General features: G+C 66.8%; 233 protein-coding genes, 5 tRNA genes and 1 pseudogene (2 of these 239 only partly in view). 142 read left to right on the forward strand and 97 right to left on the reverse strand.

The features are described from left to right. The 9 genes from lpxD to C664_RS00310 all read left to right on the forward strand — a co-directional run. Positions 1–751 carry the 3' portion of a UDP-3-O-(3-hydroxymyristoyl)glucosamine N-acyltransferase gene (gene lpxD / locus C664_RS00270; protein ID WP_004251115.1) on the forward strand. 284 nt of this gene lie to the left of the window's left edge, so the window shows 751 of its 1,035 coding nt (coding positions 285–1,035); its start codon lies off the left edge, out of view; it ends in the stop codon at positions 749–751. 8 nt (positions 752–759) lie between these two features. Next, positions 760–1,194, forward strand: coding sequence for a 3-hydroxyacyl-ACP dehydratase FabZ (gene fabZ, locus C664_RS00275; RefSeq protein WP_038010530.1), 435 nt, complete (start codon positions 760–762; stop codon positions 1,192–1,194). Beyond that, a complete protein-coding gene (gene lpxA / locus C664_RS00280; protein WP_004251119.1) occupies positions 1,191–1,961 on the forward strand; it encodes an acyl-ACP--UDP-N-acetylglucosamine O-acyltransferase in 771 nt (256 codons plus the stop codon). The genes fabZ and lpxA overlap by 4 nt, the downstream gene beginning before the upstream one ends. A gap of 15 nt (positions 1,962–1,976) precedes the next feature. Beyond that, positions 1,977–3,128, forward strand: coding sequence for a lipid-A-disaccharide synthase (lpxB, locus tag C664_RS00285; protein ID WP_004251122.1), 1,152 nt, complete (start codon positions 1,977–1,979; stop codon positions 3,126–3,128). Then, positions 3,125–3,751: a ribonuclease HII gene (rnhB, locus tag C664_RS00290; protein ID WP_038010480.1), complete on the forward strand. Its 627-nt coding sequence runs from the start codon at positions 3,125–3,127 to the stop codon at positions 3,749–3,751. The genes lpxB and rnhB overlap by 4 nt, the downstream gene beginning before the upstream one ends. Further along, complete coding sequence (locus C664_RS00295; protein WP_004251144.1) at positions 3,748–4,536, forward strand: TrmH family RNA methyltransferase; 789 nt, start codon at positions 3,748–3,750, stop codon at positions 4,534–4,536. The genes rnhB and C664_RS00295 overlap by 4 nt, the downstream gene beginning before the upstream one ends. Positions 4,537–4,698: 162 nt before the next feature. Next, on the forward strand, positions 4,699–5,199 hold the full coding sequence (locus C664_RS00300) for a hypothetical protein (protein WP_004251145.1): 501 nt from the start codon (positions 4,699–4,701) through the stop codon (positions 5,197–5,199). Positions 5,200–5,286: 87 nt separating this feature from the next. Beyond that, complete coding sequence (gene yaaA / locus C664_RS00305) at positions 5,287–6,072, forward strand: peroxide stress protein YaaA (protein ID WP_004251148.1); 786 nt, start codon at positions 5,287–5,289, stop codon at positions 6,070–6,072. A gap of 4 nt (positions 6,073–6,076) precedes the next feature. Further along, a complete protein-coding gene (locus C664_RS00310; protein WP_004251151.1) occupies positions 6,077–7,210 on the forward strand; it encodes a M14 family metallopeptidase in 1,134 nt (377 codons plus the stop codon). A gap of 25 nt (positions 7,211–7,235) precedes the next feature. On the opposite strand, the gene hpnE is transcribed toward C664_RS00310, so the two are convergent. Genes hpnE through hpnC form a run of 3 tightly spaced genes read right to left on the reverse strand, consistent with a single transcriptional unit; the run spans position 7,236 to position 10,226 of the window. Continuing rightward, positions 7,236–8,558, reverse strand: a complete 1,323-nt coding sequence (gene hpnE, locus C664_RS00315) for a hydroxysqualene dehydroxylase HpnE (RefSeq protein ID WP_004251152.1) — start codon at positions 8,556–8,558, stop codon at positions 7,236–7,238. A gap of 4 nt (positions 8,559–8,562) precedes the next feature. Next, positions 8,563–9,396, reverse strand: coding sequence for a presqualene diphosphate synthase HpnD (gene hpnD, locus C664_RS00320; RefSeq protein ID WP_004251155.1), 834 nt, complete (start codon positions 9,394–9,396; stop codon positions 8,563–8,565). Next, positions 9,393–10,226, reverse strand: coding sequence for a squalene synthase HpnC (gene hpnC / locus C664_RS00325; protein ID WP_004251157.1), 834 nt, complete (start codon positions 10,224–10,226; stop codon positions 9,393–9,395). The genes hpnD and hpnC overlap by 4 nt, the downstream gene beginning before the upstream one ends. 255 nt (positions 10,227–10,481) lie before the next feature. On the opposite strand from hpnC, the gene C664_RS00330 reads away from it, so the two are divergent. The 6 genes from C664_RS00330 to C664_RS00355 all read left to right on the forward strand — a co-directional run bounded on the left by C664_RS00330 (position 10,482) and on the right by C664_RS00355 (position 18,450). Further along, the gene (locus tag C664_RS00330) at positions 10,482–11,159 is read left to right on the forward strand and encodes an ABC transporter ATP-binding protein (RefSeq protein ID WP_004251159.1); all 678 of its coding nucleotides are present in this window, start codon (positions 10,482–10,484) and stop codon (positions 11,157–11,159) included. After that, positions 11,156–13,708 (forward strand): ABC transporter permease, encoded by a 2,553-nt coding sequence (locus tag C664_RS00335; protein WP_004251161.1) that lies wholly within the window; start codon positions 11,156–11,158, stop codon positions 13,706–13,708. The genes C664_RS00330 and C664_RS00335 overlap by 4 nt, the downstream gene beginning before the upstream one ends. A 70-nt stretch (positions 13,709–13,778) precedes the next feature. Further along, the gene (locus tag C664_RS00340; RefSeq protein ID WP_004251163.1) at positions 13,779–14,912 is read left to right on the forward strand and encodes a lipocalin-like domain-containing protein; all 1,134 of its coding nucleotides are present in this window, start codon (positions 13,779–13,781) and stop codon (positions 14,910–14,912) included. Between the two features lie 69 nt (positions 14,913–14,981). Further along, complete coding sequence (gene rfbB / locus C664_RS00345) at positions 14,982–16,052, forward strand: dTDP-glucose 4,6-dehydratase (RefSeq protein ID WP_004251165.1); 1,071 nt, start codon at positions 14,982–14,984, stop codon at positions 16,050–16,052. Then, positions 16,049–16,936, forward strand: a complete 888-nt coding sequence (gene rfbD / locus C664_RS00350) for a dTDP-4-dehydrorhamnose reductase (RefSeq protein WP_004251170.1) — start codon at positions 16,049–16,051, stop codon at positions 16,934–16,936. Before rfbB ends, rfbD begins: the two co-directional genes overlap by 4 nt. 68 nt (positions 16,937–17,004) lie before the next feature. Further along, a complete protein-coding gene (locus C664_RS00355; protein ID WP_004251173.1) occupies positions 17,005–18,450 on the forward strand; it encodes a mannose-1-phosphate guanylyltransferase/mannose-6-phosphate isomerase in 1,446 nt (481 codons plus the stop codon). A 124-nt stretch (positions 18,451–18,574) separates the two neighbouring features. Here the strand turns inward: C664_RS00355 and C664_RS00360 are convergent. Continuing rightward, positions 18,575–18,659, reverse strand: a tRNA-Leu gene (locus C664_RS00360). Further along, positions 18,638–19,189: a DUF3693 domain-containing protein gene (locus C664_RS20150; protein WP_083483019.1), complete on the reverse strand. Its 552-nt coding sequence runs from the start codon at positions 19,187–19,189 to the stop codon at positions 18,638–18,640. Before C664_RS20150 ends, C664_RS00360 begins: the two co-directional genes overlap by 22 nt. Positions 19,190–19,448: 259 nt before the next feature. Here C664_RS20150 and C664_RS00365 point away from each other — a divergent pair, with 259 nt between their 5' ends. The 8 genes from C664_RS00365 (at position 19,449) to C664_RS00400 (ending at position 24,640) form a co-directional block, all read left to right on the forward strand. Then, positions 19,449–19,805, forward strand: coding sequence for a hypothetical protein (locus tag C664_RS00365; RefSeq protein WP_004251174.1), 357 nt, complete (start codon positions 19,449–19,451; stop codon positions 19,803–19,805). Positions 19,806–19,813: 8 nt separating this feature from the next. Then, positions 19,814–20,860 (forward strand): replication initiation factor domain-containing protein, encoded by a 1,047-nt coding sequence (locus C664_RS00370; protein WP_004251177.1) that lies wholly within the window; start codon positions 19,814–19,816, stop codon positions 20,858–20,860. 9 nt (positions 20,861–20,869) lie between these two features. Then, a complete protein-coding gene (locus C664_RS00375; RefSeq protein ID WP_004251183.1) occupies positions 20,870–21,127 on the forward strand; it encodes a hypothetical protein in 258 nt (85 codons plus the stop codon). After that, positions 21,124–21,369, forward strand: a complete 246-nt coding sequence (locus tag C664_RS00380) for a hypothetical protein (RefSeq protein WP_004251186.1) — start codon at positions 21,124–21,126, stop codon at positions 21,367–21,369. The genes C664_RS00375 and C664_RS00380 overlap by 4 nt, the downstream gene beginning before the upstream one ends. Next, a complete protein-coding gene (locus C664_RS00385; RefSeq protein ID WP_004251188.1) occupies positions 21,366–21,557 on the forward strand; it encodes a major capsid protein in 192 nt (63 codons plus the stop codon). Before C664_RS00380 ends, C664_RS00385 begins: the two co-directional genes overlap by 4 nt. Before the next feature lie 103 nt (positions 21,558–21,660). Further along, positions 21,661–23,214 carry a hypothetical protein gene (locus C664_RS20560; RefSeq protein WP_157353842.1) on the forward strand — a complete coding sequence of 518 codons (1,554 nt, stop codon included), beginning with the start codon at positions 21,661–21,663 and terminating at the stop codon, positions 23,212–23,214. Positions 23,215–23,216: 2 nt separating this feature from the next. Continuing rightward, on the forward strand, positions 23,217–23,558 hold the full coding sequence (locus C664_RS00395; protein ID WP_038010482.1) for a DUF2523 family protein: 342 nt from the start codon (positions 23,217–23,219) through the stop codon (positions 23,556–23,558). Next, the gene (locus C664_RS00400) at positions 23,555–24,640 is read left to right on the forward strand and encodes a zonular occludens toxin domain-containing protein (protein ID WP_004251200.1); all 1,086 of its coding nucleotides are present in this window, start codon (positions 23,555–23,557) and stop codon (positions 24,638–24,640) included. The genes C664_RS00395 and C664_RS00400 overlap by 4 nt, the downstream gene beginning before the upstream one ends. Here the strand turns inward: C664_RS00400 and C664_RS00405 are convergent. From C664_RS00405 to C664_RS00435, 7 genes are all read right to left on the reverse strand, one after another. Then, positions 24,637–24,861: a hypothetical protein gene (locus tag C664_RS00405; RefSeq protein ID WP_004251203.1), complete on the reverse strand. Its 225-nt coding sequence runs from the start codon at positions 24,859–24,861 to the stop codon at positions 24,637–24,639. The two genes, C664_RS00400 and C664_RS00405, sit on opposite strands and share 4 nt — an antisense overlap. Positions 24,862–24,924: 63 nt before the next feature. Next, the gene (locus C664_RS00410) at positions 24,925–25,194 is read right to left on the reverse strand and encodes a hypothetical protein (protein WP_004251206.1); all 270 of its coding nucleotides are present in this window, start codon (positions 25,192–25,194) and stop codon (positions 24,925–24,927) included. 804 nt (positions 25,195–25,998) lie between these two features. Then, positions 25,999–27,321, reverse strand: a complete 1,323-nt coding sequence (locus C664_RS00415) for an IS1182 family transposase (RefSeq protein WP_004251208.1) — start codon at positions 27,319–27,321, stop codon at positions 25,999–26,001. A gap of 123 nt (positions 27,322–27,444) precedes the next feature. Then, the gene (locus C664_RS00420; protein WP_004251210.1) at positions 27,445–27,705 is read right to left on the reverse strand and encodes a DUF6455 family protein; all 261 of its coding nucleotides are present in this window, start codon (positions 27,703–27,705) and stop codon (positions 27,445–27,447) included. A 102-nt stretch (positions 27,706–27,807) separates the two neighbouring features. Beyond that, a complete protein-coding gene (def, locus tag C664_RS00425) occupies positions 27,808–28,329 on the reverse strand; it encodes a peptide deformylase (protein ID WP_004251212.1) in 522 nt (173 codons plus the stop codon). Then, positions 28,326–28,733 (reverse strand): hypothetical protein, encoded by a 408-nt coding sequence (locus tag C664_RS00430; protein ID WP_232435041.1) that lies wholly within the window; start codon positions 28,731–28,733, stop codon positions 28,326–28,328. The genes def and C664_RS00430 overlap by 4 nt, the downstream gene beginning before the upstream one ends. Before the next feature lie 21 nt (positions 28,734–28,754). Further along, positions 28,755–30,788, reverse strand: a complete 2,034-nt coding sequence (locus C664_RS00435) for a sigma-54-dependent Fis family transcriptional regulator (RefSeq protein ID WP_004251218.1) — start codon at positions 30,786–30,788, stop codon at positions 28,755–28,757. A 221-nt stretch (positions 30,789–31,009) separates the two neighbouring features. Between C664_RS00435 and C664_RS00440 the strand changes: the two genes are divergently transcribed. Further along, complete coding sequence (locus C664_RS00440) at positions 31,010–31,324, forward strand: hypothetical protein (protein WP_004251221.1); 315 nt, start codon at positions 31,010–31,012, stop codon at positions 31,322–31,324. Positions 31,325–31,403: 79 nt separating this feature from the next. On the opposite strand, the gene C664_RS00445 is transcribed toward C664_RS00440, so the two are convergent. From C664_RS00445 to C664_RS00480, 8 genes are all read right to left on the reverse strand, one after another. Continuing rightward, a complete protein-coding gene (locus tag C664_RS00445) occupies positions 31,404–32,108 on the reverse strand; it encodes an HAD family hydrolase (RefSeq protein WP_004251224.1) in 705 nt (234 codons plus the stop codon). Then, entirely contained in the window at positions 32,105–34,006 is a 1,902-nt protein-coding gene (gene pabB, locus C664_RS00450; protein ID WP_004251226.1) for an aminodeoxychorismate synthase component I, read from the reverse strand. Before pabB ends, C664_RS00445 begins: the two co-directional genes overlap by 4 nt. Positions 34,007–34,025: 19 nt before the next feature. Further along, complete coding sequence (fae, locus tag C664_RS00455) at positions 34,026–34,559, reverse strand: formaldehyde-activating enzyme (RefSeq protein ID WP_004251228.1); 534 nt, start codon at positions 34,557–34,559, stop codon at positions 34,026–34,028. A 50-nt stretch (positions 34,560–34,609) separates the two neighbouring features. Beyond that, the gene (locus tag C664_RS00460) at positions 34,610–35,437 is read right to left on the reverse strand and encodes a formylmethanofuran dehydrogenase subunit C (RefSeq protein WP_004251245.1); all 828 of its coding nucleotides are present in this window, start codon (positions 35,435–35,437) and stop codon (positions 34,610–34,612) included. Next, positions 35,434–36,390 (reverse strand): formylmethanofuran--tetrahydromethanopterin N-formyltransferase, encoded by a 957-nt coding sequence (gene fhcD / locus C664_RS00465; protein ID WP_048709667.1) that lies wholly within the window; start codon positions 36,388–36,390, stop codon positions 35,434–35,436. Before fhcD ends, C664_RS00460 begins: the two co-directional genes overlap by 4 nt. Continuing rightward, positions 36,387–38,060: a formylmethanofuran dehydrogenase subunit A gene (locus C664_RS00470; protein WP_004251253.1), complete on the reverse strand. Its 1,674-nt coding sequence runs from the start codon at positions 38,058–38,060 to the stop codon at positions 36,387–36,389. Before C664_RS00470 ends, fhcD begins: the two co-directional genes overlap by 4 nt. After that, positions 38,057–39,364 (reverse strand): hypothetical protein, encoded by a 1,308-nt coding sequence (locus C664_RS00475; RefSeq protein WP_004251254.1) that lies wholly within the window; start codon positions 39,362–39,364, stop codon positions 38,057–38,059. The genes C664_RS00470 and C664_RS00475 overlap by 4 nt, the downstream gene beginning before the upstream one ends. Before the next feature lie 133 nt (positions 39,365–39,497). Continuing rightward, positions 39,498–40,208 (reverse strand): HisA/HisF-related TIM barrel protein, encoded by a 711-nt coding sequence (locus C664_RS00480; RefSeq protein WP_004251255.1) that lies wholly within the window; start codon positions 40,206–40,208, stop codon positions 39,498–39,500. Between C664_RS00480 and C664_RS00485 the strand changes: the two genes are divergently transcribed. Genes C664_RS00485 through C664_RS00495 form a run of 3 tightly spaced genes read left to right on the forward strand, consistent with a single transcriptional unit; the run spans position 40,207 to position 43,000 of the window. Then, positions 40,207–41,292, forward strand: coding sequence for an ATP-grasp domain-containing protein (locus C664_RS00485; protein ID WP_004251256.1), 1,086 nt, complete (start codon positions 40,207–40,209; stop codon positions 41,290–41,292). The genes C664_RS00480 and C664_RS00485 overlap by 2 nt on opposite strands. 14 nt (positions 41,293–41,306) lie before the next feature. Beyond that, positions 41,307–42,422 carry a hydantoinase/oxoprolinase family protein gene (locus tag C664_RS00490; protein WP_232435042.1) on the forward strand — a complete coding sequence of 372 codons (1,116 nt, stop codon included), beginning with the start codon at positions 41,307–41,309 and terminating at the stop codon, positions 42,420–42,422. Then, complete coding sequence (locus C664_RS00495; protein WP_004251258.1) at positions 42,422–43,000, forward strand: amino acid kinase family protein; 579 nt, start codon at positions 42,422–42,424, stop codon at positions 42,998–43,000. The genes C664_RS00490 and C664_RS00495 overlap by 1 nt, the downstream gene beginning before the upstream one ends. 51 nt (positions 43,001–43,051) lie before the next feature. On the opposite strand, the gene C664_RS00500 is transcribed toward C664_RS00495, so the two are convergent. From C664_RS00500 to C664_RS00515, 4 genes are read right to left on the reverse strand one after another with little or no spacing between them, the layout of a single operon-like run. Next, a complete protein-coding gene (locus C664_RS00500) occupies positions 43,052–43,768 on the reverse strand; it encodes a (5-formylfuran-3-yl)methyl phosphate synthase (RefSeq protein WP_004251259.1) in 717 nt (238 codons plus the stop codon). After that, positions 43,765–44,334, reverse strand: coding sequence for a DUF447 domain-containing protein (locus tag C664_RS00505; protein WP_004251261.1), 570 nt, complete (start codon positions 44,332–44,334; stop codon positions 43,765–43,767). The genes C664_RS00500 and C664_RS00505 overlap by 4 nt, the downstream gene beginning before the upstream one ends. Then, positions 44,324–45,760, reverse strand: a complete 1,437-nt coding sequence (locus C664_RS00510; RefSeq protein WP_004251262.1) for a DUF6513 domain-containing protein — start codon at positions 45,758–45,760, stop codon at positions 44,324–44,326. The genes C664_RS00505 and C664_RS00510 overlap by 11 nt, the downstream gene beginning before the upstream one ends. After that, the gene (locus C664_RS00515) at positions 45,739–46,557 is read right to left on the reverse strand and encodes a flavoprotein (protein ID WP_004251264.1); all 819 of its coding nucleotides are present in this window, start codon (positions 46,555–46,557) and stop codon (positions 45,739–45,741) included. Before C664_RS00515 ends, C664_RS00510 begins: the two co-directional genes overlap by 22 nt. 96 nt (positions 46,558–46,653) lie before the next feature. Here C664_RS00515 and C664_RS00520 point away from each other — a divergent pair, with 96 nt between their 5' ends. Continuing rightward, positions 46,654–47,163, forward strand: a complete 510-nt coding sequence (locus C664_RS00520) for a dihydroneopterin aldolase (protein WP_004251265.1) — start codon at positions 46,654–46,656, stop codon at positions 47,161–47,163. A gap of 111 nt (positions 47,164–47,274) precedes the next feature. Here the strand turns inward: C664_RS00520 and fae (C664_RS00525) are convergent, their stop codons facing one another. From fae (C664_RS00525) to C664_RS00555, 7 genes are all read right to left on the reverse strand, one after another. Then, positions 47,275–47,784 (reverse strand): formaldehyde-activating enzyme, encoded by a 510-nt coding sequence (gene fae, locus C664_RS00525; RefSeq protein ID WP_004251268.1) that lies wholly within the window; start codon positions 47,782–47,784, stop codon positions 47,275–47,277. A gap of 213 nt (positions 47,785–47,997) precedes the next feature. After that, positions 47,998–49,032: an ATP-grasp domain-containing protein gene (locus C664_RS00530; protein WP_004251271.1), complete on the reverse strand. Its 1,035-nt coding sequence runs from the start codon at positions 49,030–49,032 to the stop codon at positions 47,998–48,000. After that, positions 49,029–50,036 (reverse strand): methenyltetrahydromethanopterin cyclohydrolase, encoded by a 1,008-nt coding sequence (gene mch, locus C664_RS00535; RefSeq protein ID WP_004251274.1) that lies wholly within the window; start codon positions 50,034–50,036, stop codon positions 49,029–49,031. The genes C664_RS00530 and mch overlap by 4 nt, the downstream gene beginning before the upstream one ends. Before the next feature lie 10 nt (positions 50,037–50,046). Next, on the reverse strand, positions 50,047–50,964 hold the full coding sequence (locus tag C664_RS00540) for an NAD(P)-dependent methylenetetrahydromethanopterin dehydrogenase (RefSeq protein ID WP_004251277.1): 918 nt from the start codon (positions 50,962–50,964) through the stop codon (positions 50,047–50,049). 82 nt (positions 50,965–51,046) lie between these two features. Beyond that, positions 51,047–52,096: a beta-ribofuranosylaminobenzene 5'-phosphate synthase family protein gene (locus C664_RS00545; protein ID WP_004251280.1), complete on the reverse strand. Its 1,050-nt coding sequence runs from the start codon at positions 52,094–52,096 to the stop codon at positions 51,047–51,049. Between the two features lie 97 nt (positions 52,097–52,193). After that, positions 52,194–53,144: a triphosphoribosyl-dephospho-CoA synthase gene (locus tag C664_RS00550; protein WP_004251290.1), complete on the reverse strand. Its 951-nt coding sequence runs from the start codon at positions 53,142–53,144 to the stop codon at positions 52,194–52,196. Between the two features lie 112 nt (positions 53,145–53,256). Beyond that, positions 53,257–54,471 carry an ATP-grasp domain-containing protein gene (locus C664_RS00555; RefSeq protein WP_004251293.1) on the reverse strand — a complete coding sequence of 405 codons (1,215 nt, stop codon included), beginning with the start codon at positions 54,469–54,471 and terminating at the stop codon, positions 53,257–53,259. A 349-nt stretch (positions 54,472–54,820) separates the two neighbouring features. Here C664_RS00555 and C664_RS00560 point away from each other — a divergent pair, with 349 nt between their 5' ends. The 7 genes from C664_RS00560 (at position 54,821) to C664_RS00590 (ending at position 61,085) form a co-directional block, all read left to right on the forward strand. Beyond that, the gene (locus C664_RS00560) at positions 54,821–56,593 is read left to right on the forward strand and encodes a methanol/ethanol family PQQ-dependent dehydrogenase (protein WP_232435048.1); all 1,773 of its coding nucleotides are present in this window, start codon (positions 54,821–54,823) and stop codon (positions 56,591–56,593) included. Between the two features lie 112 nt (positions 56,594–56,705). After that, on the forward strand, positions 56,706–57,113 hold the full coding sequence (locus C664_RS00565) for a c-type cytochrome (protein WP_004251298.1): 408 nt from the start codon (positions 56,706–56,708) through the stop codon (positions 57,111–57,113). Between the two features lie 25 nt (positions 57,114–57,138). Continuing rightward, entirely contained in the window at positions 57,139–58,029 is an 891-nt protein-coding gene (locus C664_RS00570) for a substrate-binding domain-containing protein (protein WP_004251302.1), read from the forward strand. Between the two features lie 96 nt (positions 58,030–58,125). Next, positions 58,126–58,869: a hypothetical protein gene (locus tag C664_RS00575; protein WP_004251309.1), complete on the forward strand. Its 744-nt coding sequence runs from the start codon at positions 58,126–58,128 to the stop codon at positions 58,867–58,869. Beyond that, entirely contained in the window at positions 58,869–59,225 is a 357-nt protein-coding gene (locus tag C664_RS00580) for a hypothetical protein (protein WP_198291453.1), read from the forward strand. Before C664_RS00575 ends, C664_RS00580 begins: the two co-directional genes overlap by 1 nt. Positions 59,226–59,249: 24 nt before the next feature. After that, a complete protein-coding gene (locus C664_RS00585; RefSeq protein WP_004251316.1) occupies positions 59,250–60,188 on the forward strand; it encodes a quinoprotein relay system zinc metallohydrolase 2 in 939 nt (312 codons plus the stop codon). Positions 60,189–60,200: 12 nt separating this feature from the next. After that, a complete protein-coding gene (locus tag C664_RS00590) occupies positions 60,201–61,085 on the forward strand; it encodes a quinoprotein dehydrogenase-associated SoxYZ-like carrier (protein ID WP_004251319.1) in 885 nt (294 codons plus the stop codon). A 27-nt stretch (positions 61,086–61,112) separates the two neighbouring features. Here C664_RS00590 and C664_RS00595 read toward each other — a convergent pair whose 3' ends face one another. Then, entirely contained in the window at positions 61,113–61,658 is a 546-nt protein-coding gene (locus C664_RS00595) for a DUF3280 domain-containing protein (protein ID WP_004251322.1), read from the reverse strand. A 51-nt stretch (positions 61,659–61,709) separates the two neighbouring features. Between C664_RS00595 and C664_RS20500 the strand changes: the two genes are divergently transcribed. Beyond that, positions 61,710–62,660 carry an MBL fold metallo-hydrolase gene (locus tag C664_RS20500; protein WP_157353845.1) on the forward strand — a complete coding sequence of 317 codons (951 nt, stop codon included), beginning with the start codon at positions 61,710–61,712 and terminating at the stop codon, positions 62,658–62,660. A 27-nt stretch (positions 62,661–62,687) separates the two neighbouring features. On the opposite strand, the gene C664_RS00605 is transcribed toward C664_RS20500, so the two are convergent. The 10 genes from C664_RS00605 to C664_RS00650 all read right to left on the reverse strand — a co-directional run bounded on the left by C664_RS00605 (position 62,688) and on the right by C664_RS00650 (position 75,013). After that, entirely contained in the window at positions 62,688–65,858 is a 3,171-nt protein-coding gene (locus C664_RS00605) for a bifunctional diguanylate cyclase/phosphodiesterase (RefSeq protein WP_004251326.1), read from the reverse strand. Between the two features lie 287 nt (positions 65,859–66,145). After that, positions 66,146–66,694: an SRPBCC family protein gene (locus tag C664_RS00610; RefSeq protein WP_004251330.1), complete on the reverse strand. Its 549-nt coding sequence runs from the start codon at positions 66,692–66,694 to the stop codon at positions 66,146–66,148. A gap of 278 nt (positions 66,695–66,972) precedes the next feature. Then, entirely contained in the window at positions 66,973–68,295 is a 1,323-nt protein-coding gene (locus C664_RS00615) for an IS1182 family transposase (protein ID WP_004251208.1), read from the reverse strand. A 74-nt stretch (positions 68,296–68,369) separates the two neighbouring features. Then, positions 68,370–69,182 carry an ABC transporter permease gene (locus C664_RS00620; protein ID WP_004251333.1) on the reverse strand — a complete coding sequence of 271 codons (813 nt, stop codon included), beginning with the start codon at positions 69,180–69,182 and terminating at the stop codon, positions 68,370–68,372. Between the two features lie 60 nt (positions 69,183–69,242). Then, the gene (locus C664_RS00625) at positions 69,243–70,424 is read right to left on the reverse strand and encodes an ABC transporter substrate-binding protein (RefSeq protein ID WP_004251336.1); all 1,182 of its coding nucleotides are present in this window, start codon (positions 70,422–70,424) and stop codon (positions 69,243–69,245) included. A 114-nt stretch (positions 70,425–70,538) separates the two neighbouring features. Continuing rightward, entirely contained in the window at positions 70,539–71,564 is a 1,026-nt protein-coding gene (locus C664_RS00630; RefSeq protein WP_443080569.1) for a PQQ-dependent catabolism-associated beta-propeller protein, read from the reverse strand. A gap of 30 nt (positions 71,565–71,594) precedes the next feature. After that, positions 71,595–72,419, reverse strand: coding sequence for an ABC transporter ATP-binding protein (locus tag C664_RS00635; RefSeq protein ID WP_004251341.1), 825 nt, complete (start codon positions 72,417–72,419; stop codon positions 71,595–71,597). Continuing rightward, positions 72,406–73,188 (reverse strand): ABC transporter ATP-binding protein, encoded by a 783-nt coding sequence (locus C664_RS00640; protein ID WP_038010570.1) that lies wholly within the window; start codon positions 73,186–73,188, stop codon positions 72,406–72,408. The genes C664_RS00635 and C664_RS00640 overlap by 14 nt, the downstream gene beginning before the upstream one ends. Positions 73,189–73,190: 2 nt before the next feature. Continuing rightward, positions 73,191–73,994, reverse strand: a complete 804-nt coding sequence (locus tag C664_RS00645; RefSeq protein WP_051019102.1) for an ABC transporter permease — start codon at positions 73,992–73,994, stop codon at positions 73,191–73,193. A 26-nt stretch (positions 73,995–74,020) separates the two neighbouring features. Next, positions 74,021–75,013, reverse strand: a complete 993-nt coding sequence (locus C664_RS00650; RefSeq protein WP_004251348.1) for an ABC transporter substrate-binding protein — start codon at positions 75,011–75,013, stop codon at positions 74,021–74,023. 341 nt (positions 75,014–75,354) lie between these two features. Here C664_RS00650 and C664_RS00655 point away from each other — a divergent pair, with 341 nt between their 5' ends. The 3 genes from C664_RS00655 to C664_RS00665 are packed head-to-tail and all read left to right on the forward strand — an operon-like array spanning position 75,355 to position 78,191. Next, on the forward strand, positions 75,355–76,143 hold the full coding sequence (locus tag C664_RS00655; RefSeq protein WP_004251350.1) for a hypothetical protein: 789 nt from the start codon (positions 75,355–75,357) through the stop codon (positions 76,141–76,143). 19 nt (positions 76,144–76,162) lie between these two features. Then, a complete protein-coding gene (locus C664_RS00660; RefSeq protein ID WP_004251352.1) occupies positions 76,163–77,542 on the forward strand; it encodes a sensor histidine kinase in 1,380 nt (459 codons plus the stop codon). 1 nt (position 77,543) lies between these two features. Next, positions 77,544–78,191: a response regulator gene (locus C664_RS00665; protein WP_004251354.1), complete on the forward strand. Its 648-nt coding sequence runs from the start codon at positions 77,544–77,546 to the stop codon at positions 78,189–78,191. Positions 78,192–78,243: 52 nt separating this feature from the next. Here the strand turns inward: C664_RS00665 and pqqE are convergent, their stop codons facing one another. The 5 genes from pqqE to pqqA are packed head-to-tail and all read right to left on the reverse strand — an operon-like array spanning position 78,244 to position 81,599. Beyond that, positions 78,244–79,440 carry a pyrroloquinoline quinone biosynthesis protein PqqE gene (pqqE, locus tag C664_RS00670; protein ID WP_051019090.1) on the reverse strand — a complete coding sequence of 399 codons (1,197 nt, stop codon included), beginning with the start codon at positions 79,438–79,440 and terminating at the stop codon, positions 78,244–78,246. 1 nt (position 79,441) lies between these two features. After that, positions 79,442–79,723 carry a pyrroloquinoline quinone biosynthesis peptide chaperone PqqD gene (gene pqqD / locus C664_RS00675; protein WP_004251358.1) on the reverse strand — a complete coding sequence of 94 codons (282 nt, stop codon included), beginning with the start codon at positions 79,721–79,723 and terminating at the stop codon, positions 79,442–79,444. Beyond that, positions 79,720–80,559 (reverse strand): pyrroloquinoline-quinone synthase PqqC, encoded by an 840-nt coding sequence (pqqC, locus tag C664_RS00680; protein ID WP_004251368.1) that lies wholly within the window; start codon positions 80,557–80,559, stop codon positions 79,720–79,722. Before pqqC ends, pqqD begins: the two co-directional genes overlap by 4 nt. Continuing rightward, a complete protein-coding gene (gene pqqB / locus C664_RS00685; protein WP_004251369.1) occupies positions 80,556–81,470 on the reverse strand; it encodes a pyrroloquinoline quinone biosynthesis protein PqqB in 915 nt (304 codons plus the stop codon). Before pqqB ends, pqqC begins: the two co-directional genes overlap by 4 nt. A 54-nt stretch (positions 81,471–81,524) precedes the next feature. Then, positions 81,525–81,599: a pyrroloquinoline quinone precursor peptide PqqA gene (pqqA, locus tag C664_RS21125; protein WP_106408400.1), complete on the reverse strand. Its 75-nt coding sequence runs from the start codon at positions 81,597–81,599 to the stop codon at positions 81,525–81,527. A 300-nt stretch (positions 81,600–81,899) separates the two neighbouring features. Here pqqA and pip point away from each other — a divergent pair, with 300 nt between their 5' ends. Further along, complete coding sequence (gene pip, locus C664_RS00690) at positions 81,900–82,883, forward strand: prolyl aminopeptidase (protein WP_038010586.1); 984 nt, start codon at positions 81,900–81,902, stop codon at positions 82,881–82,883. Positions 82,884–82,967: 84 nt separating this feature from the next. Next, positions 82,968–85,088 carry a TonB-dependent receptor family protein gene (locus C664_RS00695; protein ID WP_004251374.1) on the forward strand — a complete coding sequence of 707 codons (2,121 nt, stop codon included), beginning with the start codon at positions 82,968–82,970 and terminating at the stop codon, positions 85,086–85,088. 31 nt (positions 85,089–85,119) lie between these two features. On the opposite strand, the gene radA is transcribed toward C664_RS00695, so the two are convergent. Both radA and C664_RS00705 read right to left on the reverse strand, forming a co-directional pair. Then, positions 85,120–86,490, reverse strand: a complete 1,371-nt coding sequence (radA, locus tag C664_RS00700) for a DNA repair protein RadA (protein ID WP_004251375.1) — start codon at positions 86,488–86,490, stop codon at positions 85,120–85,122. Beyond that, complete coding sequence (locus tag C664_RS00705; protein ID WP_082794249.1) at positions 86,490–87,410, reverse strand: LysR family transcriptional regulator; 921 nt, start codon at positions 87,408–87,410, stop codon at positions 86,490–86,492. The genes radA and C664_RS00705 overlap by 1 nt, the downstream gene beginning before the upstream one ends. A gap of 164 nt (positions 87,411–87,574) precedes the next feature. Between C664_RS00705 and lplT the strand changes: the two genes are divergently transcribed. Then, the gene (gene lplT / locus C664_RS00710; RefSeq protein ID WP_004251385.1) at positions 87,575–88,825 is read left to right on the forward strand and encodes a lysophospholipid transporter LplT; all 1,251 of its coding nucleotides are present in this window, start codon (positions 87,575–87,577) and stop codon (positions 88,823–88,825) included. 17 nt (positions 88,826–88,842) lie between these two features. On the opposite strand, the gene C664_RS00715 is transcribed toward lplT, so the two are convergent. The 4 genes from C664_RS00715 to C664_RS00730 are packed head-to-tail and all read right to left on the reverse strand — an operon-like array spanning position 88,843 to position 91,341. Further along, a complete protein-coding gene (locus C664_RS00715) occupies positions 88,843–89,787 on the reverse strand; it encodes a uracil-DNA glycosylase (protein WP_038010489.1) in 945 nt (314 codons plus the stop codon). Between the two features lie 4 nt (positions 89,788–89,791). After that, on the reverse strand, positions 89,792–90,247 hold the full coding sequence (gene rimI, locus C664_RS00720) for a ribosomal protein S18-alanine N-acetyltransferase (RefSeq protein WP_004251391.1): 456 nt from the start codon (positions 90,245–90,247) through the stop codon (positions 89,792–89,794). Next, positions 90,244–90,936 carry a tRNA (adenosine(37)-N6)-threonylcarbamoyltransferase complex dimerization subunit type 1 TsaB gene (gene tsaB, locus C664_RS00725; protein ID WP_004251394.1) on the reverse strand — a complete coding sequence of 231 codons (693 nt, stop codon included), beginning with the start codon at positions 90,934–90,936 and terminating at the stop codon, positions 90,244–90,246. The genes rimI and tsaB overlap by 4 nt, the downstream gene beginning before the upstream one ends. 54 nt (positions 90,937–90,990) lie before the next feature. Continuing rightward, on the reverse strand, positions 90,991–91,341 hold the full coding sequence (locus C664_RS00730; RefSeq protein WP_157353848.1) for a hypothetical protein: 351 nt from the start codon (positions 91,339–91,341) through the stop codon (positions 90,991–90,993). A gap of 221 nt (positions 91,342–91,562) precedes the next feature. On the opposite strand from C664_RS00730, the gene ompR reads away from it, so the two are divergent. From ompR to C664_RS00770, 8 genes are read left to right on the forward strand one after another with little or no spacing between them, the layout of a single operon-like run. Continuing rightward, positions 91,563–92,324 carry an osmolarity response regulator transcription factor OmpR gene (ompR, locus tag C664_RS00735; RefSeq protein WP_004251396.1) on the forward strand — a complete coding sequence of 254 codons (762 nt, stop codon included), beginning with the start codon at positions 91,563–91,565 and terminating at the stop codon, positions 92,322–92,324. A gap of 34 nt (positions 92,325–92,358) precedes the next feature. Continuing rightward, positions 92,359–93,756: an ATP-binding protein gene (locus tag C664_RS00740; RefSeq protein ID WP_004251399.1), complete on the forward strand. Its 1,398-nt coding sequence runs from the start codon at positions 92,359–92,361 to the stop codon at positions 93,754–93,756. Then, a complete protein-coding gene (locus tag C664_RS00745) occupies positions 93,753–94,469 on the forward strand; it encodes an MBL fold metallo-hydrolase (RefSeq protein ID WP_004251401.1) in 717 nt (238 codons plus the stop codon). Before C664_RS00740 ends, C664_RS00745 begins: the two co-directional genes overlap by 4 nt. Continuing rightward, complete coding sequence (locus C664_RS00750) at positions 94,459–94,899, forward strand: group II truncated hemoglobin (protein ID WP_038010492.1); 441 nt, start codon at positions 94,459–94,461, stop codon at positions 94,897–94,899. The genes C664_RS00745 and C664_RS00750 overlap by 11 nt, the downstream gene beginning before the upstream one ends. A gap of 9 nt (positions 94,900–94,908) precedes the next feature. After that, on the forward strand, positions 94,909–95,517 hold the full coding sequence (locus tag C664_RS00755; protein WP_004251410.1) for a septation protein A: 609 nt from the start codon (positions 94,909–94,911) through the stop codon (positions 95,515–95,517). Then, positions 95,517–95,816 carry a YciI family protein gene (locus C664_RS00760; protein WP_004251414.1) on the forward strand — a complete coding sequence of 100 codons (300 nt, stop codon included), beginning with the start codon at positions 95,517–95,519 and terminating at the stop codon, positions 95,814–95,816. The genes C664_RS00755 and C664_RS00760 overlap by 1 nt, the downstream gene beginning before the upstream one ends. Further along, positions 95,813–96,100 (forward strand): BolA family protein, encoded by a 288-nt coding sequence (locus C664_RS00765; RefSeq protein ID WP_004251426.1) that lies wholly within the window; start codon positions 95,813–95,815, stop codon positions 96,098–96,100. Before C664_RS00760 ends, C664_RS00765 begins: the two co-directional genes overlap by 4 nt. Positions 96,101–96,110: 10 nt before the next feature. Then, the gene (locus C664_RS00770; protein ID WP_004251428.1) at positions 96,111–96,893 is read left to right on the forward strand and encodes a peptidylprolyl isomerase; all 783 of its coding nucleotides are present in this window, start codon (positions 96,111–96,113) and stop codon (positions 96,891–96,893) included. Positions 96,894–97,015: 122 nt separating this feature from the next. On the opposite strand, the gene ltrA is transcribed toward C664_RS00770, so the two are convergent. The 5 genes from ltrA to C664_RS00795 all read right to left on the reverse strand — a co-directional run bounded on the left by ltrA (position 97,016) and on the right by C664_RS00795 (position 103,074). After that, positions 97,016–98,368, reverse strand: a complete 1,353-nt coding sequence (gene ltrA, locus C664_RS00775; RefSeq protein ID WP_088179225.1) for a group II intron reverse transcriptase/maturase — start codon at positions 98,366–98,368, stop codon at positions 97,016–97,018. Between the two features lie 500 nt (positions 98,369–98,868). Then, entirely contained in the window at positions 98,869–100,665 is a 1,797-nt protein-coding gene (locus C664_RS00780; protein WP_004251433.1) for an acyl-CoA dehydrogenase, read from the reverse strand. A 31-nt stretch (positions 100,666–100,696) separates the two neighbouring features. After that, on the reverse strand, positions 100,697–101,362 hold the full coding sequence (locus C664_RS00785; protein WP_004251435.1) for an energy-coupling factor ABC transporter permease: 666 nt from the start codon (positions 101,360–101,362) through the stop codon (positions 100,697–100,699). Positions 101,363–101,392: 30 nt separating this feature from the next. After that, positions 101,393–102,322 carry an electron transfer flavoprotein subunit alpha/FixB family protein gene (locus C664_RS00790; RefSeq protein WP_004251454.1) on the reverse strand — a complete coding sequence of 310 codons (930 nt, stop codon included), beginning with the start codon at positions 102,320–102,322 and terminating at the stop codon, positions 101,393–101,395. A gap of 2 nt (positions 102,323–102,324) precedes the next feature. Next, positions 102,325–103,074, reverse strand: a complete 750-nt coding sequence (locus C664_RS00795) for an electron transfer flavoprotein subunit beta/FixA family protein (RefSeq protein ID WP_004251455.1) — start codon at positions 103,072–103,074, stop codon at positions 102,325–102,327. 174 nt (positions 103,075–103,248) lie between these two features. Here C664_RS00795 and C664_RS00800 point away from each other — a divergent pair, with 174 nt between their 5' ends. Then, complete coding sequence (locus tag C664_RS00800) at positions 103,249–103,854, forward strand: TetR/AcrR family transcriptional regulator (protein WP_004251456.1); 606 nt, start codon at positions 103,249–103,251, stop codon at positions 103,852–103,854. Here C664_RS00800 and C664_RS00805 read toward each other — a convergent pair. From C664_RS00805 to C664_RS20765, 8 genes are all read right to left on the reverse strand, one after another. Next, complete coding sequence (locus C664_RS00805; protein WP_038010495.1) at positions 103,851–104,615, reverse strand: TatD family hydrolase; 765 nt, start codon at positions 104,613–104,615, stop codon at positions 103,851–103,853. The genes C664_RS00800 and C664_RS00805 overlap by 4 nt on opposite strands. 32 nt (positions 104,616–104,647) lie before the next feature. Continuing rightward, positions 104,648–105,448, reverse strand: a complete 801-nt coding sequence (locus C664_RS00810; RefSeq protein WP_004251458.1) for an enoyl-CoA hydratase — start codon at positions 105,446–105,448, stop codon at positions 104,648–104,650. A 161-nt stretch (positions 105,449–105,609) separates the two neighbouring features. Continuing rightward, the gene (locus tag C664_RS00815; RefSeq protein WP_004251461.1) at positions 105,610–106,242 is read right to left on the reverse strand and encodes an ABC-type transport auxiliary lipoprotein family protein; all 633 of its coding nucleotides are present in this window, start codon (positions 106,240–106,242) and stop codon (positions 105,610–105,612) included. Between the two features lie 26 nt (positions 106,243–106,268). Then, a complete protein-coding gene (locus tag C664_RS00820; RefSeq protein WP_004251464.1) occupies positions 106,269–107,213 on the reverse strand; it encodes an MlaD family protein in 945 nt (314 codons plus the stop codon). Position 107,214: 1 nt separating this feature from the next. Continuing rightward, positions 107,215–108,009 carry an ABC transporter ATP-binding protein gene (locus tag C664_RS00825; protein ID WP_004251468.1) on the reverse strand — a complete coding sequence of 265 codons (795 nt, stop codon included), beginning with the start codon at positions 108,007–108,009 and terminating at the stop codon, positions 107,215–107,217. Next, positions 108,006–109,130 (reverse strand): MlaE family ABC transporter permease, encoded by a 1,125-nt coding sequence (locus C664_RS00830; RefSeq protein WP_004251469.1) that lies wholly within the window; start codon positions 109,128–109,130, stop codon positions 108,006–108,008. Before C664_RS00830 ends, C664_RS00825 begins: the two co-directional genes overlap by 4 nt. 6 nt (positions 109,131–109,136) lie before the next feature. Continuing rightward, the gene (gene ppx, locus C664_RS00835; protein ID WP_038010497.1) at positions 109,137–110,639 is read right to left on the reverse strand and encodes an exopolyphosphatase; all 1,503 of its coding nucleotides are present in this window, start codon (positions 110,637–110,639) and stop codon (positions 109,137–109,139) included. Further along, a complete protein-coding gene (locus C664_RS20765; RefSeq protein WP_198291454.1) occupies positions 110,611–110,823 on the reverse strand; it encodes a hypothetical protein in 213 nt (70 codons plus the stop codon). Before C664_RS20765 ends, ppx begins: the two co-directional genes overlap by 29 nt. A 2-nt stretch (positions 110,824–110,825) precedes the next feature. Between C664_RS20765 and ppk1 the strand changes: the two genes are divergently transcribed. Further along, positions 110,826–112,907 (forward strand): polyphosphate kinase 1, encoded by a 2,082-nt coding sequence (gene ppk1 / locus C664_RS00840; protein WP_004251472.1) that lies wholly within the window; start codon positions 110,826–110,828, stop codon positions 112,905–112,907. 88 nt (positions 112,908–112,995) lie between these two features. Here ppk1 and C664_RS00845 read toward each other — a convergent pair whose 3' ends face one another. Beyond that, positions 112,996–115,200: a RelA/SpoT family protein gene (locus C664_RS00845; RefSeq protein WP_004251477.1), complete on the reverse strand. Its 2,205-nt coding sequence runs from the start codon at positions 115,198–115,200 to the stop codon at positions 112,996–112,998. A gap of 123 nt (positions 115,201–115,323) precedes the next feature. Here C664_RS00845 and C664_RS00850 point away from each other — a divergent pair, with 123 nt between their 5' ends. From C664_RS00850 to C664_RS00865, 4 genes are all read left to right on the forward strand, one after another. Continuing rightward, entirely contained in the window at positions 115,324–116,217 is an 894-nt protein-coding gene (locus C664_RS00850) for a DMT family transporter (RefSeq protein WP_004251479.1), read from the forward strand. A 3-nt stretch (positions 116,218–116,220) separates the two neighbouring features. Further along, complete coding sequence (locus C664_RS00855; RefSeq protein ID WP_004251480.1) at positions 116,221–117,006, forward strand: zinc-dependent peptidase; 786 nt, start codon at positions 116,221–116,223, stop codon at positions 117,004–117,006. Then, positions 117,003–117,467 carry a flavodoxin family protein gene (locus C664_RS00860; protein ID WP_004251482.1) on the forward strand — a complete coding sequence of 155 codons (465 nt, stop codon included), beginning with the start codon at positions 117,003–117,005 and terminating at the stop codon, positions 117,465–117,467. Before C664_RS00855 ends, C664_RS00860 begins: the two co-directional genes overlap by 4 nt. A 198-nt stretch (positions 117,468–117,665) precedes the next feature. Continuing rightward, on the forward strand, positions 117,666–118,103 hold the full coding sequence (locus C664_RS00865) for a host attachment protein (protein ID WP_004251484.1): 438 nt from the start codon (positions 117,666–117,668) through the stop codon (positions 118,101–118,103). Positions 118,104–118,292: 189 nt separating this feature from the next. Here C664_RS00865 and thpR read toward each other — a convergent pair whose 3' ends face one another. The 3 genes from thpR to ispD are packed head-to-tail and all read right to left on the reverse strand — an operon-like array spanning position 118,293 to position 120,059. Next, on the reverse strand, positions 118,293–118,856 hold the full coding sequence (gene thpR, locus C664_RS00870) for an RNA 2',3'-cyclic phosphodiesterase (protein ID WP_004251485.1): 564 nt from the start codon (positions 118,854–118,856) through the stop codon (positions 118,293–118,295). Then, a complete protein-coding gene (gene ispF, locus C664_RS00875; RefSeq protein ID WP_004251490.1) occupies positions 118,849–119,343 on the reverse strand; it encodes a 2-C-methyl-D-erythritol 2,4-cyclodiphosphate synthase in 495 nt (164 codons plus the stop codon). The genes thpR and ispF overlap by 8 nt, the downstream gene beginning before the upstream one ends. Next, complete coding sequence (ispD, locus tag C664_RS00880) at positions 119,343–120,059, reverse strand: 2-C-methyl-D-erythritol 4-phosphate cytidylyltransferase (RefSeq protein WP_004251492.1); 717 nt, start codon at positions 120,057–120,059, stop codon at positions 119,343–119,345. The genes ispF and ispD overlap by 1 nt, the downstream gene beginning before the upstream one ends. Positions 120,060–120,199: 140 nt before the next feature. Here ispD and C664_RS00885 point away from each other — a divergent pair, with 140 nt between their 5' ends. The 5 genes from C664_RS00885 to C664_RS00905 are packed head-to-tail and all read left to right on the forward strand — an operon-like array spanning position 120,200 to position 124,680. Further along, entirely contained in the window at positions 120,200–121,474 is a 1,275-nt protein-coding gene (locus C664_RS00885) for an MgtC/SapB family protein (protein ID WP_004251495.1), read from the forward strand. A gap of 48 nt (positions 121,475–121,522) precedes the next feature. After that, a complete protein-coding gene (gene amrB / locus C664_RS00890) occupies positions 121,523–122,347 on the forward strand; it encodes an AmmeMemoRadiSam system protein B (protein ID WP_004251497.1) in 825 nt (274 codons plus the stop codon). Continuing rightward, the gene (gene amrA, locus C664_RS00895; RefSeq protein WP_004251498.1) at positions 122,334–122,900 is read left to right on the forward strand and encodes an AmmeMemoRadiSam system protein A; all 567 of its coding nucleotides are present in this window, start codon (positions 122,334–122,336) and stop codon (positions 122,898–122,900) included. The genes amrB and amrA overlap by 14 nt, the downstream gene beginning before the upstream one ends. Next, positions 122,897–124,027, forward strand: coding sequence for an AmmeMemoRadiSam system radical SAM enzyme (gene amrS / locus C664_RS00900; protein WP_004251501.1), 1,131 nt, complete (start codon positions 122,897–122,899; stop codon positions 124,025–124,027). Before amrA ends, amrS begins: the two co-directional genes overlap by 4 nt. Next, positions 124,024–124,680: a hypothetical protein gene (locus C664_RS00905; RefSeq protein ID WP_004251503.1), complete on the forward strand. Its 657-nt coding sequence runs from the start codon at positions 124,024–124,026 to the stop codon at positions 124,678–124,680. The genes amrS and C664_RS00905 overlap by 4 nt, the downstream gene beginning before the upstream one ends. 56 nt (positions 124,681–124,736) lie before the next feature. Here the strand turns inward: C664_RS00905 and C664_RS00910 are convergent, their stop codons facing one another. Next, positions 124,737–125,429 carry a nitroreductase gene (locus C664_RS00910; RefSeq protein ID WP_004251505.1) on the reverse strand — a complete coding sequence of 231 codons (693 nt, stop codon included), beginning with the start codon at positions 125,427–125,429 and terminating at the stop codon, positions 124,737–124,739. A gap of 69 nt (positions 125,430–125,498) precedes the next feature. Further along, entirely contained in the window at positions 125,499–126,302 is an 804-nt protein-coding gene (locus tag C664_RS00915) for an alpha/beta fold hydrolase (protein ID WP_004251507.1), read from the reverse strand. Between the two features lie 234 nt (positions 126,303–126,536). Between C664_RS00915 and mfd the strand changes: the two genes are divergently transcribed. The 4 genes from mfd to serB all read left to right on the forward strand — a co-directional run bounded on the left by mfd (position 126,537) and on the right by serB (position 133,006). Further along, a complete protein-coding gene (gene mfd, locus C664_RS00920) occupies positions 126,537–129,986 on the forward strand; it encodes a transcription-repair coupling factor (protein WP_004251509.1) in 3,450 nt (1,149 codons plus the stop codon). Positions 129,987–130,002: 16 nt separating this feature from the next. Then, positions 130,003–130,968 (forward strand): magnesium/cobalt transporter CorA, encoded by a 966-nt coding sequence (gene corA / locus C664_RS00925; protein ID WP_004251512.1) that lies wholly within the window; start codon positions 130,003–130,005, stop codon positions 130,966–130,968. A 131-nt stretch (positions 130,969–131,099) separates the two neighbouring features. Beyond that, positions 131,100–132,179 (forward strand): 3-deoxy-7-phosphoheptulonate synthase, encoded by a 1,080-nt coding sequence (locus C664_RS00930; protein WP_004251514.1) that lies wholly within the window; start codon positions 131,100–131,102, stop codon positions 132,177–132,179. Further along, a complete protein-coding gene (gene serB, locus C664_RS00935) occupies positions 132,176–133,006 on the forward strand; it encodes a phosphoserine phosphatase SerB (RefSeq protein ID WP_004251517.1) in 831 nt (276 codons plus the stop codon). The genes C664_RS00930 and serB overlap by 4 nt, the downstream gene beginning before the upstream one ends. Positions 133,007–133,010: 4 nt before the next feature. Here serB and C664_RS00940 read toward each other — a convergent pair whose 3' ends face one another. Next, the gene (locus C664_RS00940; RefSeq protein WP_051019092.1) at positions 133,011–133,742 is read right to left on the reverse strand and encodes an ABC transporter ATP-binding protein; all 732 of its coding nucleotides are present in this window, start codon (positions 133,740–133,742) and stop codon (positions 133,011–133,013) included. On the opposite strand from C664_RS00940, the gene C664_RS00945 reads away from it, so the two are divergent. Next, complete coding sequence (locus tag C664_RS00945; RefSeq protein WP_038010598.1) at positions 133,726–134,340, forward strand: arylesterase; 615 nt, start codon at positions 133,726–133,728, stop codon at positions 134,338–134,340. The genes C664_RS00940 and C664_RS00945 overlap by 17 nt on opposite strands. 9 nt (positions 134,341–134,349) lie before the next feature. Here the strand turns inward: C664_RS00945 and selD are convergent, their stop codons facing one another. Further along, positions 134,350–135,390 carry a selenide, water dikinase SelD gene (gene selD, locus C664_RS00950; RefSeq protein ID WP_004251524.1) on the reverse strand — a complete coding sequence of 347 codons (1,041 nt, stop codon included), beginning with the start codon at positions 135,388–135,390 and terminating at the stop codon, positions 134,350–134,352. A 47-nt stretch (positions 135,391–135,437) separates the two neighbouring features. On the opposite strand from selD, the gene mnmH reads away from it, so the two are divergent. Beyond that, positions 135,438–136,481 (forward strand): tRNA 2-selenouridine(34) synthase MnmH, encoded by a 1,044-nt coding sequence (gene mnmH / locus C664_RS00955; protein WP_004251527.1) that lies wholly within the window; start codon positions 135,438–135,440, stop codon positions 136,479–136,481. Here mnmH and C664_RS00960 read toward each other — a convergent pair. After that, positions 136,478–137,032, reverse strand: coding sequence for a class I SAM-dependent methyltransferase (locus tag C664_RS00960; protein WP_004251529.1), 555 nt, complete (start codon positions 137,030–137,032; stop codon positions 136,478–136,480). The genes mnmH and C664_RS00960 overlap by 4 nt on opposite strands. A gap of 275 nt (positions 137,033–137,307) precedes the next feature. On the opposite strand from C664_RS00960, the gene C664_RS00965 reads away from it, so the two are divergent. The 10 genes from C664_RS00965 (at position 137,308) to C664_RS01010 (ending at position 148,239) form a co-directional block, all read left to right on the forward strand. Then, positions 137,308–138,645: a sensor histidine kinase gene (locus tag C664_RS00965; protein WP_232435043.1), complete on the forward strand. Its 1,338-nt coding sequence runs from the start codon at positions 137,308–137,310 to the stop codon at positions 138,643–138,645. Positions 138,646–138,810: 165 nt separating this feature from the next. Beyond that, positions 138,811–141,498: a bifunctional acetate--CoA ligase family protein/GNAT family N-acetyltransferase gene (locus tag C664_RS00970; protein ID WP_004251532.1), complete on the forward strand. Its 2,688-nt coding sequence runs from the start codon at positions 138,811–138,813 to the stop codon at positions 141,496–141,498. 5 nt (positions 141,499–141,503) lie between these two features. Next, positions 141,504–142,352: a D-hexose-6-phosphate mutarotase gene (locus tag C664_RS00975; RefSeq protein ID WP_004251535.1), complete on the forward strand. Its 849-nt coding sequence runs from the start codon at positions 141,504–141,506 to the stop codon at positions 142,350–142,352. Between the two features lie 157 nt (positions 142,353–142,509). Continuing rightward, on the forward strand, positions 142,510–144,864 hold the full coding sequence (locus tag C664_RS00980) for a Tex family protein (protein WP_004251536.1): 2,355 nt from the start codon (positions 142,510–142,512) through the stop codon (positions 144,862–144,864). 17 nt (positions 144,865–144,881) lie between these two features. Continuing rightward, positions 144,882–145,259 (forward strand): ArsC family reductase, encoded by a 378-nt coding sequence (locus C664_RS00985; RefSeq protein ID WP_004251537.1) that lies wholly within the window; start codon positions 144,882–144,884, stop codon positions 145,257–145,259. Further along, positions 145,256–146,116 (forward strand): Hsp33 family molecular chaperone HslO, encoded by an 861-nt coding sequence (gene hslO, locus C664_RS00990; RefSeq protein WP_004251538.1) that lies wholly within the window; start codon positions 145,256–145,258, stop codon positions 146,114–146,116. Before C664_RS00985 ends, hslO begins: the two co-directional genes overlap by 4 nt. 66 nt (positions 146,117–146,182) lie before the next feature. Further along, positions 146,183–146,959, forward strand: a complete 777-nt coding sequence (minC, locus tag C664_RS00995; RefSeq protein ID WP_004251539.1) for a septum site-determining protein MinC — start codon at positions 146,183–146,185, stop codon at positions 146,957–146,959. A 32-nt stretch (positions 146,960–146,991) separates the two neighbouring features. Further along, entirely contained in the window at positions 146,992–147,804 is an 813-nt protein-coding gene (gene minD / locus C664_RS01000; protein ID WP_082794246.1) for a septum site-determining protein MinD, read from the forward strand. Position 147,805: 1 nt separating this feature from the next. Next, on the forward strand, positions 147,806–148,066 hold the full coding sequence (minE, locus tag C664_RS01005; protein ID WP_004251542.1) for a cell division topological specificity factor MinE: 261 nt from the start codon (positions 147,806–147,808) through the stop codon (positions 148,064–148,066). Positions 148,067–148,154: 88 nt separating this feature from the next. Next, a tRNA-Leu gene (locus C664_RS01010) sits at positions 148,155–148,239 on the forward strand. 264 nt (positions 148,240–148,503) lie between these two features. Here C664_RS01010 and ypfH read toward each other — a convergent pair. Together ypfH and C664_RS01020 are read right to left on the reverse strand one after the other, a co-directional pair. After that, the gene (ypfH, locus tag C664_RS01015; RefSeq protein ID WP_004251544.1) at positions 148,504–149,124 is read right to left on the reverse strand and encodes an esterase; all 621 of its coding nucleotides are present in this window, start codon (positions 149,122–149,124) and stop codon (positions 148,504–148,506) included. Positions 149,125–149,133: 9 nt separating this feature from the next. Next, positions 149,134–149,961 carry a dioxygenase family protein gene (locus C664_RS01020; RefSeq protein ID WP_004251546.1) on the reverse strand — a complete coding sequence of 276 codons (828 nt, stop codon included), beginning with the start codon at positions 149,959–149,961 and terminating at the stop codon, positions 149,134–149,136. Between the two features lie 170 nt (positions 149,962–150,131). Between C664_RS01020 and C664_RS01025 the strand changes: the two genes are divergently transcribed. Next, positions 150,132–151,031, forward strand: coding sequence for a LysR family transcriptional regulator (locus C664_RS01025; protein WP_004251548.1), 900 nt, complete (start codon positions 150,132–150,134; stop codon positions 151,029–151,031). 291 nt (positions 151,032–151,322) lie between these two features. On the opposite strand, the gene C664_RS01030 is transcribed toward C664_RS01025, so the two are convergent. Then, the gene (locus C664_RS01030; protein WP_083483029.1) at positions 151,323–151,880 is read right to left on the reverse strand and encodes a helix-turn-helix domain-containing protein; all 558 of its coding nucleotides are present in this window, start codon (positions 151,878–151,880) and stop codon (positions 151,323–151,325) included. A gap of 86 nt (positions 151,881–151,966) precedes the next feature. Here C664_RS01030 and C664_RS01035 point away from each other — a divergent pair. Together C664_RS01035 and C664_RS01040 are read left to right on the forward strand one after the other, a co-directional pair. Continuing rightward, a pseudogene (locus C664_RS01035) lies at positions 151,967–152,890 on the forward strand (IS3 family transposase); the annotation flags it as partial. A gap of 326 nt (positions 152,891–153,216) precedes the next feature. Further along, on the forward strand, positions 153,217–153,693 hold the full coding sequence (locus tag C664_RS01040) for a DUF1178 family protein (RefSeq protein ID WP_004251557.1): 477 nt from the start codon (positions 153,217–153,219) through the stop codon (positions 153,691–153,693). Between the two features lie 15 nt (positions 153,694–153,708). Here C664_RS01040 and C664_RS01045 read toward each other — a convergent pair whose 3' ends face one another. The 7 genes from C664_RS01045 to glcD all read right to left on the reverse strand — a co-directional run bounded on the left by C664_RS01045 (position 153,709) and on the right by glcD (position 161,266). Then, complete coding sequence (locus tag C664_RS01045; protein ID WP_004251560.1) at positions 153,709–154,887, reverse strand: alkaline phosphatase family protein; 1,179 nt, start codon at positions 154,885–154,887, stop codon at positions 153,709–153,711. A 60-nt stretch (positions 154,888–154,947) separates the two neighbouring features. Continuing rightward, a tRNA-Gly gene (locus C664_RS01050) sits at positions 154,948–155,023 on the reverse strand. A 200-nt stretch (positions 155,024–155,223) separates the two neighbouring features. Beyond that, positions 155,224–156,924 carry an L-lactate permease gene (locus C664_RS01055; protein WP_004251563.1) on the reverse strand — a complete coding sequence of 567 codons (1,701 nt, stop codon included), beginning with the start codon at positions 156,922–156,924 and terminating at the stop codon, positions 155,224–155,226. 43 nt (positions 156,925–156,967) lie between these two features. Beyond that, the gene (locus C664_RS01060) at positions 156,968–157,372 is read right to left on the reverse strand and encodes a GlcG/HbpS family heme-binding protein (protein WP_004251566.1); all 405 of its coding nucleotides are present in this window, start codon (positions 157,370–157,372) and stop codon (positions 156,968–156,970) included. Positions 157,373–157,438: 66 nt separating this feature from the next. Continuing rightward, on the reverse strand, positions 157,439–158,656 hold the full coding sequence (gene glcF / locus C664_RS01065; RefSeq protein ID WP_004251568.1) for a glycolate oxidase subunit GlcF: 1,218 nt from the start codon (positions 158,654–158,656) through the stop codon (positions 157,439–157,441). Positions 158,657–158,699: 43 nt separating this feature from the next. Continuing rightward, a complete protein-coding gene (gene glcE / locus C664_RS01070; RefSeq protein WP_004251571.1) occupies positions 158,700–159,767 on the reverse strand; it encodes a glycolate oxidase subunit GlcE in 1,068 nt (355 codons plus the stop codon). Beyond that, complete coding sequence (gene glcD, locus C664_RS01075; RefSeq protein ID WP_004251576.1) at positions 159,767–161,266, reverse strand: glycolate oxidase subunit GlcD; 1,500 nt, start codon at positions 161,264–161,266, stop codon at positions 159,767–159,769. The genes glcE and glcD overlap by 1 nt, the downstream gene beginning before the upstream one ends. A 236-nt stretch (positions 161,267–161,502) precedes the next feature. Here glcD and glcC point away from each other — a divergent pair, with 236 nt between their 5' ends. Then, on the forward strand, positions 161,503–162,291 hold the full coding sequence (glcC, locus tag C664_RS01080) for a transcriptional regulator GlcC (RefSeq protein WP_004251579.1): 789 nt from the start codon (positions 161,503–161,505) through the stop codon (positions 162,289–162,291). A gap of 66 nt (positions 162,292–162,357) precedes the next feature. Here glcC and C664_RS01085 read toward each other — a convergent pair whose 3' ends face one another. The 6 genes from C664_RS01085 to C664_RS01110 form a co-directional block, all read right to left on the reverse strand. Further along, positions 162,358–164,553, reverse strand: a complete 2,196-nt coding sequence (locus C664_RS01085) for an OsmC domain/YcaO domain-containing protein (protein WP_004251582.1) — start codon at positions 164,551–164,553, stop codon at positions 162,358–162,360. 157 nt (positions 164,554–164,710) lie between these two features. Continuing rightward, positions 164,711–165,430, reverse strand: coding sequence for an ABC transporter ATP-binding protein (locus C664_RS01090; protein ID WP_004251586.1), 720 nt, complete (start codon positions 165,428–165,430; stop codon positions 164,711–164,713). Position 165,431: 1 nt separating this feature from the next. Next, positions 165,432–166,637, reverse strand: a complete 1,206-nt coding sequence (locus C664_RS01095; protein ID WP_004251589.1) for an ABC transporter permease — start codon at positions 166,635–166,637, stop codon at positions 165,432–165,434. Then, on the reverse strand, positions 166,634–167,785 hold the full coding sequence (locus C664_RS01100) for an efflux RND transporter periplasmic adaptor subunit (protein WP_004251593.1): 1,152 nt from the start codon (positions 167,783–167,785) through the stop codon (positions 166,634–166,636). The genes C664_RS01095 and C664_RS01100 overlap by 4 nt, the downstream gene beginning before the upstream one ends. Next, positions 167,773–168,390, reverse strand: a complete 618-nt coding sequence (locus C664_RS01105) for a TetR/AcrR family transcriptional regulator (RefSeq protein WP_004251597.1) — start codon at positions 168,388–168,390, stop codon at positions 167,773–167,775. Before C664_RS01105 ends, C664_RS01100 begins: the two co-directional genes overlap by 13 nt. A 194-nt stretch (positions 168,391–168,584) precedes the next feature. Further along, entirely contained in the window at positions 168,585–169,070 is a 486-nt protein-coding gene (locus C664_RS01110; RefSeq protein ID WP_004251600.1) for an RrF2 family transcriptional regulator, read from the reverse strand. Positions 169,071–169,191: 121 nt separating this feature from the next. Between C664_RS01110 and C664_RS20180 the strand changes: the two genes are divergently transcribed. After that, positions 169,192–169,536, forward strand: a complete 345-nt coding sequence (locus C664_RS20180; protein WP_082794245.1) for a hemerythrin domain-containing protein — start codon at positions 169,192–169,194, stop codon at positions 169,534–169,536. Positions 169,537–169,578: 42 nt separating this feature from the next. On the opposite strand, the gene C664_RS21130 is transcribed toward C664_RS20180, so the two are convergent. Both C664_RS21130 and C664_RS20185 read right to left on the reverse strand, forming a co-directional pair. Then, the gene (locus C664_RS21130; protein WP_038010502.1) at positions 169,579–170,679 is read right to left on the reverse strand and encodes a methyl-accepting chemotaxis protein; all 1,101 of its coding nucleotides are present in this window, start codon (positions 170,677–170,679) and stop codon (positions 169,579–169,581) included. A gap of 253 nt (positions 170,680–170,932) precedes the next feature. Beyond that, positions 170,933–171,502 carry a phage repressor protein gene (locus tag C664_RS20185; protein ID WP_232435044.1) on the reverse strand — a complete coding sequence of 190 codons (570 nt, stop codon included), beginning with the start codon at positions 171,500–171,502 and terminating at the stop codon, positions 170,933–170,935. Positions 171,503–171,688: 186 nt separating this feature from the next. Between C664_RS20185 and C664_RS20190 the strand changes: the two genes are divergently transcribed. The 54 genes from C664_RS20190 (at position 171,689) to C664_RS01400 (ending at position 209,984) form a co-directional block, all read left to right on the forward strand. After that, positions 171,689–172,024, forward strand: a complete 336-nt coding sequence (locus C664_RS20190) for a helix-turn-helix domain-containing protein (protein ID WP_004251612.1) — start codon at positions 171,689–171,691, stop codon at positions 172,022–172,024. 5 nt (positions 172,025–172,029) lie between these two features. Next, positions 172,030–172,467: a hypothetical protein gene (locus C664_RS01130; RefSeq protein WP_004251615.1), complete on the forward strand. Its 438-nt coding sequence runs from the start codon at positions 172,030–172,032 to the stop codon at positions 172,465–172,467. Then, on the forward strand, positions 172,464–174,641 hold the full coding sequence (locus C664_RS01135; protein WP_004251619.1) for a Mu transposase C-terminal domain-containing protein: 2,178 nt from the start codon (positions 172,464–172,466) through the stop codon (positions 174,639–174,641). Before C664_RS01130 ends, C664_RS01135 begins: the two co-directional genes overlap by 4 nt. Before the next feature lie 24 nt (positions 174,642–174,665). Then, complete coding sequence (locus tag C664_RS01140) at positions 174,666–175,385, forward strand: AAA family ATPase (RefSeq protein ID WP_004251621.1); 720 nt, start codon at positions 174,666–174,668, stop codon at positions 175,383–175,385. Further along, positions 175,385–176,056, forward strand: a complete 672-nt coding sequence (locus C664_RS01145; protein ID WP_004251623.1) for a hypothetical protein — start codon at positions 175,385–175,387, stop codon at positions 176,054–176,056. Before C664_RS01140 ends, C664_RS01145 begins: the two co-directional genes overlap by 1 nt. Beyond that, entirely contained in the window at positions 176,046–176,705 is a 660-nt protein-coding gene (locus tag C664_RS01150) for a hypothetical protein (RefSeq protein ID WP_004251624.1), read from the forward strand. Before C664_RS01145 ends, C664_RS01150 begins: the two co-directional genes overlap by 11 nt. Then, positions 176,695–177,033, forward strand: coding sequence for a hypothetical protein (locus C664_RS01155; RefSeq protein ID WP_004251627.1), 339 nt, complete (start codon positions 176,695–176,697; stop codon positions 177,031–177,033). The genes C664_RS01150 and C664_RS01155 overlap by 11 nt, the downstream gene beginning before the upstream one ends. Further along, positions 177,030–177,272, forward strand: coding sequence for a hypothetical protein (locus C664_RS01160; RefSeq protein WP_004251629.1), 243 nt, complete (start codon positions 177,030–177,032; stop codon positions 177,270–177,272). The genes C664_RS01155 and C664_RS01160 overlap by 4 nt, the downstream gene beginning before the upstream one ends. Next, positions 177,269–178,075, forward strand: coding sequence for a hypothetical protein (locus C664_RS01165; RefSeq protein ID WP_004251631.1), 807 nt, complete (start codon positions 177,269–177,271; stop codon positions 178,073–178,075). The genes C664_RS01160 and C664_RS01165 overlap by 4 nt, the downstream gene beginning before the upstream one ends. Next, on the forward strand, positions 178,072–178,515 hold the full coding sequence (locus C664_RS01170; protein WP_004251634.1) for a hypothetical protein: 444 nt from the start codon (positions 178,072–178,074) through the stop codon (positions 178,513–178,515). The genes C664_RS01165 and C664_RS01170 overlap by 4 nt, the downstream gene beginning before the upstream one ends. 1 nt (position 178,516) lies before the next feature. Beyond that, on the forward strand, positions 178,517–179,113 hold the full coding sequence (locus C664_RS01175) for a hypothetical protein (RefSeq protein WP_004251639.1): 597 nt from the start codon (positions 178,517–178,519) through the stop codon (positions 179,111–179,113). Beyond that, entirely contained in the window at positions 179,113–180,021 is a 909-nt protein-coding gene (locus C664_RS01180) for a recombination-associated protein RdgC (protein WP_004251640.1), read from the forward strand. The genes C664_RS01175 and C664_RS01180 overlap by 1 nt, the downstream gene beginning before the upstream one ends. After that, on the forward strand, positions 180,021–180,203 hold the full coding sequence (locus tag C664_RS01185) for a hypothetical protein (protein WP_004251641.1): 183 nt from the start codon (positions 180,021–180,023) through the stop codon (positions 180,201–180,203). The genes C664_RS01180 and C664_RS01185 overlap by 1 nt, the downstream gene beginning before the upstream one ends. Then, positions 180,200–180,421, forward strand: a complete 222-nt coding sequence (locus C664_RS01190) for a hypothetical protein (protein WP_004251642.1) — start codon at positions 180,200–180,202, stop codon at positions 180,419–180,421. Before C664_RS01185 ends, C664_RS01190 begins: the two co-directional genes overlap by 4 nt. A gap of 139 nt (positions 180,422–180,560) precedes the next feature. Next, positions 180,561–180,857, forward strand: a complete 297-nt coding sequence (locus C664_RS01195) for an HU family DNA-binding protein (RefSeq protein ID WP_004251645.1) — start codon at positions 180,561–180,563, stop codon at positions 180,855–180,857. A 166-nt stretch (positions 180,858–181,023) separates the two neighbouring features. Beyond that, complete coding sequence (locus tag C664_RS01205) at positions 181,024–181,476, forward strand: hypothetical protein (protein ID WP_004251646.1); 453 nt, start codon at positions 181,024–181,026, stop codon at positions 181,474–181,476. Continuing rightward, entirely contained in the window at positions 181,473–181,910 is a 438-nt protein-coding gene (locus C664_RS01210) for a phage protein GemA/Gp16 family protein (protein WP_004251647.1), read from the forward strand. The genes C664_RS01205 and C664_RS01210 overlap by 4 nt, the downstream gene beginning before the upstream one ends. Before the next feature lie 10 nt (positions 181,911–181,920). Continuing rightward, complete coding sequence (locus tag C664_RS01215) at positions 181,921–182,364, forward strand: Mor transcription activator family protein (protein WP_004251648.1); 444 nt, start codon at positions 181,921–181,923, stop codon at positions 182,362–182,364. 32 nt (positions 182,365–182,396) lie between these two features. Further along, positions 182,397–182,633 carry a hypothetical protein gene (locus C664_RS01220; protein WP_004251649.1) on the forward strand — a complete coding sequence of 79 codons (237 nt, stop codon included), beginning with the start codon at positions 182,397–182,399 and terminating at the stop codon, positions 182,631–182,633. A 12-nt stretch (positions 182,634–182,645) separates the two neighbouring features. Further along, complete coding sequence (locus C664_RS01225; RefSeq protein WP_004251650.1) at positions 182,646–183,104, forward strand: hypothetical protein; 459 nt, start codon at positions 182,646–182,648, stop codon at positions 183,102–183,104. 281 nt (positions 183,105–183,385) lie between these two features. Beyond that, positions 183,386–183,850 carry a lysozyme gene (locus C664_RS01230; protein WP_004251651.1) on the forward strand — a complete coding sequence of 155 codons (465 nt, stop codon included), beginning with the start codon at positions 183,386–183,388 and terminating at the stop codon, positions 183,848–183,850. After that, positions 183,847–184,413, forward strand: coding sequence for a hypothetical protein (locus C664_RS01235; protein ID WP_038010505.1), 567 nt, complete (start codon positions 183,847–183,849; stop codon positions 184,411–184,413). The genes C664_RS01230 and C664_RS01235 overlap by 4 nt, the downstream gene beginning before the upstream one ends. Next, positions 184,410–184,820 carry a hypothetical protein gene (locus C664_RS01240; protein WP_004251654.1) on the forward strand — a complete coding sequence of 137 codons (411 nt, stop codon included), beginning with the start codon at positions 184,410–184,412 and terminating at the stop codon, positions 184,818–184,820. The genes C664_RS01235 and C664_RS01240 overlap by 4 nt, the downstream gene beginning before the upstream one ends. A gap of 10 nt (positions 184,821–184,830) precedes the next feature. After that, entirely contained in the window at positions 184,831–185,106 is a 276-nt protein-coding gene (locus tag C664_RS01245; RefSeq protein WP_004251657.1) for a hypothetical protein, read from the forward strand. Then, the gene (locus C664_RS01250; protein ID WP_004251660.1) at positions 185,106–185,387 is read left to right on the forward strand and encodes a hypothetical protein; all 282 of its coding nucleotides are present in this window, start codon (positions 185,106–185,108) and stop codon (positions 185,385–185,387) included. Before C664_RS01245 ends, C664_RS01250 begins: the two co-directional genes overlap by 1 nt. Beyond that, a complete protein-coding gene (locus C664_RS01255; protein WP_004251666.1) occupies positions 185,374–185,874 on the forward strand; it encodes a DUF1804 family protein in 501 nt (166 codons plus the stop codon). Before C664_RS01250 ends, C664_RS01255 begins: the two co-directional genes overlap by 14 nt. Beyond that, positions 185,867–186,301, forward strand: a complete 435-nt coding sequence (locus C664_RS01260; protein ID WP_004251669.1) for a hypothetical protein — start codon at positions 185,867–185,869, stop codon at positions 186,299–186,301. Before C664_RS01255 ends, C664_RS01260 begins: the two co-directional genes overlap by 8 nt. Further along, a complete protein-coding gene (gene terL, locus C664_RS01265) occupies positions 186,282–187,919 on the forward strand; it encodes a phage terminase large subunit (protein WP_004251671.1) in 1,638 nt (545 codons plus the stop codon). Before C664_RS01260 ends, terL begins: the two co-directional genes overlap by 20 nt. Positions 187,920–188,106: 187 nt before the next feature. Continuing rightward, positions 188,107–189,744 carry a DUF935 domain-containing protein gene (locus C664_RS01275; protein ID WP_004251677.1) on the forward strand — a complete coding sequence of 546 codons (1,638 nt, stop codon included), beginning with the start codon at positions 188,107–188,109 and terminating at the stop codon, positions 189,742–189,744. 168 nt (positions 189,745–189,912) lie between these two features. Beyond that, positions 189,913–190,716 carry a phage head morphogenesis protein gene (locus C664_RS01280; protein WP_004251680.1) on the forward strand — a complete coding sequence of 268 codons (804 nt, stop codon included), beginning with the start codon at positions 189,913–189,915 and terminating at the stop codon, positions 190,714–190,716. Further along, positions 190,713–191,228 (forward strand): phage virion morphogenesis protein, encoded by a 516-nt coding sequence (locus C664_RS01285; RefSeq protein WP_004251683.1) that lies wholly within the window; start codon positions 190,713–190,715, stop codon positions 191,226–191,228. Before C664_RS01280 ends, C664_RS01285 begins: the two co-directional genes overlap by 4 nt. A gap of 71 nt (positions 191,229–191,299) precedes the next feature. Next, entirely contained in the window at positions 191,300–192,361 is a 1,062-nt protein-coding gene (locus C664_RS01290) for a phage protease (protein WP_083483030.1), read from the forward strand. Between the two features lie 2 nt (positions 192,362–192,363). Continuing rightward, positions 192,364–192,771: a hypothetical protein gene (locus C664_RS01295; protein ID WP_004251687.1), complete on the forward strand. Its 408-nt coding sequence runs from the start codon at positions 192,364–192,366 to the stop codon at positions 192,769–192,771. Between the two features lie 27 nt (positions 192,772–192,798). Beyond that, complete coding sequence (locus tag C664_RS01300; RefSeq protein ID WP_004251688.1) at positions 192,799–193,815, forward strand: Mu-like prophage major head subunit gpT family protein; 1,017 nt, start codon at positions 192,799–192,801, stop codon at positions 193,813–193,815. A 177-nt stretch (positions 193,816–193,992) separates the two neighbouring features. After that, positions 193,993–194,406, forward strand: coding sequence for a hypothetical protein (locus tag C664_RS01305; RefSeq protein ID WP_004251689.1), 414 nt, complete (start codon positions 193,993–193,995; stop codon positions 194,404–194,406). After that, positions 194,406–194,813 (forward strand): phage tail fiber protein, encoded by a 408-nt coding sequence (locus C664_RS01310; protein WP_004251690.1) that lies wholly within the window; start codon positions 194,406–194,408, stop codon positions 194,811–194,813. Before C664_RS01305 ends, C664_RS01310 begins: the two co-directional genes overlap by 1 nt. Before the next feature lie 6 nt (positions 194,814–194,819). Further along, positions 194,820–195,137 carry a hypothetical protein gene (locus C664_RS01315; RefSeq protein ID WP_004251691.1) on the forward strand — a complete coding sequence of 106 codons (318 nt, stop codon included), beginning with the start codon at positions 194,820–194,822 and terminating at the stop codon, positions 195,135–195,137. Next, a complete protein-coding gene (locus C664_RS01320; protein ID WP_004251692.1) occupies positions 195,134–195,541 on the forward strand; it encodes a hypothetical protein in 408 nt (135 codons plus the stop codon). Before C664_RS01315 ends, C664_RS01320 begins: the two co-directional genes overlap by 4 nt. Beyond that, entirely contained in the window at positions 195,538–195,912 is a 375-nt protein-coding gene (locus C664_RS01325; RefSeq protein WP_004251693.1) for a hypothetical protein, read from the forward strand. The genes C664_RS01320 and C664_RS01325 overlap by 4 nt, the downstream gene beginning before the upstream one ends. Continuing rightward, on the forward strand, positions 195,909–196,517 hold the full coding sequence (locus C664_RS01330; RefSeq protein ID WP_004251694.1) for a DUF4376 domain-containing protein: 609 nt from the start codon (positions 195,909–195,911) through the stop codon (positions 196,515–196,517). The genes C664_RS01325 and C664_RS01330 overlap by 4 nt, the downstream gene beginning before the upstream one ends. A gap of 1 nt (position 196,518) precedes the next feature. Continuing rightward, positions 196,519–197,235: a hypothetical protein gene (locus C664_RS20570; RefSeq protein ID WP_157353852.1), complete on the forward strand. Its 717-nt coding sequence runs from the start codon at positions 196,519–196,521 to the stop codon at positions 197,233–197,235. 4 nt (positions 197,236–197,239) lie between these two features. After that, entirely contained in the window at positions 197,240–198,211 is a 972-nt protein-coding gene (locus C664_RS01340; RefSeq protein WP_004251699.1) for a hypothetical protein, read from the forward strand. Then, positions 198,208–198,507, forward strand: coding sequence for a phage fiber-tail adaptor protein (locus tag C664_RS01345; protein ID WP_004251703.1), 300 nt, complete (start codon positions 198,208–198,210; stop codon positions 198,505–198,507). The genes C664_RS01340 and C664_RS01345 overlap by 4 nt, the downstream gene beginning before the upstream one ends. Positions 198,508–198,596: 89 nt before the next feature. Continuing rightward, positions 198,597–199,010: a gp436 family protein gene (locus C664_RS01350; protein ID WP_004251706.1), complete on the forward strand. Its 414-nt coding sequence runs from the start codon at positions 198,597–198,599 to the stop codon at positions 199,008–199,010. Continuing rightward, a complete protein-coding gene (locus tag C664_RS01355; protein WP_004251709.1) occupies positions 199,007–199,462 on the forward strand; it encodes a phage tail terminator protein in 456 nt (151 codons plus the stop codon). Before C664_RS01350 ends, C664_RS01355 begins: the two co-directional genes overlap by 4 nt. Positions 199,463–199,490: 28 nt before the next feature. Then, positions 199,491–200,273, forward strand: coding sequence for a hypothetical protein (locus tag C664_RS01360; RefSeq protein WP_004251715.1), 783 nt, complete (start codon positions 199,491–199,493; stop codon positions 200,271–200,273). 3 nt (positions 200,274–200,276) lie between these two features. Beyond that, positions 200,277–200,861 carry a hypothetical protein gene (locus C664_RS01365; protein WP_004251720.1) on the forward strand — a complete coding sequence of 195 codons (585 nt, stop codon included), beginning with the start codon at positions 200,277–200,279 and terminating at the stop codon, positions 200,859–200,861. Positions 200,862–200,863: 2 nt separating this feature from the next. After that, the gene (locus tag C664_RS01370) at positions 200,864–203,932 is read left to right on the forward strand and encodes a tape measure protein (protein WP_004251724.1); all 3,069 of its coding nucleotides are present in this window, start codon (positions 200,864–200,866) and stop codon (positions 203,930–203,932) included. Further along, on the forward strand, positions 203,929–204,453 hold the full coding sequence (locus C664_RS01375) for a hypothetical protein (protein ID WP_004251726.1): 525 nt from the start codon (positions 203,929–203,931) through the stop codon (positions 204,451–204,453). The genes C664_RS01370 and C664_RS01375 overlap by 4 nt, the downstream gene beginning before the upstream one ends. Further along, complete coding sequence (locus C664_RS01380) at positions 204,454–205,557, forward strand: hypothetical protein (protein WP_004251729.1); 1,104 nt, start codon at positions 204,454–204,456, stop codon at positions 205,555–205,557. Next, positions 205,557–207,515, forward strand: coding sequence for a hypothetical protein (locus C664_RS01385; RefSeq protein ID WP_004251732.1), 1,959 nt, complete (start codon positions 205,557–205,559; stop codon positions 207,513–207,515). Before C664_RS01380 ends, C664_RS01385 begins: the two co-directional genes overlap by 1 nt. Next, positions 207,512–207,919 (forward strand): hypothetical protein, encoded by a 408-nt coding sequence (locus C664_RS01390; protein WP_004251736.1) that lies wholly within the window; start codon positions 207,512–207,514, stop codon positions 207,917–207,919. The genes C664_RS01385 and C664_RS01390 overlap by 4 nt, the downstream gene beginning before the upstream one ends. A 2-nt stretch (positions 207,920–207,921) precedes the next feature. Beyond that, a complete protein-coding gene (locus C664_RS01395) occupies positions 207,922–208,245 on the forward strand; it encodes a hypothetical protein (RefSeq protein ID WP_004251740.1) in 324 nt (107 codons plus the stop codon). Beyond that, positions 208,242–209,984, forward strand: a complete 1,743-nt coding sequence (locus tag C664_RS01400; protein WP_004251743.1) for a hypothetical protein — start codon at positions 208,242–208,244, stop codon at positions 209,982–209,984. Before C664_RS01395 ends, C664_RS01400 begins: the two co-directional genes overlap by 4 nt. Positions 209,985–210,123: 139 nt before the next feature. On the opposite strand, the gene C664_RS01405 is transcribed toward C664_RS01400, so the two are convergent. From C664_RS01405 to malQ, 4 genes are all read right to left on the reverse strand, one after another. Then, positions 210,124–210,197, reverse strand: a tRNA-Cys gene (locus tag C664_RS01405). 76 nt (positions 210,198–210,273) lie between these two features. Further along, a tRNA-Gly gene (locus C664_RS01410) sits at positions 210,274–210,349 on the reverse strand. Positions 210,350–210,415: 66 nt separating this feature from the next. Next, a complete protein-coding gene (gene pgsA, locus C664_RS01415) occupies positions 210,416–210,991 on the reverse strand; it encodes a CDP-diacylglycerol--glycerol-3-phosphate 3-phosphatidyltransferase (RefSeq protein WP_004251746.1) in 576 nt (191 codons plus the stop codon). A gap of 18 nt (positions 210,992–211,009) precedes the next feature. Further along, positions 211,010–212,602, reverse strand: a complete 1,593-nt coding sequence (gene malQ, locus C664_RS01420; protein WP_051019093.1) for a 4-alpha-glucanotransferase — start codon at positions 212,600–212,602, stop codon at positions 211,010–211,012. A 99-nt stretch (positions 212,603–212,701) separates the two neighbouring features. On the opposite strand from malQ, the gene C664_RS01425 reads away from it, so the two are divergent. The 6 genes from C664_RS01425 to glgC form a co-directional block, all read left to right on the forward strand. Further along, a complete protein-coding gene (locus C664_RS01425; protein WP_083483031.1) occupies positions 212,702–213,754 on the forward strand; it encodes a glucokinase in 1,053 nt (350 codons plus the stop codon). 48 nt (positions 213,755–213,802) lie between these two features. Next, positions 213,803–215,446 (forward strand): glucose-6-phosphate isomerase, encoded by a 1,644-nt coding sequence (gene pgi, locus C664_RS01430; protein WP_004251753.1) that lies wholly within the window; start codon positions 213,803–213,805, stop codon positions 215,444–215,446. Between the two features lie 133 nt (positions 215,447–215,579). Continuing rightward, positions 215,580–217,838: a 1,4-alpha-glucan branching protein GlgB gene (glgB, locus tag C664_RS01435; RefSeq protein WP_004251760.1), complete on the forward strand. Its 2,259-nt coding sequence runs from the start codon at positions 215,580–215,582 to the stop codon at positions 217,836–217,838. Continuing rightward, positions 217,831–220,035, forward strand: coding sequence for a glycogen debranching protein GlgX (gene glgX / locus C664_RS01440; protein ID WP_232435045.1), 2,205 nt, complete (start codon positions 217,831–217,833; stop codon positions 220,033–220,035). Before glgB ends, glgX begins: the two co-directional genes overlap by 8 nt. Then, a complete protein-coding gene (locus tag C664_RS01445) occupies positions 220,032–221,669 on the forward strand; it encodes an alpha-D-glucose phosphate-specific phosphoglucomutase (RefSeq protein WP_004251764.1) in 1,638 nt (545 codons plus the stop codon). Before glgX ends, C664_RS01445 begins: the two co-directional genes overlap by 4 nt. A 54-nt stretch (positions 221,670–221,723) precedes the next feature. Then, a protein-coding gene (gene glgC / locus C664_RS01450; protein ID WP_004251766.1) for a glucose-1-phosphate adenylyltransferase crosses the window boundary here: on the forward strand, positions 221,724–222,865 show its 5' portion. Its footprint extends 127 nt past the window's final position; only the first 1,142 of its 1,269 coding nucleotides appear in the window; its start codon is at positions 221,724–221,726; its stop codon lies beyond the right edge, outside the window.

The following is a 222,865-nucleotide window of genomic DNA, read 5'->3' on the forward strand; positions in this document are numbered from 1 at the left end:
GCGTCCGGGCATACACCCGTTGGCGGCCGTTGTGTCCCGAGTCCCGGCATCGGTGGAGGTCGGGCCGGGTGCGTCGATTGACGAGGATGTGGTCATCGGCGAGGACGTCATCGTCGGCGCGGGTTGCCACATCGGCCGTGGCGCCCGGATCGGTCGCGGCACCCGCCTGGCACCAAGGGTAACGATCCAGCACGGCTGCATCGTCGGTGAGGATTGCATCATCCACTCTGGCGCCGTCATCGGCGCGGACGGGTTCGGTTTCGCCCGGGAGAAGGGCGGGGGCTGGGTCAAGATCCCGCAGGTCGGACGCGTCGTCATCGGCAACGACGTCGAGATCGGTGCCAACACGACCATCGACCGCGGGGCGCTCGACGACACGGTGATCGGTGACGGATGCAAGCTGGACAACCTGATACAGATCGCCCACAACGTTCGCATCGGCGAGCGCACCGCCATTGCCGGTTGCGTCGGCGTCGCCGGCAGCACCACCATCGGCGCGCGCTGCATGATCGGCGGGCAGGCGGGCATCATCGGCCATCTTTCGATCTGCGATGACGTGGTGGTCTCCGCCGGAACGCTGGTCAGCAAGTCGATCACGCGACCGGGCGTCTACACCGCGAGCCTGCCGGTGCAGCCACACGCCGAATGGATACGCAATTTCGCCCATCTCCGGCACCTCGACGCGCTTGTCGGGCGTGTCCGTAGTCTCGAGAATCAACAAGTCGGTCCCGACGACCGCAACCCGGGTTGAACCACATGATGAACATCAACGAAATCATCGAGTACCTTCCGCATCGCTATCCGTTCCTGCTGATCGACCGCGTGCTCGAGATGGAAGAGGGCAAGCGCATTGTCGCGCTGAAGAACGTGACGATGAACGAGCCGTTCTTCCCCGGCCACTTCCCGCACCATCCCGTCATGCCCGGGGTGCTGATCGTCGAGGCGATGGCGCAGGCTGCGGCCGTGCTGTCGTTCAAGAGCATGGGCATCAAGCCCGATGAGAACTCGGTGGTTTACTTCGCCGGTATCGATGCCGTGCGGTTCAAGCGCCCGGTAGTGCCGGGGGATCAGCTGATCTTCGAAGTCGAGATCACGCAGAACAAGCGCAACATCTACAAGTACAAGGGGGTCGCACGCGTCGACGGCGAGATCGCGACCGAGGCCGAACTGATGTGTGCGCTCAAGACGCTATGATTCATCCGACTGCCATCGTCCATGCTGGCGCGAAGCTCGGTGAGAACGTCTCGATCGGGCCGTATTCGATCATCGGCGAGCATGTCGAGATCGGCGACGGGACGCGTGTCGGTCCGCATGTGGTGATCGAGGGACACACCCGGATCGGGCGCGATAACGAGATCTTCCAGTTCTGCTCCCTTGGCGCGAAGCCGCAGGACAAGAAGTACGACGACGAGCCGACAGCGCTGGAAATCGGTGACCGCAACACGATTCGCGAATTCTGTTCGTTCAACGTTGGCACCAGCCAGGATGCGCACGTCACGCGCATCGGCAACGACAACTGGATCATGGCCTACGTGCACATGGCGCATGACTGCCAGGTGGGCAACAACACCATTTTCGCCAACAACGCCACGCTGGCCGGCCACGTGCATGTCGGCGACTGGGCAATCCTGGGTGGTTTTACCGGTGTTCATCAGTTCTGCCGCGTCGGCGCCCACAGCTTCTGTGGGGTCGGCACCGTCTTGCTGCAGGATCTGCCGCCCTTCGTCACCGTCGCCGGCAATCCGGCCAAACCGCACGGCATCAACAGCGAGGGCCTCAAGCGTCGGGGCTTCAGCGCTGAAGGTATTGCCGCCATCAAGCGCGCCTACCGTGCGCTGTATCGCGCTGGCCTGACGCTGCAGGAAGCGCGACTGCGTGTTGCCGAGATCGCGGCCGAGCATCCCGAAGTGGAGGCGTTTTCGGCGTTCATTGCCCAGTCCGATCGCGGCATCGTTCGCTGAGGCCCTTCCCACACCATGACGGTCCGTATCGCCATGGTCGCCGGGGAAACCTCGGGCGACCTGCTTGCCAGTCACCTGATCCGCGCGATTCGTCAGCAGGTACCGGATGCCGAGTTCTTCGGCATTGGTGGGCCCAAGATGCAGGCCGAAGGGTTCGACGCGCGCTGGCCCAGCGAGCTGCTCGCAGTCCATGGCTATGTTGACGCCCTGAAGCGTTATCGTGAGCTGTCCGGAATCCGCCGCGCGCTGCTGGGGCAGATCCGCGGGGAACGGCCGGCGGCCTTCATCGGCGTGGATGCACCGGATTTCAACCTCTGGCTCGAAGGCAAGGTCAAGGATTCCGGCATTCCCTCCATCCACTTCGTCAGTCCCTCGATCTGGGCCTGGCGCGGCGGGCGCATCAAGCGTATCGCACGTTCGGTGAGCCGGATGTTGTGCCTGTTTCCGTTCGAGCCCGAGATCTATGAACAGGCGGGCGTGCCCGTGAGCTACGTCGGCCACCCGCTGGCCGACGTGTTCCCGCTGCATCCGGATCGCAACGCTGCGCGGCAGTTGCTCGAACTGCCGCTGGAGCATCGCATCGTGGCGATGCTGCCAGGCAGCCGGCAGTCTGAGGTCCGCAATCTTGCCGACACCTACATCGCAACGGCCAAGCAGATGGTCGAGCGCGATCCCGGCCTGTGCTTCCTGGTCCCGCTGGCGACACGCGAGACGCGCGCGATCTTCGAAGAGGCCCTGCATCGCAACCAGGCGCTGGACCTGCCGATCAGGATGCTGTTCGGCCACGCGGTCGAGGCGATGATCGCGAGCGACGTGGTGCTCGTGGCGAGCGGTACCGCAAGTCTGGAGGCTGCGCTGCTCAAGCGGCCGATGGTGATCACCTACCGCATCGGGGCGTGGCAGTACCGGCTGATGAAGCGGATGGCCTACCTGCCGTGGGTCGGCTTGCCCAACATCCTTTGCAATGAAGGCCTGGTGCCGGAGCTGCTGCAGGACGATGCGACGCCGGAGAAACTCGCCGCTGCGCTCGATGCCTGGCTGAACGACCCTGACCGCCGTGCCGCGCTGGAGGCGCGGTTTGCCGAGCTGCACCTCACGCTGCGGCAGAACACCGCCGAGAAGGCGGCGGAGGCCGTCCTGCCTTATCTGCGTCAGGGCGCAGCATGACCGCAGACCTGTTTCTGTCGTCCACGGTCACCCGAGGCGGTGTGCTGGTGTGTGGTGTCGATGAAGCGGGGCGCGGACCCTTGTGCGGGCCCGTGGTCGCTGCCGCGGTCATCCTTGACCCCGCGCGCCCGATCGAAGGCCTCGCAGACTCCAAGAAGCTCAGCGAGCGCGCGCGCGAACAGCTCGCTCTCTTGATTCGTGAGCATGCGCTGGCGTGGGCGGTCGCCGAGGCCAGCGTCGAGGAGATCGACCGCCTCAACATCCTGCACGCGACCATGCTGGCCATGCAGCGGGCCGTGTGTGCATTGTCCGTTGCGCCGGGTGAGGTGAGGGTGGATGGCAACCGGTGTCCGACGCTGCCGTATCCGACGCGAGCCATCGTCAAGGGCGATGCGACGGAGCCGTCCATTTCGGCTGCGTCGATCCTGGCCAAGACGGTACGTGACGAGGCCATGCGGGTCCTCGACCGGGAGTGGCCGCAGTACGGGCTGGCGGGCCACAAGGGCTATCCTACGGCGGCGCACCTGATGGCCATCGAGCGTCATGGCGTCGCACCGTTCTACCGGCGCAGCTTCGCGCCGGTGCGGCGCCTGGTCGAGCGCGCGGGCGACGGCCCCGCATGAAGACGATCTCCTCGCGCGACAACCCGCTCGTCAAGCGCCTGCACGCGCTCGCAAGCTCGGGGCGCGAGCGCCGCAAACTGGGTGAGACATTGCTGGACGGAGCGCACCTGGTACAGGCTGCACTGGAGCGTTCGTGCCGCTTGAAGGGACTGGTCGTGTCCGAGTCAGGTGTCGGCAAGGCCGAGATTGCCGACCTGCTTGGCGAGGTCGGACAGGGGGTGCCTTGCCACGTGTTGCCGGACACCTTGTTTGCCCACGTCAGCCCGGTGGATACGCCCTCCGGCGTGCTGGCGATCATCGACCTGCCGGCGGTGAAACCGCTGGGAACGATCGTCGATAACCTCGTGGTGCTGGACGGCGTCCAGGACCCGGGGAACCTGGGCACGATCCTGCGTACCGCCGCAGCGGCAGGCGTACGGCACGTGTTGCTGGCCGAAGGATGCGCGGGCGCCTGGTCGCCGCGGGTGCTGCGCGCGGGCATGGGCGCACACTTCGTCCTCGAGGTGCATGAGCGGGTCGATCTCGCGGCCTGGCTTCCGGGCTTCGGCGGTCAGGTGCTCGCGACCGCGCTCAGCGGCGATGCCTGCAGTCTCTACGATCTCGATCTGCGCGCGCCCGTTGCCTGGGTCTTCGGCGGCGAAGGGCAGGGCGTCTCGCCCGCGGTGCTGGCCTGCGCCACGCGCCACGTCCTCATCCCGATGCCCGGTGCCATCGAGTCGCTCAACGTCGGCGCCGCGGTTGCGGTCTGCCTGTTCGAGCAGGCCAGGCAACTCGGCTCGCGATAACTACGTCACATTCCCTTGTCGTGCGCCATTGACATAGATGGCGTTGCGCCGTGATCCTCATCCGGCTCGTAGCGTAGCGGAGGCTTAACTCCGACGCATCGATCCGACCAACGGATGCGCATAAAGACGGCAATACGCCGCAAGCGCCGAGGAGACAAGAGAATGACGATTTACACCAAGACCCCGAAAGGGCAGGACGAGATCGCCCATCGCAGCGGGGACGTCGGGCAGCGTGCGCGCCGCCTCCTGATCCTGATCGATGGCCGGCGCGGCACCGACGAGCTGGCTGCCCTCTCCGCCGACGATGCCATCGCGACCACGCTGTCGCAGCTCGAGGAGGCTGGGCTCATCGAGGCCGTTGCCGCGGCAGCGCCGGAGCGCGTCATGCCTGCGGCGGCGGTCGAGCCTGCCTCCAGGGCGGCCTCAGGCGGGCAGGCGCCAAAGGCGGGTGACCTGCAGCTGGCGCGCGACTTCATGATGAACACGCTGCGCACGTTCCATGGTCCGTACGCCAAGCTCGGCCTGATGAAACGCATCCAGGCCGCGCCCGACCGCGACGGACTGATGGCGCTCCACGAGGAATGGCTGGCTTCGATCTCCGAGACGCGCATTGGGCGCAAGCGTGCCGAGGAACTGACAGAGCGCTTGATGGCGGTGATGTGACATGACGCGGCGGCGGGCAGGCCGTGCGGCCGCCGAGCGTCCCGAGTTTGTTACCATCGGGACCTTCTTCCGCTCGACATCCGTTCCATGATCATCGTCATTTCGCCCGCCAAGGCGCTCGACTACGAGACGCCGCCGAGCACCGCCCGTTTTTCCCAGCCGGATTTCCTCGATCACGCCGCCGAGCTCATCGACATCCTGCGCCAGCGCTCGCCCGCCGAGATTGCCGAGCTGATGTCGCTGTCGGACCCGCTCGCCACGCTCAACGTCGCCCGCTATGCGCAGTGGTCGCGTCCCTTCTCGCCTGACAACGCCAAGCAGGCCGTGCTCGCCTTCAACGGTGACGTCTACGAAGGGCTGCAGGCCGCATCGCTGGATGAAGCGCAGCTGCAGTGGGCGCAGGATCACCTGCGCATCCTCTCGGGCCTGTATGGCGTGCTGCGCCCGCTCGACCTGATGCAGCCCTACCGGCTCGAGATGGGAACCCGTCTCGAGAACGCACGGGGCAAGAACCTCTACGCATTCTGGGGCGAGCGCATCACCGATGAGCTGAACCGCCTGCTTGCAGCGGAGCGGGACGCCGGACGGGAGCCCGTCCTGTTCAATCTCGCCTCGGACGAGTACTTCAAGTCGGTCAAGCCGGCCAAGCTCAAGGGCCGGCTGGTGACGGCGGTGTTCGAGGACTGGAAGGGCGGTCGCTACAAGATCATCAGTTTCTATGCCAAGCGTGCGCGCGGCCTCATGAGTCGCTACGTCATCCAGAACCGCATCGACGACGTCGAGGGGCTCAAAGGCTTCGACAGCGAAGGCTATGCCTTTGCAGCGGAAGCTTCGGATGCCGACATGCTCGTTTTCCGCCGCCGCGAGGACTGAATCCATGCGCATCAGCTCGAGTTTCGACGCGGGCGCGATCGAGATCGTCAGTCTCGACGACCCGCAGGACATTCGTCTGCGCTTGCGTGCCGACAATGCCGCCGACTTCCGCCAGTGGTTCCATTTCCGCCTGATGGATGCCGCGGGTAAGCCGCTGCGACTGGTGATCGAGAATGCAGCCGAAGCGGCGTATCCGGATGGCTGGCCGGGCTATCGCTGCGTCGCCTCCTACGATCGCCGGACCTGGTTCCGCGTGGCCGGGACGCGCTACGAGGACGGTCGACTGATCGTCGAGCACACGCCCGAGCGCGACAGCGTCTACTACGCCTACTTCGAGCCCTATTCGCACGAGCGCCATCTGGACTTGCTGGCGCGGGCGGAAACCTCGCCCTTCGCCAGCGTGCGCAATCTCGGCGCGACCGTCGACGGCCGCGACCTGGATGTGGTCGTCGTCGGGCATCCGTCCCCGGCGCGCCGGCCGGTGTGGATCATCGCGCGCCAGCACCCGGGCGAGACCATGGCCGAATGGTTCGTCGAGGGCCTGCTCGAGCGCCTGCTCGACGGGGCGGACGCCGTGGCCCGCAAGTTGCGGGAGCAGGCCGTGCTGTACATCGTGCCCAACATGAACCCGGATGGCGCGGTGCGCGGCAACCTGCGCACCAACGCCGCGGGCCGCAACCTGAACCGCGAATGGCGCGAACCCGACCTGACGGCCAGCCCCGAGGTGTTTCTCGTGCGCGAGGAGATGCAGCGCACCGGTTGCGACCTCTTCCTCGACATTCACGGCGACGAGGCGCTGCCCTACGTGTTCTTCTCGACGGCGGAGGAGGTGCCGGGCTTCACGGCGGAATCCGCACGTCGGCAAGCGCGCTTCATCGAAGCCTTTGCCGCCGTGGCGCCGGACTTCCAGATCGCGGAGGGCTACAAGCCGGGCCGCTTCGGCGAGGAACTGCTCACGCTGGCGAGCAAGTGGGTCGCCAACCACTTCGGCTGCGTGTCGCTCACGCTCGAGATGCCGTTCAAGGACAATGCGAACCTGCCCGACGAACTGACGGGCTGGAACGGCGCGCGCAGCAAGCGCCTCGGGGCAGCCATGCTCGATCCGATCCTCGCCCACCTGGCCGACACTCCGGCCTGAGCGCGACCAAGGTGCCCGCTGCGGGTCAGCTGGCGTAGCCGAGTTCGGCGAGGATGGCCTGCGCACAGGCGATGCCGGAGCGCACGGCGGATTCGAGCGTGGCCGGATAGTCCGACTCGAGGTAATCCCCCGCGAGCCACAAACCGCGCATCGGCGTGCGGATGCCCGGGCGGAAGATGCCGGGTCTGCAGGCGATGGTCGCGCGCTTCTCCACAATCACCTGCGACCATTCGGGCGAGGGCAGGCGCCGGCCGAGATGGCGTTCGAGCTGGGCATGGGTCTGAAGGATCAGCTCGTCGCGCGGCAGGGTTTCGTGCGGGCCGCTGGCACTGATCACACAGGCGATCAGGCCTTCCGGGCCGCCAAGTTGACCACGGTCGAACGCCCATTGGGCAGGGCCTGCGGTGGCACCGCTCACGAGGCCGATCATCGGTTCGGGCAGTCGCTGCCCCTTTCCCAAGGCCAGGTAGACCGACACGATCGGTTCGTGCGGCAGCGCGTCGATCTGTGCCGCCAGCCGGTCGCACTGGCCGGTGGAGGCGAGCAGCGTACCCGCATGGTAGGGCGCGGTCGCGACCACGACATGCGGCCAGGGCTGGCTGCCGGGGTCGCCCTCGAGGCGGAAGCCGCCGGCGACCGGGCGGATCGCGTCGATGGCATTGCCGGTGCGCAGCTTGCCGCGGCGGGTGGCGAGATAGCGTGCGGCCGGTACAGGGAACAGCTCGGACAGATCGACGCGCGGGATCAGCAACTCACTGGCACTGGCGGAGCCGGCCAGGCTGTCGCGCAGCACATTGGCGAAGATCTGCGCCGATGCGTCTCCGGGCGGGGTGTTGAGCGCCGCGACGCATAGCGGCACCCAGACGAGTTCGATCATTGCGGCGGTCTGGCGGGTCTCGCGCATGAGGCCGGTGACGGTCATCTCGGGCGGCACGCGGAAGTCGCTCTTCTTCAGCCTGCGCATCAGGCGGACCATCGCCATCCGGTCGGCCCACGTCAGCCCTTTCGCTCGCAGCAGGCCCACGGCCAGGTGGAAAGGCGCGGGCAGTGCGGCGGCCTTCAGGTGCAGGCGGCCCGGCACGTGCAGGGTCAGCGGCAAGTGGGCGAGCAGCTTGGGCGAGCCACCGGTCAGGCGCAGCAGGCGGGTGAGCTCGGTGTAGGCGCCGATAAGGATGTGCTGGCCGTTGTCCACCCGCCAGTGGTGATCCTTGTGCACCACGCGCGCGCGCCCGCCGAGGGTGTGCGAGCGCTCGAACACCGTCACATGCACGCCGGCACGGGCGAGTTCCACCGCACAGGCGAGGCCGGCATAGCCGGCACCGATGACCGCGACGACGGGCACGCTCATCAGCTCAGCCCTTGAACCACGTGGTACCCGCCAGCCATACCTTGCGCAGTGGCGTCAGCGAGGTACGGCGGTCCAGCACCTGGAAGCCGTCAGCCGCGATCTCGCGCAGCAGCGTGCGGTAGATGGCCGCCATCACAAGGCCCGGGCGCTGTGACTTGCGGTCGACCTGCGGCAGTTGGGCGAAGGCCTGTTCGTAGAAGTGTTCGGCGCGCTCGGCCTGGAACTTCATCAGATCGCGGAAGGCGTCGGAATAGCGTGCCTCGAGGATGTCCTTGGCGGGCACGTTGAAGCGCTGCAGGTCCTCGATCGGCAGGTAGATCCGGCCGCGGCGGGCATCTTCGCCGACGTCGCGGATGATGTTGGTGAGCTGGAAGGCGAGGCCGAGATCGTGCGCGTACTTGAGCGTCTGGCGGTCCTGGTAGCCGAAGATCTCCGCGGCGAGCAGGCCGACAACGCTGGCAACGCGGTAGCAGTAGAGCTGCAGTCCCTTGAAGTCGAGGTAGCGGGTTTGCGACAGGTCCATCGCCATGCCGTCGATGATCTCGAGCAGTTGTTCCTGCGGCAGGTTGAAGCGCGTCAGCACATCCTTGAGTGCCTGGCCGACCGGGTGGGTGGGCGTGCCGGCATAGGTGCGTGCCACTTCCTGGCGCCACCATTCGAGCTTGGCCTGGGCCAGGGACACGTCGTGGCATTCGTCCACCACGTCATCCACCTCGCGGCAGAAGGCGTACAGCGCGGTGATCGCCTGGCGCCGCTCGGGCGGCAGGAACATGAAGCTGTAGTAGAAGCTCGAGCCGCTCTTGGCGGCCTTGTCCTGGCAGTAGTCGTGCGGATTCATGCGATGTTCCGGTAGTTCAGGGCGCGCCCAGCCAGGCGCAGCCAGTCGCCCTTGCCAAGCACGGGCCGGTGGCGGAATACGTCGTAAGCAGTGGCTTCGATGCGCTCGAGGATGCGCAGGCCGCCCAGTACGATCAGGCGCAGCTCCCAGCCGAGGCGGCCGGGCAGGGCGCGGGCGAGCGGGGCGCCATCGAGCATCATGCGGCGCGCGCGTTGCACTTCGAAGTCCATCAGTGCGCGCCAGGCATCGTTGCTGCGACCGGCGGCGATGTCGTCCTCGGTAACGCCGAAGCGCGCCATGTCGTCCTGTGGCAGGTAGATGCGCCCCTTCTGCCAGTCGATGGCAACGTCCTGCCAGAAGTTGATCAGTTGCAGGCTGGTGCAGATGGCGTCCGAGCGGCGCAGGTTGTCCGGCGTGGCGGCATCGTACAGGCACAGCAGCAGGCGGCCGACCGGGTCGGCGGAGCGCCGGCAATAGTCCTGCAGTTCGGCGAAGTCGCGGTATCGCGTCTTGCCGACGTCCTGCGAAAAGGCGTCGAGCAGGTTGCGAAAGGGCTGCAGGGGCAACTTGTGCGCGCGGATCGCGCCGCCGAGACGGGCGAACATCGGCGCCAGCGTCTCGTCCTTGACCGCGACGGCATGGGCACAGGCCTCCAGCGCGAGCCGATAGTCGTGCAGCCGCGCCAGTCTCGCCACCGCCGGGGCATCGCCCTCGTCGGCAACGTCGTCGGCGCTGCGGGCGAACGCATAGATTGCCTCGACCGGCTCGCGCAGGTGGGCCGGCAGCAGCAGGGAGGCGACAGGAAAGTTCTCGTAGTGATCGACCGGCATGCGGGGCGGGGGACGGGGAGGGCGCCGTGGCCCAGGGCGCGCGCGGGCAGGCGGGCGGAGTATATACGCGAAACGGCATCGATCCCGGATTCGCGTGGCTGGCGGCCTGTCGCTCGTCTGCCGTGGCCTTCCGTTGCACTCGTCGGGCACGGCCGATGCAACCAATTCGCTTGCGGGATGACAAAATCGCGTTCGTCGCGGTGGCCTCGCCGCGTCCGTTTCATTCCGGCGCCTTGCCGCCCCCGAGATCGCCTCATGCTCAGCGTCCAATCCCTTCGCAAGAATCTCCCCGGTAGCCCGCCACGCCTGTTGTTCGATGACCTGATACTGGAGGTGGCAGCAGGAGAGTGTGTCGCGATCGTCGGCGAGTCTGGAACGGGCAAGTCGACGCTGCTCAATTGCATCGCCGGGCTCGAGCCGGTCGACGGCGGTCGTATCCGGGTCGGTGGCCAGCGCGTCGACGATCTCGACGACGACGCGCTGGCCAGGCTGCGGCGCCGCGCCTTCGGCTTCGTGTTCCAGGCCTTCCACATCCTGCCGCACCTGAGCCTGGTGCAGAACGTCGCGCTGCCGCTGTGGCTGCTGAAGGTGTCCGACGCAGAAGCCCTGCACAAGGCGCGCGCGCTGCTGGTGCGGGTCGGCCTTGGCGAACGGGCCGACGATGCGCCGCACACGTTGTCGGGGGGAGAACTGCAGCGGGTGGCGATCGCGCGTGCGCTCGTGCATGCACCGCGCGTGGTGCTGGCCGACGAGCCGACCGGCAACCTCGATCCGGGCCGCGCGACCGAGGTGCTCGACCTGCTGCTGGCGCAGATCCGCGAGCAGGGGGCCGCAGGCGTGCTCGTGACGCACTCGCGCGCCGCTGCCCGACGGGCGGACCGGGTGCTCGAACTCGGTGCCGGGAGGCTCGTCGACATCACGGGCTGCGCATGAGCGCGCTGCTGGGGCGCCTGTTCCTTGCCAGCCTGCTGCGCCGACGACTGGCGACGGCGCTGTCGCTGCTCGCCATCGCGCTCGGGGTGGCGCTGGGGCTGGCGGTGCAGCTGATCCATGCCGCCGCACTGGATGAGTTCGGGCGTGGGATGCGGCTGATTGCCGGCGACGCCGATCTGCAGCTGATCGGGCCGCGAGAGGGCTTCGACGAGGCGATCTACCCCGTGCTGGCCTTGCGGCCGGAAGTGGCGGAGGCCAGTCCGCTGCTCGTCGTCGAGGCCAGGCTGCCCGGACGCGAGGACAGTCTGGAGATTCTCGGCGTGGACCTGTTCCGCATTGCGCGGGTGCAGCCGGCGCTAATGCCGCTGGCTTCCCGCGCTGGCGGTGAGGACGGGCGCTTCGCGGCGCTGCAGCCGCACAATGTCTTTCTTTCGGCCGAGGCGCGGGCGCGGCTGGGCGAGCCGCAGCTGCGCAGCGACGGCCAGTCCGCGCCGCCTGCGGTGCGCGACGGCATGCTGTGGGTGCAATCCGGGGTGCGCAGCTTCGCCCTGCAGGTCGCCGGCGAGTTGCCCGGCGCGAGCGGCCGGCTGGCGGTGATGGATCTCGGCGCGGCGCAGCAGCACTTCGACCGCGTGGGCGTGTTGAGCCGCATCGATCTCAAACTGGCAGCGGGTGTCAGTCCCGATGCAGCGCGGGTGGCGCTGGCGCCGCTGCTGCCGCCTGGCCTTGCGCTGCGGGTGCCGGAGGCTGCGGCGAGCGAGGTCGGTGCCCTGTCGCGTGCCTATCGGGTCAATCTGACCATGCTTGCGGCGATTGCGCTGATCACCGGCGGCTTCCTGGTGTTCTCCACCCAGCTGTTGTCGGTGGCGCGCCGCCGGCGGGAGTTCGCCCTGCTGCGCGCGCTCGGGCTGGAACGCCGGGAACTGCTGCGCGGACTGCTCGCCGAAGGGGCAGCGGTCGGGCTGGCGGGTGGCGTGCTGGGCGTGGCCTTGGGCCATGGGCTGGCCGTGGCGGCATTCCAGCTGGTGGGGGGCGATCTTGGCGCAGGATTCTTCCGCGGGACCCGGCCGCAGTTGCAGTTCGATGGCGTGTTGATCGCGGGCTATCTGTTGCTGGGTGTCGCCGCCGGTGTCGCGGGGACGTGGCTGCCGGCCCGCGAGGCCTCGCGGGTGGCGCCAGCGCGCGCACTGAAGGCGGGGGAGGCTGCGTACGCGGGCCTGTCGCAGGCGCGGGGCCGGCCTGCCGCGGGTCTGGGTCTGCTGGCGCTGGCCGCCACCGCGTGTCTGCTGCCTCCGCTGGCGGGCATTCCCGTCGGTGGTTATGCCGCGGTGGCGTGTCTGCTGGCGGCGGCCGTGCTGCTGTTGCCCCGGCTGGCTCGTGCCCTGTTGCCGTTGCTGGGGCGGGCGCAGGGCGTGGGCTGGCGCCTGGCACACGCGCGCCTGTCGGCGACGCCCGGCCAGGCGGTCGTCGCGGGCGCGGGTGTCATCGCCAGCGTGGCGCTGGCCTCGGCGATGGCGATCATGGTCAGCAGTTTTCGTGTCTCGGTCGACGACTGGCTGACGCAGGTGCTGCCCGCAGACCTCTACGTGCGCGCGTCGTCGTCCTCGGGCAGCGGTTACCTGGATGATGCGGCGTTGGCACGGATCGCGGCAGTGCCCGGCGTGGCATCCGTGGATACGACGCGCCTCGTCAACCTGCGCATCTCGGACGATGAGCCGCTGTTCAGCGTGCTGGCTCGGCCGGTGCGTGGCAACTGGGGCCTGCCGCTGATTGCGGGTTCGACTGAGCGGCCGGCGGCGAGCGAGGTGCCGCCAGCCTGGATCTCCGAAGCGGCAGCGGATCGCCGGCGTATCGGCGTGGGCGACCGTCTGAGCCTGCCGCTGGGTGGGCAGATGCGGGAGTTCGTCGTCGCGGGCATCTGGCGCGACTACGCGCGCCAGCACGGTGCTGCGCTGATCGAGCGTGCGGACTACGTCGCGCTGACGGGCGACCGTCGCATCAACGATGCGGCCATCGAAGTCGAGCCGGGCATGCCGGTCGGCGAAGTGGCGGCAGCGCTGCGTGCGGCCTTCGGCGCAGAACACGTGACGATCGCGCTGCCCGGCGAGATCCGCGCGATCAGCCTGGAGATCTTCGATCGCACCTTCCTGATCACCTACCTGATGGAAGCCGTCACGATCATGATCGGCCTGTTCGGGATCGCGACCACCTTTGCCGCACTGGCAACGACCCGCGAGGGCGAGTTCGGCATGTTGCGGCATCTGGGCTTCACGCGGGGCGACGTGGGCCGCCTGATTGCGATGGAGGGTGCGCTGACCGCCGGCCTCGGTGTGGTGTCCGGCCTGCTCGCCGGCGGTGCGATCGCGTGGATCCTGATCGAGATCGTCAACCGCCAGAGCTTTCACTGGAGCATGGAACTCGCCGTGCCATGGACGGCCTTGGCGACCTTTGCGATCGGACTGGTGCTGCTGGCGGCCGTGGTCGCCCGGCTGGCGGGGGCGCGTGCGATGCGGCGCTCGGCGGTGCTGGCGGTGAAGGCGGACTGGTGAGGGCAGGGTGATGAAGACAGCCGGGTTGGGGCAGCGAGTGATTGCGTACCTGTGCAGGGCAGTGGCGAGAATGGGCAACTTCTCGCTGGGCACGGTGCTTGTCGGTGCGTGGATGGTCGTTGGAACGCTGATCTTCCCTGGCCCTGTCGTCGCGCAGGTCGCGCCGACTACGCCGCCCTATCCCCCGGTCCTGTCCGGGCAGGCGCTGCAGTTCCCCCGGGACTTCGGCGCTCATCCGGACTACCGTACCGAATGGTGGTACATCACCGGCTGGCTCAGGGACGAGGCCGGCGTCGAGCGCGGCTTCCAGCTCACCTTCTTCCGTGTGCGGACGCGGATCGGCGAGGACAACCCGAGCCGCTTCGCGCCACGCCAGTTGGTGCTCGCGCATGCGGCCGTGGCCGACCCCGCGACAGGGCGTCTTCGCCATGCGGAACGCGCCGCGCGTGCCTATCCGGGGCTGGCCGAGGCGGTGGAGGGCAGGACGGTCGTGCGGGTCGGCGACTGGTTCCTGGCGGGCGGCGAGGCAGCGCTTGCCGGCTATCGCAGCCGCATCGAAGCGGAGGATTTCGGCTTCGAACTCGAGTTCGAGCCGGGGGGCGCGCCCGTGCTGAATGGCAGCGCGGGGTTCAGCCAGAAGGCGCCGGATCCGATCAACGCCAGCTACTACTACAGTCGCCCGCAGTTGAAGGTGTCGGGCACGCTGAAGCTGGACGGCAGGACCTTGGCCGTGACCGGGCACGCCTGGCTCGACCACGAGTGGTCGAGCGAGATCCTGCCCGAGGGTGCGCGCGGCTGGGACTGGATCGGCATCAACCTGCACGACGGCGGCTCGCTGATGCTGTTCCAGATGCGTGACGGGGAAGGGCGGGCAATGTGGGCGGCGGGCACGCTGGGCGATGCGCAGGGCGGGGCGAGGCGCTTCCGGCCCGACGAGGTCCGCTTCGAGCCGCTGCGGTACTGGCAGTCGCCGCGCACCGGTGCGCGCTACCCGGTGGAGTGGCGCCTGCATCTGGCCGATGGCCGCATCCTGCACCTGGCCCCGCTGATGGACGACCAGGAACTCGACAGCCGGGCATCCACCGGCGCGGTGTATTGGGAGGGCGCTGTACGTCTGCGCGAGGCGTCGCCGGATGGCCAGGAACGCGAGACCGGACAGGGCTACCTGGAGATGACCGGCTATGCCGATCGCCTGAGGATGTAGCACAAGCTGTGGGCGATTCGCGCGGCAATGCGATAATCCCGCACATTGTCATCGGGCGGAGCTTCCAACTTGATTCTCGTGACCGGCGGCGCCGGCTTCATCGGCGCCAATTTCGTCCTCGACTGGCTCGCGCGCAGCGACGAGCCCATCCTCAACCTCGACCTGCTGACCTACGCCGGCAACCTCGAAACGCTCGCCGCGCTGCGGGGCGATGCGCGCCATGTCTTCGTGCAGGGGGACATCTGCGACCGTGCCCTGGTCGATCGCCTGCTCGCCGATTACCGACCTCGCGCGATCGTGCATTTCGCGGCCGAAAGCCATGTCGACCGCTCCATCCACGGCCCGGCCGCCTTCGTGCGCACCAATGTCGAGGGCACGTTTACGCTGCTGGAGGCCGCGCGTACCTATCGCGCGACGCTCGAGCCCGGGATGCAGGCCGCGTTCCGCTTCCTGCACATCAGCACGGACGAGGTCTATGGCTCGCTTGGCCCGCAGGATCCGCCCTTTGCCGAAACCAAGACCTACGAGCCGAACAGCCCGTACTCGGCGAGCAAGGCCGCCAGCGACCACCTCGTGCGCGCCTGGCATCACACCTACGGCCTGCCGGTGCTGACGACCAACTGCTCGAACAACTACGGCCCCTGGCAGTTCCCGGAGAAGCTGATTCCGCTGGTGATCGTCAATGCCCTGGCCGGCAAGCCGCTGCCGGTGTACGGCGATGGCCTCAACGTGCGCGACTGGTTGTACGTGACCGACCACTGCAGCGCGATCCGCGAGGTGCTGGCGCGCGGCACGCCGGGCGAGACCTACAACGTCGGAGGCTGGAACGAGAAGGCCAACATCGACATCGTGCGCACGATCTGCACCCTGCTCGACGAGCTGCGGCCTTCGCCCGAGGGCGGCTACGCACGCCTGATCACCCGTGTCACGGACCGCCCGGGCCATGACCGCCGCTACGCCATCGATGCGCGCAAGATCGAACGCGAACTGGGCTGGCGTCCGGCCGAGACCTTCGAGACCGGCATCCGCAAGACCGTGCAGTGGTATCTGGACAACCCCCAGTGGATTGCCGACGTGCAGAGCGGGGCATATCGCGACTGGGTGGCCGCCAACTACGGCGACCGGGGGCAGGGCGCATGAGGATCCTGCTGCTGGGGAAGAACGGGCAGGTCGGCTGGGAGGCGCAGCGCGCATTGGCGCCGCTCGGCGAAGTGGTGGCGCTGGACCGCAGCGGCTGCGACGGGCTGTGCGGCGATCTGGGTCAGCCCGATGCACTCGCCGCTACCGTGCGCGAGCTGGCGCCTGCCGTGATCGTGAACGCCGCAGCGTATACGGCGGTCGACCAGGCAGAGGGCGAGCCTGCTCTGGCGCAGCGCATCAACGCCGATGCGGTGGGCGTGCTGGCGCGCGAGGCTGCGGCCTTGGGTGCGTTGCTGGTGCATTACTCGACCGACTACGTGTTCGACGGCAGCGGTGAGCGGCCGTGGCGCGAGGATGACGCCACCGGTCCGTTGTCCGTCTATGGCACGACCAAGCTTGCCGGCGAGGACGCGATCCGGGACAGCGGCTGCAATCACCTGATCTTCCGCACTTCGTGGGTGCATGCGGCACGCGGCGGCAACTTTGCCCGCACCATGCTGCGCCTGGCGGCGGAGCGCGAGCGGCTCACCGTCATCGATGACCAGATCGGCGCGCCGACCGGTGCGGACCTGATCGCCGATGTCAGCGCTCACGCCATCCGCAGTACGCTGGCGGACCGCAGCCTGTGCGGCACGTATCACCTGGCGGCGTCCGGGCAGACGAGCTGGCATGGCTACGCCAGCTTCGTCATCGAGGCAGCCCGTGCCGCGGGACGGCCCTTGGCCGCGCGAGAGATCGCCCCTATCCCGACATCGAGCTATCCGACGCCAGCAGTGCGCCCGCTGAACTCCCGGCTTGACACGACCCGGCTGCGCATCCGCTTCGGCCTCCATCTGCCGGACTGGCGTGAGGGCGTGAGCCGCATGCTGGTCGAGATCGGCTGACCGCCGGCAGTCACCGCCTTCAACACCTCAAGTACAACACCTCGACGACAGCACAGGATCTTCCCGACATGATCATCAAGAGCGTCATTCTTTCCGGCGGATCGGGCACGCGGCTCTGGCCAGCGTCGCGCGAGAGCTATCCGAAGCAACTCCTGCCGCTGACCGGCGAGCGTTCGCTGCTGCAGGAAACGGGCTTGCGGCTGAAGGACTTCGGCGCGCGGGAGGTGGATCCGCGTCCGCTCGTCGTGACCAACGAGGAATACCGCTTCATCATCGCCGAGCAGTTGCGCCAGATCGGCGTACGCGCTCCGCAGATCGTGCTCGAACCCTTCGGGCGCAACACCGCGCCGGCGCTGACGCTCGCCGCGCTGGCCGCACAGGAGGAGGGCGATCCGATCCTGCTGGTGATGCCGGCAGACCATGTCATCACCGACATCGCCGCCTTCCAGCAGTCGATCGCGGACGGCAGCGCCTTCGCTGCGGATGGCGCCCTGGTCACCTTCGGCATCGTGCCGGACCGGCCCGAAACGGGTTACGGCTACATCCGCAGCGGCGAGGCACTCGCGGAGGGGCGCCTTGGTCGAGCCTTGGTCGAATTCGTCGAGAAACCCGACCGCGACACCGCGCAGCGTTACGTCGATAGCGGCGAGTACTTCTGGAACAGCGGCATCTTCATGATGAAGGCCTCGGTGTGGCTGCGGGCGATCCGCCACTTCAACCCGGATATGGCGAACGCCTGCGAGGCGGCCTATGCGGGTCGCAAGCCGGATGCCGATTTCATCCGCCTGGAGCAGGGCGCTTTCGAGCGCTGCCCGAGCGACTCGATCGACTATGCGGTCATGGAACGGCTCGCCGACGCGCCTGAGCTTGGTACGGGCGTGGTGGTACCGATGGCGGCCGGCTGGTCGGACGTCGGCGCCTGGGACGCGCTGTGGGCCGTGTCGGACAAGGATGCCGCCGGCAACGCGGGGCGTGGTCAGGTGCTGTTCGAGGACTGCCGTAACACGCTGGTGCATTCGGGCAGCCGCCTGGTGGCGGCGGTCGGCTGCGATGACATGGTCGTGGTGGAAACGCCGGACGCGGTGATGGTGGCGCACAAGGACCATACGCAGGACGTGAAGAAGGTCGTCGCGCGCCTCAAGGCCGAAGGCCGCAGCCTGACGAAGAGCCATCGCAAGGTGTATCGCCCGTGGGGCTGGTACGACTCGATCGATGCGGGCGAGCGCTTCCAGGTGAAGCGCATCGTTGTCAATCCGGGCGCCAAGCTCAGCCTGCAGATGCATCACCACCGGGCCGAGCACTGGGTCGTGGTCAAGGGCACGGCCGAAGTCACCTGCGGCGAACGGACCTTCCTGCTGGGTGAGAACGAGTCGACCTACATCCCGCTAGGTCATACACACCGGCTCGCGAATCCGGGCAAGGTGCCGCTGGAGATCATCGAGGTGCAGTCGGGCAGCTATCTCGGCGAGGACGACATCGTGCGCTTCGAGGACACCTACGGACGCAGCAGCTGATTCCTGGGTGGGCGCTGGCGGGAACCGGGTCGGCGTCGACCCGGTGTGCCAAATTCACTCCGCAGGATCCTGCTCGAGGCGCTGTGCTGCTGTACCGAGAGCCTGAAAGCCTGGCGCTTTCAGGTGGTGCGGGGGAAGAGACTCGAACTCTCACGCCTTGCGGCGCTGGAACCTAAATCCAGTGCGTCTACCAATTCCGCCACCCCCGCATCCTGGGTGTGCCAAAGCGGGGCGCATTATACACAGCCGCGGTGCTGCAGGATGGCTTGGTGTCATCGTTCGGCCGAGTCTGGCGGTGCAGACGCATTTCGCTTGATCCTTCGTATGACGTCGCTGACGTCAAAGGAATGATGCGTAAAAACACCATAATTTGTGTTATTGCTCGCGGTTCGTTGCAACCGCTTGATGCATAAGCGCTATTTCCTGCGCCTGTCAATAACAAAAGGACAACGGCAACCATGCTTAATGCCGTTGCCATGCTCAAGGTTTTCGCGGCGCGCTCCCACATGGCGCGCGTCTCCGGTCGCCGGGTCCGTGCGGCCATGCACTCGGCCATCACTTCAGGCTTTCCCAGCAGCGCGGCCAGTGCGGCGGCTTGATCCTCGTTCGGGGCGCTGCGTTCCTTCCGCCATTCAGTGATTGCAGCGGGGGTGACTCCCAACTGGTGTGCTAGGTCGGAGTAGTTCTTTGCTCTGCCTGTGTCGATGGCTTCAGCGATTCGGCGTGTTATCGCGCTCATGTTGTGGCCCTCCTTGGGTCTGGTGCAATCCTAGTCTTTAAAGAATCTCTTGACAAAAATTAAAGAGTGTCTGTATTGTCACGCCCAGTTACAGAGTTCCTGTAATACCCCCCACCCCATAGTGGGTGATTAGCGGGGGAGGGGCGCAAGCCTAGAAGGCCCGTCTAGTAATACGGGCCTGATTCGACGGTAGCGCTGCGGTCGAGAGTCGCGGCGGTCATTCGGTAGTGGCGTTATCAACCAGTTTGGGAGAACTGACATGAACGATTGCAAAGCTTGCGGCGGCTTCTTCAGTTGCGGCGGCGACACCTCGGAGTGTTTGCACCCGGAAGGTGCTGAGGCGGTAGCGGCTGCTCAGGTTCAAATCCCCTCGGAACTCCCCACCGCGCAAGCGGTGCCGGGGGGTGTCCCGACGCTCGATGTTCCGTTGCTGATCGACATTGCGTATCACGCTCGGGAGTTCGCACATTTCGCGTTGAATACAGACACGCAGAATCGGCAGCAAGCGGCGGTCATGTTTGTTCGTTGTGTTTTTCAGGAGTTGGGGCGCATCCACGGGAAAGACGTTGCGGACTCGTTCGCTCTGGCCATTGGTTTCGATCACCAAGGGCGCTGAGGCAGGCCATGCAATCCGCTTTCATTGACTTCCTCGGCGTCACGTTCTGGATGGACCCGGCGAACGCTCGCCAGGTCATCGAAACCCTGCTGAAAGGCTGGCTTGGCATTGAGGCCCGCATCGTCGAAACCGGCAAGGGCTGGAACGGCTACAAGCACCGCATCGACATTGATGGCGTCGGCCTCGTTGCCTACGGTGGCAACGGCGACACGATCCACGTCGAACTGACCGGCGCAGGCTGCATGCAGGTTAAGGACTGGGAAGCGGTCGCGGACTCTCTGGACATGCTCGAAGCCCGCATAACGCGCATCGACCATGCCGTTGATGACTTCGAAGGCGAGCAGTACAGCATCGACTGGTGCCGCGCCCAATACGAGGCGGACGGCTTCAAGCCTCAGCGCGGTCAAAGCCCGCTTGCTCGCCTGATTGACGACATGGGCACCGGCAAGGGCTGCACCTTCTACGTTGGCTCCCGCGAGTCGGGCCGCGTGTTCCGTGGATACGAGAAGGGCAAGGAACAGGGCAACCCGGACTCGCCGTGGTTCCGCCTTGAGGTTGAAACCCGCAACCGCAACGGGCGCACGATCCCCATCGACGCCATCCGCAACCCCGGCGCCTACTTCGCTGGCGCGTACAGGTGCCTCGAACACCACAACGCCGAACAGCGCCAGATCAAGACCGTTCGCCACGTCGCCCAGGCTCACATCGAGCGCGCTGTTGAACACGCCCGCAAGCAGGCGGGCCGCGCCATCCATGCGCTGCTGACCCTCGGCATGAAGACGGATGAAGTCCTCGCCCGTCTGCACGTGCCCGAACTCCCCAAGAAGCTCGCCGCACCGATCCGCGCCTTCCTCGCGCTGGACGAGAGCGAGCGCACCTATACCGAAGCCATCGCGCCAGCGTGGGCCAAGCAGGCCACCCCGGACGAAGTGGCCGAACTCTACAAGGCCGTCCGACTACAGCGCGCACCGTGGCGCGTCGGGCAGGGCACCAACGGACACAACCCCATCACCGGCAACGCCGCCCCGGTCTGGGAACCTACCCTAGCGGCATAAGGAAAAATCATGCGTTTCCCGTTCGAACTCACCAGCTCGCGCGTCATTCAAGGCCGTAAGGACCCGTCGCGCTCCTTCACCATCATCGAGGGCCTCTGCACGCTCCCCGATAACAAGCGCGTCTTTATGGAAGCGCTTTTGACGGATCGTCAGCACTTCGCGCCGGGGCACTACGCCGTCGAGATTGCGCTCGACACCGACCGCCAGCGTCGCCTCACCGCGTTCGTCCGGGGCCTCCACCCGGTCCAGCAGAAGGCCGCAGCATGACCATCTGCGTCCAGGTCGATACCGACGGCACGATTTACGCCGTCCAGCCGCAACCGGCGGAAGTCTCGGCCTGTTCCTATGTACTCGTCAGCGGCGATGCGGCGCTTAACTCGCCCTTCGCCCTGACACCAGAGCAAGGCGCACAAGTCGGTGGGGCGGTCCTGCTGGTTTGGGCGGTTGCATATGTGTTCCGGGTTCTCGCCCGGGTTCTCAACGTCGATGAAAAAGGGGATTCGACATGAAGCAAATCCGTAACTTCGCACTGGGCGCTCTGGCGCTCGTTCCTGCTGTCTCGTTCGCCGCCGTGGATGTCGCGGAAGTCGTGACCGAGATCGAAGGCGCTGCTACTCCGATCGCCGCGATCGGTGCCGCCGTCCTGCTGGTCATGGTCGGCATCAAGGTTTTCAAGTGGGTGCGCCGCGCAATGTAATTGCGCACCACTGGAATGCCGGGGGCGGGCTTCGGCTCGCCCTTTTTCATGTCAGGGGGTCGGAAATGGGGACGTGGGTTCTAGTTTGTTACTTGGGGGCAGCATGGCTCATCTTCGCCGATTGATGTTTTTTGTGGTGGGTTTCGCACTCGTCGCTTTGCCAATGTTAGCGATGGCGCAAGATTATCCAGCGAGGAAGGATTGGAGCCGCAACACGGGTTCTTCATATCCGCGTTATCCGGATTGGAATGCTGCTTGCGGAGGTGATCCGTTCTTTGCTGCTAACCCGTATGAGTCGGACGAATATGGATATTACATGCTGTCATGTCGGCAAAAGCCGTCCAATTCATTGACAGGCGTTACGGTTTATCGGAACTTTAATTGTGATTATGGGGGAACGCAGGTGGGAGATACGTGCGTTAATCCTCCCGCATGTCCAGAGGGCCAAGAGCGTAACACGACAACGGGAGCCTGTGAGGTACAGCAAACGCCGCAGCAGCAGTGCGAAGATATTGGCGGACATTGGTATGGCGGGCAGTGCATAACCTGTACGCCGGGTTATACCTGGACGGGCACTGAGTGCAAAAACCCCTGCGAGGCGAAGGCTGGCAATAGCTATGGCACTTCGGATAGCTGGGCGGCTGTCAGTTCGGCTGGCGGCGGTGGCTCTACGTTCTGCGATGGCACTTGCGCCGTGCAGGCAACCGCGACCGAATGTACGCGCTCTGGCATTTCAGGGCAGGGCGATTTTGTGTCGCTCGGAGAGTCCTGTGTTATGCGTGGTCCGTTCAAGATGACGGGCACGACGTGCGGGGGCGATGGCACCTATCCGACGCTCGATTATGTCGAGCAGCAAGAGCGGCCTTGGTGGGAGTCAGGCAGCGATGAGAAAGGCTGTCAGGCCACGGGCGGTTATTGGGGGCAGGCCAAGGGCATCGACGCATGTGTAGCGCCTCAACCGGGCGAAACTGTCCAGAATGACACTACGACCACGCCAGCGGAGGGCAATAAAAACACGACCACGAACCCGGACGGCTCGACGACCGAAACGACCACGAAGGAAACGACCAGCACGGACGGCGGCAAGGCCACGACCACGAAGGAAACCACGACGATTTACCGGAATCCCGATGGTTCGATAGCGAATGAGGAAACCAAAACGGAAACGACGGAACAGCCGCTGTCTGAGTTCTGCAAGAGCAATCCGGCACACCCGTCATGCGTTGGCACGAAGACCGAAGGGAGCTTCGCCGGTTCATGCTCTGGCGGCTTCAAGTGCAGCGGGGATGCCGTCCAGTGCGCTATAGCTGAAGCGGTCCACAAACAACGATGCGATGCAGCGCAAGCGGAAACGGAAGCGGCGGAGTTTTTACAGCAGGTCGGAACGGGAACTATTGAATCCGCGAAGGTTGCGCAGGCTATCAACGCGGATGGTGAGTTCGATTTCGACATAGCGTCAGCATTTCAGAGTGCCCAGGACAACTACGTCAGCTTTACGGAAGAGTGCTTGCCGTCGTTGGGCTTTGAATTTAAGGGGCGCTCTTACACCTTCGATACGGGTTTTATCTGCGAGATAGGTGACTTCGTGCGCGTCATGCTTCATATGGTTGCGTACATGGCGGTTCTTGGTGTGATCACGCGCGCGTTTGGGGGCTGAACATGGCGTTTCCATTGATTGGTGCGGGAGTTGTTGCGGGGCTTTCGGCATTTTTGGCGAGCCGTGCAGGCTGGATTCTCGCCGGGCTTGGCATTGGGTTTGCGACGATGAAAGGGATGCAAACCGTGCTTGGTTTTGTCGTCGCCGATATGCAAACCATTATCGGAACACTCAATAGCGCTGGGGGTGGAAGTCTCGACGGCTACGGACATATCGGGGCCATCATGCTTAAGTTCGCGGCCTATGTCGGGTTATTCGACGCGATTAATATCGTGATCGGTGGCTACCTCGCGGCGTACGGCATGATTTCGATGCGGGTTGTCCTTCGGAGGCTCCAGGGATGATCTACATTCACACCGGACAGCCGGGTGCAGGCAAAACGCTTTTCACGCTCGACACGGTGCGCAAGCGCGCGCAGAAGGAAAACCGGCCCGTGTTCTATCACGGGATCGAACTGCAAAAGCCGGAACTCTTTGAGGGCTGGCAACTTCTCGAGGACCCGACGCGCTGGATGGATTGCCCGGACGGGGCCATCATCGTTCATGACGAGTGTCAGACTTTGTATCGGCCTCGTGGTAATGGCGCGGCTGTTCCTGAGTACGTCGCCCGGTTTGAGACTCACCGGCACAACGGTTGGGATATCTACCTGATCACGCAACACCCGATGCTCATTGATAGCAATGTGCGGCGACTGGCTGGCGAGCATGTCCATGTCGTGCGCGCTTTCGGGGCAGGAATGGCGACGCTGCACAAGTGGGGCCAGGTCAAAGAGCAGTGCGACAAGACGCGGGCGGATTCGGTGAGCGAAACGCGGGCATACCCGAAAGAACTGTTTGATGCGTACAAGTCCGCCACGATCCACACGCACAAGGCGCGGATACCGGCGCGCATCTTCTTCTTGCTTGCGATCCCGGTGCTGCTCGGTCTCCTTGCTTGGGCGTTTTACGGTTGGTATCGAGGGCAAGCGGAAGGCCCGAAATTGGACACCGTGCAACAGGTGGCGGGCGTTACGGAAACGGGGCAGGGCGGCTTCACGCCGATGGGTGAGCGTCCAGCCCGCCGCAAGTCGACCGGCGAATGGATCGCCGAGCAGCAGCCGCGCATTGCGGGCCTGCCCCACACTGCACCCGTATATGATGAAGTCACCAAGCCGGTGCAGGCACCCTATCCGGCTGCGTGCATCGCGAGTGCCAGCAAGTGCGTTTGCTACACCGATCAGGGAACCCGGATGGGTACGCCCGAGTACCTATGTCGAAAGCTCGCCGAAACTGGCTATTTCGTTGCATGGGAGACTGGCAACAAAGGGCAGGCGACCGGACAGGCGGCGGCTTTGCCGACGGCGGGCCGGACGGCTGAACCGCAGTACATCGACGACACCCGCGGGGGGTTCATTCCCGCGGGCGGTACGTACGGCGGTATCCGCTAGCCCATGAAGCTGCACCCCAGTTCCGACATGCGCTCTGTCACCTTTCGGCGCTGCTCGGTCAGGTATGCGGTTGAGCGTTGGCGTGCTTGTTCGTCGATCTGTGCAAGCTGTGATCGAAGGCTCGCGCACGATGGGTGTTCTTTCGAACTGCTGTTGATGCTCTGCGCCTGGCTCGTGGTGGCGACCAGTGCCAGCAGGGCGATGTAGTATCTCGCGTGCATGATTCCTCCGCATGGAAAATGTGGCGGCAGCATAATGCATGTGCGGCAATGCAGGCGTGATGGTCAGCACAGCGCAGTCCCGAGCTTCCGCAGGTCTGCACGCCCAAAGAATGGCGCTGCGACCTCTCGCAGCATGCGACCGCTGGCCGCCGCGCCATCTTTGCTGTTCCGGTCGATCAAGCGCAGGGCCTCGGCCAGCATCGCGCGCGCCTTCTTCATCGGGTCGGCGGCACGCTTCATGCGCTCGGCCAGTCGGCCCGTCATGTCGTCCAGCGCAAGCGCCAGCTGGCGGGCGAGGAATTCAGCAGATTTTCTCAGTGCCTTCGGGATCATGGTCTTTTCTCCTACCGGGTTCCTAGATTCGGAGCCGATCGTATGATCCTCTCCGTTTGTCGCATCTCTGGCTTAGTCCTTCCGTACTTCCTGAGTCCGTCGCCGTGAGCGTGGGGGCGTGCCGGTCGGGGCGGAACGTCAAGGGCGGGGCCGCCCCGTTCACTTCACCCTTGACGGGACGCAACGAACGGCACGACAACAAAGCGAAGGCGAGGGAGGAAGGGGGTGCGGATGGACGGGGAGAACTGCGACGGGCGGGGAGACCGCCGGTAGGCACTCACGGCGTAGCCGTCTGTATAGTTCTGTGCTTTTATGCTGCCGCCGTGGTCCGCTGAGCTTCGCCGCCTGTACTGGTTTCTCCGATCTGCCCGACACTTCTCGCGCCCGTCGCCGCGCACTTGGCGCCGCCGGATCGCAGCCGAAAAAAAACGCCTGCTGGATGCAGGCGTCGATGCGTTCGAGCTTCACGCGGTGTGCCAGTTGCTACGCCGTTGCGAGCATTCGCCAGCCGCGAAACGTGCCGCCAAATATCTTAACGGCATGCGATAGGCGCGCAATCTTACGGCGTACGAAAAGCACGATAATTTGTGTTATGTAAACTACGATTCGCCACAGGAGCCTGGAGTTGCACTGTCCCAGACTCCCCTAGGAGTCTGCGCGGCAGAACTCCAGAGCGTGTTTTTTAGCAGAACGATTGGCGAACCGAGAGGTGCGGCAAGAGACTGAGGCCGTGGTTAAGTTGCTTTGCGACGTCGCGGCGCGCATGCCGGACGGCAACGGGGACAGGTTTGCCCCCTTTTCCCGTCATGCCGTCCTCAATGTGCTCATCCTGCGCAGGTTCAGCGCCATACAGACGAGCTTCCACTCCGCTTTGACGCGCTCCAGGCCCCGCAGGCTGAACTGCCGGAATCCCAACACGTTCTTGATCCAGCCGTTGGGCGGTTCGGCGATCCATTTCCGTTTTCGGTAGGCGCTCTTGCCCGCCTCGCTCTCGAGCTTGTCGGCCATCTGTGCGGTGTGCGGATTGCGTTCGCGGTCGAAACCGAGTCGGCGCTTGCCTTCCCGGCCCAGCGCCACCACCAGTTCGGTCCCGCACCCGTCGAGTTCCCGGAACGTTTGCTCCGAGCGGTAGCCGGTGTCGGCCAGCGCCTGGCGCGGTCGTTGTTCGACGTTGTCGCGCACGGCCTGCAGTACCCCCGCCAGTTGCCCGGCGTCGCTGGCGTTGTTGGTCAGTTCGGCCGCCACGATGATGTGGGCGGTCTCGTCGACCGCCGTCTGGGCGTTGTAGCTCGGATCGAACCCGCCGCCGGCGCGCTTCATGATGCGGCTGTCCGGATCCGTGAAGTTCTCCTGCGCCTTGTCCTCGGGCACTCCAAAGTCGCGCTTGTAGCGCCCGCCCTTCGGTTTGCCGTCACCGCCGCGCGGGCGACGGTCGTCATCGTCGCTGCGCCCGCGCGCCTGATCGGCCTCGCGCTGGCGCTGCTCGAGCCGCGCCCGGGCTTCAGCAATCGCCGTCAGCCGCGCCTCGCGCCGCGCGATCTCGGCCGGCACATCCAGCTCGGGCTCGTTCCGCTCGGCGTCGTCGGCGGCCTTGGCCCGATTGAGCAGCGCCTCGATCTGCCGTTTCAACTCGGCCTCCGCCTTCACCATATGGCCGTAACTCATCGCCTTGTGGCGGCTGGCGTTTGCCTTGACCTTGGTGCCGTCGATGGCCACCGTCCCGAGCTTGACCAGCCCCATCTCGCGGGCCAGTCGTACCACCTGCACGAACAACTCGCTCAGCTCCTTCAAATGGACAGCGCGAAAGTCGCTCAGCGTGCGGTGGGCCGGGAAGTTGTCTGCCGCCAGGACCCGGAACGCCACATCCTCGTGCAGCTTGCGCGCGATCTTGCGCGAACTGAACACGCCCGTGGCGTACGCATACAGCAGCACCTTGACCATCATGGCCGGATGAAACGGCTGGTTGCGCGGTCCGCCACCGGCATACCGGGCGTGGAACGCGCTCAGGTCCAACCCGTCGACCGCGTCGCTGATGAAGTACGCCAAGTGGCCTTCGGGTAGCCACTCCTGCAGCGCCTGGGGCAGCAGCATCTGCTGCTGCGGGCAATAGGGCAGATAGCTCGTCATCTCGACAGTCTACCGGCCCCGAAACGCCCGGGAGGACTTAACTCACCGACGCTTGGCTTCTGCCGCGCAGACTCCTAGACGGAATTGACCGATGCCAGGTTGCTGGCGAGGCCGATCACCCGCTCAGTGGCTTCGGTAAGGCTCGAAGGCTGCGGCGTTCGGGCAAAAAGCCAGTGGGCTGGACTCCGGGCGCTTGCCGTCCAGCCAGGCGCTGCAGACCTCGGGCTGTTCGCAGCCGCGGCAGCGTCCGATCATTGCGCGGAATGTCACGCCGTTGTCGTCGCAGATGATCTTTGAGCTATCGACGTCGAGCCGCTGGATCATGCGTTGCATCATGGTCATGCGGCGCTGAGTTCGTTCGGCCCAGTTCTTGATGATGTTCATTTCCGGTCTCCTCTGTGTGGGTCGTCCAGTGAGGCTAGACCGGTGACGGGGAATTGCTTTGATGCGTATCAAAACGGCGCAGCGCTCCAGTCGCGCCGGGACTTACGCGAGCTCGGGAAACAGAACGTCGGTGTACCCGAAGCGGCGCAGATCCTTGATCCGCATCGGATAGAGCACGCCAAGAAGGTGGTCGCATTCGTGCTGCACGACGCGCGCGTGAAAGCCCTCGGCGGTACGGTCGATGGCCTTCCCCTGCGGATCGAAGCCCCGATAGCGGATCCTCACGCTGCGTGGGACCATGCCTCGCAGGCGCGGTACGGAAAGGCAACCTTCCCAGCCCTCTTCCGTGGCGTCGTCGAGCGGTGTGATCTCCGGATTCAGCAGGATCGTACGCGGCACGGGCGGGGCGTCCGGGTAACGCTCGCTGCGTTCGAACCCGAAGATGACGACCTGCAGGCCCACACCGATCTGCGGTGCGGCCAGCCCGACACCACCGCTCACGGCCATGGTGTCGAACATGTCTGCGATCAGCGCTTCTAGCTCGGGCGTACCAAACGCGGTCACCGGGGCGGCCGGCTGCAGCAGACGCGGGTCGCCCATCTTCAGAAGTGTGCGGACGGTCATGTCGTCGGACGACCCTCGCCCGCAGGCTTGTCTGCGTCCACCAGTGCATAGGCATCAGCGACATAGGCCGGCCCCTTCATCACGTAAACGATGAAGGCGCCGATGGCAGCGGTGAACACCACCGTCCAGTGCAGCACGACGACGCCGGTGACGTAGATATCGACCATGCCGATCCGCGCGAGCGCTTCGTGCGAAATATTGCCCCATTCCAGCAGGCGAACGACGAGCGATGGCAGGACGAGCGCGATCGTTCCGAAAATCGTGATGGCAGGCAGCTTCCGCAGGATGCGGGTTTCGAGGCCGGCCGGTGTGCGGGTGAAGCCGGGCAGTTTCCTGAAGCAGTTCATGGCACCAATTCCTGTCGATGGATGCGTTTGCAGCATCCGGGCCGAATTCTGCGCCAAGTGCTTCTTGAACGCCCGGATTCAGCCGATCTTTCCGAGTTTTCGGTACAAGGTGTTGCGGCTGATGCCGAGCCGACGTGCAGCGGCGGATACGTTCCCACCGACTTCACGCATCACCGTGGCAATCGCATCGAGCTCGATCTCGTCGAGACTGCGGGGGGCTGCATTTGCTGTCGGTGACGCAGTCATGATCGGTGGTGCATCAGTGTGTTCATTGACCAGCGGCGAACGGTTCGGTTCTGCGTCGTCACGTTGCTGATCCGCGCCGAAGAGTTCCTCGGGGAGATGGAAGGCTTCGATGACGCTTTCGTCGTCATCGAGCAGTGCGACGGCCACCCGGATCACGCTCTGCAACTGGCGGATGTTGCCCGGCCAGCCGTACTGCTCGAAGAAACGCATGACGTCGGCGCCAATGCTGATCGGGGTGCCACGAAGCGACGCTGTCTCGGCCCTGAGGATGCGCTCGACGAGGCAGGCAACGTCGGTGCGTTCGCGCAAGGCGGGCAAGGTGACGGTCAGGCCGTTCACGCGGTAGTAGAGGTCCTCGCGGAACTCGCCGCTGGCGACGGCTTCGCGCAGCACGCGGTGGGTCGCGCACACGAGCGAGATATCGACCGGGATCGTCTTCATCGAGCCGACGGGCGTGACACAGCGCTCCTGCAGCACACGCAGCAGGCGGGTCTGCATCGCCAACGGCATGTCGCCGATCTCGTCCAGGAACAGGGTGCCGCCGTGTGCCTGCTGCACCTTGCCGATGGCGCCTTCCTTGCGCGCACCGGTGAATGCGCCGCCGGCATAGCCGAACAGTTCGGACTCGATCAGGTTCTCGGGGATCGCTGCGCAGTTCAGTGCAATGAAGGGGCCGTCTGCCCGTGGCCCGCTGTTGTGGAAGGCCTGGGCGAAGATCTCCTTGCCCACGCCCGATTCGCCCTGAATGAGCAGGGGAATGTCCTTGCCCGCGATCCGCTTGGCGCGCTGCAGCGCGCGCTGCATGCGCTCGTCGCCGGTGCATAGCGAGTCGAGATTGGGCTCGCGTGCAGCAGCATGGCCGCCGTGCCGTGCAGCCTGAGGCAGCGAGCCCCCCTGCTCCACCACCAGCTGGGGATTGGCGAGCGCGAGCGGTCGTTGAGCGCGCGCCTGCACGTAGATCTCGCCACCCTTGCGCAGGTCCAGCCTGACCATCGAATTGGGCGCCGCCTTGCAACGATCGAGGATCACGCCCAGGCTGGGGCGGAAAATGTCCGACAGCTCAGCGGCGTCACGCGACAGGCCCATGCCCGCAAACCACTCGCGTGCCACGGGATTCAGCCCCAGAACGGCGCCGTCGGGGCTCACGGCAATCATGCCTTCCTGCAGGCTGCCGATGTATTCGGGACGCGAGTGGAAGGCGAGCAGGATGTCGTTGGAGAACTCCGCCTCGAACAGGCGCTTCTCCAGCAGTTGCACCGACAGGCGCACCAGGCCCAGCGTATGGCGCTGGGGATTGCGATAGTCGCCCGAGATGTCGAACACGCCTGAGAGCTTGCCCCGGGCGTCGAATATCGGCGCTGCATTGCACGCAAGAAAGATGTTCTTGTCCAGATAGTGTTCGGCGCCGAGCACCTCGATGGGCAGGCGCTCCGCGATGGCGGTGCCGATGCCGTTCGTGCCGCGCACATCCTCGCTCCAGCATGCACCGGGCTGCAGCGAGACGCGCTCCGCACGATCGACAAAACCCGCATCGCCCAGGCTGTGGATGATCATGCCGTCGGTGTCGGCCAGCAACACCATGCTGCCCGAGGCGCGGATCTGCTCGAACACGTGCTCCATCACGCCACTGCCGAGCTCCAGCAGGCGGGCGCTGCGCTCCCGGGACTCCGACAGGCGGCTGCGGCCTGCCGGATCGATTGCCTGAGCGCTGCGGTGGTCGAGCCCGAAGTCGCGACAGCGCTCCCACGAGCGCAGGATCAAGGGCGAGAGCTCATCCTCGTCGGGCATCTCGTCGCGGAAGAAGCGCTCGCGGGCATGGGCGAGCCGTTCCTCGCGAGCATCCCTGAGTTTGGGAAAACTCGTCATCTCCAGAATCTCCTCCGCGGGCTGTTTGCCAGCCTCATATGACTACGTCGAGCGTGTGTGCCAAAAAGTAGCACCTGCATTGCATTGACGCAAACCCTTTGGCGTAACGTCGCCGCTCACGGCCCGTTTCAAGGTCGCCGCTGGGCTGACGGCGACCCGGACGTGTAGAGGCACGACTCTTGCGTACGCTTAGCCATCTTCAGCGTAACGGGAGTCCAGCGATGACAGCCCTTCTTCCGCCCACCGATTCCATCCTGCGTCGCCACTTCGACCAGATCGCCGCAAGTGCCGGGCTTCCGCCCCTGCCGGAGGACTCGGTCCTGCGGCGTCATCACGCACAGCTGCTCGAAAGTCGCCTCAGTGCGCGCGCACGGGTAGCGGATCAGGCGCCTTTACGCGAGGTTGAGAAGAAGACGCCGCAGCCCGCCATCGAGCGCGTCACGCAACCGAGCCTGCGACCGATTCCGGCCCCTCCGGCCGAACCCGTGCAATCGAAGGGGTGGCTTGGGCGCGTGCTCGACAAGTTGTTCAGTTGACCCTGCGAGGGCCTTTGGGTTCGACCTGTGGCCACGTGCGGGGGCACGTGGCATGGGCGCGCGCTGCCCCGCGTGCGTTTCAGGGGCGGTCGAGGCGCAGCGCTTCGAGGGTGTCCGCGATGCGCCAGCCGTGTGTCCGCGCATGTTCGCGCAGCCGCGGGTCGGGGCGGATCACGACAGGCTCGTGCACTTTCTGCAGCAGGGGCAGATCGCTCGCCGAGTCGGAATAGAAGACGCTGTGGCCGATCGTGTCCCACCGCAGATCCTGGCCATGCAGCCAGCGCTCGACGCGGGCGATCTTCTCGCCGCCGTGGCAGACGGCGCCGGCCAGTCGCCCGGTGAAACGGCCATCCTCCGTCTCGAACTCGGTCGCGAGCAGTGTCTCCACGCCCAGCGCGTGCGCGAGGGCCGATGCGACGAAACGGTTGGTCGCAGTCACGATGCAGCAGCGATGCCCCTGCCCGACGTGGTGTGCGACCAGTCGATGTGCCGCCTGCGGAATGTCTGCAGCCACAGCGGCCGCAAACTTGCGTTGCAGTACCTGCAGGCGGTCGGGGGCGAGGTCGCGGAAGGATTGCGCGACGAAGTCGTGCAGTTGGGTGGCTGTGGCCCTCCCTGCGACGTAGTCCATGCAGCGCGCGAGGTAGTTGTCCGCCAGGGCTGGGCGGACTTCACCTCGGCCTACCAGAAAGCGGAACCACGCCATGCCGCTGTCGAAGGGCACCAGCGTATGGTCGAGGTCGAACAGCGCGATGGCTGGGGACTGCTTTGCAGACGGGCTCACGGACGGCCCTCGCCAATTTCTTCATCCAGGATGGCGTCGACTGCGCCCCGCAGCGCGTTGCAGACCACGATGCGCTCGGCACGGCGCAAGGCGTCCAGGGTGAGCGGCGCTTCCCGTGCCCCCCACGCCGGATCGTCCAGCAATACGCTGCGCATCACGCCGGGCAGCAGCCCCGAACCCAGTGGCGGCGTGATCCACTGGCCGTCGACCTGCGCGAACACGTTGCTGCGCCCGCCCTCGGTGATCTCGCCGCGCTCGTTGCAAAAGAGCATGTCGAAGGCGCCCCGGCGTACTGCTTCGGCGACGGCCGCGTCGTAGACGCCGCGCATGGTCGTCTTGTGCCCGATGAAGGGAGTGTCCGCACGCATCGGTGTCTTCGCGAGCAGGAGCCGCACCGGCCCGTCGGGCAGGGTGTCGAGCGCAGCGACGGCGAGTTCCGTGCTGCCGTCCTTGTGCAGGGCGAGCCGGATGCGATGCCGCGTGTCGGGCGCGAAACCGGCGCACTGGCCTGCGAGCGCTTCGAGGATGGCCTCGCGCCTGAAGTCGAAGCCCAGCGCCGCCGCGCTGCGCTGCAGGCGCGCGAGATGACGGTCGAGGTGGCGGACGCCCTTCCCGCCCTCTCCCAGCATGGTCTCGAACAGGCAGAACCCGGGGTCCAGCCCGGTGAGGAAACGGGCCTTCAGCAGGCACTCCTCGAATTCCTCGTCGGCCCGGCTGTCGATCACGATGCCTGCTCCCACCCCCATGCGCCCCGGACGCAGGCCGGACGCGTCGGGCGGATCGAGGACGAGCGTGCGGATCGCGACCGACAGGCAGAAGTCACCGCACGCCTGCTCATCTGCAGCCGGCGGCTCGATCCAGCCTACGCTGCCGGTATACAGGCCGCGGGGGGTGTCCTCCAACTCGGCGATCAGCTGCATCGTGCGGTGCTTGGGCGCGCCGGTGATCGAGCCGCAGGGGAACAGCGCGCGCAGCAGGTCAGGAAAGGTCGTGCCCTCGGCCAGGTCCGCATCCACGGTGGAGGTCATCTGGAACACCGTCGAGTACGGCTCGATCGCGAACAGCTTGGGCACCTTCACCGAGCCGGTGCGCGCGATGCGACCGAGGTCGTTGCGCAGCAGGTCGACGATCATCAGGTTCTCGGCGCGGTTCTTGACGTCCTCGCCGAGCATGCGTGCGATCTCGCTGTCGCCCTCGGGCACGCGGGCGCGCGAGGCCGTGCCTTTCATCGGCCGCGCTTCCAGCCTGCCGCCGGTGTTGCGCAGGAAGAGCTCGGGCGAGCACGACAGGATATGGCCGCCACCGGACTCTGCCGGCAGCGCGATGAAGGCGCCGAAGGCCACCGGCTGGCGCGCGCGCAACCTGCGATAGAGGCTGGTCGGCGCCCCGAAGCTGCGGAATCCGAGCCGGTAGGTGTAGTTGACCTGGTAGGTCTCGCCCTCGCCGATGTAGGCGTGGATGCGGTGGATGGCGTCGGTGAACGCATCGCGGTCGACGCTCGGGACGATGTCGATGACGCCGGCCGGCGCTGGCTGTCCCGCGTCAAGCTTCAGCTCGTCCGCTTCCCGCCGGGCAAGCCAGGCGCTGACGTCCTCGGCCGACAGGCGCGCCATGTGCGCGAACATCAGCACGCGCAGTTCGCCCGCAGCCTCGGGCGCGATCCGCTCGTAGCCAGCCTTCATCAGGCGCGCGCCCCACTCGTAGTCGGCAAGCACCACGGCCCGCAGCCCGTCGCGCAGGTCGGCGGCCACCGACTGCCACATCGTGTCGAGGCAGGCGGGGTCCTCGCAGCGGTGCTCGCGCACGAAGCCGGTGTAGAGCCTGCTCGTCGGCTGCGCCGCGGTGGCGTGGCAGTCGTCGAGCAGGGCGAAGCAGTCGGTGCCGGGTCGGAACGTCATCGGCATGGTCCGTGTGCGGTCAGCTCCAGTCGTCGTAGTCGTGCTTGATCGTGTGGCGGTTCGCGATCAGCTCGTCGAAGCTGGGTTCGTTGTTCAGCGCGCGCTTGATCGCCAGCTTGGTCGCCTCGTAGTTGGTGCGGTACATGTCCTTCTTGTCGAGGTTCGGGTCGGTGGCGCAGCGCGGGTCGATCCACACCAGGCTGATGATGCACAGGTCGTCGGCCACATCGCGCGGAATGATGCCTTCGATCACGCAGTCGAGCACCGCATCGGCCGTGGCCGACTGCACGACGCCACCGAACAGCTCGATGTTGGCCGTGTCCTTCAGCGTGACCTTGGGCACGGTGATCGTCGCCGGACGCACCATCTGGTTGCAGGCGCGGATGGCGAACATCGCGGTGTGGCCCTTGCTCTGCGCCATCATGTTGGCGAAGGCCTGGCCGACCGGGCCGTCGGTACGGCCGATCAGGATCTCGGGCATCGCGTCGGTGAACTGGCCCTCGGCGGCGAGGACGGTGGCTTCTCCGGCATGGAAAACGTAGTTCTTGCTCATGAAGGCTCCGTGGGGGTCTGGGTCAATCCGTTCGAGTCGATTCGTCCGCGTCAATCCATCTGCGGCAGCAGCCATTCGCCCTTGCCGCCCGTCGCAAGGTCGCCGACCAGCCGGCGCGGCAAGCGTGCAGGCAGGGCCGCGAAAGGGCCGCCATGATAAGCCAGGCTGCGGCGCAGCAAGGCCCAGAAAACGGTGATGTCGTGTCGCGTCTCGACAAAGGTCGGCGGCGTCTCCGGCGCCGGGCCGGCGAACACCAGCGTGCCGCGGCGCATGCCGTAGCCGCAGTGCGCACCCGCCCTGCCCGCCAGCGCCACCGTGCCGGCGACCAGGCGCGAGGCGAGGAAATCGCCCGCATCGCCGTGGATGAGCAGGGTGCCGCGGCGCATGCGGTCGGCGCAGCGTGCGCCGACGCTGCCGCGCACGATCAGTGTGCCGCCGCGCATGCCGTCCATGCTGCCGGGCAAGGCCCCGGCGGCGAAGTCACCGAGCGTGCCGCCGATCTCGATGCGACCGCCCCGCAGCTCGCAGGCGGCCAGGTCGCCAGCGTTGCCGCCGACGATGATCTCGCCTGCCAGCATCTCCGCACCGAGGTAGTCGCCGGCGTCGCCTTCGACCCGCAGCGTGCCGCCGTTCATGCCGCGGCCGATGTCGTCGATGCGGCGGCAGTCGCCCTCGATGACGAGTTGGGGCGTGGCATCGCCTGCGAGCGCCTGGGCGCTCACATCGAAGAGTTCGCCCAGCTCGACCGCCTCGCGGCCAAGCCAAAGCGGGCGCCGGGCGACCTCGGTGGCATCGGCACCGGCCTCGGGCACGATGTCGTCCAGCGATACGCGCAAAGCCGGCGGCTGGCGCAGGCGAAGGTGCAGTCGCGTGCTCATGCCACGCCCTCCCCGCCGAGGATTCGGCGCAGATGGAAGTGGAAGGGGCCGAGCTTGCCGCCATAGTTCCCGGCCGACAGGCGTGAGACGCCGCCCTCGGCGCCGCGTGCGACGATGGCGTCCATGCCGGCGCGCATCGCCGCGGACACGTCGGCCTCGGTCAGGCCGTCGATGACGATCTCCATGACGCAATTCACGTCTCCGCAGTTCACCCCGGCATCGAGTTCCGTCCTGCGCGCGAGCGGCGCCAGCGCCGGGCAGAAGGCGTCATTGGTCGAGGCCGACAGGCTGGCGTACTTGCTGCCGACCTTGGAACCCGAGCGCACCACCCCGCCCGGAAACGGCATGATCACGCCCGGCACGCCACGCATCGCCGCCACGCCGGCTTCGGCCGCGGCCAGCGCGGCCTCGGTGTCGCGCGCGAGGATCAGCAGGTTGCCACCCCCGACCGCCTTGACCACGAAGGTGGTTTCCTCGCCGACGAACTCCCCGTCCATGGTGGGCACCCGCCAGTAGCGCGTGCCGTCGATCATCTTGGAGATCTGCCAGCCGTCGCCGAAAAAGCGCAGGTTCTTCGCCAATGCGATCGGCTCGCCGTCCTTCAGGCCGGCATACACCGCAGTGGTCGGACAGGTCAGCACGCACTGGCCGACCCGGCGCTCGACCTGCTTGGCGAGCTCCTTGCCGGACATCGAGAACAGCAGTACCGCCACGCCGGGCCGCCCGTCGGGCGTCTCGTCCGGCGACAGCGGGCGTTCGATGGCCGCCTCGCAGCCGCAGGCGATCACCGAGGTGGCGAAGCCAGTGGCAGCGACCGCGGCATGCTGCGCCCAGGTGTCGTTGTGCGCCGTGATGATCAGCCGCGTCGCCTTCATCGGGAAGGCTTCGGCGAAGGTGTCGTCGATGTCGATGCCGTTGCGTTGCATGGGGGTGGTCGTTTCCGTGGCGCTCATGTCTGCCCCCCGCCGTGCAGCTTGCAGGGCAGCAGGCTGCCGTGGTTCGAGCAGGAGCACAGTTCGTCCTTGCTGATTCGGGCGTGACGCCAGTCGATGCTCATGTGCTCGCGGTAATGGCGCTCGAGCGTCTTCTCGATGGCCGGGTCGTAATCGGGCTCGACGAAATGGGTGCCGCCGGTGGGCACGGCCTCCAGCCGGCCGCGGCGGGCGACCAGGGTGCCGTCCTTGAAGACGTATTCCGGCGCGGCGAACATCGCCTCGCGGTCGGCCTGCTCGCGATAGACGGCGATGTCGGCGGCTGCGCCGACGCCGAGCTGGCCGCGGTCGGTGAGCCCCAGCAGCTTCGCCGGACCGGCGCGGGTCATGATGGCGATGTCATAAAGGCTGAGTTCGCGCCCGATCTCGCGCAGGTCGGCCATCGCCGCCACGTCGGGGTGCAGCCGGGCGAGCTGTTCGTCACGGAAGGACTTGTCCATCAGCAACCTGATGAGGTGCGGATAGCTGGTGAAGGGGCCGCCGTTGGGGTGGTCGGTGGTCAGCACCACGCGCCAGGGGTCGTCCATGCGCAGGAAGATCTCCAGCCCGATCGCCCACTGCAGCGCGTTGACGTAGCTCTGCTCGCGGTAGCGGAAAGGCACGACGCCGCAGCCGGCATCGCACTCGATGTCGCCGCCGACGTACTTGCGCGGGCTGCCCAGGTCGGCATTGGCGAACTGGCGCATGGTGTCGCCCGAGGCGGTGACGGTCTGGCCGAAGATGATCTGGCCGACGTCGATGCTGACGTTGGGCGCCGCTTTCAGCTTCTCGATGAGCTGGCGGGTGGCCGAGGAGAATTTCTTCGGCCCCTCGGTGCCGTAGGTGTGGAACTGGATGTGCGTCAGATGACCGGGCAGGCCCTCCAGTGCGTCGATGGTGGCGAGGGTGGATTCGATGTTGCCGGCCACGCCAAGGTTGCTGGCGTGAATGTGCAGCGGATGCGGCACGCCCAGCTCGCGCAGCGCGCGCGCAAGCGTATGCACCACCCGGCGCGGTGTGACCTGCCAGTGCACATGGTTCTCGTCCACGTCGAGCTTGCGCTGGTTGAACTTGAAGGCGGAAATGCCGCCGGGGTTCACCACCTTCACGCCCATCGCCTTGCTGGCGTTGATCGACCAGCCGACGTAGTCGCGGATGCGCTCGAAGTCCTCGCCGCGCGCCAGCATCTCGAGGAAGACCTCTTCGTTGCCCAGCATCACGTAGGCCCCGTGGTCGAGGATGGGGGTGTCGCCCATCTCCATGTGCGCCTGACGCGCGTTGGCGGCCAGCATCGCCGGCTCGAAGGCGGCGGTGTAGCCCATCTCGGCGTAGCGGTAGCCTGTCTCCAGCGTGCCGGGCGTGCAGCAGCCGCCGGAGGCGAGTTCGAGCAGGTTGTCGCGCTCGCGCCGGGCGCGGTGGTCTTCGGGCAGCAACATGCGGGCGAGATTGACCTTGCCGCCACCGATATGCGTGTGCAGGTCGATGCCGCCGGCCATGACGATGCAGCCGGCGAGGTCGTAGTCGTGGTCTGCCTTCTCCTGCGGATGGAGTTCGACGATGCGGCCATCGCGGATGCCGATGTCGCGTATTTCGCCGTCGATGCCGTTCGTGGGGTCGTAGATGCGGCCGCCGCGCAGTCGGATCGTGCTCATCGTGCGCCCTCAGCGACCAGGGCGAGTCGCGCGTCGAGGGCGCGGGCCACGTCGGCGACGCCCGGCAGGCCGTCGTCGCGGATCGCATGCAGCGGCAGCGCGACCACGCTGTCGGCACGCAGCAGATGGCCGCTGGCATTGACGCCCGGGGTGGCGACCGGGATGAAGATCGTGCCCTTCTCCGCGCAGTGCGCCGCCAGCGCCGGATGGCCGAGGACGATGCGGGGAACGCCTGTGGGTGGTGGCGGCAGCTTAGGCCCGAAGCTGGCGACCCAGAGCAGCAGATCCACCTCATCGCCGGCAAGGAGACGGTCGGTCGCGTACTGCAGCGGCTGGTGCTCGAGACCCCGCGGGCCGACGCGGCTGCGCAGCGGCAGGCCGGACAGCCAGGTCATGGCGGCGTTCGCGGTCTGCGCGCCATCCAGTCCGCCCAGCGCGAACATGCCGGCGCGCGTGCTGCGGTTCAGGCTCATCACCAGACGCAGCAGGGCTTCGCCGATCAGGGCGCCGTGCGCGGGCAGTTGTGCCGGCTCCCAGACCAGCACGGCATAGCGTGCTGCGCGCAGGGCATCGGCCAGTTCCGCCAGTTCGGTTGCGGGCTGGGGCAGACCGCGTTGCTCGACCAGGGCGGCGAGTGTCGCTGCGGTATCGAACAGGTCGCCCTGCCCCGCCACGATGTCGACGCTGCTGCTTTCGATGGCCTGCGCTGGCGGGACGGCACCGACGAACACGGTGCGGCGCTGCACGCCGCTATCGGTAGTCGGCGCGCAGCGGCGGAAGAACTCGGGATAGTTCGTCGCGTCGGTGCCGAAGCACACCACCAGGTCGGCGCGCGTACGGATCTCGGCAAGCGTGGTGAACATCTGGCCGCGATCCTGCAGCGGGCGCAGCGTGTGCATCAGGGCCTCGCCATGCGCGTGGTCGAGAATGGCGCCGCAGGTGTTGGCCAGGCGGTAGAGCTGGCGCATGCCGGCGACGTCGGTCGCCAACCCGCCGAACAGCGGCTGGCGTGCCTCCGAAAGACGGGCGGCGGCGGCATCCAGCGCAGCCTCCAGGGTCGCGGGCGCGCCGTCGATGCTGGGTGAGACCAGCGTGGCGGTCCGGCTGAAGGCCGCCAGCGCCTTCAGCGCGCGAGGGCAGTCCGAACCGAGCAGTCGCGGCGGGTCGCCATCCTGCAGGTCGAAGCCGTCGCACAGCAGCGAACAGAAGGGGCAGGTCCATGGCGCGCCGGTGGCAGGCGGCGCCGCGGCGGGCGATGGATCGGGGGCGTGCGCGGGGGTAGGCGTGGGGGAGTGCGTATTCATGCGGGGGCTCCATGCAAGCCATGTGCCAAGGTTTCTCGCGGAGAGGCGGATGTGCCCCCTGCCCTCGCCAACGCGCCCTTTCGTTCCGATCCGATACACACGGCGTCGGGCGTGTGCCAAAAAGCCACGCCCTTCACTCGACCCGCGGGATGCGGCGGTCGTGCAGGGCCGAAGCGACCAGCCAGGCATCGGCACCGGCTGCCGCGGCGCGGGCGAGGTCGTCGGCATGGCGGATGCCGCCGGCCCCGATCAGACGGGTGTCACCGGGCGCCTGCGCCCTTACCGACTGCAGCAGGTCGAGCGCCGGGCCGTCGTAGGCGCCGACGCGCTCCAGCGCCATCAGGATCAGGCGCTGCGGCCACAGCGTCGTCGCGCTCCACAGCCCGGCAGGATCGAGCGCCTCTTCGCCGCGACGGTCGAGCGACAGGATGCTGCGGTTCCGATCCGCCAGCGCGGCGGCGGCCTGCGCACGGCTCGCGAGCGACTCGCTGGCGAACACCGGGACGACGCGGGCCGCGTCCGCGCCGAGCCGGGAGAGCTCGCCGCACAGCATGTCGAACACTGTCGCGTCGGCAAAGCCCGCATCGAGCCACAGCGTGAGGCCCGGATTGTGCTTCAGCAGGCGCGACAGCAGCTCGGCCTGCACGGCCCCGCCCGTCAGTGCGTCGAGGTCGGCCACATACAGCGTGTCGGCCGCGGCGTAATCGAGCAGAATCGGCACCACCTCGCGCGGGTCGCTGCTGCCGCACAGCGGCGATTCGATGGGGGCGTAGTGCTGGCGCTCGCCGCGGATGCCGCGCACGACCTGCCCGCACAGGAGATCGACGACCGGAATGATGTGCATGGAACGGAATACGAAGGTCTTGTTGTACGAATTCATCAGCGCCGGCGGACTGGGCGCGGCGACCGCTGGCCAGGCCTCGCTGCTGGCGCAGGGTATCAGCATGCGCGATGCCGTGCTGACCGACCTCATGGCGATGGACGATGTGCAGGTGACCGCGGTGGATTGTCCGGCCGCGCCTCTCCACCAGGTCGGGACGATCCGGGTGCCGGACGGTGTGCAGGTGGCGGATTTCCTGCGCGAGCTTGCAGCGGATTTCGACCGCGTGTGGGTCATCGCCCCGGAGAGCGACGGGATCCTGCTGCAGCTGTGCGAAGCGATCGGCGCCGCGCGCTGGGTGGGCTGCGACGCGGACAGCATCCGTGTCGCCAGCAGCAAGCAGGCGACCTGCGCCAGGCTGGCGGCAGCCGGTATTGCCGTGCCCTGGGGCTGGGCGCCCGAAGGGGAGGAGCCGTCCGCAGCCCTGCGGGCCGGACCCTGGATCGTAAAGCCCGACGATGGTGCCGGCGCCGAGCAGACGCGGGTTTTCGCGAGTTTTGCGCCGGCGCGGGACGAGGCCTTGCGCCGGATTTCGTGCGGACAGCCGACGCGGCTGGAGGCCTGGGTGGGCGGGACTCTCAAGGACGCTCGCGACCACGGAGATGCGTTGAGCCTCTCACTGCTGTGCCGGCCGGATCGCACCGAACTGCTGAGCATCAACCGACAGCGCATCGTGCTGGCAGACGACGGCGCGGTGCAGTATCGCGGCGTCGACATCGACGCCATTCCGCTCGACTGCGCTGTCGGTGGCGAGCTGTGCCGGCTCGCCCAACGCATCCACGCTGCCCTACCCGGTCTGGTCGGCTTTGTCGGCGTGGACCTCGTGCTGGCGAGCGCGCGTGAGACCGAGGCAGACCCGGCGCGTGGTGATCCGGTGGTGATCGAGGTGAATCCGCGCGTGACCTGCGCCTATGTCGGGCAGTCGGTGCGGCGCGGGCGCAATCTCGCGGCCGAGATCCTCAACGCCGCACCTGCAGCCACCCTGGCGCCGTGTCCTGCGGTAGCGCAGGCGCGCGACGCGGCCATCGGCGCCCTGTCCGTCCAATGAACCCCGAAGTCTTCATGTCCAGCATGCCGCCTGCCAGCCCGCTCGCCGCTGCCGCATCGCAGGCCGGGGCAGGCAGCGCAGCCCTGCCCGTCATCGGCTGGGACATCGGCGGCGCGCACGTCAAGGCCGCACTGGTGCTCGATGGCCGGGTGCGCGAAGTGCGGCAGTGCGCAGCGCCGCTCTGGCAAGGCCTGTCGCACCTCGATGCCGCAATCGACGAGATTCGCGCGCAGTGGCCGCTGTGCGTCACCGCGCGCCACGCGGTGACGATGACGGCCGAGATGACCGATGGCTTCGCCAACCGCGAGGCCGGCGTGCGCGGGCTGGCGGCGCATCTGTGTGCGCGTCTCGGCGACGGCGTGCGTTTCTTCGCAGGCAGCGAGGGCTGGGTCGAGGCCGCGGCCGTCGGCGAGCACTGGTCATCGATCGCCTCGGCCAACTGGCTCGCGACCGCATGGTGGGTGGGCGAGCGCATGCCGGAGGCGGTGCTGGTGGATATCGGCAGCACCACGACCGACCTGATTCCGGTGCGCGAGGGGCAGCCCGTGCCGCTGGGGCGCAACGATGCGGATCGCCTGTCGAGCGGCGAGTTGGTGTATCTCGGCGCAGTGCGCACCCCGCTGTGCGCCCTGGCGCGGCGCATCGCATTCGAAGGCTGTGAATACAACGTGATGAACGAGTTCTTCGCGACCACGGCCGACATTTTCCGCCTGACTGGCGAACTGGCGCCCGAACACGACCAGTACCCTGCAGCCGATGGCGCGGGCAAGGATGCCGAAGCCACCCGCCAGCGCATTGCCCGCATGATCGGTCGCGATGCCAGTGAGGCCGATGCAGCGGCATGGTCGCGCTTCGCGTCGGCGTGGCGCGAGGCGATGCTTGCCGAGATCGACCACAATCTGACCCGCGTTCTGTTGCGCTTCTCCAGTCCGACGCCGGCGGTCCCCCGGCCGACAGTGGTCGGTGCCGGCTGCGGCCTCTTCCTCGGCGAGGAACTCGCCCGGCGCCACGACCTGCCCTTCGCGCATTTCGCCGGCCTGGTGCCGGCCGACGAGCGCTGCCGCGCCTGGGTCGATACCTGCGCGCCGAGCGTCGCGGTGGCGCTGCTGTTCGCACGGGCGGTGGGCTGATGTGGGTCGTCAAGCTCGGCGGCAGCCTCGACCGCAATCCCTTGCTGCGCGACTGGCTCGAGCGGCTGGCGGCCGAGGGGGTGGGCCGCGTGGTCATCGTTCCGGGTGGAGGCCGCTTTGCCGACGCCGCGCGCGAGGCGCAGCAGCACTGGGGTTTCGACGACCTGGCCGGACACAACCTCGCCGTGCTGGGCATGGCGCAGATGGCACAGCTGCTGAAGGGGCTCTGCCCCGCCCTGCGCTGCGCACGCGATGAAACGGAAGTTCGCGCCCAGCTTGCGGCGGGGGCCGTGCCGGTGTGGATGCCGCTCGATCTGCTGCGTGTGGCTCCGGATGAACTGACCAACTGGGGCGTGACGTCCGACAGCCTCGCGCTCTGGCTCGCGGCGCGGCTTCAGGCCGAGGGCGTAATCGTGGTGAAGTCCTGCGCCGTGCCTCCCGGGGCGGACGAGGATGCGCTCGCTCAGGCCGGCATCGTCGATGCCGGGTTCGCCGCCTATCGCGCGCGGCTCGTGTGTCCGGTGCGGGTGGTTTCCGCAACTGACTGGGAGGCGCTGCCCCGCTTGATGGCGCCCTGAGAGGCTGGGGCCGTGTCAGGGCGCCCCGTTGCCTCGTCCCGCTTTCCAGGTCTACTCCGCGATCGCCTCGCAGAAGGCGGTGCGGTCCGCAGCCAGTCCGTCACGCACCGCCTTCAGGCGTGCGGGAACGAGGCTGCCGCTGCGTGCGCCCTCGCACACTGCGCTGCGAAATCCGGCAAAGGCCGGCTTCAGTTCGCGCAGCGCGGGCAGGTCGCGCAGTTGCAACGCGCCGGCGAGGCCGAAAGGCTTGCCATGCGCGCGGGCGGTGGCGATGAGCCGGGCGAGTCGCGCCGGCCCCATGCGCTCGACGAGGCTGCCGCCGAGCTTGGCCTGGGTGTCGACCATCAGCGCGGGGAATGGCAGCGTGCAGGCGGTAGCGAACAGGCCCTCGTCGATGCCGTCGTCGGCGATCAGCACCGGCACGATCGGTCGTCCGCACAAGGCCAGGCGTCCGAGCAGCGCATCGGCGGCTGCCCCGCCCTGCCCCGGCACGCCGACCTTCACCAGGTCCACGCCGGCGTCGGCGACCTCGCGGATGGCGTGTTCGATCGCAGTCAGTTCGGTGGCCGGAAGGTCGCCGATCGTGGCGCTGATCATCAGGCGCGGATGCCGTGGCCGGACGACGGCGAGGATGTCGCGGATCTGCGCAATGTCGAGTCCGCCGAGCGCGCCGGCGGCGGGCTCCTTGAGATCGAGGTAATCGACGCCGAAGCCCGCGGCCTGCAGCGCCTCGTCGACATCGCGCACGCTGACCAGCATCCGGATCATGCGCGCGCCTCCTGCGCGGCATGGAAGCGGTCGGCGGCGTCGGTCAGCCATTCCCAGGCCTCGAGTTCGTGCGGGCCGGCGGTCTTGTCGATGGCGATCTGCAGGTAGAGCATCTCGGCGTCGACCTTCTCGCGCGGCAGCATGGACAGGCGGCTGACCAGCACCGCGCCTTCGATGACGGCGGCCTGGGCGCGGTTGAAGCCCGGGAAGGCGGCGTGGGCATGCTCGCCGACGCGCCGCATGTGCAGGATGGGGCGCACGTCGTGGTCCTGCGGCTTGACCAGCTCCAGTTCGACGTGGGTCAGCGCGCTCGCCAGCCGGCGGCCGGCGAAACCGTCGAGCGCGATCGTGGGCCATTCGCGGCGGCCGGTGACGCAGCCGGCGAAGACGCGCACGTCGGTCGTGAGGTTCAGTACCGCCTTGCCGGTCGCGAGCACGTTGTCGAGCGTGCGCGAGGGCTTGAACGGCATCATCAGCACCTCGTCGCCTTCGTAGCGGATGCCCATCGGTGCGAGATGCAGTTCGCCGTCCGGCGAGAGCGTGGTGACGATGGTCTCAAAGATCATGAGCTTGCGCCTGCAAGGGGGGTGGAGAGGCGTCGGACCGGGGCGCCCGCTTCGTCTTGGTGGGGCCGGGTGCGCAGTGGGCGAGCAGGTCCTGCGGGGCGCGGTCGACGGCGCAGCCCCAGTCGAGCGGCTGGTCCTGCATGTAGCGCTTGCCCAGCGACCAGGCGATCTCGGCGCGTGCGAGCTCGACACCCATGTAGAACGCGTGGCCGCCGTCGTGCTGCAGGCCCAGCCGGGGCCAGAATTCGAAGGGATCGCGCGCGATGTGGTGACCGTCGCGGTTGTAGACGTGCAGGCCCTGTTCCGAGACCTGCACGCGGAAGTTCGGGTCGCGCACCGCCGCGGCAATCTCGGCGATCTCGGCCGGACTGTCCGGAAAAGGCCGCTTGGCATGGACCGTCATCAGGTCGTCGCTCAGGCCCTTGGGCAGCGAATGCGTCTCGCGCGCGGCGTACATCACCCGCCGCGCTACGTCGGCCTCCTTGACCGCGCGTCGGGCGTGGCCGCTGACCTGGGTGGTGAGCACCGCGGCGATGCCGAGTTCGGCGCCGATGCCGAACAGCACGGCGTTGATGCCGCTGGTGTCGGCTTCGGTGAGTTCGGTGACGTTGCCGACGCCCATCATGATGTCGATCCCCGGGAAGCGCTCGCGCAGGCGCTGGTAACGGCACAGCGAGGCGAGCAGGCCATACGGGATCGGGTCGAGGATGGCGTCGGCGAGGAAGGGTCTGCCGCGCTTCAGCAGATGTTCCACAGCGCCGTGCAGCGAGGCTTCATCACCGGGTTCGCGCGGGATCAGCACCGGGATGGCGTCGGTCTCGTCCGCCAGCCAGAGGTGGTCGGGCGTCAGGCTCAGCAGGTAGTCGGCCCCCGCGCCGGCGCCGCGGCGCAGTTCGGCGAGGTCCAGCGAATCGACGCTGACCCGAAAGCCCTCGCCTTTCAGGGCCCGCACTGCGTCCTCCAGGTGGTCGAAGGGCGTGGCAGGCAGGCAGCCGAGGTCGATCACGTCGGCGCCGTCGGTGCGCAGCGCATGGGCGCGGGCGACGATCGCGTCGATGTCGAGCCGGGCGGCGTCGACGATCTCGGCGAAGATCAGCGTGTCGTGACGGCTGAGATCGACCGCACGCGCGGCGCGGTTGAAATGGCGCGGGATGTCCTTGAGTTCTTCCGGGCCGCGCTCGACCGGGATGCCATAGTGGCGCGACAGTTCGTCGAGATCGCCGCGGCAGCGGCCGGGCACCAGGATGCGGTCGGCCCGCACCGGCGCCTCGACGCGGCGGCGGATCATGTCGGCGGTCATCAGCCCGGCGACCTGCAGGCCGATCTCGCGCACCTCCCAGGTGAAGGGCGCGGGCTCCATGCCGTGCAGCACCTTCTCGAGGTTGCGCTGGGCCAGCCGGCCGGTCAGGAAGACGAGGTGTTCCATGTCAGGGCAAGTTCGGCAAGACGGGCGTCGAGCAGCGCCTCGAGTTCGTCGGGCGACTCGACGACGCGACAGAAGTCGACCCGGCGCAGGCGCTCGACGTTCTCGAGATCGATGTTGCGCGGCTTCAGTTCCACCCATTCCCGCGGCGCCTTGGTGATGACCACCGGCTTGGTGTCGCAGGCCAGCACGATGCCAGGAATCTCGAGCTTGCCCGCCTGCGCGAAGATGTTGGTGGGCAGCGTGTCCGAGATGCCGAGCGCACACTTGGCGACGGTGTTGCTGGTGGCGGGGGCGACGATCACCGTGTGATAGACGTCGTCATAGAGCATGCCTACCGGTACCGAGCTGGTCGTCTTGTCACGGAACACGCGGCAGCGGTCCTTGAGCTCGGAGAGTCCGAAGTCGTACATCGGCAGCACTTCCTCGGCGGCGGCGGAGAGGAAAAGGTCCAGATTGGGCAGGCGTTGGGCCAGCGCCATGCATTCCTCGAGATAGTGGCCGGAACCGGTGAACGCCCATGCGAAGCGGCTGCGGCGTTCGGGCGTGCCCGCGGTGCCGCCGGTGGGCAGCAGGTCGTCGTGTGCGTCGGTGTGTAGCAATTCGGTCGTGTGTTCCAGGATGGCGCAGCGATGTGCGCCGTTGCGCGGATGCGTCGATGATAACTGGTTCGCGAGGCGCAGGCGGCGCAGCGAAGCCAGGGGTTTTCGCAGGCGTTTCAGATTGCCAGCAGGATGCGTGCCGGCTCGCGTATCATCGCGCCCGCTCGCGCTGTCTGTCGTCGCCTGCCGGGGGCTCATGGTCCAGTTTTCGCTTTGGTCCGGGCTGAGGTCGTGCCGCGCTCGGCCGCAACGGGTGATCCCGCCCGCCCCGTCATCCCAGGAGAATCCGCGACGATGCATTCCGACCCGCTTGCCCGCCTGATGTCCCAGCCCCTGCCCACCGATGGCAGTGCCGCTACGGCTGCCGCGCTCGACATCATCTTCATCCACGGTTTCGTCGGCGAAACCGTCATCGGCATCCACGACAACGAACTCGACGTCACCCAGCCGATCCGCATCGACCTTGCGGCCGGCCTGCCGCGCAGCCTCGCCTGCGATACCGACCGCATCGGCGACACGATCGACTACAGCGTGGTGCACAGCGCCCTGCTCGACATGTTGCAGAACCATCGCTACCAGTTGCTGGAGGCCTTCGCCGAAGGCGTGGCGGCGATGCTGCTCAATGATTTCGGTGCGCAATGGGTGCGCGTGGGCGTGACCAAGCCGCGCAAGTTCGATGACGTAGACGGCGTGGGGGTGCTGATCGAGCGCAGTCGTCCGCCGCGTACGCGGCGCGAGCACGGACCGGGCGCGGAAGTCCTGAGCCTGCTGGGTGCCGGCCTGGTGCCGGGCGGCCAACGCTGACGTCAGCGAGGGCCCGTCGGTCGCGGGCCCGGTTCGCGGCGGTTCACGAAAAATGCCGAGGCGAACCTCGGCATTTTTCTTTCCGGCCCCGAATGGGGCTGGACGGGACGATCAGTGGGCCGCGAACGGGTGGGCGGCCGTGCTCTTCTTCGACACGACCTCGGCCGCGGTGGGCTGGCCGGTGACGGCGCGCTTGATGGCCTCGCGGGTGGCCTGGTAGTTGTAGTCCTGGATCTTCTTGTCGTCTTCGGCCAGCCAGTGGATGAACACGCCGACGCAGATGAAGATGTTGTCGGCTTCGTCGGCCGGGATGGTGCCGTCCTCGACGCTGTCGGCGACCGCCATCGCGACCGCACGCTGGGCCGGGCCGAACATCTGCACGGCCTGCTTGGCGCCCTTGATCGTCACCTTGTTGAACATCACGGTGGCGGGCTTGCACAGCAGGTTGGGCGCTACCACGGCCAGCAGCGAGGTGAAGCCGTCCTTGTTGTTGGTGAGCGCGGTGGCGAAGGCGGTTTCGGCGGCGCTACCACGAGGGCCAAGGATCAGGTCGATGTGCGCAACTTCGTTGCCGTCGCCAACCAGCGATTCCCCCACCATCATGCGATCGATCTTTGCCATGCTTTTATCTCCGGTTTGAGTTGTTGTGGCCGCCCCCCGGGGGGAAGCCCAGCCGTCCGACGATCCCTGAATCGCCGATACGTAACCAGCAACTCATGATTCGTGCCAGCTTCGCGATGCGCGTCGAAAACGCCGTTTCGCGTCCTGCCGATCGTCATTTCGCGCCCCGGCGCCCGCTGCCGAACCGCGCTGAGGGGCGGCGGTGTTCAATCCTCACGCGGATCGCGTGACACCTGACCCAATTTGACACACCTGCCCTGCCGCGCCGACCAGCAGCGGCACACCCAGCCGGCGTGCCAGCAGGTCGTCGACGATGGCCTGCGCGATGTCGAAGGGCGTGACCTTCTGCAGGCCTCGCCAGGCGGCGACGCCGTTGACCTCGATGACCTGCGCGCCGAGCGGGCTGGCCGGATCGGGCACGAGGTCAACGCCGGCATAGTCCATGTCCAGCGCCGCGGCAGCGGCTTCAGCCAGTTGCGCGAGTGCGGGCAAGAGCGGTGAGGCCACGCTGCGTGCCCCTTGGGCGACATTGCGCACCCAGTGGGGGCTGACGCGCTTCATTGCCGCCACGGCGCGACCGCCGATGACCATCACCCGCCAGTCGAAGCCGGGCGCCTGCTCGCTCTCCTGCTGCGAAATGAAGCGCTGCAGGTAGGCAAGTCCGCCGACCGACTTCAGGTCCGGCAGCGGCACGGCATGCCCGCGGTTCGCGTCGCTGCCTTCGTCATCGCTGACCCAGCCCACCTTCTGCAGCCCCTTGCCCTGCGAGCCGAACATCGGTTTGAGCACCAGACAGCGGCGCGCGGCGGTCTCGCGCATCAGCAGGCGCCGCGCCTGCGCCGCGTCCTCGATCGCCCACGCCTGCGGCGTGGCGACGCCCGCCTTGTGCAGCAGGAAGCTCGTCATCGATTTGTCGACGCTGCGCTCGATCGCGCGGGCGTCGTTGTAGATCGGCACGCCGAGTTCGCGCAGCGCATGCAGGACGCCGAGACGTTTGGTGATCTGCTCCAGGCTGCCGCCGGCGATGCCGCGCACGATGCCGGCCAGCGGCAGGTTGCGGCCGAAACCGGGGATGACGAGCCCCGAAGGCCCCGCGCCGGTGTCGAAGCGGCACTGTTCGAGATCGACGCAGCGCCCTTCGAACCCGCGTCGCGCAAGGGCTTCCTTCAGCTTGCGCGTGTGCCAGCCGGTCTCGTCGGTGAAGATGGCGACGCGTCGCCGGGTTTCGTCGCCGGCCGCGCGCGTCATGCATCGACCTCCAGCCACAGGCTGCGCAGCAGCGCCATGTCGATCGCCCCCGCGTGCCAGCTGCGGCCCGAGTCGAGGTTGCTGACCCACACTTCGGCGGGGGCGAACAGCGCCGGGTCGATCTTGTAGAAGTCGTATTCGTAGTCGCGAAAGATGTCGGCGAAGGAGCGGCCGTAGTCGCGCGAGTTCGAGGACGGCAGCGCCTTTGCCAGCCGCTGCGCGGCCTCGTCGCTGCCACTGACGGCGAGCTGGACACGGCCGCCGTAGAGGATGGCGTCGTTGGTGCGGCCCATTGCGATGCCGCCGTCGGGGCTGGGCGCCGGCAGGGGCGCGCAGGCGCTGCCTTCGACGATGTCGCCGAGCGCGAAGCCCAGATCGTGCGCCTTGTGCATCGCCACTTCCAGCACCCGCGCGACGACCTGGGTGCTGCCCGCCAGGCTGGTGGTCGGCGTCAGGATCAGCGTCAGTGCTTCGGGCGCGAGGCCGCAGTCGCGCAGGATCTTGTCGATGACGACCTGCGGCGGCCGGCGGTCCACCTCGAGCACCAGCACGCCGCGTTCGGCGCGGTCGCGATAGCCGAGCTCGGCGAACAGGTCTTCGCGGCAGGCCAGCGCCCGAGCCGGGCCGGAGCCGAGTGAGAAGAACTTGCGGCCGCCTGCCTCTTCCTTGCTGGCCGACAGGCTCCAGCCCGCGTACTGGCTGCCCAGGCAGGCCAGCACCGGTTGCGCGCTGGCGACCTCGATCCAGGTCGGCCAGTCCGCTTCCGGCCGGACGGATAGGCGGACTTCGCCGAGGCTGCCCATGCAGATGGCGCCGACCGCGACGCCGGCCGCGGTGCTGCCGCGCACGTCGATGCCGCCGTCGATCAGGGTCACGCCGCTGTCCAAGCGTTCGATGGCGAGGCCGAATGCGTCGGCCCGGGCCAGCAGGTCGTCGACCTGCGCGGCGGCCAGGGTGTTGATGCTGAAGGGGCTGTCGGCCAGCACGGGCGCGTGTTCGCTCATCCTGCCCTCCTCAAGCCTTGGCCCGTTTTTCGGTGATGATCTCGCGCGCCTTGTCGAAGGCCTCGCGGAAACCGAGGTAGAGCGGCTTGTCGGCATTGCGCATGGCGACCAGCAGGCGGTGCTCGACCTGGTACTTCACGTTGCCGACCGCCAGCGCCCCGATGCCGACGCCCTTGCCCTCGGGCAAGGGCTTGCCGTCGTCCATCACGCCGACGCCGGCGATGCCTTCGGGCGGCACGGCATTGACGTCGGCGGCGACCAGCAGACGCCCTGCCCCGGCGCGCTCGTCCGCGCTGACGACCTGCACGCCGGCGGCTGCGGTGGCGAGCACGACATCGGCCTGCGCCAGTGCGGCTGCACGCATCGCAGCGTCGGCCAGTCCGGCCCCGTTCAGGGTGCAGCCGAAGCGCAGTCCGGTGTCCGCGGCGGACTGCTCTGCGGCTGCGCCGTCGCGGTGGCTGGCCAGCGTGACCTCGGCACCCAGCGCGGCTGCCAGCACGCCGGCGATGCGGCCGACCGTGCCCGTACCGCCGAGGATCAGTACCCGCTTGCCGGCGAAATCGGTGTCGTGGGCCTTGCGCAGCTGTTCCTCGACGCAGGCGACGAGCGCGGCGGCCGTCGTGTACGAGCCGCTCGGGTCTGCGATCACCGACACCTCGAACGGCGGCACCATGGCCTTGCGCGCCGTGTCCAGCATGTCGGCGGCGAGCATCACGTCGCGCCCGCCGATGAAGATGCCGGTGGCCCTGACGCCCTTGGAACCGCGCGAGAAGATCGCGTCCTGTGTCAGGCCGGTGATCTCCCCGGCGGTGACGCCGCAGTACGGCACGACCACGTTGTAGCCGGCATCGACCGCCATGTTGATGTCGAACGGACTCATCTGCTTGCCGGGGGTGAACATGTGCAGGATGAAGGGGCGTTGGTCCATGAGTTCTCGCTTCCGGAATTGAGGGGGTGGGTGGGGATGTCCGCGCAGGGCCCCGCGCTGCGGGGTTCAAGCGCGCCCGAAGTCAGGATTGGCGGAGGGTTGCGCCGCGATTGCGGCCACGCACGACCACGGCGCGCAATGCAGGGTCGAGCACGCCGGCGGCCCGCATGCCACCGAGGATGGATTCGGCCTCGTCGGCGCTGCGCACGATCGCGAAGCCGGTCGGCCCCCATGAGCTCTGGCCGATGCCGGCCTGATGGTGGGCGCGTACCCACTCCAGCGCACGACCGACCGCCGCGCTGGTGTACATCGAGCCGCCCTGGGCGGGGGCGAAGTAATCGCCGATCAGCCGTTGCAGCGCGGAAACGCCTTCGGCGAAGGGCTCGAACACGCCTTCCAGCGCGCCGGGCAGCACGCGCATCAGGACCTGATGGCAAAGATCGGCGGCGAGGCTGCGGGGGAACGGCGGGAGGCGCTCCATCGCCACGCGCTCGGCCTGGCCCGACAGGCCGTCGATGCGGTCGTCGAGCAGCAGCAGGACCCGCCAGGCCTCGGGGAAGGCGATGCGCGAGATCAGCGGGGCGACCGTTCCATCGGCGCCGGGGCCGCCATCGAGCAGGAGCCCGCCCTGATCGAACCCCGCCAGCCCGACGCCCGAGCGCTCGCCACGGCCCAGCATCGCGGCCAGCGCGCGGGTGCTCGGGTCGAGACCGTGGAAGCGGCAGAACGCGCGGCCGCAGGCCAGCGCAAGCTGGGTGCCGGAGCCGAAACCGGAATGTGCAGGTGGCGTGGCCTGCAGTTGCAGCGATGCGGGCGCGTGCCGGCCGGTCTCGCGCTGCAGCACGGCCAGGTAACGCGTCATGCGCTCCTGCGCCGGGCCGGCCACGTTCGCCGCGAGGTGGGACGCCACGCTGACCGTGTTCCGGTCTGCGGCACGCATCTCGACACAGGTGTCGAAACCGTCGATCACCATGCCGAGACTGGCGAAGCGCCGCCCCAGGCTGCCGCTCGGGTCGAGAAAACCGAGATGCAGCCGCGACGGTGCATCGACGGTGACGGAGGCTGTCGCGGCAGAGTGGGAAGACGTCATGCGCAGGTCGGGGGCGGAGAATACATCGGCTAGATTGGACATCGCTCGCTGGTCACGCATCTGGGATTGATGGGAGGGCGCGTCGCGGTCGACGGTATGTCGCAAGTACAGACCGCCCGGGCACGCGGGATACCCGCTTCTAGCAAGCTCCGGGCCACTGGGACGTCAAGCCTGCCGCCGTGGATGCGGAAAGCATGATCGACGGCTCGAGCAAGGCGGCGACGAACAGCACACACACGGTCAGATCGGCCGTCGTGCCCGGGTTCAGGCCCGCGGCCTTGAGGCTGGCGTCCCACGCCTGCAGCATGGCGTCGAGTTCGTCCTGATGGCCAGGGTATCCCCCGTCGTGCGCGTGCCCGTCGAGGCGCGCAAGCGCCGCGGCGGCGGAGGTGCTGACGTCGGCGGCCGTCTCTTCACCGTACTTGCGGGCGATGTGCGAATCGGGGTGTCGGGCGAGCAGCGCAAGATAGAGGCGCTGGATGCGGCGCGACAGGTCGGGGGCCCCAGCCGGCTGGCGGAAATCGCCTAGCGCACGCCAGATGTCACGGTAGCCGTCCGCGTACTGCGCGGCGATGCGGTCGCGGTGCGCGGCGAGGCACATGGCGGCCCGCAGATCGACGCTGGGCTGAGCGCGGACGTCCTGCGCGCCGACTTCACCCAGTCCGCCGGGGTTGGCATGCGCGATCGCAGCGAAGGCTTGGCGCGCATCGTCGAGGTCGAGCGCGGCGAGCGTGTCGTCCAGTGCGGCCTTGAGTGGGGCCTCGCCGCCCGCGCTGGCGCGTTGTGCGGCGCGTGCCAGCGGTGCGCACAGCAACAGGATGCCGAGGTTGGTGTTGCAGCCCGCCACGGCGCGCGTGGCCCGCACGGCGGCGTGCACCCGTGCGCCGACACCGGCAGCTTCGGCGAAAAGCCCGGCCGTGCTGGCGCGGGCACTGTCGAGGAACTGCTGTGCCTGCATGTCGTGTCCGGCCGACTGCAGGCTGACGTTGCCGGGCTTGAGGGTGGCGACGTCCATGAAGCAGGCCCACAGGAAGGCCTCGGCTGCATGCGGGAAAGCGGTGGCGGTCGGCGGTGTCGTCGTGTTGCTCAAGTCCTGCCTCGCGGCGGTGATGGGGGGATGGGCGCGGGGTGCGCGACGGGATGGCGTGGCTGCGCAAGCGGCCTGCATGCAGCTTCGGTGCCAGACGTGATGCTGCGGGTGCTCACGAGGGCGCGGCACGGTTCAGCTGCGACAGGATCGCCTCGCATCGCGCGCTCAGCCTTGCCCGGACCTCGTCGGGCGCCGTCCCTTCGCAGCTGATCGAGCACACCGGATCGTGGCGCGCAAAGGGCGTGCCTGCGGCCGGCAGGTCGTGGCAATCCGCTTGCGCCGCGAGCCAGTCCGCCAGCGCGGGCGTGACCCTTCCCCGTCTCGGGGCGAAGACCACTTCGCTGCCGCGGACCCGCGTCGAGAGCGAGAGAGCGTCCGCGGCAGGCAGGTGTCCGTGGAGGCAGGCGTCGACATGCGCCGGCAGCAGGCCACCTGCGAGCACGTCGTTGAACAGGGCAAGGCTGGCCGTGGGCCGCGGATTGAGTTCCAGCACCCGGATTCCGTCCGCTCCGAACAGGAAGTCGATGCCGTTGAGGCCGCGCAGTCCGTAATGGCGGGTCAGTGCGCTCACGGCATTGGCGACCTGTCCCGCATGCGGCGGCGGGAGCGTCACCGGGCCGACGCACCCCCGATAGACATAGGGGCGTCGCCCGAGCGGGGCCACGATCTGACGGGCGAAGCCGATGATGAGGGCGGATGCCCCATTCGCGAGGAAGAGCGCCGACATCGCAGTGCCCGCCTCCTCGCGCTGGAAGTAGGCGCCGGGGCCTCGCCCGGCGGGCGCTCGCCCGGCGGGACGGATGTGCCAGCCGCCGCAGGCATGGGCGTCCTTGAACAGCCAGCCGACTGGATCCGCAGGCAGCGCCAGTGAGATCTCGGGCGCCGGAATGCCGAGCCGATGCAGGGCAGCGAAGAAGTCATCCGGGTCACGCACCTGCGTGACCGTGCCCGGCAGGTTGCCGAGCAGCGGCAGCACCCCCGCACCGGTGGCGAGCAACCCGGGTGCCGATTCGAAGCCGCTGCCCGCGATCCAGCCGACGGGCCGCGGTGGCGTGGCGCACTGCCGCAGCGCGGCGACGAGCCTGCCCTCCTCCGGCGCCAGGCGGCCGGGGATGCCGAGCGGCATCCATGTCCGTGCCGCCGCGCGCGTATCCACGTCGCCGAAGACGTCAATGGCGATCACCTCGAACCCCGACGCCCGTGCCGCCTCGGCAAGCAGTCTCGCAGACGTCGCAGCGATCACGAGGGTCGGTCGGTCGGGCGATCCGCCGGCCGCGAGGGGGACGGCCGGTTCGAGCGTTGAAAAGGCTTGCCGCGACGGGGACATCGTGACTCCTGTGTCAAAACGAAGCACTTGAACCGTATTGCAACACGCATGACCGGCATGGTCTGTCCGTGCGAAAAATCACATCCGCTCGCATAGGCCGGGTGGGGGGCCAGAACCCCGCGGACGGTCCGCCGGGCCCGAATCTTACTGCTTAGTGACAGTTGGCACGTGCTTTGCATCGGACGGGGTACGCCGGAATGACTGGTCGCACCGGCCCCGCATGCGCGGCGGGTCTCGGGCCTTCAAGGTGGCGAGCGCAAAACGTCAAATAAACGAGGAGACAAAAATGAAGCAACTAGGGATTCCTGCCCGGCGCAGTCCGGCGCTGATCGCTGCACTTCTGCTCGCAATGCCGGGACTCGCACTGGCGAACGCCGACCTCGAAAGCAAGATGGCCAATCCGAAGAACTGGGCGGCGCAAGCCGGCGACATGTTCAACCAGCGGTACAGCAAGCTCAACCAGATCAACAAGGACAACGTGGGCAAGATGCAGGTCGCGTGGATGTTCTCCACCGGCGTGCTGCGCGGCCATGAAGGCTCGCCGCTCGTTATCGACGGCATGATGTACGTGCATTCGCCCTTCCCCAACAAGGTCTTCGCGATCGATCTCGACACGCAGAAGATCGTATGGCGGTACGAACCCAAGCAGGACCCGTTCGTGATCTCGCAGATGTGCTGCGATACCGTCTATCGCGGCCTGGCCTACGCCGAAGGCAAGATCTTCCTGCAGCAGGCGGACTCCACCCTGCTCGCGCTCGACGCCAAGTCCGGCAAGGTGCTGTGGAGCGTGGTCAATGGCGATCCGAAGCTGGGCGCGGTCAATACCCAGGCGCCCCATGTGTTCGGCAACAAGGTCATTACCGGCATCTCGGGTGGTGAGTGGGGCGTGCGCGGCTTCCTCGCCGCCTACGACATCAACACCGGCAAGCAGGTCTGGAAGGGCTACAGCACGGGGCCCGACGCCGAAATGCTGATGGACCCCGAGAAGACGATGACCTGGACGGACGGCAAGATGGCGCCGGTCGGCAAGGATTCGTCGCTGAAGACCTGGCAGGGCGACCAGTGGAAGACCGGCGGTGGCACGACCTGGGGCTGGTTCAGCTACGACAAGGCCACCAACATGGTCTATTACGGCACCGGCAACCCCTCGACCTGGAACCCGACGCAACGTCCGGGTGACAACAAGTGGTCGATGACCATCTTCGCCCGCGACCTCGACACCGGCGTTGCGAAGTGGGTCTATCAGATGACGCCGCACGACGAGTGGGACTTCGACGGCGTCAATGAAATGATCCTTGCCGACATCGACGTCAAGGGCAAGCCGACCAAGGCGCTGGTGCACTTCGACCGCAACGGCTTCGCCTACACGCTGGACCGCGTGACCGGCGAACTGCTGGTGGCAGAGAAGTACGACCCGAAGGTGAACTGGGCCTCGCACGTCGACATGAAGACCGGCCGGCCTCAGGTGGTCGCCAAGTACTCCACGTCCAAGCACACCAACCCGGAACACGGCCCGGACGTCAACGTGAAGGGCATCTGTCCCGCTGCACTGGGCACCAAGGACCAGCAGCCCGCAGCCTTCGACCCGAACACCAAGCTGTTCTACGTGCCGACCAACCACGTCTGCATGGACTACGAGCCGTTCGAGGTCGATTACGTCGCCGGCCAGCCCTATGTCGGCGCCACGCTGTCGATGTTCCCCGCACCGGACAGCCACGGCGGCATGGGCAACTTCATCACCTGGGATGCGAGCGCGGGCAAGATCGTGCAGTCCAAGTCCGAGAAGTTCTCGGTGTGGAGCGGCGTGCTCAACACTGCGGGCGGCATCTCGTGCTACGGCACGCTGGAAGGCTACCTGAAGTGCGTCGATGCCAAGGACATCACGAAGGAACTGTTCAAGTTCAAGACCCCGTCCGGGATCATCGGCAACGTGTTCAGCTATGAACACAAGGGCAAGCAGTACCTCGGCGTGTTCTCGGGCATCGGCGGCTGGGCCGGCATCGGCATGGCGGCCAGTCTCGAGAAGGACACCGATGGCCTGGGTGCGGTGGGCGGCTATCGCGAACTGAGCCAATACACCGAGCTGGGTGGGTCGCTGACCGTCTTCGCCCTGCCCGACTGAGCCCTGATTGCGGCGGACTCCGGTCCGCCGCAGCGCCCGCGGGGGCGCCGCTCCCCGCTTGCATGCCGGCGGGGCCTGCACGGGCCCCGACCGGACATCCGGAGGAATACGTATGCGTTTGATCAACACCCTTGCACTTGCCGCCCTCGCCCTCGCCGTACCGCTGCACGCAGCGGATGCCAAGCCGGCCGACAATGGCAAGCCGCTGTACACGGTCGTCGATGGCAACAAGGTCGACCCCGATACGCTGAAGGGTTTCCGCGCCTGGCGGGCTGCCGCCTGCGATCGCTGCCACGGTGCGAACCAGGAAGGCATGGTCGGCCCGTCGCTGATCGAGAGCCTGAAGAGGCTGACCAAGGAGGAGTTCGTCACGACCGTCACCGAAGGTCGCCTCGACAAGGGCATGCAGAGCTTCAAGAACGACGCGCGGGTGATGGACAACATCGATCACCTCTACGCCTACCTCAAGGGGCGCTCGGACGGCGCGATCACCTCCGCCCGTGTGCAGCCGATCGAATGACGAGGGCCGACAAGGAGGTCTGCGCATGATGACAGACGCACCAACGGGGTCGCACACCGCCCGCAACCTGCGCGTTTGGCTGGTCACGCTGGGGGCCGGGCTGGCCATGTTCGGTGCCGGCGCGGCGTCGGCCACCGAAAGCGCGCCCAAGGAGTTCAGGGTCTGCCAGGACCCGGCGAACATGCCCTTTTCCAACGAGAAGGGCGAGGGGCTGGAGAACCGCATTGCCGAACTGTTCGCGGGAAGCCTGGGCGTGCCCGTCAAGTACTACTCCTACCCGCAGCGCTTTGCCTTCGTGCGCAACACCTTGCGCTACAAGCTGCCCGGCGAGGACTTCCGTTGCGACGTGATGCTCGGCGTACCCGCGGGCTTCGACCAGGTGTCGGGCACCAAGCCTTACTACCGCTCGACCTATGCGCTGGTGTTCCCCAAGGGCAAGGGGCTGGACGAGGTGAAGACCGGCGAGGATTTCCTGCGTCTCGATCCGGCCAAGCTCAGGGCGCTGAAGATCGGCCTGTACGACAAGTCGCCGGCCTCGAAGTGGCTGGCCCGTCATGATCTGGTGGACCAGGGCGTGCCCTACGCGACCGTCGACGTGGTGGCCGAGCATTACCCCGGCTGGATGATCGACAAGGATCTCGTCAAGGGCACGATCGACGTCGCGATCCTGTGGGGGCCGGTTGCCGCCTACTACGCCGACAAGATCAAGGACATGGAGCTTGTCGTGGTGCCGCTGAAATCGGAACCGGGCATCAAGTTCGATTTCGAGATCGCGATGGGCGTCCGTTATGGCGAGCCCGAGTGGAAGAAGCAGATCGAGGCTCTGATCGATCGGCACAAGGAGGACCTCGACCGCATTCTCAAGGCCTATCACGTGCCGCTTGTCGACGAGCAGCTGAATCCGATCGTGTACTGAGGCGGGGCCTGCCGCTGGCGGGCCCTGACGCTTGATTCCCTGTGCCGGAAAAACGAGGTTCGATCCGCGATGCCTTCTTCACCCACTCACTCGCCCATGTTCGCACGGTCCGCCCGAGGCCTCTGCCTGCTTGCGCTCTGCGCCGGTCTCAATCTCGCCGGCGACAACCTTGCCAGCGTCAGCGTCGCACACGCGGCGGACGCGCAGGACTACTCGGTGGCCGAACGCAGCCTGTTCATGACCCATCACCTGCGCAACGTGTCGCCGCCCTCCACCCTCCACTACCGTTTTCACAAGGGCGGAACGGCGGAGGCCGGATTCGACGACAAGGTGGCGATTCATCTGGAGCGCGAACCGAATGGTGCGTGCTGCGCCGGACGCGGCGAGTTCCTCAGTGCGGAGCGTCGGGTCGTGCTGCCCGACATCGAGCATGCCGAGGGCAATCCCGTCATCCTGTACTTCCTCGAGCGCGACGTGCGTGACATGCAGCGGCTGACCAAGGGCCAGCCCAACCATTTCCGCAAGCGCATCCGCATGGCGATCTACAACGATGCCCGGGTGCGCGATGCGCAGTTCGACTACCAGGGCCAGCGTATCGCGGGGCAGGAGATCGCCATTTCGCCCTACCTTGCGGACCCGAGTCGTGATCGCTTCGAGCAGTATGCGGGCAAGGAGTACGTCTTCCTGTTGTCCGACGCGGTGCCCGGCGGGGTGTTCGGCATCCGCACGCGCAGCGGACCGGCCGGATCGACCGCCGAGCCGCTGATCCTCGAGGAGATGGTTATCGACGGCGGCACCCTGCCCGTCCCGACCGCAAACCCTGTTGCAAAGGCCAGCTGATGAAACGACTTCTTTCCCTGATGGTGCTGGCCGGCGTGATGCTGCCGGCCACCGCGGTCCAGGCCAACGATTTTCCGACCCTCGATCGCGTGTTGTGGGTGCATGAGTGCATGCGCGAGCATCCGGACGGCGGGCATTACGAGATGGTGAGCAAGTGCTCGTGCGCGCTCGACCGCATCGCCGGGCAGATGGGCCACGAGCAGTACATGGCCATGAAGACCTCCAGCGATGCACGCTCGATCGGCGGAGAGCGCGGCGGCTACATCCGCGCCAACAAGCAGGAGCAGAAGGTTGCGCGCGAATTCGGCGCAATCCAGAAGGCCGCCATGAAGGCGTGCTTCATCAAGGTCGACTAGCCATGACCAGCCGGTAGCGACGCCATGAACGTGCAGGGCGGGCGGCGGATTCTGCTCCTTGTCGCGGGCCTGCTGCTGGCGTCCGCGTCGGCGCAGGCGGCCCGCGACCTGCCCATGCGCGAAATTGCGCCCGGCGTCTTCGTGCATGAAGGACGGCATGCCGCATGGGGCGAAGCCGAGAACGCGGACGTCGCCAACCTTGGCTTCATCATCGGCGAGCACTGCGTCGCGGTCATCGACACCGGCGGGTCGCCAGCCCTCGGCGAAGCGCTGCTGCGGGCGGTTGCGCAACGGACCACACGGCCCGTGTGCTACGTCATCAACACCCACGTGCATCCCGATCACGTGCTCGGCAATCGCGCCTTCGCCGCAACGGGGGCCGACCGCCCGCAGTTCGTCGGCCATGCGCGCCTCACCGCGGCGCTGACGGCGCGTGCGCCCGCCCACCTTGCCGCGCTCGAGCGCGACTCTGGCGTCCCTCGCGACGTCGGGCTGATCGTCTATCCCGACCTGCAGGTGGCCGACCGTGTGCAACTCGATCTCGGCAATCGCGCGATCGAACTGCGCGCCTGGCCGACGGCGCACACCGACAATGACCTGACGGTCCACGACCCGGCCACAGGCACCCTCTTTGCGGGTGATCTGGTGTTTGTCACCCATCTTCCGGTCGTGGACGGCAAATTGCTTGGCTGGCTGGAGGTGCTCTCCGTACTCGAAGGTCTTCCGGCCGCCCGTGTCGTGCCGGGCCACGGTGCGGTCAGTGCCGACTGGCCCGCAGCGGTCGTGCCGCAGCGCACGTATCTCGAGTCGCTGCGTGACCAGGTGCGGGAGGCGATCCGCGCCGGGCGCACGATTGGCGAGGCGGTGGCGTCGATCCCGGCGCCCGCGGGCTGGCGGCTGGTCGACGCCTTCCACCGTCGCAACGTCACCGCCAGTTTCGCCGAGCTCGAGTGGGAAGACTGACTTGGAGGTCACATGAACGCCCTCACCCTTTTTGGCCCGCTCCGCGCACGCGCGACGCAGCGGCCTCTCTCGCTCGCCGCGGCAGTGGTGCTGCTCGCCCTGTTCCTGCTCGGCACGTTGCCCCATACCGCCGCCGCACAAGGCGCGAATGCCGAGGACCCGGACGCGAGCCCGGTGTGGCAGCAACTGCGTACCAGCCTGTTCCAGCAGCGGCCGATCGCGACCGGCGACGATTCCCAGATCGGCCTCGAAGCCCCGGTGCGGGCGGAGGATGCGGCCATCGTACCGATCTCCGTATCGACCCGCTTCGAGCAGACGCCCGAGCGCTACGTGCGCAAGCTGTGGCTGGTGATCGACAACAACCCCTCGCCCGTCGGCGCGGTGTTCACCTTCACCCCGGACAGCGGCAAGGCCGACATCGAGACGCGCGTGCGGGTGGATGCCTACACGCATGTGCGCGCCATCGCGGAACTGAACACCGGCGAACTGATGATGAGCACCCGCTTCGTCAAGGCCTCGGGCGGCTGCTCGGCGCCGCCGGGCAAGGACCAGGCGGCGGCCATGGCCACGCTGGGCAAGATGCGCTTCCGCGTGGATGGCGACATGCGCGCACGGCAGCCCGTGCTGGCGCAGTTGATGATCAGCCACCCGAACAACTCGGGCCTGGTCATGGACCAGCTCACCCGCCACTTCACGCCGGCGCATTTCGTGCGGCGGATCGACGTGAGCTACGCCGGCAAGCCCATCCTCACGGCAGAGGTGGATTTCTCGATCAGCGAGAATCCCAATTTCCGTTTCTACTTCGTGCCGGAGGGGGAAGGCGAGCTGCGCGCGGAGGTCGTCGATACCGATGACCTGCGCTTCGATACGGCCGTGCGCCTGCAGCCGGGCTCGTGAGCGCAGCTGGACGCGCTGCGGTCCCGGCTACAACCCATAGTCAGGGTTGGCCGCCCGCTTTTCCGCGAAATCGCGCAGCAGGAAGCGCATGCCATGCTCCCAGGCGCGGTCGTTGTTGCCACGGATGTCGACCGACTTGTTCAGCACCACGCGGTCGCTTGCGACCTCGCGCAGTTCGATGTTGATGTTGAGGATCAGATTGCTCACCTTCTGCACCCAGCCGGCGACGACGTACTTCGTCCCCACTGCACGGCCCATCTCGACCTGACAGGCGCCGCAACGATGCATGTGTTCCTGCTGCCGACGCAGTTCCGCGAGGCGCGTGCGTGCCTCGCCAAGCTCGACCACACGGTACAGCCCCCGTTCGGCCAGCCCCTGCGCCAGCATCTCCTCCATGCGCAGGACGCGACGACGCATGTCGGCGGCCTGGCCGGGCTCGACGTGCTCCTCGATGAGGTCGAAGTCGAGCACGGCGAGCGTGGCCTCCGCGGGTTGGGCGCTGACGCTGGTCGGCAAGGCCAGGGCCAGGCTGGCAAGCCAGGGGAGCAGGCGATGGATGGCGGGTCGTGGCATGGGATGAAAGCTCCGTTACGAAGGCCGATCGATGTGCCGCTTGTGATGCGCATGCGGCACGGAGTGTTGCGCTGGCTGGGCGGGACGATGCTCGGGCTGCTTGCTGCGGCCGCATCGGCCGACCTCGTGCGTTCGGTCGAGCTCGCGCCCGGCAACCACGTCCTGATCGGTAGCAGGAATGAGGCCAGCCGGCAGAACCATGGCGAGGTCGGCAACCTTGGCTTCATCGTCGGCGACGACGCCGTGCTCGTGGTCAATGCGGGCACCTCGTACGCCCATGGCCGGCAGCTGCTCGCACGGGTGGCGGAAGCGGCGCCGGGCAGGCGCACGGCCATGCTGGTGCTGACCCAGCCGCTGCCGGAGTTCGTGCTTGGCGCGGCGGCGTTCTCCGATCAGGGGGTTCCGGTCGTGGCAGACGAGGCCGCGGCGAGGCTGCTTTCGCAGCGCTGCGAGCAGTGCCTGGAGAACCTGCGCGCGCTGCTCGGTGACGAGGCAATGGCCGGCACGCGGGTCGTGGCGCCGGATCGTCCGATAGCGGCGGACACACGGATCGAGCTGGGCACGCATCCCGTCGAACTGATTGCCCCGGGCTGGAGCAGCGCGCCCGGCGACCTGATGGTGTTCGATCGCCGCGCCGGGGTGCTCTTTTCCGGCGCAGTCGTTACCGAACGGCGCATCCCGGAAGTACGCGATGCGCGCCTCGACGCATGGCGGGAAACCCTCGCCCGGATTGCGACCCTGTCACCACGCCTCATCGTGCCCGGCTACGGGGCGCCGGGCGACACAGGCTTGCTGAAGGCGCTGGACGGCTACCTCGCGACCCTCGAGCGTTTCGTCGAAGCGCGGCTGAACGACGGCGCATCGCTGCAGGAGACGATCAATGCCGCCGAAACGGATGCGGCTTTCCTGGCCTACCGCGACTGGGCAGGCTACCCGGCCATCCATCGGCGCAATGTCCATCATCGCTACCTCGAGCTCGAGGCGCGCAGCTTCCGGTACTGAGACGGCCTGCCGGGCGCGGGCGAGCGTTCAGGCAGTGGCCACGGCAGCGGCAGCGGCGAAGCGTTCGAACTGGCTCACCGGCATCGGCTTGCCGAACAGGTAGCCCTGGTAGGCGTCGCAGCCGCAGGCCTGCAGGAAGTCGAGCTGCGCCTCCGTCTCCACGCCTTCGGCGATGATCGAGATCCCGAGCACATGGCCCAGGGTCACGATGGTCCGGGCGATGGCGGCGTCACCCGCATCCTCGCAGACGTCGCGCACGAAGGCCTTGTCGATCTTCACCTGGTCGACCGGCAGGCGCTTCAGGTACGAGAGCGACGAATAGCCCGTGCCGAAATCGTCCAGCGCGAACAGCAGCCCGAGCGCCCTGAGCTGCTGCATGCGCTGCACGGCCTCATCGACGCGCTCCAGCACCACGCTTTCGGTCAGCTCGAGTTTCAGTCGCCCCCGGGGAACGTGATGCTCGGCCAGCATGGCCTGCAGTTCGGTCACGAAATCCGGTTCCGCGAACTGGCGGGCGCTGATGTTGATCGCCAGGACGATCTCCGACAGCCGGGGATCGCTCGCCCAGGCGGCGAGCTGCTGGCAGGCCGCGTGCAGGACGAAGCGGCCGATCGGATGAATCAGCCCGGTTTCCTCGGCCAGCGGGATGAAGCGGTCAGTCGGAATGATCCGGCCGTCCTTGTCGATCCAGCGCAGCAGCGCCTCGGCTCCGAGCGTGGTGCCGCCGGCGTCCACCTGCGGCTGATACCACAAGGCCAGGCGCCGCTGTTCGATGGCTTCGCGCAACGCGGCCTCGAGGGCGAGCCGTTCGTTGATCTGGTGCTGCATCGCGGGGTCGAAGAAGCGCGCCGTATTGCGCCCGGCGGCCTTCGCTTCATACAGGGCTACGTCCGCCTGCTTGAGCAGGGCATCGACCTGCTGCCCCTCGCCCTGGAAGATCGTGACGCCGATGCTCGAGGTCGTCAGGTGACGATAGCCGTCGAGGTCGTAGGGCTCGGCGATGACCGCGCGCAGCTTTTCGGCGACCAGGGCCGCCGACGCGGCCGCGAGCCGCGGATCGGTGCTGAGGCGCTCGAGCATCACGACGAACTCGTCGCCGCCGAGCCGCGCCACCGTGTCCTCATTGCGCAGGGCGGCAGTGAGGCGCATGGCGATGTCGGCGAGCAGGCGGTCGCCGACATCGTGCCCCTTGGTGTCGTTGAGCAGCTTGAAGTGGTCGATGTCGAGGAAGAACAGGGCGCAGCATTCATGGCTGCGCTGGCTCGACACGATGGCGTGCTGGATGCGGTCGCCGAGCAGGCGCCGGTTGGGCAGGTTCGTCAGCGCATCGAAGTACGCGAGGCGGTAGATGCGCTCTTCGGTCTCCTTGCGCTCGGTGATGTCGCGGAACGCAGCGACGTAATGGCTGATCGTGCCGTCTGCATCCTTGACGGCGGAAATCGTCACCCATTCCGGGTACACCTCGCCCGACTTGCGCTTGTTCCAGATCTCGCCCGACCACACGCCCGCCTGCGCCAGCTGTTGCCACATCTGGGCGTAGAAGGACGAATCGTGGCGGCCCGAGCGCAGGATGGACGGCGTGCGGCCGATCACCTCCTGCTCGGTGTAACCGGTGATCTCGCTGAAGGCGCGGTTCACCCGCAGGATCACGCCCTGCGTGTCCGTGATGAACAGGCCTTCGTGGCTCTGGAAGGTGGTTGCGGCGATGCGCAGCTCGGCTTCCATCTGCTTGGTCGTGGTGATGTCGGTCACGACGCCGAACCAGGTCACCACGCCCTCGGGATCGCGTTCGGGCAAGGCATCGACCCGTAGCCAGTGGATACGGCCGTCCTCGCGCCGGATGCGGTAGTCGACCTGCCAGCGGATCATCTGCTCTGCGGAGCACGCCATCGAACCGAACAGGCGCTCCTTGTCGTCCTCGAGCATCAGGTCACGGATCAGCAGCGCATCGGCCATCACGGCGTCGGCGGGGACGCCATAGATCGCCATCGCGCCTTCGCTGGCGAACAGGAAGGCGTCCTGGCCCCCGGGTTGGCGGCGGTACTGGAACACCATGCCGGGCACGTTCTGCAGGATCTTGCGCAGGCGGCGGTTCGACACGATCTCGATGGCCTGCGCTTCCTGCTGCTCGATCCTGCCGAGCAGGTCGTTGAACGCGCTGGTCAGCTGCCCGATCTCGTCGTTGTGGCGCACCGGCAGCGCCTGCCGCGGCAGGATGCCCTGCCCCATGTCGCCGAGTCTTGCCGCAGCCGCCTTCAGGGGCCGCAGCTGGCCGCGCACCCACAGCCACGCCAGCCCGCCGACGACGAGCATGATGACGACGGAGCTGAGGGCGATCCGGTGCTGCAGCGCATGGATGGGCGCGAAGGCCTCGCTCGTCGGCAGCACGGACTGCATCAGCCAGCCGGTCGTCGGGATGCGACTCGAGGAGGTCAGCTCCTCCACGCCGCGCGAGCTCACCGCGATCCCCGAGCCTTCGAAGCCCTCGATGTAGCGGTCGTAGATCGGGTTGATGCCCGGCTCGGGACCGGGCTGGAGCGTGCGGCGGCGGTCGGATGAGGCGATGGTGATGCGCGAGACCGGTGCCGTCAGCACGAAGTCACCCGTGAGTCCGTACTTGGCGGTGCTGATCTCGTCGAGGAAATTCGGCTGTTCGAGGTTGATGACGCCGACCATCGTCCCGAGGATCGTGCCGTCGGCTGCAGTGATCGGCACGGCCATCGCGATCACGATGAGACCCGTGCTCTTGCCGTGCAGCGGCTCGGTCACCACGCTGCGGCCGTGCTGCACGACCTCCTCGGTAAAGGCGAATGTGCCGTAGTCGGTGCCGACCTGGATGCGTCCTTCCGGGATGCTGGCGACGGCGATGCCGCGCGCGTCGGTGACGACTACGCCCAGGTTGAACAGTCGCAGCAGCGGCCCCTGCCGCTCGAGCAGGTGAAGCTTGATGCCGTCCCCGCCCTCATCGTCTCGGGTGATCGTGCGCGACAGCTCATGCAGCAGGTCGAGGCGTTCACGGACGGAGCGATCGATCTCGGCCGCGATGAGTGACACGGTCGAGTACTGCTGCGCCGAGATCGCCGCTTCCATGTTGATGCGCAGGTCGCGGCTGACAACCCAGGTCATCGCCAGCAGCGAGAACGCCACGGCGCTGAGTACGCCCAAGGTCAGGCGCGTCCTGAGTGACTTCCGCTCCATCGAGCCTGTTCCATGTTCGCTTCAAAGGGCCGCGATTATCCCACACGCCCCCACACGGTACGCCCTGCGTTCGGCCTTCAGGTGTGACGAGGGTCTCCATCGAGCGCGGATTTGTTGCGACGCGGTCGCGCACGGAAGGATGAAGCGCCCGCAAGCGCGCGAACCGCTTCCAGTGCGCGCCGACGCTTGCAGTCGGACGCCACGCCGGCAGGCTTGTCGCCGAGCGGGGGCCGTGCAGGGCGGGTTGGGCGGTCATGCCGCCCTCCCCCATGGAACCCGCGATGCGCTTACTTCGCGCCTCCTTCGAACTCCGCCTTCAGCGCATCCAGTCCCCCCTGGTAGACGCCGGTGACGGCCTTGATCGCGGCGTCGTCGTTCTGCTCGGGTGGCGGGTCGTTGTTGGGATAGCCGCGGTAGAACGCGCCCTTCCAGGTCACGCGGCTCTTACCCTCGCCCGTCGACTCCACCGACAGGGTCGAGGCGTAGTTGTTCACCGGCAGCACGGCAGGATCGACCTTGGTGATCTTGTACGCGTAGCTCATCCCGGCTGGGTCGTGTCGACGCAGGGCCTCCTCGATCGTCGGCTTGCCTTCGCCCTTCAGCACCAGCACACGTGTGGCCTCGGCCGCGTTGCCGCCGTTGCCGCTGGAACTGGCCACCGCGGGATGCCAGGACATGTCCTGGAAATTGCCGATGCGGGCCCAGACCTTGTCGGCCGGTGCGGCAATGTCGATGCCGAGTTCGACCTTGAGCCGCGATGGCCCGTGTGCGGATGCCGTGCCGGCCAGCGCCGTGCCCAGCACCACCAGCAGGAACTGCCTCTTGCTTACGCCCATTGCTCCTCCGTTCTGGTTGTGTGTCCTCGGGATGTCGACTGCGTCGACATGCGGCATTACGCAAGCGGCGTGCCATTTGACCTGCAGGGGGCGTGTCTCCGGCACGCCTCGGCGGCACGCTAGGAGTCTGCGCGGCAGAACTCCAGAGCGTGTTTTTTAGCAGAACGATTGGCGAACCGAGAGGTGCGGCAAGAGACTGAGGCCGTGGTTAAGTTGCTTTGCGACGTCGCGGCGCGCATGCCGGACGGCAACGGGGACAGGTTTGCCCCCTTTTCCCGTCATGCCGTCCTCAATGTGCTCATCCTGCGCAGGTTCAGCGCCATACAGACGAGCTTCCACTCCGCTTTGACGCGCTCCAGGCCCCGCAGGCTGAACTGCCGGAATCCCAACACGTTCTTGATCCAGCCGTTGGGCGGTTCGGCGATCCATTTCCGTTTTCGGTAGGCGCTCTTGCCCGCCTCGCTCTCGAGCTTGTCGGCCATCTGTGCGGTGTGCGGATTGCGTTCGCGGTCGAAACCGAGTCGGCGCTTGCCTTCCCGGCCCAGCGCCACCACCAGTTCGGTCCCGCACCCGTCGAGTTCCCGGAACGTTTGCTCCGAGCGGTAGCCGGTGTCGGCCAGCGCCTGGCGCGGTCGTTGTTCGACGTTGTCGCGCACGGCCTGCAGTACCCCCGCCAGTTGCCCGGCGTCGCTGGCGTTGTTGGTCAGTTCGGCCGCCACGATGATGTGGGCGGTCTCGTCGACCGCCGTCTGGGCGTTGTAGCTCGGATCGAACCCGCCGCCGGCGCGCTTCATGATGCGGCTGTCCGGATCCGTGAAGTTCTCCTGCGCCTTGTCCTCGGGCACTCCAAAGTCGCGCTTGTAGCGCCCGCCCTTCGGTTTGCCGTCACCGCCGCGCGGGCGACGGTCGTCATCGTCGCTGCGCCCGCGCGCCTGATCGGCCTCGCGCTGGCGCTGCTCGAGCCGCGCCCGGGCTTCAGCAATCGCCGTCAGCCGCGCCTCGCGCCGCGCGATCTCGGCCGGCACATCCAGCTCGGGCTCGTTCCGCTCGGCGTCGTCGGCGGCCTTGGCCCGATTGAGCAGCGCCTCGATCTGCCGTTTCAACTCGGCCTCCGCCTTCACCATATGGCCGTAACTCATCGCCTTGTGGCGGCTGGCGTTTGCCTTGACCTTGGTGCCGTCGATGGCCACCGTCCCGAGCTTGACCAGCCCCATCTCGCGGGCCAGTCGTACCACCTGCACGAACAACTCGCTCAGCTCCTTCAAATGGACAGCGCGAAAGTCGCTCAGCGTGCGGTGGGCCGGGAAGTTGTCTGCCGCCAGGACCCGGAACGCCACATCCTCGTGCAGCTTGCGCGCGATCTTGCGCGAACTGAACACGCCCGTGGCGTACGCATACAGCAGCACCTTGACCATCATGGCCGGATGAAACGGCTGGTTGCGCGGTCCGCCACCGGCATACCGGGCGTGGAACGCGCTCAGGTCCAACCCGTCGACCGCGTCGCTGATGAAGTACGCCAAGTGGCCTTCGGGTAGCCACTCCTGCAGCGCCTGGGGCAGCAGCATCTGCTGCTGCGGGCAATAGGGCAGATAGCTCGTCATCTCGACAGTCTACCGGCCCCGAAACGCCCGGGAGGACTTAACTCACCGACGCTTGGCTTCTGCCGCGCAGACTCCTAGCCGGGCTTGCCGCCACTGCGCTTGAGCATGCCGCGCTGCGGGTCGTAACCCCAGGCCGCCAGCGTGAAGAAGGCCGCCAGGCAGCCGGCGACGACGGCCAGCGATTGCAGCGACCACTGGCCGTAGAGCGCGAAACGCACGGCCTCGACGGCGTGGGTGAACGGGTTCCAGGTGGCGAGGAAATGGATCACCGTGGCGCCGGACTCCTCGAGCTTCCACAGCGGGTACAGCGCAGGCGACAGGAAGAACATCGGGAAGATCACGAAGTTCATGGTGCCGGCGAAGTTCTCCAGTTGCTTCACATGCACGGACAGCAGCAGGCCGAGCGCACCCAGCATCATCCCCGCAAGTACGAGCACCGGCAGCGCGTACAGCCAGCCCGACAGGGGCACGCCGACATCGAACAGCGCGGCGATGATCAGGAAGACGTAGGCCTGCAGTACCGACAGCAGCGTGCCGGCCAGCAGCTTGCAGAACAGCAGGTACCAGCGTGGCAGCGGCGCGGTCAGCAACAGCCGCATCACCCCCATCTCGCGGTCGTAGACCATGGCCAGCGAAGACTGCATGCCGTTGAAGAGCAGCACCATGCCGAGCAGGCCGGGCACGATGTAGGTCTGGTACGGGACGTAGGTCTCGTAGGGCGGGATGATCGACACACCGAACACGTTCTGGAAGCCCGCGGCGAACACCACCAGCCACAGCAGCGGTCGCACCAGTGCCGACGCCAGCCGCCCGCCCTGACGGAGGAACTTGGCGACTTCGCGGCTGGTGACGGCCTGCAGGGCGAGCAGCGCATGGCGCGGGTTCATCGGGCGACTCCGGCGGGTTTGGTGAGGGATCGGATGCTCGGGTGTGGCGTCACGTGTCGGTTACGGCTTGCACTGGCTGTCACGCTGGTCGAAGCCGAGGGTGTCCATGTTGTTGGTCTGATGCAGAAAGCCCTGGATCGGTGCGCGCTCGACAACCGCGTTGTGGGTAGCGAGCAGGATGGGCTGGCGCAACTGGCGGTCCCAGGGGCGGAAGCCCAGCTTGTTGCCCTTGAAGCCATCGATGGTGATCTCGTCGCCGGCGAGGTAGGCGACCTGCTGCGCGAAGGGGGCGTTGTTGGTCCGCACCACCGATTCGACGACCGCCTTCACGGCGATCCATGCGGCCCAGTCCCCGCTGCCGGGATGGCGGCCGCCTTGCTTGACCATGCGGCTGGTGAGTTGCGGCGCGCCGTGGCGCTCCCAAACCCAGTGCCAGGCTTCGGCCACCAGCCCTTCGGCGCCCACCACCGGACGCGGCAGCACCGTGCGGTAGGGCACGCCGCGGGCGAACTCGCCGTCCGAATCGGCGACGAAGATTGCGTCATAGTCCTTGCCGGCGGTGAGCAGCGCGACGTTACCCTGCTCGCGCTGGCGCGGATCGTTGCTCAGCACGAACTGGCGCTTGTCGACGATCTTGATGCCGAGCCGCCGGGCCGAGTTCTCGAAGGCCGCCGAGATCAGCTTGTCGTCGGCCAGCGGGCCTTCGAGCAGCAGCACCGAACGCCACTTGCGCGACACGAGGTACTGGGCCATTGCGTCGGACTGCATGGCGTGGTTCGGCAGGGTGTGGAACAGATGGGGCTGGCATTGGGCCTGGCGCAGCGCATCGTCAGCCGCCGACACGTTGAACAGCACCATCTCGCTGCCGCGCGTGGCCTTCGCCAGCTCGGCGACGACGGCACCCGGCGCGTCGACCAGGAAGTAGCGCACGCCGGTAGCCTGCAACCGCTTGGCCTCGGCGATCAGCGCGGCGGCGTCCGCCCCTTTCGCGCGCTCGAGCGCGAACTCGAGCTTCAGCGCCTGGCCGACGAAACGCGCTTCGCGCAGGGCCACTTCGGCGCCGACGACCGGCGAGCCAAACGGCTGCGACAGCGTACGGAAGAAGGTGCGCTTGTCGTCGTAGGCGGGGTTGCGGTCGAGTTCGAGGAAAGCAAAGCGGACGGTTTCGGCGGCAGCCGGCAGGCTGGCGCACAGGGTGGCCGCGGCGAAGGCGCTGGCGTGGAGCAGTCGGCGGAGAGACATGGTGCGGCCTCTGGGCAGGTCGTTGGAGGTGCGGGCGCGTTTGCAGCCCGGTGTCGGCGATGGGAGCCCCGCACCGCAGCCGCCAAGCGGGCTGCGGTGCGGGACATACGCAGGTCAGTCGTCGATCACCGCGGTGTGCGGCACGCGGCCGACCGGCACCGACTTGATCACCTTGCTGCTCTTGGTGTCGATGATGGAAACGTCGTCCGACAGGCCGTTGACCACGAACAGCAGGCTTTCATCGCGGTTCAGCGTCGCACCCCAGGCGCGCTGGCCGACCAGCACGTAGTCCTTGACCGCGCGGCTGGCGACGTCGACCACGGCGAAGTGGTTGGCGCGGCCGAGCGTCACGTAGGCCGTCTTGCCGTCGCGCGTCATCGTGATGCCGACCGGCGTCACGTCGTCGGCGCGGAAGCCCTTGGGCGTGAAGGAGACGGTGCCCTTGATCGCGTCCTTGACGCCGTCGAGGATGGTGACCGAGCCGCCGAGTTCGTTCGTCACCCAGACCTCGCTGCCGTCCGGCGTGGCGGCGAAGCGGCGCGGACGGTTGCCGACGACGATGTTGGCCTTGACCTCGTTGGTGGCGGTGTCGATGACGTGCACCATGTTGGCCACTTCGGAGGTGACGTAGAGCTTCCTGCCGTCGGGGCTGATCATCACGCCCTCGGGCTCCTCGCCCACCTCGATCTCGGCCAGGACCTTGTTGGCGGCGATGTCGATCACCGACACCTTGGCGTCTTCCTCGTTCGAGACGTAGAAGCGGCTGCCGTCCTTGCTCAGGTCGAACATCTCGGGGTCCTCGCCGACGTCCACCGAGCGCTCGACCGCAAGTCTGGCGATGTCGATGATATCGACCCGCTCCGAGTTGGACGCGATGACGTAGAGCTTGTCGCGCGCCGCGTTGAGCTTCATGTCGCGCGGACGCTCGCCGGTCGCGATGGTCTTCACCACGGCGTGGGTCTTGCCGTCCAGCACCGTCACCGCGTTGTCGTTCTCGCTGCTGACGAAGATGTAGCCGGTGTCCTTGGCCACGGCGGTACCCAGGGGCAGCGAGAGCAGCAGCCCGGTGGCCAGTGCGCCGGCGATGCGTTTCAGGGAGGGGGCGGATTGTTCATGGCTCATTGTGATTGTCTCCTCGATGGTGGTACTTCTTCGGGTGTTGCCGTGGTCCTACTCCAAACTTGGGGTGGCGGCTTCGGTGCCTCCCGTCATCTGCAGGAAGGCCGCAGCGAGCGAGTCGGCGCCGGTGGCGTCGACCAGTGCCTGCGGCGACCCTTCCGCCAGAATCTTTCCCTTGTGCAGCACGATCACGCGATCGGCCGCCTCGGCTTCATCGACCAGATGCGAGGCCCACAGCACGGCGACGCCGTTCGCGCGCAGGGCCAGCACCTCGTTCAGCAGGTGGCGTCGTGAGGCCGGGTCCAGACCCACCGTGGCTTCGTCCATCAGCAGCACGGCCGGACGGTGGATCAGCGCCCGCGCCAGTTCCACCTTGCGCCGGTTGCCGCCGGACAGTTCGCGGACACGGTCGTGCGCGCGTTCGGCCAGACCCAGGCTCTGCAAGGCGTCAGCGATGCGGGCCTGGCTATCCGCGCGCCCCAGCCCGTGCAGGCGGGCGTGGAAGACGAGGTTGGCCTCCACCGTCAGGTCCAGATCGAGCGTCATCTGCTGGAAGACGACGCCGATGCGGCCGAGCGCCCTCACCGGCGCGTGCCGCATGTCGTGGCCGCACACGCGCACCTGGCCGGTGTCGGCGTTGAACAGCCCGGTCAGCAACTGGAACAGCGTGCTCTTTCCCGCCCCGTTCGGCCCCAGCAGGGCGACGAACTCTCCCGGGCCGACGGCCAGGCTGACGCCCTTGAGCGCCTCCCGCGGGCCATAGGACTTGCGCACGTCCTCGACCTGCAGCAGCCAGTCGTTGCGCGGCCTCGCACCCGGACCTGCAACGGAGGCAGACGCGTGGTCGGCTGCGGAACGGTGTTCAGGGCGGGTCAAGGCTTGCCTCCTCGCTTGTGGTGTCCGGCTTGTTGACCAGGCCCGCCAGCAACTCCGGATGCCGCTCGAGCACCCGCTGCTGCAGCGCGTGAACGGCGGGATCCCCGGGGCTGCGTGGCCGTTCGAGCCCGACCGGCAATTCGAGCACCACCCGCGCCGGCGCGCCCGACAGGAACAACACGCGGTCGCCGAGTGCGAGCGCTTCGCGCAGGTCGTGGGTCACGAACAGCACCGTGGTCTGGCGTTCGCGCCAGATGTCGATCAGCATCGCGCGCAGGCGGTCGGCGGTCGGCGCATCGAGCGATACGAAGGGCTCGTCCATCAGCAGCAGCCGCGGTTCGATGACGAAGGCGCGGGCCAGCGCGACGCGGCGCTGCATGCCGCCGGACAAACGCCCCGGGAAGGCGTCGAGCACGTCGCCGAGTTCCATCGCCGCCAGCAGGCGCCGCGCCCGTTCCGGACCCTCGGGGTCGTCGCCCAGCACCAGCCGCACGTTGTCGAGCACGGTCAGCCAGGGCATCAGCCGCGGCTCCTGGAACATGAAGCCGACGCCGCCGGCGGGCGGCCGGCCGTCGAGCGCGATCCGCCCCTGGAACTCCGCATCCAGTCCGCCCACCAGGTTGAGCAGCGTGCTCTTGCCGCAGCCCGAGGGACCGACGACACAGGCGAATTCGCCCGGGCGCACCCGCATGCGCAGGGCTTCGAGCGCCAGGTGGGGCTGGCCGCCGCGATCGGGGTAGGTCTTGCGCGCGATGTCGATCTCGAGCACGGTCAGCCCCTCCACCGCGTCACGCGCCGTTCCAGCCGGCGCAGCACAAGCGCCTCGACCAGCAGCACGATGGCCGCGAACACCAGGGTGTAGGCGAGGATGCCGGTGATGTCGAAGAACTGGAAGAACACGTTGAGCTGGAAGCCGATGCCGTTGCTGCGGCCGAGCAACTCGACCACCAGCACGATCTTCCAGATCAGCGACAGGCCCGAACGCGCGGCCGCCATCAGGTAGGGCTGCAGCTGCGGCAGATAGACCTTCGTGAAGGTTCGCCAGCGTGACAGGCGGTAGGCGCGCGCCACCTGCATCAGGCGCGGATCGACCGCGCGCGCACCCTCGCGCACCGTGACCACGACCGTCGGGATCTTGTTGATGGCGACGGCGATGATGGCGGCAGTGTCGTTGAGGCCGAACCACACGTAGCACAGGATGATGGTCACCAGCGCCGGGATGTTGAGCCCGAGCACGAGCCAGCCGTCGAGGAACAGGTCGAGCCGGCGCCAGTGGCCCATGGCAATGCCGATGGCGGTGCCGATCAGCATGGCTGCGCCGAAGCTGATGACGACGCGCGACAGCGTGGTGACGAGGTGCTGCGGCAGCGCGAGCGAGACGGTCTCGGCCACGATGCGCTCGAACACCGTGAGCGGCGGCGGCAGCGTCGAGGTGTCGGCGGCGAGCGCAGCCACATGCCAGACGAGCACGAAGACCAGCAGCGATGCAAATCGGGTCAGCGCATCCCTGCGGGCAGGCGGGGATGCGCTGGCGCTTTCCTGTGCGCTGGCCCTCTTGTGCGGATGGGCTGACATGCGGGGTCCGTACTGTGCCTTGACCGTCACCGATCCGCGCGCTCCGTCCAGAATGTGCCCGTCGCCAGGGTGCGCGCATTGCCCACCAGGGCGGCGCCGCCTTCCGCGGCGAGGATGTCGAACACCTTGCGTGCCACCGCCTCGGCTTCGCCCATCGTGGCGGCGGGAATGCCGGCCCGGTAGCCCTCGCGCAGTGCGACGAAGGTGGCGTCGTCGTCGACCTTCATCGACGCACGCAGCGCCAGCCAGGCCTCGTCGGATTCGCGCAGCAGGCGTTTCGTCTCCGCCGACGCCTGCAGGAAACCACGGATCAGGGCCGGATTGCTGGCCGCCCATTGCTCGCGGAACACCCAGCCCACCAGCGGCAACTCGGCCTTGACGTCGAGCGTCGCGAGGATCTCTTCCATGCTGAGCAGCGGCACCATGCCCGCGGCCTGCAGCCGAGCGGCGTAGTGCCAGAAGTTGAGACCGGCGGGCAGTTCGCCCTTGAACATCAGTTCGTTGAGCAGCGGCGGCGCGACGAAGTCGGGCTTGAGCCACGTGGCCGCATCCTCGCCCACCGTGCGCCGTGCGTAGGCGCGCAGCAGCAGCCAGCTCTTGTCGAGCGGGCCGCCCGCGATGCCGAGGCGTTTGCCGCGCAGGTCGGCAAAGCCGGTGATGCCGGCGTCGGGCCTCACCATGATGCCGCCCACTGCGAGCGAGTACGGCACGAAGGTGAAATCGCGCCCTTCCGCACGCTGGCGTGCGACCCAGATCCAGTCGTTCACGATGACGTCGACCGCGCTGCCGAGCATGGCGACGTTGGCCGCGTCCTTCAGCGCCAGCGGCACGACCTGCAGGCGGATGCCGGCCCGAGTGTCGAGCCCCGCACGCTGCATGGCCTCGAGTTCCCAGCTGACCGTGCCGAACTGCAGCACGCCGACGCGGATCGTCGGCAGTTCCGCGGCGCGCGATGATGTCGCGCTGAACGCGCAGACCATCGCCAGCATGGCCAGCCAGACCCGAAACATCGTGCGCATGCCCCCTCCCGGATTCGTGTCCTCGGCTCTGGCGCACTGGATACGGCGCCGGCCCCTGGCTGCATATAGCAGTAAACGTGCCGAAAGGCGCGCCGGGCCGTGTTTTCGGGCAGATCAGCGCGGGTTTTTGTCGTCTGGCCGGACTGTTGCGAAGCCGTGCCTGCTTCGATTGGGAGCAGGTGTTCAATCCTGAAACAGCCAGCCGGCTGCTCCATGCTCCGCCGACGCATGTGCGATGACCGATCGCTGCGGCACGAAATCTGCATCGTCGTCGCTGCGACCGCTACAGGCAGCTCCAGCAGGGCGTGGGTCGCGACCCCGGTCACAGGACGACCCGCAACATGAGCCGAGCAGATCAAACCGAGCACGTCGCAGAATCGGGTTTCCCGGCGCCTCTCGCTGCCGGCGACGTGCTCGATGCCGAGCATGAGCGCCTGCTTGCGTTCTCGATGCCGGCCATGGAAAGCCTGCATCAGCAACTGGCCAGCCCCTCCCTCACGGTGCTCCTTGCAGACCGGCAGGGCTTCGTCCTCGGCGTGGTCGGCCCCCAGCACCGGGAGCCGCCCTTCAGCCGGGAGCCGTCGGCCGGCGCGACCGACGGCTTCGGGGGGCGCCCCGGCGTGGATGCGGACGATGCGGAGTCGGGCACCTTTGCCGTCTTTGCGGGCAACCGGATCGTCATGGGCATCACGGCGCCCATCCTCGCACCGTTGGGCGGGGTGCTCGGCATCCTCGATCTGTCGGCCGCCCCCTTCGACAACCTGAGCCATGCCGGCGCCCTGCTGCAGACGACCGCCGGCATCATCGAGCACAGGCTGATCGAGAGCGACGAACGCGGGTTCCTGATGCTCCGTTTCCATACGCACCCCGGGGTGCTGGGTAGCCCGCTCGAGGCGCTGGCGGTCTTCGATCACGACAGCCGCCTGGTGGTTGGCAACCGCGTTGCACGCACCCTGCTCGAGATCGACGAGCGGCGCGCCAGCCTGCGGTGTCCGGACTGTTTCGATGCGCCCTGGCCCGGGCTCGTGGGGCAGGCCGCGCTCGCGCAGTCCGAGCCCTTCGTCCTGCGGACCTGCGGTGGCGGGCGCTTCTTTGCCCGTGCCAGCCTGCGGCCGAAGGCGGCGGCATGAACCCTGCTTCTGACTGATCATGAACGTGCGCTTCCGTCTCTCCTCGCCCGCAGGGATCTCACTGCGCAGCCGGGTCGTCCTGGTCCTGACGGCCCTGCTCGTCCTCGTCCTCGTGGTCGGCAGCATCGCCTGGGTGCGCGAGACCCGGCACGCGATCCAGGAAGAGATCCAGGCGGCAAGCCGCGTCGCCGAGCAGTGGCTGATCGTGCTGGTCGACGAGACGGTGCGTGACGGCGACGAGGGGCTGGCACGGCTGATGTCCCACCTGAGTGCAGTCGGCCGTGTTCGCGCGAACCAGTTGGAGGTGTTCGGCCCGGAGGGCGAGTTGCGCTACGTGTCCCCCGCGCCGACCTACAAGGCGGGCCGCTTCGCGCCGTCCTGGTTCGCCGAGCTGCTGACGCCTGAACTGGCCACCCGCGATTACGCCGCCGGCGAACTTCAGATCCGGATGGTGCCTGACGCATCGCGCGCAGTGCTCGATGCATGGGACAACGTCGTGGCCGGATTCGGCTGGGCCTGCGCGCTGCTGGTGTTCGGCTGGGTCGTCAGCCGCGCGGCGCTGGATCGCGCGCTCGCCCCGCTTGCGCAGATTCGGGATGCGCTCGTCCGCGGTGCCGAAGGCGACTTCCAGACCCGGTTGCCAGCCTACCCGGTCGCCGAGGTCGACCTGCTGGCGCGCAGCTACAACCGGCTCGCCGACAGCCTCGACAGCACGCGCGCGCAGAATGCCCGCCTCGAACAGGACCAGGCCTTCTCCCGCGAACTGCATGCGCGCCTCGAGGAGGAGCGCCGCGTCATTGCGCGCGAGCTGCACGACGAGCTGGGCCAGTCGATCACCGCCGTGCGCGCGATTGCCGGCGCCATCATGCAGCGCAGCGAGCAGCTGCCGCCCATCCACGGCAGCGCCCAGGCCATCCTGGCGATGACCGGGCAGATGCAGGATGGCGTGCGCTCCATCCTGCAGCGCCTGCGACCTGGCAGCGCGGTGGCTGATGTCGCCATCGCCGACGCGGTGCGCGACTACTGTTCGCTGTGGTCCAATCACCACCCTGGCGTTCAGGTGGTGCTGGACCTTGCGACCCTGAACGCACCCGTCCCCGAGAAGCTGGCCCTGACCGTGCTGCGCCTGCTGCAGGAAAGCCTGACCAACGTCGCCCGGCACGCGGGGGCGACACAGGTCGAGGTGAGCCTGAAGCGCATCGGTGCGATGCTCGAACTGCGGGTGCGCGACAACGGGCGCGGGTTTTCGGGCGCGGCTGCGCCGGACCGTTTTGGCGTGCTGGGAATGCGGGAGCGCGTCAGCGAACTGCATGGCGAGCTGTATTTCGAATCGCCCCCGAGCGGTGGGCTCAGCGTGTGTGCCCGCCTGCCCCATCGGGACCGCACACAGGAGACTTGAGTTGGGTTCGACGCTGGACACGCTGCGCATCCTGCTGGCCGATGACCACGCCGTCGTGCGCATGGGATTCCGCCTGCTGCTCGAGGGAGCGGGCGCTCAGGTCGTGGGCGAGGCCGATAGCGGCGAGACCGCGGTGGCGCAATACCAGGCGCTGAGACCCGATGCGCTGGTGATGGACGTATCCATGCCGGGCATCGGCGGCATCACCGCGCTGGAACGCCTGCGGGCACATGCCCCGGAGGCGCGGGTGCTGATGCTGTCAGCCCACGAGGACGCCCAGATCCCGAGCCGTGCGCTCAAGGCCGGTGCCACCGGTTATCTGTCAAAGCGCGCCGAGCCGCAGGAGTTCATCCGTGCGGTCGGACTGGTGGCGCGTGGCAAGCGCTATCTCGATCCCGAGCTCGCGCCGCAACTGGCGCTCGCGCAACTGGGCGGCAATGCCGATCCGCTCGAGGCGCTGACCGAGAAGGAGTTCGCGGTCTTCATCCAGCTTGCTCAGGGCCGATCGGTGTCCGAAGTGGCAAGCAGCCACAACCTGAGCCCCAGCACGGTCGGCACCCACCTGTATCACATCAAGCAGAAGCTCAATGCCAGCAACGCCGCCGAACTGACGCTGATCGCGGTGCGGAGCGGGCTGATCGAAGTCTGATCACTGGGCAAAGCCGTCGCATGCCCGCGACAGTGTGGCTGATGCCGCGCCCTCATCGTGCCCGTGCCGCGTCCTGGTCCACCACGATCGGTTCGCCATGCAGCTTCGGTCGCCGGCGCGACTCCTCCGGCCCGCGGAACACCAACGGCCTCTCGCGCAGCAGCGGCTCACCGCGCTGGGCGCGGTCGACCGCTTCCAGCACCTTGTCGTGCGAGGGGGATTTGTCGCACACCGGATCGGCGGCGGCCGGATCGCCGGCGAGCATGAAGGCCTGGCAGCGGCATCCGCCCAGGTCCTTCTCCTTTTCCGGGCAGCTGCGGCAGGGCTCTTTCATCCAGCCGTCGCCACGGTAGCGGTTGAAGCCCTCGGAGTCGTACCAGATACCGCGTACGTCCATGTCGCGCACGTTCGGGAAGGCCAGCCCGGGCAGCATGCGCGCCGTGTGGCAGGGCAAGGCGGTGCCGTCGGGCGTGACGGTGAGGAACACGTTGCCCCAGCCGTTCATGCACTTCTTGGGTCGCGTCTCGTAGTAATCGGGCACGACGAAGAAGATGCGGATGCGGTCGCCGTAGCGCTGGCGGCGTTCGTTGGTGACCCGTTCGGCGCGCTCGATCTGCTCGCGCGAGGGCAGCAACTGGTCGCGGTTGAGCAGCGCCCAGGAGTAGTACTGGCTGTTGGCGAGCTCCAGGTACTCGGCATCCAGTTCCACCGCCATGTCGATGATGCGGTCGATGTAGTCGATGTTGAGGCGATGGATCACGCAGTTCATCACCATCGGCCAGCCGTGGTCCTTGATGATGGCAGCGACCTTCTGCTTGAGCTCGAAGGTACGGGTATGCGACAGGAAGTCGTTGAGTTCCTTCGTGGAGTCCTGGAAGGAGAGCTGGATGTGGTCCAGCCCCGCATCCTTCAGCGCCCTCGCCCGCGCATCGGAAAGACCGACGCCCGAGGTCAGCAGGTTCGTGTAGAAGCCGAGCCTGTGCGCCTCGGCCACCAGCTCCTCGAGGTCCTCGCGCAGCAGCGGTTCGCCGCCGGAGAAACCGCACTGAACGCTGCCGGCCGCCCTCGCCTCGCGCAGCACGCGCAGCCAGTCGGCGGTGGAAAGTTCATCCGGCGTATGGGCGAAATCGACCGGGTTGTAGCAGAACACGCAGTGCAGCGGGCAGCGGTAGGTGAGTTCGGCCAGCAGCCACAACGGCGGCCCCGGTTGCGTCGCGGACGATACGGGCGTTGCGTGCGCTGCGTTCATGTCAGGCCTCGATCCAGTGCTGCTGCCTTGCCATGCCGAGGAAAGCCTGCACGTCGGCCAGCAGACCGGTGGTGGCGAACGTGCGCTCGAGATCGGCGACGATGTCGAGCGTGCTGCGGGTGCCGTCGCAACGCTGCAGGATCTCGCCGGCGCTCTGGTTGAGCTTGACCATGCCTTCGGGGTAGAGCAGCACCCAGGCCTGCTGGGCATCCTCCCATTGCAGGCGGAACCTGCGCGAGATGCGCGGGTGGGCGTTGAGACTGAAGCCGGCGCTCTCGCTCATTGCGCCCTCGCCCTCAGTTCGCGCGGCCCGGCGATGTGCACCTCGCACTGGCTCAGCATGATCGCATCGGCCAGCGCCCACAGCACGTCGAGCTTGAACTGCAGGATGTCGAGCGCGCGTTGCTGCAGCGCACGGCTCTGGCTGAAGTAGTCGAGGGTGAAGCGCAGGCCGTGCTCGACGTCACGCCTTGCCTGGGTGAGGCGGTTCCGGAAGTACTGCAGGCCGGCGGTGTCGACCCACGGGTACTGCGTCGGCCAGGTGTCGATGCGCTGCTGGTGGATGTGCGGCGCGAAGAGTTCGGTCAGGCTGGATGCGACGGCTTCCTGCCACGGGCGCTGGCGGGCGAAGTTGATGTAGGCGTCGACCGCGAAGCGCGCGGCGGGGGCCACGTAGCGCAGCGAGGTGACGTCGTCGCGGGTAAGGCCCACGGCCTCGCCCAGCCGGATCCAGGCTTCGATGCCGCCGGGGTCTTGACCGCCTCCGCCATCACCCAACTGAGCATAGCCGTCGTGGTCGAGGATGCGCTGGATCCACTCGCGGCGGATCTCGCGGTCGCTGCAGTTCGACAGGATCGCGGCGTCCTTCACCGGGATGGCGATCTGGTAGTAGAAGCGGTTCGCGACCCATCCCTGCAACTGCGAGCGGGTGAGCTTGCCTTCGGCCATCATCACGTGGAAGGGATGGTAGATGTGGTAGCTCGTGCCCTTCTCGCGCAACAGGGCTTCGAATTCCTCCGCACTCCAGGGCGGCAGGTCGCTGGCGCCGGCCCCTCGGGCGGCGAGAAGTTCGGCGTGAGCGGCTTCGGGCGGTGCGGCGGTCTGCATGCGGGCGTTCACAGGGCGATCTCCATGCCGTCAAAAGCGACCTCGATGCCGCGGGCGATCAGCTCGGCGCGCTGCGGGCTGTCCTCGTCGAGGATAGGGTTGGTGTTGTTGATGTGGATCAGCACCTTGCGCGTTGCGCGCGGCAGGCGATCAAGCCATTCGAGCATGCCGCCCGGGCCGGATTGCGGCAGGTGGCCCATGGCGCGCGATGTCTTGGACGAGGCGCCGAGGCGGATCATCTCGTCGTCGGTCCACAAGGTGCCGTCGACGAGCACGCAGTCGGCCCGCTGCATGGCCGCCCACACATGGGGCTCCATTTCGCCCAGCCCCGGCGCGTAGAAAACCCGCTTTCCGCTCGCCGCGTCGAAGAGCGTGACGCCGATGTTGTCGCCAGGCTGTGGCTTGTCGCGGTGCGGCGAATACGGCGGCGCATTGCTGGTCAGCGACAAGGCCTCGAAGGCGAGGCCCGGCGCACCGTCGATGGAGAAGCGGTCGTTGAGCGGGAGCGCGCGCCAGTCGATGCCGGCGTAGTGCGCCAGCACGCCGAAGATGGGGTTGCCGACGGACAGGTCTTCGCGCACGCCGGGCGTGCACCACACCGGCCAGGGCGTGCGATGCTCGCGCAGCATGTAGAGGCCGGTGGTGTGATCGATCTGCGCGTCGATCAGCACGATCGCGGCGATCGCCGTATCGCGCAGCGCGCGTGCCGGCTGCAGCGCCGGGAAGTTGCGGATCTGCTGCAACACGTCGGGCGAGGCGTTGAACAGCACCCAGTTCTCACCGTCGCCGCTGGCGGCGATCGACGATTGCGTGCGCGCCGAAGCCCGGATGCGGCCCCTGCGGACACCGTCGCAGTTCGGGCAGTTGCAGTTCCACTGCGGAAAGCCGCCGCCGGCGGCAGAACCCAGTACGTGAATCCTCACGCGACCTCCGGTAAACGTGACTGGGCGGCTCCGAGGAGCCGCCCAGTCGGCCGATCAGCGGTTGGCGATGTACATCGTGATTTCAAAGCCGAAACGAAAATCGCAGGCGGCCGGGGTTTCCCATTTCATGATGTGTCTCCTGTCGGTGTTGGTCATCGTGGCGCTTTTGGGCAAGGCCACACGAGGGATCATGGGCGAGTTCTCATAGCCGGGCATCGTGAGGACGTGGAACCTGGCCTCATGATTTTCATGAGATGCGCGCTCGATGCCCTGCGACACGTGCCGAGCGCCTAAGATCGAGACATGAGCAAGCGTTCTGGTGCCCCAAGGGCTGACATTCGCGCAGGAAGCGCTTCTGCTTCTACTTGTGCCTCCGCCTCCGCCCCCGTTTCAGGGGCTGGCGTTGCCGGTGTAGAGACGGAGGCTGTTCTGTTTCCTCCGCTCGAGCCCTTCGACACGGGCATGCTCGAGGTGGGCGACGGGCATCGTCTTTATTACGAGCATTGCGGAAACCCCGACGGCCTGCCTGTGGTGTTCATGCATGGCGGCCCGGGCAGCGGCTGCAGCCCGCAGCACCGGCGGCTTCTCGACCCCGACCGCTTCCGTGCCGTGCTGTTCGACCAGCGCGGCTGCGGACGAAGCCAGCCACGGGGCGCGCTTGTGGCAAATACGACGCAACATCTGCTTGCCGACATCGAGTCCTTGCGCGCCCACCTTGGCATCGACCGCTGGCTGGTGATGGGCGGATCCTGGGGAAGCAGCCTTGGCGTCGCCTACTGTGCCGCGCACCCCGAGCGCTGCCTGGGTGCCCTGCTGCGTGGCATCTTCCTGACGGGGCGTGAGGACATCGACTGGTTCTTCCGCGGCGCCGGTGCGCTGGCGCCCGAAGCCTGGGCCACGCTGGCGGCAGGCGTCGAAGGGGTCTATGGGGTCGAGCCCGAACGGCTCGCCGCGCAGGTATTGAGCGCCGTCCACGCCGCGGATGCCGCCGTCGCGGCACGCGCGGTGCAGCACTGGATGGCCTGGGAGGCGGCACTGAGCGCGCCCGGTGTAGCGCCGCCGTCACTGCCGGCGATGGACGCCGAGGCCGTGCTCGCTGCCATCGACAAGTACCGTGTGCAGGCGCATTACCTCGCCCATGCCTGCTTCCTGGGTGAAGAAGCCGTGCTCGGAATGGCCGGCCAACTCGGGGCGATGCCCGTCTGCATCCTGCATGGCCGCCTCGACCTCGTGTGCCGGCCGGTCAACGCGTGGCGCCTGCACGAGGTGGCGGGTGGCAGCCGGCTGCTTTTCGTGGACGGCGCAGGCCACAGCCCCTTCGATGCACCGATGAGCCGTGCAATCATCGACGCCCTGCACGGATTCCACCTGCATGGCGACTTCCGCTGCATCGCCCCTCATGAAAATCGCTAGCACCGATTCCCGATGCAAAGGAGGCACGCCTGGGCCGTGCCGGTCGAGAATTGGAAAAAACCATCCATTCAGGGAGATCCCGCCATGTACCGTGCGCCCGCATTGAAACCGCTGTCCCGTCTTGTCGCCGCCGCCCTCCTGCCCTCGGGTCTGATGTGCATCGCCCCGGCCCTGGCACAGGACGCAACGGCAGTGACGCTCAGGCCGGTGGTCGTCACGGGCAGCCGGGTCGAGGCCGAGAGCTTCGACCTGCCCTACTCGGTCGACGTGGTCGACATGCGTGGCACGCAGGAAGGAAACCTGCGGGTGAATGCGTCGGAGGCGCTGAACGGCGTGCCGGGTCTGGTGATCCAGAACCGCCAGAACTACGCGCAGGATCTGCAGATCTCGGTGCGCGGATTTGGTGCGCGAGCGGCATTCGGCGTGCGCGGCGTGAAGCTCATCGCAGATGGTATTCCCGCGTCGAACCCGGATGGCCAGGGGCAGGCAGCCACCTTCAACCTCGACACCGCCGAACGCATCGAGGTCCTGCGCGGGCCTTTTTCAACCGTGTATGGCAATCATGCGGGGGGCGTCATCCAGCTGTTCTCGCGCGATGGAGAAGGCCCACCCAGGATCACCGGCGGCCTGACCGTGGGCTCCTGGGGCACGAAGCGTTTCGGTCTCGGGGCTGAAGGCGAGAAGAACGGCGTCGGCTTCGTGCTCGATGCCTCGCGTCTCGATACCGATGGCTACCGCGACCACAGCGAAGCGCGCCGCGACCAGGCCTTTGCCAAGATCACCCTGAAGCCTGACGAGGACAGCAAGCTGACCCTGGTGGGCAGCGGGCTGCGGCAGAAGGACACGGAAGACCCGCTGGGGGTGACCTGGGAGACCTACAAGCGCGACCCGCGCGCCGTCGAACAGGTTGCGCGCGACTTCAACACGCGCAAGAGCATCGATCACCTGCAGGGCGGCGTGACCTACGAGCGGCGCTTCGGTCAGGATCGGCTGCAGCTGAGCGCCTACTCGGGCACGCGCGGCGTGACACAGTACCAGTCCATTCCCACCGGGCCGCAGGCCGCGCCACGGCACGCCGGAGGCGTCGTCGACTTCGACCGCGACTTCTTCGGCGGCGGCGCGCGCTGGATCGCGGAGCGCGAACTCGGTGCGGGACGGCTGACCGTGACGGCGGGCATCGACTACGACGAGGCCGAGGATGCGCGCCGCGGCTACCAGAACTTCGTCGGTCCGACACTCGGCATCAAGGGCGCCCTCAGGCGCAACGAGACGGATACGGTGACGAGCACCGATCCCTACGTGCAGGCGCAATGGAAGCAGGACGCGTGGCTGTGGACCGCGGGGGTGCGTCACTCCAGGGTCCGGTTCAAGGTGGAGGACCGCTACATCGTCCCCGGCAACGGGAACGACAGCGGCTCGGTGTCCTACCGCGAGACGACGCCCGCCCTGGGGGTCGCCTACGCGCTGAGCCCGGCGGTAAACGTCTATGCGAGCTACGGCGAGGGTTTCGAGACGCCGACGCTGAACGAGCTCTCCTATGCCTCGCCGAGCACCGGCTTCAACTTCGATCTCCAGCCTTCGACCAGCAAGCAGGCGGAAATCGGCATCAAGGCGATCGTCGGCGATGCCACCCGCATGAACCTCGCCCTGTTTCAGATCGGCACCGATGACGAGATCGTCGTGGCGGAATCCTCGGGCGGACGCACCAGCTACACCAATGCGGGCCGGACCAAGCGCAAGGGGGTCGAGCTCTCGATGGAGTCCGAACTGCAGCCCGGACTGCATGCCCGGGGGGCGATCACCTGGCTGGATGCACGCTACGACGACGCCTTCGTGAGCCGCGGCACCACGGTGCCGTCGGGCAATCGCATCCCGGGCATTCCGGAAGTGAGCGTCTTCGGCGAGCTCGCATGGACCGTGCGCAGCGGACTGACTGCCGCTGCAGAGGCGATCTACCGCAGCAAGGTCGAGGTCAACGACCTGAATGACGCCAAGCCCGCACCGGCCTACACCCTGGTGAACCTGAGGTTGTCGGCCGAGCAGAAGTCCGGCCCGTGGACGTTCGCCCAGTTGCTGCGCGTCGACAACGTGTTCGACCGCGAGCACATCGGTTCGGTGATCGTCGGTGACGCACAGGGGCGCTACTACGAACCGGGTGCGGAGCGCAGCCTCTACGGCGGCCTGCGCGCGACCTACACGTTCTGATGCCGATGGAACACGGGGCGCAGGGTGCGCCCTATTCCAGCTCGCGCATCTTCTCCAGCGCTTCCTCGACGCGGTCGACGGCGATGACCTTGAGACCGTCGATCGCCTGCTTGGGCGCGTTGGCCTTGGGCACGATCGCGATGTCGAAGCCGAGCTTCGCTGCCTCCTTCAGGCGTTCCTGACCGCGCGGTGCGGGCCGGATCTCGCCCGCCAGGCCGACCTCGCCAAACACCGCGAGGCCGCGCCGCAGCGGTCGGTCGCGCAGCGAAGAAACGATCGCGAACAGGATGGCCAGGTCGGCCGCCGGTTCGGTGATCTTGACTCCGCCGACCGCATTCACGAATACGTCCTGGTCGAAGCACACCACCCCTGCATGGCGGTGCATGACCGCGAGCAGCATGGCCAGCCGCGTCGGCTCCAGGCCGACCGACAGCCGCCGCGGATTGGGGCTCTGCGAGGCATCGACCAGCGCCTGCACCTCCACCAGCAGCGGACGCGTGCCCTCCTGCGTGATCAGCACGCAGCTGCCCGCGACCTGCTGCGAATGCTGCGACAGGAAGATGGCTGACGGGTTGGAGACACCGCGCAGGCCGCGTTCGGTCATCGCGAACACGCCCAGTTCGTTGACCGCGCCGAAGCGGTTCTTGAACGCGCGGATCAGGCGGAAGCTCGAGTGCGTGTCGCCCTCGAAATACAGCACGGTGTCGACGATGTGTTCGAGCACGCGCGGGCCGGCCAGCGTGCCGTCCTTGGTGACGTGGCCGACCAGGATCAGGCTGGTGCCGCTCTGCTTGGCAAAGCGCGTGAGTTGCGCTGCACATTCGCGCACCTGGGCGACCGAACCCGGGGCCGACTGCAGGGCTTCGGAATACACCGTCTGGATCGAATCGATGACTGCGACGCGCGGCCTGGAGTCGCGCAGCGTGTGCAGGATGCGTTCGAGGTTGATCTCGGCGAGCATCTGCAGCTCGGACGGCGGAAGTTGCAGACGATGCGCGCGCAGCGCCACCTGTTCGCCGGACTCCTCGCCGCTGACGTAGACCACTTTGTGTGCGGCCGACAGGTTCGACAATGCCTGCAGCAGCAGGGTCGACTTGCCGATGCCCGGGTCGCCGCCGATCAGGACGACGCCGCCGGCGACGAGGCCGCCGCCGAGCACGCGGTCGAACTCGTCCAGACCGGTGGGCTGGCGCGGTTCCTCGCGTGGCTGCAGCGAGGACAGCGGCTGCAGCCGGCTGGTCTGTCCGGCCAGCGCGGCAAAGCGGCTCCCCGCGGAGGGGCCGCTCTCGACGATCGTTTCGCTAAGGGTGTTCCAGGCCTGGCATTGGGGACACTGCCCCTGCCAGCGCGGCACCTGCGCGCCGCATTCGCTGCAGACGAAGGCCGACTTCGCCTTCGCCATCAGCTCACGGTGTCCTTGTCCTGCGCCATGCGTGCGAACTCTTCGCAGACATAGTCGGCAAAGGCCGTGATCAGGCGCGAACGGAACTTGTCGCGCGGCACGATCACTTCGAGCGGCGTGTAGATGCGCGGTTCGAGACGGATCGCGGCGAGACGGCCCTCGGCCACATCGCGGCGTATCGCCCGCTCGGAGGCGATGGCAAAGCCCAGCCCGCCCGCGGCGAGTTGCTTGATCGTGGCCAGGCTGCCGACTTCGGCGCACAGGGTGATCTCGCTGCCAGCGATGCCTGCGGCTTCGAAGAACTCGTCTGCGATCTGGCGGATGCCGTTGCCCGGGTCGCGGTCGATGAAGGGATGGCCGACCAGGTCCTTTGCGGTCAGCTTGTCGTGCTTCGCCAGCGGATGGTCGGGCCTGCAGATGACCATCAGTTCGTCGCGCGCGGCGCTACGGCGCTCGATGGTGTGCTGCTCGGTGACGATTTCGATGAGGCCGATATCGAGGTCGCGCGCCGAGACGCTGTCCTCGGTGAGCTTCGAATTGCCCACCACGACGCGCGGCAGCACGCGCGGGTACTTGCGCTTGAAGCCTTCGAGGACCGCCGGCAGCCAGTAGGCGGCAATCGTGGTGCTGGTTCCGATCTTGATCTGGCCGGCGAGCTCGTCAGTCATCTCGGCGACGCGCGAATCGAGCTCCGCCGACAGGCCGAGGATGCGCTCGGCGTAGGCAAGCACCAGCTCACCCGCGGGGGTCAGCGTGATCTTGCCGTGGCCGCGATCCAGCAGGCGCGTGTCGAAGTGCTCCTCCAGCTGCTTGATCTGGAAGGTGACGGCCGGCTGCGTCATGTAGAGGTGCTCGGCCGCACGTGTGAAGGAGCCGTGCTTGGCCACGGCATGGAAAACCTGAAGTCTGCGATCAGCCATGGTGTAGATAAGTATGATTTATTGTGTGAATTAGATCATAAACCAGGGCGCCCTTGCACACCCCGGAAAACACGGTCTCCGTGCTGCGTGATTCGTGTCAGCGCACGCGTCAATACTTCATGTTATAAACCGCGCTCCCGACAAATTGTTGCCCGGTCCACACGATGCCGTTCGGCTTCTACATCATCATGGCGGCGCAGTTCTTTTCTGCGCTTGCGGACAACGCCTTGCTCATCGTTGCCATTGCCTTGTTGCGGGACATGGCAGCTCCGTCGGAATACGAGCCCCTGCTCAAGCTGTTCTTCACCGTTTCCTACGTGGCGCTGGCCGCCTTTGTCGGCGCGTTCGCCGACTCGATGCCGAAATGGCGCGTGATGCTGATCAGCAACACGATCAAGATCGGCGGCTGCCTGATGCTGTTCCTCGGCGCCCACCCGCTGTTCGCGTACGCCGTCATCGGCCTGGGCGCCGCGGCCTACTCGCCCGCCAAGTACGGCATCCTCACCGAGTACCTGCCACACCGCCTGCTCGTCGTCGCCAACGGCTGGATCGAGGGGCTGACGGTCGGCGCGATCATCATCGGCACGGTGATGGGGGGCTTCATGATCCGCGGTGACGTGGCGGGCTTCCTGATGGGCCTCGGTCTCCCGTTCGTGGAAACGCCGTTCGAGGCGGGCGTGCTGGTCATCGGTTCGCTCTACCTGATCGCTGCCGCCTTCAATCTCTACATTCCGGACACCGGCGTCGACCACAAGCCGCTGAAGAACAATCCGCTGTACCTCCTGCACGATTTCAACCACTGTCTGCGCCTGCTGTGGCGCGACAAGCTCGGCCAGATCTCGCTTGCAGTCACCACGCTGTTCTGGGGCGCCGGGGCCACCCTGCAGTTCATCGTGATCAAGTGGGCCGAGCACAATCTGGGCATGAGCCTGTCCCAGGCGTCGATGATGCAGGGCGTCGTCGCGGTCGGTGTTGCGGCCGGGTCGATCCTGGCTGCGCGCTATGTGACGCTGCGCAAGGCCGTGCGCGTGATTCCGCTCGGCATCGCGATGGGGGTCGGCGTGATCTCGATGATCTTCGTCACCAATACGACCGTCGCCATGGCGCTGATGGTCGTGGTTGGCGCGCTGGCGGGCTTCTTCGTGGTGCCGATGAACGCCCTGCTCCAGCACCGCGGGCACATCCTGATGGGCGCGGGTCACTCGATCGCGGTGCAGAACTTCAACGAAAACCTGTCGATCCTCGTGATGACCGGCACCTACGCCTTGCTGATCATGTTCGGTCTGTCGATCGACGTGGTGATCGTGCTGTTCGGACTCTTCGTCGCCGGCACGATGCTGATGGTCAAGCGTCGCCACGAGGCCAACCAGCGCGAGTTCGACAACGTCTCCCTGCTGGAAGACCGCGCTCACTGAACTGGGCCGCACGCGGCCTAGGATTTCTCCGCGTGCTCGGTCTGTCTCGCCATGAGCCGGCGGGCGAAGCAGAGGTCTGCCCACGCCTTGCCCTTGTCCTGCGGATTGCGCAACAGATAGGCCGGGTGGTAGGTAACGACCACCGGTATGCCGCTGTAGTCGAGGCTTCGTCCGCGTGCGGCACCGATGCTGACCTCGTTGTCGAGCAACGCGAGTGCCGCGGGACGCCCGAGCGCAACCAGCACCTTGGGCTGCACGAGCGCGATCTGACGTTCCAGGTAGGGCAGGCACGCGCCGATCTCGGCTGCGGCCGGGGTCCGGTTGTGCGGCGGGCGGCACTTCACCGCATTGGCGATATAGACATTCTCGCCTCGCTGCAGGCCGATCGCCGCCAGCATGTTGTCGAGCAACCTGCCGGCCTGGCCGACGAAGGGTTCGCCACGCTGGTCTTCCTCGCTGCCGGGGCCTTCGCCGACGAACATCCAGCTTGCCTGCCGGTCGCCCACCCCGGGGACTGCCTGCTTGCGGCGTTCGCACAGCACGCAAGCGTTACACGCCCGCACGTCGGCCTCGAGGGAGGTCCAGTCGAGCGTCGCGATTCGTGCCGAACGGGCAGGATCAGGCATCGCCACGACGCTGGCGGGTTGCGCCGGCCGCGGGCTGTCCTCAGCGAATGAACGGCTCCGCGAAGCTGTCGCAGGCGGTTGAACGGCACGGCGCGGCGGCGCAACGGGCTCGGCCACGGTCTTTGCTGCGACCGGTACGGCTGCGACCGAAGGGGCGCGCGGTGCAATGTCCGGCGCCATCGGCGCGGCGGACTCGGCTTGGATCGCGGCCGGATCGTCCGGCAAAGCGGGCGATTCTTCGTCGACGGCGGTGCGCAGCCGCCAGATCGGACCCAGGCCCATCTCGCGCAGAACGGCATCGCGCCGGGACGTTATCCTTGGGGCGGCACGGGCCATGGAATCAGAGCTCCCGCCGCATCACGATTGCGTCCTCACGCCCGCCGGGTGCGGGATAGTAGCCCTTGCGCCGGCCGATCTGCTCGAATCCCTGCGAGCGGTAAAGGGCAAGGCCGGCGAGGTTCGAGGGGCGTACCTCGAGGAAGAATTGCCCTGCCCCATTTCGCTTTGCGGTCAGCTGCAGCCATTCCAGCAAGGCCCTGCCGTATCCCTTTCCCTGCGCAGCGCGAGCGACGCTGATGTTGAGCAGATGGGCTTCATCCAGCACCTTCAGCACCACGGCGTAGCCGACGCGTTCCTTGTCGACCCGCATGAGCCAGGCGCCATGGCCCGCCGTCAGCGAGTCGGCGAAATTGCCCCGCGTCCATGGGAAGGGATGCAGATCCACCTCCTGTTGGTGGACCCAATCCAGGTCGTCCAGTGTCAGGGGAGAAAAATGGTGGGTGGCGCCTCCGCTCACGCGCGTCCTCCACGTGCGAGCCGCTCTGCCGTCGTCAGTGCGACCTTGTCGCGCACATAGAGCGGTGCGGCCTGTTCGGGCGGTCGCAGGAGGCCGCCGGCCGCCATGTGGGTAGCGAGCATCGCGACTTCATCCGCTCGCGCAACCAGATCGTCGTGGCAACCGTCGAGGGTCAGGGCCAGGCGGTGGCGCAGCGCATCGGGCCAAACGGCGAACGCGGACCCGACCGCGGTCCAGCGCCCTTCCGGCAGTTCGATGTTTTCGGGCGCATCGCAGCGCGGGGCGCCGCTGAGCCGGGGGACATCCTGTTCGTCGCGCACATAGGTCGCGTGATAGACCTCGCCCATGCGGGCGTCCGTGGCGACAAGAACTCGCGGTGAGGGAACCTGCAGGGCCAGCGCATCGAGGCTGCCCACAACGGCGACGCCCAGTCCGGCGCCAATGGCAAGCCCCTGCGCCACGCCGCAGGCAAGCCGGAGCCCGGTGAATGCACCGGGTCCCGCACCGAAGGCGACAGCATCGAGTTGGCTTGCGCTCATGCCGGCCTCGCTCAACAGGGCGGTAATGTCGCGCAGGACGGATTCGGAATGATTGGCAGCGCCGTCGATTCGGCGGCTGAGGATTGCACCGTCGACAAGCAGCGCAACGCTACCCTGCTCGCACGACGTTTCGATGGCCAGGATTTTCATGATCGCCGTATTCTAACGGCTCGGAGCCGCCGCGCGCGGCAAAGACGTCGGGGCTCAGCGGCCCTTCTTGCGCCCTACGGCGTTCTCCGGATAAGCCCCCCGCATTGCATCACGCAGATCGCGATGCAATGCGTCCCGTTCTTCCGCGTTCAGGCGGCGCCGTGCGGGAGGCGCCTCAGGCGATTCGGGGTTCGAGATCAGGACGCGACGCAGATCGCCACGCGGCTGCTCGATACGAATCCCTTCGCTGTCGGTCAGTGCGCCAGCCGCGTTTGGACTCCGGGCAAAAGCGTCAGTGCTCGTCAGTCCCAGCATCGAGGCCGACAGCACTGCCAAGCCGAACAGACCCCTTACCCTGCGGGCTGGGTGAAAGGTGTTCGGGAAAGCGTGCGGGCTCGTCTTCATGATGTACCGTTCGGGTGAGTTTCACGCGCAAGGCGGTAGTACGCAGAACGAAACATACGGGATTCTCTGGCCCGAAAATAGCCTTGGCCCTTCATCTCGGCGGTGGTTTGTAAGGCCGTGTTGCCTTTTGGCATCATGCTTACGAAGCGTTACCCGCTGGCACCCAGCATGCGGGTCCCGGGCACTGGCATGGGTTCGGCACTAAGGATAGGATTTGCGCCATGAACGGAAAAACACGATATCGCGTACTGCTGGTGGATGACGACGCGCGACTGCGCGAGCTGTTGTCCCGCTACCTTCAGGAACAGGGCTTTGCGGTCAAGGCGGTCGGCGATGCGCCGATGATGGATCGTGCCCTCCATCGCGAGCACTTCGACCTCATGGTGCTCGACCTGATGCTGCCCGGAGAGGACGGCCTGGCCATCTGCCGGCGTTTGCGTGCGGGCGAGAACCACATCCCGATCATCATGTTGACGGCGAAGGGCGATGACGTCGATCGCATCGTCGGTCTCGAGATGGGCGCGGATGATTACGTGGCCAAGCCGTTCAACCCCCGCGAACTGGTTGCCCGCATCCAGGCGGTCATGCGCCGTCAGCCGCAGAGCCTGCCCGGAGCGCCTACCGCCGAGGACGAGATCGTGGTCTTCGGCAGTGTCCGTGTGAATCTCGGTACGCGCTCGCTTGAACGCAACAACGAGGAGATCCAGCTCACGACGGGCGAGTTCTCGTTGTTGAAGGTGCTTCTCCAGCATCCCCGCCAGCCCCTGTCGCGCGACAAGTTGATGGAACTCGCCCGCGGTCGGGAATACGGCGTGTTCGACCGGGCGATCGACGTGCAGATTTCCCGCCTGCGCAAGCTTGTCGAGGACGACCCTGCCAAGCCGCGCTACATCCAGACGGTCTGGGGCTTTGGCTACGTCTTCGTGCCGGACGACACCAAGGGCGGCCAGGGAGAGGAGCGCGAGGCGGACGCCGCCGAGTGAGCGCGGCATGCCCCGTTCCCTTAGCATGCGACGCATGCGTGCGCTCGGTCGGTTCTTGACAGCCTGGCTCCCGCGCACGCTGCTTTGGCAGACCTTCCTGCTGGTCGCGCTGCTGCTGATCTTGTCGCTCGGCGCCTGGTCGCAGATTTTCCGCTATTTCCAGGAGCCGGCCCGGGCGCGTGATGTGGCGCAGATGGTGGTGTCGGTCGTCAACCTGACCCGTACCGCACTGATCAACGCGCACGCGGAACGCCGCATCGACCTGCTGATCGATCTCGCCGCACTCGAAGGGATTCGCATCTATCCGGCGGAGGCCTCCGACGAGCTCCTGCCACTGCGGGGCAATCGGCCACTGAGGCTGTTGACCGACGAGGTCCGGCGTCAACTCGGGGAGCACACGCGCTTCGCAGCGCGCTGGAAGTCGCTTGACGGGTTCTGGGTGAGCTTTCGGCTCGATCCGGACGATCAGTTCGACGAGTACTGGGTGATGCTGCCGTCGGAGCGGATCGAAACCACGGACACCTTTGGATGGCTCGTGTGGGGTTTCGGCGCGCTCGTGGCTGCCCTGCTCGGCGCGTATCTGATCGTGTCCCGCATTGGCACACCCCTGCGGGCACTGGCGCGCACTGCACGCATGGTCGGCAGCGGGCAGACTCCTCCCCCCCTGGAAGAGAGCGGCCCGCAGGAGATTGCCGTCGTCGCGCATGCCTTCAACCAGATGGCCGGTGATCTCGCGCGCACCGATGCGGATCGCGCACTCATTCTCGCCGGGGTGTCACACGACCTCAGGACGCCGCTGGCCCGGCTGCGATTGGGGATCGAGATGTCCGGAGCGCCCGAGGACGAGGTCAGCGCGATGGTCGCCGACATCGAGGAGATGGACCGCATCATCGGTCAGTTCCTCGACTTCGGCCGCGGCACCCCGCAGGAGCCACCCCAGGCAGTCGACATCGCGAACCTGGTGCGGGAAGTGTACGAACCCTATCGGCTGCGGGGTGTCGACATTACGCTTGCCGTACCGGACAGCCTGATTGCACCCGCTCGTGCGCTGTCGATCAGGAGGGCGCTCGCCAACCTCATCGACAATGCCTTGCGCTACGCGGGGGAAGACAAACCCCTGAAGGTGACGGTCGGCACGATTGGGGAAGAGGTCTGCATCGAGGTCGCGGATCGTGGTCCGGGCATCCCCGAAAATGAAGTGGAGCGCATGCGCCATCCCTTCACGCGGCTTGAGAAAGCCCGCTCGAACACCAAGGGGGCGGGGCTGGGCCTGGCCATCGTGGAACGCGTGATGCGTGCCCATCAGGGCCACCTCGACCTCCTTCCGCGTGAAGGCGGTGGTCTGCGGGCAATTCTCCGGCTGCCTGCAGGCGGAAGCGTCACGAGCCGCGCTAGAATGCCGGAAGACGGCCGGGAGACACATGACAAATGAGCATCATTTTTCGCCAGCTTTTCGATGAGCAAAGCTCCACCCTGACTTACCTTCTGGCCGATGCGCAGTCCGGCGACGCTGTGCTCATCGACACGGTCGCCGAGCACAGCGCGATGTACCTGGGTCTGTTGCGCGAACTCGACCTGAACCTCGTGTACCTGCTCGAAACGCACGCGCATGCGGACCATGTCACCGGCGCAGGGGTGCTCAGGGAACATACGAACGCCCGCACCGCGACCGGACATCGCACGGGCGTCATGTGCGCCGACGTGTTGCTCGCCGATGGGGACACGCTGGTGTTCGGCGACGAGGTACTGCGCGTCATGGCGACGCCGGGCCATACGCCAGGTTGCGTGAGTTACCGCTGGCGCAACTGCCTTTTTACCGGCGATGCCTTGCTGATCGGCGGCTGCGGCCGGACGGACTTCCAGGGCGGCGACGCAGGCGCGCTTTACGACAGCATCACGCAACGCCTGTTCACCCTGCCGGACGAAACCCTTGTCTATCCCGCGCACGACTACAAGGGCATGCGGGTGAGTTCGATCGCACAGGAGAAGCTGACGAACGCGCGGGTGCCCGGCCGCTCCCGCCAGGCGTTCATCGACCTGATGCAGTCGCTCGACCTCCCCCGGCCCCGCCTGATCGACCAGGCCGTGCCCGCCAACCTGCGCTGCGGCCTACCTGCTGGCCCACTCGATATCCATGCCTCCTGAACAAAGATTCGCTCCCAACGCCACACCCTATGAACGTATCGGCGGTGAGGCCGCCGTACGCTTGCTCGTCAAACGCTTCTACAGCCTGATGGACGAACTGCCCGAGGCTTGGGGCGTACGGCGGTTGCACGCTGAGGATCTCGGCGGTTCCGAGGAAAAGCTGTTCCTCTTCCTGTCGGGCTGGCTGGGAGGGCCCAATCTGTACGTGGAGCGCTTCGGCCCTCCGTTCATGCGCGCACGCCACCTCCCCTTCTCGATTGGCGTCGCCGAGCGCGACCAGTGGCTGCTGTGCATGCGCACTGCGCTCGACGAGTGCGTCGGCGATGCGGCCCTGAGAGAGAGCCTCTATGGCTCGTTTTCCGCACTGGCTGACCACATGCGAAACCGCGCTGAAGCGCCTGCCGGGCAGGCAGCCCAACAATCGCTATAATCCTCGCGCATGAAATTCCTGTTCGATCTGCTTCCGGTCATTCTCTTCTTTGGCGCCTACAAACTGGCCGGGGCGCAGCCCGAGGCCTCCCACGAACTTGCAGTGCGCTGGCTGGGTGACGGCATCGCGGTTGCGCAGGCACCGATCCTGATCGCAACGGCGGTGACGATTCTCGCCACCTTCGTCCAGATCGCACTGGTGTGGATCAAGCACCGCAAGGTCGACACCATGCTGTGGGTCAGCTTGGCGATCATCGTCGTGTTCGGCGGTGCCACGTTGTTCTTTCACAACCCCACCTTCATCAAGTGGAAACCGACGGCGCTTTACTGGCTGTTCGGCGCGGTCTTGCTCGGTTCGGCGACACTGTTCCGCAAGAACCTCATCCGCACGATGCTCGAGGCGCAGATCCAGTTGCCCGAACCCGTGTGGGGGCGTCTCAACCTTGCCTGGGCGGGTTTCTTCATTTCGATGGGGTTGCTCAATCTCTACGTGGCCTACAGTTTCAGCGAGGAAGCCTGGGTCAACTTCAAGCTCTTTGGCGGCATGGGACTGATGTTCGCGTTCGTGCTTGCCCAGGGCTTCTATCTCTCACGTCACCTCGAAGAGGAAAACAACTGATGTTCTACGCATTGATCGGCGAGGACGCGCCGGGAACGCTCGAGCGCCGCATGGCGGTGCGCGGGGAGCATCTCGCACGGCTCGAAGCCCTGCGCGACGAAGGCAGATTATTGATCGCTGGCCCCATGCCTGCGATCGACTCGCCGGATCCCGGCCCGGCCGGTTTCGCGGGCAGTCTGGTTGTGGCCGAGTTCGACTCTCAGGCGAGCGCCGAGAAATGGCTGGCCGAGGACGCATACGTGCGCGAAGGCGTTTTTGCGCGCACCTCGGTGCGCCCGTTCAAGAAGGTCCTGCCGTGACGCAGGCAGTCGTTTCCCGCATCCACGAACGGCTCGTCGATGCGTTCCAGCCCGAGCTGATCGAGATTCATGATGACAGCGCCCTACACGCAGGCCATGCCGGTGCGCGCGAAGGCGGCGGTCATTACCGCCTGCGGATCGTGTCGTCGGCGTTTGCCGGACAGGGTACCGTCGCGCGGCACCGAATGATTTACCAAGCCTTGGGCGATATGATGAAAAAAGACATTCACGCCCTCGCCATCAAGGCAAACACGGCCGAAGAGGCCACCACACAACCCACCTGAAGGAACACCGATGAAACGCTTTCCCAGCCGCCTCGCAATTGCCCTGATGGCCGGCTTCATTGCCCTCCCCGCGGCTGCCGCCGAATCGCTTGCCAAGGTCAACGGCATTGCAATTCCTGCTGAACGTGCCGAGGCGATGCTCGCCGAACAGCGCGCCCAGGGCGCACCTGAGAGCCAGCAGCTCAAGGATGCCGTTCGCGAGGAACTGATTCGTCGCGAAGTGCTGAGTCAGGAGGCCGCCAACAAGGGTCTCGCCAAGAAGGCCGACGTCCAGGCCCAGATGGAGATGGCCAAGCAGGCCATCCTGATCCGCGCCTATCTGCAGGATTTCGTCAAGAACAACCCGGTCAGCGACGCCGACCTGAAGAAGGAATACGACGCGATCAAGAGCCGGATGGGTGACAAGGAGTACAAGCCCCGTCACGTGCTGGTCGAGACCGAAGACGAGGCCAAGGCCATCATCGCCAAGCTGCAGTCCGGCACTGCTTTCGAAGAAGTGGCCAAGGATTCGCGCGATCCGGGCTCGAAGGATCGCGGCGGCGATCTGGGCTGGAGCAACCCGGGCATGTTCGTGAAGCCCTTCTCCGATGCCATGGCGGGTCTCGAGAAGGGCAAGTTCACGACCACGCCGGTCAAGAGCGACTTCGGGTATCACGTCATCCAGCTCGATGACGTGCGCGCGACTCAGGCGCCCCCGTTCGAAGAAGTCAAGCCGCAGTTGCAGCAGCGCCTGCAGCAGCAAAAGGTCGAGAAGCACGTGATCGACCTGCGCGCGAAGGCGAAGGTCGAGTAAGACTTTCGGCCGATGCGTTTCGGCCGTCCGCAATCGGGATAGGGGCGGCCAGGTTACCTGACCGTTCCCCTCCCACACCACCCGGCATGCGGGTCCGCACCGGGCGGTTCGAGTCGTTGAGGTCATGAGAGCCGGGGCACACCGAGCCGATCAAAGTAGGCAACAGGCATTGCGCGGTTCAGCAGGAAGCGGCTGTTACGCCACCACCTTCGACTGTTCGCCGCCACCTGTCGAGCGTCCGTTTCCGAAGCGCCCAGAGCCTTCAATTCCCGGTACATCGTCGTACCCCGACGCCAGTGCTTGAGCTGCACCGCACGCAGCCGGTGTCGAATCCACTCGTCGAGTTCGCGGAACACCTTGGGTGTCTGCGCGAGCTGGAAGTACGCCTTCCAGCCCGGCATGTAGGCCCGCAGCCGTTCGGCAGTCTCGGTCAGGTTGCGCCCGCCCGAGCGACACGTGAATTGCCGGATGCGTTGCTTGAAGGCGTTGAGCGCCTTGTCGGCCACCCTGCACTTGACCTGTCCGCCTGGGCCGTACCAGAAGGCATAGCCCAGAAACTTGCGGCGCGAGGCCGGCGCGACGGCCGTCTTGGCGTCGTTCACCTTCAGGCGGAGTCGCTCGTAGAGCTTGGTCAGGCCCGCTAGCACCCGTTCGCCTGCACGGCGACTGCGCACATACACATTGCAGTCGTCGGCGTAGCGCACGAAGCGGTGCCCCCGCCGCTCCAGTTCCCGATCCACCTCGTCGAGCAGCACATTGGCCAGCAGCGGCGACAGCGGCCCGCCTTGCGGCGTGCCCTCAAACCGCTCCATGACCACGCCGCCACCCATGATCCCGGCCACGAGGTAACAACGGATCAGCCGCAGCACGGCCTTGTCCTCGATTCGCCTCGCCAGGCGTTCCATCAGGATGTCGTGATTGACCCGGTCGAAGAACTTCTCCAAATCCACATCGACCACCACCCGGTAACCGTCCTGCACGTAGCGCTGTGCATCGAGCACCGCGTCGTGCGCACGGCGTCCCGGGCGAAAGCCATAGCTATGGTCAGAGAACGTCGGATCAATCCTGGGCTGCAAGACTTGCAGCAGGGCTTGCTGGATCAGCCGATCCGTCACCGTCGGAATCCCCAGTTCGCGCACCCCGCCATCGGACTTCGGGATCTGGACGCGGCGCACCGGAGAAGGCCGGTAGCTGCCATCCAGCAAGGACTCCCGAATCCGAGGCCAGTGCGCTCTCAGGTAGGCCGCCGTCTCGGCGATCGACAACCCATCCACCCCAGCACTGCCGCGATTGGATTTGACGCGTTTCCACGCCGCCTCCATGTTCGCTTTCGCGAGCGCCTGAAGAAGCAGGCCATCTCGCCCCGGGCTTCCGGTTTCATGCCGCACCGTCCGTGCTTCATCACGCACCGCTTCGGGATCGGCTTCACCTCGCCCTCCCGCGTTGCGCCCCGGCCTCCCGAGCTTCTGATGCATTGCACGTCCGAGCGACACGGCCTTCGGCCCTCCTACTCGTTCGGCCCTTCCCCGGCGGTCTCCAGCCTCAACGGCCTTACCACCAAGTACTACAGCCTCTGCTGACTTCTCGCTCCGGCTCAGCACCGTCGCCCTTTCAGGCATAAGGCGAGATCTCCCCAGGTAAGAACGCACTCCTTCGCTGCACAACCGCCGGATCTACGCCACTTCGCCTTGATCACGAGAGCTTCGCGATTACGTGCTCGCTCGCCCTGCTCCGCAGCGCCTTCTATCCGATTCTTGTCCATCGGCTCGCAGCTTATGCTCCACGCTTCCTTCCCACGCTCGGTCACCCTCACGCAGTTGCGCTTCACTTCGTTCGCTGTGATCAACTTACGGCGGGACTTCCACCCGCAGGAGTGCGCCCATGCTGGGCGCACACGAAAAAGACCCGGGCTTTCGGCCCGGGTCTTTTTTTGCCAGCACGTTGCGCCCCCGCGTGAGCCGGGGCGCAACGACGATCAGAACTGCTCTTCGCTCAGTTCAAGGGCGCCTGCCGCGCCGTTGACGATGGTGTAGGCCAGACCCGAGGCCTGAGCCAGCACGTGGTCAGCGTAGAAGCGCGCGGTCACGATCTTCGTCTTGTAGAAGGACGCTTCACCTTCACCGGCTTCCAGCTTGCGCTTCGCGACCAGCGCGGCGCGCCCCATCTGCCAGCCGCCGGCAACAATGCCCAGCAGTTTCAGGAAGGGCACGGAGCCGACCGATGCGGCCTTGATGTCCTGGCTGTAGGTGGCCAGGATGTAGGCCACGGCTTCCTCCAACGCCGACACGCCGGCGCCCAGCGATTTTGCGATCGCGCCCAGCGCGGCATCACCGGCGGCGGCCAGTTCAGCCTCGACTGCACGCATCGTCTTGATCACGCCGGCGATGGTGACGCCGTTTTCGCGGGCGATCTTGCGTCCGATCAGGTCGTTCGCCTGGATTGCCGTCGTGCCCTCGTAGATCGTGGTGATGCGCGAATCGCGGAAGTGCTGCGCGGCACCCGTTTCCTCGATGAAGCCCATGCCGCCATGAACCTGCACGCCGTCGGACGTGACGTCGATCGAGTTCTCGGTGCACCAGCCCTTGACCACCGGGATCATCAGGTCGACGAAGGCCTGGTTCTGAGCGCGGACGGCTTCGTCCGGGTGGTTGTGTGCCTTGTCGAACGCCGCGCCGACGACGTAGGCGAGTGCCCGCATCGCCTCGGTCTTGCTCTTCATGTTCATCAGCAGGCGACGGACATCGGCGTGGTGAAGGATGTTGACCTTCGGTCCGCCGCGCACGCCCGCGTCGGTGCCCTGCACGCGATCCTTGGCATACTGCAGCGCATGCTGGTACGCGCGCTCGGACAGTGCCAGACCTTCCATGCCGACCGCGAAGCGGGCTTCGTTCATCATGATGAACATGTACTCGAGGCCGCGGTTGGGCTCGCCCACCAGCGTGCCGATCGCGCCACCCTTGTCGCCGAAGGCGAGGACGCAGGTCGGGCTGGCGTGGATGCCGAGCTTGTGCTCGATCGAAACGCAATGCACGTCGTTGCGCGCGCCCAGGCTGCCGTCGGCATTGACCATGAACTTCGGCACGACGAACAGCGAGATCCCCTTCACCCCTTCCGGCGCATCCGGCAGGCGGGCAAGCACGAGATGGATGATGTTGTCCGTCATGTCGTGGTCGCCGTAGGTGATGAAGATCTTCTGGCCGAAGATCTTGTAGCTGCCATCACCCTGCGGTTCCGCCTTGGTACGGACGGCGGCGAGGTCCGAACCGGCTTGCGGCTCGGTCAGGTTCATGGTGCCGGTCCATTCGCCCGAGATCATCTTGGGTAGGTACATGGCCTTCTGCTCGTCCGTTCCGCGCAGCAGCAGCGCCTCGATGGCGCCCGTGGTGAGCATCGGGCACAGCGAGAACGCCATGTTGGCCGACTTCCACATCTCCATCACCGCCGTCGACAGCAGCTTCGGCAGGCCCTGGCCACCGTAATTCGGATCACCTGCGAGCGCCGTCCAGCCCGATTCGGCGAACTGCGTGTAGGCCTCCTTCCAGCCCGGCGCGGTCGCCACGGCGCCATCGTTCCACTTCGCGCCTTCCTGGTCGCCTGTCCAGTTCAGCGGAGCGAGCACGCCGCTGGCGAACTTGTCGGCTTCCTCGAGAATGGCATCGACCAGGTCGGGGGACACTTCCTCGTTGCCGGGCAGCTGTGCGACTTCGTCGAGGCCGGCCAGCTCGCGCATCACGAACTGCATGTCACGGATCGGGGCGCTGTAGTTGCTCATGGAATGCATATCTCCAGAAAGGATGTTGGTCTTACTTGTTCAGCAGGTAGCGGCTGTCGTCGAAGCCCGCCACCCAATCGGGTCGGTAAACCACCAGCAGTGTGACGATGGCGCCGCTGATCCACGCTTCGGAGAAACCGAGCAGCAGAAAGAACGGCAGATAGTCGCTGAGCAGGAATTCGGCGCTGTAGGCGCCCGCTACGACCATCGCGGCCGACGCAATCAATCCCTGCAGCATGACTGTCAGCGCCGCGCCGGCAAAACTCGTCACGAAAATGAAGACGAAAAAGTGAGCGGGCAACCATCTCTCGATGCATCGCTGGATACCGCTCGCGATGGCTACCGGGAGCACCGCCATCAAGATGAAGTTGATCGGCCAGGCGTCCCATTCGATCGCCCCGTTGAGGGTGACCCCGCTCAGTGCCGCAGCGAGCGCGACCACGGCGAGCCACGGCCCAAGCGTGAGTGTCGCGGCCATGGCCCCGAGCATGTGGAGGTTGAGTCCGGGTTTTACGCCGGCCTTCAGGCTCCACATGAGCGTGAGTCCGACGGCGAAGCCAAGCAGCAGGTTGAGCTGGGAACTCACCAGCAGGCGCCGCCAGGGCGCACGACGTAGCGTCTGCCAGGCGACCGCCAGCGAGAGCACCAGCATGACGCCGTGCCAAGCCGCTGGGAACAGCGAACTCGCAAGGTTCATGTCGGCGCCCTCGCCTGACCAGTCGCGCGATCAGACCGCCGAGGTGAGCTGAGGAACGACCTCGAACAGATCCCCCACCAGGCCGTAGTCGGCCACCTGGAAGATCGGCGCCTCCGGATCCTTGTTGATCGCCACGATCACCTTGGAGTCCTTCATGCCCGCCAGGTGCTGGATGGCGCCCGAGATGCCGATGGCGATGTAGAGCTGCGGCGCGACGATCTTGCCGGTCTGCCCGACCTGATAGTCGTTGGGCACGTAGCCGGCGTCGACCGCCGCGCGCGAGGCGCCCAGCGCCGCGCCGAGCTTGTCCGCCAGCGGCTCGAGCAGCTGGTGGTAGTTGTCGCCGCTACCCAGGCCACGGCCGCCCGAGACGATGATCTTGGCCGCGCCCAGTTCGGGACGAGCACTCTTGGTGATCTCGCGACCGACCAGCGCCGTCACGCCGAGATCGGCCGCCGCCGCCACGGCTTCCACCGGCGCGGCGTTGCCGTCACCGGCGGCGTCGAAGGCGGTGGTACGCACCGTGATGAGCTTGATGGCATCGGCGCTCTTGACCGTGGCCAGCGCGTTACCGGCGTAGATCGGACGCACGAAGGTGTCGGCGGACTCGATCGCGACGATATCGCTGATCTGGGCGACGTCGAGCTGTGCGGCCACGCGCGGCAGCATGTTCTTGCCGGCCGAGGTGGCCGGGGCGAGCACGTGGCTGTATGCCGGGGCCAGGCCCTTGACCAGTTCGGCGACGTTCTCGGCCGTCTGGGCTTCGTACTGCGGGGCGTCGCACACCAGCACCTTGGCTACGCCGGCAACCTTGGCGGCGGCCTCGGCCGCGGCGCCGCAGCCGGCACCGGCCACCAGCACGTGGATGTCGCCACCCAGCTTGGTCGCCGCGGTCACGGTGTTGAGCGTGGCGGCCTTGATCGATTGGTTGTCGTGTTCGGCAATGACGAGAATGGCCATGTTCAGATCACCTTCGCAACGTTCTTGAGTTTGTCGACCAGCTGCGCGACATCGGCCACGCGTTCGCCCGCGCTGCGCTTGGGCGGTTCGGACACCTTCAGCGTGGTCAGACGCGGCGCCACATCGACGCCCAGATCGGCCGGCTTGACGGTGTCGAGCGGCTTCTTCTTGGCCTTCATGATGTTGGGCAGCGTGGCGTAGCGCGGCTCGTTCAGGCGCAGGTCGGTCGTGACCACCGCCGGCAGCTTCACGGACAGGGTCTCGAGACCGCCGTCGATCTCGCGCGTCACCGAGGCCTTGCCATCGGCAAGCGTCACCTTCGAGGCGAAGGTCGCCTGCGGCCAGCCCATCAGCGCGGAGAGCATCTGCCCGGTCTGGTTGGCGTCGTCATCGATCGCCTGCTTGCCGGCGATCACCAGGCTGGGCTGCTCCTTGTCGCACACGGCCTTGAGCAGCTTGGCGACGGCCAGCGGCTGCAGTTCGACGTCCGTCTCGACCAGGATGCCGCGGTCTGCGCCGATCGCCATCGCCGCGCGCAAGGTTTCCTGGCAGGCGGCGACGCCGCAGCTCACGGCGACGACTTCGGTCGCCACGCCGGCTTCCTTCAGGCGCACGGCTTCTTCCACCGCGATCTCGTCGAAGGGGTTCATGCTCATCTTGACGTTGGCGATGTCCACACCGCTGCCATCGGCCTTGACGCGAACCTTGACGTTGTAATCCACAACGCGTTTGACGGGTACGAGAATCTTCACTCTGCCGCGCTCCTTGTATTGATCAAAGTCTCCTCCGGCACGTGCGGCCGGATCGGATAATTATGGCACTGCTCCTGCCGCAAGACACACGGCTCCGGTAAGGGTCGGTGCGCTATTGGCGGCAACATCGACATACGGTAGCGTATGGGGTTGGAATCGTCAATACTACGCCGTATGGAAAACAACCCCAAGAAGCCCCGTGTCCAGCTCGATCGCGAAAGCTGGGTGACCGCCGCCGTCGAGGTGCTGGCCGAGGAAGGCATTGCCGGCCTGCGCGTCGAGGTGCTCGCCAAGCGCCTCAAGGTGACCAAGGGCAGTTTCTACTGGCACTTTCAGGACCGCCGCGACCTGTTGCTTGCGATCCTGCACCATTGGAAGGAAGGCCGGATCCGCGACATCATCAAGCAGACACGCGCCCAGCCCGGCAAGGAGCTGGCCCAGATCTATCACGTGATCGACGTTTACAGCGCCAGTCGAAGCCGGCGCGGCATGATGATCGAGCTTGCGGTGCGCGACTGGGCGCGGCGCGATGCGGAGGCCGCAGCAATCGTGGCCGAAGTGGACGACGTGCGCCTGCGCTGCGCACGCGATCTCTTCCTTGCCTGTGGCGTACCGATGGAAGAGGCATCCAGCCGCTGCATGCTGCTTTACGCCTATGTGTTCGGCGTTTCGCTCATGATCTACGAGAAGTTCGACAGCGACGTCCTGCGGCTGAAGCGCGACATCGCGGACCTGATCGCACGCTCGCAATCGTCCGCGGAAGCATCCGGCGCCACCTAACGCCGCCAGTCGAGGACGTCGAGTGCATTGCGGCCGGTGGTCGCGATCACTTCGGCGACGTCGATTCCTCGCAAGCCGGCAAGGATTTCGGCATAACGCACGAGATTGACGGGTTCGTTGCGCTGCCCCTGTGCCCACACGGGCGGGATGTCCGGAGCGTCCGTTTCGAGAACGATGGCCTCCAGCGGCAGCGTGGCGGCCAAGGCACGGATCCGTGTCGATCCGTCAAAGGTCATCGACCCCCCGAAACCCAGCTTGAAACCGAGATCCATGAAGATCCGAGCCTGTTGCAGGCTGCCGTTGAACGCATGGGCGATACCGCCCTTGACGCCGATGCGGCGCAGCTGTTTCAGGATCGGATCGATCGCCCGCCGGACGTGAAGGATCACCGGCAGGTCGTGGCGTCTGGCCAGCTTGAGTTGCGCAACGAAAAACGCGAGCTGACGCGCCGGATCGATATCCGTCACGAAATGGTCGAGGCCGATCTCGCCTACCGCGACCGCCCTGCCCTCGCCGAGTCGGAAATCCAGGAGTTCGAGGTCGGTTTCCTGTGCCTGCATCACGTAGAGCGGGTGGATGCCAAGGGCGAAGCAGACGTCGTCGTGCGAAGATGCAAGCGAACTGACGGCATCGAAGCTCGCTCGGTCGACCGCTGGCACGACGAACCCACCGACGCCCGCCTTGCGTGCGGTTTCGATCAACTGCGGCCGGTCCGCGTCGAACTCGGCCGCGTCAAGATGGATATGCGTGTCGATGAGCATGGCGCATGGCGGCCGGCCGCCGCCGCTCAGGCTCAGCGCCCCTTCCACTCCGGCTTGCGCTTGGCGATGAAGGCGTCGATGCCCTCCGCCGCATCCTCGCACATCGCGTTGCACGCCATGGTTTCGGCTGCCATCTGATAAGCCGCATCCATGCCCATTTCGAGTTGCCTGTAGAACATCTGCTTGCCCATGCGGATGGCCACCGGCGATTTGGCGACGATCGAGGCGGTGAGTTTCGCAATCTCGGCGTCGAGCTGCTCGAGCGGCACGACGCGATTGATCAGGCCCCGGCGCTGGGCTTCGTGGGCGTCGATGAAGTCGCCCGTCACCAGCATCTCGAAAGCCTCCTTGCGCCCCATGTTGCGCGACAGACCCACGCCTGGCGTGGCGCAGAACAGGCCGACATTGATGCCGGACACGGCGAAGCGCGCGACATCGGACGCGACGGCGAGATCGCACATCGATACCAGCTGGCAGCCCGCCGCGGTGGCGATGCCGTGCACCCGGGCGATGACCGGCTGCGGCAGTTCGGTGAGCTTCATCATGAACTTGCCGCACAGACGGAACAGACGCTGCTGGAAATCGTGCGTGTGATTGGCACGCATCTCCTTGAGATCGTGCCCGGCACAGAAGGCCTTGCCCTCGCCGGCCAGTACCACGACGCGCACGCTGTCGTCGCGCGCGATCTCGTCCACCGCCGCGATCAGGGCCTCCAGCATCTCGAAGGACAGGGAGTTGAACTGGTTCGGACGATTCAGGGTCAGCGTCGTGACACCGTTCTGGTCGTGACGCAGCAGCATGGAATCGGTATTGGGAACGGGCACGGCGCTCATCAGTGTCTCCTCCGGGTGTCGAGTCTTGGATGCGGCAGTTTGTTTACGTTAACGTCAACGTTGACCGATGGTACCCGCTGACACTTCGAGTCGCCAAGCCCATCGCATCCTCGACCCTCGGTGAGCTGCGGACAGGGTTTGCCGCTGCACCCGAGACAGTCTCAGGCACCGCAGCGCGTGGGGCCATTCAAACCCTCGCCTGGCGCCTGGTCAAGCCTGGTAATCCATTCGGCCACCTCCGTGGCCAGCCGCTCGCTGGCCCGCCGAAATCCGGCGACGCCGCCCGCCGCGTCGGCCGTGGGGGCGGCTTCGACGATACGAAACTCGCGGTGTGCGATGGGGACATCGCTGCGCGGCGGAATCAGGCCAATGCGAGCGAGCAGCTCTACCTGGCTCTGCCCGGCGCTCGGGAACACCTGCACGAACTCGTCCAGTTCCATCTGCAGGCGACAACGCAGGCCACCCGTGCCGCTGCCCAGACTGCGTTCGAGCACGAGCGCGAGCATCTCGGCCGGCTGCGAAGCCCAGCGGCTTTCGGCGTAGGCCCGCCGGCGATCGGGGTCCTGCCACAGCAGGCGGTATTGCATGGCGCTGAGTGCGAGCCAGGGGCGGGTATTCACTTCGACCCGGCTCGGCGCGAGGGCGGGCCGCAAGACGCGCGCATCGCCTGCGCCGAGATCATAGAACGCCATCGGCGGCGGCTTGATCTGCAGTCCGCCGCAAGCGGCGAGCAACGGGACTGAAGCGATCGCGGCAAGGATGGCGCGAACACGCCGTGATGACGCGATCTGCATTGCCGATGTTCTTTCTGTTCTTGCTCTCATTTCCGTCCTTCGACGAAGCCCGTCTCGCCCGGGCCTGGCTCCCGCACCGCACGGCCCGTCAGCAGCATCTGCGGTGTCGACTCGACCTCCTCGATCAGCCGGCCTACCCGGCGCGAGGTTGCGCTCAGGTCGCGCAGCAGTTCGTTGAGCCGCGGCAAGGCGCCTTCGAGCAGGCCGTTGCTCGCCGTCGTCGCAGTCTGGTCGAAGCGGTCGGCCATGTCATCCAGTCTGACGAGCAGCATGCGAAGTTCCTGCAACGCGGGCTTGGCCTCGGCGGTGCTCTGTTCGATGTTGGCCAGTGCGGCGGAGAGACGCGCGACGTTGTCGGGCGTGAACACGCTGCGGATCGCTTCGAGCGTCCGCGGCGCTTCGGCAAAGCTGCGATCCATGCCCTCGGCCGCAGCCTCCAGCCGTGCCAGCGTCTGCTTCAGCCGCCTTGCACTGTCGTCGTCGAACACGGCGGACATCCGTTCGCTGAGCAGACGGAACTGCTCCACCGCAGCCAGCGTGCGGTCGCCGATCTGGCTGAGGAGCCCGGGTTCGAGGGGAATGCGCGGTGTCTCTCCGTTCTCGCCGACGAGCGGGGTCGGGTCCGCTCCGCGGTCGTCGAGCTGCACATAGGCCAGGCCGGTCACGCCCAGGGTGCCCAGCGTCGCCCGTGTGCCGCGCGTCAAAGGAACGTCGGCCGCCACGCGGACGCGGACGAGGATGGCGCCACTGTCCTGTGGGTCGATACGGATCTCCTTCACCGTGCCCACCGCAAGCCCGCGGAAGCGTACGCGCGCCTGCGGGCCCAGGCCGTTGATGTCCTCGCGTGCGACCAGCACCACCTCCTTCGCCGTTTCGCGATCCTGCGAGAACCACCACAGGGCGATGAGGACCCCGGTGCCGAGCAGCAGCGCGAACAGTCCGGCCGCCAATGCGTGCGCCCGATTCTCCATGTCAGGTCTCTCCGTTGGCGCGGGTCAGCGCCCGGCGGCCATGTTCGCCGTGAAAGAAGCGCTCGATGAAGGGGTGTTTCACTTGCAGCGTCTCCTGCAGTGGTGCGTAACTGACAATGCGCCGGTCGGCCAGCACCGCCACGCGCGTGGCCATTGCCGCGAGGGTGTCGAGGTCGTGCGTGACGAGCACCACGGTCAGCCCAAGCTCCTGCCTGAGGGCGAGGATCAGGCGCACGAAGCTCGCACTGCGGTCCGGGTCCAGCCCCGCTGTCGGCTCGTCGAGCAACAACAGTTCCGGCTCCAGCGCCAGCGCACGGGCCAGCGCGGCCCGCTTGACCATGCCGCCCGACAACTCCGCCGGCATCAGCAGGGCGTGCTCCGGCTCCATCTCGACCATCGCCAGCTTGAGGGCGACCAGCGCATCGAGCTCGTCCGGACGCGCGATCCCGAGTTCCTTCAGCGGGAAAGCGATATTCTCGCCGACGGTCAGTGCGGAGAACAGCGCACCTTGCTGGAACAGGACGCCGTAACGGCGCTGGCGCGCGATGCGCTGGTGAATCGTGCCCTGGTCGACCCGTTCGCCGAAGAGCCGCAGCTCGCCGGCTTGCGGCCGCGTCAGCCCGATGATGTGGCGCAGCAGCGTGGTCTTGCCGCTACCCGAGCCGCCGACCAGCGCGACGATCTCGCCGCGTTCGATATCGAGGTCGAGCCCTTCGTGTACAAGGTTCCGTCCGAAGCGCGTGACCACGCCGCGCAGCGAGACGACGGGCTCGGTGTCTTCATGCCGCTGGCTCATCCGGGAATCCCGATCGAGCGTGTGGCGATCGCGAACACCGCATCGGCGAGAATCACGACCGTGATCGCAGCGACCACGGAGGCCGTCGTGTGGGACGACAGACTCTCGGTATTCGGCTGCACGCGCAGGCCGAAGTGGCAGGCGATCAAGGCGATCAGCAGCCCGAAGACCGCGCCCTTGGTCAGGCCGATATACACGTTGGCGATGGGTACGGCGTCGGGCAATGCGGTGATGAAGAAATGGAAGGAGATGTCGAGCTCGACCAGCGCCGAGACCCAGCCACCGATCAGGGCCACGCTCGAGGTCCACAGCACCAGCAAGGGCATCGCCAGCGTCAGTGCGATCACCTTCGGCAGCACCAGGCGCAGCGAACGCGAGACGCCCATCGCGGCAAGCGCGTCGATCTCCTCGGTCACGCGCATGACGCCGAGCTGCGCCGTCATCGCCGAACCCGAGCGGCCTGCGACCAGCACCGACACCAGCACCGGCCCTAGCTCGCGGATGATGCCGAGGCCGAGGATGTTCACGATGAAGGCGTCGGCACCGAAGATCTTCAGCTGCAATGCCGACAGATAGGACAGCACCACGCCAATCAGGAAGCCGACCAGCGCGGTCACCGGCATCGCCTTGACGCCGACCTTGAAGACGTTGGCGGAGATCTCCAGCAACGGCCATTCGCGCGGATTGCGCAGCAGATGCACCAGATCGAGCCCGAGCCGCCCCAGCAACGCGGCAAAGTCGAGCAGGTGCCCGGTGAAGGCGATCAGGACACGCCCGAAGGTCACGAAGGCGTCCGCGGCGCCGAAACCTCGCGCTGCGGGAATGGGCCGCTCCGCGCTACGGGCGATGCGCTCGATGATCGCACGGTGCGCCGGATCGAGCTCCAGCCGCTCTGGCCAGCGGCCCTGCCATGCCCGCCACAGCAGCGTGGCGCCGAAACTGTCCAGTCGCCCCAGCGCGCTCAGATTCCAGGCCGCATCCGCCGGGACGAGCGCAAGTCCTTGGCGAAGCTCGCCAATGCTCGCCGTCAGCGAGCGTATCGTCCAGTCACCGGCGACCCTCGCCTCGCGCCGCTCTGGCGCGAGTTCGACCCGGGCGGCGGTGGGCGGGTCCCTGCTCACGCGTGCTCAGGCGGCGGCGTTGCGTGCGCCGAGGGAGCGGATGTAGAGCCCGCGACCGAGCGCCATCCACTGGCGTTGCTCCTCGTTGAGCGCAGCGGCCGTGAGCGGCAGATTCTGCAGCCAGCCGGCGGCGGTGTTGACGCTGAAGCCCCGCCCTTCGCGCTGCATCGTGATCGGCGGCACCCCGCGGGCGTCGCGGGCGCGGTGAATCACGACCGCCAGGCGCAGACAGGCGATCAGCAGCCAGTCGACACTGCCCGGATCGATCGAGGCAACGCGTTCGAGCTTGCCGCGGTGCGAGAGCACCAGCCGCGACAGCCGGCCTTGGTCCATGCGCGAAAAACCCGGCATGTCGGCATTGGCGACGATATAGGCGCTGTGCTTGTGGTAGCTCGAATGAGCGACCGAAATGCCGATCTCGTGCAGCAGCGCCGCCCAGCGCAGGAAGCGGCGGTCGGGGTGCTCAGGGTCGGCCATCGCGGGCTCGAGCTGTTCGAGCAGGTAGCAGGCCGTGTCAGCCACCTGCTCCGCCTGGCGCGGATCCACGTTGTAGCGGCGCACGAAGGCATTCACCGTCGCGTCGCGCAGGTCATGGTGGTGATATCGCCCCAGCAGGTCGTAGAGCACGCCGAGACGCAGTGCGCCCTCGGAGAACACCATGCGGTCGATGTCGAACTCCTTGAAGATCGCGCTCATGATGGCGAAGCCACCGAGGATGACCGGCAGGCGGTCACCCCGCAGACCGGCCAGGTCGAGCGCGTCGATGCGTCCCGCGCGCAGCAACTCCGTACGGAACCGCTCGAGACCGTCTCGGGTGATGCCCGAAGGCGAGAAGCCGTTCTGCTCAAGGATCTCGGTCAACGCCTTGGCCGAACCGCTCGAGCCTACGGCCGCTTCCCAGCCGACCTCCCGATAGGCGCCGACGATGGTCTGCAACTCGCGGCGTGCGGCGAGTTCGGCATCCTTCAGGCTGCGCTTGTCCACCTTGCCATCGGGGAAGAAGCGCAGGCTGTAGCCGACGCAGCCCATGTAGCGCGACTCGAGCAGGATCGGCTCGAAGCTCTTGCCGATGACGAACTCGGTCGAGCCGCCACCGATGTCGACCACCAACTGCTGCTTGTGCGGGTCGGGCAAGGTGTGGGCGACGCCAACGTAGATCAGGCGAGCCTCCTCGCGTCCGGCGATCACCTCGATCGGGAAGCCCAGCGCAGCCTCGGCGCGGATCAGGAACTCGGGCGCATTCTTTGCGACGCGGAGCGTGTTGGTCGCCACCGCGCGGACTGCGCCCGGGTCGAAGTCGTGCAGCCGCTCGTGGAAGCGCTGCAGGGCCGTCACGCCGCGCTGCTGCGACGCCAGGTCAAGCTTTTTCTCCGGGGACAGGCCCGCGGCGAGCCGAACCGACTCCTTGAGACCGTCGAGCGGGTAGATCTGGTCATTGACGATGCGTCCGACCTGCAGTCGAAAACTGTTTGAACCCAGGTCAACTGCAGCGATCAGATTTCGCATCATCGAAAGAGCCATTGGGGCGGTATGCTGGAAACGCGAATTCTAGCACTGTCGTTTCGATGCGCTGCAGCACCAGATAATTGCCGCCAATGATTCGTTGCGCCGCGCGCACACGCTTACCGCTGTCATCAAGATGCAACGAATCTGTCACATAATCCGCAGGATAATTCAACGCGCCAAAGAGCACCCATGTACGCCCCGAAGAACGATCGCAACTACCCCACGGATCACTTCATCAATCGAGAACTGTCGCTGCTGCAGTTCCAGCGCCGGGTGCTGGCGCAGGCCGCCGACCCGACCGTGCCGCTGCTCGAGCGCCTGCGCTTCCTGTGCATCGTGTCGAGCAACCTCGACGAATTCTTCGAGGTCCGCGTCTCGGGCATCAAGGAGCAGATCCGCCTCGGCAGCCGCAAGCCCGGCAACGACGGCATCTCACCGCGCGACCTGCTGGAGAAGGTCAGCGACGAAGTGCACGAGATCATTTCCGAGCAATACACGCTGCTCAACGAGGACATCCTCCCCGCGCTCGAGCAGGAAGGCGTGGTATTCCTGCGTCGCAGCCTGTGGACCGAGGCGCAACTGCGCTGGATCCGCGACTATTTCATGCGCGAGGTCATGCCGGTGCTCACCCCGATCGGGCTCGACCCGGCACACCCCTTCCCGCGCGTGCTCAACAAGTCGCTCAACTTCGCCGTCGAACTGGAAGGGCGCGATGCCTTCGGGCGCGATTCCGGTGCCGCGATCGTGCAGGCGCCGCGCGCCCTTCCCCGCGTGATCCGGTTGCCGCGCGAGATCTGCGACCAGGAATACACCTTCGTCTTCCTGTCGTCGGTGCTGCACGCACACGTGCACGAACTGTTCTCCGGCATGACGGTGCTGGGGTGCTACCAGTTCCGTGTCACGCGCAACTCCGACCTGTTCGTCGATGAGGAAGAGGTCAAGGATCTGCGCGCCTCGCTGAAGGGGGAACTGCAGCAACGCCATTTCGGCGATGCAGTGCGCCTGGAGGTCGCCGACAACTGTTCGGACGAGATGGCGAACTTCCTGCTGCAGCACTTCCACCTGGAGCAGGACGATCTGTACCGCACGCCGGGCATCGTGAACCTGGTGCGGCTGATGCAGGTGCCCGACTGGGTCGAACGCCCCGAACTGAAGTATTCGCCCTTCGTGCCGGGCGTGCCGAAAGCGCTCGACAAGCGACGCCAGATCTTCGCCGCGCTGCGCGGGACGGACGTGCTGCTGCATCACCCGTTCCAGAGCTTTGCGCCGGTCATCGACCTTCTGCGTGCGGCGGCCGACGACCCGCAGGTGCTGGCCATCAAGATGACGGTGTATCGCACCGGCACCGACTCGGTGCTGATGGAACATCTCGTACGCGCCGCGCAGAAGGGCAAGGAAGTCACCGTGGTGCTGGAGCTGATGGCGCGTTTCGACGAGGAGGCGAACATCACCTGGGCGAACCGCCTCGAGGAAGTGGGCGCGCACGTCGTCTATGGCGTATTCGGGTACAAGACGCATGCCAAGCTGCTGATGGTGGTGCGGCGTGAGGAAAAGGGCCTGCGCCACTACGTGCACCTGGGCACGGGCAACTACCATCCGCGCACCACGCGTTTCTATACCGACTTCGGCCTGCTCACCGCGAATGAGGAAATCGGCGAGGATGTCGCCACCGTGTTCAAGCAGCTCACCGGGCTGGGCACGGCAAGCGAACTGCGCCACCTGTGGCAGGCCCCGTTCAGCCTGCAGCCCAAGGTGGTCGAGGCGATCAGGCGTGAAGCCGAGATCGCCCGCGAGGGCCGTCGCGGACGCATCATCGCCAAGATGAACGCGCTGCTCGAACCCGAGACCATCGAGGCGCTTTACGAAGCCTCGCAGGCCGGTGTCGAGATCGACCTGATCGTGCGCGGTCCCTGCGCGTTGAAGCCCGGCGTGCCCGGCCTTTCGGACAACATCCGAGTGCGCTCGGTCATCGGTCGCTTCCTCGAGCACCACCGCATCTTCCACTTCCATGCCGATGGTGCCGACCTGATGTTCCTGTCGAGCGCAGACTGGATGGACCGCAACTTCTTCCGCCGCATCGAGATCGCCTTCCCGGTCCTCGATCCGCGCCTGAAGCGGCGCGTCATGAAGGAAGGCCTGCGCCCTTACCTGGGCGACAACTGCCAGGCCTGGGAGATGCAGTCGGACGGCAGCTACAAGCGCAAGAACCCGCGCGGCATCCGGCGCGCCGCACAGCTGATCCTGCTGCAGGAACTCGCTGCCAGCAGCTGAGCCGAGTCGCGGCGTGACGGGCTGAAAACGGATCGGGGGCTGGCACCGGCATGGCGCAGCCCCCGATCTCATTGCGGCCGCAGAAGGCCTACTTGCGTTGTGCGTCGATCACACCCGATACCTCGCGGATCAGCGTGATGGCGCGCTGCACTTGCTTGATGCCGCCCACCTCCATCGTGAAGCGCATGTAGGCGGTGCCCTTCTTGGTCAGCGTATTGACCGCGATCACGTTCAGCTTCTCGCGCGACAGCACTTCCGAAATGTCGCGCAGCAACCCCTGGCGATCCATCGCCTGCACCGTGATGTCGACCTGGTACAGCGCGGTCTTGGTGTCCGTCGCCTTGTCGCCCCATTCGGCCGAGATCACCCGTTCCGGGTGCTTCAGCGCCAGCATCTGGAAGTCGTGGCAATCGACGCGGTGGATCGAGATGCCGCGCCCGCGGGTGACGAAGCCCTCGATCGCATCGGGTGGCGCCGGCTTGCAGCAGCGCGACAGCGAGGTCATCAGCTTGCCGACGCCGACGATCAGGATCTTGTCGGAGTTGTCGCCCGAGCGACTGCGGCTGACGACGAAATCCGGTTCGGCGTGCGTCTCCGCCTCGGGCCCGCTGCCCTCGCGCAAGGCCACCTGCACCGAACGCGGCCCCACCTCGCCGCGGCCCGCGGCCAGGTAGAGCGCCTCGGCGTTCTTGAACCCCAGCCGCTCGGCCAGGCCGTCGATGTTCGCCTGCGCATGTCCGTCGCGCTGCATCTCCTTGGTGACGAAGCTCCGGCCCCGCGAGAGCAGCTCCTCCTCGTCGAGCTGGGCGAAGTACTGCTTGATCTTCGAGCGCGCACGCGAGGTCGCGACGTAGCCCTGGCGCAGGTCCAGCCAGTCGCGCGATGGCCCGCCCTCCTTCACCGCGGTGATCTCGACCGTCTGGCCATTCTCCAGCGGCGTGTTGAGCGGAACCAGATGGCCGTCCACCTTCGCGCCACGGCAGCGGTGGCCCAGGTCGGTATGCAGGCGATAGGCGAAGTCGATCGGCGTGGCGCCGCGCGGCAGGTCCACGACCTTGCCCTGCGGCGTGAGCACGTAGAGCGTGTCGTCGAGCGAGGCGCGCTTGTACTGCTCCATCCAGTGCGCCGAGTCGGTCACCTCGTCGCGCCATGACAGAAGATTGCGCAGCAGCGCGATCTTCTCGTCGTAATCGGAACCCGACTGGGTGCCTTCCTTGTAGCGCCAGTGGGCAGCCACGCCCATCTCGGCATGCCTGTGCATGTCGTGGGTGCGGATCTGCACTTCCAGCGCGCGGCCGTCGCCCGCCAGTACCGCAGTGTGCAGCGACTGGTAGTTGTTGCCCTTGGGCTTGGTGATGTAGTCGTCGAATTCCTTGGCGATCGGCTGCCAGATCTGGTGCACGAAGCCCAGCACGGTGTAGCAGTCCTTCACCTCGTCGACCAGCACCCGCAGGGCGCGGATGTCGAACACTTGCGAGAAGTCGAGCCGCTTCTTTCGCATCTTGTTGTAGATGCTGTAGATGTGCTTTGCGCGGCCGGTGATCTCGGCCTTGATCCCGACTGCCGCAAGTTCGCTGCGCAGGCGCTCGATGGCGTCGTGGATGAACTGCTCGCGCTCGATACGGCGCTCGTCGAGCATCTTGGCGATGCGCTTGTAGGTCTCGGGCTCGATGAAGCGGAAGGAGAGGTCCTCCAGCTCCCACTTGAGCTGCCACACGCCCAGGCGGTTGGCGAGCGGCGCGTAGATGTCGAGGCTCTCGCGCGCCACATCGACGCGCGCTTCGCCCGGCAGATCGGTGTAGAAGCGCAGGGTCTGGGTGCGCGAGGCCAGGCGCACCAGCACGACGCGGATGTCCTCGACCATCGCCAGCAGCATCTTGCGCAGGACCTCGGTCTGCGCGCGGATCTCCGGTGCGGTGGTGGTCGCCGCCATGCGCGTGAGCACGCGCAGGCCATTGAGCTTGTGCAGGCCGCGGACGAGCACGGCAATGTCCTCGCCGAAGCGGGACCTGAGTTCCTCGGCCGGGTCGTCGAGTTCGTCCCACACCGCGAACAGCAGCGCCGCGATCCGCGTCTCCGCATCGAGTCGCAGCGACGCCGCGATCAGCGCGGTACCGATCGCGTGCGTCCAGATGGACTCGCCGGTGCCGAGCACCTTGTCGTCGTAGAGCTCGGCGATCCAGTCGAGCGCGGATTCGACCCGGCCGCGTTCGGTCTCGGAGAGGCCGGCGGCAAGCAAGTCGATCGGGGGGGCAGTGTCGCCTTGGGCGATGGCGTGAGTGACGGAAACCATGGGGGTGAATTATTCCATACAGCAGGCGTGCTGACCGTGCCTTCCGACCATCCAGGTGACGAAGCGTTCGTCACCCTGCCACCGTGTGCGATCATCTCGGGCCGACAAACACGACGATCCGAGATGCACCGCCTCACCGCCAACCCCTACCTGCTGCTCACCCTCACTGCCCTCTTCTGGTCCGGAAACATGGTCATGGGCCGTGGCATCCGTGCCGACGTACCCCCCATCGCACTGGCATTCTGGCGCTGGATCATCGCGTTGGCGCTGGTCGCCCCGCTCGCCCTGCCCCATCTGCGCAGCCAGTGGCCGCGGCTCCGGGCGGCGTGGCCGGTCATCGTCGTGCTCGGCCTGCTCGGCGTAGGCGGCTACAACACCTTCGCCTACCTGGCGCTGCAGCACACGACCGCCACGAGCGCGACGCTGCTCAATTCCTTCATCCCGATCGCGACCATCGCCTTCGCCTTCCTGTTCTTCGGCAAGCGCCTGAGCCGCCTCGAGACGGCCGGTGTCGTCGTGTCGCTGGGCGGCGTGGCGGCGATCGTCAGCCGCGGCAGCCTGGAAACCCTGCTCGGATTCACGCTGAACACCGGCGACCTGTGGATGCTGGCGGCGGTCACCGTCTGGGGGCTCTACACGGTCGGCCTGCAGAAGCGGCCCGAGGGGGTGCATCCGATGCTGCTGCTGGCCGCCTTCACCGTCGTCGGCCTGCTCGCGCTGACGCCCGCCTATGCGTGGGAGCTGTCCGCCGGGCGTACGATCAACCTCGGCTGGAGCGCGATCGGCGGCATCCTGTATACGGGCATCTTTCCCGGCTTTCTCGGCTACGTGTTCTACAACGCCGGCGTCGCCGCCGTGGGGCCGGCGCGTGGTTCGCTCTTCATCCACCTGATGCCGGTATTCGCGACCCTTCTCGCGGCGATCTTCCTCGACGAGCGGCCCTATCTCTACCACTTCGTCGGCATCGCCTTGGTGTTCGCCGGCATCTACCTGACCACCCGGCGGCAGCCGGTCTGAACGATGGTGTTCGCGCGGATTCGCCGCTGGCTGGGGCTGGGTGAGCGTGAAGGCCCCGTTGTGTACGACGAGCAGTGGGCACGCGTCGAGCGCCGGCTGCCCTTCCTCGACTTCCTGCCTGCGGAGGCGCGTCCGCGCCTGCGCGCGCTGGCGCTCGAGTTTCTCGCCGCCAAGCAGTTCCACGGCGCGCATGGTCTGGTGCTGGATGCCGACATGCTGCTCGGCATCGCGCTGCAGGCCTGTCTGCCGGTCCTCAACATCGGTCTGCGGGCCTACGCCGGCTGGGTGGGCGTGGTCGTCTATCCGGGCGACTTCCTCATTCCGCGTCGCGAGTACGACGAGGCCGGCGTGCTTCACGAGTACGACGACGAGGTGCTCGGTGAGGCCTGGGAAGGCGGTCCGGTGCTGGTGTCGTGGTTCGAAGGCGAGGCGCAGCCCGCGGGCGTCAATGTGGTGATCCACGAGTTCGCGCACAAGCTCGACATGGAGAATGGCGGCGTGGACGGCTTGCCGCGGCTGCGAGCCGGCATGTCGCGCCAGGCCTGGGCAGACGCCTTCTCCGAAGCCTACGAGGCGTTCTGCGAGGAGGTGGACAACGGCGGCGACACCGAGATCGATCCCTATGGCAGCGAGCATCCGGGCGAGTTCTTCGCGGTGGTGTCCGAGGTGTTCTTCGAGACGCCCTCGTTACTGACGCGCCACTTCCCGAAGGTTTACGCGCAGTTGCAGCAGTTCTACGGCGTCGACCCCGCCGCCGGCGAGGCGCGGTTGCGGGAGTCGGCAGCATGAGTGCGCGCAAGCGGTTGCTGATCGTGTTTCACACGCAGTCGGGCAACACGGGGCAGCTTGCCAAGGCCGTGCTGCGCGGCGCCGGGCGCGTGGCAGAAATCGAGTCCCGGCTCATGCGCGCCTTCGATGCCGGCGTCGATGAGCTGCTGAACTGCGATGGGCTGCTGCTCGGCACGCCGGAGAACTTCGGCTACATGTCCGGTGCGCTGAAGGACTTCTTCGACCGGACCTACTACCCATGCGAGGGGCGGCTCGTCGGCCTGCCCTATGCGGTGTTCGTCAGTGCCGGCAACGACGGCACCGGGGCGGTGCGGGAGATCGGGCGCATCGCGAACGGCTACGGCTGGAAGTGTGTCGCCGATCCGCTGATCGCGCGCAAGGTGATCGCGCCCGAGCATCTGGCCGCGGCCGAGGAGCTCGGCGAGGCGATGGCATCGGGGCTGGCGATGGGCATTTTCTGATTGCCGCTCGGCCAGTTCACCCGCCGGCGCGGCTTGGCAGGACGCGATTCATTGCTCGAAACTTATTTTCACACTGTGGTAACGAAGCCGTTTGGCAGTCCCTCCGGGAGTGGCTAAGCTTGAAACGGTGGCATTTGTCCGCACCTGTTTTGTGCGACGGATTGCACATCGCCCTTTTCACGCAACGGAGGTTGTTTCATGGCCATCACCTGGATTTTGGTTGCCAACGCCAGCCTGGCGAAGCTGTATGCGAACCTCGGCCCCAACAAGGGCCTCACGCTGGTCAAGGAACTGATCCACCCCGAAAGCAGGCAGAAGAACTCTGAACTCGTCACCGACCGCTCCGGCGCCATGGCCGGCAATGGCGGCGGTGGCTCGATGCAGCCGCAGACCCTTCCCAAACAGCACGAAGCCAAGGTCTTCGCGCAGGAAATCGCTCAGGCGCTTTATCAGGGGCGCTCACAGAACGCATTCAAGCGCGCCATCCTCGTCGCTCCGCCTGCCTTCATGGGCATGCTCAACACCGTCATCGACGGTCCGACCGCGCAGCTCATCACGGACCGCTTCGAAAAGGACTACACCAAGACTTCGGAACCCGAACTCAGCGAACGTCTGGCTTCGGCCATCTACCTGTGAAGCCGAGCGATCGGCACGTTGAAGGAGGACGCGTTTGACGAGACTCCACCCATCTCACGACAGAGCTTGATCGGGCAGCGACCGATCTCTTGACGTCTCCTTCGAGGAGACCTGCAGGCGTCCCTGATGGACGACCTCTGGCACTGCGGGGCGCTTGGCGCCCCGCAACCTTTTCCCGAAGCAGTCTTTTCAACGCGCAGCGTCTTCGCCAAGCGGCCAATTGCCGAGTTCCCGATAGCGCGCACCGTCCGGGCCGCGTTCCGACGCCACCAGCACGAAGGCGGACACATCCCAGGTGATCGCCGCGACCTGCTCCGTCGTTGGTGCGTGCAAGGCATTGCGCACGATGGTCACATGTGGCGCGAAGGGACGGCGCTCGAGCGCAACGCCACGTTCACGCAGGGCACTGCCCAGCTGTCCGGCCAGCAGGCCCAATGGCTCAGGCGGGCTGCTCGGCCCAAGCCAGAGCACGCGGTTGCCGTGCCAGCTTCCGCATCGGTCGAGCACCAGCGTGCAGGGTGGCGCGTGCACCTGCGCTGCGGCTTCGGCAAGGATCGGGAGGCGCGACACCGGCGTATCGCCGAGAAAGGCCAGGGTCAGGTGGATCGTGTCCTGCCGCATGAGCCGTCCACCACACGCACCTTGCAGTTGGCGAGCTTCGCGATGCAGGCAGGACGCGGTCGGTGCGTCGGGCCATAGCGCGAAGAACACGCGCAGGCGCGGCGCCGCACCGGCCGCGCCTGCATCAGGCATGGTCGCCCTTCACCAGCAGCGCCACCGCCTGCGCGGCGATGCCTTCGCCGCGGCCGGTGAAGCCGAGCTTCTCGGTCGTCTTGCCCTTGATGTTGATCGCGGCCGGATCCATCTGCAGGTCGGCGGCGATGTTGCTGACCATGGCCGGCGCATGCGGCAGGATCTTCGGTGCGGTGCAGATCACCGTCGCGTCGATGTTCGCCACCGCCCAGCCCGCGTCGCGGACGCGCGCAAAGGCTTCGCGCAGCAGCAAGCGGCTGTCGGCGCCGGCGTGGCGTTCGTCGGTATCGGGAAACAGGCGGCCGATGTCACCGAGGCCGGCGGCGCCCAGCAGCGCATCGGTGATCGCGTGCAGCAGCACGTCGGCGTCGGAGTGGCCCAACAGTCCGCGCGGATGGGGGATGGTCACGCCGCCGATGATCAGCGGCCGGCCAGGCACCAGCGCGTGGACATCGAAACCCTGACCGATTCGAAACGGAATGTTCATCACTTGAGCCCCTCGCGGTTCTGCAGGATCCACTCGGCCAGGTGCAGGTCGAGCGGATAGGTCACTTTCAGGTTGGTGGCGTCGCCCTGCACCAGGCGCGGACGCAGACCCGCCGCCTCAATGGCGCTCGCCTCGTCGGTCACGTCCGACGCGCCTTCGAGCGCGCGGCGCAGCATCACGTAGCGGAACATCTGCGGCGTCTGTGCCTGCCACAGGCTGTCGCGCGGCACGGTCTCGGCCACATGGCGATGGGCGTCGGCCCGCTTCAGCGTGTCGGCGACCGGCACCGCGAGCAGGCCGCCCACTTCCTCATGCGCCAGTTCGCGCACCAGCTTGTCGATGTGCCAGGGGGCGAGGCAGGGGCGTGCGGCGTCATGCACCAGAACCCAGTCTGACTGCGTCACGTCGCCAGCGATGGCGCGCAGGCCACCCAGCACGCTGTCGGCGCGGGTCGCTCCGCCGCAGAACAGGGGCACGAGCTTGTCGCCGAGCGCACTCCAGTCATAGCGCGACCATTCGCGGTCGTCCACCGACAGGACCACGAAAACCTTGTCGATTTCCGGTGCAGCGCACAGCACCGAAAGGGCGTGATGGATCAGGGGGCGACCGAGCAGCGAGAGGTACTGCTTGGGTCGGGCCGCACCCATGCGGGAGCCGCTGCCGGCAGCGGGCACGATGGCGAAATGACGCGGGTGATGGTTTTGCATGGCGCGCATTCTAGCGAAGCAGCTCGCCGCGCGAACGGCGAACGGCGTGAAACCGCCTGCAAGGCGCGTTTCGCGCGGGGGCTTCACGCGGAACCGGCGGTACGCACGTGTATGATCGGACACGTCCGCACCGCATATCCGCAGGCGCCATGCCCGACGCTCTCCCCCTTGATCCCGACCAGATCGAAGCCTTCCTCATCGCCATCGGCATCGGCCTGCTGATCGGTCTCGAGCGCGAGCGCGTGCCCTCGGCGCGCGCCGGCCTGCGCACCTTCGGCCTCGTCGCCATGTTCGGTGCCCTCGTCGCCATGCTCGGCCAGGACCTGCAGAGCATCGCGCCTTTCGTGGCCGGCCTGGTCATCGTCGGCGTCACCATCATCAGCGCCTATCTGCGCCATCCCGATCCGTCCGATCCGGGCACGACCTCGGTCGCCGCCCTGCTCGTGTGCTACTGCCTCGGTGCGGCGGTGTGGATGGGCTACGCGCAGCTCGCAGTGATGCTGGCGGTCGGCACGACCGTGCTGCTGTACTTCAAGGCACAGTTGCGCGGCATTGCCACCCGCCTTCAGCCGCGCGACTGGATCTCGATCCTGCAGTTCGGCGTGCTGTCGCTGGTGATCCTGCCGATCCTGCCCAACGAGGAATTCGGGCCCTTCGGCGCGCTCAACCCGTACCAGATCTGGTGGATGGTGGTGCTGATCTCCGGGGTGAGCCTGGCGGGCTACACCGCGCTCCAGCTGGTCGGCGCGCGCTATGGTACGGTTTTCGTCGGGATCTTCGGCGGACTGGCCTCTAGCACGGCGACGACCATGGTCTATGCACGCCAGGCGCGCGGAACCGAGGCCATCGCGCCGATGGCGGGACTCGTGATCGTGCTGGCCAACCTCGTGATGCTGTTGCGGGTGGCGGTGATCGCCGGTCTCGTGGCACCGAGCGTGCTGCGTCCGCTGCTCGTCGTCGTGATACCCGGGCTGGTTCTCGGCCTCGCCGGCGTGCTCTGGCACTGGCGCGGTCTGGGCGAGCGCGGCGAGACCGTGCTGCCGAACACCAGCAACCCGACCGAGCTGAAGGCGGCCCTGGGTTTCGGCCTCCTGTACGGCCTCGTGCTGCTGTCTGCGGCGTGGCTGTCGGACTACTTCGGCAATCGCGGCCTCTATGTGCTGGCCCTGGTGTCGGGCCTGACGGACGTCGATGCGATCACGCTGTCGAGCCTGCGGCTGTTCTCGATGGACAAGCTCGCCCTGGAGCCGACCGTGATCGCGATCGGGCTGGCAATGCTGGCCAACCTCGGCTTCAAGACCGCAATGGCGCTCGTGATCGGCGGCCGCCCGCTGGCTGCAAGAGTCCTGCCCGGCATGATGGTGGTTGGGCTCGGACTGGGTGCCGGCATGGGCTGGAGCGCGTTGCAGGCGGCAAGTCTATAATTTGCCTTGTCAAACGGAGTTCCGTTTGCGAACGCCAGGGAAACCAGCATGGCCAATGCTTCCGTCCGACCGGCGGCCGTCGCCGGCCAGTTCTATCCGGCTGATGAGCGCGTGCTGCGCATCCAGCTTGCCGAAATGCTTGCGTCCGCCGTTCCGCTCGAGCAGGTGGCCCCGCCCAAGGCGATCGTCGTGCCGCACGCGGGTTACATGTACTCGGGGCCGGTCGCCGCGAGTGCATATCGCGCCCTTGCGCCGCTGCGCGGGCAGATTCGCCGCGTCGTGATGCTCGGGCCGACGCATCGCGTGGCGGTGCGCGGGTTTTCGCTGCCCGCGGCACAGGCCTTCATGACCCCGCTCGGAGAGGTTCCCCTGAGCCGTGCCGACTGGCTGGCCCTGCAGGCGCGCGACGATGTGCGGGTGGACGATTCGCCCCACGCGCTCGAGCACTGCCTTGAAGTGCAGCTGCCCTTCCTGCAGATGGTGCTCGACAGGTTCACGCTCGTCCCGCTGCTGGTCGGCGACGCCGACGACGAGAGCGTGGCCGAGCTCATCGAGGCCCTGTGGGGCGGCCCGGAAACGCTGATCGTGATCAGCTCGGACCTTTCGCATTACCTGTCTTACCGCCAGGCGCAATGGATCGACCGCTCGACCGCCGATCAGGTCATCGCCCTGCGCGCGGGGCTCAACCACGAACAGGCTTGCGGGGCAACGCCGCTCAACGGCTTGCTGCTCGCCGCCCGACGCCAGCATCTGCAGCCTCACCTGCTCGATCTGCGCAATTCCGGCGACACCGCGGGCGACCGCACGCGCGTGGTCGGCTACGTCAGCATCGCCTTCTGCGAACCGGAGCCCGACGCCCATGCCCGCCACTGACCTCGGCCCCGAGCTGCTCCGTCTCGCACGCGCCGCGATCGCGCATCACCTCGGGCTGGGTCCCGCGCCCGAGCCCGGCGCCGATCCGCGGCTTGGCGAGCGCGGCGCGACCTTCGTCACCTTGATGCTGGAGGGCGAGTTGCGCGGCTGCATCGGCAGCCTGCGGCGCACCCGCGCGCTGGGGGCCGACGTCATCGCGAATGCCATTGCGGCCGCCAGCCAGGATCCGCGCTTTCCCCCGCTCGACGCCGACGAGTTCGCGCAAGTCGAGGTCGAGGTGTCGCTGCTCAGCGAGCCGGAATTCATCGACTTCGCGGACGAAGCCGAGCTGCTGCGCCAGTTGCGCCCTTTCGAGGACGGTCTGATCCTGTTCGCGGGCTGTCGCAGCGCCACTTTCCTGCCGCAGGTGTGGTCGCAACTGCCGCAGCCCGAGATGTTTCTCGCCGCGCTCAAGCGCAAGGCCGGCATGCCGGTCGAACGTCCGGTGGACGGCCTGATGGCCGCGCGCTACAACGTCAGAAAGTGGCATGAATCCCGCGCGGAGGCCTCATGAACGCAAGCCCGGCCAGCGGCCAGAATCATCCCGGCCGGTACTGGCACCGTCTCGACGACGGCCGCATCCAGTGCGACCTCTGCCCGCGTTACTGCAAGCTGCACGAGGACCAGCGCGGCGCGTGCTTCGTACGCATGCGCGAGGGGGATGGCATCGTGCTGACGACCTATGGTCGCAGCTCGGGCTTCTGCATCGACCCGATCGAGAAGAAGCCGCTGAACCACTTCTACCCGGGCAGCAAGGTTCTCTCCTTTGGCACGGCAGGCTGCAACCTCGCGTGCAAGTTCTGCCAGAACTGGGACATCTCCAAGTCGCGCGACATGGACAGCCTGATGGATGCCGCATCGCCCGACGAGATCGTCGCCACCGCCAGGCACTGGGGCTGCCACAGCGTCGCCTTTACCTACAACGACCCGGTCATCTTCGCCGAGTACGCGATGGACGTCGCCGACGCCTGCCATGCCCACGGCCTCCAGACGGTCGCGGTCACCGCGGGCTACATCACCGAGTTGGCGCGGCGCGACTTCTTCAGCCGCATGGATGCGGCCAATGTCGACCTGAAAGGCTTCACCGACGATTTCTACGTCCGGCTGTGCGGTGCGCATCTGCAGCCGGTGCTCGACACACTGGTCTGGCTGCAACACGAAACGGATGTGTGGGTCGAGCTGACCACCCTGCTGATCCCGGGCCAGAACGACTCGGATGCCGAGTTGCAGGCTTTGTCGAAATGGGTACATGACGAACTTGGCGCGGAGGTGCCCTTGCACTTCAGCGCCTTCCATCCCGACTTCAAGATGACCGACGTTCCCCCGACCCCGCCAGCAACCCTGACGCGGGCACGCCGCATCGCGCTGGATGCCGGCCTGAAGCATGTCTACACCGGCAATGTGCATGATGTCGAAGGTGACACCACGCATTGCACCGGCTGCGGACGTCCGCTCATCGTGCACGACTGGTACGAGATCCGCAGCTACACGGTGGACGCCCAGGGCGCCTGTCCCGATTGCGGCACCAAGCTGGCCGGGCGCTATGGCCCGGTCGGCGCCGCCGCTGGGGATGCATTTGGCGCACGCCGCATCCCCGTCGCCATTCATCGCCAGCCCCTGCAGGGCAGGAAGACTTCGTGAAACTCCGGCACATCGATCTCAGCATTCCTGCGCACGGCGTTTGGCTGGACGGCGTCCTCGCCCATGCACCTGACGTCCGCGGGCTTGCCATGTGCCTGAACTCGTCGGGACACCCTCCGCTCGATCAGTCGCACCGGCCGCTTGAACTGACGCTGCAGGCAGCCGGCTTCGCGACGATGACGGTCGATCTGCTGACCCGTCAGGAGGCGCTGCGCGATCCGGACGCCCCGTTCAACATCCCTCGCCTCACCGACCGCGTCCTCGCTGCCATCGAGTGGGCTTCGCATCAGCCGCCGCTCGTCGGCCTGCCACTCGCGGTGGTTGCAACCGGCACGGGCTGTGCCGCGGCGGTTCGCGCCGCGGTACGGTCGCCGGAGTCCTTTCGTTCGATCGCGTTCCTCGGCGGGCGCGCCGATCTGGCTGGCGCCGAGCCCCTGCGCGCCGTACGCACGCCAATCCGTTTCATCGTGACGCCCGGCACGCCCGAGGCCACCATCCTCACCCGGGCCTATCCCCTGCTGAAGGGGGATCATCATTGGCTGGCGCTGCCACCGACCGACAGCGAGCACGACAAAGACCTGCTGGCCGCACGGGCAGCCTGCGCCTGGTTGCGGCAGCACTTCCCCCAGCCAGAGGGCACGGCGCAGGCCTGAGGGCCAGGCGCGCGCGGCGGCGACCGGGCGTTGCCGCCGCGCGCCAAGCGGCAGCTTCAGTCGCGAAAGGAGACCCACTCCGAAAGCGGTGCGCGCTCGGTCCGGAGCGTGTTCTCCGGCGCGTCCGGATCGGCGTAACCCAGGGACATGCCGCAGATCAGCGTTTCGTTGTCCGGGATCTCCAGCGTCTGGCGGATGATGCGGTGGAACTGGATCAACGCGGCCTGCGGGCAGGTATCCAGTCCGCGCGCCTTCGCTGCCAGCATGACGTTCTGCAGGAACATGCCGTAGTCGAGCCAGGAGCCCTGCTCCATGACCCGATCGACCGTGAAGATCAGCCCGACCGGCGCATCGAAGAACTTGTAGTTGCGCGCGAACTGCTCGTGCATGCGCTTGGCGTCGCCTTTCTGGATGCCGAGCAGGCCGTAGAGCTGCAGGCCGACCTTGCGACGGCGGTCGATATACGGCGAGATCCATTGCTTGGGGTAGTACTGGTAGGGGTCGGCGTGCGTTGCCGCTTCCTCGGGGTCGTCGAAGGCGGCCAGCAGGCGTTCGCTCAGGGCCGCCTTGGTTTCGCCGGTCAGCACCCAGGCCCTCCACGGCTGAATGTTGGTGCCCGAGGGCGCGCGCGAGGCGACGGCAAGGATCTCCTCGATGGTTGTGCGCGGCACGGGGCGCGGCAGGAAGGCGCGGCACGAGTACCGGCTCTGGATCACTTCGTCGACTGCGGGCTGGAAGGCGTTCGTCATGCTCAAGATCTCTTGTCTGGGTTGTGGGGACGCTTCGCCGATCACAATGCGTCGGTCGCGATGCGCCGGTCAGGGGATGTCGCGCAGGAAGGCGGCGACGCGTTGGAGCACGTCTGCCGGTCTTTCCCGATGTGGTACGTGTCGTGTCGCCGCCATCACCTCGACTCGGGCAGGACCGCTCACGAGCCGGCCGATCCGCTCCGGGTGCGCGGGACTGCCGTACTCGTCGTCGGCGCCATGCAGCGCGAGCACGGGACAATGCACCTGCGGCAGCACCGCATCCAGCGACCACGTTGCGAACTCGGGACTGAGCCAGGAGCCGATCCAGGCGTCGAGCACCCAGGCCGCCTTGTCGCCGTGGTAGCGGGCGAGCCTTTCGACCTGGGCCGGGTCGGTGAACAGCTCGCGCGCCGTCTCGATACCCGCAAGGGTCCGGTCCTCGACGAAAGCCTGGGCCGACTCGGTGATCAGCGCGGCACAGTCTGTGGCGAAACGTGCCGCGCAATGCACGGCCATGCCGCCCCCGACGCTATGGCCGAAGGCGACGAAGCGGCCAAGGCCCAGCTGCCGGCGAACGGCGTCGAAGCCCGCTTCCGCTTCGCGCGCGACGAAGTCGAGTGGCAGCTTTCCGGGGTGGGCATCGGACCGCCCGAAACCGAGGCGATCGTAGGCAAGGACCTGGCGTCCGGTCTCGGCACACAAGGCGGCGGGAAAGTCGCGCCAGAGTTCGACGCTGCCGAGCGAGTCATGCAGCAGGATGATCGGCGTGTCCGACACGGCCGACTCGGGTGACCAGGCACGCACATACAGGCGCCCGCTGCCCGACTCGAACCAGTGGTCCTGGATGTCGAGTCTTGGGAAATTTCGAGTCATCGTCTCGCGGTGTTCGTTGTTGGGAGGATGGGTGATCGACTTTCGCGTCGAGGGCGATGATGCTTTTGCATGCCGTTAACGTCAACGTAGGGAACTGTCGCCGTCGCTGACCCGTCGTAACCTCCCTGCGCAGCATCGCCCGCCACGACACGCCGGCTTCCTTATAATTGTCGTTTCCGAACGCGCATGCCGGCCACGACCGCCGGATTGTTGCCGAGCCTTCCGTCACGCCCCATGCCCAATCCCCTCGATTCCCTGCTCGCAAAACTCGCCACCAGCACCCTGCCCAAACCCGGCGCGCGGCTCGAGCTGCCGCCCCTCGCAGGGTCCGCCGATGCGCTCGCCGTCGCCCAGCTTGCCAGCCGTGGCCGCATGCTGCTCGTGATCACGGCCAATCCGCTGGATGCGCAGCGCCTGCAGGAAGAGATCGGCTGGGCCTCGCCCGGACTGCGGGTCCACCTGCTACCGGACTGGGAGACCCTGCCCTACGACAACTTCTCGCCGCATCAGGATCTGATCTCCGAGCGTCTATCCTCGCTGTACGCCATCACCCGCGGCGAGACGGACGTGCTGCTGGTGCCTGCGTCCACCGCGCTGTACCGCATGGCGCCGCCCTCTTATCTCGCCGCCTACACCTTCTTCCTCAAGCAGGGCGAGAAGCTCGACGTCGAGCAGTTCAAGGCGCAGATGGCGCTGGCGGGCTATGCGCACGTCACCCAGGTGGTGAGCCCGGGCGAATTCTCGGTGCGCGGCGGCCTGGTCGACCTGTTCCCGATGGGCTCGCCGCTACCCTTCCGTATCGACCTCTTCGATGACGAGGTCGAGAGCATCAAGACCTTCGACCCCGACACCCAGCGCTCGGTCTATCCGACCAAGGAAATCCGTTTGCTGCCGGCGCGCGAGTTCCCGCTCGACGACAAGGGGCGCACGCGCTTCCGCAGCCGCTTCCGCGAGACCTTCGAGGGCGATCCGACGCGTGCGGCGATCTACAAGGACGTCTCCAACGGCATCGCCCCGGCCGGCATCGAGTACTACCTGCCGCTGTTCTTCGACGACACCGCCACCCTGCTCGATTACCTGCCGGCCGACACGGCAGTGCTGCTGCACCGCGACGTGCCGGCTGCGATCGCGGAGTTCTGGAAGGACACACGCTCCCGCCATGATCTGTTGAAGGGCGACCGTACGCGACCGGTGCTGCCGCCCGAACAGCTTTTCCTGACCGACGAGGCCTTCTTCATTGCGTTGAAGAGCTTCCCGCGTCTGGCGCTTGGTGCCGAAGCCAATGCCGCTGCGACCGATGCGCTCGCCTTGCCGCCGCCTGACGTCGCCGTCGAGCGCAAGGCGACTGACCCGCTGCACAAGCTGAAGGTTTTCCTCGACGCCTTTGACGGCCGCGTGCTGCTGCTGTCGGACTCGCCCGGCCGACGCGAGACCATGGCCGAGTTCTTCGCCGAGTATGGGCTCAAGCCCGAGGCCAGCGCCGACTTCGGCGCCTTCATGGATTCCGATGCACGCCTCGCGCTTGGCGTCGCCCCGCTCGCGCGCGGCTTCGTGCTGCCCGCGGCGAAGCTCGCGGTCTTCACCGAGACCGAGCTCTACGCCGCCACCGCCCGCACCCGTGCCCGCCGCGACGCGCGCAAGGCAGCCACCATGGAAGGCTGGCTGCGCGACCTGTCGGAGTTGAAGGTCGGCGATCCGGTGGTGCATGTGTCGCATGGCATCGGCCGCTACCTGGGCCTCATCCACATGAACCTCGGCGAGGGCGATACCGAGTTCCTGCACCTGGAGTACAACGGCGGCGACAAGCTCTACGTGCCGGTGTCGCAGCTGCACGTGATCACCCGCTACGCCGGCGCCGATCCCGAAGCGGTCGACCTGCACCGCCTCGGCTCAGGCCAGTGGGAGAAGGCCAAGAAGAAGGCCGCGATGCAGGTGCGCGACACGGCCGCCGAGTTGCTCGCCCTCTACGCCCAGCGCGCGGCGCGCGCAGGCCATCGCTTCGACTTCAAGCAGCACGATCTGGAAGCCTTTGCCGAGGGATTCGGCTTCGAAACCACGCCCGACCAGCAGGCGGCCATCGATGCCGTGGTCAGCGACATGAAGTCGGGTCGGCCGATGGACCGCCTGGTGTGCGGCGACGTCGGCTTCGGCAAGACCGAGGTCGCCCTGCGCGCCGCGTTCATCGCGGTCGCGGACGGCAAACAGGTGGTGGTGCTGTGCCCGACCACCCTGCTCGCCGAGCAGCACTACCAGACGTTCGCCGACCGCTTCGCCGACTGGCCGATCAAGATCGCCGAGCTGTCGCGCTTCAAGTCGGCCAAGGAACAGGCGGAGGCGCTGCAGCTGCTGTCCGAAGGCAAGGTGGACATCATCATCGGCACCCATCGCCTGCTGCAGAAAGACGTGATGTTCAAGCGCCTCGGCCTGGTGATCATCGACGAGGAACACCGCTTCGGCGTACGCCAGAAGGAAGCGCTCAAGCAGCTGCGCTCCGAGGTCGACATCCTCACGCTGACCGCCACGCCCATCCCGCGCACGCTGGGCCTGGCGATGGAAGGCCTGCGCGAGTTCTCCGTGATCGCCACGCCGCCGCAGAAGCGCCTGTCGATCAAGACCTTCGTGCAACCTTCAAGCCGAGGCGTGATCCGCGAGGCGGTCCTGCGCGAGTTCAAGCGCGGCGGCCAGGTGTACTTCCTGCACAACGAGGTCGACACCATCGACAACATGCGTAACGACCTCGAGGAGCTGCTGCCCGAGGCGCGCATCGTGGTCGGCCACGGCCAGTTGCCCGAGCGCGAGCTCGAGCGCGTGATGCGCGACTTCACCCAGCAGCGCGCCAACCTGCTGTTGTGCACCACGATCATCGAGACCGGCATCAACATTCCGACCGCCAACACCATCATCATCAACCGCGCCGACCGCTTCGGCCTCGCACAGCTGCACCAGTTGCGCGGTCGCGTCGGCCGCAGCCACCATCAGGCCTACGCCTACCTGCTGACCATGCCGGGCGCCAAGCCCACCGCACAGGCGCAGAAGAGGCTCGAGGCCATCGCGATGATGGAAGACCTCGGCTCCGGCTTCTACCTGGCGATGCACGACCTCGAGATCCGCGGCGCCGGCGAGGTGCTGGGCGAGAACCAGTCGGGCGAGATCCAGCAGGTCGGCTTCAGCCTCTATACCGAAATGCTGAAACGGGCGGTCAAGGATCTGCAGGCCGGCAAGGAGCCGGACCTGTCGCAACCGCTGGAGGTGGTGTCCGAGATCAACCTCCACGCCCCGGCGCTGCTTCCCACGGACTACTGCCCCGACGTGCAGGAGCGCCTGACCCTCTACAAGCGCCTCGCGAACTGCGACACCGAAGACGATCTGCGCGCGCTGCAGGAGGAGCTCATCGACCGCTTCGGCGAAGTGCCGCCGCAGACCGCCGCGCTGATCGAGACCCACCGCCTGCGCATGCTGGTGAAGGACTACGGCGTGCAGAAGCTCGACGCCTCAGATGCGCAGATCAGCGTGCAGTTCGCCAAGGACGCACCGATCGACCCGGTGAAGGTGATCTTCCTGATCCAGAAGGACCGCAGCACGAAGATGGCGGGCCCGGAAAAACTGGTGCGCCGCGCCAGCCTGCCCAACCTCAAGGACCGGGTGAAGGCGGTGAAGGATCTGCTCGACGCGGTGAAGGCCTGAGCGAGGGCGGACCGGGATGCTCATCAACTGCACCGCCTACCAGCATGGACGCAAGCTTGCCGATCTGCCGGTCGAGGACATCAGCGACTACCTGCAGCAACCCGACACCTTCGTGTGGGTCGCGCTGAAGGACGCGACGCCCGGCGAACTGGCGGTGATGAAGGAGGAGTTCGGTCTGCACGAGCTGGCCGTCGAGGACGCCAACCACGGTCACCAGCGCCCCAAGGTCGAGGAGTACGACGATGAGCTCTTCGCCGTGATGCATCTGGTCGAGGAGCGCGAAGGTTTGCTCGAGGTCGGCGAGGTGCACGTCTTCGTCGGGCCCAACTACATCCTGTCGGTGCGCAACAACAGCAACCGGGATTTCCTCGGCGTCCGCGCCCGCTGCGAGCGCGAGCCGAAGATGCTCGCGAAGGGCTCGGGCTACGTCTTCTACGCCTTGATGGATGCGGTGGTGGACCGCTACTTCCCCTTGATCGAGAAGCTCGAGACCGAGGTCGAGACGCTGGAGGAACGCATCTTCACCAAGGGCGCGGCACGTTCCAACATCCGTCGCCTGTATCGCCTGAAGCGCAAGGTCACGCTGCTCAAGCATGCCGTGCTGCCGCTGATGGAAGCCGCCGGCAAGTTGCACAGCGGCCGCGTACCCGAGGTCTGCGCCAAGAGCCGGCACTACTTCCGCGACGTCTACGACCATCTCACCCGCATCAACGCGTCGCTCGACAGCATCCGCGACACCATCGGCACGGCGATCCAGGTGAACCTGTCGATGGTCACCATCGACCAGACCGAGATCAGCAAGCGCCTCGCCGCCTGGGCGGGCATCTTCGCCGTGGCGACGGCCTTCGCCGGCATCTGGGGCATGAACTTCAACCACATGCCCGAGCTGGAGTGGGAATACGGCTATCTGTTCGGCCTGGGGACGATCGCCGCGTCGAGCACCCTGCTGTGGTGGCGTTTCAGGAAGGCGCGCTGGCTGTAGCCGCCGCGCAAACGCTCGCGCAGCAAGGCGTCGCGCACGCCGGGCGGCGCCCTGTCGAGCAGGCGGAAGCGTGCTTCAGGTTACAATCCGCAGCCCCAGCCCCCATCTTCATGCCGCACCCGGAGTACCGAATGCCCCTCGCCCAGACCGAGAACCTCAACGTCGCCGCCTTCGATCACATGCCCTCGCCCGAGGAGATCAAGGCCCGCATCCCCATGACCGAGCGCGCAGCCGCATCCGTCGTCGCGGGACGCAAAGCCATCATGGACATCCTCGATCGCAAGGACCCGCGCGTCTTCGTCGTCGTCGGTCCGTGCTCGATCCACGACCCGGTTGCCGGCCTGGACTACGCACGCCGGCTCAAGAAACTCGCGGACGAAGTGTCGGACACCATGCTGCTGGTGATGCGCGTCTACTTCGAGAAGCCCCGCACCTCCACCGGCTGGAAGGGCTTCATCAACGATCCCTTCATGGACGACTCGTTCCGCATCGACGTCGGCATGGAGCGTGCGCGCAAGTTCCTGCTCGACGTGTGCGAGATCGGCCTGCCGACCGGCACCGAGGCACTCGACCCGATCGCGCCGCAGTACTACGGCGACCTGATCTCGTGGACCGCCATCGGCGCGCGCACGTCCGAATCGCAGACGCATCGCGAGATGTCGTCCGGTCTGTCGACCCCGGTCGGCTTCAAGAACGCAACCGATGGCGACCTTGAAGTCGCCATCAACGCCATCATCTCGGCTGCGCATCCGCACAGTTTCCTCGGCATCAACAACCAGGGCCAGTCTGCCATCACCCGCACCCGCGGCAACCCCTACGGTCATGTCGTCCTGCGCGGGGGCGGTGGCCGGCCCAACTACGACTCGGTGTCGATCTCGCTGGCCGAACAGGCCCTCGCCAAGGCCAAACTCGCGCGCAACATCGTCGTCGACTGCTCGCACGCCAACTCGTGGAAGAAGCCGGAATACCAGCCCCTGGTGATGAAGGACGTGATCCATCAGATCCGCGAGGGGAACGACTCCGTGGTCGGGCTGATGATCGAAAGCAACATCGTCGCCGGCAACCAGCCGATTCCCGCCGACCTGTCGCAGATGAAGTACGGCTGCTCGGTCACCGACGCCTGCGTGGGCTGGGAAACCACCGAGGAGATGCTCCGCAACGCGGCGGCCGTGTTGCGCGAAGCGAAGGGCACGCAGGAGCGCGTTGCATGAACCTCGTGGTGCTTGCCGAGGATGTCGACAGCATCGCGCTGAAGAACGTTGCAAAGCTCACCGGGGCGAGCGAGATCCAGCAGATCACGCCCCGCTCCTTCCGCCTCGTCGGCGCACGGGATCACGCCGAACTCGCTGCGACCTGCAGCGCCGGCGGGCTCGACCACGCCTGGTTGCCGGAAGGCCGGCGCCTGGCGGACTTCGGTCTGTTCGTCACCGACATGGATTCGACGCTCATCAACATCGAATGCATCGACGAGATCGCCGACATGCAGGGGCTGAAGGCCGAGGTCGCAGCGATCACCGAAGCGGCGATGCAGGGCGAGATCGACTTCCGCGAGTCACTCACTCGGCGCGTCGCGCTGCTGGACGGATTGCCCGAGCGTGCGCTGGAGGATGTCTACACCCAGCGTCTGCAGCTCAATCCGGGTGCCGAGCGGCTCATGCAGGGACTCAGGCGCGCGGGTATCCGCAGCGTGCTGGTGTCCGGCGGCTTCACATACTTCACTGAGCGCCTGAAGGCGCGTCTGGGCTTCGACCATGCCTTCGCGAACGAGCTGGAAGTCATCGACGGCCACCTCACCGGCCGCGTGATCGGCGCCATTGTCGACGGCGAGGCCAAGGCGGCGCACCTCGTGCGTATCCGTGATTCGCTGGGCCTTGCGCCGCACCAGGTCATCGCCGCCGGGGACGGGGCCAACGACATCCCGATGATGAATGCCGCTGGTTTCGGCATTGCCTTCCATCCCAAGCCGGTGTTGCGCGCCGTGGCCGATTGCAGCCTCGACCACAGCGGCCTGGACGGCGTGCTCGACCTCTTCGGCTGACCCCTCAGTCCTGCGCCGGAGTCGCCTCCGTGGTGACCTCCTCGCGCAGCCGGCCGGCGCTCATGCGCAGGATGCGGCCGCAACGGCGGGCGAGCGATTCGTCGTGTGTCACCAGGATCAGCGTCGTGCCGGCTTCGCGGTTGAGCTTGAACATCAGCTCGATGACCGCACGGCCCGTTTCGGCATCGAGGTTGCCGGTGGGCTCGTCGGCCAGCAGCAGGCGCGGATTGGGCGCGAACGCACGCGCCAGCGCGACGCGTTGCTGTTCTCCCCCCGACAGGTGCTTGGGGTAATGTCGCAACCGGCTGGCGAGGCCGACCCGCTCCAGCCACTGCGTCGCCACGCCGCGCGCATCGGGCAGGCCGGCCAGTTCGAGCGGCAACATGACGTTCTCGAGCGCGGTCAGGGCCGGCAACAGCTGGAAGGACTGGAACACGAAGCCGATCGCCTCGCCGCGCAGGGCCGCACGCGCATCCTCATCCAGGCGGAACAGGTCGGTGCCCTGCAGGCGCACGGTGCCCGTCGCGGGAACATCCAGCCCCGCGAGCAATCCCAACAGCGTCGATTTGCCCGAGCCGGAAGCGCCAACGATGGCCACCGACTCACCCGCGCCGACGGCAAAGCTGACTTCCTGCAGAATGTGCAGGTCGTCCTGCGTGTCGGCCACGCGAACGCGCTTGGAAAGGCGCTCGACCTCGATGACCGGAATGGAGAGTTCAATGCCGCTGCGATCCATCGCTACCTTCTTGTTCATGCTCATGTTTGCCGGCGCCGTGCAGGCATCGACGATCCTGGTATGGGGTGACAGCCTCTCGGCCGGCTACGGCCTGAAGTCCGGCGAAGCCTGGCCCACCCTGTTGCAGACGCGCCTGACGGACGAAGGGTTCCGTCACACCGTCGTCAACGCCAGTGTCTCGGGCGAAACCTCGGCCGGCGGCCGGTCCCGCCTGCCTGCGGCGCTGGAGCAGCACAAGCCGTCCATCGTCATCCTCGAACTCGGTGCCAACGACGGCCTGCGCGGGCTTCGTCCACAACTCATGGCGGAGAACCTCACTGCGATGATCGATGCAGCGCGCGCTGCCGGCTCGCAGGTCCTGCTCGTCGGCATGCAGATGCCGCCCAATTACGGTGCAGCCTACACGCGCCGCTTTGCCCAGACCTTCACCGACGTCGCGCAGGCACGCGAGGTGCCACTCGTTCCCTTCCTGCTCGACGGCTTTGCCGACCAGCCAGAACTCTTCCTGTCCGATGGCATCCACCCGACGGCGGAAGCCCAGCCGCGCGTACTCGACACGGTCTGGCAAGGACTCCAGCCCTTGCTCGGACGAAAATGACGGCAGGCCTCAGGCCACCGTCAGTACCGGCGACCCGGCCTGCATGCGGCCGATGACCTTGCCCGGCGCGCCCTGGGTGGTCAGGATCGCTGCCTGAACCGCTTCCAGCGCCTCCGGCGCGCACGCGATCAGCAGGCCACCCGAGGTCTGGGGGTCGGTCATCAGCTTGCGCTGCCATTCGGGCGCGTCCGCCGGCAACACGACATCGCTGCCGTAGCTCGCCCAGTTACGCGTCGAGGCACCAGTCGCAATGCCCTCGCGCACGAGGGCAGCAGCCTCCTCGATGACGGGCAGCGCATTGAAATCCACTTCGGCGCCCAGCCCGCTGCCGCGACACATCTCGAGCAGATGGCCGGCGAGGCCGAAGCCGGTCACGTCGGTGACCGCATGCACGCCGTCGATGTCCGCCAGCAGCGCGCCTGCCCGGTTCAGCGTCGTCGTCCAGCGGATCATCTGTGCGTAGCCGTCAGCCGACAGCAGACCTTTCTTGAGGCCCGCGGACAGGATACCGATCCCGAGCGGCTTGCTCAGCACCAGCACATCGCCGTCCCGCGCGCCCGCATTGGTCTTGACCTTGGCCGGATCGACGACGCCCAGGCCGACCAGCCCGTAGATCGGCTCCAGCACGTCGATCGAATGCCCGCCGGCGATCGGGATGCCTGCGTCGCGGCACACGTCGCCCCCGCCCTTGAGGATCTCGCCGATCACCTCGGGGGGCAGTTTGTCGAGCGGCATGCCGACCACCGCCAGGGCGAAGATCGGCGTGGCGCCCATCGCGTACACGTCCGACAGCGCATTGGTGGCGGCGATGCGGCCGAAGTCGTGCGGGTTGTCGACGATCGGGGTAAAGAAGTCGGTGGTCGCGACGATCGCCTGGCGATCGTTCAGGCGATACACCGCGGCGTCGTCGGCGGTGTCGGTGCCAACCAGCAGGTCGGGCGGCACGATGCCGGCAGGCATGCTGGCCAGGAGTTTGGACAGCACGCCCGGGGCGATTTTGCAGCCGCATCCGCCGCCGTGGGAGAATTGCGTCAGTTTGATTTCGTTCATGTTCGGGAAAGGAGTGGCGATGGCGCGGCAGCGCGCCCGCAAACATCATGCAGAAAGGCGTCGCGACCGTAGCACAGCTGTCCGGGTTTGACGAGATCATCGACGCCCGCACCCCGGCCGAATTCGCCGAGGACCACATCCCCGGCGCGGTGAATCTCCCCGTGCTCGACAACGAGCAACGCATCGTGGTCGGCACCATGTACAAGCAGCAGTCCGCCTTCGAGGCCCGCCGGCTGGGCGGGGCGCTGGTCGCCGAGAACATCGCGCGCCACCTGCAGACCTACCTGAAGGACAAGCCGAAGAGCTGGCGTCCGCTGATCTACTGCTGGCGCGGCGGGCAGCGCAGCGGCTCGTTCGCCACCTGGCTGCGGATGGTGGGCTGGGATGCGCACCAGTTGCAGGGCGGCTACAAGAGCTTCCGCCACCATGTCATCGACGACATCGCACGCATCGCACCGGCGCTGCACTGGCAGGTGGTGTGCGGGCCGACCGGCAGCGCCAAGACGCGGATACTCGAGGCGCTGGCGCGGGCCGGCGCGCAAACCCTGGACCTCGAGGATCTGGCTGCCCACAAGGGTTCGGTGCTCGGCGCCCTCCCCGACCGGCCTCAGCCCACCCAGAAGCGCTTCGAAACGACGCTGTGCACGCGACTGCAGGCTCTCGATCCGGCACGGCCGGTCTATGTCGAGGCCGAGAGCCGAAAGATCGGCGTTGTCTTCGTACCGGAACCGCTGATCCTCGCAATGCGACGCTCCGCCTGCATCGCCATCGACGCAACACGGGATGCGCGACTGAGCTTCCTCGTGCGGGACTACGGCTACCTGGGCGACGACGTCGCCCTTCTCCAGGCCAATATCGCCCGCCTGGCCGACCTGCAAAGCCGCGAGACGATTGCGCGCTGGCACGAACTGGCCGCGCAGCGCGACCTCAGCACCCTGTTCGGCGAGTTGATCGACCTGCACTACGACCCGCTCTACCGGCGCTCGCAGAACGGCAACTACGCGGGCTTTGCCACTGCGCCCCGGCTGTCGTGCGACGACCTCAGCGACGCCGGCATCCAGGACCTGGCCCGGCGCATCCTCTCGACCTAGGGCAGCATCAGCGTTCCGGGCTGGCCGCGCACGGCGCAGATGCGCTGGATGACGGCGGGGCGTGGCTGCTGCACCTCGCCCTGCTCGAAGGCCGCGATGGTCCAGTTGCCCGCGAGGCGTTGCAGCAACTCGTTCGGGCGCAGCAAGAATTCGGGATTGCTGGGCTTGCCGAAGCGCTCGTTGCCCAGCATGAAGGTCTCGTAGATGAGCACGCCGCCTGGCCGGAGCAGGTCCAGCAAGGGCTCGAAGCGCGGGCGGAACAGGTAGTTGGTCACCACCAGGCCGTCGAAGCTGCGCCCGCCATAGGGCCAGGCGCCCGCTTCGAGATCGGCCTCGAGCGTATGGACCTTGGGCAGTCCGTGCAGCAACTGCAGGGCGATGCCGTCGCGGTCGACCGCCTCCACCCGATAACCCCGCTGCGCCAGCCAGCGCGCATGCCGCCCGCTGCCGCAGGCAAAGTCGAGCACTTCGCCACCCGCGGCGATGAGGGGTGCGAAACGGGTCACCCAGGCGGAGGGGGTCACGGCGGAGGGATGAAGCTGTTCATGCATGGATGGGTCCGATAGTCGGCGGCCGCCTGTCGGCGGCGCGCGTATTGTGCAGGCTGCATTCTAACGGGCCCGCAGCTCACACGCCGGAACGCCGCGATGTTGCGAACTGTGCTATAGATTGCCCAACCGCAACAAGCCAATGGAAGCCCCTATCGCCTCCATTGCGAAAGGACCTCGAGCTGCGCGTGACAGCGAATCCAACGCCTGCCGCACTCGCGTACGGCTGGTGCCGACGGGGCGCGGCGGCATTCCTGCTTCTTATCCCGCAGGCCGCGATGGCGAGTACGGGTACGAACGCCCTCGCCGTGTGGTCGGTTCCCCTTGCCCTGCTCGCCGGCATCGTCGGCGGTTTTCTTCTCGGGCGCAGATTCAGGGCGCAGGGCCGGACAGGTCCGACCGACGGCGCGACAGTCGCTCCGGAAGCCACCAGAGTCGCGGGCGAATCACGCGCGGAGCGCAAGGCGCCCCGGTCCGAGCGGCCGGCAGTCCGGGTGCTGACCCACGGCGACAACCAGCCGGACATCGACATGGTGGAATCGGTGCGGGAAGTCATCTTCCGTACCGACGACACCCTGCATCTCATCTTCCTCAACCAGGCCTGGGGCAAGCTCAGCGGCTATGCCGTCCAGCGCTGCCTCGGCAAGCCCCTGATCGACTACTTCCATCCGGACGAGCGCGAGCGCGCCGGCCAGCTCCTGCACGATGTGCTGCATGGGTTCAGCAACGACGCGGAGTTCGAGTTCAGATTGCGTACGCGCGGTGGCGAGATCCGCTGGGTCGAGGTGACCTGCCGCGCCGTCGGCGGGGCCGATGGCGCGGCGGCGGGGCTAGCGGGAACGATCGACGACATTTCGGTACGCAAGGTGGCCGAGCTGACCCTGCGCAACCTCAATCAGGAGCTCGAAGCGCGCGTACGCCTGCGTACCGCCGAACTCGAAGCCTCCAACCGGGAGCTCGAGGCGTTCTCCTACTCGGTGTCGCACGACCTGCGCAGCCCGCTGCGGGCCATCGACGGCTTCGCCCGCATCGTCGAACAGGAACTCGAAGGCCGCATCGAACCGAACGTGCGCACGTATCTTGAGCGCATTCGCAAGGCCACCGAGCGTATGGCCGAACTCATCGACGCCCTGATCCAGCTGGCGACCCTGACGCGCCAGCCACTGCGGAAGGAAACCTTCGATCTGTCCGAGTTGGCGCGCCAGATCATCGATCAGCTGACGGCGGAGGAGCCCGAGCGGAAAGTCGAGTTCGAGATCACGCAGGGACTCGTCGTCACCGCTGACCGTGGCCTGATGCACGTGATGCTGGAGAACCTACTGCGCAACGCATGGAAATTCACCGCGCGGCAGCCAAAGGCACGCATCGTGTTTAGGGCTGAACGCACCGCCGGGCGGCGGGTGTTCTGCGTCGAGGACAACGGCGCCGGCTTCGACATGGAGCACGCTGGCAACCTGTTCCGCCCCTTCCACCGGCTCCACGCGCCCGAGGACTTCCCGGGTACGGGCATCGGGCTGGCCACCGTGCAGCGCATCGTGCAGCGCCATGAGGGCACCATCCGCGCCGAGTCCAGGCCCGGGGACGGCGCCCGCTTCCTTTTCTCGCTCGGGAATTGATCATGGGCGCTACCCTGTTCGAGCAAGCGGTGCGCACTAGGGGAAACACCGATGTGCCGAGCCGCCTACGTTATTGTGCACTGCAGTATAATCTGCGGATAAGTTCTGGCCTCCGCAGGCGAGATCGTCGCAAGACCAGATCATCTACTCATTCGGGTTGCCGCCATGAAAGACAAGCACTATCTCACTCCGCTCCTTGAGCCGCGCTCGGTCGGGATCATCGGTGCCAGCGAACGCGAGAGCTCGCTGGGCGACGTGCTCATGCGCAACATGCTCAACGCGGGCTTCAAGGGCAAGCTGTTCGCCATCAACCCCAAGCATGAATCGGTTCACGGCGTCGCCTGCTACAAGTCGGTCGAGGACGTCCCGCAGCGCCTCGACCTGGTGGTGATCGCCGTCCGTGCCGAAAAGGCGCCGGCCATCATGGACAGCTGCGGCCGGGCGGGCGTGAAGGCCGCCATCCTGTTGTCGGCCGGATTCTCCGAGGCCGGCCCGCGCGGCGCCCTGCTCGAGCGCCAGGTGATCGACGCCGCGCATCGTCACCGCATCCGGCTGCTCGGTCCGAACTGCCTGGGCATCATGCGCCCGCAACTCGGCCTGAACGCCACCTTTGCCCATGCCACGGCGCTCAAGGGCAGCATCGGCCTGATCTCGCAGTCGGGCGCGCTGTGCGCCGCCATTCTCGACTGGGCCAAGCCCAACAACGTCGGCTTCTCCGCGGTGGTGTCGCTGGGCTCGTCCTCCGATATCGACTTCGGCGAGGTGCTCGAGTACATGATCTCGGACCCGCGCACCGAGAGCATCTTCCTCTACGTCGAAGGCATCCGCGACGCCCGCCGTTTCATGAGCGCGCTGCGGGGCGCCGCGCGGGTCAAGCCCGTGCTGCTGATCAAGGCCGGCCGCCACCCGGAGGCCTCGAAGGCGATCCTCTCGCATTCGGCCGCGCCGATCGGTGACGATGCCGTGTTCGACGCCGCGCTGCGCCGCGCAGGCGTCATCCGCCTGTACAACATCGGCCAGCTCTTCGCCGCCGCGAATGCGCTGTTCTCGCACTTCCGTCCGCGCGGCAACCGCCTCGCGATCATCACCAATGGTGGTGGCCCCGGCGTGATGGCTGCCGATCGCGCGTCCGACATCGGAATTCCATTGGCCGATTTCTCCGAAGGCACGATGGAGAAGCTCAACGCCGCGCTGCCGGTCAACTGGTCGCGCGGCAATCCGGTCGACATCCTCGGCGACGCCGACTCGGAACGCTATGGCAAGGCACTGAAGGCCGTGCTCGAAGGCCCGAACGTGGACGGCGTGCTGGTCATGTTGACCCCGCAGGGCATGACCAACCCCAGCGCCGTCGCCGATGCCGTCATCGAGCTCGAGAAGACCGCCGACAAGCCGGTCGTGGCCTGCTGGATGGGCGAGGAGCTCGTCACCGAGTCGCGCCACAAGTTCAGCGCCGCGGGCATTCCGCATTTCCGCACACCCGAGCCGGCGGTCGAGCTCTTCAGCCACATCTCGGCCTACTACCAGAACCAGAAGCTTCTGATGCAGACCCCCTCCTCGCTGTCCCACCTTTCGCCGCCTTCGATCGAAAGCGCGCGGCTGGTGATCGAGATGGCCTTGTCGGAGCGCCGCAAGAAGCTCAACGAGATGGAATCGAAGGCGCTGCTGGCGGCCTTCCGCATTCCCATCGCGCAGACCGTGGTCGCGCGATCGGCCGCCGAAGCCATGGTGCTGTCCGCCGAGATCGGCCTGCCGGTGGTGATGAAGATCGACTCGCCCAACATCGAGCACAAGTCCGATGTCGGCGGCGTGCGCCTCAACATCCGCAGCCTGGCCGCGGTGCGTTCGACCTACCAGGAGATCCTGGACGAGGTGAAGCGCGTGCAGCCCGACGCGGTGATCAACGGCATCGCCATCGAGCCCATGATCCAGAAGCGCAATGGCCGCGAGCTGGTGGTCGGCGTCAAGCGCGATCCGGTGTTCGGCCCGGTCATCACCTTCGGCGAAGGCGGCAACCAGGTCGCGGACAACCGCGACATCGCCGTCGCCCTGCCGCCGCTCAACAGCTTCCTGGTCAAGGACATGATCCGTTCGACGCGGATCGCCACCCGCCTGGGCGAATTCCGCAACCTGCCCGCGGTGGACATGAATGCGCTGGAGCTGGTCCTGCTGCGCGTGTCCGAGATGGCCTGCGAGCTGCCGTGGATCACCGGGCTCGAGATCAACCCGCTGATCGTCGACGAGAACGGCGCGGTGGCGGTCGACGCGAGCATCGTTGTCGACAACGTGTCGCCGACGGCCGATCGCTACGACCACATGGCGATCCATCCTTACCCCTCGCACCTGACCCAGACCTGGATCGTGCCCGACGGAACGGTGGTGACCATCCGCCCGATCAAGCCGGAGGATGCCGAACTCGAGATCGAGTTCGTGCGTGGTCTGTCGCCGGAGACCAAGTACTACCGCTTCATGAACACGATGCGCGAACTGCCGCCGGCCATGGTCGCGCGCCTGACGCAGATCGACTACGACCGGGAGATGGCGTTCCTCGCCACGCTCGAGGTCGACGGCAAGGAGAAGGAAATCGGCGTGTGCCGCTACGCGGTGAACCCGGACGGCGAGTCATGCGAGTTCGCCGTGGTGGTGGCGGACGACTGGCAGCACCGCGGGCTGGCGCGCAAGCTCATGGGCGTGCTGATCGAGACCGCGCGCAGCCGCGGCATCGCCTACATGAACGGCGTGTTCCTCTCGAGCAACGAGCGCATGCTCAAGTTCGTGCAGAAGCTCGGCTTCGTCCTCAGCAACGACCCGGAAGACAACACCGTCAAACTCGGCGTGTTGCCGCTGCAGGACTGAGCGCGATGACCGCAGGCATTGAACGCATCGACTTCCGCGGCCTCCCCGCGCTGCGCCTCGGCACCCGAAATGGCGCCTCGGCCGTCGTGAGCCTGTTCGGCGGCCAGGTCCTGTCCTGGACGCCACCGGGCGGCACAGACCGGCTCTACCTCAGCCCGAACGCCGTGCTCGACCGCAAGACACCGATCCGCGGCGGCATCCCCGTCTGCTTCCCCCAGTTCGCCGATCTCGGCACGCTGCCCGCACACGGTTTCGCCCGCACCCGCGACTGGTCGGTGCTGACCGAGCGCGGCAGCAAGGATTACGCCCTCGTCACCCTGGGCCTGGTCGATGACGAGGCCACGCGCGCGCTGTGGCCGCACGCATTCTCGGCCGAACTCAGCATCCTGCTCGAAGAGAGCCGGCTCGATCTCGAGTTCGAGGTCACCAACACCGGCGATGGCGATCTCGAGTTCACCGCGGCGCTGCACACCTATCTCGCCGTGCGCGAGGTCGAGGAATCGCGCCTCGAAGGCCTGCATGGCTTCAGCTTCCGCGACAAGACCGACGCCAACCGCATCAAGCGCGACAGCGGCGACGTACTGCTGATCGAGGGCGAGACGGATCGCGTCTATCACGACGTGCAGCGGCCGGTGTTGCTGCGCGAATACGACCGCAGCCTGGGCATCAATGCCGACGGCTTTCCCGACGTGGTCGTGTGGAACCCGTGGATCGAACGCAGCAAGGCCATCGCCGACCTGCCCGACGACGCTTTCCGCCACATGCTGTGCGTCGAAGCAGCGGCCGCGCAGCATCCGGTCCGACTCGCGCCGGGCGAGAGCTGGTGGGGACGGCAGACGCTCGTCGCGCTCTAACTCATCGCGCCGGACCTGTTCTGGCGCTGCTTTCCGCATCGACGCCACGTCCTGAAGGCGCCCTGCGGCGCGCCGCAGCCGGAACCGCAGGACTTGTCGCACGGGGCGGCTTGCTGCACCATCCCGCCCTTCGTTTCACCCCCTACGCACCGCCACCATGCTCCCCCCGATCGAACACCGCATCGCCGAAGAACTCGGCGTGTCCCCGCGCCAAGTCATCGCTGCCGTCCAGTTGCTGGACGACGGCGCCACCGTGCCCTTCATTGCACGCTACCGCAAGGAAGTCACTGGCGGCCTCGACGACACCCAGCTGCGTACGCTGGACGAACGTCTCGGCTATCTGCGCGAACTGGAAGACCGCCGCGCCACGGTGCTGGCCTCGATCGACGAACAGGGCAAACTCACCGCCGAGCTGCGCGTCGAGGTCGAGAACGCCGACACCAAGCAGCGGCTGGAAGACCTCTACCTGCCCTACAAGCCCAAGCGCCGCACCAAGGCGCAGATCGCGCGCGAGGCCGGCATCGGACCGCTGGCCGAAGCCCTGCTTGCCGATGCGACTCTCGATCCCGACCTCGAGGCCGCGAGATACCTGAATGCCGAAGCCGGCTTCGGCGACGTCAAGGCGGTGCTCGATGGCGCGCGCCAGATCCTGATGGAAGTGTTCGCAGAGGATGCGACCCTGCTCGGCGAACTTCGCAACTATCTGCATGAATACGGTCAGGTACGGTCGGCGGTGATCGAAGGCAAGGAGACCGAAGGCGCCAAGTTCCGCGACTGGTTTGAGTTCGCCGAGCCGATCGCCACCATGCCCTCGCACCGCGCACTGGCGTTGCTGCGCGGGCGCAACGAAGGCGTGCTGCGGCTGACACTCGACGTCGACCGACCCGACGCCGAGGCGCCCCACCCCTGCGAAGGCCGCATCGCCGCGCGCTTCGGCATCCGCAACCAGGGCCGGCCGGCTGACCGCTGGCTGGCCGACACGGTGCGCTGGGCGTGGAGCGTGAAGATCTCGATCCATCTCGAGTTGGAGTTGATGGGCGAACTGCGCGAGCGTGCCGAGGAAGAGGCGATCCGCGTCTTCGCGCGCAACCTCAAGGACCTGCTGCTGGCCGCGCCGGCCGGAACGCGCCCGACCATCGGCCTCGATCCGGGCATCCGCACCGGCGTCAAGGTCGCGGTGGTCGATGCCACGGGCAAGCTCGTCGACACGGCGACCGTCTATCCCTTCGAGCCGCGCCGCGACCGTGAATCCGCCATCGCCACCATCGCCGCACTGGCGAAGAAGCATGCTGTCGAGCTGATCGCGATCGGCAACGGCACGGCCTCGCGCGAGACCGACGCGCTTGCGGCGGAGTTGATGAAACGCTACCCGGAACTGCCGCTGACCAAGGTCGTGGTGTCCGAAGCCGGGGCTTCGGTGTACTCCGCGTCCGAGCTCGCCGCCAAGGAATTCCCGGATGTGGACGTCAGTCTGCGCGGCGCGGTCTCCATCGCCCGCCGCCTGCAGGACCCGCTGGCCGAACTGGTCAAGATCGACCCGAAGTCGATCGGGGTAGGCCAGTACCAGCACGACGTCAACCAGGGGCGTCTGGCCAAGAGCCTCGATGCGGTGGTCGAGGACTGCGTCAATGCCGTCGGCGTCGATGTGAACACCGCCTCGGTGCCGCTGCTGGCCCGTATCTCGGGCCTGAACACGACGCTTGCCGGCAACATCGTCGAGTACCGCAACAGCAAGGGGCCCTTCCGCAGCCGCGACGCGCTGAAGGAGGTCCCGCGCCTCGGCCCCAAGACCTTCGAACAGGCCGCGGGCTTCCTGCGCATCCCCAGCGGCGACAACCCGCTCGACGCCTCCTCGGTCCACCCCGAAGCCTATCCGGTGGTCGAGCGCATCCTCGCCAGGGTGCAGAAGAGCGTGCGCGAGCTGATGGGCAACGGCAGCTTCCTGAAGTCGCTGAAACCGGCCGAATTCACGGATGAGCGCTTCGGCCTGCCGACGGTGCAGGACATCCTCGCCGAACTCGAGAAGCCCGGCCGCGATCCGCGCCCCGAATTCCGCACCGCGGCCTTCCGCGAGGGCGTCGAGACGCTGAAGGACCTGCAGCCCGGCATGCTGCTCGAGGGCGTGGTCACCAACGTCACCAACTTCGGCGCGTTCGTCGACATTGGCGTGCATCAGGACGGCCTGGTGCACATCTCGGCCTTGTCGAACACCTTCGTCAAGGATCCGCACAGCGTGGTCAAGGCCGGCCAGGTGGTGAAGGTCAAGGTGCTGGAAGTGGACATCCCGCGCAATCGGATCGCATTGACGATGCGCATGTCCGACGAGCCGGCTGCCCGACGCGCCGAGCCGGGCGGGCGTTCCGCGCGCAGTGGCGACAGCCAGGACCGTGGTGGCAACAGCGCCCGACCGCGCTCTGCCGCCCAGGCGCCACGTCGCGAACAGAACGACCGCCAGCGGCCTGGCGGCAACGCGTTGGCCGACGCCTTCGCCCGTGCGCGCGGCAGCAAGTGAGCAGCGGAGGAGCTGATATGCGCCCGGTGATCTACGGCATCAAGAACTGCGACACCATGAAGAAGGCCTTTGCCTGGCTGGACGATGCCGGCGTGGCCTACGATTTCCACGATTACAAGAAGGCCGGCATCGACGCCGAAACGCTTGCGCGCTGGTGTGCCCGCAGCGGCTGGGAAGCGCTGCTCAACAAGCGCGGCACCACCTGGCGCAAGCTCGCGCCCGAGCAGCAAGCCATCGCCGGCGAGGCTGATGCCATCGCCCTGATGCAGGCCCAGCCCAGCCTCATTCGCCGCCCCGTCGTCGATTGCGGCGCTGGCGCCCTGCTCGTCGGCTTCGACCCCGACGCCTTTACCGCCGCGCTCAAGGGCGCGGCCCCGACGGAGCAGAATCCATGAGCACCTCTCCCGCCAGCTACGTCCAGCGCTTTTTGCTGGAAGACCTCGACATCCGCGGTGCAGTCGTCCGCCTGACCGATGTATGGCAGGCCATGCAGCACGGACGCGCCTACCCCGAAGCCGTCGCCCGCCTCCTGGGCGAGATGAGTGCGGTGTCCGCCGTCATCGCCGGCAACCTCAAGCAGCCCGGACGGCTCACCTTCCAGGTCTCGGGACACGGCCCGGTCAGCCTGCTGGTGATCGACTGCAGCGAAGCGCTTAACCTGCGCGGCTATGCCAAGGCCGAAGGCGTGCTGACTGGCGACTCGCTTGGTGACCTCGTCGGCGACGGGCGACTGCAGCTCTCGCTCGACGTCGAGGGCATGGACCAGCCCTACCAGAGCCTGGTGCCGCTCGAGGGCGACAGCATTGCGGCGTGCTTCGAGCACTACCTCGAACAGTCCGAACAGCAACCGGCCGGGCTGTGGCTCGCGGCCACCGAACACGCTGCAGCGGCACTCTTCGTGCAGAAGCTGCCAGGCGCGGACGCCAGGGACCTCGACGGCTGGTCGCGCGTGCAACAACTCGCGAACACCGTGCGCAACGACGAACTGCTCGGCCTCGAACCGCAGGAGATCCTGCGCCGCCTGTTTGCCGAGGAGAACGTGCGCCTGTTCGAACCCCGCGCCGCCACCCATGACTGGCCGGCCGACCCCGAGAAGGTCGCCACCATGCTGCGCAGCCTGGGCGAGGACGAAGTCCGCGCGATCCTTGCCGAGCACGGCGAAATCGTGGTGCACGACGACATGTCGAACCACACCTACCGCTTCGACGCCGCTGATGTCGATGCACTATTCCAGCCGCGCACCCTGCACTGAGTCTACTCCCTTGCTCCATCGCACGCGCGTCAGTACACTCCCTTGATTTTGAAGAAGCTTCCGTCCATGTCCGCTTCCGCGCCCGTCCGTCCGATCGAGTTCCGCAACACCACGCTCGGTGCGACCGTCGCCATGCTGCAAGCCACCGAACCGCCCGCCCTGGCGGACGCCCTGCACAAGATGCTCGGCGGCATGCCCGACTTCTTCAACGGCGAAGCCGTCGTCCTCGATTTTTCGGGTCTGCGTGAGGTTCCCGCGACGATCGACTGGGCGGGCCTGAATTCCCTGCTGCGCCGTTACCGCCTGCAGCCCATCGGCGTGTTCAGCCTGCCAGCCGAGCATGCCGAGTCGGCACGTCGCGCCGGCTTCGCCGAACTCGACGCAGCCGCGCTTCGTGAGCGGCCGGCAGCGCAGGCCCCCCAGGCCCCTGCCCCAGCGCCGGCACCCGCGGCAAGCCAAGCCCCCGCGCCTGCGCCGACTTTGCCCCCTCAAGGCATCCAGCCGACCCTGTTCGTGGACCGCCCGCTGCGCTCGGGCCAGCAGATCTATGCGCGCGGCGCCGACCTGGTGCTGATCGGGGGCGTGAGCCCCGGCGCCGAAGTCATCGCCGACGGCAGCATCCACTGCTATGGCCCGATGCGTGGCCGCGCCATCGCGGGTGCAAACGGCGATGAGCGTGCGCGCATCATCGCCAGCAACTTCGGGCCGGAACTCGTTTCCATCGCCGGCGTGTTCCGCACCTTCGAACGCGGAATTCCCGAGACGGTTGCCGGACGGGCGGCCCAGGTGCGTCTGACGGGCGCCGACCATACACTCAACATCGAACCGCTGCCGCTCGCCTGAGCGCGGCCACACAGCACGAACAAGGGGAAACCGTGAAAGTCATCGTCGTAACGTCAGGCAAGGGCGGTGTGGGCAAGACCACCACCAGCGCCGCATTCGCATCCGGCCTCGCCCTGCGCGGCTTCAAGACTGCGGTGATCGACTTCGACGTCGGCCTGCGAAATCTCGACCTCATCATGGGTTGCGAGCGCCGCGTGGTGTATGACCTCGTCAACGTCGTGAATGGTGAGGCGCGCCTGAACCAGGCCCTGATCAAGGACAGGCACTGCGAGAACCTCTTCATCCTCCCCGCCTCGCAGACCCGCGACAAGGACGCGCTGACCGAGGAAGGCGTCGAGAAGGTGCTCGAAGAACTGCAGCACATGGGCTTCGATTACGTGGTGTGCGACTCGCCCGCAGGCATCGAGCGTGGCGCCGTGATGGCGCTGACCTTCGCCGACGAGGCCATCGTGGCGACCAATCCCGAAGTGTCCTCGGTGCGTGACTCTGACCGCATCCTCGGCATCCTGCAGAGCAAGTCGAAGCGCGCGCGCGAGGGCGGCGAGCCGGTCAAGGAACACCTGCTGATCACCCGCTATTCGCCCAAGCGCGTCGAGGACGGCGAGATGTTGTCCTACAAGGACGTGCAGGAGTTGCTGCGCGTGCCGCTGATCGGCGTGATCCCCGAGTCGGAATCCGTGCTGCATGCCTCCAACCAGGGAACGCCCGCGATCCACCTCAAGGGCACGGACGTAGCCGAAGCCTACGGCGACGTGGTGTCGCGCTTCCTCGGCGAGGAGCGCCCGCTGCGTTTCGTTTCCTACGAGAAGCCGGGGCTGATCAAGCGCCTGTTCGGAGGGAAGTGAAATGTCCTTCCTTTCCAAACTGTTCGGCGAGAAGAAGAAGACCGCGGAGATCGCCAAGAACCGCCTGTCGCTGCTGATCGCCCACGAACGCGCGGGCGGCACACCAACCGCCGACTTCCTGCCTGCCCTTCAGCGTGAGCTGATCGAGGTGATCTCGAAGTACGTCGCGGTGAATCCGGAAGACATCAAGGTCCAGCTCGAGAAACAGGACAACTACGAGGTGCTCGAGGTCAACATCGTGCTGCCTGAGCAGCCGCGCTGAACCTCCTTTGCCCGATCGCCAGTGCGGCGATCGGCGGTGCTGCCTGCCGCGCCTGTGATCACCCCCATGGCGCTGTAGCGCACACCCTGCCCGGGTGATGAAATTGGTAACCATAGCGGACTTAAAATCCGCCGGCGCAAGCCTTACGGGTTCGAGTCCCGTCCCGGGTACCATTAAAAAACAACGACTTGCACGGCGCCATCGGGCTTTGGCCCGGTTTGATCGACCTTTTTGCTGCATTTTTTCTGCAATCGATCAGAGGTCGCTACACCGGCCTCCTCGTGATCGGAGCAGGGGACATGGCAAGCGTTCTGAAGCGGGCCCATTCGGGTACCAGACGATCATCGAATCGTCCCCGGTTTTCCGTACGGTCCCGTTCTTCGAACAACACCGCTGCTCGAACTCTACCGGCCAGAGCCTCCACCCAGGCAGACCACTCAACCGGCCAAAGCCTTCACGCGACTGGCAACACGCGCATCCACGCCATGCCCCAGGTTCGGGAGCAGTTCGACGGAGACGCCCCCGCCGAGCGCCCGCAACGTTTCGGCCGCCATCAGGCTGTAGCGCGGATCGATCACCTGATCCCGCTCACCGTGCAGCAGATGCACCTGCGTTTGCGCCGGCGCCACGCGCGGTGCCGAGGCAAAGCGGCCGGCGAGCGAGATGACGCGGGCAGCCAGGGTTTCAGGCAGCTGGGTCGATTCCAGCGCCATGATCGCCCCCTGCGAGAAGCCGATCAGCGTGGTGGCAGCGGCATCCACCCCTGCTCTCGCCTGCCAGTCGCGCACACAGCGCACGAACGACGGCATGGCCTCGGCAACACGCGCCGGGCGGTTTTCCTCCGTCACCCCGCGCACCGAGAACCACTGCCAGCCGCTGCCCAGGTCACTGGACTCGGGTGAGCGCACGCTGACCACCCAGGCGTCCGGGTGGGCCTCGGCGAGGAGGTGGGCAAGCGGCACCAGATCCTCGGGGCGCGAACCCACGCCATGGAACAACAGAATCGAACGGCTCGCAGGGACGGGCACGTGTTGAACGATGAGATCTTGATCGGACATGGTCGGGTCTCAGTTGGGCAGTGCGTCGTTCGCGTCGGCACCCAGTCGCGCGGGGAACTCGGCACCGAACAGGAAGGAATCCATCGACAGCACACCATGCACGATGCCACCTTCGATGACACTCGCGGGCACGGCTTGGGCGGCTGCGCCAGCGGCCACCAGCAATGGCAGGTAATGCTCGGCAGTGGGATGCGCGCGGCGGGCATGCGGTGCGATCGCGAGCGCCTGGCGCAGACGAGAGTGATCGCCCGCCAGCACTGCGTCGCGCACCCAGTGTGCGAACTCCGCCGCATAGCTTTCAGCGCGTGGATCACCGAGGCGGAACTCGTACAGGTTATGGGTCAGGCTGCCCGAGCCCACGATCAGCACGCCTTCGTCAGCCAGCGGCGCGAGCGCGCGCCCGTAATCGTAGGCACCATCGGCATCAAGCCACATCGGCAGCGACACCTGAAACACCGGGATGTCGGCCTGGGGATACAGGTGCAACAAGGGCACCCAGGCACCATGGTCGAGGCCGCGATCGGCATTCGGAGCGGCGGCCAGACCGGCCGCCTGCAGCAGCTCGAGCGCACGCCGCGCGGCAAGATGGGCGCCCTCGGCCGGGTACTGCAGCGTGTAGAGGGCAGGATCGAAGCCGCCGAAGTCGTGGATGGTTTCAGGCCGAAGCGACAGCGTGGCCTGCGGCTGGCGGGTCATCCAGTGCGGGGACATCACTAGCACAGCCTGTGGACGAGGAAGCCGACGGCCGAGCGCCGCAAGATTTGCACCGGCGAGGCCGGGGTCGAGTGCGAAGGTCGGCGCGCCGTGCGAGACAAACAGAGTGGGCAGCGTTTGCATCAGGGTCCTCCAACTGGGCGGCGATTGCTTGGGCTGACTGCCGGGTGTCGCTCGGGGCCCGGCGGGCCCGGCGATGCAAGCCGGCGCATGATCATGGGGGGCACTTTACGGCGCCCCCGGAGTGAGATAAACCGTCATCCAGGTGAGAGACTATTCCGGCAGGAGAGACAATGGACCGATTTGTCGAGATGCAGACCTTCTGCGCGGTCGTCGATGCCGGCAGCTTCGTCGGCGCGGCCGAAGCGCTCGGCTTGTCCAAGGCGGCCACCTCGCGCTATGTGGGCGAACTGGAGACGCGGCTCGGCGTGCGCCTGCTTCACCGCACGACCCGACGCCTGTCTCTGACCGAGGATGGCGAGCGCTTCTACGCTCGCAGCCGGGAATTGCTCGCCGGGCTCGAAGAAGCCGAAGCCGAGCTGCATTCGCGCGGTGGCGCGGCACGCGGCCTGTTGCGCATCAACGCGCCGGTCACCTTCGGCATTCGGCACCTCGCGTCCCTGTGGGGCCCGTTCCGCGACCTGCACCCGCAGGTGCGGCTCGAAGTGACGCTGTCGGACCGCACCGTAGACCTCGTCGAGGAAGGCTTCGATGTGGCGATCCGCATCGCCGCCCTGCCCAGTTCCACCCTCGTCTGCCGGCAACTCGCCCGCACACGCATCGTACTGTGCGCCGCCCCCGCTTATCTGGCGGCCCATGGCACGCCGGACGTCCCCGCAGACCTCGCCAGTCACACGGTCATCGCCTACAGCTACTGGTCCGGCGGTGACGAGTGGCAGTTCGACGGGCCGGACGGGCGTGTGAGCGTACGCACGCGGCCCGCCGTACACACCAACAGCGGCGACACCTGCCGCGCGATGGCGCTTGCCGGTCAGGGGGTGATCCTGCAACCGGGGTTCCTGGTCGCCGACGATCTGGCGGCAGGCTCGCTCGTAGAACTGATGCCCGCGTATCGATCCGTCGCGCTCGGCATCTATGCGCTATATCCGACGCGCAAGTTCGTTCCGCCGAAGGTGCGCGCGCTGGTCGACTTTCTCGCCGAGCGTTTTGCCGCGCCACCGCCGGGTTGGTGAGCCCCGCAGGAGACCGCTTTTGTTGCGATCAGGGAAACAGTCAATGGTCCGAACGGGGGTTTATCTCCATCACACAAGGCAATACCTTGTCATCCACGCAAGGACCAATCGAAGAAAGGAGCAAGGGCGCATGTTGATCAACGGACAGTGGGTGGAAAAGTGGCAGCCGGTGCAGGCGAGCGACGACGAGGGGCGCTTTATCCGCCAGACCTCCGGCTTTCGGCATCGCATCGGCGTGGAGAGCCCTGAAGGCTTCACACCGGAGGCCGGGCGCTACGTGCTGTACGTGGCCTACATCTGCCCGTGGGCCTGTCGCACCCTCATCGCGCTGCGGCTCAAGGGGTTGCTCGGACGGTTACCCTTGTGCAGCGCGAACTCGTCCATCACCAACCGACGCACGCCCTGCGCATCGAAAGCGCCATACCGGGTCTGCAGACGCCGATGGTCGATGCGCTTGATGGTGTGCCAGTGCAAGCCCGTGAGTTGGGCGACGTGGGCGATCGGCAGGATCTGCACCAGCGCCTCGATCCAGGCGCGTAATCGGTGTGTGATGCGCTCACCCGTGTCGAGCCAGCTCAGGCGCTCGGCCGCCCGTGCGCCACACTGGTAACAGTCGAGGCGGCGAATCGGCACATCCAGCCAGACGCGTCGATCGAACCAGTCTCGATCGCGCACCCGGCGTCGCCGGCGCTCGTGGAGCAGAACACAGTCGCTACCGCAGCGCCCACATCGCGGGCGGTGTGAGGGGTCTTCAGCGAGGGTGAGAAGGAGCGAACCGTCGGCTCGCTCCTGGCATGAATCGACGAGGCGGCCTTCCCAGAAGACCACGCCCAACATAGCATCGCACATGACGGGGAAGAGGAAGGGGATCGGTTTGTTTGGCGACTGCCAATCTACCAACCTCCGAACCGTCAACCACTACTTCCCCCAGATCGCGCGAAGAACCTAAAAAAGGCCGCCGCGTACTTTGCCAAGCAGTCCGGGTGAGGTACGCCTTCATCGACGCCCACGTGGTGCAGTATCCGGTGCGTCGCCTGTGTTCGACGCTGGCGGTCCATCCGAGCGGTTATTACGCGTGGAAGCAGCAACCCGTTTCCGAGCGCTCGGCTAATGACCAGCGCATCGGAGCGCTGATTACGCAATGCTGGGAGGCCAGCGGGCGTATCTATGGCTATCGCAAGATCCGTAACGATCTGCACGACATGGGCGAAGCGTGTGGCAAGCATCGCGTGGCGCGGCTGATGCGCTTGGCGGGCCTGCGCTCGCACACCGGCTATGGACGCCGCCCCGGTCGCTACGGTGGGCGGCCGGCGGTGGTTGCGCCGAATCTGCTCGAGCGCCAGTTTGCCCCGACAGCGCCGAACAAGAGCTGGGTGACCGATATCACTTACATCCGAACCCACGAGGGGTGGCTGTACCTGTGCGCGGTGCTCGATCTGTTCTCCCGTCAGGTCGTCGGTTGGTCGATGGGCGAACGGATGACCAAGGAACTGGCGTTGAACGCCTTGCTGATGGCGGTGTGGCGGCGCAAACCGACTGAGCAGGTGCTGGTGCATTCAGATCAGGGTAGCCAGTTCAGCAGCCACGACTGGCAAGACTTCCTGAAGTCGCACCGACTGGTGCCGAGCATGAGCCGGCGTGGCAACTGCCACGATAACGCGGTAGCGGAAAGCTTCTTCCAGCTGCTCAAGCGCGAGCGGATCAAGCGAAAGATCTACACGGATCGGGCGCAGGCTCGCTCCGATGTTTTCGATTACATCGAGCTCTTCTACAACCCACGGCGACGCCACGGTTTCACCAACCAGCTCTCGCCGGTAGAGTTCGAGCGGCAGTATTTTTTGAAGAACGGGACCGTCTAGGAAACCCGGGGCGATTCACTGTCTGGATGCGGCGCGATCGACGAGGGACAGCGCTCCCGCGCCTTGCCCAGTGGGGGGCGATTCATGCAGTCCCGCCGCTGTGGCAGAATTCGCGACCTATGAGCCAGAACCATAGGCACATCGCCCTTCTGCTTTTTTTGAAGCAGCATGGAACGCTGGCTTGAGGTCAAAACGCCCCAAGCCGAACCCAGCATCCGCAGGCCTTGCGTGATCGAGCTCCCTACCGGGCACCATTTCCGGTCCGTCGGGTCGGAACTCCTGACCCAGCCATCCACCGGGGCAAGTCCGTCCCTTTCCAAACCATCGTGATCGTCCTCGACCTCTGCTGCAACAAGGAACATCGTTTCGAAGGCTGGTTCGCCTCTGCGCACGCCTTTGAGGATCAGTGCGCCCGCCAGCTCGTGAGTTGCCCGGTGTGCGCGAGCGTGCAGGTCCGTCGCCTGCCCAGTGCCCCCTATGTGCAGACGCGTCAAGGCGCCCAGGACAAGCCGGTCTCGGAGCGCCTCCAGGCTGCCGCCACCCCCGCCGTGCCCGCCACGCCGGGCGCCGCAGCAACGGTGACACCGGAAACCGTTACTGCCGTGCTGCAGTTGCTGCGACACATGGCACGCGACGCCGATGACGTCGGCGAGCGGCTGCCCGAGGAGGCGCGTCGCATCCATTATGGTGAAGCCGAGGCGCGCAACATTCGGGGCCAGGCCTCGGCAGACGATGTCGAGGAACTCCTCGAGGAAGGGATCATGATCGTCCCCCTGCCGCCGGGCGAGGACGAGGTTCACTAGGTCCCGGGGCTCGGCTCAGGGTGTCGCCAGGACCAGCGGCACGCGCATCTCGTCCGCCGTCAAGCCGCCGTGGACGCCGATGAGCGTGAAGGGCTCCTCGCCCTCGACCTGGTCGACGATGGTCCACCCCGGCTCCATCAGCAGCACATGCGTACCCACGCGCTCCGCAAGACGCGTGTTGCGGCGTCCCGGACCGAACACGCCCGACGCGATGCAGTCCTCCCCGCGCATGACCACGGCACGTCCTGCCAGCTCGTTCCTGGCCCAGGCTTCGAACTCCTCATGGGCGCCTTCGCGGACCGCACAGAAGGCGAGGCGCCGCTCGCCAAACAGGGGCGCATCGAGCATGCGTGCCACCTCGGATTCGGGCTCGATACCCACCGTGCGCTCCGGTGCGCTGTCGATGAAGCCATGGTCGGCCGTCACCAGGATGCGCACGCCCTTTCCGCGCAGGCGCTCGCACAGGCGCGCGTACATCGCATCGATCTTATGGAAACACGCGATCGCGCGCGGCGAGCGGCAGCCGTAGGCATGGCTGATCGCATCGAAACGGGGGTAATACGCATGGACGAAGCCGCCCTGCCGCCCGACCCCTTCGACGGCACCGAGGATCTCGTCCTGTAGGCGCTCGAGCGTGTCGTAGCCTCGGACACAGGCACCGCGCGCGTGGTGACGCGAAAAGGGTGAAAAGGCGATCTGCTGCGGCGACACCATAAAGGCCGGCCGGCGCGCGTCGCGGAACATCGAGCGCTGCGTAAACAAGCGCGACGTCAGGCGCAGGGCGTGCAGCGGACCGTCGCCGCGTGCTTCAAGCGGCAGGGGTGCGATGACGCCTCCGAAGCGCCGGTCGTGAATGAACCAGCCGTTCAACCCGTGCTCCGCGGGTGAGGCACCCGTCATCAGGGTGGTCACCGCGCTCGCGGTGGTGCTCGGAAACACCGAAGTCAGCGTCACATGCCAGTCCGCGGCAAGCGCTGAGCCGCGGCCGAAGGAATCGAGGGCATGTGCGCCGAGGCCGTCGATGACGAGCAGCACGACGGTCGCCGCCTCGCCCGGCGCCACCCTGGCCACATCCAGCCCGGCATCGGTGTCATGCAGCCAGGTCCGCAGCGCGCTGGCCAGGCCATAGATTCCGCCCGGCCCGTAGTCGGGCAGCACGCAGCCGGCAGGCCAGGCGTCGGATTTCGTATCCATGTTGGCACCCCGAAAGCAAAAAGCCGGACAAGACGCTGATCTTGTCCGGCTTTCGAATTCTGGAGCGGGAAACGAGTCTCGAACTCGCGACCTCAACCTTGGCAAGGTTGCGCTCTACCAACTGAGCTATTCCCGCATTTGGACTAATCCGGCGGGTTTGATGTGGCTTTCCAGAACCATTCAAACCACGCAACGATGCGGGTTGCGGCCGTTTTGTCCGTTTCGTCGAAGGCGGTGTTCTGCGCTCGACGGGGGCGAACTATACCGGGCTTCGCCCCCTCATGCAACACCCGGGAAACACAACGTCCGATCCCGGGCGCCCACCTGTCGTAGCGCTCAGCGCGCCGCGTGGATGGGGTCGGTGATCCCCATCACGTACATCGCGATCAGGCCGATGCTGCCAGCCGCGACGACGTAGTACAGCGTCGGCAGGAGGGTCTTGCGCAGCGTCGTGCCTTCGCGGCCGAGCAGGCCTACGGTGGCCGAGGCGGCAACGACGTTGTGGATGGCGATCATGTTGCCGGCGGCGGCGCCGACCGACTGCAGTGCCACCATCATCGCGCCCGACACGCCCAGCAGGCCGGCGGTGTTGAACTGGAACTGCGACAGCATCAGGTTCGACACGGTGTTCGAGCCGGCGATGTACGCACCCAGCGCACCGACCCATGGCGCGAAGAAGGGATACACGCCCCCCACGCTGTCGGCCACGAACTGCGCCATTGCCACCGGCATCGACACCAGACCCGAAGCATTGACGCCCGAGTTGATCAGGATCCGCACCATCGGGATGGTGAAGATCAGCACGAAACCGGCGCCCAGCAGCGTACGGCTGGACTCATTCGCCGCCTTCGCCAGTTCGCGTCCGGTCATGCGATGCAGGAAGAAGGTGATCAGCACGACGACGACCAGGATGCCACCGGGCAGATACAGCGGCTCGATCGCGCCACTCACGCCCTTCTCGCCGAGGATGTCGACCCAGCCGAACTTCAGGCCGAGCAGGAAGCTCTTCAGCTCCGGGATGACACGGGTCGCCACCAGGATGGCCGCCAGCAGCAGGTAAGGCGCCCAGGCCATCGGCGTGGAGATCGGCGTCTTGCCCGCGACCTGGTCGAGCTTCATCTCGATCTTGCCCATCCATTCCGCGGGCCACTCGCTGGCGGGTGCGAAGTCCCAGTTCTGCTTGGGAAGCAGGAAGCCCTTCTTGGCCGCCGGCACGACGATGGCCAGGCCGACCAGCGCACCGATCATCGACGGGAACTCGGGGCCGAGGAAGACACCCGCGAGCATGTAGGGCACGCCGAAGGCGACAGCCGTCAGCAGCGCGAACGGCGCCACGGCAAGACCTTCCGCCCACGACTTGTTGCGGCCGAAGAAGCGCGTCATCACCATCACCATGATCAGCGGCATCAGCACGCCGACGATGGCGTGGGTGATCGCCACGCGACCGCTGATCATCATGAAGAAGGCGTCCCAGCTGCTACCCAGGCTCGCGAGCTGGGTGGTCAGGCCGCTCCGGTCCAGGCCGGCGCCGACACCAACCAGGATGGGCGTGCCCACCGCGCCGAACGACACCGGCGTCGACTGCACCATCATGCCCAGCACCACCGCGGCCAGCGCCGGGAAGCCGAGAGCGACCAGCAGCGGTGCCGCCACCGCGGCCGGCGTGCCGAAACCAGAGGCGCCCTCGATGAAGCAGCCGAACAGCCAGGCCACGATCAGCGCCTGCACGCGGCGGTCTGGGCTGATGTTGGCAAAGCCGCGGCGGATCGCGGCAATGCCGCCCGAATGCTTCAGGGTGTTGAGCAGCAGGATCGCGCCGAAGATGATCCACAGGATGCCGACCGTCAGGATCAGGCCCTGCAGGCTGGACGCGAGGACACGGTTGAAGCTCATGTCCCAAGCCCACAGCCCGATCGCAGCGGTGATCACATACACCATCGGCATCGCATAGCGTGCGGGCCAGCGGAAGCCGATCAGCAGCACGCCAGCCAGCACCAGCGGCAGGAAGGCCAGCAGTGAAAGCGTTGTTTGGTTCATTGGGGGTTCGTCTCCGTATAGTCGTTTTGCGCGCGTCTGGCGGTCAGGCCAGGGCGGCGATACCCGCACGCGCGATCTGCGCATCCTGGTCGGACTTGACGCCCGACACGCCGACCGCCCCGATCACCTGGCCCTCGACGATGACGGGGACACCGCCTTCGAGCATGCCGCTGATCTCGGGCGCCGACAGGAATGACACGCGACCGCCGTTGATCATGTCCTCGTAGAGCTTGGATTCGCGACGGCCGAGGGCTGCGGTGCGTGCCTTCTGCGGGGCGATGTAGGCGCCGATCGGTGCGCAGCCGTCCAGACGCTCAAGCGCGAGCGGATGACCGCCGTCGTCGACGACGGCGATGGTGACCGCCCATTGGTTCTTCAGCGCTTCTTCGCGCGCTGCGGAAACGATGCGCACGACATCTGAATTCGTAAGAACATATTTGGTTTGCATGAGGGGCTTCCTGTTGTGGGAATTGAGATAAAGGACGCCGGGCATCGTCTGCCCGGCGAGAGGGAGTCAGCCGATGGCTTCCTCGACGATCTCGATCCAGTGACGCACAGGCGTGCGTCCGGCGCCGTCGAGGTGGGTCTGACAGCCGATGTTGGCGGTCACGATCAGTTCGGGCTTGCCGCTCTCCAGCGCATCGAGCTTGTTGTCGCGCAGCTTGCGCGACAGTTCGGGCTGGGTCAGCGAGTAGGTCCCGGCCGAGCCGCAGCACAGGTGGCTGTCCGGGACGGGCGTGAGGTCGAACCCGAGGCGGGAGAGCACCCCTTCGACCGCACCGCCGAGCTTCTGCGCGTGCTGCTGCGTGCATGGGCAATGGAAGGCCAGGCGCTTGTCGCCACGGATGCCGAGCTTCTCCAGCGGCTCCGCGCGCAGCACCTCGACGAGGTCCTTCGCCAGCGCGCTCACGCGGGCCGCCTTGGCTGCGTAGGCCGGATCGTCGCGCAGCACGAAGCCATACTCCTTGACGAAGGCGCCGCAACCGCTGGCCGTCTGCACGATGGCCTCGGCACCCGCTTCGATGGCGGGCCACCAGGCGTCGATGTTGCGTCGTGCGCGATCGAGGCCGGTGTCCTGGGCATTGAGGTGGAAATCCACCGCGCCACAGCAACCGGCCTCGTGCGCCGGCACCACGCTGATGCCCAGGCGGTCGAGCACGCGGGCCGCGGCCGCATTGGTGTTGGGCGCAAAGCCGGGTTGCACGCAACCTTCGAGCATCAGGACCTTGCGCGCATGCTGGCTGGTCGGCCGCGGCTTGGCCGGTGACTTGTGACGCGGCAGCTTGGCAGCGAGCGACTCGGGCAGCACCGGGCGCACGGCCTCGCCGATCTGCACCAGTGTCTTGAACAGCGTCGGACGCGGCACCACGGCCCGCAGCGCAGCGCGCTGGACGACCTCGCCCAGCGGACGCGGCGCCCACTGTTCGATCGCGGTGCGGCCAATGTCGAGCAGCTTGTGGTACTGCACGCCCGACGGGCAGGTCGTTTCGCAGTTGCGGCAGGTGAGGCAGCGGTCGAGGTGCATGCGCGTGCTGGCGGAGACTTCGCCGCCCTCCAGCATCTGCTTCATCAGGTAGATGCGGCCGCGCGGGCCGTCGAGCTCGTCGCCCAGCAACTGGTAGGTCGGGCACGTGGCATTGCAGAAACCGCAATGCACGCAGGTGCGCAGCACGCTCTCGGCAATCTCGGCGCCGGGCAGCTTGCGTGCGGCTTCGCTCAGGTTGGTTTGCATGGATCGTTCTCTGGCGGATTCGGTGCGGGTTCGGAGGCGTGCATCACAGCCCGTCGTACATGCGACCGGGGTTGAAGATGCCCTGCGGATCGAGCTGCTCCTTGAGCCGGCGGTGATAGCGCATCAGCACCTCGGGCAGCGGATGCAGTGGGCTCTCCGCCGCGCCCGGCGTGAAGCAGCAGGCATGGCCACCGGCAGCCGCCGCGGCACCGCGCAAGGTGGCGGCAGCGGCGTCGGTCTTGAGCCAGCGCTGTGCGCCCCCCCAGTCGACCAGTTGCGCGCCCTCCGGCAAGCGCGGACGGCTATCGTTGGCGACCGAAATCCGCCACAGCGGTGCGGGGTTCGAGAAGAAGTCGAGCGTCTGCTCGCGCAGTGCCCCCCAGAAGGTGGCCGACACCTCTTCGCCACCGAGATGCTCGCGCGCGGCCTTCACCGAGCCCTCCCCGCCTTCGAGCCGCAGCATCAGGCCTTCGCCGTCGTGGCAGGCCGCGGTGATCGGCAGCGGCTGTTGCCCCCACTCCGCGAAGCGCACGAGCGCGGTGTCGACGTCCATCTCGAGGCGCAGCGTGAGGCTGCTGCGCGGCTTGGGCAGTACCTTGAAGGACACCTCGGTCAGCAGCCCCAGACTGCCCAGACTGCCCGCCATCAGGCGCGAGACGTCGTAACCGGCAACGTTCTTCATGACTTCGCCGCCGAAGCGCAGGTGCTTGCCATTGCCGGTGATGACACGACAGCCGAGCACGAAGTCGCGCACGGAACCCACCCACGGCCGGCGCGGACCGGACAGGCCTGCTGCGACCATGCCGCCGACCGTTGCGCCCTCGCCGAAGTACGGCGGCTCGAAAGCCAGCATCTGGCCGGATTGGTCGAGTACGGCTTCAAGTTCGGCCAGCGGCGTACCGGCACGCACCGTAACGACCAGCTCGGTCGGGTCGTAGCTGACGATGCCGCGGTGCGCGCGCGTGTCGAGCAGTGCGCCGCTCGTCGCCCGGCCATAGAATGACTTCGTCCCACCGCCCTGGATCAGGACCGGTGTGTTGGTTGCCAGCGCGGTGTAGACCTGCGCCAGCAGATCTTCGCTGCGGTCGGCGTCTCGTACTTCGATCTTCATCAGAAACGCTCCAGTTCCGGGAAGGGCATCTTGCCCTGATGCACGCGCATGGCGCCGTTCTCCGCGCAGCGGCGCAGCGTCGGAATGTTCTTGCCTGGGTTCAGCAGGGCGTGCTCGTCGAACGCCGCCTTCACCGCGTGGAAGAAGCTGAGTTCATCAACGTTGAACTGCACGCACATCTGGTTGATCTTCTCGCGGCCCACACCATGCTCGCCGGTGATCGTGCCGCCCACAGCCACGCACAGTTCGAGGATCTTGCCGCCAAGCTCCTCGGCGCGCTCCAGTGCGCCCGGCTCGTTGGCATCGAACAGGATCAGCGGGTGCATGTTGCCGTCGCCGGCGTGGAACACGTTGGCCACGCGCAGCCCGTACTGTTCGGAAAGCTCGGCCGTGCCGCGCAGCACCTTGGGCAGGTGGCGCCGGGGGATGGTGCCGTCCATGCAGTAGTAGTCTGGCGACATGCGCCCCACCGCCGGGAAGGCATTCTTGCGCCCGGCCCAGAACAGCGCGCGCTCGGCTTCGTCGCGCGCCAGGCTCACCGCGGTGGCGCCCGCCTCGTCGAGCACCGCGCGCACGCGCTCGATGTCTTCGGCCACGTCGAGCTCAACACCGTCGAGTTCGCACAACAGGATGGCCTCGGCCTCGACCGGGTAGCCGGCGTGGATGAAGTCCTCCGCGGCCTGGATCGCAAGCTTGTCCATCATCTCCAGACCGCCGGGGATGATGCCGGCGCCGATGATGTCGGCCACCGCCTTGCCCGCCGCCTCCACCGAATCGAAGCTCGCCATCAGCACGCGCGCCACGCGCGGCTTGGGCAGCAGCTTCACCGTCACCTCGGTCACGATGCCAAGCATGCCTTCCGAGCCGGTGAACAGCGCCAGGAGGTCGAAGCCCGGCGCGTCGAGCGCATCCGCACCCAGCGTGATGCGTTCGCCCTCCATCGTGAGCACCTCGATCTTCATCACGTTATGCACGGTCAGGCCGTACTTGAGGCAGTGCACGCCGCCCGCGTTCTCGGCAACGTTGCCGCCGATCGAACAGGCGATCTGCGATGAGGGATCAGGGGCGTAGTACAGCTCGTAGGGTGCGGCTGCCTGCGAGATCGCCAGGTTGCGCACACCGGGCTGGACACGCGCGTAGCGCCCCTTGGGGTTCAGTTCGAGGATGCGGTTGAAGCGCGCCATCACCAGCAGCACGCCCTGGGCCAGCGGCAGCGCGCCCCCCGACAGCCCGGTGCCCGCGCCGCGCGCCACCACCGGCACGCGCCGCGCGTGACAGATGCGCAGGATGGACTCGACCTGCTCCACCCGCTCGGGCAGCACCGCCAGCAAGGGCACCGTGCGGTAGGCGGCAAGGCCGTCGCACTCGTAGGGGCGCAGATCCTCCTCGCGGTGGAGGATCAGCAGGTCGGGCATGGCCTGGCGCAGCTCGGCAAAGAGATCGGCACGATCCACCTTGCTCAGCGGGCCATCGATTTCCTCGTTGTACAGAATGTTCATCGCGGATCCGTCCGGACGTCGTTTCGGGGGCACCACCCACTTCGCAGGTGCGAGGTGGTGGTACGACCGCGAAATCCTAAGTCCATTACCCGGACGCTCCAAGCATTCTTCTACTGGTCGTACCAGTTTTTTTGGCCTATCGTTTCATCCTCGTTACAAAAGAGTCCGTAACCGTCACGCAGTACGGACTTATCGGGTCATCAACAACCCCTCTCCGCGAAACTGGTCCGACCACTATGGAAAATGTCTCCGGAGGCCATGCCGGCGTCACCGAACGGCAGCAGGTCGCCGATATCGTCGCCGAGCGCATCGAACGCCTCATTACCGACGGCGTGCTGAAGGTGGGTCAGGCCCTGCCTTCCGAGCGTCGTCTGTGTGAAAAACTGGGCACATCGCGCTCCGCACTGCGCGAAGGGCTACGGGTACTGCGCGGACTGGGCATCATCGAGACACGGCACGGCAGCGGCTCGTTCGTCGCACGCCTGTCGGCCGAGCGCGACAACAGCCCGTTGATGCACCTGTTCAGCACGCAACCGCGCACGGTCTACGACCTGCTGGAAGTACGCGCCCTGCTCGAGAGCGAAGCGGCCCGCCTGGCCGCACTGCGCGCCACGGTCGCCGACCTCGTGTCGATCCGGCGCCGCTACGAGGACATGGTGGCCCGCGAACAGGACATCCGCGCCACCTCGGCCGAGGACCATGCCCGCCTCGACCACGACTTCCACCGCGCCATCAGCGAGGCTTCGCACAACGCCGTGCTGGTGCACACGCTGCAGTCCCTGTCGGACCTGATGCTGAGCAGCGTCTTCGCCTCGGTGAACAACCTCTACCATCGCCCTGCCCACAAGCGCCTGATCGACCGCCAGCACCACCGCCTTTACCAGGCGATCATGGATCGCCAGCCCGAACGGGCGGAACGCATCGCGCGCGAGCACATCAACAGCGTGCGGGAAAGCTTCATGGAAATCGAACAGGAGGAGCAGCGCCTGATCCGGGCGACGATGCGGCTCGAGGGGTGGAACTGAGCGCAGTGCCACCGGCATTCAGGCCTTGCGCGCGCGGCGAACACCGAAGCGCGCGAGGCCTGCAGATCAAGCCGCCATGCGGGCTCGCGCCACGTGCAGCTTCTTGTAGCTGTCGATCAGGCGCTGGTGCCTGTCGAGCCCTTCCAGCTTCATGCTCGTCGGCGTCAGGCCGAAGAAGCGCACGCTGCCATCGACCGATCCCAGCACTGCATCCATCCGCGCGTCGCCAAACATCCGGCGGAAATTGAGCTCGTAATCGTCCAGTTCCAGGTCGTCGTCCAGCAGCACCTCGAGCACCACATTCAAGGCCTGGTAAAACAGCACGCGCTCGACCGTGTTCTCGTTGTACTGCAGGAAGGCTTCCACCCGCTCCTTCGCCGCCTCGAACTGCTTCAGGGCGAGATGAATCAGCAGCTTCAGTTCCAGAATCGTCAGCTGCCCCCAGACCGTGTTCTCGTCAAACTCGATGCCGATCAGGGTGATGATGTCGGTGTATTCGTCGAGCTCGCTCTCTTCCAGGCGTTCAAGCAGCGCCTCGAGGCTGGCGTCGTCGAGGCGATGCAGGTTCAGGATATCGGCGCGGAAGGAAAGTGCCTTGTTGGTGTTGTCCCAGATCAGATCCTCGACCGGATAGATCTCCGAATAACCGGGCACCAGAATGCGGCAGGCCGTTGCGCCGAGCTGGTCATACACCGCCATGTAAACTTCCTTGCCCATCTCTTCGAGAATGCCGAACAAGGTCTCGGCTTCGTCGGCATTGGAGTTTTCGCCCTGGCCCGAGAAGTCCCATTCGACGAACGCGTAATCGGCCTTGGCGCTGAAGAAGCGCCACGACACCACGCCGCTGGAATCGATGAAGTGTTCGACGAAGTTGTTCGGCTCGGTGACCGCGCCGGTCTCGAAGGTGGGCTGAGGCAGATCGTTCAGGCCTTCGAAACTGCGCCCCTGGAGCAACTCGGTAAGACTGCGTTCCAGCGCCACCTCCAGGCTCGGATGCGCCCCGAACGAGGCAAACACGCCGCCGGTACGCGGGTTCATCAAGGTGACGGACATCACCGGAAACACCCCGCCCAGCGACGCATCCTTCACCAGCACCGGAAAGCCCTGCTTTTCCAGCGCTTCGATGCCGGCCAGAATGCCCGGATACTTCGCCAGCACTTCGGGCGGGACATCGGGCAGCGCGATTTCCCCTTCCAGAATCTCACGCTTGACCGCCCGCTCGAAGATCTCCGAAAGACATTGCACCTGCGCTTCGGCCAGCGTGTTGCCCGCGCTCATGCCATTGCTGAGATAGAGGTTGTCGATCAGGTTGGACGGGAAATACACCACCGCACCGTCCGACTGCCGAATATACGGCAGCGCGCAGATGCCGCGCTGCACGTTGCCGGAGTTGGTGTCGTACAGATGCGAGGCGCGCAACTCGCCATCGGGGTTGTAGATCGGCAGGCAGTATTCGTCGAGAATTCCCGCCGGCAACGCATCCTTGGGGCCAGGCTTGAACCAGCGCTCATTCGGGTAATGCACGAACGGCGCATTCGCAATGTCCTCTCCCCAGAATTGGTCATTGTAGAAATGATTGCAGTTCAGCCGCTCGATGTACTCCCCCAAGGCCGACGCCAGCGCACTTTCCTTGCTCGCACCCTTGCCATTGGTAAAACACATCGGCGAATGGGCGTCGCGGATATGCAGTGACCACACGTTGGGAACGAGATTGCGCCATGAAGCAATCTCGATCTTGATGCCCAGATCCGCCAGAACCTCCGACATATTGGCGATGGTCCGCTCCAGCGGCAGGTCCTTGCCGAGAATGTAGGTGCATGCGTCCGAATCCGGGTTCAGCGTCAGCAGGGCCTGTGCATCCGCATCCAGATTCTCCACTTCCTCGATCACGAACTCGGGCCCGGTCTGCACCACCTTCTTGACCGTGCAACGCTCGACCGAGCGCAAGATGCCCTGGCGGTCTGCGGCGGAAATATCCTCGGGCAGTTCGATCTGGATCTTGAAGATCTGCTTGTAGCGGTTCTCCGGGTCGACAATGTTGTTCTGCGAAAGGCGAATATTGTCTGTAGAAATACTGCGCGTTTCGCAGTACAGCTTCACGAAGTAAGCCGCGCACAATGCCGACGACGCCAGGAAGTAATCGAACGGACCTGGCGCCGAGCCATCGCCCTTGTAGCGGATGGGCTGATCGGCGATGACCGTGAAGTCATCGAACTTGGCCTCGAGACGGAGCTTGTCTAGAAAATTGACCTTGATTTCCATGGGGGAACCCTGAAACGGCGCATTCAGCGAAATGGCGGCCATTATCCCCGTTTTCACAGTGCGAAAAGCCGGAATCTCATGCGTTCAGGAATCTCCTTGTCGATGCGGTCACCCGCATGCACGGTCGCACCGTTCGGCATCGACAGCCGCCTTCCCCTCAGCCGACACTGCGCCCTTCGCCCGCCTCCTCGTGCGTCACCCCGTCGCGAATGTGATAGATCCGCTTGAAGGTCGGGATGATCTTCTCGTCATGGGTCACGACGATGATGGCGGTCTGGAACTGGGCAGCCATGTCATTCAGGATGCGCACCACCGCCATCGCCCGTGTGCTGTCGAGCGGTGCCGTCGGCTCATCAGCGAGGATCACCGGCGGGCGATTGACCAGACCGCGTGCGATCGCGACCCGCTGCTGTTCGCCGCCCGACAACTGGGCCGGCATCGCTTCGGCGCGATGCTGGATGTCGAGCGCAGTCAGCAGCGCCAGCGCCTGTGCACGCGCAGCGGCGTTGGACACACCGGCGAGCATTGGCAGCAAGGCGACGTTGTCCGTCACATTCAGGAAGGGAATCAGGTACGGCGCCTGGAACACGAAGCCGATCCTGTCCCGTCGCAAGGCGCGCAGGTCGCGCACCTTCCAGCGGTTGTCGAAGATCATGTCGTCTCCCAGCGTCATGCGTCCTGCGGTGGGATCGATGACGGCACCGAGGCACTTCAGCAAGGTGCTCTTGCCGGAGCCGGAGGGGCCGATGAGGCCGACCACTTCGCCCGGGGCGACATGCATGTTCACGCCCTTGAGCGCATCGACCGCCGTGTCGCCGTGTCCGTAGCGTTTGGTCAGACCTTCGATGAGGATGCCCCTGCCTGCGTGGATGCTCATCTCAGCCTCCGATCGCTTCGGCCGGATCAACGCGCAACGCGAGGCGAATCGACACCAGGCTGGCGAGCACGCAGATGATCATCACCGCCGCAAAGCCGGCAACCGTGTCGGCGGGTACGAGCAGGACATATTTCGGGAAGAAGGGCGCCGAGAAGGTGGCAGCAATCTTGCCAACCACGAAGCCGATCAGTCCGAGCGCCACCGCCTGCTGCAGGATCATCCCCGCGATCGTGCGGTTGCGCGTCCCGATGAGCTTGAGCACTGCGATCTCACGGATCTTGTCCATCGTCAGCGTGTAGATGATGAAGGCGACGATGGCCGCGCTCACGACCGCGAGGATGACGAGGAACATGGCGATCTGGCGCGCCGAGGTCGCGATCAGCTTGCCGACCAGGATGCCTTCCATCTGTGCCCGGGTGTATACCGTCAGCCGCTGCCAGCGCTGGATGGATTCGGCGACTTCGTCCGGCGCGTAGCCCGGTGCGAGGGTGACGAGCACGGCATTGACGTACGGGTTGGTACTCTGCGACGCCAGCACCGCATCGAGCAGGCCGGGTACGCCGGGACGGTTCAGCGCGGGATTGGCTTCGGTGCGACGGCGGCTCTGCCAGATGGCGTCGTTATCCTTCAGGAACTGTGCTTCCTGCGCGTCCTTGAGCGGAATGAACACCATCGGATCGCCTGACGACGACACCATGCGTCGGGTCAGCCCCACGACGGTGTATTGATTGCGTCGGATGCTGAGCCGGTCGCCGATCCGGAAGCCGGTCGCGCTGTCGGCCACCGCTTCATAGTGCCCACGCGTGATCTGCCGCCCCGCGACCAGGTAGGGCGGCCAGCCGAGCACCTGTCCCGGCCGCCCTGCCGCAATGCCGACCACCATCGCCCGCACATCCTGCGTGCCCTTGCGCACCTGCATGGTCAGGTAGGTGACGTTGGCCGCGCGCTCGATGCCGCGCAGGCCGAGCAGCCCCCGATAGGTGTCGTCATGCACGCTGGAGGACTCCGCATACGGCCCGAGCGTGTCGCGCTGTACCACCCAGAGGTCTGCGCCGCTGTTGTCGAGCAGCGCCTTGCCGTCGTCGACCATGCCGCGATACACGCCCGCCATCACCAGCGTGACGCCGATCAGCAGGCCGAGGCCAAATCCGGTGAAGACGAACTTGCCCCACCCATGCAGGATGTCGCGGCCGGCAAGGCTGATCACCTCTCCGCTCCGGGCAGCGAGGAAACGACCTCGATGCGGCTGCCGCTGTTCAGTGCGCGCTCGCTGTAGAGGACGATCTCGTCCCCCGCGGTCAGTCCCTCGCGAACCTGAACCCGTCCGTCAAGGTCCGTCACACCCAGCTTGAGCGGCGCAAACTGCAAGCGGCCGTCCTTCACCTGCCATACGCCCACCTCACCGGCCTCGCGCCGCAGCGCTGCGTTGGGAACCACTGCGGCAGCCTGCACGAGGGGCAGTGCGACCGTGACCTCAGCCAGTTCGCCTATTGGCGGGACGGGTTCGGGCCGATGCTCGAATACGACCTTGGCGAGGAGTTCCTCGGTGACGGCGTCCGCCTTCGGCTCCACGCGCAGCACACGCCCCGGCAAGGCCTCTCCGCTGCGCGAGCGCAGGACGATGCCGGCGGGCAACTCGCTCGCCAATCCCCCCGCATTGACCTGGTCCAGCCGCAGGTTGATCCAGAGGCTGGCCGGATCGATCAGTTCCACCACCGCCTGTCCGGCGACCACCGTGGTGCCCGGTTCGGCCTCGCGCAACGTGACCACGCCATCGACTGGTGCAACGAGTTTCAGGCTGTCGCGTTGGGCCACGAGGGCTGCGCGCTCCGACTGCGCACGCGCAAGCTCTTCTCGTGCCGCGATCAGGCCCGCTTCCGCTATCTCGCGCTCCTGGCGTCGAGTGATCGCGAGTTCCTCGCTGGCCGCTTGCAGGGCACTCAGCTTGTCGTAGCGCCGCGACTGCGCCTGCGCAAAGGCCTGGCGTGCTTCGGCTTCGCGAACACCCGCCTGGGCCCGCTTGAGCGCGGCCTCCTGCGCACGGATGCGGTCCGACAGATCGACCGCATCCATCTCGCCGATCACCTGGCCAGCACGCACCCGGTCGCCGACCTGCACCTCCACGCGCCTGACCCGGCTGGCCAGCGTCGGACCGATGCGATAGCTGTGACGCGCCTCCACGGTGCCGATGCCGAACAAGGCAGGCGAGACCGTGCCCTCCTGCACGCGCACCACCGTCACCTTGACCGGCGCCAGCGGGCCCGAGCGCATCGCAACATAGGCGAACACGAGCACGAGCGGCACGATGATCGCAATCAGGGCGATGGTGCGCCCATGCAGTTTCAGCGCGCGCATGTCGAACTCCGGATGCCGGCGAGATAGATGGCAAAGACCCGTGGTGCGCTATCGCGGATCAGCCCCATGTCGCCCGCGATCAGGGACTGCATGACCAAGCCCTGGATCGTGCCGACGAAGAGCGTTGCGGCCGCATCGAGGTCAAGTTCCGACGAGATCTCGCCCGCCGCCCTGCCCGCCTGGAGATGCGCCCGGATACGCTGGCCGTAGCGCTGGAGCAAGGCCTGGGCCGCCCGTTTGGCAGGCGTCGCCTCCGCACGTTGAAGTTCGCCGAACAGCATGCGCGGAACACCGGGGTGCTCGGTCACGAAGGCGACATGCGCCTCGAAGATCGCCTGCAGGGCAGCGAGGGGCGATGCGCAGGCAGTGGCCGCCCGGTCGACGCGGGCGAGCAGGCGTTCGGCGACCCACCCCATGACCGCCTCCCAGATCGCGTCCTTGGTCGGGAAGTGGCGGAACAATGCGCCCTGTGTCAGCTTCATGTGGCTGGCGATTGCTGCCGTGGTGATGTCGCTGGGGTTTCGTTCGGCCGCCAGAGCCACCACGGCTTCGACGGTGACCTCTCGACGTGTTGCAGCGGGAAGATGCTTGGAGGACACGGCCATCTCTCAAAGTAAGTAATTACTCACTATCGTAGCCGTATCTGAACGTTCTGCAAGGCTTCACGACGCTCTGCGGTCAGCCGCGGGGCCCTCACACGTCCGCCACCAGCAGGCGATCCCGGACGTCCGCCGTCGCGACGGCTCTCGATCGCCGAGTTCCGCGCGCACGGCCGACACAGCACGCGAGGCAAGGAGCGCTATTTTCGCCCGGCGTGATTGATGACCGCGATCGACAAGGCGTCGCTACCCGGAGGCTCCAGCCTGAGCACCTCGTGCACGCGCGCATCGCTGCCGACGAGGTCGGCAAGCGTGGTGCCATCCAGCGCAGAAAGGAAAGCGCGCAGTGCGTCACCAAGCACGCCCTTGAGCCGGCACGCCGGATCGAGCAGGCAGTGCGATTTCGTACCGAAACACTCGACCAACTCGAGACTGGGTTCTATCCGACGAACCACGTCGCCCAGGCCGATCTCGGTTGCGGGTCGCGCGAGCTTCAAGCCGCCCCCCTTGCCCCGCGCGCCGTCGACGAACCCCTTCGCCACCAATTCGGTGACGATCTTCATCAGATGGCTGCGCGAGATGTCGAAGCGCTCGGCGACCTCCTTGATGGTGACACGCCGCGTCGGGCATGCCCCGAGATACATGAGAACCCGAAGCGCATAGTCGGTGTGCTGTGTGATGTTCATGGTCGGAACGCGGGGAAGGAAGGTCGCCGGCGGAATGCTAACAGCAATAGAGTCATTTTCATTGACTCTTTAAGCGAGCTGTCTAAAACTCCGTTTCATCAAAGTCTTCCGAGCGTCCGCCATGAAGCGCCATCCCCGCCTCGTCAAGCTTTCCCGCGAGCATCACACTGCACTGCGTCTCGGTCGGCACCTCCTGACCGGAGACGCCCGGGTCGAGCTCAGTGCCGAGCTTCCGGCGATCGAGGCTCACTTCGCCGAGGAAGAGCGCGATCTGCTGCCATTGCTTGAAGGGGATCGTCACGGTACATACGCAGAACGCCTGCGCGCAGAACACGCGCAGCTGAGGCGCTTGCTCGCGGCTGCGGTCCGGGGCACGAATCAGGCGCAAGCCGGGCAAGCACTGATCGATCACGTTCGGTTTGAGGAGCGGGAGCTTTTTCCTGTGCTGGAAACGCTCCTCGACTGACGCCCCTTTCGGATCGATGCCTGGCGGCAGCATCGGGCGCGGTTAACGCCCCACCGCCTTGTCGAGCATCCTCTCGAGGCCGCGCATCACGGTGAGATTGGCTTTCTCCATTGCCTGGAGCTCACCCAGCGCTGCCTCGAGCTTGCCCTGTGCATGGAGTTCCACCGCCCGCCGGGCATGCGCATGAACTGCGCGATGCGGGTCTTCGAGCTCGACGTATCCAGCCAGCCCGGCGAATCGCTCACGCCCTTCCCCGTCGTAGTACCACCGGCCGAGCCGGCAGTGCTTCTCGTCGGGCAGGTCTTCAGGGCGCAGGGTCGAGACCCCGAGGAAGACCTTGTACACCTCGAGCTTCAGCGTGAGTTCGTCGATGTTCGCCAGTTCGACGTTGGAGAGCAAGGCGGAAGACGTCACCGCCTGTTCCATGCGGCGCGACAGTTCAAGCAGATGCTTCATGCTCTGCACCGCCAGCGTGCTTTCGGTGGCGTGCCGGCCGGCGTCCGATGCCCCGAGTTCCATGACCTCGCGCGCAGCCCGCGTCTCTTCCCGGATGTTCTCCACCAGGGTGGCGATCTCGGTGGTCGCACCGGCCGTCCGTTCTGCAAGCTTGCGCACTTCATCGGCAACGACCGCGAATCCCCGCCCCGCATCGCCGGCACGCGCCGCCTCGATCGCCGCATTCAGGGCGAGCAGATTGGTCTGGTCGGCAATCTCCTTGATCAGGCGCACGATACCGCCGATCTCCTCGGCGCGCCGGCTGAGGGCGCCAACGTTTCTGGAGGCTTCTTCCATGCGCTCGAACATGGTGTGCAGGTTGTCCGCGATCCCCTCGAACGCGCTGCGGCTGCTGTCGGACTGCGCTGCGGCCTCGAGCGCAGACGCCTTTTCGTCGTTGAGCGTCGTCGCTAGGCCGAAAAAGGATTCACGCACCCCACCAAGCGAATCGCCAAAACTTCCCAGACTGGCGAACACACCATCAAGGACGGCACGCTCACGCCGCTGCGACGCTACCTGCGCGCGTAACGCCTCCCCTTCAGCTTCGAGCGCTTGGACCCGCGCATTCAGCGTCGCGTTCGCCTGCTTCAACGCCAGGTTCTCGGCTTCGATGGTGCGCAGCCGCTCCTTCTGTCGAGTGAAGAACATCATGATTCCTTGCCGGCTCTTGAAGATTCAAATTATATGACTCTTTTAAAGCCGGCATGTCGAGAAGTGATGTCACTGCCTGAGGGTGAGGCATTGTGGGGGGGTGATCGTTTTGACACCTGAGTTAGCGCCCGGGAATCAGCGAGAAGGCTAGGCGCAGCAAGGGTTTCGAGGCGGGCGCGGGCCGGAACGAGAAGCGAACATTTCGCACGCAATGTGCGCAGTTTCGCGCGTCAATTGGCACAGTCCGGCGCTACTTCGGATCTCCCTGGAGTCCGAGAGCCTTGTAGAGACGGGCGGCGACGCGCACAGCCTCCAGACGAGCCTGGAGATGGGGAGAGCATGCGGCGAACTCACGCCACGCCTCGACCACCTCGAGCATGCGCTCAGCCGTTTCAGCGGATACAGGGTCGCGAAGCCGATCCTCCATTGTCCGAAGTAGCGCCAGGAGCATCTCAAGGCGCACGTCGTCTTCTGGCGTGTCGAGCTTTGCGGTGGCAGTCATCCCATACAGCACGCGGTCTTCCTGGATGGCGACCTCCGTGGCCATAGCCCTGGGGTCTCCATACCCAGCCGATGCATGGGCCTCGTCCGCGATCACAACCCCGTCGAGCGCTGATATCGCAGCGAGGATCGGCGCTGGCGGCCTGTAGAGCGTGAGTTCGCCGCGCCTGCCGCCCTTGCCGGGAACCACCTTGGCAGGCCACCCCTGCCGCGCTGCCCTCTTCGCGCAGCCCCGATCGGAGGTGGGGAGGCCGACCTTTTCCCCAAATCCAGCAAGTTCTGCAGCCGAGAACCAGCCTTGTGCACGTTCGGTACTCACTGACACAGTAACGAACTCCTAGTAGCGAACTAAATATAAGTAGCGAACATCGTCAACGCCCATTAATTCAATGGTTTGGCGTGTTTGCGGCTGAAAAAGCATGTCAACGAGTACGGAACTCATTGACAGTAGCGAACTGCGTTCTTAACATGCCGATAAACAAACAACGGACAGCAGGTTAGAACGATGGCACGCAAGGCCCCAAAAAAGGCCAGTCACACCGACTGGCACAAAGCAGACATCAAGGCTGCGCTCGAGAAGGCCGGCTGGACACTCAGGGCGCTCGCCGATCACCACGGCGTGTCGTCCACGACGCTCTCGCACGCCTTTGATCGCTGCTATCCGGTGAGCGAGGTTCGCATTGCGAACGCGATCGGCGTCCCAGTTCAAGAAGTCTGGCCGTCCCGCTGGTTTCCGGACGGAACACCCCGTCCGCGCAGCGGGCGCAGGAGTCCGCTGACTGGCGTTCAGTCTACCGCGCTGCTCTGCCAGCGCAATGGCAATGAACGGACGGCGGCGTAGACATCATGGCTCGCACCGCTGACCTCCTGACTGCCGACCTCTTCGAGGTGCCGGTAGCCGTGCGCCCCACGCCAGGTGCGCTGGCCGTAGGCCCGGCGCTGCGGGGGCTGCTGTCCGACATCCTGAAGCGCAGCCCGATGACCCGGCACGAGGTCGCCGCCCGCATGAGCGAACTCACAGGGGAGCACATCAGCAAGCACCAGCTTGACTCATGGACGGCCGAGAGCCGCGAAGGCTGGCGATTCCCCCTGGAGTATCTGCCCGCACTCGAGGAGACCATCCACACACACGAGATCACTGCATGGATCGCCGACCTGCGCGGCGCACGGCTGTCGATCGGGCGCGAGGCGCTCGAGGCGCAGCTGGGCCGCGTGGCGCAGATGCGGGACGAGCTCGCACGGCAAGAGCGGCAACTCAAGAAGCTGCTGGGAGAGGCGCAGTGATTGCCACTCAGAGTCACTACTCGGCAGCAGCGCTGGCGGACCTCCATCTGCCAGGCGTGCCGAGCTCCGCACGCGGCGTCGAGAAGATGGCCGCCCGCTTGGGGTGGGATTACCGAGAGGTTCCGGCACGCGGCGGTCGCACCGGCACGCGGCGCGAGTACGCCGTCACTTCGCTGCCTGTCGAGGCAAGGCAGACCCTGCTTGCACGCGCCGTTACCACCGTTACCGATCCCGTAGTCCCCGCGCAGGTGGTTGCAACCGCTGCCGGCATGTTGCCCACCAGGGCGGTGCAATCCCGCGTGCCGACGGTGATCCATTCGGAGGCCGATCTCACCGATCGCCAGCGCCTGGAGCGTGATGCTCGCGCTGGCGTGCTGGCTGCAGTGCGGCGGCTGCAGTCCGACACCGGCTGCAGCCAAGAAGCCGCGCTGACCACGCTCCTGACCAGTGCCCGCGCTGGGCGGCTGGACGCACACCTCGACCGCCTTCTACGCCTGGCGCGCGACCCGCGCGGTCGTGCAGGCGATGGCTATCCGTCGATTCGCACCCTCAAGCGCTGGCTCGGCGCTCCCGACCTCGCCCCGAGGGTGCGGCGTGCGGCCATGGAAGTGCCGCCCTGGGCGCAGACCTTCCTGCGTCACTATCAGCAGCCGCAGAAACCCAGCGTGCAGGCAGCCTATGACGCCGCCTGTCGCGATTGGGACGGCGAACCCTTCAGCATTCACCAGGCACGCCGCTTCGTCGGCGCCTTGGGTGCGGTAACGCGCGAACGTGGCCGCATGGGGCCGCGCGAACTCAAGAACATCCAGCCCTTCATCCGGCGCGACTTCTCGCTGCTGCAGCCCAACGACGTGTGGAGCGCCGACGGCCACACCTTCGACGCCGAAGTGCAGCACCCGCTGCACGGTCGCCCGTTCCGGCCCGAGATCACCGTCTTCGTCGATATCGCCACCCGCCGCGTGGTGGGCTGGTCGGTCGATCTGGCCGAGTCCGCCTCCGCCGTGGCCGACTCGCTCCGTTACGCCGTCGAGCGCTATGGCATCCCGGCCATCATCTACGTCGATAACGGCTCGGGCTATCGCAACGCCTACATGAACGGGCAGGCAAAGCGCATCTGCGCCGACCTGCAAGGCGATGCCGCGCTCGGTCTGATGGGCCGCCTGCACGCCACCCTGCTGCACTCGCTGCCGTACAACTCGCAGGCCCGAGGCGTTATCGAGCGCCTGCACCAGACCCTGTGGGTGGCGGGCGCGAAAGAGCTGCCCAGCTTCATGGGGCGCGAGATGGACCGCGAGGCGCGCCTCGAGCAGTTCCGCCTCACGCGCAAAGCGCTCAAGCAAGGCGGCGCCATGCCCATGATGCCGTGGCACCTCTTCGTCGAGTGGGTGCAGGCCCGCATCGATTGGTACAACTCGAAGGAACACCGCAGCCTCAAGGGCATGTCGCCGGACCTCGCCTGGCGCAGCTTCGAAGCGCAGAGCTGGCAACCCGAAACCCTGACCACCGACGAGCTCGCCACGCTCTTCCGGCCGCGCGTCGTGCGCAAGCTGCTGCGCGCCGAGATCCGGCTGTTCAACAACATCTACTTCGCCCGCGAACTTGAGGAGTTCCACGGCCTCGAGGCGCACATCGCTTACGACATCCATGACGCCTCCCGGGTGTGGGTGTATGCGCCCGATGGCCGCCTGATCTGCACAGCGGAAGCCAACGGCAACAGCCGCCACTACTTCCCGGTGCCGGTGATCGAGCAAGCCCGCCAGAAGCGCGCCAAGGGCCGCCTGGCTCGGGTCGACGCCAAGCGCGACGAGATCCTCGCCGAATTGCACGGCAGCAGCGCGCTACCCGCTCCCGAGGCTGCGCCCATGGTCATCGCCGGGCGAGTGGTCCAGCCGGACGCGGTGCTCGCCCAGCGTGCGGCGGTCATCGAAGCAACCGAGGTTGCAGCCGTCACGGATGCACCGCCGGCCGACATGCCCGCAATCCAGCCCAGAACCCGCGCCGAGCGCACGCCAGCCGAGAACTACGCCGACTGGATCGCCCTGGATGCCCGCATCGCCGCAGGCGAGCCCGTCACCGACGCCGACGCCCGGTGGCACAGAACCTACCCGAACAGCGCCCAGTACCGGGCGCAGGCCAAGAAATCGGCAACCGGCGCTGCAGCGCGGGTGGCCTAAGTCCAACCACAAGCAGGAATCGAGATGACTCAAACCGCACAGATCCACAACCTGGAACTCGTCCGCACCGCTACAGAACGGCTCACCAGCCGTACCGCCGGCCTGCCGGGCCTGGCCGCCCTCTACGGGCCGGCGGGCTACGGCAAGACCACCGCCGCGCTCGCCGTGGCCAACGAAACCCGCGCGTACTTCGTCCAGATGCGCAGCGCCTGGACGCGCAAGACCCTGCTCGAGAAGGTCCTCCTCGAGATGAGCATCAAGCCCATGGGCACCATCCCGCAGATGCTCGACCAGGCCTGCACCCAGCTCGCCGCGAGCGGTCGCATGCTCATCATCGATGAGTTCGATTACTGCGTGCGCAGCGACAGCATGGTCGAGCTCGTGCGGGATCTGCACGAAGGCGGCGGCGCCGCACCCATTCTGCTGCTCGGCGAAGAGCTGCTGCCGCAAAAGCTCAAGAAGTGGGAGCGCTTCCACTCGCGCGTCCTCAGCTGGATCCCGGCCCAGCCCGTCAGCCTGTCCGACGCGCATGCCCTGGCCCCCATCTACTGCCCCGACGTCACCGTCGCGCCCGACCTGCTCGCCCACCTGGTCAAGATCTCCGGCGGCAGCGTCCGTCGCGTCTCGGTCAACCTCGCCGGCATCGCCGACGAAGCCAACGTCGAAGGCTGGGACACCGTGAGCCTCGGCACCTGGGGCGATCGCCCGCTCTACACCGGCGACGCGCCGCGCAGGGGGGTGTGATGAAGGTTCGTCCCATCCTTTTCAGCGCGCCGATGGTGCGCGCGATCCTCGCCGGAACGAAGACGCAGACCCGGCGTGTCGTGAAGCCACAGCCTGCCGTAGGCCAAGGCATTGTGAATGCCGCCTACTGCGGCTACCCCAATCTTTGGCTGCGGGATGGCCCATGCGACAAAACAGATCCGGCGCAGGATTGGCGATGCCCCTACGGCCAGCCCGGCGACCGGCTGTGGGTGCGTGAGGCTTGGGCGGAAACCGACAGAGAAGACGGAACACCTGTGATCGCATACCGCGCGGGAGGGAATATCGCAATCGGGCGAGACCATCCGAAAGGCAATGACTACCTGATCAACACAATTGCATGGGACGACATGCCGCACGTGGAGACATGGCGCCCGTCCATTCACATGCCCCGCTGGGCATCGCGCATCCTGCTCGAGATCACCGCCATTCGCGTCGAGCGGCTGAACGAGATCAGTCAGTCGGATGCACGCGCCGAGGGCGCCCCGCCCAGCCATCTATCAATCGACCGCGTTTCCAGAGAGTTCGGGTTTGCCGACTTTCCGCGCTCGTGGTTCGGACAGCTTTGGGAGCACATCAACGGCCCCGGCTCCTGGGAGGCCAACCCCTGGGTGTGGGTTGTCGAGTTTCGGAGGGCCGACCATGCCGCGTAAGCCCGTCGCCGAACTCCGTGGCGGGGTCTCCCCGCGCCAGCGCATCTGGACTGCCATCCGCGCCCTCGGCATCGGCCAGCCCTGGACCCTGGAAGAGATCGTCGCCGCCACCCGGTTCGATCGCGACCTCGCTGGCACGGTGGATCTGGCCACGTTGCGCTCCTACGTCATCTGTCTCGTCGCGGCCGGCATCGTCCGCGAGATGGGCGGCGAGCGCGTACGCGGCAGCACGGTGCGCAAGACCTACGCCCTGATGTGCGACGAGGGGGTCGATGCCCCCCGTGTGCGCAAAAACGGCACTCGCGTCACCCAGGGCCTGGCGCAAGAGCAGATGTGGCGCGCGCTGCGAATGCTCGCCGGCGCGGACATCAATGCGCGTGAGCTGGCCGCCCACGCCACCAGCAGCGCCGCGAAGGTAACCGTCGTCGCAGCGGGCGACTACCTCTACACGCTCGAGACGGCCGGCTACCTCGACCTGGTGCGGCGTGGCCGTAGCGGTGTGATGAACCGCTACCGGCTGCGACCGAACCGAAACACCGGCCCCAAGCCGCCAATGGTCTGCCGCGCCAAGGTCGTTTTCGACCCGAACCTGAGCGAGGTCGTCTGGGCTCCCACCGTTACCGAGGAGGACGCCGACCATGGCCGATAACGCCATCGACTGGCGCGCGCTGCTCGAGCAGGCCGTGGAAGCGGCCGGGCGCGGAGGCGTCTCGCGCATCGCTGGCCGGCTCGGGGTGTCGCGCCCCTACGTCAGCCAGGTGCTCAACAACCTTCGGCCCAACGTGCCGCAGCAGTTCGTGGATCGCGTCATCGACCGCCTGCACGTCGTCAGCGAATGCCCGGCCACGCTGCAGGCCCAGCCGCGGTCCGAATGTCGCCGCATCGCGCTCGGAACGCCCCCCACGCACAACCCCCTTTCATTGCGGATCTGGCAGGCCTGCCAGCGCTGCGCCCACAAGCCGGAGGAAAAACGATGAATGACTTCATGGCCTGGCTGCACGACGCGGCCGAAGGCGCCCTGCCCTTCGTGTGTGCGTTCGGTCTGGGCGTCTTGATCGCCCTGCACGCCGCCGACGCCGAGATCGACTCGCTGAGGACTGCGGTCGTCGCGCTCGCCGACCAGGTCGATCACGCACGCATTGCCTGCGGCGCGCAGCCCGACCCCGAGGCCGTCGCCGCAACCCTGGCCGCACACCTTGCCGAGGCTCAGCCATGAGCAGCGCCCCCACTGTCGTCGATCGCATCCTCGGGATGCTGGCTGCGCACACCAGCAAGGCGCCCGCACGAGACGCGGACCTGCTCGCGCGCGTCGGTGGCGACGAGACCGAGTTCTGGACGGCCATCGAGGCGCTCAAGGCATCTCGGCAGATCAACGTCGCCCATATCAAGCGCGCCAGCGACCCAGCTGCCTGGCTCGCCATCTGGCCCACCGGCGCCCGCGTCGGCATGGATCCCTGGAAAACCCTCAACGCGAACGGCCACTTCTCGCCGCGCCGCACCCACACCCCCAGGCACTTTCCGCAATCCCCCGCGGAACGCCGAGAACAGGAGGAAAAGCAGATGCAAGGTCACCACACTGAACGCGCCGACGAACGACGTAAGACCATCGCCAAACTCGTTGCCGGCAAGCCCATCGCAGAGGGCTATCGCATCAAGCAGGTCGCCGCAGAGCTCCACATCAGCAACCAAGCGGTCGATTACCTGGTGAAGAGCATGGCCGACGGCAACCAGGTCGCCCGTGGCCGCCTGCCGGGCGAGAAGTCCGATCGCATCTATGACCCCAAGGCCGGCCAGGCAGGCCTCCAGAGGCCGACGCCTGCCCCTGCGCCCGATGTAGATGCGCAGGCGAAGGGCGTGGCTGACTCGGAGCCCATCGAATTCGCGCTGTGGGACGACGGCCGCCTGAGCATCTACGACGGGGGCCTGCTCGTACAGCTCGCCAGCAGGGACACCGCGCGGCTCGCACGCCTCCTCGGCGTGCCCGGCGCACAACACGCTGCGCACGAGGTGCGCGCATGACGCCGGCCACCATCCCCAACATGGCGCAGCAGGCGCAAGCGATCGCCGCCGCAGCGGCCGAGCGATTTCGCGAAGAGTGCATCCGTGTCGGCCGCGACACCTCGGCCAACAACCCGGCGGTGAAGCGGGCCGCGTTGCATCGCCGCGTCATCCTCGGGCTGCTGTCGCGCGGCACCTATCTCACGGTCCGCCAGCTCCGCGAAGGCATCGCCGCCTCGCCCCTCGAGGGCATCGACCGGCACATCAGCCGCAACGCCGTCTATCACCTCGCCGACGACATCCGCCAGCGCGGGTGGGCCGCCTATGAGGTGCCGGGCCGCGCCGGCCTGCCCGTGGGCACCGGCCGCACGGGCGCTTATCGCATCACCGATCTCGGCATGGCTGCACTGGCCGCCATGCGCGAGAACGAACCCACCCCCGCCACCACTGGAGACCACTGACATGGCAATTCCCTCTCTCGAAGACATCCGCGCTGCTGCCGATCGGCTTTCGGTTGCACATACCGCGACCACGGCCCGCGCCGCTTTGTGTCAGGACGAAATCAAGGCGGCGATCCAGCCCATCTACGACCGCCACAGGGCTGGAATGGATGCAGCCGCCGAGGAGGAGGCGGCTGCACACCGCGCCTTGATGTCCCTGCTCGAGGCCGCCCCTCAGCTGTTCGAGAAGCCCCGCAGCATCAACGTTAACGGCGTTCGAGCAGGCTATCGGAAGGCCGAGGACGCACTCGACTGGGGCGATGACGCCGCACTGGTGAAGCGCATTCGTGCGCTTCTTCCGGCACAGGCAGACCTCCTGATCCGCACCGAGGAAACGATTGTCATCGACGCCCTCGCCCAACTGCCCGCCGCGGCACATCAAAAGCTGGGTATCAACCGCATCACAGGCGCTGATAACCCCTTCATCACCATTGGTGCGGCCGACGTCGAAAAGCTCGCGCAGGCTCTGATCGCGGACGCAATCCGCCGACATGGTGAAGAGGACAAGCCGAAGGAGCGCAAAGGAAAGGCGAAGGCAAAGGCGAAGGAGGTGGCGTGATGTGGTTCCGCGACCTTCAAATCTACCGCCTGCCCGCCGGTTGGGACATCACGGCCGAGCAGCTCGAGGAGCAGCTCGCCAAGAAGCCCTTTCACCCCTGCGGCAGCCAGGACAACGAAAGCCGCGGCTGGCTGTCGCCGCTGAACAATGAAGTCCTGGTGCACGCCGTCGGTGACCAGTGGCTGGTTTCGCTCGGCTTCGAGCACCGTCTGCTGCCCTCGGCGGTGGTCAAGCAGGAAGCCGATGCGCGCGCCGAGGAACTCGCCGAGCAGCAGGGTTACAGGCTGGGCTGGGCCCAGATGAAGGAACTCCGCGAGCAGGTGATGCGTGAGTTCTTGCCGCGCGCCTTCACCCGTCGCCGCCGCATGTTCGCCTGGATCGACCCGGTCAATGGCTGGCTGGTCATCGACGCCGCCAGCCAGAGCAAGGCCGAGGACATGCTCGAGCAGCTGCGCCACACCCTCGACAGCTTCCCGCTGACCTTGCTGCGCACCGAACTGTCGCCGATATCGGCGATGGCCAACTGGCTTGATCGTGGCTGCGCTCCAGACGGCTTCACCATCGATCAGGACTGCGAGCTGCGCTCGATCAGCGAGGACAAGGCCGCCGTGCGCTACGTCCGCCACCCCCTGGAAGGCGAGGAGGTGAAGGGCCACCTGGAGGCCGGCAAGCTGCCGACCCGGCTGGCGCTGACCTTCGAAGACCGCATCAGCTTCGTGCTGACCGAGCGGCGCGAGGTCAAGCGCCTGGGCTTCCTCGACATCGTGCGCGACCAGGTCGATGGCGAGAAGGAAGACGCCGAGGCCCTCTTCAATGCCGAGTTCGCCCTGATGACAGGCGAGCTGCAGCGGCTTCTCGGCGCCCTCGTGACGGCCCTGGGCGGTGAGCTTGCGACGGGAGGTGCGTGATGGCATCCGCAACCATCGTTATCAGCGATCTCCCCGACGGCGAGCACGTGAACGTCAAGGTCAACTTCGAGCCCGCCCTCGATGACGAAAGCCTCGCCCACCACGTGGCGGCCATCTTCATGGAACACATGGGCCCGGGCGTCGAGAACGGCACCGTCCAGATCGACGAGGAAAGCGAATGAACACCCTGCACCTCAAGGCCAAGTCGCGCGGCAGCTGGACCAACGTCTGCCCGTTCCCGGAAGACGAGATCAGCTACGTGCAGGCCGGCGCCGAAGGCATCGCCCGAGCAGCGGCGGGCGCCGTGTCTTTCAAGATCACCGACGACAAGGGCGTGACCCTTCACAGCCTCGACCCGCGGCACGGCAGCTACGCCTGGCATGCCCGTGTCGCCTCCTGAATAGCGACAGAACACCGCAGGAAACCGACGGGCACATATCGGACCCAGCCGGCACGGAAAAAGCAAAGGCCCGCCTTGGCGAAAGCCGCAAAGGGCGCCGGGAACCGGCAACCCCCTACAACCACTGGAGCATCACAGCATGAACAAAGCCGAACTGATCGCAGCCATCGCCGCCGACATCAACCTGCAGAAGGTCGTCGTCGAATCCGTCCTCGAGGCCACTGGCCGCGTCATCACGAGCCACTTTGCCGGCGCTGACCCGCACACCGATACCGAGGTCACGCTGCCCGGCCTGGGCAAGCTGAAGACCACGACCCGCGCCGCTCGCACCGGCCGCAACCCGGCCACCGGTGCGGCTATCGAGATCCCCGAGCGTGTCGCCGTCAAGTTCAGTGCAAGCAAAGCGCTAGACGACGCCCTCAACCCCACCCAGTAACCCGCCTTGCCCGAGGGCCTGCCCGCCAACGAGCGGGCCCTCCAACAAGTCTGGTAACGCAACCCCGCCCAGGAGGCCGCCATGCTGCATCGAATCGCCGAACACCTCGCCGACCTGTTGCAACGCGCTCTGCTGTGGCTCATGCCCATCGAGGAGGAATGACACCGTGACCCCTGAAGACTGGAAGCAAGTCGAAGCCGACCTTTCAAGCCCGTATGGCTGCGTGCGTCTGCGCGCCGACGACCATGTGATCACACTCGTCGTCGAGAGAGGAAAGGGTTTGCGCTATGTCGTCGCTGCCTACATCAACGGCGTCATTCAATGGGTAAAAACCCATCACCCCGAGCCCGATGCCATCGAGCGCAAGTTCTGGCGCGCGCGCTTTTGCTACCTCTACTCCGCCTCAAAACGCGCCGAAGCTTCCGCCAAGGCCAAGAAGCGCGGCATGCCGAAGGAGATCATGGCCATCTGGAAGAACATCGCCGAGGGAGGCTTCGAGATCCTCGACCCGACGTGGCCCAACGCAAAAGCGCTCTGCCGCCACCTGCGCAAGACCTGCGCCGCGGTCGAGCGCCTGTCAGACCACGAAGCGCCCCCCGCGGTGGAGACCTCCCAATGACCGACCGTCAAACCCCCGCCCAACGCCTAGCTCTGCGCAAGCGCGCCATCTTCGCCGCTTGCAAGGCCGCAGGCCTGGACAACGACGCCCGCCGCGACATGGTTCGACAGCTCACCGGCTGCAAGAGCATGGTCGACTGCACCCTTGCGCAACTCGGCGACATCCTCGACCACCTCAACCGGGGCAAACAAGGCTACGCCGGCCGCAAGCGCGTCACGCCGTCCGAAGACCGTGCCCCGCTGCTGTCCAAGATCGATGCCCTGCTCGCCGAGCTGCACCGCGTCACCGGCGAAGTCCACACGCTCAAGTACGCCGACGCCATTGCCAAGCGCAACGGCTGGGCCGAGTGCGTCGACTTTGCCGAACCGCGCGCCTTGCGCAATATCGTCGCGGCGCTCAACCGTACCCTGCAGTTCAAGCAGGCTGGCAACTGAGGGCATCGTCATGGCTCGCAGACCTGCGCCCCCCATCCTCGAAAGCGACCTGCCGGAGACCGCGCGCGACCTCGTTCGCCTCGTCGGTTGGGCCAAGGCCGAGGCGCTGATCCGGGAGCTGGGCGGCATCCCGTTTCCTGTGCCCAAAGGGGCAAACAACAACCCGGCCGGCGCCGCCCGCTTCGAACGCCTGGCGGAGATCGTCGGCCAGCGTGGCGCCGAGCGCATCGTCGCCGAATACGGTGACGACGTTCTCAACATCCCGAACTGCAAGCAGGCTATCGCCCGCGCCCGCATGCGAGCCATGCGCGCCCGCTGCGACGCCGGCGCCACCCTCGAGGACATCGCCCTGGAGTTCGGCTGCACCACCCGCTGGGTCAGCATCGTCCTCAAGCGCGCAGACGACGGCACCGGCAAGGTGCTGGAGATGGGCGGACAGATGGGCTTGTTCTAGGGCAAAATTGTATGTCATGAAAGGAGCTTGCAATGGACCAAACAGCCAGCATCACCCCGGCCGATGCCGAGCGAATGCGCCAGTGGTTCGACGCCGTCCAGGATTTGAACCCCGGCTATCTTGAGCAGGCGGATTACGAACTGGCCGCGCGGCTCTATCAGGCACTGGGCCTGCGCATTCCTCAGTCAATCCATGAGCGCCTCGTAGCCGCCCGGATTGATCGACTCGCCAGGCGCTACACGCCCGATCCTTACAAGAACGGCCTCTGACTGGAGGGCAACATGAAGACCATCATCGTTATCGCTCTCGCGCTTGCGCTGCCGGCGCACGCCCAGACGGCCGAGGAGATGCGCCGCGAGATCGAGGCGGAGTATGACCGGCTGAAGGCCGAACAGAAGCCGGCAGCGGCAGAGCGTGACCTTGTCGAGGAGGCTCGCGAAAACGCTCGCCGCATCCGTGCCGAGGTCGATATGACTCCATGTGGGGCGCGCGGCGTCGCCTACGTCATGTCGCAAGCACCGGTCCGGGCCCAACTCCGGGCGCCGTCGACCGCCCGCTTTCCGTCATCCCCAGTTGCAGCCAACTTCATCGGCAATTGCCGGTGGTACATCATCGGTGAGGTGGACGCGCAGAACGCATTTGGCGCGATGTTGCGTACCCAGTACACAGCCACGATGGAGTATCACAAGGAGACGGATCGCTGGAGCGCCCACGAGGTCGAAGTGATGCCTGTGCGCTGACCGCAGACCACCCCCTCAGCACGCGCCCCGCCTCTCAAGCGGGGCGTTTTGTTTTCCGCCCCCGAACAGCTTCACCGCCTGCCGCCCGTCATGATCGCCGCATGATGCGGCCATGGAAAACGGTCGCCAAGCCTGTGGAGTCTGCAGCCATTTCACCCGACCAGCCGATGACAGGCTGGTCGGCGTGTCTGACTTCGGCCGCTGCGCGCTGATGCCCGTGGGGCATTACGTCTCGCCGCACATCACCTGCCGCCTCTCGCCCTCCAGCTGGAGCCCTCGCCGTGCGTAAGGCTGCGATCGGCCTCACCGCGTCGGCGCTGCTCGTGGGCTCCCTCGCGGGCTACGAGGGCTACCGCGAACACGCCTACCGCGACAGCGTGGGCGTGCCCACCATCGGCTTCGGTACAACCGTCGGCGTGCGCATGGGGCAGCGCACCGACCCGGTACGCGCCGTGCAGCGTCTCGCCGCAGATGCAGACGCCTACGCGCGCGAGGTGGGCGCCTGCATTGGCGAGGTGCCCCTCGCCCAGCATGAATTCGATGCCTACGTTTCGCTTGCGTACAACGTGGGCACGGGCGCCTTCTGCGGCTCCACCCTCGTCCGAAAACTGCGCCAGACGCCACCCGACTACGCGGGCGCCTGCGCGCAGATCCTGCGCTGGACGTACGCCGGCGGAAAGATCGAGCCCGGCCTCGTCACCCGTCGCAAGGCGGAGTATCGCCAGTGCATGGGGGTGCCTCAGTGATCGCGACCCGCATCGTCCCGTCATGGGTCATCGCCGTTATCGCGCTCGTGCTGGGGGCCCTTGGCGGCGTCGCAGTAACGCTCTTGGTCAAGGATCTGGAGATCTCCCAGCTGCGCGAGACGCAGGCCAACGCGCGCCTCACCGCCACCCTCCAGCAGCTGTTGCAGCTCAAGGCCGCCATCGACCGTGGCGACCAGCTCACGCGCGACCTGCACCAGGCCAACGCCGCCACACTCGCCCTTCAGGACCGTCTCGACCATGAAATCGAAAAAGCCACCACTGGCCGTGCCTGCCTTGGCACTGATGCTCTCCGCCTGCTCGACCGTGCCGCAGCCGGACCCAACGCCAGCGCCCCGGCCCCCGGCAAGCCTGCTGCAACGCATGCCGGCGAGCCTGCCGCCCATGCCGCGGGGCATGACCAAGCCGACGCCGCCGTCGCAAGCGACACCGACGTCACCCGCTGGGCAAACGCCGCTTACGCCCAATACGCCCAGTGCGCACAGCGCCTCAACGCCCTGATCGACTGGCACACCCCCACCGACGACCAGGACGCCCGCCCATGATCATTGAAATCAACTACCTCTCCATTGCGCTGCTGGCCGGCATCGCCAGCGCCCTCATCGCTGGCGTCTGGGCTATCGGTCGCACCTTCCTGCAGCAGTACGGCGCCATGCTCGCCGACCAGCTGGCCGCGCACCGAGACTCAGAGGCGGCCCGGTCCGCAGCGGTCGAGCGCCGACTCGAGGCGATCGAATCGGATCTCGATTCGCGCATGGCCGACCACGCCACTCGCATCTCGCGCCTGGAGGGGATCGTCAGCAAGGCGCCCACGCACGACGACCTCAGCAAGCTCTATGAGAAGCAGAACGAAACCGCCCGCACCCTCGCCACGTTGCTCGGCGAGGTCAAGGGCCAGGGCGACACGCTGCGCCTGATCCTCAACCAGATCGCCCAGAAGGGCATGCAATAAGGGGCCGCACATGAGCACCACCGCCCAGCGCGAAGCCGAGCGCCTGCGACGCCACGGAATCCTCAGCCTGCTGTTTTTCGTGCCAGGTCAGTCGATGACGGCCCGGCGCCTGCGCGACGAGCTCGAGGCCGTCCACGGCCAGGTCGTCACCGTCGACCGCGTGCGCGCCGATCTGCTGTGGCTGGCCGACGTGGGACTGGTCACCGGCCTGGCCGACGCCGCCACCCTCACCGAGGGCGGGCGGGATGTGGTGCTGCAGCGTGCTCAGATGCCTGGGGTGGCGTGATGGCCATCTTCGATCGCCTGACCGAGGCCGAGATCGCCCGCGACTACACCCTCTATGGCTGGTTCTGCGGCTTGGTCCCGGTGTACATCGGCAAGACCTACAGCGGCTGCCCGGATCTGTGCACGCGTAACTGGGTGCCGGAATGGTGCTTCACCTTCGTCGCGGCGCTGTTCGGCGCCTTCGCCTGGATGGTTGAGACGATCGACCCCGATCGTACGGTCGCATGGCCGATCACCATCAGCGGCACCATCGAGCTCGAGGCCGACCATGGCGCACCCTGACGAGACCCGCCGGGCGGTTCGCGCTGCCTTCGTGTTCGACCAGCTCGGGCTGGAAGTGGCCGCGCTCAAGCACGAGGTGCCGATCGCCACCGCACGCCGCTGGAAGGCCGAGGCCAAGAAAGCCGGCGACGACTGGGACAAGGCCCGCGGCGCGCAGATGATTGCCGGCGGCGGCATCGAGGACGTGGTGCGCCAGACGCTGGCCGTGGTCGTGCAGCAGGTGCAGGCCACCGTCGAGAGCATCCAGGCCGCCCCGGACATGGACCCGGCCACCAAGGTGCAGATGCTCGCCAGCCTGGCCGACGCCTACCACAAGCTCATGGCCGTCTCGAAGCGGCTGATGCCCGAGACCGACAAGCTGGCGATCGCCATGGACGTGCTCAAGCGTTTCGGCGAGTTCATCGCCAAGAAAAAGCCTGCGCTGGCTGGGGAGTTCGTCGAGCAGCTGGAGGGGTTCGGGGATGAGATTGCGAGGGCATATGGATAACGTTGATTTCCTGGGCGTGGTCGCAGGACACATCGAGGCCGGGACGCTTTTTCGCTCCGGCGTGCTCAGCAATGCCGAGATCGCGGCGAAGGTCCGTAATGCAGTGCGTGAGCTGAAGGAGCTTCGCGCGCAGCGGCTGTCGATGACCGATGCCGCCCGCGACGTGCTCGCAGAGCGCCGCCGGCAGGTCGAGGCCGAGGGCTGGACGCCGGAGCATGATGGCCTGCACAGCACCCAAGAGCTGGCGTTCGCCGCGGCCTGCTACGCAACGGCAGACGCAGGCGACCCACCCCCGGCGGTCTGGCCGTGGCATCTCTCGTGGTGGAAGCCAATGGATCGCCGTCGCAACCTCGAGAAGGCCGGCGCCCTGATCCTCGCCGAGATCGAGCGCCTGGACCGCGCAGCCGATGACCACCAGCACCCGTAAATCCTTCCTCTCCGACCTGGCCAACCTCGCCGCCTCGTTCCGTGCGCGGATCGAGGCCGAGGTGGCCGGGTTCGACCCGGACCCGGTCGAGTGCCAAAAGCGGCGCAAACTGGCGTGGGATGATTTCGAGTACTTCATCGGCACGTACTTTCCGCACTACGTGCGCAGCCCGCACAAGAGCGCGCTGCACCGCTACCTTTTCACCCGCCTGCCCGAGATCGTGGCCAGCGAGAAAAGCGAAACCGACGCGATCGCGGCGCCCCGCGGCGAGGCCAAGTCCACGCTCGTCTCGCAGCTCTTCGTGCTGTGGTGCCTGGTCACCGGCCGCAAGCGCTACCCGGTGATCGTGATGGACAGCATCGACCAGGCGTATCCGATGCTGGAGGCGATCAAGGCCGAGCTGGAGTTCAACCCGCGGCTGCAGATGGACTTCCCCGAAGCGACTGGCCAGGGGCGCGTGTGGCAGGCGGGCACCATCGTTACCGCGAACAATGCCAAGGTGCAGGTGGCCGGTTCGGGCAAGAAGCTGCGCGGCCTGCGTCACGGCCCTTACCGGCCCGACCTCGCCGTGCTCGACGATATCGAGAACGATGAGCAGGTGCGCAACCCGGACCAGCGCGACAAGCTGCAGAGCTGGCTGACGAAGACCGTGCTGCCCCTGGGCGGCGCCGGGGCCAAGTTCGACGTGGTCTATATCGGCACCATCCTGCACTATGACTCGGTGCTCAACCGCACGCTCGGAAACAAGCTGTGGCGCTCGGCCAAGTTCAAGGCGCTGTTGCGCTGGCCCGATCGCATGGATCTGTGGGACCGCTGGGAAGAGACGCTGCGCAACAGCGGCGAAGAGGCCGCCGACGCCTTCTACGCCGAGCACCAGGTGGAGATGGAGCGCGGCGCCGAGTGCAGCTGGGCCGCGCGCCCGCTGCTGGCGCTGATGCGCATCCGCGCCCGCGATGGCCACGACACCTTCGACAGCGAATACCAGAACGATCCGGTGGCCGGCGACAACGCACCCTTCGCCGGCATCATCCAGTTCTGGGTCAATCGCCTGGCAGACTGGATCTTCTTCGGGTCCTGCGACCCTTCGCTCGGCAAGGCCGGCGCCAGCCGCGACCCGTCGGCCATCCTGGTAGGCGGGCTCAACCGGCAGACGGGCATTCTCGACGTGGTGGAGGCCGCCATCCGCAAGCGGCTGCCCGACCGCATCATCGAGGACGTGATCGCCTACCAGGCGGAGTACCGCGCCCTGCTGTGGGTGATCGAAACGGTGCAGTTCCAGGCCTTCCTGTACTCGGAGCTGGTGAAGCGCGCGGCGGCCCGTGGTATCCCGGTGCCGGCGCGCGGCGTGCAGCCGATCAGCGACAAGCTGCTGCGCATCGAGTCGATCCAGCCCCATGTCAAAAATGGGCTGATCCGGCTGCACCCGAGCCAGACGACGCTGATCGAGCAGCTGCGCCACTTCCCGAAGGCGGACCACGACGACGGCCCCGACGCGCTGCAGATGCTTTGGATGGCAGCGACCACCATGGGCGCGAGCGCGAGCGGCTTCCAGTCCATCGGCCGCCGCCCGAACTCAGGTGGCGACGACTACGGCTTCGAATCCCGGAGGATGTTCTGATGCGCCCCCACCCTTCCTCGCCCGCGCCTTTGCGCTGCCAGCGCTGCGCCCACCTGGAGACCATGACGGCGCACGACCAAACGCGCCTGACCTGCCTGCGCGGTCGCGAGATCTCCGGCACCTGCGGCTGGTGGAGGCCGCGCCGGCAGGGCCTTAACGAAACGACAGCCCAGACCGAGTAACGACCATGCGCATCCTCGACCAACACGGCAACCCCATCGACACCGGCATCCTTCGCGAGCCGCAGACGGCCCGCGTGGCCACGCTCGCCCATTTCATGGTCGAAAGCCAGCTCGATGGCCTCACCCCCGCGAAGGCCGCGCGCATCCTGCGCCAGGCTGACGAGGGCGACATCCTCGCGCAGCACCAGCTCTTCGACGACATGTACGACCGCGACGCGCATCTGCGCTGCGAGTTCGACAAGCGCGCCGGCGCCGTGCTGGGGCTGGACTGGTCCATCGAGCCGCCGTCCAACGCCTCTCGCGCAGAGAAGAAGGCCGCGGCCATGGTCGAAGGACTGCTGCGCGACACGGTCGACGACCTCGAGGACGTTATCGTGCGCATGATGGAGGCCGCCGGGCATGGCTTTGCCCCCATCGAGCTCGAGTGGGAGCGCTGGGGTAACGATTGGCTGCCCAAGTTCCACCCCCGGCCGCAGACCTGGTTCCGGGTGTCGATGAACCGCCGTGAGCTGCGCCTGGCCGATGGCAGCCCGGACGGCGCAGAACCGATCAGCATGGGCTGGATCCTGCACCAGCACACCAAGGTCAAGACGGGGTACCTCGGCCGCATGGGGCTGTATCGCGTGCTGGTGTGGCCCTTTTTGTACAAGGCCTACAGCATTGGAGACTTCGCTGAGTTCCTCGAGACCTACGGCCTGCCCATCATTGTCGGCAAGTACATGCAGGGCGCCAGCGCCGAGGAGAAGTCCAGCCTGATGCGTGCCGTTACCGCGCTGGGGCATGACGCCCGCGCCATCATGCCCGACAGCATGAGCCTGGAGATCCAGAAGATCACCGGCGGCGGCGAAGGCTCCCACCACCTCAACATGGTGCAGTGGGCCGACGGCGCGCAAAGCAAGGCCATCCTGGGCCAGGTGCTGAGCGCGGAGGCCAAGGCCACCGGCTTGGGCAGCGGCGTGGCCGACCTGCACGCCGAGGTGCGGCACGACATCCTTGCCGCCGACGCCCGCCAAATTGCCGGCACCCTTACGCGCGACCTGGTCTATCCGCTGCTGGTGCTCAATGGCGGCGGCATCGACAGCTATCGCCGTTGCCCGCGCCTGGTATTCGACCTGGCCGAGCCCGAAGACGTGACCGCCTACGCCGATGCACTGCCCAAGCTGGTCGGGGTGGGCATGCGCATCCCTCGCACGTGGGCGCAGGAGAAGTTGCGCATCCCCGAGCCGGACGGCGCCGAGGATGTGCTGGCCACAGCCGCCCCGGCCGTGCCGCCCGCCAATGGCCAGGACGGCAACCCCGCGACCGGGCCCGCGAACAACCCGGTCGCAGACGACCCGCAGCGGCCTGGTGAGGTCGCGGCCGCCAAGGGCGGCTGGCGCGCAGCGCTGAGAGGCGGCGACAACGCGGTGGATCCGGCCGACATCGTCACCCCTGCGGTGGGCCTACAGGCAGAGGCGCAGATCCGCCAGTGGGAGGACGAGATTGCCGCCATGCTCGAAGCGGCAAGCAGCCTCGAGGAGTTCCGCGAGCAGCTGCTCGCCCGCTACCGCAGTCTGCCCACCGATGACCTGGTCGAAGTCCTGGCGCAAGCGCTGGCCATGGTGAATCTGGCCGGGCGCAGCGAGGTGCAGGATGGTCGATAAGGCCAAAACCGTTTACAGCCCCGTAGCGCGGTTTGCAGGGGCGCGGACGACCGTCGATAGCCTGCGGGGCGCGATCGAGGCGGGTAACGGTGCGGTAACGGCCTCTGTGTCGATTCGCGCCGCGCGTGTCGGTTGCGATTCCGGCAAAACCGGGCGGCGAGCGTAAGCATGGCGCTGCCACCCCGCCTCGAAGCTGCCCTGGCGCTGCCCTTCGCGCAGGCCATCGACTTCTTCCGCCGCAAGCTCAACCTGCCCACCGAGACCTGGCTCGACATCTGGCAGTCGGCGCACGATCGCGCCTTCGTCGTGGCCGGCGCCACTGCTGCGGATCTGCTGGCCGATCTGCGCGGCGCGGTCGACAAGGCCATCTCCTCCGGCACCACGTTCGAACAGTTCCGGAAGGACTTCCGCGACATCGTCGCGCGCCGCGGCTGGACGGGCTGGACTGGCGAGGGTTCGCGCGCCGGTGAAGCCTGGCGTACCCGCGTGATCTACGAGACCAACCTGCGCACCAGCTACGCTGCCGGGCGCTGGGCGCAGCTTACCGACCCGCAGCTGCTGGCCGTACGCCCCTACTGGCGCTACATCCACAACGACAGCGTGCTCAACCCGCGCCAGCACCACAAGCGCTGGGGAGACATGCGGCTCACGCTGCCCGCCGATCACCCATTCTGGCGCACGCACTACCCGCCCAACGGCTGGGGCTGTCGCTGCAGGGTCACCGCCGTGCGCGCCCCGCGCGAGGGCGACGCCACCGCTCCGCCCGATGGCTGGGCCGACCCAGGTGCAAACGGCACGCTGCCCGGTATCGATCGCGGCTGGGCCTACGCCCCCGGCGCCAGCGTGGCCGACGAGTTGCGCCCGGTGATCGACGCGAAGGCCGCCGCGCTGCCTGCGCCGCTGGGCGATACGTTCCGAGAATCCCTGCGCGCGTTGCCCGCCGCACCTCCGCCCCCTGGAGCGCAGCGATGACGGACCGCATCACGCTCGAGCTCGATGTCGGCCCCGTCATCGCCCGTCTGGAAGAACTGATGCGGCAGCTCGGCCCCAGCGGCCTCGAGACGCCGCTGCGCGAGATTGGAGAGGATCTCGTCGAATCCATCAAGCAGCGCTTCGAAACCTCCACGGCGCCGGACGGCAGTCGATGGGCACCCAACAGCATGGCCACCATCATGGGCTACCTCGAAGGCTCTTCGGGCAACTTCCGCAAGGATGGGCGGCTCTCGAAAAAGGGTTCGGCCCGGGTGATGGCCAAGAAGCCCCTTGTCGCGTCCGGCCTGCTGCAGGACTCCATCGCCTACCAGGTAGCCGGCGACAGTCTGTTCGTGGGCACCAACCGCTTCGCCGGCCAGTGGGACGGCGGCGCTGCCGTGCATCAGTTCGGCAGCCAGGCCGGCACCATCCCCGCTCGGCCATTCCTGGGCGCGGATGAGGAGGACGTGCAGCGCATGCTCGACGTGCTCGAGCGCTTCCTCGCGGGCTGACGCGCCGCCCGGTCTCCACCGGAACCTCTTCCAGTCCTGCCACGTCGCCCCCGGCGCCGATCATCGGCGCCATGGCTCGACTGCACTGCACCGCCCTCTCTGCCGCCCCGCGATCCACCCTGGCTGTCTGCACGCTGCGCGTGCGCCCAGGGCAGGAATACATCCGCCTGATTCCCGACGGTGAGTTCCACGCCCCGCGAGGCGCCATGGCCGGCGCCGGCCCGTGGCGGCTGACGCCCGAGTCGGCCGCCCGCGTGATCGCCGCGAACCGCTCCCGCGCCGCAGACATCCTGATCGACTTCGAGCACCAGACCCTGCTGAGCGAGCAGAACGGCCAGCGCGTGCTGGCTGCCGGCTGGGTGGATCCGCGCTCTCTCGAGTACCGCCCCACGGGCGAGGAGCCCGGCCTGTATGGCCGCGTCAAGTGGGTGGGCGACACCGCCCAGCTGCTCGAGGCCGACCTGATTCGCTACATCTCGCCCGTTTTCCCGGCGGACCCCCAGACCGGGGAGCCGCTGGACCTGTACCACGCTGCGCTGACCAATTTCCCGGCGATCGACGAACCGATCAGCGCCGCGCTGTCCGCGCGTTACTGCGCTCCCACCCCCCCGGAGGACCCTCAGATGGACCTGCTCAAGAAGTTGCTCGCCGCGATCGGCTTGCCCGATGCGACGAGCGAGGCCGACGCCCTGGCGGGCGTTGCCGCACTCAAGGCCAAGGCGGACGCCGCCGAAGCGCAGATTACCGCCCTCAAGGCCGGCTCGGCAGCGCAACCGGATCCGGCCAAGTACGTGCCGATCGAAACCATGAAGGGCATGCAGGACCAGATTGTGGCCCTGTCCGCCCGCATCAATGACGACGAAGCCGCCCGGCTGATCGAGAGCGCCATCGCCGACGGCAAACTCACCGAGCCGCAGCGCGCATGGGCCGAGGGTCTGGGCAAGAAGGACATCGCCGCGCTGCGCGCCTACGTGTCCAGCGCGCCCGCAATTGCCGCCCTGAAGGGCATGCAGACGCAAGGCAAGGAGATGGGCAAGCCCACCGGCACGACGCAGCTCACCGAAAGCGAGCTGGCGGTATGCAAGGCCATGGGCCTTTCCGCCGATGAATTCATCAAGCACAAGGAGGCCTGACCATGGCTGCACTTACCGCCGACCGCAACACGCCGCGCCGTGCCGCCGAGGACTTCGAGTTCCCGATGGCGGCCAGCACGCTGATCTATGCCGGCGCGCTCGTGTGCATCAACGCCTCGGGCCTCGCGACCAAGGGCGCCGTAGCGACCACCCTCAAGACCGTCGGCGTCGCACAGGAAACCGCCGACAACAGCGCCGGCGCCGCCAGCGCAAAGCGTGTGAAGGTGCGCCGCGGCTGCTACCGCTTTGCCAATAGCGGCAGTACCGACGCCATCACCCTGGCCGACGTGGGCGCCGACTGCTACGTCGTCGATGACCAGACGGTTGCCAAGACCAACGGCTCGGCCACGCGCAGCGTCGCCGGCAAGGTCCGCGACGTGGACGCCGAAGGCGTCTGGGTCGAGATCTGACCCCCCTTCCCACTGGAGATCCCGCACATGAAAACCACCCTTCGCGCCCTCGTCGGGCTCAGCCTGGTTGCGCTGGCCGTCGTCGGCATCGCCTTCGGCGTCAGCGCCCCCGGCGCCTTCCACGCTCCGGCCGCGGGCGACATCGCCCTGATCGGCCTGGGCGGCCTCGTCGTCAACCGCGACAACCTCAACACCATCTACACGGGCTTCAAGACCGCGTTCCAGGGCGCCTTCACGGGCGTGACGCCCGACTGGAACAAGGTCGCCACGCTGGTGCCTTCCACCACCAAGACCGAGGACTACGCCTGGTTGAGCCAGTGGCCCAAGCTGCGCGAGTGGATCGGCGACCGCCAGATCAAGAGCCTTGCGGCCAGCGGTTACCAGATCACGAACAAGCCGTTTGAGTCCTCGGTGGGCATCCCGAAGGACGACATCGAAGACGACACGTACGGCGTCTTCACCCCGCTGTTCTCCGAGATGGGCTACGCGGCCGCCACGCACCCCGACGAGCTCGTGTTCGCGCTGCTTGCGGCCGGTGCCACCACCGAGTGCTATGACGGGCAGAACTTCTTCGACACCGACCACCCGGTGGGCGCAGGTACCGTCAGCAACAGCATGGGCGGTGCCGGCACCGCCTGGTACCTGCTCGACACCAGTCGCCCGCTCAAGCCGCTCATCTTCCAGCGCCGCAAGGACTACACGCTGAAGGCCATGACCGACGAGAAGGACGAAGCCGTCTTCATGCGCAACGAGTACCGCTACGGTGTGGATGCGCGCTGCAACGTCGGCTTCGGCTTCTGGCAGATGGCGATCCGCAGCCAGCAGACGCTCGACGAGACCAACTACGGCAACGCCCGCTCCGCAATGATGGGTTTCAAGAGCGACGAAGGCCGTCCGCTGGGCGTGAAGCCCACGCTGCTCGTCGTGCCGCCCAGCCTCGAGGCCGCGGCGCTCAAGCTGGTCCAGGCCGAGAACAACGCCGCCGGCGCCAGCAACATCTACCGCAACAGCGCCCAGGTGCTCGTCTGCCCCTGGCTGACCTAACACCACCACAGCGCAGGCCGTGATCGGCGGGGGCTGGCAGCCGCCCCCGCCGGGAGCCCCGCGACTGCCTGGGCCGGAAACCTCGGGCAAGGGGTTGGATGACCGGCGACAGGTTTGGCTTAGCCCCTTGCACCAACACCCCCGCCCGCCGTGCGCGGGCGCACCAGGAGCCCTCGCATGAGCACCCGCAAGCCCACCGCAAAGCCCACCCCGGCCGCCGAGGCCGGTCAGCCGGAATCCCCGGCCCCGGCCGATGCGCCCCAGCCTCCCCCCGTCACTGAGACCGTTACCGAGCCTGCAGCTGATGCTGCCCCGGCCGCCGCGGTAACGCTCACCCCGGCCGTCGAGTCCGATCAGCCCTTGGTGCTGGCAGCTGACGCGGCCGCCGCCGCGGTGCAGCCGGAACAAGCGCAACTGGTCCGCGTTACGGCAACCAAACGCACCGGCCGCTACCGTGCTGGGCGCTTCTGGCCGCCCGAGCCCACTACTGTGGATCGGGCCGAGTTCGATGGCGCCGCCTGGGCGCAGCTCGAGGCCGATCCTCGCCTGCGCATCGAGCCGGCAACCGACACCACCGATGGAGATGAGTAATGGACGCGCTAACCGCATATGGCAAGGGCGAGATCATCAAGCACGTCTTCCGGTCGGGCAGCATGCCGAAGCCCTCCGGGCTCTGGATCGCGCTCTTCGAGGAGTCGGGCACGCCCACTGTGAGCACCGAGCTGTCGGGCACCGGCTACGGCCGCGTCCCGCTCGCCCCGAGCGACACCAACTGGGCCGAGCCCGTCGGTGGGGATGGAACCACTTCGAACCTGATCGAGATCGCCTACGGCGCGCCAATGGCCGACTGGGGCCGCGCAACGCACTTCGGGATCTTCCTCGTCGCAACGGGCGGCACGCCGTTCATCTACGCCCCGTTGCAGGCGCCGAAGAACATCAACGCGGGCGACCCGCCGCCGACCTTCGGCGTCGGGGATCTGGTCTTCCAGCTGCAATAAGCGCCCATGCGTAACTGCATCGATGTCGCCTGCGACAAGGTTTGCGACGAAGCCCAGTACCTGGTGTTTCGTACGCCGACCTTGCCGTGGCGGCCGTACCCCCACGTGATGGCCGCGGGCGAAATCGGTGCGGTGACCAACCATCACCCGCTGGAGGGGAGAACCAAAGTCAACGCGGCGATGGGATACGCGGGCGTAGTCGACGGTAAGGACCACGCCGAACCGAAGGTCTGGGAGCCGGGAAAGCTCGTCGTCGCGTCGTGGGTTTTCGCGCTCGGCGTGACGCTTTGGTACTTCAAACGTCTGCGGAGGCGCGCAGGATGAAGCTCGCGCTCTACAAGGGCAAGGGGCAGGTCGGAAACGCGCTCATCCGCTGGTGGACGCGCAGCCCCTACAGCCACTGCGAGATCGTCATCGGCGACCTGTCGTACTCGTCGAGCCTTATGGACGGCGGGGTGCGGGCCAAGCAGATCGAGTTCAACGCGGACCACTGGGACTTCGTTGAGTTGCCGTGGGCCGAGCCGCATCGCGTCGAGAGCCAGATGCGCGACACGCACGGCGAGCCTTACGGTTGGCTTGACCTGCTGTGGCGTCAGGTGCTCAACCGCCCCGGCAACTCCACAGGGTGGTTCTGTAGCGAGTGGTGCGCCGCTGCGCTCGGACTTCCGAACCCACAACAATACTCGCCCGCCACGCTGGGCGATTACTGCAAGTCGAGGCTCGCATGAGACTCCGCCACAAGACCACCACCGCCGTCATCACCGGCACACAGTGGAACGAAGACCACACGCTGGCCGCTCACGCGCTGGGCAACATCACCGGAGCCGTCACGATTGACCTTGCCAACGGCAGCGTCCAGACCGGCACGCTCACGGGCAACGTCACTTTCACGCTGCCGGCGGTCGCCGCAGGCACGACCGAGCATCTGACTCTGATCTTGACCAACGACGGCACAGCAGGACGCGCAGTGACGATCACCGGCATCCAGTGGGTCGGCGGCGCCGCACCCACGTTCGACACCGCAGCCGCCGCGAAAAACATCATCGTGCTGCGCGGCATCAACGGTGCCTGGATCGGCGACGGAGGGAAGTTCGCATGATGTACTACCGCACCCCGGACGGCGAGCCGACCAGCAACCTGCCACACCTGATCCCGAGCGTGATCAACCCGCAGGCGCTGACCGATGTCGAGCTTGCCGAGTACGGCGTTGCACGCTGCACCGTCATCTATCCCGCCGTCGAGTGGTGGCAGCAGCGCGGCGCACGGAAGATCGACACCAGCGTGTCGCCGCACGTCATCACCTGGGGCGTTGATGATCTGGCGCTCGACGATGCCAAGGCAGTCGCGTGGCAGCGCATCAAAGATGAGCGCGACGAGCGCCAGCGCGGCCTGATGCCTTACATCTACCCGAGCGGAGACACCCATCACAACGAGATGACGGACAAGGTCATCCGCGACTTGTCTGCATCGACCACCGCAGCACTGGCGCTCGCATCGCAGGGCGTGACCGATCCGATCATGCCGTGGACGACGCACGAGAACGTCACGCACATGCTCACCCCGGCGCAGATGGTCGCATTCGGGCTGGCGGCAACGCAGTGGCACAGTGCCATCCACATCCAGTCTCAGACGATCCGTGCTGCGATCAGCGCAGCAGAGGATGTCGCCGCCGTGGTCGCGGCTGCGCAGTGGCCGGAGGGCTGACGTGGCAAAGGCGCAGTGGACGGCAGCGTCACAAACAGTAGGTCAACAGCCTACAGGGCTTGATCTTGCGTATTCGGGTGGAGGACAGTCGCTTGCCGATTGGACAATCGTTTCTCATCCAGGCGCAAGCGGAGGAAAGGCGCTGCGCCTTGTGCCCACAAATACGCTCTACAGGTGGCTGTGGGTGCAAGGGATCTCAAGCACGGGGCGTGTAAATCTAAGAGGGCGATTCTTCGTAAAAAATGCGGCCAACTCTCTGATACCTGGGATTGTCGCAGGTAAGGCCACAGGCGCTGGGGCAATTCACTACGGGGTTATTTATGTAAATTCGGGCAGGTTTCCGTTTGTGCGAAAGTACACCCCGGTTGCCGCTGACATGTTTTACCCCAAGCCGGCGACGAACCCGGCATGGGCCGCTGCGGACGTTTGGGTGGGATTCAATTACACATACGACCCCGCCGCGGCCACGAACAAAATCTCCATCGCGCTCTGGCGAGAGGCCTTAGAAACAGAAGAGACCACGATATTCGTCCACTCAAGCAGCAGCGGAATTGACGCGCTTGTAGATGGATCAAGGATCGGGTTTGGCTCCCACCCCGGCGACAGCGGCAGCTTGATCGACTGGCTGACAATCGGCACAGACGGAGATGACGCCGACACCGCCCCGATCGGCCCGGCAGAGCGCCAGCGCTCGCGCCTGATCCTCACGCCCTGGTGACGCGATGAGCTTCTTCGACAGCGGCTTCTTCGATCCGGCGTTTTTCGATACGGGCGTGTCGATCTCGTCTCTCACGACGACGGAGATCACGCAGGCCGGCGCACGGCACAGCATCACGCTCAGCAATGCTGCGGCGGGTAACCTCTACCTCGCAATCTACCCCGCAGCCGCCCCGGTCCCGACATGGGATCGAGTGTCCGGCTGGTCCGGCGCGCCGGTCTATGCCGATGCGGACACGTCGCCCGAGACGAGCGGCGCCTATACCTTTGTCCCGGATTCGAGCGGACTCGCAGCAGGCACGCCCTACGTCTGGTACGCAGTGTGGGACGATGGGGCCGATACCGTCGGGCCGGTGGCTAGTGAGCTGTTTGAGACACTGGTATCCAACGACGTGGCCGGTTTGGCCGTCTCCACCGCCATAGCAGGCGGTGACCTCACGACGGGAATCAGCCTCGTCGCAACGGTCGGTTCACAGGCTGCCGCATCTGTCTCGCTCGCTACAGCGATCGCACTTTCGGCAAGGTCGATCGTGGCGTCTGCTGCAGCCGGGACCATAGCCACCGCTATTGGTCTCGCTGGTTCTGCCGTGACGCGCTCGGAGGCAGTTGGCGACCCCACGACGGCGATACGGTTGCGGGGCGAGGCGAAGTCGGGGTCGATCGCTATAGCGACGCTCCCTGGTGCAGCGGTGAGCCTGGTTGGGAGCGGTCTCGTTACCAGCTTTGCAGGCTCGGCGCTCAGTACTCAAATTCGTCTCAAGGGCAACGGGGAAGACCTCGCCGTATCTTTCGCAGGCGGGTCGCTCACCACGAGCATTCGCCTTTTCAGCCTGGCGAAAGTTGAATCGATTGGGCGCGGCGCCCTTGAAGGCCGCGAAGCTGTTGTCCCGCCAGCGTCGCGCGTACTGCGCCTGCAATACCCATCGCGCCACCTTGCGCTTCGCTATCCATCTCGAATTCTGAGGCTTACTGCATGAGCTCAAGCGCGTTTGTTACCCGCGACGATGGCTCGGTGGTCATCTACCAGGACGCCGCCGACCGTCTCGACTACGGCATCGACCATGCCGGACTGCTCCGCAATGGCGACACGATCAAGCTCAGCACCTGGAGCGCCGTCGGTGGTGTGGTCATCTCCGACGAGGGTGTAGCGGGCAGCGTCGTGGTCGCAATGCTGGAGGGCACGAACGGGACCGTGCGCAACCACGTAACCACCGAGGCGGGGCGCAAGCGAGTCACCACCTTCTGCGTCGAGCCGCCCCCGACCTGCGCCTGACCTGACGGCGCCCATCGAAGGGGTTCGCCTCCTAGCGGTACCTTGGCCCGCGCGAGACTGCAGGCAGTCCATGACTGCCTGGTCCCGCGATGTACGCCACCCAATCCGATCTAGAGCGACGCTTCGGCGTTGATGAGCTGGTCCAGCTGACCGACCGCGCCTCGCCGCCTGCGGGCGTGATCGACGCTGCGGTGCTGGAGGAGGCGCTGGGCGCCGCCGCGAGCGAGATCGATGGGTACATCGCGATGGTGTATGCCCGGCCGCTCACCGTAGTGCCGCCCCGCCTGGTCAATCTGGCGTGCGATATCGCGCGCTATCACCTCTACACCCATGCGGCGCCCGAGCTGGTGACCGAGCGCTACAAGGCCGCCATCGCATTCCTGCGCCTGGTGGCCAGCGGCGATGCGTCGCTGGGCCTGCCCGACAAGGCTGCCGGCGAGACCACCGACCTGGCCGAGATCAGCACCGGTCGCCGTCTGTTTGCCCGCGGAGATCGTCGATGACGACCCTGCTGGACGACTGGTTGGTGGCAGGCGAGCGCATCAAGGAGCGCCTGCGCAGCCAGGTGCCCACCCTGCGCATGGTCGAGACGATGACGACGCTCGCGGCCGATGCCATCGAGCAGCGTGTGAGCGCCCAGGTGCCCGCCGCAGTGGTCGTCTACATGGGCGACCGCATTGCCCCCGACCCCCGTGTGCCTGGTGTGACCACCGGCGCCCAGCGCTGGTGCGTGGTGCTGGCTGTGCGCAGCGCGCGCGCCGGCGGCAACAACGCTGCCCTGGCCGGTGAGGCCGGGCCCCTGCTCCCGCAGATTCGCGCAGCCCTCGCGGGCTGGTCGCCCCTGGAAGGCGGCCGGCCCTTGCGCTCGGCATCAGGCATGGCGCCGGGCTTTGGCGTGGCCTTCGCGTACTACCCGCTCAACTTCGAGCTCGATTTCGTAACCGCGCCGCGCTGACGCCGGTCGCACAATTGGAGATCCACAGATGGACATCCTCGAGTACTTCTCCGGCCAGGGCCAGATCTTTGCCGGCCAGCGCCGCAGTAACGGTATGCCGGGTCCCCTGCGCTGGGTGGGCGACGCATTGATGGAGTTCGGTTTTGCCACGAACGAAACCAAGTTCAAGGAAAACTGGACCGGCCAGCGCGGTGACGGCCTGGTGTTGCCCGGCGACACCGAAGCCAACCTCACCATCACGTTCCTGCAGTTCAACAACGATAACTTCCGCATCGCCTCGCGCGGCGAAGAGGTTGCGCAGGACACCGACCCGGTGACCGGTCGCGTTATCTCGGAGACCCTGCCCAAGGTCGGTGAGCGACTCTCGCTGCAAGCCTTCGATGTGTCCGCGGTATCGATCGAAGACAGCACCTCGGGCACAGCCAAGTCGCTCGTCGCCGACGTGAACTATCGCCTGCACGCCAAGAGTGGCGATGTGGAGATCCTGGACATCACCACCGGTGGCCCCTTCACCGCGCCGCTGCTGGCCGATCTGACGCCGGGCGTGGTGGATTTCGTGCGCATGATGAGCGGCAGCGCCCGCGAGTACTGGATCAAGATCGTCGGCGTGAACACCGTGCCGGGCGCGACCTTCAAGAACTTCGTGGCCGAGTTCTACCGCTGGAGCCCGCCCCCGTCCGAATCGATGTCGCTGTTCCACGATGGACAGAGTCGCCTCGAGTCGCCGATCGCGGGCTCGCTGCTGGCCGATACGACCAAGGCGGCCAGCGACGAGTTCGGTTACTACGGCCGCCTGGCGATGATGCCGTAAGCCATGACGGACTCGATCGCAGCGCAGCTCGACGCCCTGTTTGCCGCCCCGGTGCGCGTTACCGTGGGCGGCAAACGTGTTGCCGTGCGCGGGGTGTGGCTGGGCGAGCTGGCCGACTTCCTGCGGCTGTATGCCCGCAAGCCGGCCGATGGCGCCGCCCACGATACGCCGGAGGTGATCGACTGGATGGCGGAGATCGTCCAGGTGCTGGCCCGCCTGTGCGGCGAGACCGTCGAGTGGGTGACTGCGCTCGATGACGCATCGCTGGATACGCTTTTTGCGGCGATGTGGGAGGCCAACCGGGTGCTGTTCGAGCCCGGTGCCGGCGCCCGCACTGGCCCGCGCGGTGGCGCGTCAATCAGCTGGGCCACGGCCGCAGCGGTGCTGATCGAGGCCGGCCACCGCCCCGAGGACATCGAGCGCTACACCTTGGTGCAGGTCGAGCAATACATGGCCGCCCACGCTCGCCTGGCAGCGGATCGGCGTCTCGAGGCGCTCTCGATCGCCCGCGCATCGCAAGCCGACCAGAAGGGCTACCGCAGCTTCCTGCGCACGCTCGAAGCCAGCCGCGCCAAGCTGGGGAGATAAGCGTGAGCGATCGCAATCTTGACCTGGCAATGCGGGTGTCTGCGGACACGCGCGAGGGCATTGAGGTATTTCGCACGCTCAAGCGTGGCGCCGTCGAAACGAAGAAGGAATTCGAGGCTGCGACGGCACGGGTCTCGAAGCTCGCGGCCGAGCTGGCCGCGGCGGAGCAGCCGTCTGCGAAGCTCAAACGCGAGTTCGAGGCTGCGAAGCGCGAAGCGGCCGGGCTGAAGGACGCCCTGCAGCAGCAGGAGCAGCGGCTCAACAGCTCGCGCCAGGCGCTGGCGCAGGCCGGCGTCAACGTCAAGGATCTGGCGGCGGAGTATCGGCGCCTGAAGGCCGAGAGCGCTGCGGCCGCAGCTGCAATCGCAACGGGAGCGCAGGATACCGCGCGCGCTCAGGTTGAGGCGGCAAGACTGGCTGCTGCCGAGCAGGATAAGCAGGCGCGCTGGGCTGCGGTGGCCCGATCAAGAGCCGAGCGCCAAGTGCGTGAGGAGTCCGAAGCAACTGCGGCTGCCCAGATTGCCGCAGCACGGAAGGCTGCGGCCGAACAAGAGAAGTTGTCACGTTGGGCTGCAGTGGCCAGGTCTCGATCTGAGCGTGCTGCAGCGGCCGCTGCAGCGAGTCAGGCCCGCGCAAGCCGGCTTGACAGCATCGGTACTGCGATTGACCGCTCTACCCCCAGCGCATTTGATGCGCTCAACGTCCGATCCTCTGCGTCCATCCAGGCCGAGATCAACAAGGTGCAGCAGGCCATGCAGCGCCTGGCGGCGGACTCGCGCGTCTCGGGTGCGGAGTTCGACCGGGCATTTGCTGCGGGCGGCAAGCGCATCGCCGAGTTGCGAGGGCAGCTGGATCCCACGACGGCGGCTGTCGCCCGGATGACGGGCGGTGTGGGCGACCTCAATACCCAGCTGGGGCCGCTGCAAAGCGCCCTAGCCGGCGTCGCGGCCGCTTTCTCGGCCCAGCGCATTCTGGCCCTGGCGGAGGAGTACCAGCAGTACACCGCGCGTCTGCGCCTGGCCACGCAATACACCGGTGATTTTCTGGAGGTGCAGGCGGCGCTGCGCAGCGTAGCGCGTGAAGCACGTGCGCCGCTTGCCGAGACGGTCAATCTGTACAGCCGGCTGGGCCCGTCGCTTAACGCCATGGGCCGCGACGGCCAGCAGGCCGCCGCGGTGGTCTCGACCGTTACCAAGTCGATTGCGCTGTCGGGCGCCTCGGCCGCCGCGTCGGAAGCGAGCCTTGTGCAGTTTGGTCAGGCAATGGGTTCGGGCGTGCTCCGGGGTGAGGAGCTCAACTCGATCCTCGAGCAGACGCCGGCGCTGGCCGATGCGATCGCTGAGGGTATGGGTCGCACGCGCGGCGAGCTCAAGCGGATGGGTGAGCAAGGGGTGCTGACCTCGCAGGCCGTGGTGGCCGCACTGGAAAAGGTCGCCGGCCGCGTCGACCGCGACTTTGCACAGCTGCCGCAGACGGTAGGCCAGAGCTTCGTAATCCTGCGAAACGAGACGCTTGAGCTGGTCGGCGGCATGGATCGCGCGCTTGGGGCTACCAACGCCCTCGCCCGCGGAATCACGTTCATCGCCGACAACATCGAGGAGGTGGTGCAGTACGGCGTGCCCCTGCTGGTCGTCGCGCTCGTGCCGCTGATCGCGCGGCTCGGCATGACCACGGCCGCAGCCGTCAAAGCGGCCATTGCGCTTGCGGCCGTGAATCCGGTGAAGGCCGCGCTGGGCGTTGCAGCGGCGGCCGCGGCTTACGCTGGGCTCAATGCGGTTCTGGACGAGGTGGCCGACAAGCAAGGCAAGCTGACGGCCCAGGAAGAGGAGCAGCAGCTCAAGCGCAACGCCGATGCCCGGCTGAAGATCGAGCAGGATCTGGCGAATGCGACATTGCGTCTCCAGAAGCTGCGGGCAGTCGAAGCCGGTAAGGCCAACGCCTCCATCTTGCTGTCGACCAAGGAAGCGATCGAGAAAGGCGCCGAGATCCAGCGCAAGGCGATCGCCGACCAGATCAAGGGCTACGAGGCGCTGGGCAGCAAGCTCGATAGCGTGTGGGACGACGCGCTCGCAAAGGCCCGAGCCCTGCGCGAAGAGTCGGCCCGGTTGCTGCTCGAGGCAGGCGATGCGCGCCAGGCCGGCGTCGACAAGGGGCAGGACCGCCGCATGCGCGGCTGGTCGGAGGAAGAGCGCGACGCGTTCGCTCGACGCCAGGCGCGCGACCTCACCGACAGTGCCAACCGCTCCGCGAACTTCGCCCGCAACGCGGCCCTCAACGGCAACATCGAGCGCGCCGCGCAGCTTGCGGCCGAGGCTGCGAAGTTCGCGGAGCGCGCGGAGAAGTACGCCGACATCATCCAGGACGATGATGTGGCTGCGAACCTGTTCGAGGAGTTGGGCCGGATCCGCGAGGACGCGCTCAAGGCCCAGGCGCAGATCAAGGAAACCGAGGCGAAAGCCCAGGAGGATCTCGCCGCTGCGGTGACTCAGCAGATCGCCGAGAACGAAGCCCGGCTGAAGGCCCTGCGCGCCGAGCTGGAAAAGCCCGCGACGCTGAAAGCTGACATCACTCAGGCTGAGGCGCAGATTACCGCACTGCAGCAGCAGCTGGACGGGCTGAAAGACAAGACCGTGACGATCACCGTCAACACGGTCAGCACCGCCCCCGCGGACACCAGCGGGATGACGCGCGAGCAGCTCATCGAGTCGATCCCCGGCCGCGCCTACGGTGGCCCGCTGCCGGGCCGCGCGTTTGGCGATCGCAGTGACAACGTGATCTACCGCGGTACGCCGGGCGAGTGGGTGATCCAGCGGCCAGCGGTGCGCTACTGGGGCTCGTCCTTCCTGCGTGCGATCAACGAAATGCGCATGCCCAAGTTCGCCTATGGGGGCGAGATCGGCGCCGACCAGCGGCAAGCTCTGTCCGATTACGAGGGCTCGGGCAGCAAGACGCCCATCGTGCTGGAATGGCCTGACGGGTCACGATCGCCGATGGCAGCGTCGGCCAATGTCGCAGACCAGGTTGTGCGCATGTTCCGGACTGTCGCGCTGCAACGAGGTCGCCGCCGATGATCCGACAGCAACCCGACCTCACGATCAACGGGCTGCGCCTCCCGCTGCGCGTCGGCGCCGAGATCCAGCAGACCTACGAGGGCATCGGTGGCTTCACCGCGCGCCGCCTGGGCGCTGGGGCCCTGATCACCCAGCAGACGTGGCGCAAGATCCGCACGTCCCTGTCTGCCCGCGGCATTGCGCCGCCGGGCCTCGACGCCATCGACTGGTCGCAGCCGGTAACGCTCGGATGCGTTGCTGCCCGCTCGATCCAGTCCATCAGTAACGCCATTGCGATCCCCGCAGCTCGCCGCACCGACGCCTCGCCCTATGGCTGGGCAATCAATGCAATCGGTTTGCTCGAGCCGACCCCAGTCACGGTCGCCGGCAACACCGCGACCCTGACGCCAGTCGCCGGCGCGGTGGGCTACCAGGTGTTCTGGTATCCGCTCTTGACCGTGGTCGCGATCGCAGGCGTGCAGAACTCGTTTGATGCAGTCGGCGCCGTTGCCGGCTGGGAATTGATGGCCGAGGAAGTGTAAATGCCCCAACTCTACCGCGACCTCGTTGAGGTCTACACCACCACCACTGGCACCGGCACGCTTGTGCTCGGTGGCACCGTGCCCGGCCGCCAGTCGCTGAACCTGGCTGGATACGCCAATGGCGATCTGATGCCCTACCGAATCGTCACAGAGGACGGTGCGAACTGGGAGATCGGCGTCGGAACGCTGAGCAAGCCGGCGACCACCTGGAGCCTGGTGCGATCGGTGGTCCTGTCGTCGTCGAACCTCAACAACAAGGTGAACTTTCCAGCGGGCACCAAACGGGTCGCCTGCGTGATCCCAGCGCAGTTGATGTGTGCCATCGGTGTTCCGACGTCTGGCTTTGTGCAGCCGTCCGTCGCTGGTACCGGCGTCGCAGCGGGCTCTGATGCGAGCGCGGGTACCGGCGGCGTTGCCTACGGTCAGGGTGCCAAAGCGGGCAGCTTATGTGTGGCACTGGGTAACGGGGCGCTCGCGAATACGGGCAGCGAAAGCCGCGCCATCGCCATCGGCGACGGTGCCCAGGCCACAAAGCAGCGGGCGGTGGCACTCGGCGCTGGTGCGGTTGCAAGCGAATGGCGCGCCGTCGCTCTACCGGAGGCAACGGCATCCGGCTACTACTCAGTGGCCTGTCCGGCTGGCAACGCCAGCGGCGGGTATAGCTTCGCGATGCCAGGCGCGCACGCCGAAAAATGCGCAGTCGCAGCACAAGGCGGAAGCAACTTCGCTGCGCTTGAATGGTGTGGCCACGTCGTTTCGCAAGGGGGCGATTACAACCTGCAGGACGTGACCGACAACCGCTTCCAGCTGCCTGGCAGCGGCGGCACCGCACTGATCGAGGTCATGGTGATTGCGCGCAATTCGACGACGGGGGCCTACGCGGCCCGCATCACGGGCGTCGTGCGGTACAGCAGCTCAGCGATTGCGCTGGTCGGCGCACCGACGGTAACCGTTATCCACGACACGACGGGGGGCGCCGCATCCGCAACGCTGGCTGTGGATAGCGGACTCAACGACCTGGTCGACGTCCGGGTCAATGCGGGGACCCCAGCCGACTGGCACTGGACCGGATCGCTGCGCGCGACCGTGGCACAGGCGCTGTAATGAGCATCGCGGCGGAGCCCATCGGCGCGGCAGCAATCGGCGGGGACTCGCCCGCCGCGCTGGTGCTTGAGTACGTCACAACGCCGTGGCCGATCACCATTGCAACGCCCTACATCAGGACGCCCTGGCCGATTACAGTGCAGGCGGCACCCGAGCAGCGCGTCACCACCCCGTGGCCTATCAGCGTTGCGCAGCCGGCGGTGGTCACCACCCCGTGGCCGGTGCGCGTGCTGCCTGCCAGTGTGGTCGGCGGGCTGGACGGCGCGGCGTCCTGGGCGGCCGCGCCAGACGGGCTATGGACGGCCGTCGTCACGCTCGGCGGGTCGGACATTTCGAGCCGCATCGACAGTGAGACGCCGATCGCCGTGCGTCGCGCCCGTAACGCGGCGGCGGTTGCAGAGTTCGCGTTTCTGCCGGCGGCCAATCTGGCGCCGCAGTCGCTCATCGGTCAGCGCGTCACAGTCGACTTTGCGCAGATCGGCGGGGTCAACGCGCAGCGGGTCTTTACCGGCGTTATCGACGTGCCGTCGGTAGATCTCGACAGCGGCGTCATTGCCTGCAGCTGCACCGACCAGGCGCAAGAGATCTGGGCCGCCACCAGCCGCGAGACCATCGACACGATGGTCGGCGGTCGCTGGCATGTCGCAGTGTCTGGCGAGCCCGAGGACAACTACAATTATCTTGAGGAGCGTATCCAGTCGGTCGGCGCATCGTGGGCGCTGGATGTGTGGCAGTCGCCGCGCATCCTGCCCTGGCGCGACACGGCCCGGTCGCTCACAGTGCGCACCGCGGACGTGGATAACGGCTCGATCGCTATCGACCTGCCGAGCCGCAACGCGCTGCGCACGCGCATCGTCTGCCGCATGCAGTACCGTTACACGCTGCTCCGCTACCGGGGCGCGGTAGCGCAATACAGCCAGCCGCTCGCCTTTTGGCAGCCGGCGATCTCGCCGCTCGGCGAGCTCGTGCAACCGGGCCTGCTGTACTTGCTCACCAGCATGGTCGAGCAGGCGACCGAGGGCCTGCCCGGCTGGACGATGGGCGAGCGCACGATCACCACGGCCCCGGCCGGCACCTGGAACCTGGGCTCAGAGCTCAATCCATGGCTCTACGTCATCAGTGCATCCGTGGCGCCCACGCTCGCAACCGGGTTCAAGGCCGACTACAGCACGCGCTGGCAACAGAGCATCACCCGCGATTACACGATCACGCTCGTGTGGCCCGACCTCGAGGAGCAGCTCGGCGGGCCAGTGTGGGACGAGATCGGCGCCACGCTGGAAGCGGAGTTCGATCAGCAGGACTGGGGTCGGGACGACAGCGTCGAGCCGGCCATTCCCGGCGCGGGCGGGCTGGGTGATGCCACGCTGGCCTGGCAGCCAGCCGGCGCAGACGACGCTGCGGCCGACGAGGTGATGCGCACGCTGCTCGACCGCGCATGGGTGGCGCTGTGGGCCGCGTCTCGCTCGGGCCGCGTGTCCTTCTCGCTGCCTTGCCGGCCTGACCTGTGGCTCGACACCCGCATCCGCGTCGAGCATGCGCGCATGCGTGCGCAGGGCGACGTGGAAGAGGTCGAGCACACGCTGAATCTTGGCTCCGGTGAAGCGACCACCTCCGTCTCGCTGGCCGTTGGCATGCCGGGCAACACGCCCGCTGCGCATCCGGTGTGGTCGCTGCCGGCCGCGCCGGTCGATGACTACGTGCCGCCGGTTTCGGCCTACAGCTGCACCATCGGCACCTACATCGGCGGCGATGCCGACAGCCCCCCATTCGATGAAGCGACGATGATCGGATTCGTGACCAACCGCGAAGGCTCGGTCGACGGGCGCGAGTACTACCCGCACAAGCTCTCCATCGGCGCGCCTGACATCGCCGCCGAGGACCGCGACCCGCGCGAGCTCGTCGTCGAGACCGAGATTGCCGTCGCTATCCCAACCGATCTGCTGGAGACCATCGCATGACTATCAGCTGGAATTTCTATAACGACCCGAGCCTGACGAGCCTGCAGAGCGCCGGGGCGACTGTGACCGAGGATCTCGGCCCGACCGATCGCGTCGTGTTCTTCGGTTCCCCGACGCCGGGCAAGACGTTGCGCACCGCCGTCAGTCCCGGCACCAACCAGATCACGGTTTCGCCGGTCGACGCGGCTGCCGGAAGCGGTGCCGAGGCGGCGCAGATCAAGCTGGCGCTCACGGCTGGCGGACTCGATACCGCCGTCGGCGGCGCCGCGCTCTCGATCGGCACTGAGCTGGCGAGTGGAGCGGCGAACAGGATCACGATATTTGTGCGATCGATGCAGGGCTCGCAGCCTGTCGGCAGCTCGGCAGACCTGCAGCTGACAACCAATGCGGTGGTGGAGTCCTGACCATGTCCGCGCTCGGGAATGCAAACCTCCCGGATTTCCAGAAGTCGCTAGAGAATCTGGTCAAGAGGGAGAAGAAGTGGGAGGCCTTCATGCCCAAGCCCGCCGTCGGTGCAAAGCCGGGCGGTATCGGCACCGGGCGTCCGTCCTCGTCGCAGGCTGGAGGTGGGTTAGAAGAGTCGGACGCATCGCAGCGGGAGTACTACTCCGGCCGCACCTGGCGCAGCGTCGACGGTGTGATCACGTTCGTCGAGGAGCCGATCAAGTCGATCGCGCTGGTCGGCGGTGGTCGCTTCGTGTGGGACGAGCCGCCCGCGCCAGCCCCATGAATCGTTTCAGTCCCGTTCGCCTGCCGCTTTCCCGCCCGGTCAAGTTCGGCGACACGTCGCACGGCCTCTACAGCGCCGCAACCGGGCAGATCACCACGCCCACGCCTGACGCGGTGCAGATCGCGTGCCCCGGTGTGCAGCCGCTTGGCACGGATTCATTCGTGCTGCGCATCCCCGGCACGCCGGCCGTGCCCGAGCGCACCCTGGAAGAGATCGCCGCCGACGATGCCGCGGGGCGGACGTGGATCAACTACGGGATCATCGCGGGCTTCAACCGTCGGCTGTACGGCGCCGCGCTGAGCGACACGAGCCTCTCGCCTGCGCAAGGCTGGATCTATGTCGATGACGATGGCGATCGCTGGATGGTGCGCGCCAGCTTCGCGGACTTCAGCGTGCTGCGGCTACGCTTCCGGCGCTTCGGCCGCTTCGAGCACGGGCTGCCGGTCGGCGATATCGTGCAGACGGTCGAGATCCCGGTGTCTGGGCTGCAGCTTTTCACGAGCACGATCCCCGAGTTCATCGCGCGCCCGTTCGGGAGCGCGCATCGCACGACCCTTGACGCGATCAGCAGCCGCGGGCATCGCGTCGTGGTCCTGCGCTCGATCCTTGAATGGACCCTGACCAACAATCCGTCCGAGCGCCGCAACTTCGCGCTCAACAATGCCGAGGTCAACTTGGGCCACCCCGAAGTCGGCGCGCCCCTGGGGCTAAACGGATTCGAGCTTCGTCTGTCGGGCAAGCCGCCATCCGTTTCGGTGACTGCGCATCCCATCCTCGAGACGGTGACAACGGACGCGAGCGTAGCGACTGCCTGCACCTGGTGGTCGATCGCCGACTATACGCCGCGCACCGCCACGGCCAACCCCGGCGAGGGCTACCGCGCGGCGATCAAGCGCGAGTACGGGGTCACGGACGGCGATATCGCCCGCATCACGGCGCCCCTGGGTGCCACGTCGGCCAGCTACACGTACCGCAGCCTGGCCGGGTGCTATTACGACGCGTCGGACAATCTGCAGGTCGTCACGCTCGAAATTGACGTGACTGCCACCCGCACCATGGCCGCCGCTTTCTCGGCGGGGTCGCCATCATCCGAAACGCCGCCAGTCGCGGGCCAGTACGCCGACCTGATCCGCGCGATGAGCGACTGGCCGGGCCTTGGAAAGGGCTTCGGGGAGACCGAGCTGCAGATCACGGGCAGCGCCCGATTCAGCACTGCGCCGGGCGTGACGATCCCGTTCTCGCAGCGCTACCGCGTGCGAGCCTGCGACGACGAGGCCCTGGCGCCCGGCATCATCGAGCGCGAGTACAGCGTCGGCGGCATCAGCGGCAGTTCGAGCCAGGCCACCGGCTACTGGGGCTTCAAGAGCAACAGCGGCCCGCTTCTGCTCCTGCAGACGACCGACGGATGGGGCGCGATCAACCCGCAAGGCGGAGACGCGCCGCGCAGCAGCGCAGGCCCGCTGCTCAACGGCTATCCGCAGACGATCTACTCGACGCTGTACCCGATCTTCCCGGCCGGGTGCGACCTCAAGAGCTACCGGTTCGGCAGTGGCTGCTGGGGCGCGATCGTGTTGGGGCTGTACTCGACGCCGGTGCGCCGGTTGGCGCTACTCGGCTCTCCTAAGCAGGCCAAGCTGGTGGCCAAGGATGGCGTTATTGCTGCCGACTTCGGGTGGGCTGCTTCACACCCGGTAACGGGCGAGATCATCGACGACGTTACGGCCCGCTGCTTCGTCTGATCGCGCTGTGTCAAATGTCGCGCTTAACAGTGCCAAATGCGGCGCGACGTTACAGGCATTCGAATGGTGGAGCAGTGCACGGTGGACAAGAAAAAGCCCGCTCGTGGCGGGCTGTTTCCTTGCAACTACTGGATGTTACTGGAGGCGCGACTCGGAATCGAACCGGGGTACACGGCTTTGCAGGCCGCTGCATAACCACTCTGCCATCGCGCCGTCAAGCTTTGCTGCAGATCCTCAAGACCTGCGTGACACGTGCAATTTGCTGCGCTGCACCTGCCATCTGAATGCTTGGAGCGGGAAACGAGTCTCGAACTCGCGACCTCAACCTTGGCAAGGTTGCGCTCTACCAACTGAGCTATTCCCGCTCGGGAAAGACCCCCATTATAGGCAGCATTTCTTGTCTGTCAAGCCGATATTGCGCCCGCGCGCCCTCAGCTCTTGTGGTCTGCCATCAGGAGGGGAATCGCGCGATGCAGGTAATACCCCATCGACCACAGCGTAAGCGCAGCAGCAACGTAGATCAGCACGCTGCCAAGCTTCGTCACGTCAATGGACAGCAACGGCGCGTTGTACAGCAACAGGGGAATGGCGACCATCTGCGCGGCGGTCTTGAGCTTGCCGACATAAGCGACGGCCACGCTGGCCGACTTGCCGACCCGGGCCATCCATTCGCGCAGTGCCGAGATCGTGATCTCACGACCGATGATGATGACCGCGATGATGGCATCGACCCGCGCAAGCTGGACGAGCAGGATCAGCGCGGCGGCCACCATGAGCTTGTCGGCGACGGGGTCGAGGAAGGCGCCGAAGGCGGACGTCTGTCCGAGCGCGCGCGCCAGGTAGCCGTCGAACCAGTCGGTGATGGCTGCGGTGGCAAACAGCGCGGTGGCGATCAGGTTCTTGTGCGGTAACGACAGCCAGGCGTCGGGCAGGTAGAAAACGCCCACGAAAATCGGGATCAGCGCAATGCGGGCCCAGGTGAGGGTGTTGGGGATATTGAATGGCATGCCGCGCGGGCCGGGTCGCTAATGGGATGGCGCGAGTATATCAGCGCCCCGGGCCGACTCAGGTGTCGGGGCCTCCGCTCGCGGGAGCCGGTCGTAGAGGGCGCTCAATTCGGCGAGGTGGTCGGCGTGCCAGCCCTCGACCTGGCCCCAGTGAAAGCGCCAGCACCACACCCCTTCGATACTGCCCGGGCGGTTCATGCGGGCGGCGCTGTCGAGACCGAGCACGTCCTGCATCGGAAACACCGCCAGTCGTGCCACCGAGGCAGATGCGGCACGGATCAGATCCCAGTGGATGCAATCGCCGCGGACCGCGAGGTAGCGCCGCACCTGGTCCTGCGCCCTGCCAGGCAGCGCCTTCCACCAGCCGGGCGTGGTGTCGTTGTCGTGCGTGCCGGTATAGACGACCGTATCGTGACTGAAGTTATGCGGCAGGTAGGCGTTGCCGGCATCGCCGTCGAAGGCGAACTGCAGGACCCGCATGCCGGGCAACCCGGCCGCCGCCCGCAGCGCGTCAACGGCGGGCGTGATGATGCCGAGGTCCTCGGCAATGATCCGGCGACCGGCGCTGTGCGGGGTCGGCTGCAGGTCCAGCGCGGCGTACAGGGCGGAGAACAGCGCCCTCCCCGGCCCCGGCCGCCATGCGCCCTCGACCGCACTGTCCGCCGTGGCCGGGATTTCCCAGTAAGCCTCGAAGCCCCGGAAGTGATCGACCCGCACGAGGTCGAACAGCATCAACGCATTGCGCATGCGCCCGATCCACCAGCCGTAGCCCTCGCGCGCATGGGCGGCCCAGTCGTACAGCGGATTGCCCCAGTGCTGGCCCGTCGCGCTGAAGTAGTCGGGGGGCACGCCGGCCACAACACGCAGGCGGCCATCTGCCTCGAGGTCGAAGAGCTGCGGATGCGCCCAGACGTCGGCGCTATGCGGCGAGACGAAGATCGGCATGTCACCGACGATGCCTACGCCACGCCCGTTGGCGTAGGCCTTCAGGCGCAGCCATTGCTCGCGGAAACACCACTGCCAGAACTTCCAGCTCGCGCATTCCTCCTCGAGTTCGGCTGTCGCATCCGCCAGCGCCGCGTGCTCGCGACGCGCGAGGGCGGGTGGCCAGTCCTGCCACGTGCTGTCGGCCGCACCACTCGCGCGCTGCCGTGCATCGAGCGACATGAACAGGGCGTAGTCGTCGAGCCAGCCCTGCTCCGCACGACAGAAGGCCTCGAAGCGCCGGCGCTCGGCTTCGCGCCCTGCGGCACGGAATCGCCTCGCCGCGCGCCTCAGCCGCGTCATGCGGAACGCGATCACCTGGGCAAACTCCACCCGCTCGTCGCCGAAGCCAGGGTCCGGCACCAGGGCATCGGCCTCGAGCCAGCCCTGCTCCACGAGTTGCGCGAGATCGATCAGCAGTTCGTTGCCGGCAAAGGCCGACGGGCTCATGTACGGCGAGTTGCCCGGCCCGATGCCGCCAACCGGCAGGACCTGCCACAGCGATTGCCCGCCTGCCACCAGCCAGTCGACGAAGTGGTAGGCCGACGGCCCCAAATCGCCCGAGCCGTGTGGCCCCGGCAGCGAGGTGAAGTGCAGGAGAATGCCGCTATGTCTCGACCGATTCATGGAGCATCCCGAATGGGTTCAGCGCAGGAGAAGACGGGACGACGATGGGCGCCTGACGGCGCGCCCTGATGTCGTTGGACAGAATCGGTGCGCGGTTTCATGATTGCGCTCATCTCTTCAATCCGCGTTACCCGATCATTGAGCACTTTCACGCAAACACCGCAGACCGCGCAAGCACGGCTCGTGGGTGACATCGGCGGCACGAACGCACGCTTCGCCATCGCGGACGTGCGCGACCGCCTCAGCCATGTCCGCGCGCTGCGCTGTGCAGACTTCGCCGGGCCGGAGGACGCCCTTCGGCACTATTTCGAGCTCGAGGCCATTGCCCCGCCTCCGGTGGCTGCTTTCGGCATCGCCAACCCGGTCACGAGCGACGAGGTGGCGATGACCAACCATCGCTGGCGCTTTTCGGTCGAACGACTGCGCGAACACCTGGGCCTCGACCGGCTGCTGCTGGTGAACGACTTCACCGCGCTCGCCCTGTCGGTGCCGCGCCTGGGGCCCGACGACCTGCACGCCGTGGGCGGCGGTACGCCAGTGGCCGGACAGGCGATCGGCCTGATCGGCCCCGGCACCGGCCTGGGCGTATCCGGCCTCGTGCCCACTGCGGACGGTTACCTGCCGCTGCAGGGCGAAGGAGGTCATGTCACGCTGGCCGCACGCGACGCGCGCGAGGCACGGATCATCGAGTGGATGTGGCGGCACCACGACCATGTGTCGGCAGAGCGGCTTTTGTCGGGTCCCGGTCTCGTCATGCTGCACGATGCCGTGCGCGACCTCGCGGATGCCACGCCGTGCGAGCTGGGCAGCGCGGACATCACGGCCCGAGCCCTTGCGCGCACCTGCCCGTATTGCGTCGAGGCGCTGGATCTCTTCTGCGCCATGCTCGGCACCGTGGCAGGCGACCTGGCACTGACGCTCGGTGCGCGTGGCGGCGTGTATCTGGGCGGCGGCATCCTGCCCCGCCTGGGTCCGTCGTTTGCGCAGTCGCGCTTCCGTTCGCGCTTCGAGGACAAGGGGCGTTTTTCGTCCTATCTCAGCCGTATTCCCACTTTCGTGATCGATGCGCCGTATGCCGCGCTGCGAGGGGCGGCAGCGGCGCTGAAATGGCCTGTTCGCGTGGGTTACGACGCGACAAAACAGGCACAATAGGCAGCGTGGGTCCGGCGCCTTGCGGGACCCTGATCCGACACTTCGAACATGAGCACTACCACCCCGGAATCCGTCTGGCAGCGCCTTGCTGCCCATCGTGCCGAACTCGGCGAACGTCACCTCAACGAACTGTTCGAGGCCGACTCCACGCGCGCCGGGCGGATGCACGCCGAGGCCTGCGGCCTCTTCCTCGATTACTCGAAGAACCGCGTCACCGATGAAACCTTGCGCCTTCTGCTGGACCTGGCAAACACGTCCGGCCTGGCGCAGCGCCGGACGGCCATGTTCGAAGGCGAACGCATCAACACGACCGAGCAGCGCGCCGTGCTGCATACTGCACTGCGACGGCCGGCCAGCGAGGTCGTGATGCTGGACGGACGCGACGTAATGCCCGATGTCGTGGCCGTGCGCGAGCGCGTCGCCCGCTTCGCCGAAACGGTTCGCTGCGGCGACTGGTGCGGTTATGACGGACGCGCGATCACCGACATCGTCAACATCGGCATCGGCGGCTCCGACCTGGGCCCGCTGATGGTGTGCGAGGCGCTCAAGCCCTTTGCCCATCCGCGCCTGCGCCTGCACTTCGTGTCGAACGTCGACGGCGTGCAGATCGATGACGTGCTGCGCAGCGCCGACCCCGGCACCACGCTGTTCATCGTCGCCTCCAAGACCTTCACCACCCAGGAAACCCTGACCAACGCCCACACCGCGCGCGCCTGGCTGATCGGGCGTGCGGGCGACGAGGCAGCCATCGCCCGCCACTTCGTCGCGGTCTCGACCAACGCCGAAGCGGTGTCCCGCTTCGGCATCGACACCGCCAACATGTTCGGCTTCTGGGACTGGGTGGGTGGCCGCTATTCGCTGTGGGGCGCCATCGGTCTGCCCATCGTGCTGCAGATCGGGACGCAGGGCTTTGACGCACTGCTCGCCGGCGCGCATGCGATGGACGTGCATTTCCGCGAAGCGCCCTTCGAGCGGAACCTGCCGGTACTCATGGCTCTGCTCGGCATCTGGAACGTGGATTTCCTCGATGCGCGCAGCCAGGTGATCGCGCCCTACCACCAGCGGCTGCACCGCCTGCCCGCCTTCCTGCAGCAGCTCGACATGGAATCGAACGGCAAGTCGGTACGACTCGACGGCACGCCGGTGGCACACCCCACCAGCCCGGTGATCTGGGGCGAAACCGGCATCAACGGCCAGCACGCCTACTTCCAGATGCTGCACCAGGGCACGGGGTTCGCGCCGGTCGACTTCATCGGCGTGCTCGCGCGCCCGGACGGCGCCGAGCACCACCACCGCCTCGCCTTCGCCAACATGGTCGCCCAGGCCGAAGCCCTGATGCGTGGCAAGTCGGCCGACGCGGTCGCCGCCGAGATGCGCGCCGCGGGTCTTGCCGAAGAACGGGTCCGGGCGCTGGCGCCGCATCGCGTCTTCCCGGGCAACCGGCCGAGCAACACGCTGCTGCTGGAGCGGCTCGATCCGCGCACTCTCGGCGCCTTGCTGGCGCTGTACGAGCACCGCACCTTCGTGCAGGGCGTGGTGTGGGGCGTGAACTCCTTCGACCAGTGGGGCGTGGAACTGGGCAAGCAGCTTGCGACCCGCGTGCTCGACGATCTTGCCGCCGACCAGGACCACCACCCGCACGATGCGAGCACCGCCGCGCTCATCGCCCGCTATCGCCGTCGTCCGGTCTGAATCGCCGGCACGATGCGCCCGGGTTTGCGGTGGATCGAGCCAGCGTTGATCGTGCACCGCAGCACGCGTCGTTTGTGTCAGGATTTGGGCTGATGACGACAGCGACACGGCGCCATGCCGTACGGGAAGGCACATGAACGAAGGAGCGGCCCTACAGCCTGACGCGCACCCCGGCGAGACCGCCGCTCGCGTCGACACCGCGCTGCTTTCCTCGGACGATATCGCGCGCCTGATGCAGGCGCGTCATGTCGATCCCTTCGCGTGCCTGGGCATGCACGAGATCGATGGCCAGATCGTGGTCCGCGCACTGCTTCCGACCGCGCGGACGGTTGAGGTCGTCGATGCCCGTGGTCGGCGCGTGGCGGCCCTGCAACGTCTGCCGCACGGCGATGTTTTTGCCGTTACCCTGCCGCGGCGGCGCCAGCGCTTTCCCTACCGCCTGCGGGTGCAGTGGCAGGACGGCAACGGTGGCCCCGGCCTGACCAGCGAGATCGAGGACGCCTATCGCTTCGGCCCGCAGCTTACCGACCTCGACGTCTGGCTGCTGGCCGAGGGCACTCATCACCGCCCTTACGAGTGGCTCGGTGCGCACCCGGTCGTCGTCGACGGCATCGCCGGCACGCGCTTCGCCGTGTGGGCGCCGAACGCGCGGCGCGTATCGGTCGTGGGCGGCTTCAACAACTGGAACGGACGCCGCCACATGATGCGGCTGCGCCGGGAATGCGGCGTGTGGGAGATCTTCCTGCCGCATGTCGGCGATGGCGACCTGTACAAGTACGAAGTCCTCGGTTGCGACGGCATCATCCGCATCAAGGCCGACCCCTTCGCCTTCCGCGCCGAACTCAGGCCGCAGACGGCCTCGGTCGTGCAGCGCCTGCTTCCCGGGGTCGCCATCGACGACGAGCGCCGCCGCGCGAACGCGCTCGATGCGCCGATCAGCATCTACGAGGTCCATCTCGGCTCATGGCAGCGCAAGGCCGATGGCAACTGGCTCAGCTACCGCGAACTGGCCGAGCGACTGATTCCCTACGTGGTCGAGCACGGCTTCACCCACATCGAGTTGATGCCGATCCAGGAACACCCTTTCGACGGTTCGTGGGGCTACCAGCCCACCGGACCGTACGCACCTACGTCGCGCTTCGGCACGCCGGAAGATTTCCGCGCCTTCACCGCCGCGGCCCGCGACGCCGGGATCGGCGTCATCCTCGACTGGGTGCCGGCGCATTTCCCCGCCGACCCCCACGGCCTGGCACGCTTCGACGGCAGCCACCTCTACGAACACGCAGACCCCCGCGAAGGCTTCCATCAGGACTGGAACACGCTCATCTACAACTACGGCCGCGCCGAGGTCCGCAACTACCTGACGAGCAACGCGCTGTACTGGATCGAGCGTTTCGGCATCGATGGCCTGCGTGTCGACGCGGTGGCCTCGATGCTCTATCGCGACTACAGCCGCAAGGAAGGCGAATGGGTTCCCAACCGCTTCGGCGGGCGCGAGAACCTCGAAGCCATCGACTTCCTGCGCCAGATGAACCATCTGGTCGGCACGCAGCGACCCGAGGCGATCACGCTGGCCGAGGAATCGACCGCCTTCCCGCAGGTCAGCCGCCCACCCTCGCCCGATCTGCAGTCCGGCGGCCTGGGTTTTCACTTCAAGTGGAACATGGGCTGGATGAACGACGTGCTGTCCTACATGGCGAAGGCGCCGGTACACCGTCGTTACCATCACGACCAGATCCGCTTTTCGCTGGTCTATGCGTTTACCGAGAACTTCGTGCTGCCGCTGTCGCACGACGAAGTGGTGCACGGCAAGGGCTCGCTGCTCGCCAAGATGCCGGGTGACGACTGGCAGAAATTCGCCAATCTGCGCCTGCTCTACGGCTTCATGTGGGGGCATCCGGGCAAGAAGCTGCTGTTCATGGGCTGCGAATTCGCGCCCTGGCAGGAATGGAATGCCGACGAGCCCCTGCCCTGGCACCTGACCGAGCACGCGCCGCACGCGGGCATGCAGCGCCTGGTGCGCGATCTGAACCTGGTGCTGCGCAGCCATCCCGCGCTGTACGAACAGGACACGGCGCCCGAAGGCTTCGGCTGGATCAGCCACGAGGACGCCGACCACTCGGTGCTGGTGTTCGAGCGACGCGCGCGCGACGGGCAGCGCATCGTCGTCGTCTGCAACTTCACCCCGGTCGTGCGCGAGCATTGGCGCATCGGCGTGCCGGCCGCCGGTACCTGGCTCGAGCTGATCAACACCGATTCGGTGGTGTACTGGGGCTCGGGCGTGGGCAATCCGCCGCGCGCCAGCGAGCCGGTTCCATGGCAAGGCCAGGCGCAGTCGCTGACGCTGACGCTGCCGCCCCTGGCCGCCCTGATGCTGGTGCGCCGTGACTGACCTGTCCCACACGCCCGCGAGGGTGATCACGCTCGCACCCGGACGGCCCGGTCCGCTCGGCGCGCATTGCGTGGCCGACGGGGAACAGGCGGGGGTGAATTTCGCCGTGTGGGCGCCGGATGCGACACGGCTCGAACTCTGTCTCTTCGACGATCGCGGCGAGCATGAGCTACAGCGCCACGACCTGCCCTGCTGCAGCGAGGGCGTATGGCACGGCCTGCTGCCAGGTGCCGGACCGGGCCTCGTCTATGGGCTGCGGGCGCATGGCCCATGGGCCCCGCACCAGGGGCACCGCTTCAACCCGGCCAAGCTGCTGCTCGACCCGTGGGCGCAGGAAGTCGTCGGCAGCTACGGGCGGCAGGGACCGGGACCCGCGGACGATGCCGCGCTCGCCGCCGAACTCGCGCTTCATCTTGGCCACCTTCCCAAGACGCCCGAACAGCCGGACCCGCGCGACAACGCCCGCCATGCGCTCAAGGCGCGCGTCCCTGCGCCGGCCCTGTATGCCGCGCGCCCGCCCCGCCCCCGCATCGCACGCGACCGCATTGTGCTGTACGAAATCCATGTCCGCAGCCTGACGATGCGCCACCCGGCCATCGAGCCGGCCCTGCGCGGCAGCTACGCCGCCCTCGCCCACCCGGCCATGCTCGCGCACTACCGCGAGTTGGGCATCACCACGCTGAACCTGTTGCCGGTGCACTTCCGTGCCGACGAGGCGGCCCTGCAGTTGCGCGGCCTGTCGAACCACTGGGGCTACAGCCCCATCGCCTGGCTGGTGCCGGAGACGCGCTACTGGAGCGGCCGGCCCGGCACGAGCCCGGCCGGCGAGTTCCGCGACATGGTCGACACCCTGCACGCCGCGGGGATCGAGGTGGTGCTCGATGTGGTGTTCAACCACACCGCCGAGACCGACGCATCCGGACCGACCCTGTCGCTGCGCGGGCTGGCCAATGCGCGCTACTACCACCTCGTGCCCGGGAATCCTGCGCACGATCAGAACTGGACCGGCTGCGGCAACAGCGTCAAGCTGGCCGAGTCGCGCGTGGTGGAACTGGTCGTCGGCGCCCTGCGCCACTGGGCCACGCACTACGGCGTGGACGGCTTCCGCTTCGACCTCGCCAGCACGCTTGGGCGCGACCGCCACGGCAACTTCAACCGCGACGCCGGCTTTTTCACCGCGCTGCAGGCCGACCCGATCCTTGCGGACTTGAAATGGATTGCGGAGCCCTGGGATCTTGGCGCCGGCGGCTATCAACTCGGTGCCTTTCCAACCGGCTGGATGGAGTGGAACGACCAGTACCGCGACACGATGCGCGCCTGGTGGCTGCGCGGCATCGGCGACCGCGGCGTCTTTGCGCACCGGCTGGCGGGCTCGAGCGCGCAGTTCCACCATGACGCACGGGCGCCCACCGCCAGCATCAACTACCTCGCCGCACACGACGGCTTCACGCTGCGCGACCTCGTCAGCTACGACCACAAGCACAACCACGCCAACGGCGAAAACAACCGCGACGGCCATCACCACAATGCGTCGTGGAACTGCGGTGTCGAAGGCGAAACCGACAATATCGAGGTCAATGAACGCCGCCATCGCCTGCAGCGTGCGCTGATGGCGACGCTGCTGTGCTCGCAGGGCACGCCCATGCTGCTTGCGGGCGACGAGATCGGCCACAGCCAGGGCGGCAACAACAACGCCTATTGCCAGGACAACGCCACGACCTGGCTCGACTGGGCCGCTGCCGACCGCGACCTGCTCGCCTGCACCCGGCGTCTGCTGCAACTGCGCCATCGCTGGGCGGCCTTGCGCATCGGACGCTGGTTGTCGCCGGCGGCGGAGGCGACGCCTGACAGTGCTTCGGCCTTGTGGCTGCGTGCGGACGGCACGGCGCTCACGGGCGGGGATTGGGCAGGCACCGCAGACCGCGCGCTCGCGGTGCGCCTCGACCCGGGGGCCGGCAAGGGCTCACCCGCCCTGGTGCTGGTCAATCCCGAAGCATCACCGCGTCGCTTCGTCCTGCCCGCCGGCGCCTGGACCTGCGTGTTTGACAGCGACCGTCGAGATGGCGCGCCGGCACCGGATACCAATTCGCCCCTTACCGGCCCCATCGCTGTTGCAGCCCGCAGCCTCCGCATCCTGATCGACTCGACCGTTGCGGCCGAGCCGCACCATTCACCCTCTGAAAACACTTCGTCATGAACATCGACACCGTCAGCACCCGTCCCTTCCCCGGCCAGCGTCCCGGTACCTCCGGCCTGCGCAAGAAAGTCAGCGTGTTCCAGGAGCCGCACTATCTGGAGAACTTCGTCCAGGCGCTGTTCGACATCCTTCCGGACCGCACAGGCCAGACCCTGGTGGTCGGCGGCGACGGCCGTTTCCACAACCGCGCGGCGGTGCAGACCATCCTGCGCATGGCGGCCGCGAACGGCTTCGGCAAGGTGCTGGTCGGCCGCAGCGGGCTGCTGTCGACGCCGGCCGTGAGCGCGGTGATCCGCAAGCACGCCTGCTTCGGCGGCATCATCCTGTCGGCCAGCCACAACCCCGGCGGGCCGGAAGGCGATTTCGGCATCAAGTACAACATCGCCAACGGTGGCCCGGCGCCCGAGCGCATCACCGAGGCGATCTACGCGCGCAGCGGCGTCCTGTCCGAATACCACATCGCTGCCGACACCGCCGACATCGATCTGGAGACCCTCGGGACGCAGCGCATCGGCGACATGCAGGTCGAGGTCATCGACCCGGTGGCCGACTATGCGGCGCTGATGCAGCAACTGTTCGACTTCGACGCCATGCGCGCCTGGTTCGCCAAGGGCGGGCGCATGCGCTTCGACGCGATGAGCGCCGTCAGCGGGCCCTACGCCCGCGCCATCCTCGAAGGCATGCTCGGTGCGCCGGCCGGCACGGTGGTCAACGGCGAGCCGCTGGAGGACTTCGGCGGCCATCACCCCGACCCCAACCCCGCGCACGCCACCGAACTCATCGCGACCATGAGCGGCCCGCAGGCGCCCGACTTCGGCGCTGCCTCCGACGGCGATGCCGACCGCAACATGATCCTCGGCCGCGATTTCGTCGTGACCCCGTCGGACAGCCTCGCCATCCTCGCCGCAAACGCCACCCGCGTGCCCGGCTACCGCGACGGGCTGGCGGGCATCGCGCGCTCGATGCCGACCTCGTGCGCGGCCGACGCGGTCGCCGCGGCGCTCGGCATCCCCTGCTACGAGACGCCCACCGGCTGGAAGTTCTTCGGCAACCTGCTCGACGCCGGCCGTGCGACGCTGTGCGGCGAGGAGAGCTACGGGACCGGCTCGAACCACGTGCGCGAGAAGGACGGCCTGTGGGCGGTGCTGTTCTGGCTCAACCTCCTCGCAGTGACGGGGCAGTCGGTCGATACGCTGGTCCGCGCGCATTGGGCGCGCTTCGGCCGCCACTACTACTCGCGCCACGACTGGGAAGGCATCGCCACCGAGCGCGCCGATGCCCTGATGGCCGCGCTGCGGGCGAAGCTGCCCGATCTGCCGGGCCGTGACTGCGGTGCCGGATTGCGCATCGACCAGGCCGACGATTTCGCCTATACCGACCCGGTCGACGGCTCCGTCAGCACCCGCCAGGGCGTGCGCCTGATCTTCGACGGCGGCAGCCGCGTGGTCTTCCGACTGTCCGGCACGGGCACCGAGGGCGCGACGCTGCGGGTCTATCTCGAGCGCTTCGAGCCGGACGCCAGCCGGCACGACCTGCCCGCGCAGACCGCGCTAGCCGAGTTGATCCGCATCGCCGACGAGATCGCCGCGATCCGCAGCCACAGCGGCATGGCGACGCCGACCGTCATCACCTGATTCGACCCGACGCAGGCCCCGGCGCACGACGACCACATCACGAGGGAGCGAACCATGGACATCAACCGCAGTGCCGAATCACGGATGCTTGCGCGACGAACCTTGGCCCTGGTGCTGGCCGGGGGGCGTGGTTCGCGTCTGCGCGATCTGACCAACGTGCGGGCCAAGCCTGCGGTCCATTTCGGCGGCAAGTTCCGCATCATCGATTTCGCCCTGTCCAACTGCATGAACTCGGGACTGCGGCGCATCGGGGTGATCACGCAGTACAAGTCGCACTCGCTGTTGCGCCACATCCAGCGCGGCTGGAGCTTCCTGCGCAACGAGATGAACGAGTTCGTGGACCTGCTGCCCGCCCAGCAACGCGTCGACGAGGAGCACTGGTACAGGGGCACGGCCGATGCGATCTACCAGAACCTCGACATCATCCGCGATTCGCGCCCGCCGGAGTACGTCGTCATCCTGGCCGGCGACCACGTCTACAAGATGGACTACTCCATCATGCTCGCCGACCATGCGGCGAGCGGGCGTGGCGTCACCGTCGGCTGCATCGAGGTGCCGCGCACCGAGGCGAGCGCCTTCGGCGTGATGGCCGTCAATGCGCAGCGCCACATCACCGCCTTCGTCGAAAAGCCGTCGGATCCGCCGACCGTGCCGGACAACCCCGACATGTCGCTGGCGAGCATGGGTATCTACGTGTTCACCGCCGAGTACCTCTTCCGCCTGCTCGACGAGGACGCCTGCAACCCGGACTCGAGCCACGACTTCGGCAAGGACATCATTCCGCGCGCGGTGGCCGAGGGCCAGGCGCTGGCCCACCCCTTCACCATGTCCGCCATCGCCACCCCGCCCTACTCGGGCCCCTACTGGCGCGACGTCGGCACGGTGGACGCGTACTGGGCGGCCAATCTGGACCTGGCTTCCACCACGCCGGCGCTGAACATGTATGACCGCGACTGGCCGATCTGGACCTACCAGGAGCAGCTGCCACCCGCCAAGTTCGTGCACGACATCGACGGACGTCGGGGCGAAGCGCTCAATTCGCTGGTGTCGGGCGGCTGCATCGTGTCGGGCTCCGTCGTCCGCAATTCCGTGCTGTTCTCGAACGTGCTGGTGCGCTCGTATTGCGACATCAGCGATGCGGTCGTCCTGCCCGACGTGCAGATCAACCGGCATTGCCGGCTGAGCAAGGTCGTCAT

It is taken from the genome of Thauera sp. 63, from assembly GCF_000310165.2.
Lineage (GTDB): Bacteria > Pseudomonadota > Gammaproteobacteria > Burkholderiales > Rhodocyclaceae > Thauera > Thauera humireducens.

Excerpts from the sequence above, each read along its gene's own strand:
- malQ (WP_051019093.1), bottom strand. The coding sequence starts at position 212,602 with ATGAATCGGTCGAGACATAGCGGCATTCTCCTGCACTTCACCTCGCTG.
- ltrA (WP_088179225.1), bottom strand. The coding sequence starts at position 98,368 with ATGCATCAGAAGCTCGGGAGGCCGGGGCGCAACGCGGGAGGGCGAGGT.
- C664_RS01250 (WP_004251660.1), top strand. The coding sequence starts at position 185,106 with ATGGCCATCTTCGATCGCCTGACCGAGGCCGAGATCGCCCGCGACTAC.
- C664_RS00555 (WP_004251293.1), bottom strand. The coding sequence starts at position 54,471 with ATGTCCCCGTCGCGGCAAGCCTTTTCAACGCTCGAACCGGCCGTCCCC.
- C664_RS00960 (WP_004251529.1), bottom strand. The coding sequence starts at position 137,032 with ATGCATGAACAGCTTCATCCCTCCGCCGTGACCCCCTCCGCCTGGGTG.
- C664_RS00595 (WP_004251322.1), bottom strand. The coding sequence starts at position 61,658 with ATGCCACGACCCGCCATCCATCGCCTGCTCCCCTGGCTTGCCAGCCTG.
- C664_RS01240 (WP_004251654.1), top strand. The coding sequence starts at position 184,410 with ATGATCATTGAAATCAACTACCTCTCCATTGCGCTGCTGGCCGGCATC.
- C664_RS00475 (WP_004251254.1), bottom strand. The coding sequence starts at position 39,364 with ATGAATACGCACTCCCCCACGCCTACCCCCGCGCACGCCCCCGATCCA.
- C664_RS00705 (WP_082794249.1), bottom strand. The coding sequence starts at position 87,410 with ATGGCTGATCGCAGACTTCAGGTTTTCCATGCCGTGGCCAAGCACGGC.
- C664_RS00540 (WP_004251277.1), bottom strand. The coding sequence starts at position 50,964 with ATGGACCAACGCCCCTTCATCCTGCACATGTTCACCCCCGGCAAGCAG.
- C664_RS01145 (WP_004251623.1), top strand. The coding sequence starts at position 175,385 with ATGAAGGTTCGTCCCATCCTTTTCAGCGCGCCGATGGTGCGCGCGATC.
- C664_RS00945 (WP_038010598.1), top strand. The coding sequence starts at position 133,726 with ATGCCGCTGCGATCCATCGCTACCTTCTTGTTCATGCTCATGTTTGCC.
- C664_RS00810 (WP_004251458.1), bottom strand. The coding sequence starts at position 105,448 with ATGAGCGCCGTGCCCGTTCCCAATACCGATTCCATGCTGCTGCGTCAC.
- C664_RS00865 (WP_004251484.1), top strand. The coding sequence starts at position 117,666 with ATGGCCATCACCTGGATTTTGGTTGCCAACGCCAGCCTGGCGAAGCTG.
- C664_RS00300 (WP_004251145.1), top strand. The coding sequence starts at position 4,699 with ATGACGATTTACACCAAGACCCCGAAAGGGCAGGACGAGATCGCCCAT.
- C664_RS00620 (WP_004251333.1), bottom strand. The coding sequence starts at position 69,182 with ATGAACCCGCGCCATGCGCTGCTCGCCCTGCAGGCCGTCACCAGCCGC.
- C664_RS01030 (WP_083483029.1), bottom strand. The coding sequence starts at position 151,880 with ATGTGCGATGCTATGTTGGGCGTGGTCTTCTGGGAAGGCCGCCTCGTC.
- C664_RS01150 (WP_004251624.1), top strand. The coding sequence starts at position 176,046 with ATGCCGCGTAAGCCCGTCGCCGAACTCCGTGGCGGGGTCTCCCCGCGC.
- C664_RS00625 (WP_004251336.1), bottom strand. The coding sequence starts at position 70,424 with ATGTCTCTCCGCCGACTGCTCCACGCCAGCGCCTTCGCCGCGGCCACC.
- C664_RS01390 (WP_004251736.1), top strand. The coding sequence starts at position 207,512 with ATGACTATCAGCTGGAATTTCTATAACGACCCGAGCCTGACGAGCCTG.
- C664_RS00415 (WP_004251208.1), bottom strand. The coding sequence starts at position 27,321 with ATGACGAGCTATCTGCCCTATTGCCCGCAGCAGCAGATGCTGCTGCCC.
- C664_RS00760 (WP_004251414.1), top strand. The coding sequence starts at position 95,517 with ATGTTCTACGCATTGATCGGCGAGGACGCGCCGGGAACGCTCGAGCGC.
- amrA (WP_004251498.1), top strand. The coding sequence starts at position 122,334 with ATGCCCGCCACTGACCTCGGCCCCGAGCTGCTCCGTCTCGCACGCGCC.
- C664_RS01340 (WP_004251699.1), top strand. The coding sequence starts at position 197,240 with ATGAGCTTCTTCGACAGCGGCTTCTTCGATCCGGCGTTTTTCGATACG.
- C664_RS01195 (WP_004251645.1), top strand. The coding sequence starts at position 180,561 with ATGAACAAAGCCGAACTGATCGCAGCCATCGCCGCCGACATCAACCTG.
- tsaB (WP_004251394.1), bottom strand. The coding sequence starts at position 90,936 with ATGAAAATCCTGGCCATCGAAACGTCGTGCGAGCAGGGTAGCGTTGCG.
- C664_RS00570 (WP_004251302.1), top strand. The coding sequence starts at position 57,139 with ATGATGACAGACGCACCAACGGGGTCGCACACCGCCCGCAACCTGCGC.
- C664_RS00365 (WP_004251174.1), top strand. The coding sequence starts at position 19,449 with ATGAACGATTGCAAAGCTTGCGGCGGCTTCTTCAGTTGCGGCGGCGAC.
- ispD (WP_004251492.1), bottom strand. The coding sequence starts at position 120,059 with ATGCGCGCCATGCAAAACCATCACCCGCGTCATTTCGCCATCGTGCCC.
- C664_RS00335 (WP_004251161.1), top strand. The coding sequence starts at position 11,156 with ATGAGCGCGCTGCTGGGGCGCCTGTTCCTTGCCAGCCTGCTGCGCCGA.
- C664_RS01425 (WP_083483031.1), top strand. The coding sequence starts at position 212,702 with ATGATTGCGCTCATCTCTTCAATCCGCGTTACCCGATCATTGAGCACT.
- mfd (WP_004251509.1), top strand. The coding sequence starts at position 126,537 with ATGCCCAATCCCCTCGATTCCCTGCTCGCAAAACTCGCCACCAGCACC.
- C664_RS00815 (WP_004251461.1), bottom strand. The coding sequence starts at position 106,242 with ATGCAGATCGCGTCATCACGGCGTGTTCGCGCCATCCTTGCCGCGATC.
- C664_RS00380 (WP_004251186.1), top strand. The coding sequence starts at position 21,124 with ATGACCATCTGCGTCCAGGTCGATACCGACGGCACGATTTACGCCGTC.
- C664_RS01395 (WP_004251740.1), top strand. The coding sequence starts at position 207,922 with ATGTCCGCGCTCGGGAATGCAAACCTCCCGGATTTCCAGAAGTCGCTA.
- C664_RS00970 (WP_004251532.1), top strand. The coding sequence starts at position 138,811 with ATGAAAGACAAGCACTATCTCACTCCGCTCCTTGAGCCGCGCTCGGTC.
- C664_RS01365 (WP_004251720.1), top strand. The coding sequence starts at position 200,277 with ATGACGGACTCGATCGCAGCGCAGCTCGACGCCCTGTTTGCCGCCCCG.
- C664_RS01130 (WP_004251615.1), top strand. The coding sequence starts at position 172,030 with ATGGCTCGCACCGCTGACCTCCTGACTGCCGACCTCTTCGAGGTGCCG.
- C664_RS00910 (WP_004251505.1), bottom strand. The coding sequence starts at position 125,429 with ATGACGAACGCCTTCCAGCCCGCAGTCGACGAAGTGATCCAGAGCCGG.
- C664_RS01320 (WP_004251692.1), top strand. The coding sequence starts at position 195,134 with ATGAAGCTCGCGCTCTACAAGGGCAAGGGGCAGGTCGGAAACGCGCTC.
- C664_RS01100 (WP_004251593.1), bottom strand. The coding sequence starts at position 167,785 with ATGCGCGCGCTGAAACTGCATGGGCGCACCATCGCCCTGATTGCGATC.
- C664_RS00485 (WP_004251256.1), top strand. The coding sequence starts at position 40,207 with ATGGAACGGAATACGAAGGTCTTGTTGTACGAATTCATCAGCGCCGGC.
- ypfH (WP_004251544.1), bottom strand. The coding sequence starts at position 149,124 with ATGTCCGATCAAGATCTCATCGTTCAACACGTGCCCGTCCCTGCGAGC.
- C664_RS00505 (WP_004251261.1), bottom strand. The coding sequence starts at position 44,334 with ATGATCTTTGAGACCATCGTCACCACGCTCTCGCCGGACGGCGAACTG.
- C664_RS00715 (WP_038010489.1), bottom strand. The coding sequence starts at position 89,787 with ATGGCCCGTGCCGCCCCAAGGATAACGTCCCGGCGCGATGCCGTTCTG.
- C664_RS01215 (WP_004251648.1), top strand. The coding sequence starts at position 181,921 with ATGGCTCGCAGACCTGCGCCCCCCATCCTCGAAAGCGACCTGCCGGAG.
- lpxA (WP_004251119.1), top strand. The coding sequence starts at position 1,191 with ATGATTCATCCGACTGCCATCGTCCATGCTGGCGCGAAGCTCGGTGAG.
- C664_RS00490 (WP_232435042.1), top strand. The coding sequence starts at position 41,307 with ATGTCCAGCATGCCGCCTGCCAGCCCGCTCGCCGCTGCCGCATCGCAG.
- C664_RS00745 (WP_004251401.1), top strand. The coding sequence starts at position 93,753 with ATGAGCATCATTTTTCGCCAGCTTTTCGATGAGCAAAGCTCCACCCTG.
- pgi (WP_004251753.1), top strand. The coding sequence starts at position 213,803 with ATGAGCACTACCACCCCGGAATCCGTCTGGCAGCGCCTTGCTGCCCAT.
- C664_RS00695 (WP_004251374.1), top strand. The coding sequence starts at position 82,968 with ATGTACCGTGCGCCCGCATTGAAACCGCTGTCCCGTCTTGTCGCCGCC.
- C664_RS01020 (WP_004251546.1), bottom strand. The coding sequence starts at position 149,961 with ATGCAAACGCTGCCCACTCTGTTTGTCTCGCACGGCGCGCCGACCTTC.
- corA (WP_004251512.1), top strand. The coding sequence starts at position 130,003 with ATGCTCATCAACTGCACCGCCTACCAGCATGGACGCAAGCTTGCCGAT.
- C664_RS00790 (WP_004251454.1), bottom strand. The coding sequence starts at position 102,322 with ATGGCCATTCTCGTCATTGCCGAACACGACAACCAATCGATCAAGGCC.
- C664_RS01385 (WP_004251732.1), top strand. The coding sequence starts at position 205,557 with ATGAGCATCGCGGCGGAGCCCATCGGCGCGGCAGCAATCGGCGGGGAC.
- C664_RS00575 (WP_004251309.1), top strand. The coding sequence starts at position 58,126 with ATGTTCGCACGGTCCGCCCGAGGCCTCTGCCTGCTTGCGCTCTGCGCC.
- C664_RS20190 (WP_004251612.1), top strand. The coding sequence starts at position 171,689 with ATGGCACGCAAGGCCCCAAAAAAGGCCAGTCACACCGACTGGCACAAA.
- hpnC (WP_004251157.1), bottom strand. The coding sequence starts at position 10,226 with ATGCCGGTCGATCACTACGAGAACTTTCCTGTCGCCTCCCTGCTGCTG.
- C664_RS00660 (WP_004251352.1), top strand. The coding sequence starts at position 76,163 with ATGAACGTGCGCTTCCGTCTCTCCTCGCCCGCAGGGATCTCACTGCGC.
- C664_RS01445 (WP_004251764.1), top strand. The coding sequence starts at position 220,032 with ATGAACATCGACACCGTCAGCACCCGTCCCTTCCCCGGCCAGCGTCCC.
- C664_RS00645 (WP_051019102.1), bottom strand. The coding sequence starts at position 73,994 with ATGTCAGCCCATCCGCACAAGAGGGCCAGCGCACAGGAAAGCGCCAGC.
- C664_RS01260 (WP_004251669.1), top strand. The coding sequence starts at position 185,867 with ATGGATAACGTTGATTTCCTGGGCGTGGTCGCAGGACACATCGAGGCC.
- C664_RS00800 (WP_004251456.1), top strand. The coding sequence starts at position 103,249 with ATGGAAAACAACCCCAAGAAGCCCCGTGTCCAGCTCGATCGCGAAAGC.
- amrS (WP_004251501.1), top strand. The coding sequence starts at position 122,897 with ATGAACGCAAGCCCGGCCAGCGGCCAGAATCATCCCGGCCGGTACTGG.
- C664_RS00755 (WP_004251410.1), top strand. The coding sequence starts at position 94,909 with ATGAAATTCCTGTTCGATCTGCTTCCGGTCATTCTCTTCTTTGGCGCC.
- C664_RS00650 (WP_004251348.1), bottom strand. The coding sequence starts at position 75,013 with ATGCGCACGATGTTTCGGGTCTGGCTGGCCATGCTGGCGATGGTCTGC.
- C664_RS20500 (WP_157353845.1), top strand. The coding sequence starts at position 61,710 with ATGCGGCACGGAGTGTTGCGCTGGCTGGGCGGGACGATGCTCGGGCTG.
- C664_RS01330 (WP_004251694.1), top strand. The coding sequence starts at position 195,909 with ATGATGTACTACCGCACCCCGGACGGCGAGCCGACCAGCAACCTGCCA.
- C664_RS01375 (WP_004251726.1), top strand. The coding sequence starts at position 203,929 with ATGATCCGACAGCAACCCGACCTCACGATCAACGGGCTGCGCCTCCCG.
- C664_RS00435 (WP_004251218.1), bottom strand. The coding sequence starts at position 30,788 with ATGACGAGTTTTCCCAAACTCAGGGATGCTCGCGAGGAACGGCTCGCC.
- C664_RS00410 (WP_004251206.1), bottom strand. The coding sequence starts at position 25,194 with ATGATCCCGAAGGCACTGAGAAAATCTGCTGAATTCCTCGCCCGCCAG.
- C664_RS00355 (WP_004251173.1), top strand. The coding sequence starts at position 17,005 with ATGATCATCAAGAGCGTCATTCTTTCCGGCGGATCGGGCACGCGGCTC.
- C664_RS00785 (WP_004251435.1), bottom strand. The coding sequence starts at position 101,362 with ATGAACCTTGCGAGTTCGCTGTTCCCAGCGGCTTGGCACGGCGTCATG.
- pgsA (WP_004251746.1), bottom strand. The coding sequence starts at position 210,991 with ATGCCATTCAATATCCCCAACACCCTCACCTGGGCCCGCATTGCGCTG.
- yaaA (WP_004251148.1), top strand. The coding sequence starts at position 5,287 with ATGATCATCGTCATTTCGCCCGCCAAGGCGCTCGACTACGAGACGCCG.
- C664_RS01290 (WP_083483030.1), top strand. The coding sequence starts at position 191,300 with ATGGCTCGACTGCACTGCACCGCCCTCTCTGCCGCCCCGCGATCCACC.
- C664_RS01350 (WP_004251706.1), top strand. The coding sequence starts at position 198,597 with ATGTACGCCACCCAATCCGATCTAGAGCGACGCTTCGGCGTTGATGAG.
- C664_RS01170 (WP_004251634.1), top strand. The coding sequence starts at position 178,072 with ATGACGCCGGCCACCATCCCCAACATGGCGCAGCAGGCGCAAGCGATC.
- terL (WP_004251671.1), top strand. The coding sequence starts at position 186,282 with ATGACCACCAGCACCCGTAAATCCTTCCTCTCCGACCTGGCCAACCTC.
- C664_RS00385 (WP_004251188.1), top strand. The coding sequence starts at position 21,366 with ATGAAGCAAATCCGTAACTTCGCACTGGGCGCTCTGGCGCTCGTTCCT.
- C664_RS01045 (WP_004251560.1), bottom strand. The coding sequence starts at position 154,887 with ATGGATACGAAATCCGACGCCTGGCCTGCCGGCTGCGTGCTGCCCGAC.
- C664_RS00975 (WP_004251535.1), top strand. The coding sequence starts at position 141,504 with ATGACCGCAGGCATTGAACGCATCGACTTCCGCGGCCTCCCCGCGCTG.
- C664_RS00855 (WP_004251480.1), top strand. The coding sequence starts at position 116,221 with ATGGTGTTCGCGCGGATTCGCCGCTGGCTGGGGCTGGGTGAGCGTGAA.
- C664_RS00985 (WP_004251537.1), top strand. The coding sequence starts at position 144,882 with ATGCGCCCGGTGATCTACGGCATCAAGAACTGCGACACCATGAAGAAG.
- C664_RS00590 (WP_004251319.1), top strand. The coding sequence starts at position 60,201 with ATGAACGCCCTCACCCTTTTTGGCCCGCTCCGCGCACGCGCGACGCAG.
- pqqE (WP_051019090.1), bottom strand. The coding sequence starts at position 79,440 with ATGAACGCAGCGCACGCAACGCCCGTATCGTCCGCGACGCAACCGGGG.
- C664_RS00940 (WP_051019092.1), bottom strand. The coding sequence starts at position 133,742 with ATGGATCGCAGCGGCATTGAACTCTCCATTCCGGTCATCGAGGTCGAG.
- C664_RS00780 (WP_004251433.1), bottom strand. The coding sequence starts at position 100,665 with ATGAGCAACTACAGCGCCCCGATCCGTGACATGCAGTTCGTGATGCGC.
- C664_RS01275 (WP_004251677.1), top strand. The coding sequence starts at position 188,107 with ATGCGCATCCTCGACCAACACGGCAACCCCATCGACACCGGCATCCTT.
- pabB (WP_004251226.1), bottom strand. The coding sequence starts at position 34,006 with ATGACGTTCCGACCCGGCACCGACTGCTTCGCCCTGCTCGACGACTGC.
- C664_RS00440 (WP_004251221.1), top strand. The coding sequence starts at position 31,010 with ATGACAGCCCTTCTTCCGCCCACCGATTCCATCCTGCGTCGCCACTTC.
- C664_RS01085 (WP_004251582.1), bottom strand. The coding sequence starts at position 164,553 with ATGGAAATCAAGGTCAATTTTCTAGACAAGCTCCGTCTCGAGGCCAAG.
- C664_RS00915 (WP_004251507.1), bottom strand. The coding sequence starts at position 126,302 with ATGACTCGAAATTTCCCAAGACTCGACATCCAGGACCACTGGTTCGAG.
- C664_RS00330 (WP_004251159.1), top strand. The coding sequence starts at position 10,482 with ATGCTCAGCGTCCAATCCCTTCGCAAGAATCTCCCCGGTAGCCCGCCA.
- C664_RS00615 (WP_004251208.1), bottom strand. The coding sequence starts at position 68,295 with ATGACGAGCTATCTGCCCTATTGCCCGCAGCAGCAGATGCTGCTGCCC.
- fabZ (WP_038010530.1), top strand. The coding sequence starts at position 760 with ATGAACATCAACGAAATCATCGAGTACCTTCCGCATCGCTATCCGTTC.
- lpxB (WP_004251122.1), top strand. The coding sequence starts at position 1,977 with ATGACGGTCCGTATCGCCATGGTCGCCGGGGAAACCTCGGGCGACCTG.
- minC (WP_004251539.1), top strand. The coding sequence starts at position 146,183 with ATGTCCGCTTCCGCGCCCGTCCGTCCGATCGAGTTCCGCAACACCACG.
- C664_RS01400 (WP_004251743.1), top strand. The coding sequence starts at position 208,242 with ATGAATCGTTTCAGTCCCGTTCGCCTGCCGCTTTCCCGCCCGGTCAAG.
- C664_RS00400 (WP_004251200.1), top strand. The coding sequence starts at position 23,555 with ATGATCTACATTCACACCGGACAGCCGGGTGCAGGCAAAACGCTTTTC.
- C664_RS00740 (WP_004251399.1), top strand. The coding sequence starts at position 92,359 with ATGCGTGCGCTCGGTCGGTTCTTGACAGCCTGGCTCCCGCGCACGCTG.
- C664_RS00370 (WP_004251177.1), top strand. The coding sequence starts at position 19,814 with ATGCAATCCGCTTTCATTGACTTCCTCGGCGTCACGTTCTGGATGGAC.
- C664_RS00510 (WP_004251262.1), bottom strand. The coding sequence starts at position 45,760 with ATGGAACACCTCGTCTTCCTGACCGGCCGGCTGGCCCAGCGCAACCTC.
- C664_RS00885 (WP_004251495.1), top strand. The coding sequence starts at position 120,200 with ATGCCCGACGCTCTCCCCCTTGATCCCGACCAGATCGAAGCCTTCCTC.
- glcE (WP_004251571.1), bottom strand. The coding sequence starts at position 159,767 with ATGAAGATCGAAGTACGAGACGCCGACCGCAGCGAAGATCTGCTGGCG.
- C664_RS00420 (WP_004251210.1), bottom strand. The coding sequence starts at position 27,705 with ATGAACATCATCAAGAACTGGGCCGAACGAACTCAGCGCCGCATGACC.
- thpR (WP_004251485.1), bottom strand. The coding sequence starts at position 118,856 with ATGCCTGATGCAGGCGCGGCCGGTGCGGCGCCGCGCCTGCGCGTGTTC.
- glcF (WP_004251568.1), bottom strand. The coding sequence starts at position 158,656 with ATGCAAACCAACCTGAGCGAAGCCGCACGCAAGCTGCCCGGCGCCGAG.
- ispF (WP_004251490.1), bottom strand. The coding sequence starts at position 119,343 with ATGAACATTCCGTTTCGAATCGGTCAGGGTTTCGATGTCCACGCGCTG.
- C664_RS00310 (WP_004251151.1), top strand. The coding sequence starts at position 6,077 with ATGCGCATCAGCTCGAGTTTCGACGCGGGCGCGATCGAGATCGTCAGT.
- C664_RS00500 (WP_004251259.1), bottom strand. The coding sequence starts at position 43,768 with ATGATCCGGATGCTGGTCAGCGTGCGCGATGTCGACGAGGCGCTGCAG.
- C664_RS00460 (WP_004251245.1), bottom strand. The coding sequence starts at position 35,437 with ATGAGCACGCGACTGCACCTTCGCCTGCGCCAGCCGCCGGCTTTGCGC.
- C664_RS01310 (WP_004251690.1), top strand. The coding sequence starts at position 194,406 with ATGGACGCGCTAACCGCATATGGCAAGGGCGAGATCATCAAGCACGTC.
- C664_RS00965 (WP_232435043.1), top strand. The coding sequence starts at position 137,308 with ATGGCGAGTACGGGTACGAACGCCCTCGCCGTGTGGTCGGTTCCCCTT.
- fae (WP_004251228.1), bottom strand. The coding sequence starts at position 34,559 with ATGAGCAAGAACTACGTTTTCCATGCCGGAGAAGCCACCGTCCTCGCC.
- C664_RS00520 (WP_004251265.1), top strand. The coding sequence starts at position 46,654 with ATGCATTCCGACCCGCTTGCCCGCCTGATGTCCCAGCCCCTGCCCACC.
- C664_RS01285 (WP_004251683.1), top strand. The coding sequence starts at position 190,713 with ATGACGGACCGCATCACGCTCGAGCTCGATGTCGGCCCCGTCATCGCC.
- ppk1 (WP_004251472.1), top strand. The coding sequence starts at position 110,826 with ATGTACGCCCCGAAGAACGATCGCAACTACCCCACGGATCACTTCATC.
- C664_RS00850 (WP_004251479.1), top strand. The coding sequence starts at position 115,324 with ATGCACCGCCTCACCGCCAACCCCTACCTGCTGCTCACCCTCACTGCC.
- C664_RS00395 (WP_038010482.1), top strand. The coding sequence starts at position 23,217 with ATGGCGTTTCCATTGATTGGTGCGGGAGTTGTTGCGGGGCTTTCGGCA.
- C664_RS00655 (WP_004251350.1), top strand. The coding sequence starts at position 75,355 with ATGAGCCGAGCAGATCAAACCGAGCACGTCGCAGAATCGGGTTTCCCG.
- C664_RS00860 (WP_004251482.1), top strand. The coding sequence starts at position 117,003 with ATGAGTGCGCGCAAGCGGTTGCTGATCGTGTTTCACACGCAGTCGGGC.
- C664_RS01185 (WP_004251641.1), top strand. The coding sequence starts at position 180,021 with ATGGCATCCGCAACCATCGTTATCAGCGATCTCCCCGACGGCGAGCAC.
- radA (WP_004251375.1), bottom strand. The coding sequence starts at position 86,490 with ATGGCGAAGGCGAAGTCGGCCTTCGTCTGCAGCGAATGCGGCGCGCAG.
- C664_RS01210 (WP_004251647.1), top strand. The coding sequence starts at position 181,473 with ATGACCGACCGTCAAACCCCCGCCCAACGCCTAGCTCTGCGCAAGCGC.
- C664_RS01180 (WP_004251640.1), top strand. The coding sequence starts at position 179,113 with ATGTGGTTCCGCGACCTTCAAATCTACCGCCTGCCCGCCGGTTGGGAC.
- C664_RS00515 (WP_004251264.1), bottom strand. The coding sequence starts at position 46,557 with ATGAGCCCCCGGCAGGCGACGACAGACAGCGCGAGCGGGCGCGATGAT.
- C664_RS01360 (WP_004251715.1), top strand. The coding sequence starts at position 199,491 with ATGGACATCCTCGAGTACTTCTCCGGCCAGGGCCAGATCTTTGCCGGC.
- ppx (WP_038010497.1), bottom strand. The coding sequence starts at position 110,639 with ATGATGCGAAATCTGATCGCTGCAGTTGACCTGGGTTCAAACAGTTTT.
- C664_RS00980 (WP_004251536.1), top strand. The coding sequence starts at position 142,510 with ATGCTCCCCCCGATCGAACACCGCATCGCCGAAGAACTCGGCGTGTCC.
- C664_RS00375 (WP_004251183.1), top strand. The coding sequence starts at position 20,870 with ATGCGTTTCCCGTTCGAACTCACCAGCTCGCGCGTCATTCAAGGCCGT.
- C664_RS00585 (WP_004251316.1), top strand. The coding sequence starts at position 59,250 with ATGAACGTGCAGGGCGGGCGGCGGATTCTGCTCCTTGTCGCGGGCCTG.
- C664_RS01190 (WP_004251642.1), top strand. The coding sequence starts at position 180,200 with ATGAACACCCTGCACCTCAAGGCCAAGTCGCGCGGCAGCTGGACCAAC.
- C664_RS00560 (WP_232435048.1), top strand. The coding sequence starts at position 54,821 with ATGCCGGGACTCGCACTGGCGAACGCCGACCTCGAAAGCAAGATGGCC.
- hslO (WP_004251538.1), top strand. The coding sequence starts at position 145,256 with ATGAGCACCTCTCCCGCCAGCTACGTCCAGCGCTTTTTGCTGGAAGAC.
- C664_RS00750 (WP_038010492.1), top strand. The coding sequence starts at position 94,459 with ATGCCTCCTGAACAAAGATTCGCTCCCAACGCCACACCCTATGAACGT.
- C664_RS01160 (WP_004251629.1), top strand. The coding sequence starts at position 177,030 with ATGAATGACTTCATGGCCTGGCTGCACGACGCGGCCGAAGGCGCCCTG.
- C664_RS01380 (WP_004251729.1), top strand. The coding sequence starts at position 204,454 with ATGCCCCAACTCTACCGCGACCTCGTTGAGGTCTACACCACCACCACT.
- C664_RS00820 (WP_004251464.1), bottom strand. The coding sequence starts at position 107,213 with ATGGAGAATCGGGCGCACGCATTGGCGGCCGGACTGTTCGCGCTGCTG.
- minE (WP_004251542.1), top strand. The coding sequence starts at position 147,806 with ATGTCCTTCCTTTCCAAACTGTTCGGCGAGAAGAAGAAGACCGCGGAG.
- C664_RS00340 (WP_004251163.1), top strand. The coding sequence starts at position 13,779 with ATGGGCAACTTCTCGCTGGGCACGGTGCTTGTCGGTGCGTGGATGGTC.
- hpnE (WP_004251152.1), bottom strand. The coding sequence starts at position 8,558 with ATGAGCGTGCCCGTCGTCGCGGTCATCGGTGCCGGCTATGCCGGCCTC.
- C664_RS00580 (WP_198291453.1), top strand. The coding sequence starts at position 58,869 with ATGAAACGACTTCTTTCCCTGATGGTGCTGGCCGGCGTGATGCTGCCG.
- C664_RS01165 (WP_004251631.1), top strand. The coding sequence starts at position 177,269 with ATGAGCAGCGCCCCCACTGTCGTCGATCGCATCCTCGGGATGCTGGCT.
- lplT (WP_004251385.1), top strand. The coding sequence starts at position 87,575 with ATGCCGTTCGGCTTCTACATCATCATGGCGGCGCAGTTCTTTTCTGCG.
- mch (WP_004251274.1), bottom strand. The coding sequence starts at position 50,036 with ATGAGCGAACACGCGCCCGTGCTGGCCGACAGCCCCTTCAGCATCAAC.
- C664_RS00930 (WP_004251514.1), top strand. The coding sequence starts at position 131,100 with ATGCCCCTCGCCCAGACCGAGAACCTCAACGTCGCCGCCTTCGATCAC.
- C664_RS01225 (WP_004251650.1), top strand. The coding sequence starts at position 182,646 with ATGAAGACCATCATCGTTATCGCTCTCGCGCTTGCGCTGCCGGCGCAC.
- C664_RS01255 (WP_004251666.1), top strand. The coding sequence starts at position 185,374 with ATGGCGCACCCTGACGAGACCCGCCGGGCGGTTCGCGCTGCCTTCGTG.
- C664_RS21130 (WP_038010502.1), bottom strand. The coding sequence starts at position 170,679 with ATGTTCTTCACTCGACAGAAGGAGCGGCTGCGCACCATCGAAGCCGAG.
- ompR (WP_004251396.1), top strand. The coding sequence starts at position 91,563 with ATGAACGGAAAAACACGATATCGCGTACTGCTGGTGGATGACGACGCG.
- fae (WP_004251268.1), bottom strand. The coding sequence starts at position 47,784 with ATGGCAAAGATCGATCGCATGATGGTGGGGGAATCGCTGGTTGGCGAC.
- C664_RS00605 (WP_004251326.1), bottom strand. The coding sequence starts at position 65,858 with ATGGAGCGGAAGTCACTCAGGACGCGCCTGACCTTGGGCGTACTCAGC.
- C664_RS01345 (WP_004251703.1), top strand. The coding sequence starts at position 198,208 with ATGAGCTCAAGCGCGTTTGTTACCCGCGACGATGGCTCGGTGGTCATC.
- C664_RS01280 (WP_004251680.1), top strand. The coding sequence starts at position 189,913 with ATGGCGCTGCCACCCCGCCTCGAAGCTGCCCTGGCGCTGCCCTTCGCG.
- C664_RS00730 (WP_157353848.1), bottom strand. The coding sequence starts at position 91,341 with ATGAAGACGAGCCCGCACGCTTTCCCGAACACCTTTCACCCAGCCCGC.
- C664_RS00405 (WP_004251203.1), bottom strand. The coding sequence starts at position 24,861 with ATGCACGCGAGATACTACATCGCCCTGCTGGCACTGGTCGCCACCACG.
- C664_RS00845 (WP_004251477.1), bottom strand. The coding sequence starts at position 115,200 with ATGGTTTCCGTCACTCACGCCATCGCCCAAGGCGACACTGCCCCCCCG.
- C664_RS00545 (WP_004251280.1), bottom strand. The coding sequence starts at position 52,096 with ATGTCCAATCTAGCCGATGTATTCTCCGCCCCCGACCTGCGCATGACG.
- C664_RS20560 (WP_157353842.1), top strand. The coding sequence starts at position 21,661 with ATGGCTCATCTTCGCCGATTGATGTTTTTTGTGGTGGGTTTCGCACTC.
- C664_RS01110 (WP_004251600.1), bottom strand. The coding sequence starts at position 169,070 with ATGAACATCACACAGCACACCGACTATGCGCTTCGGGTTCTCATGTAT.
- C664_RS00530 (WP_004251271.1), bottom strand. The coding sequence starts at position 49,032 with ATGACGCGCGCGGCCGGCGACGAAACCCGGCGACGCGTCGCCATCTTC.
- C664_RS00480 (WP_004251255.1), bottom strand. The coding sequence starts at position 40,208 with ATGCACATCATTCCGGTCGTCGATCTCCTGTGCGGGCAGGTCGTGCGC.
- C664_RS01355 (WP_004251709.1), top strand. The coding sequence starts at position 199,007 with ATGACGACCCTGCTGGACGACTGGTTGGTGGCAGGCGAGCGCATCAAG.
- C664_RS01325 (WP_004251693.1), top strand. The coding sequence starts at position 195,538 with ATGAGACTCCGCCACAAGACCACCACCGCCGTCATCACCGGCACACAG.
- C664_RS00770 (WP_004251428.1), top strand. The coding sequence starts at position 96,111 with ATGAAACGCTTTCCCAGCCGCCTCGCAATTGCCCTGATGGCCGGCTTC.
- C664_RS01090 (WP_004251586.1), bottom strand. The coding sequence starts at position 165,430 with ATGAGCATCCACGCAGGCAGGGGCATCCTCATCGAAGGTCTGACCAAA.
- C664_RS01155 (WP_004251627.1), top strand. The coding sequence starts at position 176,695 with ATGGCCGATAACGCCATCGACTGGCGCGCGCTGCTCGAGCAGGCCGTG.
- C664_RS01055 (WP_004251563.1), bottom strand. The coding sequence starts at position 156,924 with ATGAACCAAACAACGCTTTCACTGCTGGCCTTCCTGCCGCTGGTGCTG.
- def (WP_004251212.1), bottom strand. The coding sequence starts at position 28,329 with ATGACCGTCCGCACACTTCTGAAGATGGGCGACCCGCGTCTGCTGCAG.
- C664_RS00470 (WP_004251253.1), bottom strand. The coding sequence starts at position 38,060 with ATGAGCACGATCCGACTGCGCGGCGGCCGCATCTACGACCCCACGAAC.
- selD (WP_004251524.1), bottom strand. The coding sequence starts at position 135,390 with ATGAACGAAATCAAACTGACGCAATTCTCCCACGGCGGCGGATGCGGC.
- C664_RS01025 (WP_004251548.1), top strand. The coding sequence starts at position 150,132 with ATGGACCGATTTGTCGAGATGCAGACCTTCTGCGCGGTCGTCGATGCC.
- C664_RS01140 (WP_004251621.1), top strand. The coding sequence starts at position 174,666 with ATGACTCAAACCGCACAGATCCACAACCTGGAACTCGTCCGCACCGCT.
- C664_RS00495 (WP_004251258.1), top strand. The coding sequence starts at position 42,422 with ATGTGGGTCGTCAAGCTCGGCGGCAGCCTCGACCGCAATCCCTTGCTG.
- C664_RS20180 (WP_082794245.1), top strand. The coding sequence starts at position 169,192 with ATGAAGCGCCATCCCCGCCTCGTCAAGCTTTCCCGCGAGCATCACACT.
- glgB (WP_004251760.1), top strand. The coding sequence starts at position 215,580 with ATGAACGAAGGAGCGGCCCTACAGCCTGACGCGCACCCCGGCGAGACC.
- C664_RS00295 (WP_004251144.1), top strand. The coding sequence starts at position 3,748 with ATGAAGACGATCTCCTCGCGCGACAACCCGCTCGTCAAGCGCCTGCAC.
- hpnD (WP_004251155.1), bottom strand. The coding sequence starts at position 9,396 with ATGAATCCGCACGACTACTGCCAGGACAAGGCCGCCAAGAGCGGCTCG.
- C664_RS00565 (WP_004251298.1), top strand. The coding sequence starts at position 56,706 with ATGCGTTTGATCAACACCCTTGCACTTGCCGCCCTCGCCCTCGCCGTA.
- rfbD (WP_004251170.1), top strand. The coding sequence starts at position 16,049 with ATGAGGATCCTGCTGCTGGGGAAGAACGGGCAGGTCGGCTGGGAGGCG.
- serB (WP_004251517.1), top strand. The coding sequence starts at position 132,176 with ATGAACCTCGTGGTGCTTGCCGAGGATGTCGACAGCATCGCGCTGAAG.
- fhcD (WP_048709667.1), bottom strand. The coding sequence starts at position 36,390 with ATGAGCGCCACGGAAACGACCACCCCCATGCAACGCAACGGCATCGAC.
- C664_RS00825 (WP_004251468.1), bottom strand. The coding sequence starts at position 108,009 with ATGAGCCAGCGGCATGAAGACACCGAGCCCGTCGTCTCGCTGCGCGGC.
- glcD (WP_004251576.1), bottom strand. The coding sequence starts at position 161,266 with ATGAACATTCTGTACAACGAGGAAATCGATGGCCCGCTGAGCAAGGTG.
- glcC (WP_004251579.1), top strand. The coding sequence starts at position 161,503 with ATGGAAAATGTCTCCGGAGGCCATGCCGGCGTCACCGAACGGCAGCAG.
- C664_RS01305 (WP_004251689.1), top strand. The coding sequence starts at position 193,993 with ATGAGCACCCGCAAGCCCACCGCAAAGCCCACCCCGGCCGCCGAGGCC.
- C664_RS00805 (WP_038010495.1), bottom strand. The coding sequence starts at position 104,615 with ATGCTCATCGACACGCATATCCATCTTGACGCGGCCGAGTTCGACGCG.
- C664_RS01220 (WP_004251649.1), top strand. The coding sequence starts at position 182,397 with ATGGACCAAACAGCCAGCATCACCCCGGCCGATGCCGAGCGAATGCGC.
- C664_RS01315 (WP_004251691.1), top strand. The coding sequence starts at position 194,820 with ATGCGTAACTGCATCGATGTCGCCTGCGACAAGGTTTGCGACGAAGCC.
- rnhB (WP_038010480.1), top strand. The coding sequence starts at position 3,125 with ATGACCGCAGACCTGTTTCTGTCGTCCACGGTCACCCGAGGCGGTGTG.
- mnmH (WP_004251527.1), top strand. The coding sequence starts at position 135,438 with ATGCAGAAAGGCGTCGCGACCGTAGCACAGCTGTCCGGGTTTGACGAG.
- C664_RS01060 (WP_004251566.1), bottom strand. The coding sequence starts at position 157,372 with ATGCAAACCAAATATGTTCTTACGAATTCAGATGTCGTGCGCATCGTT.
- pqqD (WP_004251358.1), bottom strand. The coding sequence starts at position 79,723 with ATGAGCGAGAGCGCCGGCTTCAGTCTCAACGCCCACCCGCGCATCTCG.
- C664_RS01295 (WP_004251687.1), top strand. The coding sequence starts at position 192,364 with ATGGCTGCACTTACCGCCGACCGCAACACGCCGCGCCGTGCCGCCGAG.
- C664_RS01300 (WP_004251688.1), top strand. The coding sequence starts at position 192,799 with ATGAAAACCACCCTTCGCGCCCTCGTCGGGCTCAGCCTGGTTGCGCTG.
- amrB (WP_004251497.1), top strand. The coding sequence starts at position 121,523 with ATGGCCAATGCTTCCGTCCGACCGGCGGCCGTCGCCGGCCAGTTCTAT.
- C664_RS01105 (WP_004251597.1), bottom strand. The coding sequence starts at position 168,390 with ATGGCCGTGTCCTCCAAGCATCTTCCCGCTGCAACACGTCGAGAGGTC.
- C664_RS20150 (WP_083483019.1), bottom strand. The coding sequence starts at position 19,189 with ATGAGCGCGATAACACGCCGAATCGCTGAAGCCATCGACACAGGCAGA.
- C664_RS00610 (WP_004251330.1), bottom strand. The coding sequence starts at position 66,694 with ATGGGCGTAAGCAAGAGGCAGTTCCTGCTGGTGGTGCTGGGCACGGCG.
- C664_RS01175 (WP_004251639.1), top strand. The coding sequence starts at position 178,517 with ATGGCAATTCCCTCTCTCGAAGACATCCGCGCTGCTGCCGATCGGCTT.
- C664_RS01245 (WP_004251657.1), top strand. The coding sequence starts at position 184,831 with ATGAGCACCACCGCCCAGCGCGAAGCCGAGCGCCTGCGACGCCACGGA.